This is a genomic window from Neoroseomonas lacus (genome assembly GCF_014644535.1).
GTDB lineage: Bacteria > Pseudomonadota > Alphaproteobacteria > Acetobacterales > Acetobacteraceae > Neoroseomonas > Neoroseomonas lacus.
In genome coordinates this window covers 52542-279835 of sequence record NZ_BMKW01000005.1, presented here as the reverse complement: position 1 = coordinate 279835, position 227294 = coordinate 52542, and the positions used below count along the sequence as shown (strand labels likewise).

Annotated in this window: 201 protein-coding genes, 1 tRNA gene, 1 pseudogene and 2 riboswitches (2 of these 205 cut by a window edge); of the genes and pseudogenes, 85 read left to right on the top strand and 118 right to left on the bottom strand. The window is 69.2% G+C overall.

The window, feature by feature from the left end:
* Positions 1-243 carry the 5' end (the start) of a TIGR04282 family arsenosugar biosynthesis glycosyltransferase gene (locus IEY36_RS11935; RefSeq protein ID WP_188967289.1) on the bottom strand. 345 nt of this gene lie to the left of the window's left edge, so only the first 243 of its 588 coding nucleotides appear in the window; it begins with the start codon at positions 241-243; its stop codon lies beyond the left edge, outside the window.
* 19 nt (positions 244-262) lie between these two features.
* Complete coding sequence (locus tag IEY36_RS11930) at positions 263-952, bottom strand: TIGR04283 family arsenosugar biosynthesis glycosyltransferase (protein ID WP_188967288.1); 690 nt, start codon at positions 950-952, stop codon at positions 263-265.
* A gap of 134 nt (positions 953-1086) precedes the next feature.
* Between IEY36_RS11930 and IEY36_RS11925 the strand changes: the two genes are divergently transcribed.
* Positions 1087-2232, top strand: a complete 1146-nt coding sequence (locus tag IEY36_RS11925; protein ID WP_188967287.1) for a PA0069 family radical SAM protein — start codon at positions 1087-1089, stop codon at positions 2230-2232.
* Between the two features lie 267 nt (positions 2233-2499).
* Here the strand turns inward: IEY36_RS11925 and moaB are convergent, their stop codons facing one another.
* Together moaB and IEY36_RS11915 are read right to left on the bottom strand one after the other, a co-directional pair.
* Positions 2500-3039, bottom strand: a complete 540-nt coding sequence (gene moaB, locus IEY36_RS11920) for a molybdenum cofactor biosynthesis protein B (RefSeq protein WP_188967286.1) — start codon at positions 3037-3039, stop codon at positions 2500-2502.
* 178 nt (positions 3040-3217) lie between these two features.
* Positions 3218-4045 (bottom strand): creatininase family protein, encoded by an 828-nt coding sequence (locus IEY36_RS11915; RefSeq protein ID WP_188967285.1) that lies wholly within the window; start codon positions 4043-4045, stop codon positions 3218-3220.
* A 21-nt stretch (positions 4046-4066) separates the two neighbouring features.
* On the opposite strand from IEY36_RS11915, the gene IEY36_RS11910 reads away from it, so the two are divergent.
* Entirely contained in the window at positions 4067-5011 is a 945-nt protein-coding gene (locus tag IEY36_RS11910) for a sterol desaturase family protein (RefSeq protein WP_188967284.1), read from the top strand.
* A gap of 395 nt (positions 5012-5406) precedes the next feature.
* On the opposite strand, the gene IEY36_RS11905 is transcribed toward IEY36_RS11910, so the two are convergent.
* Together IEY36_RS11905 and IEY36_RS11900 are read right to left on the bottom strand one after the other, a co-directional pair.
* Complete coding sequence (locus IEY36_RS11905) at positions 5407-7185, bottom strand: lytic transglycosylase domain-containing protein (protein WP_229681265.1); 1779 nt, start codon at positions 7183-7185, stop codon at positions 5407-5409.
* 173 nt (positions 7186-7358) lie between these two features.
* Positions 7359-8156: a uracil-DNA glycosylase gene (locus IEY36_RS11900; RefSeq protein ID WP_188967282.1), complete on the bottom strand. Its 798-nt coding sequence runs from the start codon at positions 8154-8156 to the stop codon at positions 7359-7361.
* 84 nt (positions 8157-8240) lie between these two features.
* Here IEY36_RS11900 and IEY36_RS11895 point away from each other — a divergent pair, with 84 nt between their 5' ends.
* The 3 genes from IEY36_RS11895 (at position 8241) to IEY36_RS11885 (ending at position 10886) form a co-directional block, all read left to right on the top strand.
* The gene (locus IEY36_RS11895; protein ID WP_229681264.1) at positions 8241-9869 is read left to right on the top strand and encodes an electron transfer flavoprotein-ubiquinone oxidoreductase; all 1629 of its coding nucleotides are present in this window, start codon (positions 8241-8243) and stop codon (positions 9867-9869) included.
* Between the two features lie 169 nt (positions 9870-10038).
* Positions 10039-10284, top strand: a complete 246-nt coding sequence (locus IEY36_RS11890) for a hypothetical protein (protein WP_188967281.1) — start codon at positions 10039-10041, stop codon at positions 10282-10284.
* Positions 10278-10886: a glutathione S-transferase family protein gene (locus IEY36_RS11885; RefSeq protein ID WP_188967280.1), complete on the top strand. Its 609-nt coding sequence runs from the start codon at positions 10278-10280 to the stop codon at positions 10884-10886. The genes IEY36_RS11890 and IEY36_RS11885 overlap by 7 nt, the downstream gene beginning before the upstream one ends.
* 49 nt (positions 10887-10935) lie before the next feature.
* Here the strand turns inward: IEY36_RS11885 and IEY36_RS11880 are convergent, their stop codons facing one another.
* Positions 10936-11559, bottom strand: coding sequence for a Tat pathway signal protein (locus IEY36_RS11880; protein ID WP_188967279.1), 624 nt, complete (start codon positions 11557-11559; stop codon positions 10936-10938).
* Between the two features lie 91 nt (positions 11560-11650).
* Between IEY36_RS11880 and IEY36_RS11875 the strand changes: the two genes are divergently transcribed.
* Together IEY36_RS11875 and dctP are read left to right on the top strand one after the other, a co-directional pair.
* Positions 11651-12301, top strand: coding sequence for a NeuD/PglB/VioB family sugar acetyltransferase (locus tag IEY36_RS11875; RefSeq protein ID WP_188967278.1), 651 nt, complete (start codon positions 11651-11653; stop codon positions 12299-12301).
* Positions 12298-13263 carry a TRAP transporter substrate-binding protein DctP gene (gene dctP / locus IEY36_RS11870; RefSeq protein WP_188967277.1) on the top strand — a complete coding sequence of 322 codons (966 nt, stop codon included), beginning with the start codon at positions 12298-12300 and terminating at the stop codon, positions 13261-13263. Before IEY36_RS11875 ends, dctP begins: the two co-directional genes overlap by 4 nt.
* Before the next feature lie 322 nt (positions 13264-13585).
* Here the strand turns inward: dctP and IEY36_RS11865 are convergent, their stop codons facing one another.
* The 3 genes from IEY36_RS11865 to IEY36_RS11855 all read right to left on the bottom strand — a co-directional run bounded on the left by IEY36_RS11865 (position 13586) and on the right by IEY36_RS11855 (position 16146).
* Positions 13586-14239, bottom strand: a complete 654-nt coding sequence (locus tag IEY36_RS11865) for a polysaccharide deacetylase family protein (RefSeq protein ID WP_188967276.1) — start codon at positions 14237-14239, stop codon at positions 13586-13588.
* A 4-nt stretch (positions 14240-14243) separates the two neighbouring features.
* Entirely contained in the window at positions 14244-15134 is an 891-nt protein-coding gene (locus IEY36_RS11860; protein ID WP_229681263.1) for a fumarylacetoacetate hydrolase family protein, read from the bottom strand.
* Positions 15135-15204: 70 nt separating this feature from the next.
* Entirely contained in the window at positions 15205-16146 is a 942-nt protein-coding gene (locus tag IEY36_RS11855) for a M14 family metallopeptidase (RefSeq protein WP_229681262.1), read from the bottom strand.
* 182 nt (positions 16147-16328) lie between these two features.
* Here IEY36_RS11855 and IEY36_RS11850 point away from each other — a divergent pair, with 182 nt between their 5' ends.
* Positions 16329-16736, top strand: coding sequence for a CDGSH iron-sulfur domain-containing protein (locus IEY36_RS11850; RefSeq protein WP_188967274.1), 408 nt, complete (start codon positions 16329-16331; stop codon positions 16734-16736).
* A 61-nt stretch (positions 16737-16797) separates the two neighbouring features.
* On the opposite strand, the gene IEY36_RS11845 is transcribed toward IEY36_RS11850, so the two are convergent.
* Both IEY36_RS11845 and IEY36_RS11840 read right to left on the bottom strand, forming a co-directional pair.
* Positions 16798-17619 (bottom strand): MBL fold metallo-hydrolase, encoded by an 822-nt coding sequence (locus IEY36_RS11845; protein ID WP_229681261.1) that lies wholly within the window; start codon positions 17617-17619, stop codon positions 16798-16800.
* Positions 17616-18350 (bottom strand): DsbA family protein, encoded by a 735-nt coding sequence (locus IEY36_RS11840; RefSeq protein ID WP_188967273.1) that lies wholly within the window; start codon positions 18348-18350, stop codon positions 17616-17618. Before IEY36_RS11840 ends, IEY36_RS11845 begins: the two co-directional genes overlap by 4 nt.
* Positions 18351-18637: 287 nt before the next feature.
* Here IEY36_RS11840 and IEY36_RS11835 point away from each other — a divergent pair, with 287 nt between their 5' ends.
* Entirely contained in the window at positions 18638-20056 is a 1419-nt protein-coding gene (locus IEY36_RS11835) for a gamma-glutamyltransferase (protein ID WP_188967272.1), read from the top strand.
* Entirely contained in the window at positions 20053-21216 is a 1164-nt protein-coding gene (locus IEY36_RS11830; protein WP_188967271.1) for a pyridoxal phosphate-dependent aminotransferase, read from the top strand. Before IEY36_RS11835 ends, IEY36_RS11830 begins: the two co-directional genes overlap by 4 nt.
* Before the next feature lie 10 nt (positions 21217-21226).
* Here IEY36_RS11830 and IEY36_RS11825 read toward each other — a convergent pair whose 3' ends face one another.
* Complete coding sequence (locus IEY36_RS11825) at positions 21227-21535, bottom strand: GIY-YIG nuclease family protein (RefSeq protein WP_229681260.1); 309 nt, start codon at positions 21533-21535, stop codon at positions 21227-21229.
* A 102-nt stretch (positions 21536-21637) separates the two neighbouring features.
* Between IEY36_RS11825 and IEY36_RS11820 the strand changes: the two genes are divergently transcribed.
* Together IEY36_RS11820 and IEY36_RS11815 are read left to right on the top strand one after the other, a co-directional pair.
* Positions 21638-22231, top strand: a complete 594-nt coding sequence (locus IEY36_RS11820) for a DUF2239 family protein (RefSeq protein WP_188967269.1) — start codon at positions 21638-21640, stop codon at positions 22229-22231.
* Between the two features lie 13 nt (positions 22232-22244).
* Complete coding sequence (locus IEY36_RS11815) at positions 22245-23141, top strand: alpha/beta fold hydrolase (protein ID WP_188967268.1); 897 nt, start codon at positions 22245-22247, stop codon at positions 23139-23141.
* Positions 23142-23183: 42 nt separating this feature from the next.
* Here the strand turns inward: IEY36_RS11815 and IEY36_RS11810 are convergent, their stop codons facing one another.
* A complete protein-coding gene (locus tag IEY36_RS11810; protein ID WP_188967267.1) occupies positions 23184-23531 on the bottom strand; it encodes an antibiotic biosynthesis monooxygenase family protein in 348 nt (115 codons plus the stop codon).
* A 67-nt stretch (positions 23532-23598) separates the two neighbouring features.
* Here IEY36_RS11810 and IEY36_RS11805 point away from each other — a divergent pair, with 67 nt between their 5' ends.
* Positions 23599-24312, top strand: a complete 714-nt coding sequence (locus IEY36_RS11805; protein ID WP_188967266.1) for an ArsR/SmtB family transcription factor — start codon at positions 23599-23601, stop codon at positions 24310-24312.
* The gene (locus tag IEY36_RS11800) at positions 24309-25529 is read left to right on the top strand and encodes an MFS transporter (RefSeq protein WP_188967265.1); all 1221 of its coding nucleotides are present in this window, start codon (positions 24309-24311) and stop codon (positions 25527-25529) included. Before IEY36_RS11805 ends, IEY36_RS11800 begins: the two co-directional genes overlap by 4 nt.
* A 62-nt stretch (positions 25530-25591) precedes the next feature.
* Here the strand turns inward: IEY36_RS11800 and IEY36_RS11795 are convergent, their stop codons facing one another.
* A complete protein-coding gene (locus IEY36_RS11795) occupies positions 25592-26662 on the bottom strand; it encodes an NAD(P)H-dependent flavin oxidoreductase (RefSeq protein WP_188967264.1) in 1071 nt (356 codons plus the stop codon).
* 51 nt (positions 26663-26713) lie between these two features.
* On the opposite strand from IEY36_RS11795, the gene IEY36_RS11790 reads away from it, so the two are divergent.
* The 3 genes from IEY36_RS11790 (at position 26714) to IEY36_RS11780 (ending at position 29225) form a co-directional block, all read left to right on the top strand.
* A complete protein-coding gene (locus IEY36_RS11790; protein WP_188967263.1) occupies positions 26714-27352 on the top strand; it encodes a ribonuclease HII in 639 nt (212 codons plus the stop codon).
* Between the two features lie 57 nt (positions 27353-27409).
* Positions 27410-28495: a site-specific DNA-methyltransferase gene (locus tag IEY36_RS11785; protein ID WP_188967262.1), complete on the top strand. Its 1086-nt coding sequence runs from the start codon at positions 27410-27412 to the stop codon at positions 28493-28495.
* 166 nt (positions 28496-28661) lie between these two features.
* Positions 28662-29225, top strand: coding sequence for a hypothetical protein (locus IEY36_RS11780; protein ID WP_188967261.1), 564 nt, complete (start codon positions 28662-28664; stop codon positions 29223-29225).
* 250 nt (positions 29226-29475) lie between these two features.
* On the opposite strand, the gene IEY36_RS11775 is transcribed toward IEY36_RS11780, so the two are convergent.
* A complete protein-coding gene (locus tag IEY36_RS11775; protein ID WP_188967260.1) occupies positions 29476-30525 on the bottom strand; it encodes an A/G-specific adenine glycosylase in 1050 nt (349 codons plus the stop codon).
* Between IEY36_RS11775 and IEY36_RS11770 the strand changes: the two genes are divergently transcribed.
* The 11 genes from IEY36_RS11770 to IEY36_RS11720 all read left to right on the top strand — a co-directional run bounded on the left by IEY36_RS11770 (position 30519) and on the right by IEY36_RS11720 (position 43585).
* Positions 30519-30983 carry a DUF721 domain-containing protein gene (locus tag IEY36_RS11770; RefSeq protein ID WP_188967259.1) on the top strand — a complete coding sequence of 155 codons (465 nt, stop codon included), beginning with the start codon at positions 30519-30521 and terminating at the stop codon, positions 30981-30983. The genes IEY36_RS11775 and IEY36_RS11770 overlap by 7 nt on opposite strands.
* An 84-nt stretch (positions 30984-31067) precedes the next feature.
* The gene (locus IEY36_RS11765; protein ID WP_188967258.1) at positions 31068-31718 is read left to right on the top strand and encodes a DsbA family protein; all 651 of its coding nucleotides are present in this window, start codon (positions 31068-31070) and stop codon (positions 31716-31718) included.
* A gap of 3 nt (positions 31719-31721) precedes the next feature.
* The gene (locus IEY36_RS11760) at positions 31722-35807 is read left to right on the top strand and encodes a chromosome segregation SMC family protein (RefSeq protein ID WP_188967257.1); all 4086 of its coding nucleotides are present in this window, start codon (positions 31722-31724) and stop codon (positions 35805-35807) included.
* Positions 35808-35998: 191 nt separating this feature from the next.
* Positions 35999-36472: a molybdopterin-dependent oxidoreductase gene (locus tag IEY36_RS11755; protein WP_188967256.1), complete on the top strand. Its 474-nt coding sequence runs from the start codon at positions 35999-36001 to the stop codon at positions 36470-36472.
* A 43-nt stretch (positions 36473-36515) separates the two neighbouring features.
* Complete coding sequence (locus IEY36_RS11750) at positions 36516-38849, top strand: putative bifunctional diguanylate cyclase/phosphodiesterase (protein ID WP_188967255.1); 2334 nt, start codon at positions 36516-36518, stop codon at positions 38847-38849.
* A 122-nt stretch (positions 38850-38971) separates the two neighbouring features.
* The gene (locus IEY36_RS11745) at positions 38972-39268 is read left to right on the top strand and encodes an AtpZ/AtpI family protein (RefSeq protein ID WP_188967254.1); all 297 of its coding nucleotides are present in this window, start codon (positions 38972-38974) and stop codon (positions 39266-39268) included.
* A gap of 22 nt (positions 39269-39290) precedes the next feature.
* Positions 39291-40046: a F0F1 ATP synthase subunit A gene (locus IEY36_RS11740; protein ID WP_188967253.1), complete on the top strand. Its 756-nt coding sequence runs from the start codon at positions 39291-39293 to the stop codon at positions 40044-40046.
* A gap of 77 nt (positions 40047-40123) precedes the next feature.
* Positions 40124-40348 (top strand): ATP synthase subunit C family protein, encoded by a 225-nt coding sequence (locus IEY36_RS11735; protein WP_131546781.1) that lies wholly within the window; start codon positions 40124-40126, stop codon positions 40346-40348.
* Positions 40349-40449: 101 nt separating this feature from the next.
* Complete coding sequence (locus tag IEY36_RS11730) at positions 40450-41052, top strand: F0F1 ATP synthase subunit B family protein (protein WP_188967252.1); 603 nt, start codon at positions 40450-40452, stop codon at positions 41050-41052.
* The gene (locus IEY36_RS11725) at positions 41052-41558 is read left to right on the top strand and encodes a F0F1 ATP synthase subunit B family protein (RefSeq protein WP_188967424.1); all 507 of its coding nucleotides are present in this window, start codon (positions 41052-41054) and stop codon (positions 41556-41558) included. The genes IEY36_RS11730 and IEY36_RS11725 overlap by 1 nt, the downstream gene beginning before the upstream one ends.
* A 452-nt stretch (positions 41559-42010) precedes the next feature.
* A complete protein-coding gene (locus IEY36_RS11720; protein ID WP_188967251.1) occupies positions 42011-43585 on the top strand; it encodes an ABC transporter substrate-binding protein in 1575 nt (524 codons plus the stop codon).
* A gap of 60 nt (positions 43586-43645) precedes the next feature.
* Here the strand turns inward: IEY36_RS11720 and IEY36_RS11715 are convergent, their stop codons facing one another.
* The 10 genes from IEY36_RS11715 to IEY36_RS11670 all read right to left on the bottom strand — a co-directional run bounded on the left by IEY36_RS11715 (position 43646) and on the right by IEY36_RS11670 (position 54456).
* Positions 43646-44623: a Bug family tripartite tricarboxylate transporter substrate binding protein gene (locus IEY36_RS11715; protein ID WP_188967250.1), complete on the bottom strand. Its 978-nt coding sequence runs from the start codon at positions 44621-44623 to the stop codon at positions 43646-43648.
* Between the two features lie 34 nt (positions 44624-44657).
* Positions 44658-45977, bottom strand: coding sequence for an MmgE/PrpD family protein (locus tag IEY36_RS11710; RefSeq protein ID WP_188967249.1), 1320 nt, complete (start codon positions 45975-45977; stop codon positions 44658-44660).
* Between the two features lie 5 nt (positions 45978-45982).
* A complete protein-coding gene (locus IEY36_RS11705) occupies positions 45983-47074 on the bottom strand; it encodes a TRAP transporter substrate-binding protein (protein ID WP_188967248.1) in 1092 nt (363 codons plus the stop codon).
* Positions 47075-47159: 85 nt separating this feature from the next.
* Positions 47160-47486: a cupin domain-containing protein gene (locus IEY36_RS11700; RefSeq protein ID WP_188967247.1), complete on the bottom strand. Its 327-nt coding sequence runs from the start codon at positions 47484-47486 to the stop codon at positions 47160-47162.
* A 208-nt stretch (positions 47487-47694) separates the two neighbouring features.
* On the bottom strand, positions 47695-48258 hold the full coding sequence (locus IEY36_RS11695) for an NUDIX hydrolase (RefSeq protein ID WP_188967246.1): 564 nt from the start codon (positions 48256-48258) through the stop codon (positions 47695-47697).
* Positions 48255-51155 (bottom strand): aminomethyl-transferring glycine dehydrogenase, encoded by a 2901-nt coding sequence (gcvP, locus tag IEY36_RS11690; protein WP_188967245.1) that lies wholly within the window; start codon positions 51153-51155, stop codon positions 48255-48257. Before gcvP ends, IEY36_RS11695 begins: the two co-directional genes overlap by 4 nt.
* Positions 51152-51529, bottom strand: coding sequence for a glycine cleavage system protein GcvH (gene gcvH, locus IEY36_RS11685; protein ID WP_188967244.1), 378 nt, complete (start codon positions 51527-51529; stop codon positions 51152-51154). The genes gcvP and gcvH overlap by 4 nt, the downstream gene beginning before the upstream one ends.
* A gap of 12 nt (positions 51530-51541) precedes the next feature.
* Positions 51542-52654, bottom strand: a complete 1113-nt coding sequence (gene gcvT / locus IEY36_RS11680; RefSeq protein WP_188967243.1) for a glycine cleavage system aminomethyltransferase GcvT — start codon at positions 52652-52654, stop codon at positions 51542-51544.
* A gap of 143 nt (positions 52655-52797) precedes the next feature.
* A riboswitch (glycine riboswitch) is annotated at positions 52798-52890 on the bottom strand.
* Between the two features lie 55 nt (positions 52891-52945).
* Positions 52946-53917, bottom strand: coding sequence for an alpha/beta hydrolase family protein (locus IEY36_RS11675; RefSeq protein WP_188967242.1), 972 nt, complete (start codon positions 53915-53917; stop codon positions 52946-52948).
* A complete protein-coding gene (locus IEY36_RS11670; RefSeq protein ID WP_229681259.1) occupies positions 53914-54456 on the bottom strand; it encodes a hypothetical protein in 543 nt (180 codons plus the stop codon). Before IEY36_RS11670 ends, IEY36_RS11675 begins: the two co-directional genes overlap by 4 nt.
* Positions 54457-54565: 109 nt before the next feature.
* On the opposite strand from IEY36_RS11670, the gene ispH reads away from it, so the two are divergent.
* From ispH to rnhA, 3 genes are read left to right on the top strand one after another with little or no spacing between them, the layout of a single operon-like run.
* Positions 54566-55522, top strand: coding sequence for a 4-hydroxy-3-methylbut-2-enyl diphosphate reductase (ispH, locus tag IEY36_RS11665; protein ID WP_188967240.1), 957 nt, complete (start codon positions 54566-54568; stop codon positions 55520-55522).
* The gene (locus IEY36_RS11660) at positions 55522-56502 is read left to right on the top strand and encodes a homoserine kinase (RefSeq protein WP_188967239.1); all 981 of its coding nucleotides are present in this window, start codon (positions 55522-55524) and stop codon (positions 56500-56502) included. The genes ispH and IEY36_RS11660 overlap by 1 nt, the downstream gene beginning before the upstream one ends.
* The gene (gene rnhA / locus IEY36_RS11655; RefSeq protein ID WP_188967238.1) at positions 56499-56951 is read left to right on the top strand and encodes a ribonuclease HI; all 453 of its coding nucleotides are present in this window, start codon (positions 56499-56501) and stop codon (positions 56949-56951) included. The genes IEY36_RS11660 and rnhA overlap by 4 nt, the downstream gene beginning before the upstream one ends.
* A 21-nt stretch (positions 56952-56972) precedes the next feature.
* Here rnhA and IEY36_RS11650 read toward each other — a convergent pair whose 3' ends face one another.
* Both IEY36_RS11650 and IEY36_RS11645 read right to left on the bottom strand, forming a co-directional pair.
* Positions 56973-58331, bottom strand: a complete 1359-nt coding sequence (locus tag IEY36_RS11650) for an ATP-binding protein (RefSeq protein WP_188967237.1) — start codon at positions 58329-58331, stop codon at positions 56973-56975.
* A 42-nt stretch (positions 58332-58373) separates the two neighbouring features.
* Complete coding sequence (locus tag IEY36_RS11645) at positions 58374-59090, bottom strand: response regulator (RefSeq protein ID WP_188967236.1); 717 nt, start codon at positions 59088-59090, stop codon at positions 58374-58376.
* A gap of 197 nt (positions 59091-59287) precedes the next feature.
* Between IEY36_RS11645 and IEY36_RS11640 the strand changes: the two genes are divergently transcribed.
* From IEY36_RS11640 to IEY36_RS11620, 5 genes are all read left to right on the top strand, one after another.
* Complete coding sequence (locus IEY36_RS11640; protein WP_188967235.1) at positions 59288-59959, top strand: DNA-3-methyladenine glycosylase family protein; 672 nt, start codon at positions 59288-59290, stop codon at positions 59957-59959.
* 56 nt (positions 59960-60015) lie between these two features.
* Positions 60016-61182: a patatin-like phospholipase family protein gene (locus IEY36_RS11635; RefSeq protein ID WP_188967234.1), complete on the top strand. Its 1167-nt coding sequence runs from the start codon at positions 60016-60018 to the stop codon at positions 61180-61182.
* Between the two features lie 25 nt (positions 61183-61207).
* Positions 61208-61945, top strand: coding sequence for an acetoacetate decarboxylase (locus tag IEY36_RS11630; protein WP_188967233.1), 738 nt, complete (start codon positions 61208-61210; stop codon positions 61943-61945).
* A 22-nt stretch (positions 61946-61967) separates the two neighbouring features.
* The gene (locus tag IEY36_RS11625) at positions 61968-62747 is read left to right on the top strand and encodes a 3-hydroxybutyrate dehydrogenase (protein WP_188967232.1); all 780 of its coding nucleotides are present in this window, start codon (positions 61968-61970) and stop codon (positions 62745-62747) included.
* A gap of 359 nt (positions 62748-63106) precedes the next feature.
* The gene (locus IEY36_RS11620; protein WP_188967231.1) at positions 63107-64279 is read left to right on the top strand and encodes an aminotransferase; all 1173 of its coding nucleotides are present in this window, start codon (positions 63107-63109) and stop codon (positions 64277-64279) included.
* Here the strand turns inward: IEY36_RS11620 and hydA are convergent.
* Genes hydA through IEY36_RS11595 form a run of 5 tightly spaced genes read right to left on the bottom strand, consistent with a single transcriptional unit; the run spans position 64266 to position 69664 of the window.
* On the bottom strand, positions 64266-65756 hold the full coding sequence (gene hydA / locus IEY36_RS11615) for a dihydropyrimidinase (RefSeq protein WP_188967230.1): 1491 nt from the start codon (positions 65754-65756) through the stop codon (positions 64266-64268). The genes IEY36_RS11620 and hydA overlap by 14 nt on opposite strands.
* Before the next feature lie 59 nt (positions 65757-65815).
* Entirely contained in the window at positions 65816-67225 is a 1410-nt protein-coding gene (locus IEY36_RS11610) for a cytochrome P450 (protein WP_188967229.1), read from the bottom strand.
* Positions 67197-67886: an amino acid ABC transporter permease gene (locus IEY36_RS11605; RefSeq protein ID WP_188967228.1), complete on the bottom strand. Its 690-nt coding sequence runs from the start codon at positions 67884-67886 to the stop codon at positions 67197-67199. The genes IEY36_RS11610 and IEY36_RS11605 overlap by 29 nt, the downstream gene beginning before the upstream one ends.
* A 27-nt stretch (positions 67887-67913) precedes the next feature.
* The gene (locus tag IEY36_RS11600; RefSeq protein ID WP_188967227.1) at positions 67914-68738 is read right to left on the bottom strand and encodes an ABC transporter substrate-binding protein; all 825 of its coding nucleotides are present in this window, start codon (positions 68736-68738) and stop codon (positions 67914-67916) included.
* A gap of 14 nt (positions 68739-68752) precedes the next feature.
* On the bottom strand, positions 68753-69664 hold the full coding sequence (locus tag IEY36_RS11595; protein WP_188967226.1) for a dihydrodipicolinate synthase family protein: 912 nt from the start codon (positions 69662-69664) through the stop codon (positions 68753-68755).
* Between the two features lie 75 nt (positions 69665-69739).
* Here IEY36_RS11595 and IEY36_RS11590 point away from each other — a divergent pair, with 75 nt between their 5' ends.
* The 7 genes from IEY36_RS11590 to IEY36_RS11560 all read left to right on the top strand — a co-directional run bounded on the left by IEY36_RS11590 (position 69740) and on the right by IEY36_RS11560 (position 94121).
* Positions 69740-72634: an FAD-dependent oxidoreductase gene (locus IEY36_RS11590; RefSeq protein ID WP_188967225.1), complete on the top strand. Its 2895-nt coding sequence runs from the start codon at positions 69740-69742 to the stop codon at positions 72632-72634.
* 75 nt (positions 72635-72709) lie between these two features.
* Entirely contained in the window at positions 72710-73267 is a 558-nt protein-coding gene (locus IEY36_RS31240; protein ID WP_188967224.1) for an OmpA family protein, read from the top strand.
* A gap of 129 nt (positions 73268-73396) precedes the next feature.
* Positions 73397-75172: a ShlB/FhaC/HecB family hemolysin secretion/activation protein gene (locus IEY36_RS11580; RefSeq protein ID WP_188967223.1), complete on the top strand. Its 1776-nt coding sequence runs from the start codon at positions 73397-73399 to the stop codon at positions 75170-75172.
* Between the two features lie 3 nt (positions 75173-75175).
* Positions 75176-87796, top strand: a complete 12621-nt coding sequence (locus IEY36_RS11575) for a two-partner secretion domain-containing protein (RefSeq protein ID WP_188967222.1) — start codon at positions 75176-75178, stop codon at positions 87794-87796.
* Between the two features lie 4 nt (positions 87797-87800).
* The gene (locus IEY36_RS11570; RefSeq protein WP_188967221.1) at positions 87801-90797 is read left to right on the top strand and encodes a CHAT domain-containing protein; all 2997 of its coding nucleotides are present in this window, start codon (positions 87801-87803) and stop codon (positions 90795-90797) included.
* A 172-nt stretch (positions 90798-90969) separates the two neighbouring features.
* Positions 90970-93345 carry a serine/threonine-protein kinase gene (locus IEY36_RS11565; RefSeq protein ID WP_188967220.1) on the top strand — a complete coding sequence of 792 codons (2376 nt, stop codon included), beginning with the start codon at positions 90970-90972 and terminating at the stop codon, positions 93343-93345.
* A gap of 26 nt (positions 93346-93371) precedes the next feature.
* Positions 93372-94121, top strand: a complete 750-nt coding sequence (locus IEY36_RS11560; RefSeq protein ID WP_188967219.1) for a dienelactone hydrolase family protein — start codon at positions 93372-93374, stop codon at positions 94119-94121.
* A gap of 257 nt (positions 94122-94378) precedes the next feature.
* On the opposite strand, the gene IEY36_RS11555 is transcribed toward IEY36_RS11560, so the two are convergent.
* Positions 94379-95752: an MATE family efflux transporter gene (locus IEY36_RS11555; protein ID WP_188967218.1), complete on the bottom strand. Its 1374-nt coding sequence runs from the start codon at positions 95750-95752 to the stop codon at positions 94379-94381.
* Between the two features lie 90 nt (positions 95753-95842).
* Here IEY36_RS11555 and IEY36_RS11550 point away from each other — a divergent pair, with 90 nt between their 5' ends.
* On the top strand, positions 95843-96886 hold the full coding sequence (locus tag IEY36_RS11550; RefSeq protein ID WP_188967217.1) for an alpha/beta hydrolase: 1044 nt from the start codon (positions 95843-95845) through the stop codon (positions 96884-96886).
* Positions 96887-97233: 347 nt separating this feature from the next.
* Positions 97234-99024: an IlvD/Edd family dehydratase gene (locus IEY36_RS11545; protein WP_188967216.1), complete on the top strand. Its 1791-nt coding sequence runs from the start codon at positions 97234-97236 to the stop codon at positions 99022-99024.
* A gap of 376 nt (positions 99025-99400) precedes the next feature.
* Here the strand turns inward: IEY36_RS11545 and IEY36_RS11540 are convergent, their stop codons facing one another.
* Positions 99401-100738 (bottom strand): LLM class flavin-dependent oxidoreductase, encoded by a 1338-nt coding sequence (locus tag IEY36_RS11540; protein ID WP_188967215.1) that lies wholly within the window; start codon positions 100736-100738, stop codon positions 99401-99403.
* A gap of 204 nt (positions 100739-100942) precedes the next feature.
* Between IEY36_RS11540 and IEY36_RS11535 the strand changes: the two genes are divergently transcribed.
* The 4 genes from IEY36_RS11535 to IEY36_RS11520 all read left to right on the top strand — a co-directional run bounded on the left by IEY36_RS11535 (position 100943) and on the right by IEY36_RS11520 (position 103904).
* Entirely contained in the window at positions 100943-101692 is a 750-nt protein-coding gene (locus IEY36_RS11535; protein ID WP_188967214.1) for an SDR family oxidoreductase, read from the top strand.
* An 84-nt stretch (positions 101693-101776) separates the two neighbouring features.
* Positions 101777-102625, top strand: a complete 849-nt coding sequence (locus IEY36_RS11530) for a fumarylacetoacetate hydrolase family protein (protein WP_188967213.1) — start codon at positions 101777-101779, stop codon at positions 102623-102625.
* Positions 102622-103095, top strand: a complete 474-nt coding sequence (locus IEY36_RS11525; RefSeq protein ID WP_188967212.1) for a lysozyme inhibitor LprI family protein — start codon at positions 102622-102624, stop codon at positions 103093-103095. Before IEY36_RS11530 ends, IEY36_RS11525 begins: the two co-directional genes overlap by 4 nt.
* A 224-nt stretch (positions 103096-103319) precedes the next feature.
* Positions 103320-103904 (top strand): pyridoxamine 5'-phosphate oxidase family protein, encoded by a 585-nt coding sequence (locus IEY36_RS11520; protein ID WP_229681257.1) that lies wholly within the window; start codon positions 103320-103322, stop codon positions 103902-103904.
* 9 nt (positions 103905-103913) lie between these two features.
* Here the strand turns inward: IEY36_RS11520 and IEY36_RS11515 are convergent, their stop codons facing one another.
* The 3 genes from IEY36_RS11515 to IEY36_RS11505 form a co-directional block, all read right to left on the bottom strand.
* The gene (locus IEY36_RS11515; protein WP_188967211.1) at positions 103914-104546 is read right to left on the bottom strand and encodes a class II aldolase/adducin family protein; all 633 of its coding nucleotides are present in this window, start codon (positions 104544-104546) and stop codon (positions 103914-103916) included.
* A gap of 55 nt (positions 104547-104601) precedes the next feature.
* The gene (locus IEY36_RS11510) at positions 104602-106137 is read right to left on the bottom strand and encodes a UxaA family hydrolase (protein WP_188967210.1); all 1536 of its coding nucleotides are present in this window, start codon (positions 106135-106137) and stop codon (positions 104602-104604) included.
* Positions 106138-106279: 142 nt separating this feature from the next.
* Entirely contained in the window at positions 106280-107149 is an 870-nt protein-coding gene (locus tag IEY36_RS11505) for a TauD/TfdA dioxygenase family protein (RefSeq protein ID WP_188967209.1), read from the bottom strand.
* A 137-nt stretch (positions 107150-107286) separates the two neighbouring features.
* Positions 107287-107395: riboswitch (TPP riboswitch) on the top strand.
* A gap of 78 nt (positions 107396-107473) precedes the next feature.
* Between IEY36_RS11505 and IEY36_RS11500 the strand changes: the two genes are divergently transcribed.
* Positions 107474-109057 carry an ABC transporter substrate-binding protein gene (locus tag IEY36_RS11500; RefSeq protein WP_188967208.1) on the top strand — a complete coding sequence of 528 codons (1584 nt, stop codon included), beginning with the start codon at positions 107474-107476 and terminating at the stop codon, positions 109055-109057.
* Positions 109058-109084: 27 nt separating this feature from the next.
* Here the strand turns inward: IEY36_RS11500 and IEY36_RS11495 are convergent, their stop codons facing one another.
* The 4 genes from IEY36_RS11495 to IEY36_RS11480 all read right to left on the bottom strand — a co-directional run bounded on the left by IEY36_RS11495 (position 109085) and on the right by IEY36_RS11480 (position 113203).
* Positions 109085-109420 (bottom strand): SMR family transporter, encoded by a 336-nt coding sequence (locus IEY36_RS11495; RefSeq protein WP_188967207.1) that lies wholly within the window; start codon positions 109418-109420, stop codon positions 109085-109087.
* A 10-nt stretch (positions 109421-109430) separates the two neighbouring features.
* Positions 109431-110327 carry an EipB family protein gene (locus IEY36_RS11490; protein ID WP_188967206.1) on the bottom strand — a complete coding sequence of 299 codons (897 nt, stop codon included), beginning with the start codon at positions 110325-110327 and terminating at the stop codon, positions 109431-109433.
* Between the two features lie 32 nt (positions 110328-110359).
* A complete protein-coding gene (aspS, locus tag IEY36_RS11485) occupies positions 110360-112162 on the bottom strand; it encodes an aspartate--tRNA ligase (protein WP_188967205.1) in 1803 nt (600 codons plus the stop codon).
* A 90-nt stretch (positions 112163-112252) separates the two neighbouring features.
* A complete protein-coding gene (locus tag IEY36_RS11480) occupies positions 112253-113203 on the bottom strand; it encodes an aldo/keto reductase (protein ID WP_188967204.1) in 951 nt (316 codons plus the stop codon).
* Positions 113204-113312: 109 nt separating this feature from the next.
* Here IEY36_RS11480 and rnd point away from each other — a divergent pair, with 109 nt between their 5' ends.
* A complete protein-coding gene (rnd, locus tag IEY36_RS11475; RefSeq protein ID WP_188967203.1) occupies positions 113313-114518 on the top strand; it encodes a ribonuclease D in 1206 nt (401 codons plus the stop codon).
* 17 nt (positions 114519-114535) lie between these two features.
* On the opposite strand, the gene IEY36_RS11470 is transcribed toward rnd, so the two are convergent.
* From IEY36_RS11470 to tssA, 11 genes are all read right to left on the bottom strand, one after another.
* Positions 114536-115573 (bottom strand): flagellar basal body-associated FliL family protein, encoded by a 1038-nt coding sequence (locus IEY36_RS11470; protein ID WP_188967202.1) that lies wholly within the window; start codon positions 115571-115573, stop codon positions 114536-114538.
* Positions 115574-115583: 10 nt separating this feature from the next.
* The gene (locus IEY36_RS31100) at positions 115584-116282 is read right to left on the bottom strand and encodes an OmpA family protein (protein WP_188967201.1); all 699 of its coding nucleotides are present in this window, start codon (positions 116280-116282) and stop codon (positions 115584-115586) included.
* A gap of 64 nt (positions 116283-116346) precedes the next feature.
* Positions 116347-117849, bottom strand: a complete 1503-nt coding sequence (locus tag IEY36_RS11460) for a class I SAM-dependent methyltransferase (RefSeq protein WP_188967200.1) — start codon at positions 117847-117849, stop codon at positions 116347-116349.
* 166 nt (positions 117850-118015) lie between these two features.
* The gene (gene tssG, locus IEY36_RS11455) at positions 118016-119104 is read right to left on the bottom strand and encodes a type VI secretion system baseplate subunit TssG (RefSeq protein WP_188967199.1); all 1089 of its coding nucleotides are present in this window, start codon (positions 119102-119104) and stop codon (positions 118016-118018) included.
* A complete protein-coding gene (gene tssF, locus IEY36_RS11450) occupies positions 119101-120927 on the bottom strand; it encodes a type VI secretion system baseplate subunit TssF (RefSeq protein ID WP_188967198.1) in 1827 nt (608 codons plus the stop codon). The genes tssG and tssF overlap by 4 nt, the downstream gene beginning before the upstream one ends.
* A 3-nt stretch (positions 120928-120930) precedes the next feature.
* Positions 120931-121419, bottom strand: a complete 489-nt coding sequence (gene tssE, locus IEY36_RS11445) for a type VI secretion system baseplate subunit TssE (protein WP_188967197.1) — start codon at positions 121417-121419, stop codon at positions 120931-120933.
* Positions 121420-121645: 226 nt separating this feature from the next.
* Positions 121646-122431 (bottom strand): type VI secretion system accessory protein TagJ, encoded by a 786-nt coding sequence (locus IEY36_RS11440; RefSeq protein ID WP_188967196.1) that lies wholly within the window; start codon positions 122429-122431, stop codon positions 121646-121648.
* On the bottom strand, positions 122428-123993 hold the full coding sequence (gene tssC / locus IEY36_RS11435; RefSeq protein WP_229681256.1) for a type VI secretion system contractile sheath large subunit: 1566 nt from the start codon (positions 123991-123993) through the stop codon (positions 122428-122430). The genes IEY36_RS11440 and tssC (IEY36_RS11435) overlap by 4 nt, the downstream gene beginning before the upstream one ends.
* A gap of 31 nt (positions 123994-124024) precedes the next feature.
* A complete protein-coding gene (gene tssC, locus IEY36_RS11430) occupies positions 124025-125521 on the bottom strand; it encodes a type VI secretion system contractile sheath large subunit (protein WP_188967195.1) in 1497 nt (498 codons plus the stop codon).
* A 4-nt stretch (positions 125522-125525) separates the two neighbouring features.
* Positions 125526-126038 carry a type VI secretion system contractile sheath small subunit gene (gene tssB / locus IEY36_RS11425; protein ID WP_456307048.1) on the bottom strand — a complete coding sequence of 171 codons (513 nt, stop codon included), beginning with the start codon at positions 126036-126038 and terminating at the stop codon, positions 125526-125528.
* Positions 126039-126141: 103 nt separating this feature from the next.
* Positions 126142-127263: a type VI secretion system protein TssA gene (gene tssA / locus IEY36_RS11420; RefSeq protein WP_188967194.1), complete on the bottom strand. Its 1122-nt coding sequence runs from the start codon at positions 127261-127263 to the stop codon at positions 126142-126144.
* Between the two features lie 152 nt (positions 127264-127415).
* Here tssA and tssH point away from each other — a divergent pair, with 152 nt between their 5' ends.
* The 4 genes from tssH to IEY36_RS11400 all read left to right on the top strand — a co-directional run bounded on the left by tssH (position 127416) and on the right by IEY36_RS11400 (position 131786).
* A complete protein-coding gene (gene tssH, locus IEY36_RS11415; protein ID WP_188967193.1) occupies positions 127416-130088 on the top strand; it encodes a type VI secretion system ATPase TssH in 2673 nt (890 codons plus the stop codon).
* Positions 130089-130160: 72 nt separating this feature from the next.
* Complete coding sequence (locus IEY36_RS11410; RefSeq protein WP_188967192.1) at positions 130161-130643, top strand: Hcp family type VI secretion system effector; 483 nt, start codon at positions 130161-130163, stop codon at positions 130641-130643.
* Positions 130644-130738: 95 nt separating this feature from the next.
* Positions 130739-131278: a type VI secretion system tube protein Hcp gene (locus IEY36_RS11405; RefSeq protein WP_188967191.1), complete on the top strand. Its 540-nt coding sequence runs from the start codon at positions 130739-130741 to the stop codon at positions 131276-131278.
* Positions 131279-131303: 25 nt separating this feature from the next.
* Complete coding sequence (locus tag IEY36_RS11400; RefSeq protein WP_188967190.1) at positions 131304-131786, top strand: Hcp family type VI secretion system effector; 483 nt, start codon at positions 131304-131306, stop codon at positions 131784-131786.
* A gap of 15 nt (positions 131787-131801) precedes the next feature.
* Here the strand turns inward: IEY36_RS11400 and IEY36_RS11395 are convergent, their stop codons facing one another.
* From IEY36_RS11395 to IEY36_RS11360, 8 genes are read right to left on the bottom strand one after another with little or no spacing between them, the layout of a single operon-like run.
* The gene (locus IEY36_RS11395; RefSeq protein ID WP_188967189.1) at positions 131802-132515 is read right to left on the bottom strand and encodes a PP2C family protein-serine/threonine phosphatase; all 714 of its coding nucleotides are present in this window, start codon (positions 132513-132515) and stop codon (positions 131802-131804) included.
* On the bottom strand, positions 132512-133777 hold the full coding sequence (tagF, locus tag IEY36_RS11390) for a type VI secretion system-associated protein TagF (protein WP_188967188.1): 1266 nt from the start codon (positions 133775-133777) through the stop codon (positions 132512-132514). Before tagF ends, IEY36_RS11395 begins: the two co-directional genes overlap by 4 nt.
* A complete protein-coding gene (gene tssM / locus IEY36_RS11385) occupies positions 133756-137229 on the bottom strand; it encodes a type VI secretion system membrane subunit TssM (RefSeq protein WP_188967187.1) in 3474 nt (1157 codons plus the stop codon). The genes tagF and tssM overlap by 22 nt, the downstream gene beginning before the upstream one ends.
* A gap of 2 nt (positions 137230-137231) precedes the next feature.
* Entirely contained in the window at positions 137232-138668 is a 1437-nt protein-coding gene (tssL, locus tag IEY36_RS11380; RefSeq protein WP_188967186.1) for a type VI secretion system protein TssL, long form, read from the bottom strand.
* A 40-nt stretch (positions 138669-138708) separates the two neighbouring features.
* Positions 138709-140046: a type VI secretion system baseplate subunit TssK gene (gene tssK / locus IEY36_RS11375; RefSeq protein WP_188967185.1), complete on the bottom strand. Its 1338-nt coding sequence runs from the start codon at positions 140044-140046 to the stop codon at positions 138709-138711.
* A gap of 27 nt (positions 140047-140073) precedes the next feature.
* Positions 140074-142077, bottom strand: a complete 2004-nt coding sequence (tagH, locus tag IEY36_RS11370; RefSeq protein WP_188967184.1) for a type VI secretion system-associated FHA domain protein TagH — start codon at positions 142075-142077, stop codon at positions 140074-140076.
* A gap of 40 nt (positions 142078-142117) precedes the next feature.
* Positions 142118-142789: a DUF6931 family protein gene (locus IEY36_RS11365; RefSeq protein WP_188967183.1), complete on the bottom strand. Its 672-nt coding sequence runs from the start codon at positions 142787-142789 to the stop codon at positions 142118-142120.
* Positions 142789-144894, bottom strand: a complete 2106-nt coding sequence (locus tag IEY36_RS11360; RefSeq protein WP_188967182.1) for a type VI secretion system Vgr family protein — start codon at positions 144892-144894, stop codon at positions 142789-142791. Before IEY36_RS11360 ends, IEY36_RS11365 begins: the two co-directional genes overlap by 1 nt.
* Before the next feature lie 180 nt (positions 144895-145074).
* Here IEY36_RS11360 and hemN point away from each other — a divergent pair, with 180 nt between their 5' ends.
* The gene (gene hemN / locus IEY36_RS11355) at positions 145075-146424 is read left to right on the top strand and encodes an oxygen-independent coproporphyrinogen III oxidase (RefSeq protein ID WP_188967181.1); all 1350 of its coding nucleotides are present in this window, start codon (positions 145075-145077) and stop codon (positions 146422-146424) included.
* 262 nt (positions 146425-146686) lie between these two features.
* Here hemN and IEY36_RS11350 read toward each other — a convergent pair whose 3' ends face one another.
* From IEY36_RS11350 to IEY36_RS11335, 4 genes are all read right to left on the bottom strand, one after another.
* Positions 146687-147058: a response regulator gene (locus IEY36_RS11350; RefSeq protein ID WP_188967180.1), complete on the bottom strand. Its 372-nt coding sequence runs from the start codon at positions 147056-147058 to the stop codon at positions 146687-146689.
* A 113-nt stretch (positions 147059-147171) separates the two neighbouring features.
* The gene (locus IEY36_RS11345; protein ID WP_188967179.1) at positions 147172-148389 is read right to left on the bottom strand and encodes an MFS transporter; all 1218 of its coding nucleotides are present in this window, start codon (positions 148387-148389) and stop codon (positions 147172-147174) included.
* On the bottom strand, positions 148386-149510 hold the full coding sequence (locus tag IEY36_RS11340) for an alpha-hydroxy acid oxidase (RefSeq protein ID WP_188967178.1): 1125 nt from the start codon (positions 149508-149510) through the stop codon (positions 148386-148388). The genes IEY36_RS11345 and IEY36_RS11340 overlap by 4 nt, the downstream gene beginning before the upstream one ends.
* Positions 149511-149528: 18 nt before the next feature.
* Positions 149529-150398: an isocitrate lyase/PEP mutase family protein gene (locus IEY36_RS11335; RefSeq protein WP_188967177.1), complete on the bottom strand. Its 870-nt coding sequence runs from the start codon at positions 150396-150398 to the stop codon at positions 149529-149531.
* A gap of 90 nt (positions 150399-150488) precedes the next feature.
* Between IEY36_RS11335 and IEY36_RS11330 the strand changes: the two genes are divergently transcribed.
* On the top strand, positions 150489-151880 hold the full coding sequence (locus IEY36_RS11330) for a M20/M25/M40 family metallo-hydrolase (protein WP_188967176.1): 1392 nt from the start codon (positions 150489-150491) through the stop codon (positions 151878-151880).
* A 168-nt stretch (positions 151881-152048) separates the two neighbouring features.
* On the opposite strand, the gene IEY36_RS11325 is transcribed toward IEY36_RS11330, so the two are convergent.
* The 16 genes from IEY36_RS11325 to IEY36_RS11250 form a co-directional block, all read right to left on the bottom strand.
* Positions 152049-153416, bottom strand: coding sequence for an alpha,alpha-trehalose-phosphate synthase (UDP-forming) (locus IEY36_RS11325; protein WP_188967175.1), 1368 nt, complete (start codon positions 153414-153416; stop codon positions 152049-152051).
* Positions 153401-155197: a glycoside hydrolase family 15 protein gene (locus tag IEY36_RS11320; protein ID WP_188967174.1), complete on the bottom strand. Its 1797-nt coding sequence runs from the start codon at positions 155195-155197 to the stop codon at positions 153401-153403. The genes IEY36_RS11325 and IEY36_RS11320 overlap by 16 nt, the downstream gene beginning before the upstream one ends.
* On the bottom strand, positions 155184-155933 hold the full coding sequence (gene otsB / locus IEY36_RS11315; RefSeq protein WP_188967173.1) for a trehalose-phosphatase: 750 nt from the start codon (positions 155931-155933) through the stop codon (positions 155184-155186). Before otsB ends, IEY36_RS11320 begins: the two co-directional genes overlap by 14 nt.
* Positions 155934-156095: 162 nt before the next feature.
* Positions 156096-156172 (bottom strand) — tRNA-Arg (locus tag IEY36_RS11310).
* Positions 156173-156246: 74 nt separating this feature from the next.
* Positions 156247-157362 (bottom strand): 3-isopropylmalate dehydrogenase, encoded by a 1116-nt coding sequence (gene leuB / locus IEY36_RS11305; protein ID WP_188967172.1) that lies wholly within the window; start codon positions 157360-157362, stop codon positions 156247-156249.
* 66 nt (positions 157363-157428) lie between these two features.
* On the bottom strand, positions 157429-158040 hold the full coding sequence (leuD, locus tag IEY36_RS11300) for a 3-isopropylmalate dehydratase small subunit (protein WP_188967171.1): 612 nt from the start codon (positions 158038-158040) through the stop codon (positions 157429-157431).
* Entirely contained in the window at positions 158040-159470 is a 1431-nt protein-coding gene (gene leuC / locus IEY36_RS11295) for a 3-isopropylmalate dehydratase large subunit (RefSeq protein ID WP_188967170.1), read from the bottom strand. Before leuC ends, leuD begins: the two co-directional genes overlap by 1 nt.
* 62 nt (positions 159471-159532) lie before the next feature.
* The gene (gene rplS / locus IEY36_RS11290; RefSeq protein WP_188967169.1) at positions 159533-159940 is read right to left on the bottom strand and encodes a 50S ribosomal protein L19; all 408 of its coding nucleotides are present in this window, start codon (positions 159938-159940) and stop codon (positions 159533-159535) included.
* Between the two features lie 24 nt (positions 159941-159964).
* Entirely contained in the window at positions 159965-160744 is a 780-nt protein-coding gene (gene trmD / locus IEY36_RS11285; protein WP_188967168.1) for a tRNA (guanosine(37)-N1)-methyltransferase TrmD, read from the bottom strand.
* The gene (gene rimM, locus IEY36_RS11280; RefSeq protein WP_373290321.1) at positions 160741-161244 is read right to left on the bottom strand and encodes a ribosome maturation factor RimM; all 504 of its coding nucleotides are present in this window, start codon (positions 161242-161244) and stop codon (positions 160741-160743) included. Before rimM ends, trmD begins: the two co-directional genes overlap by 4 nt.
* 43 nt (positions 161245-161287) lie before the next feature.
* Positions 161288-161626 (bottom strand): 30S ribosomal protein S16, encoded by a 339-nt coding sequence (gene rpsP / locus IEY36_RS11275; RefSeq protein ID WP_188967166.1) that lies wholly within the window; start codon positions 161624-161626, stop codon positions 161288-161290.
* Between the two features lie 24 nt (positions 161627-161650).
* The gene (gene ffh, locus IEY36_RS11270) at positions 161651-163036 is read right to left on the bottom strand and encodes a signal recognition particle protein (protein WP_188967165.1); all 1386 of its coding nucleotides are present in this window, start codon (positions 163034-163036) and stop codon (positions 161651-161653) included.
* Positions 163037-164089: 1053 nt separating this feature from the next.
* Positions 164090-164617, bottom strand: a complete 528-nt coding sequence (gene infC / locus IEY36_RS11265; RefSeq protein WP_188967164.1) for a translation initiation factor IF-3 — start codon at positions 164615-164617, stop codon at positions 164090-164092.
* 130 nt (positions 164618-164747) lie between these two features.
* Positions 164748-166682, bottom strand: a complete 1935-nt coding sequence (gene thrS / locus IEY36_RS11260; protein WP_188967163.1) for a threonine--tRNA ligase — start codon at positions 166680-166682, stop codon at positions 164748-164750.
* Between the two features lie 61 nt (positions 166683-166743).
* On the bottom strand, positions 166744-167649 hold the full coding sequence (locus tag IEY36_RS11255) for a glycosyltransferase family 9 protein (protein WP_188967162.1): 906 nt from the start codon (positions 167647-167649) through the stop codon (positions 166744-166746).
* Complete coding sequence (locus IEY36_RS11250) at positions 167649-168749, bottom strand: glycosyltransferase family 4 protein (protein ID WP_229681255.1); 1101 nt, start codon at positions 168747-168749, stop codon at positions 167649-167651. Before IEY36_RS11250 ends, IEY36_RS11255 begins: the two co-directional genes overlap by 1 nt.
* 131 nt (positions 168750-168880) lie before the next feature.
* Here IEY36_RS11250 and IEY36_RS11245 point away from each other — a divergent pair, with 131 nt between their 5' ends.
* Positions 168881-169207 (top strand): multidrug DMT transporter permease, encoded by a 327-nt coding sequence (locus tag IEY36_RS11245; protein WP_188967161.1) that lies wholly within the window; start codon positions 168881-168883, stop codon positions 169205-169207.
* Positions 169208-169323: 116 nt separating this feature from the next.
* Here the strand turns inward: IEY36_RS11245 and IEY36_RS11240 are convergent, their stop codons facing one another.
* From IEY36_RS11240 to IEY36_RS11225, 4 genes are read right to left on the bottom strand one after another with little or no spacing between them, the layout of a single operon-like run.
* Positions 169324-170118, bottom strand: coding sequence for an N-acyl homoserine lactonase family protein (locus IEY36_RS11240; RefSeq protein ID WP_188967160.1), 795 nt, complete (start codon positions 170116-170118; stop codon positions 169324-169326).
* Complete coding sequence (locus IEY36_RS11235; RefSeq protein ID WP_188967159.1) at positions 170115-171020, bottom strand: NAD(P)-dependent oxidoreductase; 906 nt, start codon at positions 171018-171020, stop codon at positions 170115-170117. The genes IEY36_RS11240 and IEY36_RS11235 overlap by 4 nt, the downstream gene beginning before the upstream one ends.
* Positions 171021-171023: 3 nt before the next feature.
* Positions 171024-171422, bottom strand: a complete 399-nt coding sequence (locus tag IEY36_RS11230) for a carboxymuconolactone decarboxylase family protein (protein WP_188967158.1) — start codon at positions 171420-171422, stop codon at positions 171024-171026.
* A gap of 57 nt (positions 171423-171479) precedes the next feature.
* Positions 171480-171851, bottom strand: a complete 372-nt coding sequence (locus tag IEY36_RS11225) for a MarR family winged helix-turn-helix transcriptional regulator (protein WP_188967157.1) — start codon at positions 171849-171851, stop codon at positions 171480-171482.
* A 149-nt stretch (positions 171852-172000) separates the two neighbouring features.
* On the opposite strand from IEY36_RS11225, the gene IEY36_RS11220 reads away from it, so the two are divergent.
* Both IEY36_RS11220 and IEY36_RS11215 read left to right on the top strand, forming a co-directional pair.
* The gene (locus IEY36_RS11220; protein ID WP_188967156.1) at positions 172001-172435 is read left to right on the top strand and encodes a cupin domain-containing protein; all 435 of its coding nucleotides are present in this window, start codon (positions 172001-172003) and stop codon (positions 172433-172435) included.
* A gap of 134 nt (positions 172436-172569) precedes the next feature.
* Positions 172570-173454: an alpha/beta fold hydrolase gene (locus IEY36_RS11215; RefSeq protein WP_188967155.1), complete on the top strand. Its 885-nt coding sequence runs from the start codon at positions 172570-172572 to the stop codon at positions 173452-173454.
* Here IEY36_RS11215 and IEY36_RS11210 read toward each other — a convergent pair.
* From IEY36_RS11210 to IEY36_RS11150, 13 genes are all read right to left on the bottom strand, one after another.
* Positions 173444-173896, bottom strand: coding sequence for an ATP-binding protein (locus tag IEY36_RS11210; protein ID WP_188967154.1), 453 nt, complete (start codon positions 173894-173896; stop codon positions 173444-173446). The two genes, IEY36_RS11215 and IEY36_RS11210, sit on opposite strands and share 11 nt — an antisense overlap.
* The gene (locus IEY36_RS11205; protein ID WP_188967153.1) at positions 173893-174234 is read right to left on the bottom strand and encodes an STAS domain-containing protein; all 342 of its coding nucleotides are present in this window, start codon (positions 174232-174234) and stop codon (positions 173893-173895) included. Before IEY36_RS11205 ends, IEY36_RS11210 begins: the two co-directional genes overlap by 4 nt.
* Before the next feature lie 72 nt (positions 174235-174306).
* A complete protein-coding gene (locus IEY36_RS11200) occupies positions 174307-175431 on the bottom strand; it encodes a PP2C family protein-serine/threonine phosphatase (RefSeq protein WP_188967152.1) in 1125 nt (374 codons plus the stop codon).
* On the bottom strand, positions 175428-175952 hold the full coding sequence (locus IEY36_RS11195; RefSeq protein WP_188967151.1) for a DinB family protein: 525 nt from the start codon (positions 175950-175952) through the stop codon (positions 175428-175430). Before IEY36_RS11195 ends, IEY36_RS11200 begins: the two co-directional genes overlap by 4 nt.
* Positions 175953-176418: 466 nt before the next feature.
* Positions 176419-177423: a GNAT family N-acetyltransferase gene (locus tag IEY36_RS11190; RefSeq protein ID WP_229681254.1), complete on the bottom strand. Its 1005-nt coding sequence runs from the start codon at positions 177421-177423 to the stop codon at positions 176419-176421.
* Positions 177420-178622, bottom strand: coding sequence for a pyridoxal phosphate-dependent aminotransferase (locus IEY36_RS11185; RefSeq protein ID WP_188967150.1), 1203 nt, complete (start codon positions 178620-178622; stop codon positions 177420-177422). Before IEY36_RS11185 ends, IEY36_RS11190 begins: the two co-directional genes overlap by 4 nt.
* A gap of 91 nt (positions 178623-178713) precedes the next feature.
* Complete coding sequence (locus tag IEY36_RS11180; protein WP_188967149.1) at positions 178714-179181, bottom strand: GNAT family N-acetyltransferase; 468 nt, start codon at positions 179179-179181, stop codon at positions 178714-178716.
* The gene (locus tag IEY36_RS11175; RefSeq protein ID WP_188967148.1) at positions 179178-180380 is read right to left on the bottom strand and encodes a pyridoxal phosphate-dependent aminotransferase; all 1203 of its coding nucleotides are present in this window, start codon (positions 180378-180380) and stop codon (positions 179178-179180) included. Before IEY36_RS11175 ends, IEY36_RS11180 begins: the two co-directional genes overlap by 4 nt.
* 96 nt (positions 180381-180476) lie before the next feature.
* The gene (locus tag IEY36_RS11170) at positions 180477-181313 is read right to left on the bottom strand and encodes a tripartite tricarboxylate transporter substrate binding protein (protein WP_229681253.1); all 837 of its coding nucleotides are present in this window, start codon (positions 181311-181313) and stop codon (positions 180477-180479) included.
* 181 nt (positions 181314-181494) lie between these two features.
* Positions 181495-182292 carry an ABC transporter permease subunit gene (locus IEY36_RS11165; RefSeq protein ID WP_229681252.1) on the bottom strand — a complete coding sequence of 266 codons (798 nt, stop codon included), beginning with the start codon at positions 182290-182292 and terminating at the stop codon, positions 181495-181497.
* Positions 182289-183119 carry an ABC transporter permease gene (locus IEY36_RS11160; RefSeq protein ID WP_188967146.1) on the bottom strand — a complete coding sequence of 277 codons (831 nt, stop codon included), beginning with the start codon at positions 183117-183119 and terminating at the stop codon, positions 182289-182291. The genes IEY36_RS11165 and IEY36_RS11160 overlap by 4 nt, the downstream gene beginning before the upstream one ends.
* On the bottom strand, positions 183116-184180 hold the full coding sequence (locus IEY36_RS11155) for an ABC transporter ATP-binding protein (RefSeq protein ID WP_188967145.1): 1065 nt from the start codon (positions 184178-184180) through the stop codon (positions 183116-183118). Before IEY36_RS11155 ends, IEY36_RS11160 begins: the two co-directional genes overlap by 4 nt.
* A 1-nt stretch (position 184181) precedes the next feature.
* On the bottom strand, positions 184182-185273 hold the full coding sequence (locus tag IEY36_RS11150) for a polyamine ABC transporter substrate-binding protein (protein ID WP_188967144.1): 1092 nt from the start codon (positions 185271-185273) through the stop codon (positions 184182-184184).
* A 257-nt stretch (positions 185274-185530) separates the two neighbouring features.
* On the opposite strand from IEY36_RS11150, the gene IEY36_RS11145 reads away from it, so the two are divergent.
* From IEY36_RS11145 to IEY36_RS11135, 3 genes are all read left to right on the top strand, one after another.
* Positions 185531-186181, top strand: coding sequence for a hypothetical protein (locus IEY36_RS11145; RefSeq protein WP_188967143.1), 651 nt, complete (start codon positions 185531-185533; stop codon positions 186179-186181).
* Positions 186182-186333: 152 nt separating this feature from the next.
* The gene (locus IEY36_RS11140; RefSeq protein WP_188967142.1) at positions 186334-188271 is read left to right on the top strand and encodes a glycosyl hydrolase family 28-related protein; all 1938 of its coding nucleotides are present in this window, start codon (positions 186334-186336) and stop codon (positions 188269-188271) included.
* A 28-nt stretch (positions 188272-188299) separates the two neighbouring features.
* Positions 188300-188677: a phage tail fiber protein gene (locus IEY36_RS11135; RefSeq protein WP_188967141.1), complete on the top strand. Its 378-nt coding sequence runs from the start codon at positions 188300-188302 to the stop codon at positions 188675-188677.
* 169 nt (positions 188678-188846) lie between these two features.
* Here the strand turns inward: IEY36_RS11135 and IEY36_RS11130 are convergent, their stop codons facing one another.
* Positions 188847-189233 carry a hypothetical protein gene (locus IEY36_RS11130; protein ID WP_188967140.1) on the bottom strand — a complete coding sequence of 129 codons (387 nt, stop codon included), beginning with the start codon at positions 189231-189233 and terminating at the stop codon, positions 188847-188849.
* An 81-nt stretch (positions 189234-189314) separates the two neighbouring features.
* Here IEY36_RS11130 and IEY36_RS11125 point away from each other — a divergent pair, with 81 nt between their 5' ends.
* A complete protein-coding gene (locus tag IEY36_RS11125; protein WP_188967139.1) occupies positions 189315-189983 on the top strand; it encodes a structural protein in 669 nt (222 codons plus the stop codon).
* Complete coding sequence (locus IEY36_RS11120) at positions 189980-190234, top strand: hypothetical protein (protein ID WP_188967138.1); 255 nt, start codon at positions 189980-189982, stop codon at positions 190232-190234. The genes IEY36_RS11125 and IEY36_RS11120 overlap by 4 nt, the downstream gene beginning before the upstream one ends.
* Before the next feature lie 154 nt (positions 190235-190388).
* Here the strand turns inward: IEY36_RS11120 and IEY36_RS11115 are convergent, their stop codons facing one another.
* Positions 190389-191036: a PRC-barrel domain-containing protein gene (locus IEY36_RS11115; RefSeq protein WP_188967137.1), complete on the bottom strand. Its 648-nt coding sequence runs from the start codon at positions 191034-191036 to the stop codon at positions 190389-190391.
* Between the two features lie 157 nt (positions 191037-191193).
* Between IEY36_RS11115 and IEY36_RS11110 the strand changes: the two genes are divergently transcribed.
* Positions 191194-191361 carry a hypothetical protein gene (locus tag IEY36_RS11110; protein ID WP_188967136.1) on the top strand — a complete coding sequence of 56 codons (168 nt, stop codon included), beginning with the start codon at positions 191194-191196 and terminating at the stop codon, positions 191359-191361.
* A 176-nt stretch (positions 191362-191537) separates the two neighbouring features.
* Here IEY36_RS11110 and IEY36_RS11105 read toward each other — a convergent pair whose 3' ends face one another.
* Both IEY36_RS11105 and IEY36_RS11100 read right to left on the bottom strand, forming a co-directional pair.
* Positions 191538-191963 carry a hypothetical protein gene (locus IEY36_RS11105; protein ID WP_188967135.1) on the bottom strand — a complete coding sequence of 142 codons (426 nt, stop codon included), beginning with the start codon at positions 191961-191963 and terminating at the stop codon, positions 191538-191540.
* Between the two features lie 5 nt (positions 191964-191968).
* Positions 191969-192247, bottom strand: coding sequence for a hypothetical protein (locus IEY36_RS11100; RefSeq protein ID WP_188967134.1), 279 nt, complete (start codon positions 192245-192247; stop codon positions 191969-191971).
* A gap of 118 nt (positions 192248-192365) precedes the next feature.
* Between IEY36_RS11100 and IEY36_RS11095 the strand changes: the two genes are divergently transcribed.
* Positions 192366-194111: an AI-2E family transporter gene (locus IEY36_RS11095; protein ID WP_188967133.1), complete on the top strand. Its 1746-nt coding sequence runs from the start codon at positions 192366-192368 to the stop codon at positions 194109-194111.
* 375 nt (positions 194112-194486) lie between these two features.
* Here IEY36_RS11095 and IEY36_RS11090 read toward each other — a convergent pair whose 3' ends face one another.
* The 5 genes from IEY36_RS11090 to IEY36_RS11070 form a co-directional block, all read right to left on the bottom strand.
* The gene (locus IEY36_RS11090; protein ID WP_188967132.1) at positions 194487-194678 is read right to left on the bottom strand and encodes a hypothetical protein; all 192 of its coding nucleotides are present in this window, start codon (positions 194676-194678) and stop codon (positions 194487-194489) included.
* Positions 194679-194740: 62 nt separating this feature from the next.
* Positions 194741-196504, bottom strand: a complete 1764-nt coding sequence (locus tag IEY36_RS11085) for a sensor histidine kinase (RefSeq protein ID WP_188967131.1) — start codon at positions 196502-196504, stop codon at positions 194741-194743.
* Positions 196501-196704, bottom strand: a complete 204-nt coding sequence (locus IEY36_RS11080; protein ID WP_188967435.1) for a hypothetical protein — start codon at positions 196702-196704, stop codon at positions 196501-196503. The genes IEY36_RS11085 and IEY36_RS11080 overlap by 4 nt, the downstream gene beginning before the upstream one ends.
* Positions 196704-197315, bottom strand: a complete 612-nt coding sequence (locus tag IEY36_RS11075) for a sigma-70 family RNA polymerase sigma factor (protein ID WP_188967417.1) — start codon at positions 197313-197315, stop codon at positions 196704-196706. The genes IEY36_RS11080 and IEY36_RS11075 overlap by 1 nt, the downstream gene beginning before the upstream one ends.
* A gap of 189 nt (positions 197316-197504) precedes the next feature.
* Positions 197505-197996, bottom strand: a complete 492-nt coding sequence (locus IEY36_RS11070) for a sigma-70 family RNA polymerase sigma factor (protein WP_229681251.1) — start codon at positions 197994-197996, stop codon at positions 197505-197507.
* Between the two features lie 62 nt (positions 197997-198058).
* On the opposite strand from IEY36_RS11070, the gene IEY36_RS11065 reads away from it, so the two are divergent.
* The 5 genes from IEY36_RS11065 (at position 198059) to IEY36_RS11045 (ending at position 202345) form a co-directional block, all read left to right on the top strand.
* Positions 198059-198781 (top strand): response regulator, encoded by a 723-nt coding sequence (locus IEY36_RS11065; protein ID WP_188967130.1) that lies wholly within the window; start codon positions 198059-198061, stop codon positions 198779-198781.
* 140 nt (positions 198782-198921) lie between these two features.
* Entirely contained in the window at positions 198922-199119 is a 198-nt protein-coding gene (locus IEY36_RS11060) for a CsbD family protein (protein WP_188967129.1), read from the top strand.
* 127 nt (positions 199120-199246) lie between these two features.
* The gene (locus tag IEY36_RS11055) at positions 199247-199408 is read left to right on the top strand and encodes a DUF1328 domain-containing protein (protein WP_188967128.1); all 162 of its coding nucleotides are present in this window, start codon (positions 199247-199249) and stop codon (positions 199406-199408) included.
* Between the two features lie 135 nt (positions 199409-199543).
* Positions 199544-201385 carry an ABC transporter ATP-binding protein/permease gene (locus IEY36_RS11050; RefSeq protein ID WP_188967127.1) on the top strand — a complete coding sequence of 614 codons (1842 nt, stop codon included), beginning with the start codon at positions 199544-199546 and terminating at the stop codon, positions 201383-201385.
* Between the two features lie 180 nt (positions 201386-201565).
* Positions 201566-202345 (top strand): enoyl-CoA hydratase/isomerase family protein, encoded by a 780-nt coding sequence (locus IEY36_RS11045; protein ID WP_188967126.1) that lies wholly within the window; start codon positions 201566-201568, stop codon positions 202343-202345.
* 509 nt (positions 202346-202854) lie between these two features.
* Here the strand turns inward: IEY36_RS11045 and IEY36_RS11040 are convergent.
* The 7 genes from IEY36_RS11040 to IEY36_RS11010 form a co-directional block, all read right to left on the bottom strand.
* Positions 202855-203262, bottom strand: a complete 408-nt coding sequence (locus IEY36_RS11040; protein ID WP_188967125.1) for a VOC family protein — start codon at positions 203260-203262, stop codon at positions 202855-202857.
* A gap of 16 nt (positions 203263-203278) precedes the next feature.
* Entirely contained in the window at positions 203279-204484 is a 1206-nt protein-coding gene (locus IEY36_RS11035) for an acyl-CoA dehydrogenase family protein (protein ID WP_188967124.1), read from the bottom strand.
* Between the two features lie 154 nt (positions 204485-204638).
* Entirely contained in the window at positions 204639-205607 is a 969-nt protein-coding gene (locus IEY36_RS11030; protein WP_188967123.1) for an ABC transporter ATP-binding protein, read from the bottom strand.
* The gene (locus IEY36_RS11025; RefSeq protein ID WP_229681250.1) at positions 205604-206644 is read right to left on the bottom strand and encodes an ABC transporter ATP-binding protein; all 1041 of its coding nucleotides are present in this window, start codon (positions 206642-206644) and stop codon (positions 205604-205606) included. Before IEY36_RS11025 ends, IEY36_RS11030 begins: the two co-directional genes overlap by 4 nt.
* Positions 206598-207452 carry an ABC transporter permease gene (locus IEY36_RS11020; protein WP_188967122.1) on the bottom strand — a complete coding sequence of 285 codons (855 nt, stop codon included), beginning with the start codon at positions 207450-207452 and terminating at the stop codon, positions 206598-206600. Before IEY36_RS11020 ends, IEY36_RS11025 begins: the two co-directional genes overlap by 47 nt.
* On the bottom strand, positions 207452-208456 hold the full coding sequence (locus IEY36_RS11015) for an ABC transporter permease (RefSeq protein WP_188967121.1): 1005 nt from the start codon (positions 208454-208456) through the stop codon (positions 207452-207454). Before IEY36_RS11015 ends, IEY36_RS11020 begins: the two co-directional genes overlap by 1 nt.
* A 31-nt stretch (positions 208457-208487) precedes the next feature.
* A complete protein-coding gene (locus IEY36_RS11010; RefSeq protein ID WP_188967120.1) occupies positions 208488-210077 on the bottom strand; it encodes an ABC transporter substrate-binding protein in 1590 nt (529 codons plus the stop codon).
* 170 nt (positions 210078-210247) lie between these two features.
* Between IEY36_RS11010 and IEY36_RS11005 the strand changes: the two genes are divergently transcribed.
* The 10 genes from IEY36_RS11005 to IEY36_RS31330 all read left to right on the top strand — a co-directional run bounded on the left by IEY36_RS11005 (position 210248) and on the right by IEY36_RS31330 (position 222091).
* Positions 210248-211279 (top strand): ketopantoate reductase family protein, encoded by a 1032-nt coding sequence (locus IEY36_RS11005; protein WP_188967119.1) that lies wholly within the window; start codon positions 210248-210250, stop codon positions 211277-211279.
* Positions 211276-212022: an SDR family NAD(P)-dependent oxidoreductase gene (locus IEY36_RS11000; protein WP_188967118.1), complete on the top strand. Its 747-nt coding sequence runs from the start codon at positions 211276-211278 to the stop codon at positions 212020-212022. Before IEY36_RS11005 ends, IEY36_RS11000 begins: the two co-directional genes overlap by 4 nt.
* Before the next feature lie 5 nt (positions 212023-212027).
* Positions 212028-214067 (top strand): hydantoinase/oxoprolinase family protein, encoded by a 2040-nt coding sequence (locus IEY36_RS10995; protein ID WP_188967117.1) that lies wholly within the window; start codon positions 212028-212030, stop codon positions 214065-214067.
* Positions 214067-216028 (top strand): hydantoinase B/oxoprolinase family protein, encoded by a 1962-nt coding sequence (locus tag IEY36_RS10990; RefSeq protein ID WP_188967116.1) that lies wholly within the window; start codon positions 214067-214069, stop codon positions 216026-216028. The genes IEY36_RS10995 and IEY36_RS10990 overlap by 1 nt, the downstream gene beginning before the upstream one ends.
* Positions 216029-216150: 122 nt before the next feature.
* A complete protein-coding gene (locus IEY36_RS10985; RefSeq protein ID WP_188967115.1) occupies positions 216151-216909 on the top strand; it encodes an SDR family NAD(P)-dependent oxidoreductase in 759 nt (252 codons plus the stop codon).
* Between the two features lie 178 nt (positions 216910-217087).
* Complete coding sequence (gene hflX, locus IEY36_RS10980) at positions 217088-218440, top strand: GTPase HflX (RefSeq protein ID WP_188967114.1); 1353 nt, start codon at positions 217088-217090, stop codon at positions 218438-218440.
* Between the two features lie 807 nt (positions 218441-219247).
* Complete coding sequence (locus IEY36_RS10975) at positions 219248-219532, top strand: hypothetical protein (RefSeq protein ID WP_188967113.1); 285 nt, start codon at positions 219248-219250, stop codon at positions 219530-219532.
* 378 nt (positions 219533-219910) lie between these two features.
* Complete coding sequence (locus tag IEY36_RS10970) at positions 219911-220567, top strand: SOS response-associated peptidase (RefSeq protein WP_188967414.1); 657 nt, start codon at positions 219911-219913, stop codon at positions 220565-220567.
* 84 nt (positions 220568-220651) lie between these two features.
* A complete protein-coding gene (locus tag IEY36_RS10965) occupies positions 220652-221443 on the top strand; it encodes a sulfotransferase family 2 domain-containing protein (protein ID WP_188967112.1) in 792 nt (263 codons plus the stop codon).
* Positions 221444-221632: 189 nt separating this feature from the next.
* Entirely contained in the window at positions 221633-222091 is a 459-nt protein-coding gene (locus IEY36_RS31330; RefSeq protein ID WP_373290320.1) for a helix-turn-helix domain-containing protein, read from the top strand.
* Between the two features lie 26 nt (positions 222092-222117).
* On the opposite strand, the gene IEY36_RS10955 is transcribed toward IEY36_RS31330, so the two are convergent.
* Together IEY36_RS10955 and IEY36_RS10950 are read right to left on the bottom strand one after the other, a co-directional pair.
* Positions 222118-223101: a Bug family tripartite tricarboxylate transporter substrate binding protein gene (locus tag IEY36_RS10955; protein ID WP_188967110.1), complete on the bottom strand. Its 984-nt coding sequence runs from the start codon at positions 223099-223101 to the stop codon at positions 222118-222120.
* A gap of 217 nt (positions 223102-223318) precedes the next feature.
* Positions 223319-223591, bottom strand: a complete 273-nt coding sequence (locus IEY36_RS10950; RefSeq protein ID WP_188967109.1) for a hypothetical protein — start codon at positions 223589-223591, stop codon at positions 223319-223321.
* A gap of 899 nt (positions 223592-224490) precedes the next feature.
* Between IEY36_RS10950 and IEY36_RS10945 the strand changes: the two genes are divergently transcribed.
* From IEY36_RS10945 to IEY36_RS10935, 3 genes and pseudogenes are all read left to right on the top strand, one after another.
* Entirely contained in the window at positions 224491-225219 is a 729-nt protein-coding gene (locus IEY36_RS10945) for a glycosyltransferase family 61 protein (RefSeq protein WP_188967413.1), read from the top strand.
* Between the two features lie 81 nt (positions 225220-225300).
* A pseudogene (locus IEY36_RS10940) lies at positions 225301-225420 on the top strand (type II toxin-antitoxin system HicA family toxin); the annotation flags it as partial.
* Entirely contained in the window at positions 225383-225778 is a 396-nt protein-coding gene (locus IEY36_RS10935; RefSeq protein WP_188967108.1) for a type II toxin-antitoxin system HicB family antitoxin, read from the top strand. The pseudogene IEY36_RS10940 and the gene IEY36_RS10935, both read left to right, overlap by 38 nt.
* 161 nt (positions 225779-225939) lie before the next feature.
* Here IEY36_RS10935 and IEY36_RS10930 read toward each other — a convergent pair whose 3' ends face one another.
* Positions 225940-226983, bottom strand: coding sequence for a tetratricopeptide repeat protein (locus IEY36_RS10930; RefSeq protein WP_188967107.1), 1044 nt, complete (start codon positions 226981-226983; stop codon positions 225940-225942).
* Positions 226984-227092: 109 nt separating this feature from the next.
* Positions 227093-227294: the end of a glycoside hydrolase family 19 protein gene (locus tag IEY36_RS10925; RefSeq protein WP_229681248.1), read on the bottom strand. Its footprint extends 557 nt past the window's final position; only the last 202 of its 759 coding nucleotides appear in the window; the start codon falls outside the window, past its right edge; the stop codon is at positions 227093-227095.

Here is a 227294-nt window from a genome sequence, read left to right as displayed (position 1 = left end):
CGGTTGCGTCACGCGCATCGTCCCGCGCGGCACGAAGCGCGTCCAATCCGTACGCGCGCCGGCCGGCGTGGTGGCCAGCACGGTCCGCCAGCGCCGGTCACGGGCGATCGGCCGTGCCGTGGCGGCCAGGGTCGCCTGGTAGAAGCGCAGCGCGGCGCGGTCGCCAATGCCCTTCGCCAGCCGGCGCTTCACCGCGCCGAGACGCGGCGCGCGAGCGAACAGGATCACCGTCGGTCGGTTCATGCCGTACCAGCCAAGCCGATCAACGCCGCCCCGCATAGAGCCGGGCGATGCGCGACGGCGGCAGCCCGGCGAACCACAGCGCCAGGCAGGCGAGGTTGCGCGCCGAACGGCGCCACCAGCCCTGTTCGCGCCAGCGCGTGGCGGAGGTGATGAAGGGCGGCTCCAGCGCCACCAGCCGCCCCCGGCCGATCCGTCGCACCAGGTCGACATCCTCCATGATCGGGATCGACCGGTAGCCGCCAAGCTCGGCGAGGAAGTCGCGCGAGATCAACAGCCCCTGGTCGCCATAGGGCAGGCCGAGCCACCGGCAGCGCCAGGCGACCATCCGTTCCAGGCGGCGCGCCTGCGGCGCCGGATCATCGAGGGCGAAGCGGAAATAGCCGGCGCGGCGGGCATTGGCGGGGTCGGCCATGAAGGCCTCGGCGGCATCGTGCCATCCAGCGCCAGGGCGCGTATCCGCATGCAGCACCAGCATCCAGGGCGTGGTGACCACGCCGGTGCCGGCGGCGATCTGGCTGCCCCGGCCCCGCGGCGCGATGAGCAGATGCGCGCCGGCGGCGATGGCGGTAGCCGCCGTGCCGTCGGTACTGCCGCCATCGGCAACCACCACCCCGGCAAGACCGCCGGCCAGGACTTCCAGCGTCTGGCCCAGCGTTGCCGCCGCGTTGAGGGTCGGCAGGACGGCGGTGAGTTCACTTAACGTTCGCACAAGGCCGATCGACCCGTTAGGGATTCATTAACCATTAGTTCTCTCTTTGTTCTTGACCTTGGGCGCCGGCTTGCGCAGGATGCACTCGAACGAACCAGGAACTTCTCCCCTCCTCGGACAGGCAGGACCGCCCCATGCCGGATGGCAGCAGCTATCTCTCGCCCGACCTTGGCCACGGCCTGCAGCCTCTGGCGCGCAAGGGTCGTGGGGCTGGCCTCAATCCCGCCGTGCGCTTCGAGCACACCGCTCGGGAGGCATTCGACGATGGCTGGGGTACGCTGGAAGCCGCCTTCGCCGACCTGCCGCCGCTGCCGACGACGCTCACCAAGGACAGTGCGAAATCCGCCCTGGCCTGGAACCAGAGCCCCGATATCGGCTTCGACCGCGCCGTGAACCCCTATCGCGGCTGCGAGCATGGCTGCGTCTATTGCTACGCCCGGCCCTCCCACGCCTATCTCGGCCTCTCCCCGGGCCTCGATTTCGAAACCCAGCTGCTGTTCAAGCCCGAGGTCGCCGCCCTGCTCGAGAAGGAACTCCGCAAGCCCGGCTACGACCCGAAGCCGATCGCCCTGGGCTCCAACACCGACCCGTACCAGCCGGTCGAGCGCACGCTGAAGCTGACGCGCGGCGTGCTGGAAGTGCTCGACCGCTTCAACCACCCCGTCACCATCGTGACGAAATCGGCCGGCGTGCTGCGCGACCTCGACATCCTCTCGGCCATGGCGAAGCGCAACCTGGTGCGGGTTTGCCTGTCGATCACCACGCTCGATGCGCGCCTCGCCCGCATCATGGAACCGCGCGCCGCCTCGCCGGAACGGCGGTTGGCCGCCGTGCGGGCGCTCGCCGCTGCCGGCATCCCCGCCGCCGTGCTGGCCGCCCCGATGATCCCAGCGGTCAACGATGCGGAACTGGAGACCATCCTCGACCGCGCCGCCGCCGCCGGCGCGACCAGCGCCGGCTATGTGCTGCTGCGCCTGCCGCTCGAGATCAAGCAGTTGTTCGAGGATTGGCTCGCCCGCCACATGCCTGACCGCGCGGCACGGGTCCTCTCGCTGATCCGCCAGACCCGCGGCGGTGCGATGTATGACAGCCGCTTCGGCGTGCGCCAGAAGGGCACCGGCGCCTATGCCGATCTGCTGGCGCAGCGTTTCGCCGTGGCGTCGCGGCGGCTCGGGCTGGAACGGCGCGGCGGCGGCGTGGGCGCGCTCGACTGCAGCCAGTTCCGCGTGCCGGACCTGCCGGGCGCCGTGCACAAGGCTGCGCAGCTGACGCTGTTCTGAAATGACGGGCCGGGACGCTAAAGAGCCAAGATCGTAAAAGTCTAAAATGGGCACGGCGGAAGCATTGGAGGGGCGCCGCCCCTCCAAATCACCCCGCCAAAGGGCTGAGCCCTTTGGAATGCCGTCTGTTGGTGTGGGGCGCGACTGTTCGGCTTCCAGGCGCGGCGTGCGACCTGCGCCCAAATGGGTCATGACGCGGCGCCGCGTGCCAGGTATCGCCCCGGGCCTTTGGTGGGGTGGTCCGGAGGGGCAAAGCCCATCCACCCCTCACGCCGCCTTCAGATGTTCCTTCAGCCGCGGCATCAGCTCAACCAGGTTGCAGGGGCGGTGCCGGCTGTCGAGCTGGAACTTCAGGATATCGTCCCACGCATCCTTGCAAGCCCCGGTCGAACCCGGCAGCGCGAACAGATACGTCCCGTCCGCCACCCCACCCAAGGCGCGCGACTGCATCGTCGAGGTGCCGATCTTGGCGTAGCTCAACATGCGGAACAACTCGCCGAACCCCTCTATCTCCTTCTCCAGCACGCGCTTGAACGCCTCGGGCGTCACGTCGCGGCCGGTGATGCCGGTCCCCCCGGTGGTGATGACGCAATCGACGGCCGGGTCGGCGATCCAGCGACGCAGCGTCGCCTCGATGACATCCGCCTCGTCCTTGACGATCTCGCGCGCGACGCAGTGATGGCCACCGGCCTCGATGCGATCCTGCAGCGTCTGGCCGGACCGGTCGGAAGCCAGGTCGCGCGTATCGCTCACGGTCAGTACGGCGATGGAAACAGGCAGGAAGGGTAGCGTTTCGTCGATCGGCATGGCGTCCTCCGCGGATCGGTCCTCACCATGGGCATCGGCGGGGGCGGCTGCAACAGGGCTCGGTCTCCGTTCGGGGATGCGCGTTCCGGCGCATGCTCGCGACCGGCCCCGGAGCGTCACCCGCCGTCGGTAAAATGGCCGGTGATGCGCGCCGCCGCCACGCCGGTCCAACCACCATTCAGCGCCCCTGCGCCGCGCGTATCTGCGCGACGGCGGCGGCGATGCGCATCGCCAGCATCGTCTCCCCCCGCGCGGCGGAGGCGCGCGACGGGTCGCCCGTCGCCCCCAGCGACTGCAAGGTATCGAGCCGCGAGGGCAGCCGCGACAGATCCACCCCCGCCGGATGGATGGCCATCAGCTCCGAGGTATCGCCGATCCCGGCATGGGTGCCGATGGAGGCGGTCGTCTCGCCCTGCGCCCGCAACCAGTCATCCTGCTGCGCGATGGCGGCATAGTACCGTTCGACGGCAATTACCCGCACCCCCTCGCCCCGCCACTCGGCCGTCAGCCGCGCGGCCAGGCGTTCCTGCGGCCGCTGGCTCGGCCCATTGTCGGCGAGGAAGCAGATGGTGCGGAACCCCGTCGCGCGCAGACTGCGGGCGATGCCCTCGAGCATGGCCGCGAAGGCCTCGTCGGTGACACCTATGGTGCCGGGAAAGCGCAGATTGCCCTCCGGCGGATCGAACCGCCCCTGCGGCGAATAGGACAGCACCGGCACGACCAGTGCATCGCCCAGTTCGCGCGCGATGCGCAGCGCATTCGCCCGCACGATGTGGTCGTGCTTGCCGAGGATCATGTGCGGTCCGTTCTGCTCGATCCCGCCGCTCGGCACGATCGCGGTGCGATGCCCGCTGGCGACAGCGTCGCGCACCTCGATCCAGGTCATGTCGGCGATGTCGAGACTGTCGGGCACCGGTTGTGCCCGCGCCACCATCGGCAGGACGAGCCCGGCCAGCAGCACTGCACGCAACAGGGTGCGCCGGAACGCCGTTCCCTCGGCGCGCATGATGTGGGATTCTGCGCCGCGATGATCTGGCCCGACTACGATCCGCTGACCGCCGCATGGAACTGGCTTCACAGCCTGGCTGGGCTGCTGACCGAACCCGCCTCGCCATTCTGGTGGCCGACGCTGATCGTCGCCCTGCTCGCCTTTGGCGTGATCGGCCTGGCAACGCGCGCCTCCCTGCGGGAGATGCGCGCCCAGGCGGTGCCGGTCGGCGCCCACGCCTTCCTGCGCCAGGCAAGCCAGGATTTCGGGCTGTTCGTCGTGAATTCGGCGCTCCCCTTCCTGCTGGCACCGTTGTTCTTCCTGCTCAGCGCCTCCGGGGTCACCGTCGCCACGCTGCTGCTCGCGCCGATCTTCGGCTTTCCACAGGCCTCGGCGCGGCTCGACCATCCGCTCGCCATGGCCTGCGCGGCGCTCATCCCCTTCGTGACCACGGACTTCTCGCTCTATTGGACGCACCGGATCTTCCATCGCTATGAGTTGCTGTGGCGGGCGCACCGGCTGCACCACGAACCGCCGGTGCTGACGCCGCTGACCGCATTCCGCTTTTGGCCGCAGGAACAGATCGTCCATATCGGCTGCGGTGCCTTCATGAACGGCTTCGGATTGGGCATCGTCGCCACGGCCTTCGCGGCGCGGGTGGATCCGCTGACCCTGCTCGGCGTGAACGCCTTCAGCGTGGTGTGGAACGTGGCCTTCTCGCATCTGCGGCACAGCCATGTCGTCCTGCCCTTCCCGCGCTGGCTGTCGATGATCCTGGTGAGCCCGCACATGCACCAGGCCCATCATTCGGCGGACGCGGCCCAACACGACAAGAACTTTGCCACGGTCTTCGCCCTGTGGGACTGGATGTTCGGCACCCTGTACCTGCCAAGGCGCGACGAGCGCTTCCGTTTCGGCGTGGATGACCACGTCGCCGAGACGACACCGCAGGCCGCGCCCGCGACGCCACACGCCCGGCCATAGGGACAATCCCGATCAGGTGGAATCACGTGATCGGTCGACGATGTTCGCAGGACAATAGCTGGGGAGGCTTCCGGACCGCGGAGCGACGGGAAGCTGCTCCGGGCGTTGTCCGACCAGACCGAACCGGCCTGGACCCCGACCCGCTCACCCGACGACAGCAACCAGCATGCGTGGACGGGCGGGATGCGTGCCGCATCCGACAGATCGGAATGCCCGCCCGTCAGTGCCGCGAGCACCAGAGCAGATCCCGATCAGGTGGGATCACCTGCTCGGGCGAAGATGTTCGTGAAAGCGATAACCTGGATCGCATGGCGTGAGCCTAGGCGAACAGACCCGCTCTGGGCGCGACAGGCACCAGGATGCCGCCGCCCGCCGATCGACGGGCACGCAGACGCTCAATTCAACGCCGCATGCCGCCTGCCGCCCGCCGCACCGCCCTCGGTGGCGCCAAATGTCGGGAAGGCGCCACGCACCAACGCATCGAGGCTCGGTGCCGGCAGCCCGAGCCGCGAGGCATAGATCCACGAATAGGCAAGCACCCGCTGCACATGCCCGCGCGTCTCCTCGATCGGGATCGCCTCGATGAACAGGAAGGGGTCGTCGCGATGCTGCGCCACCGGCAGCCAGCGCGCGAGGTTCCCCGGCCCGGCATTATAGGCGGCGAGCAGCCGGATCAGGTCGCCCCCCACCGATTCCTGCCGCGAGAGTTGCAGCAGGTAGCGTTGCCCGATCTCCAGCGACAGGCCCGGATCATGCAGCCGCCCCGCGCCCTCGGCCCCGAGGCTCGGGTCATTGGTGACATAGGCGGCGGTCGCCGGCATCACCTGCAGCAACCCGCGCGCGCCGGCGCGGGAGACCGCCGCCGGGTCGAAATTCGATTCCTGCCGCGCCAGCGCGTACAGCAGCGCCGGATCGACCCGGAACCCCTGCGCCGGCTCCAGCCGCGGCAGCGGGAAGCGCTGCAGGTCGCGCGGCCGCCCATCCGCCCCCTGCGCCAGCCCCGCCAGTTGCGCCCCGAGATTGGTCATCCCCGCACGCGAAGCGACGGCGAGCATCGCCCCGGCCAGCGCCGCATTGCCCCGCGCCGCCGGCCACAGGGCGCGCAATTCGGCCTCGGCCCGGACGGTCTGGCCAACCTGCAGCAGCGCCAGCGCGCGCCATCCCCCGGCCGATTCCACTAGCGCCGCGCCGCCCGCCTCGCTCGCCGTGCCGTGCCAGGCGAAGCCGGGCGTGAGGCCAAGCGCGCGCCGCGCCAGCAGCCCGTGGAAGGTGCGCGGCTCCTGCGCCGCCTGCAACATCCAGGGCACGTATTGTCGTGGCCGCCTGGCGCGCACCGCTGCCCGCGCCGTCCAGAAGGCGGCCGAGGCCCGCGCGGCGGCCGAACCGCCCTCGGCCCGCGCCGCCGTCTCGAAATAGGGCAGCGCCACCTCGTAGCGGCCAAGCCCCCAGGCGGCGAGGCCGGCGGCGAAGGCGGCGCGGCCAGTCTTCTCCCGTCCGCCTCGCGCGACCTCGCTCGCCATGCGGAACGCCTCGGTGTCCTCCCCGCGGCGGAACAGGGCGAGGGCGACATCGGCCCGCAGCGCGGCGGCATAGGCCGCGGTCATGCCGCGGGTCCGCTGGATCTGCTGCAATGCGCCGCGCGTGTCCCCGCTGAAGGCGCGCGCCCGCACATCGCGGTCGAGAGCGGGGTTGCGGACGAAGCCACGAGCGGGCGGCTCGCGTTCCTCCGGCACCGCCTCGCCGTCTTCGGGAAGCGCGGCCTCCTCCGGGGCGGGCGGCAGTGCGACACCGTGTGGCGAGGCGCGCACCAGCAGGGCGTGGATGGCCGGCGCGTCCGGTTCATCGGCATGGCGGGCGAGCCAGTCGCGCAATGCCTCGGCGCGCGGCGTGACCGCCTGGAAGCCCAGCCAGCGGTCGGCCAGGATTGGGCCGTCGAGGCGACGATCGCGCAGCGCCGCATGCTCGCGCAGGGCCGCATCCTGCTGGCCATGCGCCTGAAGTTGGAAGATCTGCGCGATGCGCGTCGCGTCCGCGGGCGCGAGTGGCCGCGGCAGCCCTGCCGCCCCGCCAGCCGGCGCAGCCGTGGCGGGAGCGGCCGAGGCGGTCTGGGGGGCCCGTTGCGCTGAGGCCGGAAGGGGGGTTCCGAGCCAGAGCGGGACGCCGAAAACAGCCATGAAGGCTGCCGGCGTCCTGCGGGCCATGGGGCAGATCGCGCGCATGGCGACTCGCGACTAACGAGCGTTACGCGAGCGGCGCAACATTGAAGATCGGGACGAATCCCGTCTTTCAAGACCGCCTTGAACCGCGCCAGTGGCTTGGCCGGCGTTCTGCATTCGTAGTCTCGTGATCACATCGTGATGCCGCGTCGCAGCATCAGCAAATCGGCCCAGGCATCGCGCTTGGCCGCAGGGGTCCGCAGCAGATAGGCCGGGTGCAGGGTCGCCAGGGTAGGCACCTCGCCCAGGCCCTCCACTACCACCTGCTGCCATTTGCCGCGCAGCCGGGTGATGCCCTCCTTGCTCCGCAGCAGGGCCTTGGCCGAGGTGCCGCCAAGCAGCACCAGGTGCCGCGGCCGCACCAGGGCGATGTGGCGCATCACGAAAGGGATGAACAGCGCGATCTCGGCATCGGTCGGCGTGCGGTTGCCGGGCGGCCGCCAGGGCAGGATGTTGGTGATGTAGAAGCCACCCGCCCCCCGGCTCAGCCCGATCGAGGCGAACATGCGGTCGAGCAACTGCCCGGATTGGCCAACGAAGGGCTTGCCCATCCGATCCTCCTCCGCCCCCGGCGCCTCGCCGATCAGCATCAGGCCGCTGTCGGGCGCGCCATCGGCGAAGACCAGGTTGGTCGCGGTATCGCGCAGGGGGGAGCCGTCGAAGGCACGGATTGCCTCGCGCAATTCGTCGAGGCTGGTTGCCGCGGCGGCGGCCTCCGCGGCGCGGCTGGCGGCGGGTGGGGCGGTGAGCGGCGGCAGCGTGGCGACTACGCGCGGGCCGTTGGCGGGGCGTTCCGGGGCGGAGGCCGGGACCGGGGCCGGGCGCGCGGGGGCGCTGCGGTCCGGCGGCGCTTCGGCCAGCGCCTCCTCCGCCCCCCAGTCCAGCTGCAACGCCAGCGCCGCCAGAAGCTGCGCCCGATCATGCTCCATGGTGGTGATATCGGCCCGCGGCGGGGTTTCGTGCAACCCGGGCTGCGGCTACATGAACGCGACAAGTCAGGAGAAAGCGGGGACATGTCCGTAGAGCGCGAGGCCATGGAATTCGACGTGCTGATCGTGGGGGGCGGCCCGGCCGGCCTCGCCGCCGCGATCCGCCTCAAGCAGCTTGCGCCGGATGCCTCGGTCTGTCTGGTCGAGAAGGGCAGCGAGATCGGAGCCCATATCCTGTCGGGCGCGGTACTCGAACCCCGCGCGCTCGATGAGCTGATCCCCGATTGGCGCGACGACCCGCCGGCCCTGGCGACACCCGCCCGCGACGACCGCTTCATGTTCCTGACGGAGACGAAGGCCTACAAGCTGCCGACGCCGCCGCAGATGAACAACCACGGCAACTACATCGTCAGCCTGGGCAATGTCTGCCGCTGGTTGGGCGCCAAGGCCGAGGCGCTCGGCGTCGAGATCTACCCGGGCTTCGCCGCCTCCGAGACGATCATCGAGGACGGCCAGGTGCGCGGCGTCGTCGCCGGCGTCATGGGCATCGGCAAGGACGGCGAGGAAGGCCCTAACTACCAGCCCGGCATGGAGTTGCGCGCCTCCTACACGCTGTTCGGCGAGGGCTGCCGCGGTTCGCTCACCAAGAAGCTCTTCGAGACCTACAGCCTGCGCGAGGGCGTGCAGCCGCAGACCTTCGGCCTCGGCATGAAGGAATTGTGGGAGATCCCGAAGGAGAAGCACACGCCTGGGCTGATCTGGCATTCCGTCGGCTGGCCGGTAAAGTCGGACACCTATGGCGGGTCCTGGCTCTACATGCTGGGCGACAACCTGGTCTCCATCGGCTTCGTCGTCGGGCTGGACTACGGCAACCCCTGGCTCTCCCCCTTCGATGAATTCCAGCGCTTCAAGCACCACCCGGCGGTCGCCGCGATGCTCGAAGGCGGCAAGCGTATCGCCTATGGCGCGCGCGCGCTGAACGAGGGTGGCTTCCAGTCCATCCCGAAGCTGGTCTTCCCCGGCGGCGCGATCATCGGCGATTCCGCCGGCTTCCTGAACGTGCCGAAGATCAAGGGCACGCATACCGCGATGAAGTCCGGCATGCTCGCCGCCGAGGCGATCGCGGCCGCGCTGACGGCCGAGGAACGCGCGCCGGTGCTCGAGGCCTACCCCACAAGCCTCAAGGCATCCTGGGTGTGGAGCGAACTCGAAGGCGTGCGCAACATCCGTCCCGGCTTCGCCAAGTTCGGGCTGTGGGGCGGCATGATCAACGCCGCGCTGGAGACCTACATCACGCGCGGCAAGTCACCCTGGACGCTCGCGCATCATGACGACCATGCGCAGCTGAAGAAGGCCGCCGACGCACCGAAGATCGCCTATCCGAAGCCCGATGGCGTGCTGTCCTTCGACCGTCTCTCCTCGGTGTTCCTGTCGAATACCAACCACGAGGAAGACCAGCCGGCGCATCTGAAGCTGAAGGACCCGTCGCGTTGGAAGGCGGTGAACTTCGACACCTTCGGCAGCCCGGAAAGCCGCTATTGCCCGGCCGGCGTCTATGAGGCCGTGGGCGTCGAGGAAGGCCAGCCGCGGCTGCAGATCAACGCGCAGAACTGCGTCCACTGCAAGACCTGCGACATCAAGGACCCGACGCAGAACATCGACTGGTGCACGCCCGAAGGTGCCGGCGGGCCGAACTACATCGGCGGGATGTGAGAAGATTCTGCGTGGGCCTCAGGCGCCGGCGCGCCCGCCCGGGCGCTTGGCTTGCGCGCCACGCACTGTCACGCGGGCGGAGGCTGGCGGCCTCGGCGCGGTCGCGCCGTGCGCTCCCGGATCGCGGCACGGCCGCGATCCGAAGATTCAGGTGGACGTGTCTGTCCGCATGACCACACCGCATCCCGTCATTGGCGTGCTGCGGGCGGGCATGCTGCTCGGCCTCGGCTGGGTGGTCGCTGCGGAGCTCGCCTGGGCGAGCTTCGGCCTGCCCTGGGCGCTACTGCTGCTGTTCGCCTGGCTGTTGCTGCAACGCTTCTTCCACGGCGCGGTACAGCGCCTGGGCGAAGCCATCACGACCGAAACCGCGCGCCGGGACGCACCCCGCGCGCCTGACGAGGAAACACCATGCTGAAGATCCACGGCATTGCCCGCTCACGCGCCTTCCGCTGCATCTGGGCGGCGGAAGAAGCCGGCCTGCCCTACGAGGTCGTCCCGCTCGGCTTCGCGCCCGGCTTCAAGCTGGAACGCCCGCTCGCGATCAACCCGAACAACAAGATCCCGGCGCTGGAAGACGGCGACCTCGTGCTGTTCGAGAGCCTGGCGATCAACCTGCACATCGCCGCCAAGGCCGGCGCGCCGCTGATGCCCACGGGCGACGACGCCTCCCGCGTCATGCAGTGGACGCTGTGGACCGGCACCGAGGTCGAGGCGCATGTGATGCGCTGGGGATACAACGCCTACATCAAGCCGGAAGCTGAGCGCATCGCCTCGGAAGCGGCGGCCGGCAAGGAAGCGCTCGACCTGCGCCTGGCCGTCCTGGAACGTGAATTGGCGCAGCGACCCTATCTGGTGGGCAACGGCTTCACCGTGGCCGACCTGAACTTGGCCTGCGTGCTCTATGGCCCCTGGCTCAACGGCTACGACCTTGCCCCCTTCCCCAAGGTGAAGGCCTGGCTCGACACCTGCCTGACGCGCCCGGCGGCGCTGCGGGCGCGCAAGCTGCGCGAAGGCTGAACGCGTTTGGCGGGACGGTCAGGCGGGCAGGTGCCCCTGATCGTCCCGTTCAGCGCCAGACGAATTCCCGGATGCTACACGTCTCGACATTGCGCTGTTCCATGATGCGCCCATCCATGAAGACGATGCGCATATCCGCCGTGCAGACCGACCCGCGCGGCAGGCTGATCGGCATGGAACCGCCCGGTGGAAGGATCTGCCGTGGCCCCAGCCGGTCATTTCCCCAATTCCGGTTGCTGGTCAGCGAGACATAGATCTCGCGGATCGCCTCCCCGGTTCGATTGACGAAGGTGAAGGACGGGTTGGCGAGAACCCGTTCCGGTTCGGGCGGCGGCGGGGTCGCCGCCAGTGGCACGTCCCGGCCGAAGGCGATGCGCGACAGGGTGCAGGCATGCACGCCGAGATGCCCATCCTCCGTCCCGTCGGCGAAGCGGACCCGGATATCGAGGTAGCAATCGGGAAAGGTCGGCTGCACCCAAACCTGCATCCCCGGCCGCACCGGCCCCTGAGTCAGGATGTTCGGCCCCCAATCCTCGACGCGGGAGGGCGAGACATTGGCCGCGACGATCGTCTGCTCCGTGTTGTTCTGCAACCAGAAGCGGTTTTGCGCCACGGCGGGCGAGGCGCCGGCCAGCAGGCCGACCAGGGCGGCAAGGACAGCCAGGATACGCATCCATCTCCTCCGGTCAGGCATGGGACGACACTGTAGCGGCCTTTGCGCGGCAGGGTGATGGCACGCGCAGCTTCCGGTGTAGGGTGTGGCGATGGGTGATGGGAAGCCGGCGATCCTGTTTCTGGGTGCGGGCGGGCACGGCAAGGCGATGCTCGACTTGGTGCTGGCGCATGCCGGCTGGCGCGCCGCGGGCGTGGTGGACGCGGCGCCGAAGGTCGCGACGCTGCTCGGCGTGCCGGTGCTCGGTGATGAATCGCTGCTGGCGGAACTGGCGCGGTCGGGCATCGGCCATGCCCACCCGGCGGTCGGCAACAACGCGCAGCGTGTCGCCGCGGCGGGGCGGCTGGCGGCGGCCGGCTTCGCGCTGCCGGCGCTGATCCACCCATCCGCGACCATCGGCCATGGCGCGACCATCGGCGATGGCGCGGCCATCCTGGCGCGCGTCGTGATCGGGCCCGACGCCCACATCGGCCGCCTCGCCCTGGTGAATACCGGGGCGATCGTCGAGCACGACTGCGTCATCGAGGAAGCCGCCCACATCGCCCCCGGCGCCGTCCTGACCGGTGGCGTGCGCATCGGCGCGGGCGCGATGGTCGGCGCCGGCGCCGTCATCCGCCCTGGCGTCATGGTCGGGACGGGGGCCATCATTGGCGCGGGGGCCGCCGTTCTCGCCGATGTCCCCGCCGGGGCGACCGTTGCCGGCGTCCCGGCCAGGCCCATGCATCAGGAGCACGCCTCATGATCGTCTCGCGCCGCCTCATCCTCGCCGCCCCGGCGCTCGCCTTCGGTTCAGCGCTGGCACAGCCGGTTGGATGGACGGTCGCGACGGAATACCCCGCCACCTCGATCCCCGGCGAAGGGGTGACGCATTTCGCCACCGCCGCCACGGCGCACGGTCTGCCGGTCACGGCGGCGACGGACGGGCCGGGCGGCTACCGCTCCGCCGCCGCGCTGACTGCGCTTGCCGAGGGCCGCTTCGCTGCCGTCGACGCCTTCGCCGGTGCGCTGGCCGCGGTGGACCCGTTGTTCCTGCTTTCCTCCCTGCCCTTCCTGACCGCCTCCCACGCCGACGCGGCGCGGCTGCGCGACCTGGCCAAGCCCCATTACGTCGCGGCCCTGGCCAAGCATGACGCGACGCTGCTGTGGACGACGCCCTGGCCACCCTCGGGCCTGTGGACGCACCGGAAAGTGACGACGCCCGAGGACCTGCGCGGCCTGCGCGTGCGCACCTATGACGCGACCGGCACCGAGGTGCTGCGCGCCGCGGGGGCGACGGCCGAGGTGCTGTCGTTCGGCGAGGTCAATGCGCGGCTCGAGGCCGGCACGCTCGATGCGGTGCTGTCCTCGGGCGATGGCGGGGCGGGGCGGCAGCTGTGGCGCTGGCTGCCGAACTTCACGGAGCTGAACTATGCGTGGCCGCTGTCGCTCGCCTTCGCGTCGAATGCGCGCCTCGCCGCGCTGACGCCGGCGCAGCGGGAGGCGGTGACCAAGGCCGGCGCCGAGACCGAGGTGCGGCAGTGGCAGGCCATCATCGGGCGGCTTGAGGCGAACCAGCGGGTGATGCGCGAGAACCAGGTCGCCATCCATCAACCGGACGCGGCGCTGCGCGCGGCGTTGCGAAGCGCTGCGGGTACGGCCATCACGCAATGGAGCGGGCGGACGGGCCAGGCGGGGGCCGCGATTCTGACGGCGTATGGGGCTTGAGGCTACGAGGGTGCGACGGAGAGGGGCTCTGCCCCTCTCCGAACCTCACCCCGCCAAAGGCCTAAGGGCCTCTGGACACCTCGAATTGGTGCCGGGCGCGGTTGCCCTGCCACCACGAAGAAGTCGCTTTGGGCAAAATGGCCGGCAGGTCGCCGGGTATCGGGCACGGCGCGCGCTCTGCTCGCCGCCCAGCGCCAAGTATCGGTTTCCAAAGGCGTCGGGCCTTTGGTGGGGGTGGTCCAGAGGGGGCAAAGCCCTCTCCGGCTCCCGCCGCTTCACCGCGAAATCTTCCGCGCCTATGGGCCGGCGCCCCCCAAATGCCTCACGTGGCACCCGGCATGACGTAGCGCGCGAAATCCACCCCCGCCACGCCGCGGCGCAGCGGCACGCAACTCTCCGGCGGCGCGGCGCCGAACCGCGCCCCGGCCTGTTCGGCCTCGCCCAGGAAGTGGTCGAGATGCCGCATCGCCCCGTTCGGCAGGTCGTGCAGCACCAGCACGACGGTCTCGCGCGCTGCACCCAGCATGGCCTGCGCCGTCTCGACCCAGCCATCCGGGTCGCGGAAATCCCCCGGCACGGCGTTCCACAGCACAACCGTGTGCCGATGCGCCACCAGATGCGCCGCCGCCGCCTGGTTCAGCAGGTGCGGCCCCAGCGCGCCGCCACCGCCATTGGGGCGGAACAGCCGGTCCGGCCCATGCAGCGTCCCGAGCAACGCGTCCGTCTCGGTGATTTCGGCGACCGCCTCCGCCGCGTCGCGCGTGCCGAGCGGCGCGCCATGCGTCAGCGTGTGATTGCCGATCGCATGGCCTTCCGCCTGCGCGCGCTCGGCGCAGGCGCGCGCCGCCGGGTCACGCAGCTTCTGCCCGACCAGGAAGAAGGTCGCCCGGATGCGGCGGCGCGCGAGCACCGCCAGCACGCCGGGCGTGACCTCCGGCTCGGGGCCGTTGTCGAAGGTCAGGCAGACCTCCGGCATCGGGTCAGTCCCCGATGGCGTTGGTCAGGGTGCCGATGCCCTCGATGGTCAGTTCCATCACGTCGCCGGTCTTCATCGTCTGCGGCGGCTGCATGGCATAGCCAACGCCTTCCGGCGTGCCGGTCATGATCACGTCGCCCGGCAGCAGGGTGAAGCCGGCCGAGAGCTGATGGATGATCTCCTTCACGTCAAAGATCATCTTCGAGGTTCGCGACGACTGCCGCTGCTCACCATTCAGCTTCAAGCCGATGGCGAGGTCCGACGCGTCGAGGTCCTCGCGCGGCACGATCACCGGCCCCATCGGGCAGGACCGGTCGAGCGACTTGCCCTTGAACCACTGCCCGTGCCGGCGCTGCAATTCGCGCCCGGTCACGTCATTGCCGATGGTCCAGCCGAAGACGTGGTCGAGCGCCTTGTCCTTCGGGATGTTGCGCCCGGCGGTGCCGATCACGGCGACCAGCTCGACTTCGTAGTCCAGCCATTCGGTCACGCCCGCATGGCTCGGCACCAATTCGCCCGGCGCGATGACGGTGTCGGGCGCCTTGGTGAAGAACTGCGGGAATTTCGGCATCTCGGAATTGGTGATGCCGCGGGTGCGGTCGCCCTCGGCGACGTGGTCCATGTAGTTGCGCCCGACGCAGAACACGTTGCGCCGCGGCCGCGGGATCGGCGCCTGCAGGGTCACGGCCGACAGCGGCAACACCGCCGCGGCCGGCGGATTGGCCGCCAGCGAGCGCACCGCGGACAGCAGTCCCGGCGCGCTTTCGATCAGCGCGAGCATGTCGCGCGCCGGCGGCATCGCCACCGCAAGGTCAAGCACGCGCCCGCCTTCCAGCAGCACGCCGGCGCGGCTGCCCGCGGCGTCGGAAAAGGTGATGAGTTTCAGGCCGGCCATGACGTTCCCCCAAGAGTGGCTCCGCGCCACGCAAGCCCGCCACGGGCGCACGCGCAAGCCCCGGCGCCCCTCAATCGACGAACTGCGCCAGCCGCACGGCCGTGTGCCCCCGATGGACGATCGGCGTCGGCATCACCAGCAGGCAGTTGTCGTGCGGGGTGCGGATCTCGACCTCCCCATCCAGCGCGATCAGCGTATTGCGGGCGGGGATGACCTCGCCGCCATGGAACTCGCGCAAAAAATTGAAGGACCGGCTGCGCACCGTGACGGTTTGCGTCACCCGGGCGCGGCGTGGGCTGGGCAACGCGTCCTCAACGGCGAGAGGCTGGCCCGGCAGCGCCATGTCAAGGTGGCGCAGCAGCCGGGCGCAGCCCAGCTCCATCCGCGCGACGGTCGCCGGTTCCCAATGCTGCCCGGCTTCGATCAGCACGGCGGCCGGCGCCGTGGCCGGGTCGGCGAAGCGTGCGTAGTCGATCATCCGCCGCCCGCCGGCATGGCCATGATCAGCCACGATGGTCGGCGGCACGCCGATCGCGAGGCCGAGCCGCGCCGCCTTCTCCGTCTGCCCGGTGAGGATCAGCGGCTCGGAGGGCCACAGCATGGAATGCAGGTCGGCCAGCAGGTCCACCGTGTCGATCAGCGGCCGCAATTCACGCGCGCGGCGCACCTCGCTCGACCGGTCATTCCCGGCCAGCGTATCGCGGTCCCAGACGCGGTTCATGTCCTCTTCGAGGTAGCGCGAGGCGGTCGGGTCGTCCGGGTCGAAGCGGGCGAAGGCCGCGAGATTGCAGAACGCCAGGCTGAGTCGCCCGCGCGCCGGGCGAATACCCTGCCGCAGCCACCGGTCGAGAACCGCAGCGCCGGCGATCTCATTGCCATGGATGATGGCGGTGATGGCCAAATGCGGCCCGGGCCGCTCCGCCGCGAAGGACCACACGCCCGGCACGCCGGCATTGCCGGGCAGCCAGCGCCGGAGATCCGGCACCGGGATGTTCACCGGCACGACCGGCATCGCGGCTACCCAGTCCCGGGCTCCCGAGGCGCCGGGCATCACGTGAAATTGCCACCACAGCGCGCAGGCCGGAGCCCTACGCGTTGCATCATGCGACTGAAGCGAGACGACAAAGTACCCACGATTGCAGTGTATACGGGCGGCAACACGCGTCCATCCATGGCGCGTCGGGAGCGAACACCATGTCGGCAGACCATGCGACGGCGCGCGTGCTGAGGAATGGCCCCCTGGAACTGCGCGGCCGAGTGCTGCTCAACGGCGAAGCAGTTGGCGAGGAAGCTTGGCTGTGCCGCTGCGGCGCCTCGGCGAACAAACCATGGTGTGATGGAAGTCACAGCCAGTCCGGCTGCACCCTGACCGGCGACCCGCCGCGGCGCGACGGCGTGGCGCTGCCGGACGCCGCGGCGCCGCTCGATCTGTCACCGCAACCGAATGGCCCGGTGAAGGCATCCGGACCGCTGGTCATCCTGAACGACGCCGGAGAGGTCACCGACCGCGCCATGCAGGTGTTCCTGTGCCGTTGCGGAAAATCCGCCAAGCAGCCGTATTGCGACGGCACGCATCGTCGCAGCGGCTTCGTCGCACCTTGACCCGCGCGGCGCACTGCCGCGCCGGACCCCGCACGGCATGTCGGGCCGCAGGCGCCGAAGATCAGTCGCCGAGCGGCCCCGGCCCGGTCACCGCCGCGACGTAGCGCGCCACGCTGCGCCGCATCGCCGCCTTGCCGCCGGTCGGGATCACCCTGTCCCACCAGGCGCCGTAGACCGCATCGAAGTCGAGTGCCTCGAGCACCGCGCCCATCCGCGTCACCTCGGCCGCCGGCAGCGGCACCCAGTTCGGGAAGGACCACATGAAGGAGACATGCTGGCGGTCCGGCGTCACCGAGGCGATGTCCCCGGTCAGGATGCCGCCGCGGCCGACATCCCAATGCAGGATGGTCCCGCCGGCAAAATGCCCGCCCAGGCGGTGCAGCGTGACGCCGGGCAGCACCGCATGCCGCTCGCCCTCCCAGAAGCGGATGGCGGGGTCGGGACGCATCACCCATTTGCGGTCGGCGCCATGCAGCAGCACCGGGCAATCGAAGGCCCGCGCCCAGTCGACCATCGTCGCGTAGTAGTGCGGATGGCTGATCGCGATCGCACTGATGCCGCCCAGCGCCTTGATGATGGCCACGGTCGCCGGGTCGAGCAGCGCCACGCAATCCCACAGCACATTGCCCGCCGGCGTGCGGACCAGCAGCGCGCGTTGGGCGATGGCGAAGTCGGGGAACATGCCGCAGCCGAGCAGCCCCGGCGCCACCTCCCGCCAGCCGATCGCATGGCGGCGGGCCAGGGCTTCCATGGTCGTCCATGGCTGGCCGGCGGCGGGTACCCATTGGCGCGGATCCTCGCAGATCGCGCAGGTCGCGGGCGGCGCGGCCGCGGGCGCCTGCTGCGTGCCGCAGGTCGCGCAGATGAAGGCGGTCGGGTTCATCGGGCCCGCCGCCGTTCCTGCGCGATCATCTGCTCGATCTGCGCAACCGGCAGCGCGCCGGGCACCAGCGTCTCGCCGATGATCAGCGCCGGCGTGCCCTCGATGCGCAGCGTCCGCGCCAGGGCGATGTTGGCGTCGAGCCGCTGCTGGATCGCCGGATCCTCCATGTCACGCCGCATCTTCGCATAGTCGATGCCGATGCGTTCGGCTTCGCTGCGGATCACGGCGTCGGTCGGCTCGCCACGCAGGCTCATCAGCGCGTCGTACATCGCCGGGTACTTGCCTTGGCGCTGGGCGGCGAGCAGCGCACGCGCCGCGACCACACTCTGCGGCCCGAGAATCGGCAGGTCCTTCATCACGACGCGGATGCGGCCGTCGCGCCGCAGCAGCGGCCCCATCTCGGCATGCAGCCGCTTGCAATAGGGGCAGCGCGCATCGAAGAACTCGACGATGGTGACATCGCCATCCGGATTGCCGCGCACCGGGTCGCCGGCCACGCCGAAGATCGCCTGTCGATTATCGGCGATGGCACTGCGCTGCACCGTTTCGCGGTCGCGCTCCTCGGCTGCCTGCAGGGCGCCGAAGGCCTCGCGCAGAATGGTCGGGTCACGTGCCAGCGCATCGCGCATGATGGCAACGATCTCGGCGCGCTGCGCCTCGGTGAAGGCCTGCGCCATGGCGCGGCCGCCAAGGAGGGTACCGGCCGCGGCCAGCAGGAAGGTCCGTCTCATGCTCAACTCCGGGCGTCGGCGCGCCCATGCCTTGCCCGATATGGGGCGCGCCGCCCGGCAGGGTAGGCCAGGCGCCGCAGGGGCAGAATGCGCGCCCGGGCGTGCCGGCTCAACTGCCGCGCCGGCGCCAGATCGGCGCGCAGACGGCCCGCACCGGCATCGTTCCAGGTCGGCCCGCGGTTGCCGCTGATGGCGAAGCCGTCTATGGCCCGGCGCTTGTGAGATCGTTCGAGAAGTCCGGCACCGGCCCGGCGGGCCGTTCGGCAGGGGAAGTGAGCGTCACGCGCATGAGCACCACGACACCGAGCACCGCCAGCGCCAACCACGGGACCGGCATCCCTGCGACCCGCCCCTGGCACCGCCGCGCGCCGTGGCTGCTGGCGGCCGCCGCCCTGCTGTCGGGCTGTTCGACGGTCAATTCCATGTTCGGCGGCAGTTCGACTCCGGCCGCCCCTCTCGGCACGCCGGGCTATGTCCGCGGCTTCCTGGGCGGGGCGGTCGCCGATGAACCGCGCGCTGCCCTGGTGGCGCGCGAGATCCTGTCGGCCGGCGGCACCGCCGTCGATGCCGCGGTCGCCGGCGCCTTCGCCATGACGGTGACGCTGCCCTCGCGCGCCGGGCTGGGCGGCGGCGGCGCCTGCCTCGTCTACAATGCGCGGCTGCGGGAGGTGATCACCGTCTCCTTCCCGGCCGGTTCGCGCTCTGCCCTGCCGCCGGGCACCGACCGGCCGGCCGCCCTGCCGCTGATGGCGCGCGGGCTGTTCCTGATGCACACCCGCGGCGGCAGGCTGCGCTTCGAGCAACTGGTCCGCCCCGCCGAGAACCTGGCGCGATTCGGCACCGAGGTCAGTGGCGCGCTGTCCGAGGACCTTGCCGTCGTCGCCGCCCCGCTGCTCAACGACCCGCAGGCGCGGCGCATCTTCGGCGCCACCGGCGGTGGCCCGTTGCGCGGTGGCGAGCGGCTAATCCAGCTCGACCTCGGCGCGACGCTGGCGCAGCTGCGCTCGGGCGGCGTCGGCGAACTCTACCAGGGCGGGTTGTCGCAGCGGCTGGAGGCCGCCTCGTTGACGGCCGGCGGCGGGCTGACCGCCCCGGAGCTGCGCGAGGCGCTGGCCCAGGTGCAGGAAGCGGTGCGCGTGCCCGCCGGCAATGACATCGCCTTCTTCCTGCCGGCGGTCGGCGACGGCGCCGCCGGCACGGCCACCGCCTTCCAGGCGACCCAGGCCGGCACCTCGCCCTTCGCCAGCGGCGGCATTTCGGGCGCCAGCGCCGGGCTGCTGACCATGGACCCCGAGGGCAATGCGGTCGCCTGCGCCTTCTCGATGAACAACCTGTTCGGCACCGGGCGCGTGGCCGAAGGCACCGGCGTGCTGCTCGCCGCCGCACCGGGCCTCGGGACCGTGCCGCCGGCGCCGCTCGCCGTCTCGCTGGCGACCAACAATACCCTGCGCGGCTTCCGCGCCGCGACGGCCGGCACCGGGCAGCAGGCCGCCGGCATCGCGGCGGCGACGATGATGTCGACCGCATTGCGCCGGCAGCCCTTCGAGAATGGCTTCGCCGCCATCCCGGACCCAGGGCGCGGGCTTGCACTGTCCTGCCCAAGCTATGTGCCGCGCGGCAATGACAGCTGCGTCGCGGCGGCCGACCCGCGTGGCGGCGGCGTCGCCATCGGCTCCTTCGCGCCGGTGACGGCCAGCGGGCGATGAAGGTCGGCCGGGCGGGGGACGCACCACCTTTCCTGGTGATGGACGTGATCGCGGCGGCCAATGCGCGCGCCGCGTCGCTGCCGCCGGGCGCGCCGGGGATCATCCGCATGGAGGTCGGCCAGCCCGGCACCGGCGCCCCGCGCGGCGCGGCCGAGGCGGCGATCCGCGCGCTGCAGGCCGGCACGCCGATGGGCTACACAGAGGCCTTCGGCCTGCCATCCCTGCGCGCGCGCATCGCCCGTCACTACCGGGATCGCTACGGCCTTGAGGTGCCGGAGGCCCGCATCGCGGTGACGGTGGGCGCGTCGGGCGCCTTCCCGCTCGCCTTCCTCGCCGCCTTCGACCCGGGCGACCGGGTGGCGATGGCCGCGCCCTTCTATCCACCCTACGCGAATATCCTGACCGCGCTCGGCATGCGGCCGGTGCTGCTGCCCTGCGATGCCGCAACGCGCTTCCAGCCGACCGTCGCCATGCTCGAGAAAATGGACCCGCGGCCGCAGGGGCTGATCGTCGCCAGCCCCTGCAACCCGGCCGGCACCATGCTCGCCCCCGATGAACTGGCGGCCATCGCCGGCTGGTGCAACGCGAACGACGTGCGGCTGGTCAGCGACGAGATCTATCACGGCCTGACCTGGGGCACGGTCGCCGAAAGCTCGGCGGCGGCGTTCAGCGACTCCGCCGTGGTGGTGAATTCCTTCTCGAAATACTGGTCGATGACCGGCTGGCGGATCGGCTGGCTGCTGCTGCCCGAGGACCTGGTGCGCCCCGTCGAGTGCCTGGCGCAGAACATGTTCATCAGCGCCCCCCACATCGCCCAGGTAGCGGCGGAAGCAGCGATGGACTGCGTCGAGGAGTTGGAAGCCAACAAGGCCGCTTACGCACGCAGCCGCGCCACTCTGCTGGCGGGCCTGCCGCAGGCCGGCTTCACGAACATCGCCTCGGCCGATGGCGCCTTCTACCTGTGGTGCGATGTCGGCCACCTGACCAATGACAGCGCCGCCTTCTGCGCCGAGATGCTGAACCAGGCGGGCATCGCAGCGACCACCGGGCTCGATTTCGACCGCGATCGCGGGGCGCGATACCTGCGGTTCTCCTATTGCGGGGCCGAGGGTGCGATGGCCGAGGTGCCGCAGCGCCTCGCGCAATGGCTGGCGCGGTAGCGCCTCGGCGTCAGAGCTTCATCGCCCGCAACGCCGCGGCCCAATGGGCGAGCCTCTCATTGAGGATGCGCGCCCGGCCGATCGCCAGCGCCTCGGCATCGAAGCGTTCCAGTTCCTCGAAGATGAAGCCCTGTCCGTCTCGCTCGTTCCAGGCCGCTTGAAGGTCGCGTGACGCATGCAGCCCGTGCCGCAGCGTGAAGCCGGTGCGGCTCCAGATCGCCGACATGTCTTGCGCCTGACCGACCCACACCTGCCCCGATTCCGGGCAGCGCAAGGCGAAGATGCCGGCCGTAACCTTCCGCTCCTTGTAGGCCGCCATCGCGGCCTTTCGATCGTTTCTCTGCATTGGGCTCCATCCTCGTTGGGTTTTTTACCCGGATATAATTTACAAATCCACCGAAAACCCATAAACGCCCCGGCCATGACCGAGCCGCACCCGACCGTCACCGCCTTCCAGGGCTTCAATCGCCTCGCCCGCGGCGCCCTCGCCGAGGTCGCCCTGGCTGTGCGCGGTGCGCAGGCACTCGACCGGCATGCCGCCATCCTGGTGTTCGACGATCGCACCGGGGCCGTGGTCGACCTCGATCTGCGCGGCGACGCGGACGCGGTGCGCCGTCGCTACGCCCTGGCGGCGCCGGAACAGCCCGACCCGGCGCGCGGGCGCGGCCGCCCGAAGCTCGGCGTGATCGCGCGGGAAGTGACGCTGCTGCCGCGTCACTGGGACTGGCTGGCGACGCAACCTGGCGGCGCTTCCGCCGCGCTGCGCCGGCTGGTGGAGCAGGCCCGTCTATCCAGCGGCGCGAGCGATGCCGAACGCGCGCGGCGCGATGCCGCCTATCGTGTCATGGCGGCGCTAGCCGGCGACCTGCCGGGTTTCGAGGACGCCTCGCGCGCCTTGTTCGCGAAGGACAGAACGCGCTTCGAGCACCGACTGTCAGCCTGGCCCGATGACCTGCAGGCCCATCTGATCGCCCTGGCCTTCGGCGACGCGCGCCCGACGTCTCCCGGCGCGTAAGGGACGCACCTCCATGCCGCATGTCCAGGCCAATGGCATCACCATCGAATATGACAGCATCGGACCTGAATCCGGCGAACCGCTTCTGCTGATCGCGGGCCTAGGCGTCCAGATGATCCGCTGGGCCGTGCCCTTCTGCGAAGCCCTGGCGGCGCGCGGCTACCGCGTGATCCGCTTCGACAATCGCGACGCTGGCCTCTCGACGCATCTTGCCGCGTCGCCAGTGCCCGATATCGCCGCCCTGTCGATGGCCGCCGCACGCGGCGACCGCCTCGCCGTGCCCTACACCCTGCTGGATATGGCGGCCGACGCGGTCGGCCTGCTCGATACCCTGGCCATCGACGGGGCGCATCTGGTCGGCCGCTCGATGGGTGGCATGATCGCGCAACTGGTCGCCGCCGTGTATCCGCATCGCGCCCGGTCGCTGGTCCCGATCATGTCGAGCACCAACGACCCGGCCCTGCCGCCCGCCGATCCGGCGGTGATGGCCCTGCTGACCCGGCGCGCGCCGGATCCGCTCGTCGACGAGGCCGGCTTCATTGATCACGGCCTGGCTCTCGCGCGCCTGCTCGGCAGTCCGGGCTTCCCATTCGATGAAGCGGCCTGGCGCCGCCAACTCCTGGCTGAACGGCGGCGCGCGCATGCCCCCGCCGGCTTCGGTCGCCAGATCGCGGCGATTGTCGCGACCGGCAGTCTTCGCGCGCGCCTGCCGTGGATCACCGTTCCAACCGCCGTCATCCATGGGGCGGATGACCGTCTGATCCCCGTGGCAGGCGGCCGGGACATCGCGGCGCGGATCGCCGGCGCCGAGCTGCTGGTCATCGACGGCATGGGGCACGATGTGCCGCCGGCGGTGCACGACACCATCGTCGCGATGATCGATCACACCGCACGCCGTCACCATCGATGATTGCAGCACGCCCCGCGCAGCACCATCGCGGGCGGCAGGCGCTCACCCGAACAGACGGAAACTGTCCTCCGGCGCCTGGTCCCGCCGCTCCGCCATTCCGTAGTCCCGCAGCACGCCCGCGACCCGCAGCCGATATCCCGAAAAGACGCCATCCCGCCCCGCCCGCTGCGCGTCCCGATGCCCGGCATGGCATCGCCAGTTGCGCACGGCCTCCTCGTCCTCCCAAAACGACAGCGACAGCAGTTTTCCGGGATTGGTGATGCTGCGGAACCGCTCCACGCTGACGAAGCCGGGCTGCCGTTCCAATTCGGCACGCATGGTCGCGGCGATGGCGAGATAGTCCGCCTCGCGCCCCTCAGCCGGTTCCACCTCGAAGATCACCGCGATCATCACGCCCTCCCGCACATTTTCCCCGCGACCGAAGCATCATGGCCCGAACCGGGATAGCATTCCCCCCATGACCGACCCCACCGCCCCCGGCCCGCTCGCCGCCACCGCCGCGCTGATGGCCGACCCGGCCCGCGCGCGCATGCTCACCGCGATGATGAGCGGTGAGGCGCTGACCGCCGGCGAACTCGCCCGCATTGCCGGGGTGGTGCCGGCCACGGCCAGCGGCCATCTCGCGCGCCTCGCCGAGGGCGGGCTGATCGTGGTCCACGCCCAGGGCCGCCACCGCTACCACCGCCTGGCCTCGGAGGAAGTCGCCGCCGTCATCGAGACGTTGGGCGGCCTCGCCGCCCGCATCGCCCCGCCACGCCCCTGGAAGCATGGCGAGACGGCGCGCCAGTCGCGGCTTTGCTGGAACCATCTGGCCGGGCGGCTCGGCGTCACGCTGCACCAGCGGCTGACCGGCGCCGGCTGGCTGACCCCCGTGCCGGGCGGCTGGGCGGCCTCGGCGGAAGGCCGCGAGCGGCTGGCCGCGACCGGCGTCGATCTCGACGAGGCCATGACGGCGAAGCGCTTCGCCTGCGACTGCATGGACTGGTCCGAACGCCGCCCACACCTGGCCGGCGGGCTGGGCCGTGAGATCGCCACCGCCTGGTTGACCCGCGGCTGGCTGCGCCGCCTGCCGGGGAATGGCGAGGGCGATGTGCTGGCCCGCCGCCGCATCGCCGTCACACCCGAAGGCGCGCGGGGCCTGCACGAAGGCCTTGGCCTCGACGCGGCATGACGCCTGCGACCAGGCTGGTGGTCGCCCTCGCGGCCATGACGGGGCTGAGCCAGTTCCACCGCGCCGCGCTCGGCGTCATCGCGCCCGACCTCACCGCCGAGCTTGCGTTGACCCCGGCCGTGCTCGGCGCGGCGAACGGGATGTTCTTCGCCGCGCTGCTGCTGGCGCAGATCCCGGTCGGCATCGCGCTCGACCGCGCCGGGCCGAGGCGCACGGTGGCGGCACTGACCGGCATCGCGGTGGCCGGCGCGGCGTTCCAGGCCTTCGCGACGGATGGCGCCACGCTGCTGGCGGCGCGCTTCCTGATTGGCCTAGGCTCCGGCGCGTCGTTCATGGCGGCGGTGGTGCTCTGCGCGCGCTGGTACAGCGGGGCGGCGATGACGCTGGCGCTGTCGCGCGTCTTCGCGCTCTCCCAGATGGGCATCCTGCTGGCCGGCGCGCCGCTCGCCGCCGCCTCGGGGCTGCTGGGCTGGCGCGGGGCGCTCGGCGCCTCGGCGCTGCTGACGGCGATCTGCGGGCTGCTGTGGTGGCGCCTGGTGCGCGACGACCCACCCGACCGCCCACCCGTGTTCCGCGAAGCCGAGACGCTGAAGGAAGCGCTGCTCGGCCAACTCTCGATCTGGCGGCTGCCGGGGCTGGCCCGCGTGCTGTCGATCCACCTGGTCGGCTATGCGGCGGCGGCGACGGTGCTGGGGCTCTGGGCCGGGCCGTATCTGGCGGATGTCCACGGGCTCGACGCCACCGGGCGCGGCTGGGCGCTGGCGGCGATGGGCGTCGCGATGCCCGTCGGGCTGTTGCTGATCGGGCCGCTGGAACGCCGCATCGGCGGCCGGCGCGGCATCGTGACGGTCGCCGCCGCGCTGGCCGCTGGGACGCTGTTCGCCCTGGCGCTGTGGCCCGGCGCGCCACTGGGCGCGGCCTTGGTCCTGCTCGTGCTGCTGGTGCTGTTCTCAGCCTTCCCGATCCTGGTGGTGGCGGAAGGGCGATCGCTGTTCCCGGACCACCTGGTCGGGCGCGGGGCGACCACGGTGAACCTCGCGCAGGTGTTGGGCTCCGCGTTGCTGCCGATGGCGATGGGCGCGGTGGTGGGGATGTTTCCCGAGGCCGGCGATGCGCGACCTGAAATGGCGTATCGGGCGGGGTTCGGGGTGTTGGGGGTGGCGTTGGCGGGTGGGGTCGCGGGGTGGTTGCTGTTGCCGCGAGGGGCGGCAAAGTGAAGATCGGGGGAGGAACACCTCCCCCGAATCCCCCTCCGTTTTTTGGCTGTTGGGATGCAGCGTTACGGCAGCAGCGCGCGCGCCTCCGCCCATAGGCGCGCCGTCAGTTCCCCCGCCGGTTCCGCCGCCGCCAACCGCGCCGCCTGCCCGGCCCACATCTGCATCGCCTCGGGGTTGTTCGCCTTCTCCGCCGCCGCGCGCACCGGCGCGAACAGCGCCCGCTGCACCGGGTAGTCCGCCGGCGCCGGCGCCCCGCGCGTCACCGCATTGGCAATGCCACGCCCCAACCGGCCGGAGAAAACCCGCGTCACCATCGTATCCTCCGGCTCGGCCGCCGCGATCGCAGCGGCCCAGACGGGATGGATCGCCGCCTCGGGGCAGCGCAGGTAGCCGGTGCCGATCTGCACCGCACTGGCGCCGAGCGTCAGCGCCGCGGCAATGCCCCGCGCATCAGCAATCCCACCCGTCGCGATCACCGGCACATCCAGCGCATCGGCGAAGCGCGGGATCAGCGCGATGCTGCCGGTCACTTGGCGTTCCGCCGCCGCCGCGTCGAAGGCGCCGCGATGCCCACCCGCCTCCGCCCCCTGCGCCAGAATGGCATCCGCCCCGGCGGCCACCGCCTCCCGCGCCTCGGCGAGCGTCGTCGCTGTGGCGAACCAGGCGATGCCGCGCGCCTTCGCCGCGGCCACCACATCGGCCGGGAACACGCCCATGATGGAGGATATCACTGTCGGCCCCGCCGCCAGCATCGCCGCGCATTGCGCCGCGAAGTCGGGCAGCAGCGGGCCTTCGGGGATCGCCGGGCGTGCGCCATGGCCGGCGAGGTAGTGCGCCATCGCCGCCTCCCGCGCCGCGTCGCGCACGGGCGGCGGGTCGGGGATCCACAGGTTGATCTGGAAGGACCCGTTGGATTGGGCGCGGAAGGCGCCGGCCCAAGCGGCGATGCCCTCCGGCGTCGTGTTCAGCGCGCCGAGGGCGCCCATCCCGCCCGCATTGGCGACCGCCGAGGCCAGTGCCGCCGGCGTCGACCCCGCCATCGGCGCCAGCAGAATCGGCAGGCGCAGGCCGAACCGGTCGCAGAAAGCCTGGGCGCGCCCTGTTGCCGACATGGTCGCGGCATTAATGGTCATGGCTGATCCTCCGGTTGTCGATTCTCCTGCCCCAAGGTGCTCGCCCCCGCAATGCGCAGTTCGCGTCCCCGGCCCGACCTTTTCCTCGAAGCCGGCGCCGGCCGTGTCGCGGGGGTCGATGAGGCCGGACGCGGGCCGCTCGCCGGGCCGGTGGTCGCAGCCGCGGTGGTGTTCCTGCACGAGCCACCCGCAGCGCTCGCCGCGCTCGTCGATGATTCCAAGAAGCTGAAGGCGGCGCAGCGCGAGACCGCCTTCGCCGCGCTCCGCGCCGCCGCCGCCGATGGGCTGGTCGATTTCGGTGTCGGCGCCGCCTCCTCGGCCGAGATCGGCACCGTCAACATCCTGCGCGCGACGCATCTGGCGATGGCGCGCGCCGTCGCACGGCTGTCGCAGTGCCCCGACCTCGCGCTGGTCGATGGCAACCAGGCGCCCGCCCTGCCCTGCCCGGTGCGTTGCGTGGTCGGCGGCGATGCGCTCTCGCTGTCGATCGCCGCCGCCTCGATCCTGGCGAAAGTCGTCCGTGACCGCGCAATGACGCGGCTCGACCCGCGCTGGCCCGGCTATGGCTTCGCGCGCCATGCCGGATACCCCACCGCGGCGCATCTGGCCGCGCTTGAGGCGCTCGGCCCGAGCCCGCATCACCGGCGCGGCTTCCGTCCGGTCGACCAGGCGGTTTTCCGGTTCGCTTGACCTGCCGAGTCGCACAAGCGATTCTGCGGCCTTCGCGTCGGGGGACGGGGTTTCACAGTGGGTACGCAGATCGACACGCCGCTCGACCAGGTTCTGGTCGGGGATTGCATCGCGTGGCTGCGGCACCTGCCGCCGGCCTCGGTGCACGCCATCTTCGCTGACCCGCCCTACAACTTGCAGCTCAAGGGCACGCTGCGGCGGCCCGATGACAGCCTGGTCGATGGCGTGGACGACGAATGGGACCGCTTCGCCGATCTCGGCGCCTATGACGCCTTCACCCGCGATTGGCTGACCGAATGCCGCCGCGTGCTGCGCAAGGATGGCAGCATCTGGGTGATGGGCGCCTATCACAACGTGTTCCGGCTCGGCTCGGCGTTGCAGGACCTTGGCTACTGGATCCTCAACGACGTCATCTGGCGCAAGTCGAACCCGATGCCGAATTTCCGCGGCCGTCGATTCACCAACGCCCATGAGACGCTGGTCTGGGCGGCACGCGGGCCGGAATCCCGCTACCGATTCAACTACGCGGCGATGAAAGCGCTGAACGACGATTTGCAGATGCGCAGCGATTGGCTGATCCCGCTCTGCACCGGCCATGAACGGTTGCGCGACGAGGCCGGCACCAAGCTGCACCCGACGCAGAAGCCCGAGGCGCTGCTGCATCGCGTGATCCTTTCCTGTACCGCGCCGGGCGATGTGATCCTCGACCCCTTCTTCGGGTCGGGCACCACCGGGGCGGTGGCCAAGCGGCTCGGCCGCCGCTTCATCGGCATCGAGCGGGACCAGGGCTATGCCGATGCGGCGCTGCGTCGCATCGCCGCCGTGGAACCGGCCCCCGAGGATGCCGCGGCCGCGCTGCCGTCGAAGAAGGAGCAACCGCGCATCCCCTTCGGCACGCTGGTTGAACGCGGGCTGGTGCCGGCCGGAACGAAGCTGTTCGACCGGCAGAAGCGCTGGGAAGCGCAGGTTGGTGCGGATGGCACGCTGCGCTGCGGGCTCGCCACCGGGTCGATCCACAAGGTTGGCGCGGCGGTGCAGGAAGCGCCGTCCTGCAATGGCTGGCTGTTCTGGCACATCGAAGGCCGCGATGGGCGGCTGAGGGTGCTCGACGAATTGCGCGAGACCATCGCGCGGGGCGCGTGACTACGGGAAGCGCGGGGCGCGTGACTACGGGAAGCGCGGGGCGCGTGAGTACAATGACTGCGCGGCCTGTGACGACACGACATGAGCGACGCCCATGCCCATGACGGGCGCGGTGCGGCGCGGTACTGAACGGCACGCGCGGCGCGCATAGCGAGAGGTCTGAACCATGAGCGACAGCATCGTCTCCGCCGAGGTCACGCCAGGGCCGGCCGTGCCGCCGCCGGGCCGGTCCTGGGGTCGCGCCATCCTGGCCGAGGCGCCCTACCTCATCATGCTGCTCGCGGGCTTCGGCGGCGTCGCCTATGCCAGCGGCGCCGCGACGCCGAACCTGCTCTATTGGCAGATCCTCGCCCCGGTCTTCGGCGCCCTGTGCATTGCCGCCGGCTGGAATGCCGCGGCGGGGCGCGGCCAGCGCATGCGGCTGGTCTGGACCCAGGCGGCGCATTGGGCGGCCTTCCTGGCCGCCATGCTGCTGATGTTCCTGCCCTCGGTGCGCGGGGTGGTGAACGACAATGCCAATGAAATCGGCCTGCTGCTGCTGCTCGGTCTCGGCACTTTCGTGGCCGGCGTCCATGCCGGGTCATGGCGGATCATGGCGGTAGGCGCGGTGCTGGGCGCCTCGGTGCCGGGCGTCGCGATGCTGCAGCAATCGGCGATGCTGATCACCGTCGCCGGTTTGCTGGTGGTGCTGGTGGGTGCGGGGTTCGTTTATGCGCGGGCGCGGATGTGACGGCGGGCGGGCTTCGCCCTGCCCGATCAGGCCCTAAATATTTGAAACGACGCGTTTTAAGATTTTAAAATTCTAGCACTTTACGGCGTCGAGACGGACCGGATGCGGGGGAGCCACAGGATGATTGGAACATAGCAAGAACACGCGCTGAATGCCAGCGCAGCGTGGCCGCAGCACCCCTCAGAGTCAGTTTACAAGGCCCCGCGCCGGGCTTCGAAACGTGCCGGCTGGCACCTGTTGAAAGGGACTGTCAGGCCCCGGCCAGGTCGAGCAGGCGCCGCATCACCGTGGGCACCGCGACGCGGGCGGCGTCGGGTGTCTGCCATTCGCCCTCCGGAGCCGTGCCGCGCGGCAGGGTGGCGGCGAAGAGCACCATCTCCACTTCAAAATGGGTGAAGCCATGGCGGGCGATGCCGGGCACGTCGCGCCAGGGGGCCTCGAGGGGTGCGTGGGCCAGGGCCTCGGCCTTGGGCCAGGGGCTGGCGCGCCAGGGAGTGCCGGGCACTTCCAACATGCCGCCGAGCAACCCCTTGGCCAGGCGTCGGCGCAGCAGGATGCGGCCCTGCGCGTCGGCCAGCAGGAAGTGCGCGCCGTGGCGCAGCGGCCGCGCCGGTTTGGGCGATTTGCGCGGCAGTTCGGCGGCGATACCCGCCTGGCGGGCGCGGCAATCCGCCCGCCAGGGGCAAAGCGCGCAGGCGGGGTTGCGCGGGGTGCAGATGGTGGCGCCGAGGTCGAACAGGCCTTGCGCGAAATCCCCGGGTCGGGCGCGCGCCGCCGGGTCGGCCATGAAGCCGGCGGCGATCTCGGTCAGGCGGGGCTTGGCGCCGGGCAGCGGCTCCTCGATGGCGGCGAGGCGGGCGGTGACGCGTTCGACATTGCCATCGACCGGCACCATCGGCGCGTCGAAGGCGATCGCCGCGACCGCCGAGGCGGTGTAGCGCCCGATCCCGGGCAGGGCCTCGAGGCCGGCGGGCTCGCGCGGGAAGCCGCCGGCCGCCGCGACCGCCTGGGCGCAGGCATGCAGGTTGCGGGCGCGCGCGTAGTAGCCGAGGCCGGCCCATTCTTCCGCAACTTCCGCCCAGTCGGCGGCGGCGAGTGTCTGTACGGTCGGGAAACGCGCCAGGAAACGGGCATAGCGCGGCCCCACCGTCGCCACCGTGGTCTGTTGCAACATCACCTCGGACAGCCAGATACGGTAGGGATCGCGCGCCTGGCCGGGGGCGGCGCGCCAGGGCAGGACCCGGCGATGCCGGTCATACCAGGCGAGCAGATCGGCGGCGGAGGGCAAGGTGTATGGCACGGGATATCGAGGACAGGCGGTTCCTGGGCGGGCCGAGGCCGCTCGGCGCCCTGGTTCCAGCGCTCACACGCCCGGCCTTCAAGCGCAAGAGCCCGGCCGGGGCGCAGATCATGGCGGATTGGACCGAGCTGGTCGGCCCGGCGATCGCCGCCGTCACGCAACCGCTGCGGCTGACCCAGGGGACGCTGACGCTCGCCTGCGCCGGGCCGGTGGCGATGGAGATGCAGCACCTGGCGCCGCAACTGGCGTCACGCATCAATGCCGCGCTGGGCCGGGTGGCGGTGGAGAAGTTCCGATTCGTGCAGCGCGCCCCGGCTGGCGCCGCGCCCCGGAAACCCCGCGAATCGGCGCCGAAACCGCTTCCGGAGCGGGTCGAATCGGCCATCGCGGAGGTCTCATCCCCGGAATTGCGCGAGGCGCTGGCAAGATTGGCCCGCGGCGTCTATCGGGGGCGTTGATCTGCCGATTCCATGGCCTCCCCCTGGGTTCGCCCGCTGGGCCCGCCCCGGTCGGATGGCCCGCCACCATGACGGGAAATACCGATGTCCCTTGATCGCCGCCTCCTGCTGACCGGTTCCGCCAGCCTCCTCGCCGGGGGTGCCGCGTTGCTGCCGCTGCTGGCCAGCCCGGCCGCCGCCCAGGCGCCGGCGGCCCCCGCCGCCCCCGCGGCCGACAATCCGCGCCTGTCCGAGCGCTCGATGGGCGAGGCCTCGGCGCCGATGGTGGTGCAGGAATTCTTCTCGCTGACGTGCAGCCATTGCGGCGCCTTCGGGCGCGAGACCTGGCCGCGGGTGAAGCGGGAACTGGTGCAGACCGGCAAAATCCGCTTCGTGTGGCGCGACTTCCCGCTCGACCAGATCGCACTGCGCGCGGCCGTCGTCGCCCGGTATTTCCCGGTCGAGGTCTATGAGCCCTTCATCGAGACGCTGTTCGGCGCGCAGGACCGCTGGGCCTTCGCCCGCGGCGTCGACCACAAGACCGAGATCGGCAAGATCGCGGCGCTGGCCGGCATGTCGGCCACGACCTTCGAGACCGCCTGGGCGGATGACGCGACCGCCCGCGGCGTGCTCGCGCTGCGGCAGCAGGGGGAGCAGGCCTACAACATCCAGGCGACGCCGACCTTCGTGTTCAACACCCGCGTGGTCTCCGGCGCCATCGCCTTCGACCGCTTCGCCCAGGAAGCGCGGGGCTGATCGATGGATGACGGGCAGGCCGCCCCCGCCGCACCGGAGGAAGAGGATGGGGCGCCGCGCAGCGATGCGCAGCGCCAGGCCTCGGTGCGCGCGACGCTCGCCCGTATCCGCATTGCCGGGTTCAAATCCTTCGCGGAAGCCACGACCGTCGAGGTCCGGCCAGGGCTGACCGGCATCGTCGGGCCGAATGGCTGCGGCAAGTCCAACGTGGTGGAGGCGCTGCGCTGGGCGATGGGGGAGACCTCGGCCAAGGCGATGCGCGGCGGGGAGATGGATGACGTCATCTTCGCCGGCACCGCGACACGCGCCGGGCGCAACCTCGCCGAGGTGACGCTGAGCTTGGAGGATGCCGAGGGGCTCGCCCCACCACCGAACCAGGACCAGCCGGAGCTGGAGATCATGCGCCGCATCAATCGCGGCGAGGGGTCGAATTTCCGGGTGAATGGGCGCGAGATCCGTGCCCGCGACGTGCAGACCATGTTCGCCGATATCGGCTCGGGCGCGCGGGCCTCGGCGATGGTCAGCCAGGGGCGGGTCTCGACGCTGATCCAGGCCAAGCCGGAGGACCGGCGGCAGGTGCTGGAGGAGGCCGCGGGCATCGCCGGGCTGCGCGCGCGGCGGCATGAGGCGGAACTCAAGCTGCGGCAGGCCGAGACCAACATGTCGCGCGCCGAGGATCTGCTCGGGCAGTTGGAGTCCCAGCGCCAGGGGTTGCAGCGGCAGGCGCGGCAGGCGAACCGGTATCGGAACTTGTCGGGGCTGGTGCGGCAGGCGGAAGGGGAATGGCTGGCGATCCTCGCCGCGCGGGCCGAGACCGCCGCGAGCGTGGCGAAGGCGCAGTTCGGTGCGGCGCGGCTGGCTGTCCGCAATGCCGAGGCGGAAGCCGAACGCGCCACCATCGCCGCTTTCGAGGCCGAGCAGGCGATCCCCGCGCCACGCGCCGCCGAGGCCGCCGCGCGCACAGCGCTGGAACGTCGGCGCGTTGAATCCGAAGGCTTGGAAGCTGAGGAGCGGCGGGCGCGCGAGGCGCTGGACGGCGCCGAGGCGCGGCTGGCGCAGATGAGCCGGGACCTCAGCCATGCCGAGGGGGTGTTACGCGATGCCGATGTGGCGCGCGAACGGCTGAGCCAGGAAGCTGAGGCGTTGCGGGCGGTCGAGACCTCCCTGCCCGCCCGCCGAGCCGGCGCCGAGGCCGCGTTGGCCGAGGCCGAGCAGGCCGCTCAGGCCGCGGAGCAGGCCGCCCAGGCCGCCACCGAACAGGCCGCCGAGGCCGCCGCCCGCGTGCAGTCGGCCGGCGAGGCGCGCGGTGCTGCCGAGGCGCGGTTGAAGCGCGCGCAGGAAGGTCATGGCCGGCTGGCGGCAGAGCGTGAGGCCGCGGCCCGCGCCCGCGTGCCGCAGGACGCCCGCAGTGAGGCCGCCGCCGAAGTGGCCGCCGCCGATGCCGCGCTGGATGCCGCCCGCGTTGCGCTGGAGGAGGCGGAGGCGGCGCGCGCCGCCGCCGCCGCCCGGCATGCGGAGGCGCGGCGTGGTGCGTCGGAAGCCGCCAGCATCGCCCAGCGGGTCGAGGCAGAGCGCCATGCCGCGCGGGACCGGCTGACGCGCATCACCGCGCAGCATGCGGCGATGCAGAAGGACCGTGACGCCGCCGCCGCCGAGCATATTCCGCCGGCCGAGCGGGAGGCCGCCGCCGCCACGCTGGCCGGTGCCGAGGGCGCGGTCGAGGAAGCCCGCATCGCGCTGGAAAAGGCCGAGGCGATGCGCGCCTGGGCGGCCGCCGCCCATGCCGAGGCCGGCCGTGCCGCCACCGCCGCCGGGGGCGAGCGGGCGCGCGCCCAGGCCGAGGTCTCGGCGTTGAAGGATGTGTTGAATTCACGCGAGCCGGGGGCGGCGGCGCCGATCCTCGACCAGGTGGGCGTGCCGGCCGGGTTGGAAGCCGCCCTCGGCGCGGCGCTGGGGGAGGCGCTGGAGAGCCCTTCCGATGAGAGTTCGCCGCGGCATTGGCGCAATCTGCCGCCGCTCGATGCCGTGGCGGCGTTGCCCGAGGGCGCGGTGCCGTTGTCGCGGCTGGTCGAGGCGCCGGCGGCGCTGTCGCGGGCGCTGGCACAGATCGGGCTGTTGCCGCGCGGGAGTGATGGCGCGGGGTTGCAGGCGGCGTTGAAGCCGGGGCAGTCGCTGGTCACCGAGGAAGGCGCCTTGTGGCGTTGGGATGGGCATACCGCGCGGGCCGGGGCGCCGACGCCCGGCGCGGTGCGGCTGGCCCAGCGCAATGCGCTGCGGGCGGCCGAGGCGCGGTTGGACCAGGCCGAGGCGGAAGCGGCGACCACCGATGCCGCCCGCGCCGAAGCAGCGAGGCAGGAGGAGGAGGCGCGGCGCACCGAGGCTGCCGCCCGCCAGGCGCGTGCGCGGGCCGATGGCGCGTTGGCCGAGGCGCGGCAGGCGGAGGCAGCCCTGGCCGCTCGTCATGCGCGGGCGGAGAGCCGGTTGGCGGCGATCGAGCCGCAATTGGCACGGCTGGGGGCTGATCGGGCCGAGGCCGAGGCGTTGCTGGAGGCCGCCGAGCAGGCGTTGGCGGCGCTGCCGGACCTCGTCGCGCTGCGCGGGGCGGCCGAGGAGGCCGGGCGGGCCGAGACGCGGGCGCAGGCCGCCGAGCATGCCGCGCGGGAAGGCCGTCGCGCCGCCGAGGCCAATGCCAAGGGCGCGCGGCAGCATGAATCGACGCTGGCCGCGCGTGCGGCGGAGGCGGAGAGCCGGTTGGCCGCGCTGGAGCCGCAATTGGCGCGGCTGGCGGCGGAACTCGCGGAGGCGAGTGCGGCGCAGGCCGAGGCTGTGGCCGCCGAGGCCGCGTTGCCGGACCTTGAGGCGATGCGGGCCGCCGTGGGAGCCGCGCGCGATGCGCTGGCGGCCGCCCGTGGCGCGGAGGTGCAGGCGCGCAGCGATATTGGCGCGCTGGGCAATGAGGCGGTGCGCGTCACCGCGCGGCTCGCTGCCGTGGGTGAGGAAGCCGCGCTGTGGACCACGCGGGGGGCGGATGCCGAGGCGCGGGTCGTTGAATTGCGGCGGCGGGGCGCGGAGGCGCAGGCCGAGCGCGATGGGCTCGCCGAGGCGCCGGAAGATGCCGCGGCGCGGCGCCAGCAGGCCGGGCGGCTGCTCGCCGAATGCGAGGCGAAGCATGCCGCCGCCGATGCCGCGCTGAAGGCCGCCGAGACGGCGCTGCGCGACACTGCCGAGGCGCGGCGCCGGGCGGATGCCGCCTTCGCCGCCGCCCGCGAGGGCCAGGTGCGTGCCGAGGGTGCGGCCGAGGCCGCCGCGACCGCCGAGGAGGCCGTCGCCGCGCGCATCGCCGAGCGGTTGGGCGAGGAGGCGGAGTTGCCCCCCGCCCCTGAGGAACTCTCGGACGCCGCCGAGGAGAAGGCGCGGCGCAAGGTCGAGCGGCTGGCGCGCGAGCGGGACGAGATGGGCCCGGTCAATCTACGCGCCGAGATCGAGGTGGGCGAGATCGAGGAGCGGATCGGCCAGATCACCGGCGATCGCGACGAGGTGACGGCGGCGATCGCCAAGCTGCGCGGGTCGATCGGGCATTTGAACCGCGAGGGGCGCGAACGGCTGCGTGAGGTGTTCGACCGCGTCGATGCCGAGTTCCGCTCGCTGTTCTCGCGGCTGTTCGGCGGCGGGCGGGCGCATCTGGCGCTGGTGGGGTCCGATGATCCGCTGGAAGCCGGGCTTGAGATCTATGCCGAGCCGCCGGGCAAGAAGCTGTCCACGCTGATGCTGCTGTCGGGTGGCGAGCAGGCGTTGACGGCGCTGTCGCTGATCTTCGCGGTGTTCCGCTGCCAGCCCGCGCCGGTCTGCGTGCTCGACGAGGTAGATGCGCCGCTCGATGACGCGAATGTGGAGCGGCTGTGCGACCTGCTGGATGCCATGGCGGCGGAGGCCGGCACGCGCTTCCTGGTGGTGACGCACCACCCGCTGACCATGGCGCGGATGCACCGGCTCTATGGCGTGACCATGCAGGAGCGCGGGGTATCGCGGCTGCTGAGCGTGGATCTCGGGCAGGCGGTGCAGATGGCCGAGGGGCCGGTCGCCGCCTAGGTGCGTTCAGACGGCCGCGGCCCGCACCCCCATCCGGGATACCATTGTTGGCTGGCCGGTTGGGGGGTGTGAGGCCCGCGGCCGCTTCAGCGTGAGCGGAACCTGCTCCAACGGGCGCTCGACGCGCTGCGATAACACTTCGCTTACCGAACCGGTCGTATCAGCTCTGGCTTGGGTTGGAGCTGCCTGCCATGGCCATCGCGCGCCGCGTCGTCCTTGCCGCCCTTGCCGCGCCGGGCCTCGCGGCCGCCGGCGAAGAAGCCGTGCTGGAACTGCATGGCGCGATCGCGCCCCCGGCGCCGCGCCGGCTGAGCCTGTCGCAGATCGACGCCATCGGCCGTGTCGAGTTGGTGACCCACACGCCTTGGACGATCGGGCCGCAACGTTTCGCGGGGCTACCAGTGGGGCAATTGCTTGAGGCGGTCGGCGCACGGGGCAGGACGATGCGCGCCGTGGCGTTGAACGACTACGCGGTCAGCATGCCCATCGCCGAGGCGGTGGCGGCCGGCGCCTTCATGGCCACCCATCAGGACGGCGCGCCGATCCCGGTCCGCCTGCGCGGCCCCTTCTGGATCATCTTTCCCTGGTCACAGCGCCCCGAGCTGGAGAATGCGACGACACGCGGGCGCGCCGTCTGGCAGTTGCAGCGCATCGACATCGCCTGAGGACCGGCAACGCATGTCGATGTCGGGGCGGTGGTGGCGATCGATGGTCCCGCTGATCGGCGCTGGCTTTGCCGCGCTGGTCTTCGTGGCGTCCCTGGTGATCTCGGCCCGGCAGCTTGCCTCGCATGCGGCGCTGGAGGCGGCCGGGCATCGCGTCGGAGTGTGGGAGAGCAGCCAGGCGCTGCTCGAGGCAGCGCGCCTGGGCACCGAGATAGAACGTCTGGCGGCGGGCCGCCCCGGGGCGGCGCGCGCCGTCGCCCTGCGGTACGATATCCTCTGGAGCCGCCTGGTGGCGCTGCAGGAGGGTGACGGGGAGACCCATCGTTCACCGACCCTGTTGTCGGTTCGGGCGGATCTGCCGGCGCTGTTCACCATCCTCGCCGCGATCGAGACCGTGCCCGCGGCGCATCTGGCCGGCGATGCCTTGGCCATCGGCCGCGCGCATGACGCGCTTGCCGCGCTGGTGCTCCGGCTGGGCGATGCGAACCGCGCCCTGCAGCACGACCAGCGCAGGGGCACCGAGGAGGCCGCCGTGGGGTTGCGGCGTCTTCACCGGGCCTTCGCGCTCAGCCTGGTCGGGCTGATCGCCAGCGCGACGCTGCTCTCGGCGCTGCTCTACCTGCTCTGGCGCCGGGCCAGCGGGCTGTTGCAGCGTGCCGAGGCGGCCCAGGCCCGCGCCGGAATGTCGGAACGACTGCTGCGGGTGGTGGTGGATGCGCTGCCGGTCATGGTGTCCGCCCATGACCGGGAGGGACGCTTCGTGCTCGCCAATGCGGCGCTGGCCGGCTTCCACCGCACCACCGAGGCCAACCTGGTGGGCCAGGGCATCGCCGATGCGACCGGCACGGCCGAGGACGCCGCGGATATCGCCGCGGCGCTGGCCAGCGGCACCCAATTGCCGTTCCGGGAGGTCTCGGCGATCGGCCCGGACGGCACGCAGCGCATCCTGCTGACCACCACGGCCCCGGTGGCCGACCCGGGCACGCCGGCCTCGGCGGTGGTGCGCATCAGCCTCGACATCTCCGAACGCAAGGAGGCCGAGGAACAGATCCGCTACATGGCCGAACATGATTCGCTGACCGGCCTGGCCAACCGCCTGCTGTTCACCCGCCGGCTGAACCACGCGCTGGCCGAGGGTGGCATGGTCGCGCTGCACCTGATCGACCTCGACGACTTCAAGGACGTCAACGACACCATGGGCCATGCGGCGGGCGATGCGCTGCTGATGGCCGCCACCAGCCGCATGCGCGCCTGCCTCAAGCCCGGCGACATGCTGGCGCGGCTCGGCGGGGATGAATTCGCCGTGGTTCAGGTCGGCATCACCCGGGTGGACGAGGCCGACGCCGCGGCGGCGCGGATCGTGCGCGCGCTGGGGGCGCCCTATGCGATCGATGGCGCGAGCGTGCCCGCCGGGGCGAGCGTCGGCATCGCGATTGGCCCGGCCGACGGCGTCGATGGGCCGTCCATGCTGCAGCGCGCCGATATCGCGCTGTATCGCGCCAAGGCGGCGGGGCGCGGCCAGTCGCGGCGCTTCTCATGCACGATGGCGGCGGCGCTGACCGACCAGCGGCGGCTCGAGACGGATGTGCAGCAGGCGCTCGAACGGGGCGAGTTGCATTTCGACTACCAGCCGAAATTCCGCCTGTCCGACCTCTCGCTCAGCGGCTGCGAGGCACTGTTGCGCTGGACCCACCCGACGCGCGGGGAGGTGCCGCCCAACATCTTCGTGCCGGCCGCCGAACGCGCCGGGCTCTCGGTACGGCTGGCGCGCGTGACGCTTGAGATGGCGCTGCGCCAGCAACAGGCCTGGCGGGCCCAGGGATATGGCATCGCTGTCGCGGTGAACCTCTCGGCACGGCATATCGTCTCCGGCCAGGCGCCCGACCTGCTGCGCGACGCGCTGGAGGCGACCGGCTGCCGCGCCGAACGACTCGAGATCGAAGTGACCGAAGATGTCTTCATCCGCGACCCGGAGGCGGCCGCGAAGACCCTCGCGAAGCTGCGCGAGATCGGCGTGCGGCTGGCGCTCGATGATTTCGGCACCGGCTATGCCTCGCTCGGCTACCTCCAGCAGCTGCCTTTCGACGTCATCAAGCTGGACCGGTCCTTTGTGGCGGGGCTGGGCACCAGCCTGCGGACGGAACGGATTGTCGATGCCGTGGTGCGCATCGCCCATGGCCTTGGGGCCCGGCTGGTGGCCGAAGGGGTCGAGAGCGCGGTGCATCTGGCGCGGCTGCGCGACATCGGTTGCGACGAGGGCCAGGGCTACCTGCTGGGCCGGCCCTTGGCGCCCGAGGCGCTGGCACGGCTGATGGTACCGGCCGCGGCGCCGGCGGTGCGTGGCGGTGCCGGAGCATCCCTGATCACGGCCGCCTGACCGTGCTATGGTCGCATCGTGCAGGGCGGGCGCTTGTTGCGCTGCGTCACATGCTTGACAGGTGGGGGGGCTGACCGTAAAGCGCCGCCTGCCTTCCGGCGGGGATCCGCCAGGGAGCCAAAGTGAACGAGCGCGACGGTTTCGAGGAACGGTTGCGGCAGGCCAGGACCCATCAGGGACTGGACAAACCGCCTGAAAAGGGCGGGGCGCTGCCGCAGAGCCCCTGGGGATATGGATTGCGCGCGGGGGTCGAGGTTGTCTCGGCCCTGGTTGTCGGCATTGTGATCGGCCTGTTGCTCGATCGCTGGCTGGGGACCTGGCCTTGGCTGTTCCTGGTATTCTTCGTCCTGGGCAGCGTGTCCGGGGTCCTGAACGTCTATCGCCTGTTCAATCCCCGTTCGCGTTCACGCACGCAGTGACAGATCGACGGGGGATCAGCCGGTGGCAGTCGAAGGCAAGACGATCGACGCGCTCAGCCAGTTCGAGCTGTCGCCGATGTTCGGCGTGGTCGGCAAGGCCGTGTCCTTCAGCCAGTCCAACGGGTTCATGCTGCTCGCCGTGGCGCTGTCCGCCGGGCTGATGCTGGTGAGCGCGCGGCGCGGCGCGCTGGTGCCGGACCGGCTGCAGGCGCTCGGCGAAGCGGCCTATGAATTCATTGCCGGCATGGTGCGCGACCAGGTGGGCGACGAGGGCAAGAAGTACTTCCCCTTCGTCTTCTCGGTTTTCATGTTCGTGCTGTTCGGCAACCTGCTGGGCCTGCTGCCCTATGCCTTCACCTTCACCTCGCACATCGCGGTGACGCTGGCGCTGGCGGTGGTGGTGTTCCTGACGGTGACGGCGGTGGCGCTGATGCGCCATGGTTGGCACTTCTTCTCCTACTTCTTCCCCGAGGGCGCGCCGGTGTGGCTGGCGCCGATCATCATCCCGGTCGAGATCATCTCCTACTTCTCCCGTGTGGTGTCCCTCTCGGTTCGTCTTTTCGCGAACATGGTCGCCGGCCACGTCATGCTGAAGGTGTTCGCCACCTTCGTCGTGCTGCTCGGTGGCCTCGGCGCGGTGGGGCCCTTCGTGGCCGCCATGCCGCTCGCGGTGAACGTTGCCCTGGTCGGGTTCGAATTCCTGGTCGCCTTCCTGCAGGCCTATGTCTTCGCCATCCTGACCAGCATCTACCTGCACGACGCGGTGCATCTGCACTGACCCGCCATGTGACCGGGGTGCGTTTGTAAAGACGCGTTCGGACAGAACCTCCATTTCAGGACGGAAGGACGAATACAATGGAAGTCGCCGCTGCGAAGGCCCTTGGGGCTGGTATTGCCGTTATCGCGCTGTTTGGTGTTGGTCTCGGCATCGGCAACATCTTCTCTTCGCTGATCACCAGCGTGGCCCGCAACCCGGCCGCCCGTGACGCCGTGTTCCCGATCGGCATCCTCGGCTTCGCGCTGACGGAAGCGGTGGCGCTGTTCGCGCTGCTGATCGCCTTCCTCATCCTGTTCGCCTGATCCACCGGCCCGGCCGGCCCGCTTCGGCGGGCCGACGGGCATGGCGGACCATGCCCGGGGCGTTGTCTGTTCCGGGCGCAGAGGCGATGGAGATGACGGCAATGCGCCGAGTTATGATGATGGCGGCCGCGGCCGTCACCCTTCCGGCCATGGCGATGGCGGCCAGCACGGGCTCTGTTCCCGTCGATGGCATGCCGCAGCTCGCCTTCGGCCACCCGGAGCAAGGCCCGCTGCTGATCGGCCAGATCGTCTGGCAGCTGATCATCTTCGGTGCGCTCGTCTACATCATGGCCCATGTCGCGCTGCCTCGCGTCGGCGCCGTGATCGAGAATCGCCACAACCGAATCAATGCCGACCTCGAGGCGGCCCAGGCCGCCAAGACCGAGGCCGATGCCGCGATGGCCGCGCACCGCGCCGCCACCGAACAGGCGCGCGCTTCGGCCCGCGCCGCGGTGGCCACCGCGCTGCAGGCCGCGCAGACCGACAGCGACGCCAAGTCGGCGGCGCTCAATGCCCGGTTGAATGCCCAGGTCGCCGAGGCTGAGGCCAGCATCGACGCCTCGCGCACCGCCGCCATGGGCGCGCTGCGGGGCGTTGCCGTCGACACCACCGAGGCGCTGCTGACCAAGCTGATCGGCCGGGCCGACCGCGCGGCGGTCGATGCCGCGGTGACGCGCGAACTCACCGCGCGCGGGAGGGCATGATGCATCAATACGAACATTTCTGGCTCGACCCGAAATTCTGGGTCGCGGTTTCCTTCGTCCTGTTCTTCCTGCTGCTGGGCAAGAAGCTGTGGGGGGCGATCTCCGGTGCCCTGGATGGCCGCGCGGCGGGGATCCGGCGCCAGCTCGACGAAGCCTCGCGCCTGCGCGGTGAAGCCGAGCAGATGCTGAAGGATGCCGAGGCCGAGCGTGCCGCCGCCGCGCAGGAGGCTGAGGCATTACTGGCCAATGCCCGTGCCGAGGCCGAGCGCGTCGCCGCCGCCGCCATGGCCGAGGCCGAGGCGTCGGCCAAGCGTCGCGAGCGCATGGCGCTTGACCGCATCGCCGCGGCTGAGGCGTCGGCCGTTTCCGATGTCCGCAATGCCGCGGCCGAGGTGGCCGGCGCCGCCGCCCGCGCCGTGCTGGCCGAGACGCTCGATGCCGCGACCGATGCGGTGCTGGTGGATCAGAGCCTGAATGACCTGCCCAAGGCGCTGCGCGCCGCCTGAGGCTGTGCGTTAGACGTGATGAGGAAAAGGGCGCCGACCGCGAGGTTGGCGCCCTTTTTCGTTGGTGCGGCGGTGGGGTCATGCCAGCCGCGGTGGGTGATGCGCCGGGGTCGGCAAGAATGGAGGGGCGCCGCCCCTCCAAACCACCCCGCCAAGGTGCCGGGCACTCTGGAATGCCGTCTTTTGATGCAAGGCGGGGGAGGCTTGCTGTACCGGCGCGAGGCGCTTTGTGCGCGAGCACGATCGTCAGGGTTTTTCCTACCCGCGGCGCCCGGCACCATGTCGAGATTTCCAAAGGCCCTTGGGCCTTTGGTGGGGAGAATTCGAGAGGGGAAACGCCCTTCTCGTTTCACGGTCCATGCCAGGATGCCAAACGGACGGTCACACCCTTTCACTCCGGCGCGTGATGGGCCAGCATCCGCGCCACATCGCAACGCTCGGGATCATGTCGCATGTCGTTACGCCTTACCCTCGCCGCCGCATTGCTCGCAGGCTCAGCCCTCGCCGCCCAGGCGGAGACCTTCCGCTGGGCCAATGACGGCGACGTCAATTCGATGGACCCCTATGCGCGGCAGGAGACCTTCCTGCTGTCGTTCAATGCCAACATCTATGAGCCGCTGGTGCGCCGCAACGCGCAGATGCAGGTGGAACCGGCGCTCGCCGAGCGATGGGAGAACGTCTCGCCGACGGTGTGGCGCTTCCATCTGCGCCGCAATGCGCGCTTCTCGGACGGCACGCCGTTCACGGCGGATGACGTGCTGTTCAGCGCCGAGCGCGCGCGCGGGCCGGGGTCGAACATCCAAGGCGTGCTCGCCGCGGTGAAGGAAGTGCGCCGCGTCGATGACTTCACGGTGGATTTCGAGACCAGCGTGCCGGACCCGATCCTGCTCCAGGAGATCACCAACTGGGGCATGATGAGCCGCGCCTGGGCAAACCAGCACAATGCCCAGCGGCCGGCCGACATTACCTCGCGCGAGGAGAATTTCGCCACGCGCAACGCCATGGGCACCGGGCCGTTCCTGCTGTCCTCGCGTGAGCCGGACCGGCGCACGGTGCTGGTGCCCAACCCGGCCTGGTGGGACACGCCGCGCCACAACGTCACGCGCGCCGAGCTGAATGTCATTTCGAATGACGCGACGCGCGTCGCCGCGCTGCTCTCGGGCGAGCTCGACTTCGTCTACACGGTGCCGCCGCAGGATGTAGAGCGCATCCGCCGCTCGCCAGGTGTCTCGATCCTGCAGGGGCCGGAGCTGCGCACGATCTATCTCGGCATGGACCAGATGCGGCCGCAGTTGCTGAAGTCCGACGTGACGGGGCGCAACCCGTTCCAGGATGTGCGGGTGCGTCGCGCCATGCTGCTGGCGATCGACGTGAATGCCATCCAGCGCACGGTGATGCGCGGCCAGTCGCGGCCGACCAACCTGCTGTATGGGCCGGGCGTGAATGGCTTCCTCGAGGCCGATGATGTGCGCCCGGCGGTGAATGTCGCCGAGGGCCGCCGCCTGCTGACCGAGGCCGGCTTCCCGAACGGCTTCGGCGTGACGATGGACTGCCCGAACGACCGCTACGTGAATGACGAGGCGACCTGCACCGCGATCACCGCCATGCTGGCGCGCGTGGGCATCCGCGTAACGCTGAACGCACAGACGCGCGCGCGGTATTTCGCCGAGATCAACGGGCCGCGCTACAACACGTCGTTCTATATGCTCGGGTGGACGCCTTCGACCGGCGATGCGCACAACGCGCTGTACAATTTGGCGGCGACGCGCGGCGGGGCTCGCGGCGTGTTCAACAGCGCCGGCTACTCGAACCCGCAATTCGACGCGCTGGTCGACCGCATCGCGGTGGAAACCAACGAGGCCCAGCGCCAGCGGCTGATCTCCGAGGCAAGCAAGGTGCTGCGCGACGACGTCGCGTTCATCCCGCTGCACCAGCAGCAGATCGTCTGGGCGGTGCGACAGGGCTGGACGGTGGTGCAGACCGCCGACAACTACTTCCAGCTGCGCTTCGTGCGGCACGGGCAGTAAGCGCGTCGCGCAACAAAGGGCTGGAGGGGCGGCGTCCCCTCCGGCCTTGCGCGCCCTCCTCTACTCCGCCCGTGCGCCCGAGGCGCGCACCGCTTCGCGCCAGCGCGCGCTTTCCGCCGCCACGAAGGCCGGCAGCTCGCCACGCGGGATGGGCATCGGTTCGAAGGCGCGTTCGCGGAACAGCGTCGCCAGTTCGGGCCCGGCGAGGGCCTTGCGGGTTTCGCTGTCGATGCGCGCGACCACCGCCTCGGGCGTGCCGTTCAGCGCGAACAGGCCGGTCCAGTTCACCGAGAGGAAGCCCGGCAGCACCGAAGCGATCGGCTGCACGCCCGGCAGCGCGGCATTCGGTTCGGCGGAGGCGACGCCGAGCGCCCGTACCCCGCCGCCCTGCACCTGCGGCAGCGCCGTCCCCAGCCCGTCGAACATCATCGGCACATTGCCGGCGACGAGGTCGGTCATCGCCGGCGCGCTGCCGCGATAGGGCACATGCGTCATCTCGACGCCGACCGCGGCACGGAACATCTCGCCGGTCAGATGCAACTGCGAGCCGGTGCCGGAGGAGCCGTAGTTCACCTTGCCCGGATTGGCGCGGATATAGGCGATGAGGTCAGGCAGCGTCGTCATCGGCAGCACACGCGGATTAACGACCAGCACATTGGGCTGCTGCGCAAGCATGGCCACCGGCACGAAATCGGTGTCCGGGTTGAAGGGCAGCCGGGCGTACAGCGCCTTGTTGATGCAGATGAGCGAGGCGGTCGCCACCAGCAGCGTGTGGCCATCGGGCTCGGCGCGGGCGAAGGCCTCGCCGGCGAGTGTGCCGCCGGCACCGCCGCGGTTGTCGATCACCACCGGTTGGCCCAGCGCCTCGGCCAGCCGCGCGCCAACCGCGCGCGCCAGGATGTCGGTGGTGCCGCCGGCCGCGAAGGGGACCAGGATGCGCAGCGGGCGCGAGGGGAAGGCCGCCTGGGCACGGACGGGGGCGACGAGCGCGGCGGTGGCCGTGAATGCCAGCGCGGCGCGTCGGGTGATCCTCGGCATCGGTATGCTCTCCTGTTCGTGATTGGCCGGCAGTCTAGGCCCGCAACGGCGCCAAGAGCATCCCCGCGAGCCTGTCATCCCCGGCGCCTTCGAGCAGCATCACAAGCACGGCGCGTGCCTGCGCCTCCCCCAGCACGGGCGCGGCGAAGCGGAGGAACTTCTCGCAGGTGGCCGCCACGCTCATCGGCAGGGCGGGGTCGCCGGGCACTTGGTCTGCTCGGGCTTCCAGCACGGTGCCGTCCTGCAGAGTGACGGCGAGCCCGGCGCCGCGGTCACCCGTTGCGGTCAGGTCGGGGTCCTCGAGCAGGGTGACCAGCGCCTCAAGGCCGCGCAGGGCGGGATCGGCGAGCGCCGCATCGGTGTAGGCGGCCGGGCCGAGATCCCCCTGCAGCAGCGCCGCCGCGACCGCCCAGGAGAGGCTGAACTGCGCCGCGATGGCGCTGGTCGGCGCCCGGTTGGCGGCGTAGCGCAGCGCCTCGGCATAGGTGGCGAGGGTGACCGAGCGCACCTCGGCCAGCCGTAGCCCGAGGCCGGCGCGCAATTCGATCGCCGCGGCCGCCGCGTAATGCGCGTGGCGCACCCCGGCGAAGGGCTTGATGTAGGCTTCCTCGAGCAGCCATTGGCCGAGTGGCGCGACCACCGCCGGCTGGTCGAGGCCGAGGGCGAGGTGGCGCGCCTGGGCGAAGCCACCCTCCGGCGCGTCCATCCCGGCGAGCGCCCCGGCGGCGGCCAAGGTGCCGAGCAGGACCGCATGGCCCGGATAGGTGTTGCGCCCATCCATCCCGGCGGCGATCGGCGCGTAGAGCGTGAACGGCACCTGGCAGCCCGCCAGGCGCACCGCGCGCGCCGCCGCGGCCTGGTCCCCGCCGGCGAGCCGTGCGGCCGCCGCGGCGGCCCCCAGCGCGTGCCAGGAGCCATCGACATGCATGCCGGGACGGATGCGCCAGGCCTCCCCGGCGCGGCCGGCGACCTCATAGCCCAGGGCAAAGGCGGCGAGCGCCTCGCCCAGGGTGGCGCGGCCTTCCGCCAGCGCGGCGATGCACAAGGGGGCGACCGCCAGCGCCGGGCGGCCATGGGCGCGGGCGAGGCCTTCATTCGCCTCGTCCCAGCACATGGCAGCGGCGAGCAGCGTCGCGGCACCGGCCTGCGACAGGCCGGACGCGATGCCGTTGATGTGGATGGGGCCGGGCATGGTGATGGCCAGCGCCGCGCCGAAGTCGCGCGGCCTGGCATGGTCGAGGCCGGCCAGCATGCAGCCAAGGCTGTCAGCCAGCAGCAGTCGCGCCCTGCCCGCCGCCACCGAACCGGGCGGCGGGCCGTTCCAGGCGACATTGATCGCCCGTTCGGGGAGCAAGCCCGTCAGCGCGCCCGCGCCTGGATCTGCGCCAGCGAGTTGGCGAAGCTGTCCTCGACGACTCGGAACCAGGTCTGCTGGTCGAGGCGGAAGCGGTCCCACTGCGCGTGGATCTCCTTGAACCGGGCGTTGCGGCCGCCAAGCTCGGCATAGAGTTCCTGCGTGGTATTGTAGCAGGCAGTGAGCACGTCGCGCGGGAATTGACGAAGCTGGGTGCCGCCGGCGATCAGCCGCCGCAGCGCGGGCGGGTTCAGCGCATCGTAGCGGCCGGTCATGAACACGTAGCCGTCGCCGCAGGCGGTTTCGAGCGCCGCCTTGAATTGCGGCGGCAGGCCTTCCCAGGCGCCCTTGTTGACCATCATGGCGATCGAGGGACCAGGCTCCCACCAGCCCGGGAAGTAGTAGTACTGCGCGACGCGCTGGAAGCCGAGCTTCTCGTCGTCATAGGGGCCGACCCATTCGGCGCCGTCGATCACGCCGCGTTCGAGGGCCGGGTAGATGTCCGACCCGCCGAGCTGCTGCGACACGGCGCCGAGCTTGTTGAAGACCTCCCCGGCATAGCCGGCGATGCGGAACTTCAGGCCGCGCAGATCCTCGACGGACTTGATCTCCTTGCGAAACCAGCCGCCCATCTGCGCCCCGGTATTGCCGCCGAGCAGGCAGACCACGCCCTGGTCGGCGAAGACGGGGGCCATGAGTTCGGAGCCGCCGCCATTGTGCCACCAGGCATATTGCTGGCGCGAGTTCAGGCCGAAGGGCACGCAGGAACCGAAGGCCAGCGAGGGGTCCTTGCCGGTGTAGTAATAGGGCGCCGACCAGCCCATCTCGACCGAGCCCGACCCGGCGGCGTCGAGCACCTGCAGCGCCGGGACGATCTCACCGGGCGCGAAGGGCTGGATCTGGAAGGCGCCATCGGTGATTTCGCTGACGCGGCGGCAGATGTGTTCCTGCGTGCCGTAGAGCGTATCGAGCGACTTCGGAAAGCTGCCCGGGCAGCGCCAGCGGATACGCGGCTGCGCATTGGCGACATGCGGGGCAGCCACAGCGGCGATGGCGGCACCCGCGGCACCACCGGCAACGAAACGACGACGATCCATTCTTGGTCTCACTCCCCTTCGGGCTTATGCCCTGTAATGGGAGGAGAATGGCCGGGGCTGGCGGGATGCGCAACGCGCGGGAATGTCAGCTCTCGCCGCCTTCGGGGCCGTAGAAGATCACCCAGACGGCGAGGTCATCGGAGAACGCCTCGAAGCGGTGCTCGGCCCCGGCCGGGACCCAGAGCATGTCGCCGGGCGCGAAGGGCGCGCGCTGCCCGTCGCACAGGAAGGTGCCCTGACCGCTGATGACGACATAGGCCTCGTCGCGCGTATGTGGGACCTGCGGGTCGGTGCCGCGTGGGGCGTAGTAACGCGCTTCAAAGGTGCCGCGGGTGAGGATGTGGGCCGACAGGCGGCCGGGTTCATTCGGCGTGGCGGCGGCCTCGGCGGCGGGGAAGACGAAGCTGGACATGTGGGAATGCTGCGCGCGGGGGCGTGCGCGTGGCAAGCGCGGTGCGGGCATCGGCGTAGAATGCGGCGCCTGACCTGACCTCGGCGGCACCGTCGCCAGGTCGCCGACGCCGGGCGACTGACATGCGGGGCTGCGCAATGGCGACGCGCGGCGCCAACGGATGACCGTGGCGAGGTGGCCTGGAGGGGCAAGGCCCCGCCAATTGCCGTCAGAACGTCACCCGACCCGCGACCGCCAGCGCCAGCAGCATCGAGGCGACATGCGTCGATTGCTGCACCTCGCCTTCGCGGATCAGGCGCAGCACATCGGCGACAGGGATGAGTTCGACGGCGATCTCCTCGCCATTATCGAAGCACTGCGTGCCTTCGGGCTGCGCGCCGAGGGCGAGCACCGTATGCACCCGGTTGGCATGCGTCGCGGGGTTGGGGCGCAGGCTGATGACGTGGCGGAACTCGCGCGCGCCGTGGCCGGTCTCCTCCATGAATTCGCGCCGGCCGGCGACGATGGGGTCGCCGGCATCGGCGGCGTCCATCACGCCGCCGGGGAGTTCGAGATGCACCTCGCCCGCGCCATGGCGGTATTGGCGGTTCATCACCAGCCGGTCATCGTCGGTCAGCGCGACGACATGGACCCAATCCGCGTATTCCAGCACGTAGAACGGGTCGACTACATCCCCCGAGGGGGCGATGCAGCTGTCGGCGCGCACGCGGATCCAGCGATCCGCGAGCACGATCTTGCTGTCGGTGACACGCCAGTGCTTGAGCGTGCTCATTCCGCGGCGATCTGTTGCGCCTGGGCGTAGGCTTCGAGCGGCGCACAGGAACACACCAGGTTGCGGTCGCCATAGACGTTGTCCACGCGCTTCACCGGCGGCCAGTATTTGTGCGCCTTGACGAAAGGCAGCGGGAAGGCCGCCTGCTCGCGCGTATAGGGATGCGCCCACACATCCGCCGCGATCTCGGCCGCGGTGTGCGGCGCGTTCTTCAGCGGGTTGTCGGCCTTGTCCATGCGGCCCTGTTCGATGGCGCGGATTTCGGCGCGGATGGCGACCATCGCGTCGATGAAGCGATCCAGTTCCGCCTTCGGCTCGCTTTCGGTGGGTTCCACCATCAGCGTGCCGGACACCGGCCAGGACATGGTCGGCGCGTGGAAGCCGTAGTCCTGCAGGCGCTTGGCGATGTCCTCGACCATCACGCCGCCGCCCTGCTGAAAGCCGCGGCAATCGAGGATGCATTCATGCGCGACCATCGCGTTCATGCCGCGATAGAGCACGGGGAAATGCGCCTCGAGCCGCTTGGCCAGGTAGTTGGCGGACAGGATGGCGACCTGCGTCGCGCGCGTCAGCCCTTCCGCGCCCATCATGCGAATGTAGGCGTAGGAGATCGGCAGGATCGAGGCCGAGCCCCAGGGTGCGGCAGAGACGGTGATCGTCGCCGAGCCACCGCAATCCACCACCGGATGGCCGGGCAGGAAGGGCACTAGGTCGGCGGTGACGCCGATCGGGCCCACACCGGGCCCGCCGCCGCCATGCGGGATGCAGAAAGTCTTGTGCAGGTTGAGGTGGCAGACATCGGCGCCGATGCTGGCCGGGCTGGTGAGGCCGACCTGCGCGTTCATGTTCGCGCCGTCCATGTAGACGCGGCCGCCCTTGGCGTGGATCAGCGCGCAGATTTCGCGGATCGATGCCTCGAACACGCCATGGGTGGACGGGTAGGTGATCATCAGCGCGGCGAGGTTCGCCGCATGCTGCTCAGCCTTGGCGCGCAAATCGTCGAGATCGACGCTGCCGTCACGGTCGGTGCCGACCACGACCACGCGCATGCCCGCCATCGCCGCCGAGGCCGGGTTGGTGCCATGGGCCGAGGCCGGGATCAGGCAGATGTCGCGATGCGTGTCGCCGCGCGACAGGTGCCAGCCGCGGATGGCGAGCAGGCCGGCATATTCGCCCTGGCTGCCGGCATTGGGCTGCAACGACACCGCGGCGAAGCCGGTGATGCGGCACAGCCAATCCGACAGGCGGTCCGTCAGGGCGCGATAGCCCTGCGCCTGGTCGGCGGGGACGAAGGGATGGATGGCGCCGAAGCCGGCGAAGGTGACGGGGACCATCTCCGCCGTCGCGTTCAGCTTCATCGTGCAGGAGCCGAGCGGGATCATGCTGCGGTTCAGCGCGACGTCCTTGTCCTCCAGCGACTTCAGGTAGCGCAGCATGCCGTGTTCGGAATGGTGCGCGGTGAAGACCGTCGCGGTGCAATAGGCGCTGCGGCGTTCCAGCGTGGCGGGGATGCCGCCGAAGGTCGCATCGAGCGGCGCGGGCTTGCCGCCCACCTCGGCCAGGACTGCCGCAAGGGCGGCGAGGTCGCTGCGCGTCACGGTCTCGTCCAGCGCGATACCGACGACGCCGTCGGCATGCGCCGCAAGATTGAAGCCGCGCTGCAGGGCGGCGGCGGTCAGCGCTTCGGCCTTGGCACCGGCATCGAGCGCGACCGTGTCGAAGAAGGCATCGTGCTTCACCGTGAAGCCCGCCGCGCGCGCGGCACCGGCAAGCACGCGCGCGGAGAGCGCGACGCGCGAAGCGATGCGCTTCAGCCCCGCCGGCCCGTGCCACACGGCATACATCCCGGCCATGACGGCGAGCAGCACCTGCGCGGTGCAGATGTTCGACGTCGCCTTCTCGCGGCGGATGTGCTGTTCGCGCGTCTGCAGGGCGAGGCGCATCGCGGGCGTGCCGGCGGCATCGACGGAGACGCCGACGAGCCGTCCCGGCATCAGCCGCTTATGCGCATCCTTCACCGCCATGAAGGCGGCGTGCGGGCCGCCGAAGCCCATCGGTACACCGAAGCGCTGCGTGGAGCCGATGACGACATCGGCGCCCATTTCGCCGGGCGGTGTCAGCAGGCAGAGCGAGAGCGGGTCGGCGGCGACCAGCCCGAGGCCACCCACTGCCTGCACGGCGGCGATCTCGGCGGTCAGGTCACGCACTTCGCCGGTCGTGCCGGGGTATTGCAGCACCAGGGCGAAGGGCTTGGCCTCGGTGACCTCCGCGATGATGGAGGCGACCGGGACGAAGCGCACGGTGATGCCGAGCGGCGCGGCGCGCGTCGTCAGCACCGCCTTCGATTGCGGATGCAGGTCGGCGGCCGCGATGACGAGGTGCGACTTGCCGCGCGTCGCGGCGTGGGCGAGGTGCATCGCCTCGGCGACGGCCGTGCCTTCGTCGAGCAGCGAGGCGTTGGCCATCGGCAGGCCGGTGAGGTCGCAGACCATGGTCTGGAAATTCACCAGGGCTTCCAGGCGGCCCTGCGCGATCTCGGCCTGGTAGGGCGTGTAGGCGGTGTACCAGCCGGGGTTTTCCAGCACGTTGCGCAGGATGACCGGCGGCGTGTGGGTGCCGTGGTAACCCATGCCGATCAGCGACTTGATGTCGGCCCGGTTCTGCGCGGCGAGGCCGGCGAGTTCGGCCAGCGCTTCCTGCTCGGTCGCGGCCGGCGGCAGGGCCGAAAGGTCCATGCCTAGGATCGCGGCGGGGACCGTCTTTGACGACAGATCCTCGAGGCTGGTCGCGCCGACGACGCGAAGCATCTCGGCGATCTCGGTCTCGGAGGGCGCGATGTGGCGCGGCGCGAAGGCGTCGCCCTGTTCGAGGGCGCGGATCTGGTCGAGCGCTGTCACGCCAGCGTGTCCACGTAAGCCGCGTAGGCTGCCTCATCCATCAGCGCGGCGATCTCGCCCACATCGGCGGCCTCGATCTTGAAGAACCAGCCATCGGTGGTCGGCGCGGTGTTGATGGTGCCGGGGTTGTCGCTCAGGCCACTGTTCACTTCGACGATCTTGCCGGCGATCGGGGCATAGACGTCCGACGCGGCCTTCACGCTTTCGACCACGGCGATGGATTCGCCGGCGGCGACCTCACGGCCGACCTCCGGCAGGTCGACGAAGACGACGTCGCCGAGGGCGTTCTGCGCATGGTCGGTGATGCCGACGGTGGCGATGCCACCTTCGAGCCGCACCCATTCATGGTCCTTGGAGAATTTGGTGTCGGACATCGAAGCGGTTCCTCAGCGGGCGTAGCGGTGGGGGATGAAGGGGGTGGGTGCGACGACGGCCGGCAGGGCCTTGCCGCGCACCATCAGTTCAAGGGCGGTGCCGTCGGCGGCGTATTCGCGCGCGACGTAGCCCATGGCCATCGGGCCACCCAGGGACGGGCCGAAGCCGCCGGAGGTGATCTCGCCGATGACGGCACCACCGGGAGCGTGGATCGGCGTGTGGCCGCGGGCGGGCTGGCGGCCGTCCGGCTTGATGCCGACGCGCAGGCGCTTTGCGCCATTCGCGAGTTCCTCGCGCACCCGCTCGGCGCCGGGGAAGTTCCATTCGGTGCGACGGCGCTTGCCGATGGTCCAGGTCAGCGCGGCCTCGACGGCGCTGGTCGTCTCGTCGATGTCGTTGCCGTAGAGGCAGAGGCCCGCCTCCAGCCGCAGCGAATCGCGCGCGCCGAGGCCGGCGGGCTGCACGCCGGGCAGCGCGAGCAAGGCGCGGGCGAAGCCCTCGGCCTGCTCGGCGGGGACGGAGATTTCGACGCCGTCCTCTCCGGTATAGCCGCTGCGCGAGACCAGCGCGGCGACACCCGCGATGTTGAACGACCCGACGCCCATGAAGGCCAATTCGGCGATGCCCGGCGCCAGCGTCGCGATGGACGCGACCGCCTGCGGCCCCTGCAGCGCGATCAGCGCGCGGTCGGGCAGCGGCTTGAGCGTCACGCCGGCGGGCAGCGCCGATTCGATGCGCGGCAGGTCGACATGCTTGCGGCTGGCATTCACCACGAGGAACAGCCGGTCGCCGAGATTGGCCACCATGAAGTCGTCGAGGATGCCGCCATCATCGGTGGTCAGCAGGCCGTATTTCTGGCGGCCGGGCTTGAGGATCTGCACATCGGCCGGGGTGACGCGTTCCAGCGCGGCGGCGGCGCCCTCCCCCACCAATTCGGCCTGGCCCATATGGGACACGTCGAACAGCGCGGCGGCGGCGCGGGTGTGCAGGTGTTCGGTCAGGATGCCGGCCGGGTACTGCACGGGCATCATGTAGCCCGCGAAGGGCACCATGCGGCCACCCAATTCACGGTGCAGCGACGCCAGGGGCGTTTCCAACAGGGTCTCGGTCGACGAATCGGCCACGGTGCCTCCCGCCGCTGTCGCGGCGACTGGGGTTCAGTCCGTGGCCCCCCTCTGTCTACTGGACCTGAGAGATTCGGCGGGGGCGCTTGCCTCGCCTTACTCCGTCGGTGCCAAGGCTTGCGCCTCGGGCTTTCCAGAGGCCCCTTCCCCACGCGGCCCTCGGTACCTGAGCGTTTCCGGGGGCCGGTTGCGCCTTCGGCGGAGGTGTCGCCACCTCACTCTCCCGCGCGGGATCTACGGGGTGCGCCTTCCTGACAGATCGGCCGCCGCGGCGCAACGGTGGCGATCCGTTCAGTTGGTCAGGCGCGGCCCCTGCGGCGGCATGGTGGCGAGGGTGTCGAGGATCGCCTCGGTCGAGGCGCCGGAGCCACACATGCCTGTGGCCGTCTCGCCGAAATCCACCAGCCCGTGGTGGCGCGAATCCGTCGCCCGTTCCAACGGGACCAGCCACGCGGCGATGCCACGCCGGCGCAGCCCCTCGTAATACTGGCGCTGGCCGGAGAAGGGCACGTTGGTCTCGCGCGGGTCGCCGATGACGAAGATGCGGCGCGCCGGGTCGTGCGGCACCTGGTCCAGCGCCTCGTAAGGGTCGAACCGGGTCAGCGGCGCGCCAGGGGCGAGCAGGCCGCGCGCCTCCAGATAGGCCCGGTAGGAAGCGGCGCCGGAGGAGATCACCGCGCAGCGCAGGTCCGACCGCCGCGCCAGCATCGCCGCCACCAGCGTGCCGCCGCCGCTATGCCCGCCCAGGGCCCAGGCGCCGATGCGGTAGCGCTGCTTCAGCGCATCGAGCATGCCATCGACCAATGCCGCCTCGCGCGGGCGGCCGCGCAGCGCGTGGTGCTTGCCGGCGCTGCCATAGGTGCCGGGACGCCCGAGGAAAATGAAGGGGATGCCGAAGCGCGCGGCGAGGCCACGTTCCTGCTCGATCACCGCCGCCGGGCCGAAGCCGGACTGGCGGCGGCGGGCGTCGTTGCCGTGTGGCCCCAGCACATCCCCGTTCAGCCAGGCGGCGACCAACGGATTCGGCGCGTCGAGCACTAGACCGGCCGCGTAGTAGCGCAGGCAGGCGCCCTCGACCCAGATCGCGGTGTGGCTCACCGCCATGGCAGCGCAGTCGCGCCGGTCGGTCTCGATGCCATCGACGACGCGCTGCGGGTCGAACTCCTCATCACTCGAGGTCGATTGCGCGGCGGCCATGCCCGACGCGCCAAGCCACAGGCCGAGTGCCGCGACTGCGGCCCAGAGCAGTCCCGTCGCCCTCACCGCGGCCCGCGGCGCCGATTCGCGTCCAGTTCCTCGCGCGTCACCTGGAAGGACAGGCGGATATTGTGGTTCTCCACCAGCCGTTCCTCGGCGGGGAAGTTCAGTGCGACCGGGCGGCTCTGCACCCGGACCCGGCTGGCATTGCCTTCGAAGGCGACAGGGGTGGTGAAATCCTGCCGGTCGATGACTTGGCCATCGCCGGCATCGGTCACGATAATGAACCACGGCACGTTCGTGCTGCGCTGGCCGCCGCCGGCCGGGCCACGTTCCACATCGAAGATGCCGGCGACCGAGACGACCACCCCGGTCCGCCCGCGATTGTAGTCGCAGCGCGCCTGGAAGCCGATCAGCCGCGCATCGAAGGTCATCGACCCGAGGTCGTGCACGGCGCCGGGACGATAGCGCGTCAGGTCCGCCCCATCGGCCAGGATGCTGATGCGCGGGCACGGGGCCGGCGGGCTGGTCGAATATCCGGAGCTGAACCCGCAGCCGCCGAGCAGCGTCGCCGCCGCCAGAGCCATCGCCATATTGCAGCGCATCAATCCCACCCCTTCTGCCCCCTTTGACCGCGAGCGCCCCATCTATAGTGTGCCGCCCGCCCAGGACAGGCCGCAACCTGCCCGCTTTCCGGACCCAACGCACCACCCCATGACCGACGACAAGCCTCGCCTCCATGTCCTGCTCGCCGGCCCGCGCGGTTTCTGCGCCGGGGTGGATCGTGCGATCCGGATTGTCGAGGAGGCGCTGAAGCGCCACGGCGCCCCGGTCTACGTCCGCCATGAGATCGTGCACAACCGCTTCGTCGTCGAAGGGTTGGAACGTCAGGGCGCGGTGTTCGTGGATGAGCTCACCGAGGTGCCCCATGATGGGCAGCCGGTGGTGTTTTCCGCCCATGGCGTGCCGAAATCCGTGCCGGCCGAAGCGCGGAACCGGCAGATGTATTTCCTCGACGCCACCTGCCCGCTGGTCAGCAAGGTGCATCGCGAGGCCGAGCGCCACCACGCGCGGGACCGCCATCTGCTGCTGATCGGCCATGAAGGGCACCCAGAAGTGATCGGCACCATGGGCCAGTTGCCCGAGGGTGCGACCACGCTGGTGCCGGACGCCGCCGCCGCGCGCACCATCGCGCCGCCGGCCGGGGTGCCGCTCGCCTATACCACCCAGACCACCCTGTCGGTCGACGACACCGCCGAAATCGTCGGCATCCTGCGCGAGCGCTTCCCCGGCATCGAAGGCCCGGCGAAGGAGAACATCTGCTACGCCACCACCAATCGCCAGGCGGCGGTGAAGGCAGTGGCGGTGCGCAGCGAGCTGGTGGTGGTGGTGGGCGCGCCGAATTCGTCCAATTCCGTGCGGCTGCGCGAAGTCGCCGAACGCGCCGGCGCACCGCGCGCGGTGATGGTCCAGCGCGGTGCCGAGCTCGACCCAAGCCTTGCCGATGGCTGTGCCACGATTGGCATTACCGCCGGCGCCTCCGCCCCGGAAGTGCTGGTGCAGGAAGTCGTGGACCGGCTGCGCGAGCGGTTCAACGTGACCACCGAGGAAGTGACCATTGCCATGGAGGATGTGATCTTCCGCCTGCCGCCAATGCGCGCCGTCGTCTGATGGCCGTCTATACCGAAGTGACCGATGAGGCGCTGCGCGCCTTCCTCGCCGACTACGAACTGGGCGGCCTGGTCGCCTTCCGCGGCATCGCCGAGGGGGTCGAGAACTCCAACTTCGCGCTGAAGACCGAGGCGGGGGATTTCATTCTCACCCTGTACGAGAAGCGCGTCGATCCGGCGGAGCTGCCGTATTTCCTCGGGCTGATGGAGCATATGGCGCGCGGTGGCCTCGCCTGCCCGACGCCGGTGCATGCGCGGGACGGGCGGGCGCTGCGCAGCCTGGCGGGCCGGCCGGCGGCGATCGTGACCTTTCTGCCCGGCGTCTGGCCACGCAAGGTGCGCCCCGAGCATTGCGCGCCGCTCGGCCGTGCGCTGGCGCAGATGCATCGCGCCGGGGAAGGCTTCGCCATCGAGCGGCCCAACGCCCTCGGGCCGGCCGGCTGGCGGCCGTTGCTGGAGGGATGCCGGGCGCGCGGGGATGAGGTGCAGCCGGGGCTGGTGGCGGAACTCGATGCGGCGCTGGCCAGCATCCTCGCGGCCTGGCCGGCGGCGGGGGCGATGCCACGCGGGCACATCCATGCCGACCTGTTCCCCGACAATGTGTTCTTCCTGCCCGGCGAGGACGGCAAGCCGCGCGTCTCCGGGCTGATCGACTATTACTTCGCCTGCACCGACCTCTATGCCTATGACATCGCGATCTGCCTGAACGCCTGGTGCTTCGAGACGGATTACAGCTTCAACGTGACCAAGGCGCGGGGGCTGCTGTCGGCCTATGACGCGGTGCGGCCGATCGGGGCGGAGGAGCGCGCGGCCCTGCCGGTGTTGGCGCGCGGCGCGGCGCTGCGCTTCCTGCTGACGCGGCTATATGACTGGACGCATACGCCCCCCGGCGCGCTGGTCACACGCAAGGACCCGCTGGAATACCTCCGCAAGCTGCGGTTTTTCATGCAGGCCGACAGCGCCGGGGCGCTCGGCCTGTGAGCGCCGATCCGCGTCCGCTGGTCGAAATCTGGACCGATGGCGGCTGCAAGCCGAACCCGGGGCCGGGCGGCTGGGCGGCGATCCTGCGCTTCGGCGAGCATGAGCGGGAACTCTCGGGCGGCGAGCCGGAGACGACCAACAACCGCATGGAGCTGACCGCCGCGATCATGGCGCTGGAGACACTGAAGAAGCCCTGCCAGGTCGCGCTGCATACCGACAGCGAATATGTGAAGAACGGCATCAGCCGCTGGATCCATGGCTGGGTGCGCGCCAATTGGCGCAATTCGGCCAAGGAGCCGGTGAAGAATCTCGACCTGTGGCAGCGCCTGCTTGCCGCGGCCAAGCCGCATCAGGTGGAGTGGAGATGGGTGCGCGGCCATGCCGGGGACCCGATGAACGAACGGGCAGACCGGCTGGCCACGGCGGCGCGGGACGCGGCGGCCGGTTGAGCCGGCGCGGCGGCACCCGCATCACCCCGGCAAGCTCGCCACCGCGCTCAAGCCGCCCTTCGGCCGGTTGTGCAGCACCACATCCCCGCCATGGGCGCGCATGATGTTGCGCGCGATGGTCAGGCCGAGGCCGGTGCCGCCGGTCTCCCGGTTGCGGCTGCTTTCCAGCCGGCGGAAGGGGGTGAAGACAGCCTCCAGCTCGCTCTCCGGAATGCCTGGTCCGTCATCCTCCACCGCCATGCGCACGAGGCCGGTCTCGTCGCGTGTCAGGCGGATCCGCGCCGCGCCGCCATAGGACAGCGCGTTGCTGACGAGGTTCGCCACCGCGCGCTTCATCGCCACCGGCCTGGCCCGCACGGTCAGGCGTTCCGGGCCGTCATACTCGATCGCCTCGGCCAGTTCGGGGCGCGCATCGGCCGCCTCATCCGCCACCGTGCGGCAAAGTGCGGCGAGGTCGAGAGCCGCGGCCGGTTCGGCCGCCGCGTCATCGCGCGCGAAGGCGAGGGTCGCGGCGATCATCTGCTCCATCTCATCGAGGTCGGAGAGCATCTTTCGCCGCTGCTCGTCGTCATCCATAAATTCGGCGCGCAGCCGCAGCCGGGTGATCGGCGTGCGCAGGTCATGCCCGATCGCGGCGAGCATCTGCGTGCGGTCGGCGACGAAGCGCCGGATGCGCTCGGCCATCTGGTTGAAGGCGCGCGCCGCGATGGCGACCTCCGAGGGGCCTTTCACGTCGAGCGGCGGCGCGTTCACGTCCCGGCCGAGCCGGTCGGCCGCCGCGGCGAGCAGGCGCACCGGGCGCATCAGCCGCGCCACCGCCCCAAGGATGAGCAGCACCGCCGCCACCGTCATCAGCACGAAGGCGATCAGGAAGGTCGGCGAATGCCAGGGCTGCGGCGGTGGCATGTGGACGCTGATGTTCAGCCAAAGCCCATCGGGCAGGCGCAGCGAGGCCTGATAACCGCCAGGGCCACCCGGCCCGATCCGCACTTCCCGCGGGCGCAGGCGGGGCGGGCCTGAACCCAGTAGGTCCAGCCGGAACAGGCGAACCAGGTCCGGTGGTGGCGGCGGCATGCCCGCGCGTACTGAGGGTTCCACATCGAGGTCGACGCTCAGCCCCTCCGGCAAGGCGAGGTCCGCGAGCATCTGTTCGCGCCGGTCGGGCGGCGCCAGCATGGCGGTGCGCCAGGCGCCGAAGCTGCGGCCGGCGATCTCGCGCGCATGGATGAAACGCTGCAGGTCGACCCGGTCCAGCGCATGGATGGTCAGGCCCGCGGCCTGCACGAGCATCAGCGCGAGGATCAGCCAGAAGGCGGTGCGCCCGCCGAGCGTCGCCGGCAGGCCGAAGCGGCGCCGCGGCTCGCCTTGGGGTTCAGGCATGGGCGGGCTCAGGACCGTGACCAGGATGCGCGCGTTGGTGCCTCAGCCACGGTCGACCGTCGCCGCCAAGACATAGCCGCCGCCGCGCACGGTCTTGATGAGGGAGGGGTTGCGCCCATCATCCTCGAGCTTGCGGCGCAGGCGGGAGACGGCGACGTCGATGGCGCGGTCGAAGGGACCGGCCTGGCGGCCACGCAACAGGTCCATCAACATGTCGCGGGTCAGCACGCGGTTGGCGCGTTCGACCAGCACCAGCAGCAATTCGTATTCGCCGCCGGTCAGCGAGACCTCCGCGCCATCCGGGTTGAGGAGGCGCCGCCGCCCCGGCTCCAGCGTCCAGCCGGCGAAGCGGATCACCTTGGCCGGGGGATCCTTGGCCGCGCCTTCGCCGCTGGCGCGTCGCAGCACGGCGCGGATGCGGGCGAGCAGTTCGCGCGGGTTGAACGGCTTGGCCACATAGTCGTCGGCGCCGAGTTCGAGGCCGACGATGCGGTCGGTCTCCTCCCCCATCGCGGTCAGGATCACCACCGGCACGTCGGACTGGCTGCGCAGCCAGCGGGCGAAGTCGAGCCCGGGTTCGCCGGGCATCATCAGGTCGAGCACCACCAGGTGGTATCGGCCGAGCGGCCAGACCCGCCGCGCCTCCCGCGCGTCGCGCGCGGCGGTGACGCGCATGCCCTGCTTCTCGAGGAAGCGGGACAGGAGATCGCGGATTTCGCGGTCGTCATCGACCACGAGGATATGCGGGACAGGTTCCATGGCTTGTTACAATAGCGCGTTCGGGCCGGTGTTCAGCGGGTCATCGCGTTTCGATGCGTAACGGCCGGGCATCCTGTTGCCCTGCGTTGCAATTCAATCGCTTTGGGGGCTTCGTGCGCGCCATGCCCGACCCATCTCATCCTTCAGGAGTTGCGCGTCCCGCCCATCCCCCAGGGCGCGGCTCCGGGGCGGCGAGGGTGGACCCCCCTCCCACTACGGCCCTCGCCGCCTCCCCCCCGCTGCCCGAGTGGGCGCGAGCGGGCATCGCCGAACTCGCCCTGCTCGACACCGATTTCGCGGGCATCGAGGCCGTCGCCGGCCCGCTGCCCTGGCGCAGCCGCGACCCCGGCTTTCCCGGCCTGCTGCGCACGATCTGCGGCCAGATGATCAGCAACCAGGCGGCCGCGGCGATCTGGGGGCGGCTGTCGGCGCTGCCCGGCGTGCTGGAGCCCGAGGGGCTGCTGCGAACCGACCAGGCACAGCTGCGCGAGGCGGGTTTGTCGCGCCCGAAGGTCGCGCATGTGCGGGCGCTGGCGGCGGCGATCGCCGAGGGGCGGCTCGACCTGGTGGCGCTGCGGATGGCGCCGGACGACGTCGCGGTCGCCGCCATCTCGGCGATCCCGGGCCTGGGTCCGTGGACCGCGCGGGTGCATCTGCTGTTCGGATTCGAGCGGCCGGATGTGTTTCCACCGGGCGATGTCGCCCTGGCCGCCGGCCTTGCGCATTTGAAGGGGCTGCCCGAACGGCCGTCCCCCAAGGCCTTGGTGGCAATGGCGGTGGCCTGGTCGCCCTGGCGGTCGCTGGCGGCGCGGCTGCTGTGGCACCATTGGCGCCACGTCACGGGGCGACCCGCGGGCGAGTCTTCGTGATTCGGTGAATACGGGTCATGTCGTAGCAACAATGCTGCGCTATGCTGCGAAGCATCATGCTCCTTCGCACCCATCGCGGCCTCGGCCGCCCGCCCTATGAGAATGTCGCCCTCGTGCTGCAGGGGGGTGGCGCGCTCGGCGCCTACCAGGGTGGCGTCTATCAGGCGATGCACGAGGCTGAGATAGAACCGACCTGGGTCGCCGGGATTTCGATCGGGTCGATCAATGCCGCGATCATCGCCGGCAATCCGCCGGAGGACCGCGGGGCGGCGCTGCGCGGCTTCTGGGAAAGCATCACCGCCCCGCATGGCGGGCTGATCGGCGGCGCCTGGGACGCGCTGGACCCACCGGCGCACGGCACCGACATGCGCCGCTTCGTCAACAGCATCCATGCCGCCGCGGCGCTGTTCCAGGGCGCGCCGGGCTTCTTCTCCCCGCGCCTGCCGCCGCCCTACATGCAGCCCCCCGGCAGCAACGAGGCGGTGAGCTACTACGACACATCGAAGCTACGCCGAACGCTGATGGAATTCGCCGATTTCGACCGGATCAACAGCGGCGAGATGCGCATCAGCCTCGGCGCGGTGAATATCCGCAGCGGCAACTTCGTCTACTTCGACAATCGGACGGATGTGATCCGGCCCGAGCATGTGATGGCCTCAGGCGCGTTGCCGCCCGGCTTCCCGGCGGTCGAGATCGATGGCGAGCTGTACTGGGATGGCGGCATCGTCTCCAACACCCCGCTGCAATGGGTGGTGCAGGACCGGCCGATGCGCGACACCATCGCCTTCCAAGTCGACCTCTGGAGCGCGCAGGGCATGCTGCCTCGCGACCTGACCGAGGTCGCGATGCGGCAGAAGGAGATCCAGTTCTCCAGCCGCACCCGGCAGAACACCGACCAGTTCATGCAGCTGCAGCGGCTACGCATCGCGCTGCGCAAGCTGCTGAAGCAGGTGCCGACCGAATTGCTGGAAAGCGAGGAAGGCCGGCTGCTGCACATCGCGGCCTCGGAGACGGTGTTCAAGGTGGTCCACCTGATCTACCGGTCGCGTCAGCATGAGAGCGATTCCAAGGACTATGAATTCTCGCGCCGTTCGATGCGCGAGCATTGGGAGGCCGGCCATCTCGATGCGGTGCGCACGCTGCGCGACCCGGCCGCGCTGAAGCGCCCCCATGCCGATGTCGGTGCCGAAACCTACGACCTCGTGCGCAGCGACGCGCGCTGAGGCCGCCCCCCCAAACGAGGATGCGATGACCGAAGACGAGATCCGCCGTAACGCCTTCGCCATGCCCTTTACGAGCCCGGCCTATCCGCCGGGGCCGTACAAATTCGTCAACCGCGAATTCATGATCATCACCTACCGCACCGACATGGAGAAGCTGCGCGCCGTCGTGCCCGCGCCGCTCGAGGTGACGGAACCGCTGGTGAAGTACGAGTTCATCCGCATGCCGGATTCGACCGGTTTCGGCGACTACACCGAGACGGGCCAGGTCATTCCCGTGACCTACAAGGGCAAAAAGGGTGGCTACACCCATTGCATGTTCCTCAACGACCATCCGCCGATCGCCGGTGGACGGGAATTGTGGGGCTTCCCGAAGAAGCTCGCCAACCCGACGCTGAAGGCGGAGATCGACACGCTGGTCGGCACGCTGGACTACGGGCCGGTACGCGTCGCCACCGCGACGATGGGATACAAGCACCACCATGCCGATGAGGCGGCGGTGCTCGCCTCGCTGGGCACGCCGAACTGGCTGCTGAAGATCATCCCGCATGTCGATGGCACGGCGCGGATCTGCGAGCTGGTCGAATACTATCTGCAGGATGTGACGCTGAAGGGCGCCTGGACCGGGCCGGCGGCGCTGTCGCTGATGCCGCACGCGCTCGCCCCGGTGGCCGACCTGCCCGTGCTGGAAGTGGTCTCAGCGACGCATCTGGTGGCTGACCTTACGCTGGGCCTCGGCTCGGTGGTGCACGACTACCTCGCCTGAATACTCTCGAAAGGAAGACACCATGCGTCTCAAGGACAAGGTCGCGATCGTCACCGGTTCGGCGAGCGGGATCGGCAAGGAGATCGCCAAGACCTTCGTGCGTGAAGGGGCGAAGGTCGTGATCGCCGACCTCAACCTCGATGCCGCGAAGGCGGCCGCGGCCGAACTCGGCGGCGATGGCGTCGCGCTGGCCGTGGCGATGGACGTGACCAACGAAGCCGCCGTCGATGCCGGCGTGGCCGAGACCGTGAAGGTGTTCGGCGGCGTCGACATCCTGGTCAGCAATGCCGGCATCCAGATCGTGGCGCCGGTCGACCAGTTCGACTTCGCCAAGTGGAAGCTGATGCTCGCCATCCATCTGGACGGCGCCTTCCTGACCACCCGCGCCTGCCTGCGCGAGATGTACAAGCAGGGCCGCGGCGGGTCGATCATCTACACCGGGTCGGTGCATTCGAAGGAAGCCTCGAAGCTCAAGGCGCCGTATGTCACGGCGAAGCACGGGCTGCTCGGGCTGTGCAAGGTGGTCGCCAAGGAAGGCGCCGAGCACAACGTTTTCGCCAATGTCGTCTGCCCGGGCTTCGTGCGCACGCCGCTGGTCGACAAGCAGATCCCGGAGCAGGCCAAGGAACTCGGCATCTCCGAGGAAGAGGTGATCAAGAAGGTCATGCTCGGCGAGACGGTGGATGGCGAATTCACCACGGTCGAGGATGTCGCCGAGGCGACGCTGTTCTTCGCCTCCTTCGGGTCGAAGGCGCTGACCGGGCAGTCGCTGGTGGTTAGCCATGGGTGGTTCATGGAGTGAGAGGGGGGCTTCTTTGAGCCCTCGAACGGTGGGCGCCGCGCATCCGCGCGGCGTGCCTTCGCGCCGCGCGCTGGCGCGCCGGGGAGCACGGTCGGTCTGGGCGCGGTCGCGCCTTGCGCTCCCAAGCCGAGGCTTCTGCCTCGGGTCGATTGCTTTTTTGCCCTCATGCGCCGGGCAGCCGGCATCCGCCGGCCTTGGTTTCGCGCCGTGCACTGTCGCACCGAGCACCACTGACGGTCCGGGCGCGGTCGCGCCTTGCGCTCCGGGCCCGAGGCGTCTGCCTCAGGCCGCTATTTCTGATTTCTGGGTGGACGCCTGTTCTTGACGAGCGGGCGGCGGCGCTGGAAGGGTCCGCCACCATGCCCCAACTCTCCCCACGCATCCGCGACACCCAGAACCCACCCATCCCCGCCGTCCGCGCCTGGGCGGCGCGGTATGATGGGGCTGCCGGGCAAATCCTCGACCTGACCCAGGCGGTGCCGGGTTATCCGCCGCATCCCGATCTGCTGGCCAGGCTCGCCGAGGCGGCCGGTGGGCGCGCCGCCGCGACCTATGGCCCGATCGACGGCGAGCCGGCGCTGCGCGAGGCGCTGGCGGCCGACATCTCCGGTTTCTACGGCGAATGCGTGCCGAGCGAGGCGGTGGCGATCACCTCCGGCGGCAATCTCGCCTTCACCATGGCGATGACGGTGCTGGCCGACACCGGCGAGGCGGTGATGCTCCCCTCCCCCTGGTATTTCAACCATCGCATGGCGCTGACCGCGCTCGGTATTCCCTGCGTGCCGCTGGACTGCCGTGCCGAGGACGGCTTCATCCCCGACCCGGACCACGCCGAGACCCTGATGGCCGGCGTGCGCGCCATCGTTCTGGTCACGCCGAACAACCCGACCGGCGCGGTCTATCCGCCGGCGATCATCGCGCGGTTCGCCGACCTGGCGCGGCGGCACGATGCCTGGCTGGTGCTGGACGAGACCTATCGCGACTTCCTCGCGCCGTCGCAGTGCCCGCCGCACACATTGTTCGCCGACCCGGATTGGGGGGATGGCTTCATCCATCTCTATTCCTTCTCCAAGGCCTATTGCGTGCCGGGGCACCGGGTTGCGGCGATCGCTTCAGGCGCGGGGTTTCGCGCGGGGCTGATGAAGGCACTCGACACCATGCAGATCTGCGCGCCGCGGGCGGCGCAGACGGCGCTGGCCTGGGGGGTTGAGGCGCTGCGCGACTGGCGTTTGGCCAATCGCGACCTGATGGCCGGGCGCGCCACGACGTTCCGCCGGGCCGCCGCTCAATTGCCGGGGTGGCGGCTTGATGCGCTGGGGGCGTATTTCGCCTATCTGCGGCTGCCGGAGGATGCGCCGGATGCCATCGCCATGGCGGAGAGGCTGGCGGTGGAACGCGGGCTGCTAGGCCTGCCGGGGCCGTTCTTCGGGCCGGGGCAGGAGCGGCATCTGCGCCTCGCCTTCGCCAATGCGGAGGACAGCGTGATCGCGCAGGTGCCGGCGCGGCTGAGAGGCCCGGTCAGCCGGGATTGAGCGGTGGCGCCGGGTCGAAACCGTTCGGTGTCACGCCACGCGGGCGGATGAAATCGTAGGAGCCGCGCGGCAGGAAGCGGCCGGTGCCGGGTTCGGCCTGCACCTTGCCGTCGCGCATCACCACCTCGCCACGGCGGATGGTGGCGACCGGCCAGCCGGTGACCTCCAGACCCTCGTATGGCGTGTAGTCGATGGCGTGCTGCATCAGCGCGTTGGTGATGGTCACCTTCTTCGCTGGATCCCACAGGGCAAGATCGGCATCGGCGCCGATCGCGATCATGCCCTTGCGCGGCGCGAGGCCCATCAGCCGCGCCGGGTTGGTGCTGGTCAGGCGGACGAATTCATCGAGGCTGATGCGGCCCTTCGAGACACCCTCGCTGAACATGATCGGTAGGCGCGTGGCGAAGCCGGGGATGCCGTTCGGAATGTCGCGGAACACCGCATCCGACCCGTTCTGCCGCTTGCCCTTGTCGCCTTCGTAGGAGAAGGCGCAATGGTCGGAGGAGACCACGTCAAGCGTGCCGCGGCGGATCATTTCCCAGATGCGCGCCTGTTCTTCCGTCGTGCGCGGGGATGGGCTGCACATGAATTTGGCGCCCTCGAAGCCGGGGCGGTCCATGTCGGCGGCGGTGAGTGCCACGTATTGCGGGCAGGTCTCGCCCCACACCTTCACGCCGCGATATTGCGCGCGGGCGATCTCCTCGGCCGCTTCGGCGCAGGAGACGTGGAATACCTGGATCGGTTGGTCCACCAGCTCGGCCAGCGCGATAGCGCGGTGGGTCGCTTCGCGCTCGACGACCGGCGGGCGTGACCAGGCGTGGTATTTCGGCGCGGTCATGCCGTGCTTGAGCAATTCATGCGTACGCCAGTTGATGGCGTCGTAGTTCTCGCAATGCACGGTGACCAGGCAGCCGAGTTCGCGCGCCTTGGTCAGCACGCGCAGGAACTGGCCATCGGAAAGGTGCAGCGGTTCGTAGGTGAGGAAGACCTTCAGGCTGCGCACGCCCTCAGCGACGATGCGTGGTACCTCGATATCCATCACCTCGTCGGTCGGGTCGGCGATGATCTGGTGGAAGGAATGGTCGAGCATTCCCTTCGCCGCCCGCGCACGCGCATCGACGTAGCGGTCCCAGACGCCGAAGCCCTTCCATTGCGGCACGAAGCAGACGACCGAGGTGGTGCCGCCGGCGAAGGCCGAGGCGGAGGCGGTGGCGAAGGACTCCTCGCTGACCGTGACGGGCGGTTCGGCGTCCCCCGTGCTGGCGTAGCCGCCGCGCGAGACTTCCTCGATATGGCAATGGCTGTCGACGCCGCCGGGCAGCACCAGCAGGCCATCGGCCGCGATCACCTGGGCGGCGTTTGTGATGCTGTCGGCCAAGGCGACGATGCGGCCATCGCGGACGCCGATGTCGCAGCGTGTCGTGCCGAAGCCAGTCGCAACCTGGCCGCCGCGTATCGCGAGATCGTAGTCAGCCATCACCATTCTCCCATTCGCTGCGGTGCAAGATTGCGGCGCGGCGGCGGAGGCGTCCAGCGTCAGCGCGGCGCGACCAGCATCCGCATCCCGCCGCGCGGCCGCAAGGCCAGGCGGCAATTCGGCTGCGGGGTGAAGCCCGGGGCGAGGGTGAAGCGGAAGCGGCGGAACAGGATGGCGGCGAAGACCATGACCTCCGCCATGCCGAAGGCGGCACCGGCACAGATGCGCGGCCCGACGCCGAAGGGCATATAGGCGAAGCGCGGCCGCTGGCGTGGCGCGTCGCCGAGGAAGCGTTCGGGACGAAAGGCGTTCGGCGCCTCCCAAAGGGCCTCGTGCCGGTGCAGCAGCCAGGGCACGGCGAGTACGATGTCGCCCTTGCGGATATCCCATCGGCGGATGCGGTCGGGCTCCGTCGCCTGGCGGGCAAAGACCGCGACGGGCGGGTAGAGCCGCATCGATTCCTGCACCACCGCGCGGGTGTAGGCGAGGCCCTGGAGGTCGGCATGGCCGGGCGGCGCGGCTGGCAATTCGGCGGCCATGCGCTCGGCGGTCGGCGGGTGCAGGGCGGCGAGCATCGTCGTCCAGGTGAGCGTGATCGCCGCCCCCTCGGCGCCGGCGAGGAGGAACATCACCACCTCATCGAGCAGCCGCTCCCCGGTCAGCACGGGCGAACCGTCGGCGCGATGGGCCGCGCGCAGCGCCTTGAGCAGCGGCGTGCCGCCTTCAGGGCCGGCGGCGTCGATCAGCCGCGCGACACGGCCGCGCAATTCGGCCGCGAGCCGCTTCGCACGTCGCCGCGTCAGCCAGCCCAGCATGTCCGGCAGGCCCATCAGGCCGAACAGGTCCACCACCTCCGCCGCGTCCTGATAGGCGGTGAAGGTCTCGGCGATGATGCGCGCCTCATCGGCCGAGGCGGTGTCACCGAACATCGCCAGCAGCAGCACATGGCTGATGGCGGCGGCATAGGCGGCGGCGACATCGACCGGCCCCTCGGCGCGGGCAAGACCCTCGGCACAGGTCTCGGCGGCCTGGATGTAGCAGGGGTGGAACTGCGCGAGGCCGGACGGGTGGATCGGTGGGCTGATCGCCTCGCGCTTCTCGGCCCAGTCATCGCCCGAGGCGATGAAGCAGGAGCCACCAACGACCGGGCGCAGCGCATCCTCGAGGAAGCGGGATTTGCGCTGGTAGATCTCGTGGCGGGTGACGAAGACCTCGCGCACCACCTGCGGCGCATTGGCGACGAGGATCAGCCGGCCGGGCAGCCGGGTGGTGAAGACCTGGCGGCGATAGGCGTCGCGCGGGAAGATCGAGAGCACATCGCGTCGCGCGCGCAACAGCCCGCCAATCGCCGATGGCTCGCGTGGGGCCGGCGGCGGCATGGGCGGGATGAAATCGGCGATGGCCTGCATGGCGGCAGGATAGGCCGCCGCGGCCGAACGGTCACCGGCGGTCGGCCGAGTCCATGGCATCGCCGCGCCCGTAATGGCGTTCCAGCCGCCGCTGCACGATGTCCCACAGCGTCGTCAGCACCAAGTAGTAGATCGCCGCGACGGTGAACAACTCCAGCACCAGGAAGCGTTCCTGGATCAGCAGTTGGGTTCGGCGCAGCAATTCATCGACGCTGATGACCGAGGCGATCGAGGTGGTCTTGAGCAGCCCGTTCACGCTGTTGCCGAGCGGCGGAATGATGACGCGCAGCGCCTGCGGCCAGGTGACCAGGCGGAACACCTGCGGCCGCCGCAGGCCCAGCGCGCGGGCGGCTTCCTGCTGGCCGCGCGGCACCGCCTGGATGCCGGCGCGGACAATCTCGGAGAGATAGGCGCCCTCGTTCATCGACAGGCCGATCAGCGCGGCCTCCCAGACATCGAATCGCAGGCCGATGAGCGGCAGGCCGGTATAGATGATCAGCAACTGCACCAGCAGCGGCGTGCCGCGGAACAGCCAGCAATAGAACACCGCGAAGCCGGACATCACGCGCTGCCCGGACAGGCGCATCAGCGCCAGCGCGATGCCGATGGCCAGGCCGATCAGCAGCGATGCCACCGTCAGCCCGACGGAGATGATCGCCCCTTCCAGCAGGTAGGTGTTTAGCAGCGAATCGAAGAAGCCGTCCCAACGCCAGACCTGCATGGAGGAGCGATCCCTTGCCGCGCCGCGTCAGGCCGGGCCCACCACCTCGAACGGCCCGTCATAGGGCGTGACGCCGTAGCGATCGAGCAGCGCCTGGAAGGAGCCATCCGCCTTCATCGCGGTCAGCACGCTGGCGACGCCCTCGGCGAGCAGCTTGGAGCGGAAGCCGAAGTTGATCGGCGTGCCATAGAGGCCGGAGATGGCGCGGGTGAAGTCGCCGCGGTCCTGGTATTCCTTCGCCGTGCTGTCGATGGAAATGGCCGCGTCGAGCTGCCCCGCGCGCAGCGCCTGGAAGGAGACCGCGAAATTGTCGAAGGCGCGGATCTGCAGCGGCGCCAGCCCCTTGGCGCGCAGGTCGTTCGACATATCGGTGGTGCGGCGGAACTCGAAGCCGCCCTGCTCGACGCCGACGCGCAGGCCGGCGAGGTCATCGACCTTGGTGATGTTGCGCGGATTGCCGTTCGGCACCGAGACGCTGATCGCCTGCTGTTCGTAGCGCACCAGGTACATCAGACGCTGGCGTTCCTCGGTGTAGAACATGCCGGTGTTGATCATGTCCCACCGTCGCGCCGCGAGGCCGGGGATCATGGCGGCGAATTCAACGCGCACATGCTCGGCCTGGAGGCAGAGTCGCCGGGCGATCTCGGTGCCGAGTTCGACGCGCATGCCCTTCAGCGTGCCGGTGCTGTCGACGAACTGCATCGGCGGCAGCGTCGGGTTGGTCGACATGGTCAGCGTGCCGGCCTTCACCAGCTCGCCATTGGGGATGACCTGGACGCAGGCGGGTGCCTGGGCAAAGGCGGGGGTCGCCAACAGCGAGGCGCCGGTGGCGAGGAAAGCGCGGCGTTCCATGATGTGAAGTCTCCCTATTCTGCCGCCTGGGCGGCGACGCTCATCAGGCCGATATCCTGCAAGACCTGCGCCAGCGCCGGCATGTCGCGCGACGGCAACGGGAGCCTCGGCGGGCGTGGTGGGCCCATATCCATGCCCATCAGGCGGAACGCCGCCTTGGTGCCGGAGACGTAGCGCGGCCCGCCAACCCAGGGCAGCAGCGGCGCCAATTGGCGGTACAGCGGTAGCGCCTTGTCACGGTTCGCCTCGAAGGCGGCCGTGTCGAACATCTCGGATGACAGACGCGGGGCGACGTTGCTGCACACCGCGACCCAGCCGATCGCGCCGAGCCAGGCGCTTTCATAGCCCAGCACGCCGGCGAAGACCTCCATGCGGTCGCCGCACAGGGCGATGATGTCGCGCACGCGCGTCGCCTCCAGCGTGCTTTCCTTGACGTAGCGGCAATTCGGGATGCGGCTGATCTCGGCCAGCATCGCCGGCGTCATGTCCACGTTCGACGTCGCCGGGTTGTTGTAGACCATGATCGGGATGCCGATCGCCTTGGCCACCGTGTCGTAGTGGTGGACCAGTTCTTCCAGCGTCGGCACGGAATAGAAGGGCGGGATGATCATCACGCCGTCGGCGCCGAGCGCCTCCGCTTCCTTGGACAGCGCGACGACATCGCGCGTGTCCTCCATGCCGGTGCCCATGATGACGGGCACGCGGCCGGCGGCGGCGCGGATGACGGTCTCGGTGATGGCGGTGCGCTCCTCGCGCGACACCGAGAGGAACTCGCCCGTCGAGCCCAGCGGGATCAGGCCGCGGACGCCCTCGGTGATCTGGTATTCGACCAGGCGTTCCAGCGCCTTCAGGTCGACCGCGCCGCCATCGGCCGTGAAGGGGGTGACCAGCACCGTATAGGTGCCGCGGAAGGGTTCACGGGACATGCGCGGTCTCCGGGGATGGACGCGGCAGGGCCGCATGCGATGATCGGAGACCGTTTACTCTGTCCCGGCAAGGTCATGCGACTTACTTCACCGACCATCACGCCGTCCGCCACCCCGATCCGCTTCCGCTTCGACGACCGCGAGGTCGAGGCGTTGCCGGGCGAGACCATCGCCGCCGCCTTGTCGGCCGCCGAAATCCTGGCATTCCGCCACACCGCGTCGGGCGTGCCACGCGGCTTGTGGTGCGGCATGGGCGCCTGCTGGGATTGCATCGTCACGGTCGATGGCAAGGCGGGGCAACGCGCCTGCCTGGTGAAGGCGAAGGCCGGCATGCGGGTGGAGGGCGCGCTGCCCACCGCCCCCGCGCCGCTGGCCGAGGCACCGGCCGAGATCGCTGAGCACGCTTGCGACGTGCTGGTGGTCGGCGCGGGCCCGGCGGGGATTTCCGCCGCCATCGCCGCCGCCCATGCGGGCGCGGATGTGGTGGTGCTGGATGAACGCGCCGAGGCCGGCGGGCAGTATCTGAAGCCGCTCGCCCCGAGCCACGCCAATGCCTCGCCGGATGCGCAGTTCCGCAAAGGTGCGGCGCTGGTCGAGGAAGCCCGCGCGGCCGGCATCGTCATTCATCACGGTGCAACGGTGTGGGGCGGCTTCGCGGCGGATGAGATCGCCGCGCTGGTCGATGGCGCCGCCGTCACTTTCCGCCCGAAGCGGCTGGTGCTCGCGCCGGGCGCGCATGAACGGCCGGTGCCGGTGCCAGGCTGGACGCTGCCCGGGGTGATGACGACCGGGGCGTTGCAGACCCTCGCCCGAGCCCAGCGCGTCAGCCCGGCCGAACGGGTGGTGATCGCCGGCAGCGGGCCGCTGAACCTGCAACTCGCCTGCGAATTGCTGGCCGGCGGCGTGCAGGTCGCCGCCGTGGTGGAGGCGGCGCCGAAGCCAGGGCTCGGCGTGTGGCGCGAGATGCTGACGCTGGCACGGACCGCGCCGGATCTCGCCTGGGATGGGCTGCGCTACCTCGCCACGCTGAAGCGCGCGGGGGTGCCGGTGCTGTGGGGCGCCACCATTCTCGGCTGCGAGGGCAGCGACCGTTTCACCGCGCTGCACGTCGCCACACCCGATGGCGAACGCCGCATCGAAGCCGGCGTTTCCGCGCTGAACATGGGGTTCCAACCGGAGACCGGCCTCGCCCGCGCGCTGGGCTGCGCGCAGCGTTTCAGCACCGAGGGGCCGGGGGCCGAGATCGGTCGGCTGGAGACGGTGACGGACGAGGTAGGCCGCAGTTCCATCCCCGGCGTCTTCGCGATCGGCGATGGCGCGGCGATCGGCGGGTCGCGCGTGGCGCTGGCGCGCGGGCGGCTGGCGGGCCTGGCCGTCGCGCGGGAATTGGGGCTCTCGGTGGCGGAGGATGCGGCGGCGCGGCGCGACCTCGACCAGGCGCTGGCCTTCCAGTGTGCCTTGTGGCGAGTGTTTGCCGCGCCCGCCTTCGACGCCACCGCGATTGCCGATGCGACCGTGGTCTGCCGCTGCGAGGAGGTGACCGCCGGGGCGCTGCGTGCGGCGATGGGAAGCGATGCACGGACCCTTGCCGCGCTCAAGAAGCAGACCCGCGCTGGCATGGGACGCTGCCAGGGCCGCATGTGCGGGGCCACCATGGCCCGGCTGGTCGGCGGCAACGCCGAGGAAGCCGCCTTCGCCGCCCCGCGCGCGCCGGTCCGGCCGATCCCCGCGGCCGCGCTGATGCGCGAATTGCCGGAAGGCTTCGACGCGCCGGTCATCCACGACCCTGTGCCAACCTTCTGGCGCAGCCCCGCCATGCCGCTGGCGGCGGAGAACCGCGCCTGCGACGTGCTGGTGATCGGCGGCGGCGTGCTTGGCCTGTCCACCGCGCTCTACCTGGCGCGCGAGGGGCTGGACGTGCTGGTGGCCGACCGGTCGGAACCCGGCCTTGCCGCCAGCACCGCCAATGCCGGCAGCCTGCATGTGCAACTGCTGTCCTATGATTTCGGTGACAAGGCGGAGGCGCTCGGCACCGCCGGGCCGGCGGCGGCGACCTTGCCGCTCGGGCCGCGCTCGATCGAACTGTGGAAGGAGATCGCGCGCGATGCCGGCGAGAGCTGCGGCATCCGCACCGAGGGCGGGCTGATGCTGGCCGAGACCGAGGCCGAACTCGCCTGGCTGCACGGCAAGACGGCGGTCGAACGGGGCGCCGGGGTCGAGAACCATGTCGTTGGCGCGAATGAGCTGCGCGACATCGCGCCCTATCTGACGCCGCGCTTCCTGGGCGCCGCCTTCTGCCCACAGGAAGGGCAGATCGACCCCCTGCGCGGAACCGCGGCCCTGCTGGCGCTGGCGAAGCGCGCCGGGGCGCGGGTGGCCGGCGGCGTCGAGGTCACCGGCATTGCCCGCGACGGCGCGGGTTTCAAGGTCGCCACCGAGGGCGGCACCATCCGCGCCGGGCGGGTCGTCGTCGCGGCCGGGCCGTGGTCAGGGCGGATCGCGGCGCTGGCCGGCGTGACGCTGCCGGTCGGCGGGCTGGTCCAGCAGGTCATCGCCACCGAGGCGACCGCGCCGATCATCCCGCATCTGGTCGCCCATGCCGGGCGGCACCTGTCCTTCAAGCAGGGACCGCTGGGGCATCTGCTGATCGGCGGCGGGTGGCCCGGCGCCTATGACGCCGCGACCGGCGCCACGCGCAACCGGCGCGAGAGCATCGAGGGCAATCTGTGGGTCGCCGGGCATGTCGTGCCGGCCGTCGCGGGCCTTTCGGTGCTGCGCGCCTGGACCGGGATGAACGTGCATATCGACCGCGCGCCGATCCTGGGCGAGGCGCCGGGTTGCCCGGGCTTCTTCGCCGCGGTGACCTCCTCGGGCTACACGCTCGGGCCGGTGGCGGGACGGATGACGGCCGATGCGGTGCTCGGCCGGGAGCCGGTGGCGCCCGCCTTCTCGATCGCCCGCTTCGGCTGAACCGCGGGCGGGGAAGATTCCTCCACCACGACGGCAATGCGTGTAGTCTCCGGCCAACGGTCAGGAGGATTCACTATGCGCCCGTTGCTCCCCCCGCTCGCGCTGCTTGCGGCGCTGCTCGGCGCCCCGGTTCTCGCGCAGCCGGTACCCGACCCGGTGGCCGACAGCATCGTGCGCAACCTGACGCGCGGGCTGCGCATCCCTGGCCAGAGCACCGAACCGCCTGCGGCGACGGGCGCGGCCGGGATGGCGGTGCAGCCGGCCACCACCGCGCCGCCCGACCGCCCGGCCGTCTCGCTGATGGTGATCTTCCCGACCGGCTCCGCCGCGCTCACGCCACAGGCCGAGGCGCTGGTGGCCTCCCTCGCCCGCGCCCTGGCCAGGCCCGAACTCGCCCGCGCGCGCTTCCGGATCGAGGGGCATACCGACACGGTTGGCGCCACGGCCATGAACCAAGCCCTGTCCGAACGACGGGCGGCGACGGTGCGCGAGGTGCTGGTGACCCGCTACGGGCTGGAACCGGGACGGCTCGAGGCGGTTGGTCTTGGCGAGACACAACTTCTGGTGCTGACGCCGGACGGGCGGGCCGAGGCGCGCAATCGGCGCGTGCAGGTGATCAATCTGGGGGAATGAGGCGGCGCGGCCAAATGCGTGTCTAAACAACACCATCGCGCAATATGCGATCGAAATTCATCAATCGATTGTTCATAAATTTTGAGATTCGGCCTATCCTCACGGAAACCACAACCGAGTTCCGTGCGAGTGACCGTGACGGCCTGCCTGCCTTCCCGCCAGAACCTGACGCTGTGCCTGGCCCTGGCCATTGCCCTGCCGGGTGCTGCGCTGGCCCAGGCGCCGATCAACGTCCCCCGGCCACCGCCGCCGCCGGTTGACCTGCGGGACCGCATCCTGCCGCCCACCGCGCCCAACCTTTCCCCGCGCACGCAGCCGCCGCCGCCCGAGGCGCGGCGCGGTCCCGGCGAGGGCCAGCGTGTTGCGATCAGCACCGCCACCGTGCAGGGCAACACCGCAGTCGAGACGGCGGATTTACGTCCCTTCCTGAGCCCGATCGAAGGCCAGACCGTCGCGCTGTCCGAGATTGAACAGACGCGGCTTGCTCTGCTGGGCGCGTATCGCCGGGCTGGTTACCCCTTCGTCTCGGTCGCCGCCGCGCTGGTGCCGGGGCCCGATGGGCGGGCCGAGGCGCGCTTCGCCATCACAGAGGGCTATGTCTCCGAGGTGCGGCTGGATGGCGATATCGGCCCGGCCGGCACCCAGGTGCTGCGCTTCCTGGAACGGGTGAAGGAGGAACGGCCGGTCTCGACCGCCGGGGTGGAGCGCGCCCTACTGCTGGCCTCGGACGTGCCGGGCGTGCGGGTGCGCGGCGTACTGCAGCCGATCCAGGGCGAACCTGGCGCGCTGCGGCTGGTCGCGCAGGTCTCTCGCTCGGCGGTCAGCGGCTATTTCAATGTGGACAACCGCGCCTACCAACTCACCGGCCCGTGGGAGGCGTTGTTCGTCGGCGGCGTGAACTCGCTGACCGAGTATGGCGAACGGACCGAGGTGACGCTGTTCGGGTCGGAACAGGGAACGCAGTGGTTCACCCAGGGCGGCGTCGAGACCTTCATCGGTGGGTCGGGCCTGCGCCTGCGGGTATATGCCGGCATGGGCAACACGCTGCCCTCGGGCCAGCTCTCCCAGATCGGCTACAATGGCGAAACCGCGTTGGCCGGCGTCGTCGCGACCTATCCGATCATCCGGTCCCGACCGGCCAATCTCTGGGCGGTCGCGCAGTTCGACATGTTCGACAGCACGACCTACACCGGCGTGGGCACCTCCTCGGGGCGTTCGCTGGCGGGGCGCGACCATATCCGCACGGCGCGCGGCGGCTTCGACGGCCAGGCGCTCGACAGCGTCATCCCCTTCACGCCGGCAGCGACGAACCAGGCCGCCTTCCGCGTCCACCAGGGCATCATCGACTGGGATGCCACCGCGAATGACGACCCGCGCGCGACGCGCATCGGCTCGGAATTCGACTTCACCAAATGGACCGGCGAATACCAGCGGGTGCAGCCGATCTTCTCGCCCTTCGACGGCGCGATGATCAACATCCAGGCCTATGTGAACGGGCAGTGGTCGACCAACGTCCTGCCCAATGCCGAGAAATACTATCTCGGCGGAAACCGGCTCGGCCGCGGCTTCTATTCCGGGCAGGTGACGGGCGACTACGGCTATGGCTATGCGCTCGAGCTGCAGCTCGACCTTGCCTACGACATCCCGGCCGAGCCGTCGCTGGGCAATAATCGCGGCACCACGCAGTTCTACATGTTTCGCGACATGGGCTGGGCCTACCAGAATCTGGTCACCGATGCGGACCGGCGGCTGTCCTCCTGGGGTGGCGGCGTGCGCACGGTGGTCGCCGATACGGTGCAGGTCGATGTCGAACTGGCGCGCCGCATCACAACGCAGCCCGATGGGCAGTTCTCGGAACCGCTGCGCGCGACACAGCTCTATTTCCGCACGCTGATCAGGTTCTGACCGATGACGCGCAGCACCACGCCCCGCAAGACGCGCCGCACGGCGGCCCGCCGCGACGCCGGCCCGGCCCCTGCCCTGCCACCGGCCCGCCGCGCGCCACAGCGCTGGTGGCTGCTGGCGACCACCGCACTGCTGCCGGTGACAGCGCCAGCGCTGGCGCAGACCACCGGGCCGACCGGCGGCCAAGTCGTCGCCGGCCAGGCCAGCATCGCGCAGTCCACCGGGCGGACCACCATCACCCAGGGCACCAACCGCGCCGCGATCGACTGGCAGCAATTCAACGTCGGCAGCGGGCACACGGTGCAGTTCGTGCAGCCCAGCCAGGGCTCCTGGACGCTGAACCGCGTCGTCGGGCCTGATCCGTCCGTCATCGCCGGGCGCATCCAGGCCAATGGCGGCGTCGCCATCGTCAACCAATCGGGCATGGTGTTCGCGGGTGGCGCGCAGGTCGATGTCGGCTCGCTGATCGCTTCGGCGGCCAATATCACCAACCAGAACTTCATGGCCGGCCGGATGGTGTTCGACGGCCAGCCGCGTCGCGGCGCGCGGGTCGAGAACCACGGCACCATCACCGTCGCCGATCGCGGGCTCGCCGCGCTGGTCGGGCCGGGCGTGTCTAATTCCGGCGTCATCCGCGCCAATCTCGGTCGCGTCGCGCTCGGTGCGGCGGAGACCTTCGTGCTCGACCTGGCCGGTGACGGGCTGATCGGCATCGATGTGACGCGCGCCGTCACCACGGCGCCCGATGGCAATGCCGCGCTGGTCACCAACAGCGGCGTCATCGAGGCCGCGGGCGGGTCGGTGCTGCTCTCGGCCCATGCCGCCTCGGGGCTGGTCGAGGACCTGGTGCGCAACACCGGCCGGATCGAGACGCCGACGCGCGCCGGCCGCACCGGCGAGATCGCGCTGCGCGCGGATGGCGGCGGCGTCTATCTCGACGGCACGCTGACCGCCACCGGTGATGCATCCGCGCGCGGTGGCCGCGTGGCACTCCAAGCGACCGGCCAGGTCACCGTCGGCGCCGCCGCGCGCATCGATGCCTCGGGCGGGACGAGTGGCGGCCAGGTGCTGGTGGGCACCACCGGGCGCGGGCACAACCAGACCATGGCCGCGCGCACCACGGTCGCGCGCGGGGCGACGATCAGCGCCGATGCCACCAGCAACGGCCAGGGAGGCGAGATCGTCGTCAACAGCACCGACCGCACCGAGATGCGCGGCACGCTCTCGGCGCGCGGCGGCGCCACGGGCGGCAATGGCGGCTTCATCGAAGTCTCCGGCCAGTCCGACTTCGTGCTTGATGGCATCGTCGACCTGCGCGCCCCGGCGGGCACGGCGGGCGAATTCCTCCTCGACCCGCGCAACATCTTCATCGCGGATGCGACCACGCCGCTCGGCATCGCCGGCAACAGCGTGACCGAGACGCCGGCCGACCTCACCACCGTCGCCGGCTCCGTCACCGGGCCGGGTGCGGTCAGCGCCACCAGCGGCGGCGGCGGCGGCTGGGTTCGCATCACGCCCGATGTGCTCGAAGGCTATGCCGCCGGCAACATCACGCTCGAGGCCACGCGCCAGATCGTCATCGGCGACGCGGTGGACCGCACCGCCGCCGGCGACCTCACGCTGCGCGCGGGCCTCGGTGGCACCGCCGGCACCGGCGACATCACCCAGCGCAGCGGCGCCAATGTCTCGGTCAATGGCGTGCTCACGCTCGAGACCGGCGCCGGCGGGATCTTGCTGGGGGCGGATCTGCGCGCGACCGGGGTGTCGCTGTCGGCCAGCGGCAACATCACGCAGACCGGCGGCAGCATCGCCCACCGGGTCGCCGGGACGGAACTGCCGCTGAGCGCCGCGGCCTCCGGCGGCAGCGCGGCGGTCGGCCTGACCAGCGCGACGAATGGCGCCATCGCGTTGCTCGCCAGCAGCGCTGGCGGCAATTTCGCCCTGACCGGTGCCGCGATCCGCGTGACCGGTGCGCTGACCGCCAATACCGTGGCGCTGACGGCGATGACCGGGGCGCTCGCTCTTGAAGCGGATCTGCGGACGACCGGCCTGACGCTGGCGGCCATCACCGGAATCTCGCAGGGCGCGGGGGTGACGATCGAGCATCCGGACGGAGCCAATGTCGGCCTGCCGATCTGGGCTTCGGTGAGCGGCACGGGCGACATCGTGCTCGACCAGGCGAACGGCAGCCTGCAGTTGCAGGATGGCGGCACGGCGAATGGGCTGCTGCGCGTCAGTAGCAGCCGCGGCATCGAGTTAGTCACCAGCCAGACCCTGTCGGTGGCCGGCGCGACCACCTTCACCGTTACGGGCAACGACGCGCCGCTGGTGCTCAATGGCGCGCTCCACACCGACAGCGTGACGATGACCGTCAACGGGCCGGTCACCCAGGCCGCCGACGCGGTGCTGGCGCGGCGGGCCGCCGATGGCAGTGCGGACCTCGCGAGCGCCCTGCCGGTCACGGCCACCGTCACTGGCAATGGCCATGCGCTCGACCTGTCGGGGGCCAATGGCACGCTGCAGGTGCTCGGCGCGACCACCGCGGATGGCAACATCGCGCTGCGCGGCCGGGCCCTGACGATCGATGGCGCGGTGACGGCGGAGGCGAATGGCGCCGCGCGCAGCGACGCGACGCTGACCGCGACGACCGGCGACGTGGCGATGAATGCCGCCATGACGGCGCGCAATGCCACCGTCAGGGCGGCCGGCGGCGTCACGCAATCCGTGGCGCTCGACCTCGGCGGCACCGGTGGCGGCCGGCTGACCGTGCGCGGGGCCAGCGGCTCGGCGAGCAGCGCGGCGGCGTCGATCAGCCTGACCGAGGCGAATGCGGTCACCCAACTCGATGCGCGCGCGACCGGCGCGCTTGCCTTCACCGCTGCCGGGGCGCTGACGGTGACGCAGGCGCGCGGCAATGGCGTGACCCTGGTCGGCGGCGCGTTGCAGGTGGCCGGGGGGGGCGCTAGCGGTGTCGTCGGCACCGGCACCGGGGACGTCGCGATCATCGCCGACAGCCTGGCAGTGGCCGGCATGCTGCGCGCGACGGCGGGGCGGACCATATCGCTGCGGGTCGATGCGCTGGACCTGGCCGGCGGCACCGTCACGGCCGGCACCGGCGGGAGGGTCGAGATCGGCCCCCGGTCGAGCGATTACGCCGTGCAGGTCGGCACCGCGGGCAACCCGGCCGGCACGCTGGAACTCGCCACCTCGGATCTCGCGGCGATCACCACCGGCACGTTGCAGCTTGGGCGCACGACGATCGCCAGCGAGGCGACGCAGACCATCACCGCGAACGGGCTGTCGGTGGTCGAGGCGATCTCGCCCGGAGCCGCGCTGTCGCTGCTCAGCGCCAACGGCATCAGCGTCTCGGCCGATGTCACCGCGCCGTCGGTGCGGATGCAGACCACCAGCGGCGATATCGCACTCGGTGCGGTCAGCATCCAGGCGAATGGGCCGGGGGCGGCCATCACGCTGCTCTCGGCCAACGCGATCACGCAGGCGGCCGGCGGCGCGCTGGTGTCTCCTGCCGGGACCACCGTGGATCTGGTGGCGCATGCACAGGCGGGGATCGCACTGGCCGGGACCGGCGATTTCCGCCTGGCCGGCGGCGAGACACCGAGCGGGGTGAGCGGCGAGCGCTCGCTGTATTCCTGGTACGGGATCGATTTCGCGACAACCGGAACCATCACCGTCTCGGCGCCGGTTGAGTCGCTGGCGTCCTCCACGATGGTTTCGCTCAGCGGCAGAGCCATCTCGGTCGAGGCGCCGATCACTACCTCCGTGGGTTCGCAACTGAATCTGACGGCGGCCGGGAACGGGGCCGGCAGCACCATCACCCAGACCGCCGCCGGCCTGCTCACCACTGGCACGCTGACGCTCGCCGCCGATGGCGCGATCGACCTGGCGCAGGCGGCCAATCTGGTTGGCACGCTTGGCGCCGCCAGCTTCAACGGGGCGTTCGGCTTGCGCAGCGCCACCGGCTTCACGCTGGGCATGACGCTCGCACCGACCGATGCCGGCGCGGCGGACATCACCCTCATCGCCGATGCCGGCGACATCCTGTTGCAGGCCGCGATCGGCGCTGGCGCCGGCACCGTGCGGCTCGACGCGGGCAATGGCGACATCATCCAGAACAGCGCCGGCGCGGCGATCACCGCCGGGCGGCTGGAACTGAACGCCGGCGGCGACGCGCTGCTCGACCCGACCCTGGCGGCGGACCGCAATGCGGTCGGCGTGCTCGGGACCAGCACGGTGGGCGGGATCCTCGCCTTCAACGCGGCGGGCGACCTCGCGCTCGATGGCAGCATCGTCCAGTCGGGGCCAGGTGGCATCGCCCGGATCGAGAGCGGCGGCACGCTGACGCTCAATGCCGGCGCGACGTTGGGCTTCGGTGCCATCACCCTGACCGCGCCGGGGCAGATGACGCTGAGCGGCACCCTCGGTGTCGACCAGGCGACCCCGGTCAGCGCCGTGCGCATCGGCACCGGGGCCGGCATCACGCAGGAAGCGACGGGGCGCATCGCCGCCGACAGCCTCGGCATCCGCGCCACCGGGGATGTGCTGCTGAGCGACGGCAGCAACGATGTGCGGCTGATCGCGGCGGCGACGGATGGCGTGTTCGCGCTCGATACCGCCGGTGCGCTGGCCACGACCTCGCTCGCTGCCGTCCCGCTGCCGGACGCGGCGGCGGCCACGGTCTCCGGCGTGCTGGGCAGTTCCGTCACGCTGTCGGCCAGTGACCTCACCATCAATCCGGCGACGCTCGGTGGCGGGGCCGGCGTCGTCGCCTCGGCGAGCGATGGCGTGGTGACGCTGCGGGCCGATGCGCTGGCGCTCAACGCCATCGTCACCGCTGGCGACCCGCTGGGCAGCCCCAGCTACAACGGCACGATCGTGGTGGCGCCGCGCACGGTGGATCGCGCAGTGGTCATCGGCGGGGTGGATGCCGGCGCGCTCTCGATCTCCCAAGCGATGTTGCAGGCGCTGATCGCGCGCAACCTCGTCATCGGGCGATCCGATGCGACGGCCGGCATGCTGACCGTGGCCGGGGCGGTGGCCCCGTTGAACGGCGTGAATACGGTGCTGCTGCAGGGCGGCGGCATCGTGTTCGACGATGTGTTCACCCTGTCGACCACGGGCGGGCTGCTGACGCTTTCGGCGGTGACCGGCGATATCAGCCAGGGCAGCGGCGCGGTCGTCGCCTCGCAGCTTTACGCGGAGGCGCTGGCCGGTTCCGTGTGGCTCGACGGAACGACGGCGCTGAACCAGGTCGGCCAACTCGCAGGGTCCGCCGCAACCGGGCAGGATTTCGCCTTCCGCGGCGCGGGGTCCTACGTCATCGCCGCGCCGGGGATCACCGCGCCCGACGGCACCGTCACGCTGGTGGCGCCGTCGGGCGGGATCACGCAGGCGCTCGCCGCGCCGATCACCGCGGACCGGCTGTCCATCAACGCCTCGGGTGCCGTGGTGCTCGATGGCGGTGGGGCGACGGCCGGCGCCGCGGATATCAACCGCGTCGCCACGCTCGGCCCATCGTCGGGTTCCAGCGTCACGCTGCGCAATGGCAACGCGCTGACGGTGGAGGGCGTCACCGCAACCGCCTTCGCCGGCAGCAGCGTGGTGCTGGAGGCGCCGGACCTGACCCTGGCCGGCACCATCGCCGCCAGCACCGCCGATGGCCGTGTCATCCTGCGCACCGGCGCGGATTTCAATGCCCCGGCGACGGGCACCTCGATCACGCAGACGGGCGGCATCATCCGCGCACGGGACCTCTCGGCCTCGGCCGGTGACAGCATCAACCTCGCCCGCGACAATGAAGTGACGCGCCTCACCGCCGGCCGGGGCGTGGCGGCGGCGAGCACCGACAGCATCGTCATGCGCGACGGCGGCACACTGTCCTTCACCGATGCCCTCGGTGGCGTCGAGGTCGCAGCGCGCGTCAATGCCGGCACTGGCAGCGCGGTGCAGGTGGTCGCGGATGGCTTGACGGTCGCCCCGGGGCTGGCGGGAACGGTGTTCTACGCCCCCGGTGGCGTGGTGCGCTTCATGCCCTTCACCGTCGGCGCGACGATCGGCCTAGGCGGCTCGGGCGATGCCGTCACCTATGCAACCTCGCTGCTGCAACGTGTGCAGGCCGATCGCCTGATGATCGGCAACAGCGACGCCGGCACCATCACCCTGCGCCAGGCGCTGGACCTGACCGGCGCGAGCGCCCCGCTGACGCTCGAGCTGGCCAGCGACGGCGCGATCGTCGGCAGCGGCTTCAACCTTGCCGTCCGGCAGGTGAGTGCTACGGCGCGCGGCGCGGTCACGCTGGGCTCCGCCGGCAGCGCGATCGGGCGCGTCGTGGCGAATGAAGCCGGCACGGCCGGCATCAGCAGCGGCGGGCCGATCACCCTCACCACCGGCGGCGCGCTGGCGATCGACGCGGCGCTACGCTCGACCGGCGGTGCCATCGCCCTGACCGCGTCGGATTTCGCGATCGGGCCGGATGGTGGCGCGATCATCACCGGCACGCCCGGCACCATCCGCCTGCGCTCGACCAACGCTGCCGGCCTCGCCCTCGGCGTCACGGATGCCGATGCCGGGCTGTCGCAGGCCGAGATCGCGCGGCTCGATGCGGGTGGCGGCACGCTGCGCTTCGAAGGCGCGGCCATCGACTTCGTCGGCAACGTCGCGATCGCTGGCGCGGCGGCCAGCCTGCTCGACCTCGCCGCCAGCGGCGCCGTGACGCAATCGGGCGGCACCCTGTCGGCCGCGGCGTTGCGCGTGGATGGCGCCTCGGTGCAGATCGATCGGGACGGCAACGCCCTGCCGCGGATCGAGGCGACGGCGAGCGGCAGCATCGCCATCGCCACCGATGGCGCGACGACCGTCAGCGGCACGCGCAGCAGCGCGGGTAACGTGTCCATCACGGCCGACGGCGTCACGCTGTCCGACGCGGCGGGCAGCATCGCGGTGCAGGCGGCGGGGACGGCCACGCTGGTCGCGCGGGCCGGCAACATCACCGGCACGGCCGGCCTCGCCGCGGTACAGGCGACGACGCTCAATGCCACTGCGAGCGGCGCCGTCACCCTGACCGGCGACAATGCCGTCGGTACATTGGCGGCGATCGCCGGTACCGGCGTCGCCTTCGACAACACCATCGCGCTGACCGCCGGGGCGACCAGCGCGGGGGGCACCGCGATCGCCGGCGATGTGACGCTCTCGGCGCCGTCGCTGCGGCTCAATGAGGTGCTCGCCAGCGGCACGGTGGATCTGACGGCGCGCGCCGGCGGCATCGACCAGGCGGCCGGGGTGCGGCTCGCCGCCGCCACGCTGCGCGCCGGGGCGACCGGCGCCATCATCCTCGACGCGGCGAATCCGGACGGCACCGCGCGCAACCGGATCCTGGACATCGACGCGCTGACGGCGGGCAGCGACATCACGCTGCGCAATGCGCTGGCGCTGACGCTCGACCTGCCGCTCTCGGTGGGCGCCGGCCAGGTGCTGACGCTGGAAGCACCGAGCCTGACCCTCGGCGACGATCTTTCGGCCGGAGTGGGCGGGCGCATCGTCCTGCGCACCGGGTCGTTCCATGGCGGCATCGCCTCGGGCAACGACATCATCCAGACCGGCGGGACGATCAGCACGCCGCTGCTCGCCGCGCTGGCCGGCGGGCAGGTCAGCCTGGACCGTGCCGGCAATGCGATCGGCACGCTGGGCGGCGGGCGTTCCGCGGCGGGGGCAGACCTCGGCCTCGGCCTGACCGCCGGGACCAGCGGCGTGGTGCGCAGCAGCGGCTTCGGCGGCAATGCCGGCCTCGGCATCACCGGGGCGCTCGACATCGGCGCCGGTGGGTCGCTACTGCTGCGCGCGGACGACTTCGCCATCGCCGCCGCGATCCGCGTGCCGTCGGGCACCGTGACGCTGCTGCCCACCACGGCGGATGCCGGCATCGGCTATGTGCTGGGCGGGGCGGCGGGCGGCACCAATGCAGGGCGGATCACGCTCGACAGCACGGAACTCTCCTTCTTCCCGACCGGCACGCCGGCGGCGGAGCTCATCCTCGGCGCGCTGGGCGTGACCGGCGGGGTGGAGATCGCCGGCGATGTGTCGCTCGCCACCGGCGGCGCCAATCCGCGGGTGAACCAGTTGACGCTGAGCGGCGACGGCTCGCTGAGCCAGGCGGCCGGCACCGCCATCGATGTCGCCGCGCTGCGCGCCATCTTCCCCAATGGCAGCATCGGGCTCGACCCGGGTAGCGCGGGCAATCGCATCGCGGCGCTGGCGGGCATCGTCGCGGGTGGCGATGTGGCCATCCGTGGCGGGGCGGGGCTGATGAGGCTGCGCGATGGCGGCGACGGCACCGCCATCCGTGTCGGTGGCATGGCGCACAGCATCACCCTGCGGGCCGATGACCTCGACATCCAGGCCGCGGTCCAGGCGCCGGCGGGCGTCATCAACCTGCTGCCGGAGACGGCCGGGCGGACCGTCACGCTGGGTGGCGAGGGTGCTGGCACGCTGGCCCTGAACGTCGCGGAGATCACGCGGCTCGGCGGCGGCGGCGCGACGCTCGCCGCCCCGGCCGCGCTGCGCCTGCGCATCGGCGGCAGCGCCGACGGGACGGTGACGGCGGGCCACATCCGCATCATCGGCGATGTCGCGCTGCGCGGGCCGGGTGGCGAGCGCGCGCAGGTGCTGGAACTCATCGCCGGCAGCCCCGGCATCACTGGCGGCGCGGTGACGCAGACGGGCGGGACGGTCGATGTCGCGGCGCTGACCGGGTCCTCGCAGGGCGATTTCCGCGTCGATGGCGCCAATCTCATCGACCGCTTCGGCGAGATCTCGGCCGGCACGCAACGCGGCGGGCCGCCCATTCCGGCGCCGGTCGCGGCCGATGTGGCGCTGCGCAGCGCCGGCGACGCCGTGGTGGGCGGCATCACCGCCACGCGCGACGTGACTGTCGAGGCTGGCGGTGCGCTCACCACCGGCCCCGTGATCCTCGCCGACCTGCCAGGCAGCATCGGCCTGGTCGGCGCAACGATCACGGCGGGCGAGCAGGTCCGGCTCACCGCCGGCGGCGCGCTGTCGTCGGGCGGCATCGTCGGCCGGGACATCGTGCTGGACGGCGCGACGGTTCGCCTGACCGGCAACGTCCAGGGCAATGGCACCGCCGCCCGCTCCGTGCAGATCGTCAGCGACGGCGCAGTGACGCAGGACGCCGGCGCGCTGCTCTACACCGGGCTGCTAACCCTGCAGGCCGGCAGCATCGCGCTGCCCGACGACAATCAGATCGTCGAACTCGCCGGCCTGGTCGCTACCGGCCCGGTGCTCTCGCTCAACACCGTCCTGTCGCTGCTGGTGAACGGCCCGGTCAGCGCGGTCGGTAGCCTGTCCTTCAGCACCGACCAGGGGCTGACGGTCGCCAATACCGGCAGCATCACCGTGACCGGCGGGCCCGGCAGCGCGACGCTGCAGGCGGGCGGTGACATCGACTATGCGGGCGCCCTCACCACGACCGGCGCCGCGCGGCTGACGGCGGGCGGCGCGTTGTCCTTCACGGGTACCGCCGATGTGGGCGGCGGGCTGACCCTCGGTGCCGGCGCGGGCATGACACTCGGCGGCACCATCGCGGCCGGTGGCGGCATCCTCGCCAATGCCATCGGCGCGCTGTCCAGCACGGCGGGGCTGAGCACCGCCGGCGGCCTCAGCCTGATGGCCGGGGACACGATGGATCTCGGCGGCACCTGGTCATCCGGCGCCGCCGCCAGCTTCACCGCCGTCGGGCTGCTGTCCTACGGCGCGACGGGCAGCGCCGTTGGCGACGTCACGCTGACGACGCCCGACGCGATCGCGGCGACCGCCGCCAGTAGCATCGAAGGGGGCGGCACGGTGCGGCTCGGGGCCGGCACCACCCTCTCGGCCCTCGGCACCGTCCAGGGCGGGACGCTGGTGGCCCTGTCCGCCGCCAGCGGTGCGATGACCCTCGGTGGGATCATCGGCGCCGACGGCGCGCTGACCGCGACGGCGGGGGGCGCGATCACGACGACGGCCGCCCTCACCGCCACGGCCGGCGATGCGACGCTCGCGGCGGGCACGACACTCGATCTCGCCAATAGCTTAGTCGCAGGCGGGACTGTCAGGCTCGGCGCGGGTGGCGCGATGACGCTCACCGGCACGCTGGACGGCGCCCGGCTGGCCGCGACGGCAGGCGGCGTGCTGACCACCGGCGCGGCCATCCGAATGGCCGGCGATGTCGCGCTGAACGCGGGGGCCGCACTCGACGCCTCCGGCCTCATCGCCGCCGGCGGGGCGCTGACGCTTGGTGCCGGCGCCGGCATGACCCTCGCCGGCAGCTGGTCAGCCGGCGCGGCCGCCAGCTTCACCGCCGGGGGGACCGTCACCTATGGTGCGACGGGCAGCGGCGGCGGCGACGTCACCGTGACGACCCCCGGCGCCATCATCGCCGCAGCCGGGAGCAACCTGCAGGCGGCGGGCGCGGTGCGGCTCGAGGCCGGCACCACGCTCTCCGGCCGTGGCACGGTCCGCGGCGGCGCGCTGGTCGACATGCGCGCCGATGGCGGCGCGATGACGCTGGAAGGCGCGGTGCAGGCGGGCACCGGGCTGACGCTGCGCTCGGCCGGCGACCTCGCCACCGCCGCCACCGCGACGGCAGGTGGCGCGGCAGACATCGCCGCCGGCGGCAACCTCAGCCAGACCGGCCAAGTCACCGCGGCCACCGCCGTGCTGTCGGCGACGGGCGCGCTCGCGCAGTCTGGCCGGATCGTGACCAGCGGGGAGATGCGGCTGTCGGGCGGCGGCAGTGTCAGCAACAGCGGCACGCTGAGCGCAGGCGGGCCGGTCACCCTGGCCGCCGGCGGGGCGCTGATCCAGTCCGGCCAAGTGTCCGCCACCGGCGCGATGCAGGTGACTGGGGGCGGCGACGTCACCAACGCCGGCACACTGAATGCGAGCGGGCCGGTCACCCTGGCCGCGGGCGGGGCGCTGATCCAGTCCGGCCAAGTGTCCGCCACCGGCGCGATGCAGGTGACTGGGGGCGGCGACGTCACCAACGCCGGCACACTGAATGCGGGCGGGCCGGTCACCCTGGCCGCCGGCGGGGCGCTGATCCAGTCCGGCCAAGTGTCCGCCACCGGCGCGATGCAGGTGACTGGGGGCGGCGACGTCACCAACGCCGGCACACTGAATGCGGGCGGGCCGGTCACCCTGGCCGCCGGCGGGGCGCTGACCCAGTCCGGCCAGGTGACCGCCGCCGGCGCGATGCAGGTGACCGGGGGCGGCAACGTCACCAACGCTGGCACGCTGAGTGCGAGCGGGCCGGTAACCCTCGCGGCCGGCGGGGCGCTAACCCAGTCCGGCCAGGTGACCGCCGCCGGCGAAATGCGCTTGTCGGGCGATGGCGACGTCACCAACACCGGCACGCTGAACGCGGCCGGGCCAGTGACGCTGGCGGCGGGCGGATCGCTCGCCCAGTCCGGCCGGGTCAACGCCGCCGGGCAAATGCTGTTCTCGGCCGGCGCCAACATCTCCAGCACGGGCACGCTGGCCGCGGGCGGGCCGGTCACGCTGGTGGCCGACGGGTCGCTGACTCAATCGGGTCTTGTGCAATCGGCCCAGGGCGTCAGCCTGTCGGCCCGCGGGTCGCTCGGCCTGAGCGGCCAGATGACCGCCGGCGGGGACGCCACGCTCTCAGCGGGTGGGTTCGCCACGCTGGCCGACGGCAAGATCACTGCGACCGGCGCGGTGCGGTTGCAGGCCGGGCAAGGCGCCAACCTCCAGTCCTTCTCGATCGACCCGACGATCATCGTGCTGGAGACCGGTGGCCGAATGAGCGTCGTCTCCAGCACACTCACCGCCAGCGACAGCATCCGCATCGCCGGCGGGACCGTGGTGCTGCAGGACAACACCATCACCACCGGTACGCTCGACGTGGATGCGTCGGGCACGATGACGCTCAATGGCGGCCGCTACGTCATTGGCCGGGCGGTCGACTTCACCGCGCCGGGGGGCATCGCCTCACCGTCGACCATCGTCGTCGCCCCGCGCGACGGCGTGCTGCCGGCGGTGCTGTACGACACGCGCGGCCCCGGCGCGACGCCCGACCCGCTGATGGTGGTGCAGCCCGACATCCCCGGACTGCCGGCGAACCAGCAGGCGACCCAGGTCCGCCTGCCGGGCACAGAGGCGCCGGGCGCCTTCGGCGCCGCCTCCGCCGCCGCCGCCGGCCCGATGGAGATCAACATCGATGCCGGGCGGAGCGCCGTCTTCCTGCTGCTTGATGGCGGCACGGTGATCGGGACCATCGTCTCGGCCGGCCGGCTCGGCATTCATGGCACCGGCGGCTCGGCGGATCTGACGGGGCAGTTGTTCGACGGGTCGGGCGCGCTGATCGGCGGGCCGACCGCAGCACGCTTCGCCGACAGCACGCGGCCGGCCGGCACGAGCGCGCTGACGCGCTATCGCATCAATGGCTGCGTGGTCTCCTCCGTCAACTGCATCGTACCGAGCCAGGCGCTCACCATCCCGCAGGCGCCGCCGCAGCAGATCGACATCCGCCTGCGTGGCGGTGCGATCACCGACCCCGACGTGCAGCTGCCCAATGTGGCCGATGAGGATTACTGACCCGGTGCGTCCGCTGATCGCCCTCGCTGCGCTGCTCGGGCTGCTCGCCTGCACGGAGCCGCCGCCCGACGCCTATGTGACCACCTCAGCCACCGCCACCGCCGGAGAGCCGGCCGGCACGGATGCCCGCAACGAGGCCTGCCAAGCGCAGCCCGGCCGGGCCGCACCCGCCGACCGCCCGGTGCTGCGCGCGCGGGAGGTGTTCTGCGGCGGCTGGTCGCAGCCCGCCGCGCGGGTGATCGAGATGTCGGGCAGCACCACCGCTGCCGACCTCGATTCCATCGCGGCTTCAGGGCTGTGGCGGGCCTGGCTGGACCAGCGGGTGAATTGCGGCGCGCCGACGCGCACCACCATCGCGCAGGGGGTCGAGGCCCGGCTGCTCGCTTGCACACGGCGGGCCGGCGGCTGGCCGCATGTCGCACTGGTCGTCGCCGGCTCGTCCGGGCCGGTGGTCGCCGACGGGGTGGCGACGTCGCTGCCGGTGATCGAGCGCCTGGCGACCGGCCAGACGACGGCCACGGGCGGCGCGGGCGGCCGCTCGGCGGCGCTGGAGCTGGCGGTGGCGCGGCTGTCGGCAGGCGCCTTCGGTGCTTCGGATGTCGGTCGCTACGAACAGCTGATGGCGCTGGGGCGCGACCTGAACCAGACCGAGAATTTCGCCGCCGCCGAGGATGCTTATCGCGCCGCGCTGGCGGTGCAGGAACGCGTGCTCGGGCGTGACAACCCGAATACCGCGACGGCGATGCTGCTCCTCGCGGTCAATCTGTCGAACCAGAAGCGGCTGGCCGACGCCGGTGTGCTGCTCGACCGCGCCGCCGCGCTGGCCCCGGCCGCGGCGGACCCGGCGACGCCGGCCCGCCTGCTGCACTATCGAGGCCTGCATGCGCTGAACGCCGGCGACGCGGCCGCCGCGATCGGCCTGCTGCTGCAGGCCGAGACGGCCTATGGCGCGCTCATCCCGGCCTCGAGCGCGACGCGCGATGCCGAGGCGATCAGCCTGGTCTCCGACCCGGTGGTGCAGTCGGCAGTGCTCGGCCTGGCCGAGGCGAAGCGCAACCGGGCCGTCGCCCTGGTGCGCGCTGGCCGTGCGTCCGAAGCCCAGGCGGTGATCGACGAATCGCGCCAGGTGCTGCGTCGTGCCGGGCTGGAACCCGCCATGATGGTCGGCCGGGCGATGCGCAGCGAGGCCGGGGCCGATATCCGGCTGGGCCGCACCGAGGTCGCCGCGCAGATGCTCGAACGCGCCGCCGGGCGCTTCGGCGCCGCCGCCCCCGGCGAGCGGCCCGAGGCGGTGACGCTGTTCCTCGCCGGCCAGCAACGCATCCGCGCCGGCCGCCGGACCGAGGCGCTGGCCGCCTTCCGCGCCGGCGCGGCGATCCTGCGGGCGCGGCAGATCGGCCTCGCGGTGCCGCTGGTGGTGGCCTATCTCGACGCGCTGGACCAGGAGGCCAATGCCAGTCCGGGCTTCGCCCCGGCGCTGCGGGCGGAGATGTTCGGCGCCGCGCAGCTGGCGCAGCGCTCCTCCACGGCGCGCTATGTGCAGCAGGCCTCGGCCCGGCTGGGCGTGGCGGAGGGCAATCCGGCGGTGCAGGGCGCGGTGCGCGGGCTGCAGGATGCCGACCGCGAATTGCGCGAGCTGTTCGCCGAGCGCGATGCCAGCGGCGGGCAGAATACGGCGCTCGATGACCGCATCGCCGCCGCGCAGCAGCGCCGCGCCTCGGCCGAGAGCGAGGTTTCCGCCGCCGCGCCGGGCTATCGGCAGTTGCTGCTCGCCTCGGTCGATGCGGACAGCGTCGCCCGCGTACTCGGTCGCGGAGAAGCGCTGCTGACCATGCTGCTCGGGCCGCGCGAGGGATTTGTGATGGCGGTGCGCGACGGGCGTGTCGATGCCCGCCGCATCCCGCTGGGCGAGGAGGCGGTCGGCGCGCTGGTCACCCGCCTGCGCCAATCCTCCGAATTGGGTGCTGCCGGCCTGCCGCGTTTCGACACCGCGGCGGCGTATGAGTTGCACCAGCTCCTCGTGACACCGCTCGCCGGCATGATCGACGGCGCGGAGAACCTAGTGGTCGCGCCGGACGGGCCGCTACTGGCGGTGCCCTTCGGCATGCTGCTGGCACGCCCGGCCAACCCGGATGCGCTGGGCGGGGCGGATTGGCTGATCCGCCACCACGCCATCGTGCATGTGCCGAGCCCGCAGACGCTGGTGACGCTGCGCGCGGCCGGGACCGGCTCCACGGCGCCGATGCCATATATCGGCTTCGGGGATTTCGTGCCGCCCTCGGCGGCGCAGTTCGCGCGCGCCTTCCCGGCGGACCGATGCGGGCGGGACGCCAGGCTTGCCACCGGGCTGGGGCGACTGCCCGGGACGCGGGCGGAGGTGCTGACCTCGCAGCAGATGCTTGGCGCCACACCCGACCGGGCGATCCTGGGCACGGCCTTCACCTTTCCCTCCTTGCGGCACCAGCCGCTCAACCAGTTCCGCGTCGTGCACCTGGCAACCCATGCGCTGCTGCCGGGGGAATTGTCCTGCCTGACGGAGCCCTCGATCGTCGCCTCGCCGCCGGCCGGCGCGGCCTCAGCGGATACCGCTTTCCTCAAGGCGAGCGAGGTGCTCGACCTCAAGATGGATGCGGACCTCGTGATCCTGTCGGCCTGCAATACCGGCGGGGCGGGTGGCGAAGGCGGTGGCGAGGCGTTGTCGGGTCTCGCCCGCGCCTTTTTCTATGCCGGGGCGCGCGGGCTGATGGTGACGCATTGGGCGGTGGATGACGCCGCCGCGGCGCTGACCGTCGCCGACACGCTGCGGCGGCAGCAATCCGGCGCGACGTCTTCCGCCGCATTGCGCGGGGCGCAGATGCTGATCCTGGACGAGGCGGGGCGGAACCTGCCGGCCATCTTCGCCCACCCGTATTACTGGGCGCCCTTCGTGCTGATCGGCGACGGGCGGCGTGGCGGGCAGCCGGGGCCGCGCGCCGCCGCCGCCTCTCCGTCACGTCTGTGACGCACGACTGTCCCATCGCGGCTGTGCTGCGCCGCGGCACCAGGCGGGGCGGCTGTCAGCGACCAGGATCACGAGGCATTGGCCTCGGGAGCCGGGTGTTGACGACATCCCCGCCGAGAGGCTGTAGCATGCAGGGCGTACCGATGCCGGACGCCGGAGACCCCGTCAGCCCATGCTGCCAGCCGAGCTGAATCAGAAATACGAGGTGCGCGGCACGCTCGGCGCCGGCGCCATGGGCACGGTCTATGACGCCGTGGACCGCATCATCGAACGTCGCGTCGCCATCAAGGTGGTGAACCGGCCGAATGAGAGCGACCCCGAGGCGGTCGAGGCGCATGCCCGGTTCCGCCGCGAGGCGCAGGCGGCCGGCCGGCTGTCCCACCCCAACATCGTCGGCGTGTACGACTACGGGGAGAACGCGACCCAGGCCTGGATCGTGATGGAACTGGTCGAGGGCGGCAGTCTCAAGGGCCGCATCGACAAGCACGAGCGCTTCACCGTTCCCGACATCGTGCGGATCATGAGCGAGGTCTGCGCCGGGCTGCAGTATTCCCACCAGCGCGGCGTGGTGCATCGGGACATCAAGCCCGGCAACATCATGATGACCACCGACGGGCAGGTGAAGATCGCCGATTTCGGCATCGCCCGGCTCGAGAATTCCTCAATGACGCAGGTCGGCACGCTGATCGGCACGCCGTCCTACATGGCGCCGGAGCAGTTCCGCGGCGAGCCGGTGGACCTGCGCGCCGACATCTGGTCGGCCGGCGTCATGCTGTACCAGTTGCTGACCGGGGAGAAGCCGTTCGAGGGCGGCTTCTCGGCGGTGATGCACAAGGCGCTGCACACCGAGCCGCCACCGCCCTCGCAGCTTTCCGTCACCACGCCGCGTGGCTTCGACGCCGTGATCAACCGCGCGCTGGCGAAGCGGCCAGAGGACCGATACCGCTCGGCCGCCGAGTTCGGGGAGGCGATCCGCCAGGCGGTCAACGCCCCGGCGCCGGAGCCCGCCGCGCTGCCCGGCCTGCCCGGCTTGAACGAGGATGCGACGATGGTCTCGGCGCGGCCGGCGGCTGCCGCGCCTCGGCCGGCCGCAGCCGCGCCGCCAGCGGCCGAGCGCAAGGGCGCGCCGGTCGGGTTGATCGTCGGCGGTGCCGGAACGGCGGTGGTGGCTGCCGCGGCGGCCTGGTTCTTCCTGCTCGGCCCCGGGGCGGGGCCGGACCCCGCGGTGCTCGAACGCCAGCGACAGGAGCAGGTGGCGCGCGAGGCGGCCGACGCCGCGGCGCGCGAAGCGGCTGCCCGGCAGGCCGCGCAACGTGAAGCCGCAGCGCGCGAGGCGGCCTCCCGAGACGCTGCCGCGCGCGAGACGGCCGCCCGGGAAGCCGCCGCCCGCGAAGCCACGGCGCGGGAAGCCGCCCAACGCGAACAGGAAGCCGCCGCAGCCGCCGCGCAGCGCCAGGCCGCGGCGCAGGCTGCGCGCGAACAGGCCGAGGCCGCCGCGCGCGACGCCGCCGCCCGCGAAGCCGCCGCCCGCGACCAGGCGGCGCGCGAGCAGGCGCAGCGCGAACGCGTCGCCGCCGAGGCCGCGGCGCGTGAGGCGGCGGCACGCGAACAGGCGATGCGCGACCAGGCGGCCCGCGACCAGGCGGCACGCGCCCAGGCCGAACAGGACCGCCTGGCGCGCGAGCAGGCCGCCCAGCAGGCGGCGCGTGAACAGGCGGCACGCGAGCAGGCCGCGCGAGACCAGGCGGCGCGCGCGCAAGCGGCCCGCGACCAGGCCGCACGAGAACAGGCGGCGCGCGATCAGGCCGCCCGCGACCAGGCCGAACGCGACCAGGCCGAACGCGACCGCATCGCCCGCGAGCAGGCGCAGCGCCAGCAGACGCCGATCGCACGGCTCGATCTGCGCGCCGCGGCGCAGGCGATCGCCGTCTCCACCCCCTGTTCACTGATCGCCTGGTCGGTGACCGACCATGACCTCACCCTCGCCGGCGTGGTGCGCCGTGGCGACGATGCCTCGATCCGCCAGGCGCTGACCCAGCGTGGGGTGCCCGAGGACGCGGCGCGGCTCGAGCTGACGCCCTTCGACGGCAATTTCTGCGAGGCGCTCGACCTGCTGCGGCCGATGCTCAGCCCGGCCGGCGTCCCGCCGACGGTCTCCGTGATCGGCCGCCAGCCCCTCCAGAAGGAGGAGCTGATGCGCCTGGACGTGCTGATGCCGGATTGGCCCGCGCATCTGTACGTCGCCTATTTCATGCATTCGGGGGAAGTGGCGAACCTCGTCCCCTCCACGCTGCAGCAGGCGAGTGCGCAGATCCGCCTGGGCGAACCGCAAGGCAACTTCCCCGGCTGGACGGTGGACGAGCCATTTGGCACCGACCTTGCCGTCGTCATTGTCTCTGACCGGCCACTGTTCAGTACGCCGCGGCCGGTGGTGGAACCACAGGCGGCCTATGTGGCGGCGCTGGCGGCGGCGTTGCGCGCCGCGCGGGCCAATGGAACGCGCGTCGTGGTGCGGCCAGTGGTGGTCGAGACGGTGGAACGGCGCTGATCGCCGGTTTCGGAGATTCTTCGCGCATGGCCATCACCGCGACCGCCATCGAGATTCCGACACCCGACGGCGTGTTGAACGCGCATCTTTATGCGCCCGCCATCGCGCCGGAATCGGCACCGGCCGTGCTGGTGCTGATGGATGCCCCGGGGGTGCGCCCGGCGCTGCACGGCATGGCCGCCCGCCTTGCCGCCGCCGGGTATCGAGCCCTGCTGCCGAACCTGTATTGGCGCCAGCTGCGGGAGGTCGGCTTTGACCGCGCCGCCTTTAGCCAGGATGGCAATCCGGAGCGGGAGCGGATTTTCGCCCTCGCCCGTGGCTATGGGCATGACCAGTTCCGGGTGGACCTGCCGGCGATGCTTGATGCGCTGGGGGTCACCGCGGCGCGGCCGGGGGCGGCGGTCGGCTATTGCATGAGCGGGCGTTTCGCGTTGCAGGCTTTGGCCGAGGCGCCGGACCGCATCACCGCGGCGGTGTCCTTCTACGGCACCCGCATGGTGACCGAGGCGGCGGACAGCCCGCATCGATGGATACCCAGCCTCGCGCACGGGGAGACTTATCTCTGCTTCGCCGAGCACGACCCCTATATCCCCGCCGGCGTGCCGGAGACGGTGACGGCGGCGATGGGCGCGAGCGGCATTGCGCATCGCATCGAGCATTACGCCGGCACGCATCACGGCTTCGCCCAGCCCGATTCGGGCGGGTTCGACCCGGTGGCGGCGGAGCGGCATTGGGCGGCGATGTTGGATGTGCTCTCGCGGGTGCCGCGCGGGTAGCGGCACATGGCGCGAAGCATGGAGGGGCTTTGCCCCTCCAAAACCACCCCACCAAATGCAAATGACAGTGTCATTTGGAAAGCCGTCTTTTTGCGCTGGGCGGATCAGGCCTCCTGCATCGACGATGCGCGCCCGGCGCACATGGGCGGCCTTCGGCGCTGATCCCGCCCTGGGCGCCCGGCGCCAAATCGAGGTGTCCAGAGGCCCTTAGGCCTTTGGTGGGGAGGTCCGGAGGGGCAAAGCCCCTCTGGTTCCCCCTACCCCGCCGCCGACAGCCGCCGCCACCGCACCAGCATGAGCACCGCCACCACGGCGAGCCCGGTGGCAAGCCCCATCCAGATCCCGGCCGGCCCCAGCCCCGCCCAAAAGGCGAGCGCCAGCCCCGCCGGCAGCCCCAGCACCCAATACCCGATTGCGGCAAAGACCATCGGCACCCGCGTATCCGCCAGCCCGCGCAGGGCGCCTGCCGCGACCACCTGCACCCCGTCGGCGAGTTGGAACACGCCGGCCACCGCCAGCAGCGTCGCCCCGAGCGCCGCGACCTCCGCCGCGCGCGGGTCCATCGGGTCGAGGAAGCCGCGCGCGATGAAGCCCGCCGCGAGCAACAGCATCGCGGCCATCGCCGCCATGAAGCCGGCACCGAGGCCGATCGCCACCCAGCCCGCCCGCGCCGCATCGGCCATCCGGCCGGCGCCGACGGCCAGGCCGACGCGCGCCGTCGCCGCCTGGCCGATGCCCATGGGCACCATGAAGGTGGTCGAGGCGGTCTGGATCGCGATGGCATGGGCGGCGGCGGCCACCGCGCCGAACCAGCCCATCGCCAAGGCGGCGGCACTGAAAATGCCGATCTCGAGCAGCATGGACCCGGCGATCGGCAGCCCCACCGTCGCCACGCGCCCCAGCCAATCCAGGTTCAGCCGCCAGACGCGGCCGAGCAGCCGGAAGCGGCGGAACACCCGGTCGCGCCGGATCAGCACCAGCAGCGCCAACAGCATCGCGGTCTCGGCGATGGTGATGGACAGGCCGGCACCGAGCATGCCGAGCCCGGCCGGGAAGATCAGCAGCCAGGCGACCGGCAGGTTCAGCGCCACGGCGCCGATGGCGACCCACATCGCCGCCGCCGGGCGTTCCATGGCGGCGAGGAAGCCGCGCAACGCAATAAAGGCGCAGAAGCCGGGCATGCCGAACATCGCCGCGCGGGTGTAGTCCTGCGCCAGGGCGGCGAGCACGGGGTCCTGGCCGAGCGCGCGCAGCAGTGCCGCTGCGTTCCACAACAACACCCAGGCCGGCAGGATGGCGAGCCCGGCCGCCCATAGCGAGGCCCGCGTCGCCCGCCGCATGTTGTGCAGCCAGCCGCGGCCCGCACCGCCAGGCAGTCGCGCCGAACCGCGCGCCATGGCCTGCAGCGGCGCGGCGGCCAGCGCCAGGCCGAAGCCCGGCGCGATCAAAGCGAAGTGCAGGCTCGTCGCGAGCATCCCCGCCGCCAAGGCGTCGGTGCCGAGGCGGCCGAGCAGCAGCGCCTCGGTCAGTGCGAGGGCCATCTGTGACAGATTCGTGAGGACGATGGGGCCTGACAGGGAGAGCGTCGCCCGCGCTTCTGTGGCCCATCCGGGCCGTGGCGCATCATTCATCGTGGCTTGCATGCGGACCCTTTAGGTCGGCACGGTGCGCGCCGCCACCCGCCGCGCTATCCTATGCGGCACCTGCTCAATGAGGCCGCCATGAATCGACGTGCCATGATCGCCACACCCCTACTCGCGCCGCTCCTCGCCAGTGCCGCCGTCGCCCAAGCGCCGGCCATCGTCACCGAGGAATTCATGGTGCCGGCCGGGGATGTCGGGATCGATATTTTCCTGCGCAACAAGCGGCAGGAGACGATGACCAGCTTCGCACCGTCCCGCACGCTGCTGTTCGTGCATGGCGCGACCTATCCGGCAGATACGGCCTTCGACGTGCCGCTCGGCGGGCTGTCCTGGATGGACTACATGGCCGGGCGTGGCTTCGATGTGTGGTGCCTGGACATCCGCGGCTATGGCCGCAGCACGCGGCCGCCCGAGATGTCGCAGCCGCCGGAAGCCAATCCGCCGATCGTGCGGGGCGATGTCGCGATCGCCGATATCGGCACCGCCGCGGCCTTCATCCGCAGCCATCGCTCGCTGCCGCGCATCATGCATATGGGCTGGTCCTGGGGCAGCACGCTGATGGGCCGTTTCGCCGCCGACAACCCGACGCTGGTCGAGCGGCTGGTGCTCTTCGCCCCGCCCTGGCTGCGCGAGGGCGCGAGCCCGGCGACGGCCGGCGCCGGGGAGACGCTCGGCGCCTACCGGATGGTGACCCAGGCGCAGGCCCGGGCGCGCTGGATGAATGGCGTGCCGGAGGCCAAGCGCGCCGGGCTGATCCCGCCCGGCTGGTTCGAACATTGGGCCGGGGTGACCTGGGCGACCGACCCCGAGGGGCTGCGCCGCAACCCGCAGGTACTGCGGGCGCCGAATGGCGTGCTGCTCGACAGCCGCGAGTACAACCAGGCGGGGCGACCCTATTGGGACCCGGCCAAAGTCACCGCGCCGACCCTGCTGGTGGTGGCGGAATGGGACCAGGACACGCCGCCTTCCATGGCCGCGACGATCTTCCCGCTGCTGGTCAACAGCCCCGGCAAGCGGCTGGTGATGCTGGGCGAAGGCACCCACACGATGCTGATGGAACGCAATCGCGGCGTACTGTTCCAGACCGTGCAGGGCTTTCTCGAGGAAGCACCGGCAAGCTGAACCGCTTCATCGTCGGGCAATGGGTTCACCGGCATAACGCGGCAGTCGCCGGTCGGGCGGCCGCAACGGGGTGAACTGCCAATGGTTGTCCGTCGGGTGCTGTTCGGTCTTGGGTCGGTCGCGGTGGCGGCGGCCTTCGTTGTCGGCCTGATCGGCGCGATGCAGGCGTAGGTCGCGGCGCCCGACTTCGGGCTGAACAGGCGGGCGGCTTTGGCGGCGGATGGCAGCGCCGCCCAGCGCGGCACCGGCGCCATGGCCGGCATCGGCGCCCCCTGCCCCGCCACGACGATTGACAGCCGCGCCGGCGACGACCCAGGCTTCCCCAAACGAACCAAGGGGAAAGCGCCATGGCGGACCAGGACCAGACCAAGCGGCCGTTCAAGCTGCGCAGCCAGCGTTGGTTCAACGACCCGACCGATCCGGGGATGACCTCGCTCTATATCGAGCGACAGCTGAATTTCGGCATGACGCGGGCGGAGTTGCAGTCGGGCCGGCCGATCATCGGCATCGCGCAGACAGGGTCGGACATCGCGCCATGCAACCGCCACCACATCGCGCTGGCAGACCGGGTGAAGGCAGGCATTCGCGACGCGGGCGGCGTACCGCTGGAATTTCCGGTGCATCCCATCCAGGAAACGCTGAAGCGGCCGACAGCGGCGTTGGACCGGAACCTGCAATACCTCTCACTGGTCGAAGTGCTGCACGGTTATCCGCTCGATGGCGTGGTGCTGACCACGGGCTGCGACAAGACCACGCCGGCGCAGCTGATGGGCGCGGCTACCGTGAACATCCCGGCCATCGCGCTGTCGGGCGGGCCGATGCTCGATGGCTGGTGGCAGGGGCGGCTCGCCGGGTCCGGCACCATCGTGTGGGAGGCGCGCAAGAAGCTCGCCGCCGGCGAGATCGACAACGACACCTTCATCGAGATGGTGGCGGCGAGCGCGACCTCCGTCGGGCATTGCTCGACCATGGGCACGGCGTTGTCGATGAATTCGCTGGCCGAGGCGGTGGGCATGTCGATGACCGGCTGCGCGGCCATCCCCGGCCCGTACCGGCAGCGCGCGCAAATGGCGTATGAAACCGGCCGGCGCATTGTACAGATGGTGGAGGAGAATCTCCGCCCCTCCGACATCATGACGAAGAAGGCCTTCGAGAACGCCGTCGCGGTGGCGAGCGCGATCGGCGCTTCCTCGAACTGCCCTGTCCATATGGTGGCGATCGCGCGGCACATGGGGGTGGACCACACGGTCGAGGATTGGCAGCGCGTCGGTGCCGACATCCCGCTGTTGGTCGATTGCCAGCCGGCCGGGCGCTATCTCGGCGAGGCTTTCTATCGTGCCGGCGGCATTCCCGCGGTGATGAAGCAGTTGCTCGATGCCGGGCTGCTACATGGCGAGGTGATGACGGTGACCGGCAAGACCGTCGCCGAAAACCTGGCCGCCATCCCCGCAGCCGATCCGGAGGTGATCCGCCCACTGTCCAGGCCGATGAAGGAACGCGCCGGCTTCGTCGTGCTGTCGGGCAACCTGTTCGACAATGCGGTGATGAAGATCAGCGTCATCGACAAGGAATTCCGCGCGCGCTTCCTGTCCGACCCGCCCGATGTGTTCGAGGGCAAGGTCGCGGTCTTCGAAGGGCCAGAGGACTACCATGCGCGGATCGAGGACCCCGCCCTCGGCATCGACGAGAAGACCGTGCTGGTGATCCGCAATTGCGGCCCGGTCGGCTATCCCGGCTCGGCCGAGGTGGTGAACATGCAGCCGCCGGCCGCGCTGTTAAAGAAGGGTGTCTCCGCGTTGCCGACGATCGGCGATGGGCGGCAATCGGGCACCTCCGGCTCGCCGTCGATCCTGAATGTCTCGCCGGAAGCGGCGGTGGGCGGCGGGCTGGCGCTGCTGAAGAATGGCGACCCGATCCGCATCGACCTCAATACCCGCAAGGTGGATGTGCTGATCCCGGCGGAGGAACTCGCCGCCCGCCGCGCCGCGTGGAAGGCGCCGGAGCTGCTGAACAAGACGCCGTGGGAGGAGATCTACCGCAACTCGGTGGGCAGCCTCGGCACCGGCGGGTGTCTGGAACCGGCGACGCTGTATCTCAACATCCTCGAGACGCGCGGGGAAAGCCGGCACAATCACTGACGGGGGTTGGCAGCGAGAGGGTTTGCTCCAGCCCCGCCAAGCCTTGAACCGGAGAGGGCTTTGCCCCCTCCGGACCTCCCCCACCACGGGGACCCATTGGCCCGAGGCCTTTGGAAACCGATACTTGGCGCCGTGGACGGTGGACAGAATGGATGCCGAGACCCGCCCTTGCGCCCAAGCGCGCCACGCCGGCGAAGGCTAGGTTCCGCGCCCAATGCCAGTAGATGGCATTCCAAAGGGCACTGCCCTTTGGCGGGGTGGTTTGGAGGGATAGCGCCCCTCCAACCTTCCCGCGCCGGTTATCCAGAAACGCTGATGGCGTGAGGCCTGTGGTAGGGAGATCTATGCGGAAAGGCGGCGCGCTCTCCAATCACTCTCACTCTGCCGCGCTGTCCATACGCGCCGCATACCGGCTCGCCGGTCGTGCCAGACCGAGATTGTCGCGCAGCGTCGTCCCCTCATACTCCCGCCGCACCAGCCCCCGCGCCTGAAGGATCGGCACGACCTGATCGACGAAGGCGTCGAACTGCCCAGGGAAGAAGGCCGGCATCAGGTTGAAGCCGTCGGCGGCACCGTCGCGGAACCACTGCTGCATGGCGTCCGCGACCTGCGCCGCGCTGCCGACCACCATCAGGTGCCCGCGCGCGGCGGCGACGCGGTAGCACAGGTCGCGCAGTGTCAGCCCCTCGCGCCGCGCCGTCTCCAGCAGCAGCTTCGCGCGGCTTTTCAGGTGATCGCTCTCCGGCAATTCCGGCACCGGGCCGTCGAGGTCGTATCCCGACATGTCGGTGCCCAGCCGGTCGGACAGCACGGTATTGGCCTGCTTCATGTCGAGGTTGCGGTTCAGCTCGGCGAACAGCGCGCGCGCCTCCGCCTCGTCGCGACCGATGATCGGCATGAAGCCGGGCATGATCTTCAGTGAATCCTCGCGGCGCCCGTGCTGGGCGAGTTGCGCCTTCAGGCCGCGGTAGAAGTCCTGCGCGTCGCCAAGGCTGTTCTGGGCTGTGAAGACAACCTCGGCGGTGCGCGCGGCGAGCGCCTGGCCGGTCGCGGAACTGCCCGCCTGGATGATGACGGGATGGCCCTGCGGGCAGCGCGGCAGGTTCAGCCCGCCGGTGACGGTGAAATAGGTGCCGTGGAAATCCGGCACATGCAGAGAGCCGGGACGAACGAAGGTGCCTGCCGCCTTGTCCATCACGAAGGCGCCGTCATCCCAGGAATCCCACAATTGCAGGCAGGCTTCAACGAACTCGTCGGCGATCGCGTAGCGGTCGGCATGTGGCGGGTGCTCGCGGCCGAACACCTTGCCGTTCTTGGGATAGGAGGAGGTCACCACATTCCACGCCGCCCGCCCGCCCGACAGGTGGTCGAGCGAGGCGAAGGCGCGGGCGATGTGATAGGGCTCGGAGTAGGTGGTGGACGCCGTGGCGGCGAGGCCGAGATGCGTCGTGTGGGCCGAGAGCACCGAGAGCAGCGTGATCGGTTCGAACTTGCCAATCGAGGATGGGTGTTCCGCATAGCCGGTGGCGAAATTGTCGGCGAGGAAGAACATGTCGAACTTCCCGCGCTCGGCCGTCTGCGCGATGTGGCGCATCAGCGCGATGTCAGGCCCACCCGGAATGGCCTCCGGATGGCGCCAGCCGGCGACGTGATGCCCCGCGGCCTGCACGAAAACACCGAGGCGCATCTGCCCGTCCGGATTTCCTGCGCCCATGGCGTCCGCTCCTGTCATCCCGGACAACAAGACGCTGGCGGCCCGCCACGTCAAGATCGCCGGCCGGCATGGCGCGCCGGGCCTGGTTGGCGCATGCGGTTGCGTCCATCCGCACGCCCCCGCCTGCCCCGCGCTGACGCAGGCTTCGGTTGACGCAGCCTTGCGCCGCTGCCCAATCTCGCCAAGGGAACAGGGAGGATGGCGATGGCCGGCAGGCTGGCAGGCAAGCGCGCGTTGGTGACGGCGGCGGGCCAGGGCATCGGGCGCGCCGCGGCGCTCGCCATGGCAGCGGAGGGGGCGACCGTCATCGCCACCGACCGCGACGCACAGAAGGTGGGCGAACTCGGCGCGCGCGGCATCATCCATCAGCCGCTCGACGTGCTGGACGATGCCGCGGTGCAACGCGCGGTGAAGGAAGCCGGGCAGATCGACGTGCTGTTCAACTGTGCCGGCTTCGTCCACCAGAACACGATCCTCACCTGCACCGACGAGGAATGGGATTTCGGCTTCGCGCTGAATGTACGGGCGATGTGGAAGATGGCGCGCGCCGTCATCCCAGGCATGGTCGAGCGGCGCCACGGCGCCATCGTCAACATGTCGAGTGCGTGTTCCAGCGTGAAGGGCGCGCCGAACCGCTTTCTCTACGGCACCACCAAGGCGGCGGTGATCGGCATGACCAAGTCGATCGCGACCGAGTATGTGACGCAGGGCATCCGGTGCAACTGCCTCTGCCCCGGCACGGTGGACACGCCGTCATTGCATGACCGCATCGCCGACAATGCGGCGGCGGCGGGCTCGGTCGAGGCCGCGCGGGCCGCCTTCGTCGCCCGGCAGGCGATGGGGCGGCTCGCCACCGCCGAGGAGATCGCCGCCCTGGTGTTATACTTGGCCGCGCCAGAGAGTACCTTCGTCACCGGCCAGGCCATCGTCATCGACGGCGGCTGGACGCTGTAGCCACCCGGCCGGGGGCGGCCCTTTCGGCCAACCCCCGGCCCTGGCATTGTGCGTCACCAACGACAGAGTTTTAGGGACACGCCGATGAAGCTCCTGCGCTATGGACCCGCCGGCCATGAAAAGCCGGGCCTGCTCGATGCCGAGGGCGGCATCCGCGACCTTTCCGGCATCGTCAAGGACATCGCCGGCGATACGCTCGCCCCGGCAGCGCTGGCAAAGATCGCCGCGATCGACCCGGCGACGCTGCCGAAGGTGGACGGCCAGCCGCGCCTCGGCCCGCCAGTCGCGGGCATGAAGAACCTGGTCTGCATCGGGCTCAACTATGCCGACCATGCCGCCGAGACCGGCGCGCCGATCCCCAAGGAGCCGATCGTCTTCCTGAAGTCGCTCAATGCGCTGCAGGGACCGAATGACGACGTCGTCATCCCGCGCGGCAGCGTGAAGACCGATTGGGAAGTCGAACTCGCCATCATCATCGGCACGCGCGCGAAGTATGTGTCCGAGGAGAACGCGCTCGACCACATCGCCGGGTATGCGGTCGGCAACGACGTGTCGGAACGCGAATGGCAGGCCGAGCGCGGCGGCACCTGGGACAAAGGCAAGGGCTTCGACACCTTCGGCCCGCTCGGCCCCTGGCTGGTCACGAAGGACGAGGTGCCGGACCCGCAGAACCTCGCCATGTTCTGCGACGTGGATGGCGTGCGGCAGCAGGATGGCTCGACGCGCACCATGATCTTCGGCGTGAAGCAGCTCATCGCCTATGTCAGCCAGTGCATCACGCTGAACCCGGGCGACGTCATCTTCACCGGCACGCCGCCGGGCGTGGGGCTGGGCAAGAAGCCGACACCGGTGTTCCTCAAGGCCGGCCAGGTGATGCGCCTCGGCATCGCGGGCCTTGGCGAGCAGCAGCAGAACCTGGTGGCGTCGTCATGACGCGCGCCGCGTTGGTTGCGCTCGCCCTGCTGTTGCCGGGGCCGGTGCTGGCTCAGCAACGCGCCCAGTCGGCACCGCGCCCGGATCCGCTGGCCCAGCAGGTTGAGCAGAACATCCGCACCTGCATCGGCAGTTCGCAGGACATGTCGCTGGTCGCGCGCTGCATGGACAGCCAGCGCGCAGTGGTTGCCCCGCGGCTGGACAATGCCGTGGAACGCATGCTGGCCACCCAGGCCGACCCGGCGCGCCGGGCGGGTCTGGCGGGCGTGCAGGCGGCATGGGCGCAGTACCGCGACGCGCGTTGCGACTTCGCTGGCACCAACCCGGAACGCGGAGCGGATGCGGCGGCCGATCGCGCCGCCTGCCTGCTGCAATTCGACCTGGGGCGCACGTTGGAGATCGAGCAATTGCTCGCCCCGCCGCCACCGCCGCCGGCCCAGGCGCCGCAGCGCCAGCAGCAGCGCCGATAGGCGAAGCGGCCACGTATCCTACTGAACTTCGATATCCCGGCCCGCCCACAAGGCGGGCCGGCGTGGGTTGCTGCGCCAGAGGCCCGATTGCGCTTTGCCCCTGTGGTGACATCGCCATCGGCCCGCTGGCGGAAATGACCCGCGGCCCATCCTCCAGATTTCGTTGCAGCAACAGCGCCACGCGGGCGTAGCCTTCCGTCGCTTGCCGTGCGGAGGGTTCGGCCATGGTCATGTATCATCAGGGCAACCGCGAACTGCAGGATGCCTTCGGAACCCGTAAACTCGCCGACAGGCTGGAAGAGCGCCTGCACCGCAGCGCCTTCACCCCGGAGGATGAGGCCTTCATCGCCTCCCTCCGCTTCTTCTTCCTGGCAACGGCGACCGCCGAAGGGCACCCGGACTGCTCCTTCAAGGGCGGTGACCCGGGCTTCGCGCGGGTGATCGCGCCGGACCTGCTGGTATTCCCCGACTATGACGGCAATGGGATGTTCAAGAGCCTTGGCAACATCCGCACCAATCCGCATGTCGGCCTGCTGTTCATCGGCATGGAGGAAAAGCCGCGCCGGCTGCGCGTCAACGGCACTGCGCAGGTGGTGCGGGAGGATCCGCTGCTCGCCAGCTTCGAGGGTGCCCAGGCGCTGGTGCGGGTCACGCCGGAGGACATTTTCCCCAACTGCCCCCGCAACATCCCGCGCCTCCAGGTTGTCGAGGAAAGCCCCTTCGTCCCGCGCCGCGGCGTCGATCGCGTGGAGCCGGCCTGGAAGTCGTTCGAGATGTTCGCGGATGTGGTGCCGCCGCGCCACGCGTGACGGCGCGGGTCATGTCGCGCGACCGTAGCCGGCGAATTGCGCGGCGGCCTCGGCAAGGTCGCGCTCGTTCAGCAGCACCGGCTTCAGGCCCGAGGCCAACAGGTCTAGATATTGGCCGGCGAGGTTCTCGACCTCGAAGGCCAGGGTGACGGCGGCGGCCAGGGTGGTGCCGCAGGCGACGACACCGTGATTGGCGAGCAGCACGGCGCGGCGGTCTGCAAGGGCGGCGACGCAGTTCTGCGCCAGCGCCTCGGTGCCTAAGGTTGCGTGTTCGGCGCAATGGACCGGCCCACCCGCCAGCAGCACCATGTAGTGGAAGGGCGGAATGCCGGTCCGCGCGCAGGACAGCGCGGTGGCACGCGGGGAATGCGTGTGGACAACGGCGCCCATATCGGGCCGCGCCGCGTAGATCGCGGCGTGCAGGCGCCATTCCGATGAGGGGCGATGCGCCGCGCCGGCGTCAACCGTGCCATTCGCCGCGACGCGCACGAGATCCGCCTCGGTCATCCGGGCGTAGGGCAAGGCAGCGGGGGTGATGGTGAAGCCGTCACCGTGGCGCTGCGAGATATTGCCGGATTTCGACGGCATCATCCCGGCGGCATCGAGGCGCTGGGCAGCGGCGACGATGGCCGGGTCGGTCATGCCAACCCGACAAGTGCCGCGCCGCGCAGCCGAGCGACGGCTTGCAGCGATCCATTCACATCGTTGCGCCCAACACCCACGGCGCGAACTCCTGCGCGCCGAACCCCATCGCCTCGCTCTTCGTCGACTCGCCCGAGGCCGTGCGCAGCATCAGTTCGAAGATGCGTTCGCCGCATTGCGCGACCGTCTCCTCCCCGCTGGCGATGGTCCCGCAATTGATGTCCATGTCCTCGGACAGCCGTTCATACATCGCTGTATTCGTCGCCAGCTTGATCGACGGCGCCGGCTTCATCCCGAACACGCTGCCGCGCCCGGTGGTGAAGCACACCAGATTCGCCCCGCCCGCCACCTGCCCGGTCGCCGCCACCGGGTCGTAGCCCGGCGTGTCCATGAACACGAAGCCGCGGGCGGTAACCGGTTCGGCATAGCGATACACATCGACCAGGTTCGTCGTGCCCGCCTTCGCCATGGCGCCGAGCGACTTCTCAAGGATGGTCGTCAGCCCGCCCGCCTTGTTGCCCGGGGAGGGGTTGGCGTTCATCTCGGCCCCCTCGCGTGCCGTGTAGTCCTCCCACCAATGCATCACATCGACGAGCTTCTGGCCGACATCCTGGCTGACGGCGCGGCGCGTCAGCAGATGCTCGGCGCCATAGGTCTCCGGCGATTCCGACAGGATCACAGTGCCGCCATGCCGCACCACCAGGTCCGACGCCGCCCCCAGCGCCGGATTCGCCGTGATGCCCGAATACCCGTCCGACCCGCCGCATTGCAGCGCGACGCACAGTTCCGAGGCCGGCACCGGCACGCGTGTGGCTGTGTTGGCTTCGGCCAGCACCTCCTTCACGAACTCGATCCCCTTCAGCACGGTCGAGCGCGACCCGCCGCTGTCCTGGATGTCCATCGAGCGCAATCGGCCGGTCAGCTTCTGCTCCTCCAGCATCGGGCCGAGCTGGTTGACCTCGCAGCCCAGACCGATGGCGATGACATGGGAGAAATTGGCATGCCGCGCGAAGCCGGCGAGCGTCCGGCGCAGCACCCGCAGCGGTTCGTCCATCGTCATGCCGCAGCCGGTCTTGTGCGTTAGCGCCACCACGCCATCGACATTCGCCCAATCGGCCAGCGGGTCCTCGCCGGTGATCGGGTTCGGCTCGAATTGCCGGGCGATCAGCTGCGCGACATGCGCCGAGCAATTCACGCTGGTGACGATGCCGATGTAGTTGCGCGTCGCCACGCGGCCATCGGCGCGGCGGATACCCATGAAGCTCGCCGGCTGGTCGACATACTCGGTCGGCCTGGCATCGACACCCCAGGCATAGTCGCGGGAGAAGTCGCCCATCTCGCAATTGTGGGTGTGGACCCACGCGCCCGGTTCGATCGCATCGGTGGCGAAGCCGATGATCTGCCCGTAGCGACGGATCGGTTCGCCCTTCGCATGCGGGCACACCGCCACCTTGTGCCCGGCCGGGATGCGGCGGGCGCCGACGGAAACGCCGGGCACCACCTCGGTCCCTGGCATCAGCACGCCGCGGGCGATCACCACCCCATCCTCGGGGTTCAGCCGGATCACGAGCGGCGAGGTGCGGGTTTCCATCGGTTTCCTCCCAGGGATTGCCACGATCCTAGAGCAGATCCCGCTCCGGTGGTATTCACCTGATCGGGTGAAGATGCCCGCAAAAACAACATCCTAGGGCGGGGTCCATCAGAATCCGCACCAGGACGATGCCGCCGCGCGATCAGCCCGAGACGGTGGTGCGGAACATCAGCCGCTGGTGCTTCTCGTGGTCGAACAGCGTCGCCGTGTGCAGCGTGGAGAGGTTGTCCCACACCACCAGGTCGCCCGCCCGCCAGCGATGGCGGTAGATGTAGCGGTCCTGCGTCGCATGGGCCATCACCTCGGCGATCAGCGCGTGGCCTTCGGCCGGCGGCAAGCCTTCGACATGGCTGATGACGGCGGGGCAGATGAACAGCGAGGCGCGCCCCGTCGCCGGGTGCCGGCGGACCATCGGCTGGCTGACCGGCGGGAAGCGGCGGCGCGCTTCATCCGACAGCGGCGGCCTGCCCGGCGTGTTGCGGCGGTTCCATTCGGACAGCGTGTTGAGGTCATGCACGGCGTCCAGCCAGGCGATGCGTGCGCGCAGCGCCGGCGGCAATTCGGCATAGGCCGTGACCGCATCGAGCAACCAGGTCTCGCCGCCCTCAGGCGGGCAGATCACGCCGTAGAACAGCGAGCAGGCGCTCGGGGTATCGCGAAAGCTGCTGTCGGCATGCCACTGCTCGACACCGGTCGCGAAATTCGCCCGCACCCGGTCATCGGCGTAGTTGCCAACGCAGAAGATCTCGGGAAAGTCCGGGTGGGTATGCGCCGAGGCGGAATGCATCTCCAGCGAACCGAGGCGTTTGCTGAAGGCGACCAGCGCCGCCGGGTCGTTCGGCACGTCGCGCAGCAGCAGCACGCCACCGCGATGCAGCGCGGCGCGGAAGGCATCGACCTCAGCCTCCGGCAGGTCGCCGGCGATACGGAAATCGGTCAGTTCGACCCCGAATGTGGCGCCGATTGGACGCGCATCGAGGGTGGTACGGTCCTGGGCAAGGCCGGCGCTCATGGCGGCATCTCCGATTCAAGTCAGCGCAGGCCGGCAACGGGCGTGATTGGGCGTCATCAAGGCGCCACTCGCAGCATGCCAGGGGATCGCACCACCCGCCACCCTTGCCGGGGCGCTGGATTGCGCCCAATTTGGTCGCGGACACCTTGGGGAGCCTCGTCCGGAGGCTGAGAGGCGGGCTTCACCCGCGACCCATGGAACCTGATCCGGTTCGGACCGGTGTAGGGAACGGTGCCACCCGTTCGTCCGCGCGTTCGCGCCCCCTGCCGGGCCGTCGCGCGGTCGTGCGCGGCACCCCCCTTCCCGGCCTTGGGGGAACGAGACATGCACCGCCGCTCATTGCTGGCCACCGCCACCATCGCCGCCATGGGGACGCAACTGGCGCGCCCCGCCTCGGCCCAGGCCGCCCGCGCGCGGACGCTGCGCTTCATGCCGCAGGCGGCGCTCTCGGTGCTCGACCCGATCTTTAACCCGACCACCATCGTCACCACCCATGGCTATTGCGTGTTCGACACGCTCTACGGCGCCGACAGTGCGCTGCGCCCGCAGCCGCAGATGGCGCAGGGGCACGAGGTCTCGGCCGATGGCCTGACCTGGACGATCCGCCTGCGCGATGGCCTGGCCTTCCATGATGGCGAGCCGGTCCGGGCGAAGGATTGCGTCGCCTCGATCCGTCGCTGGGCGGTGCGCGACGCCTTCGGCCAGGTGCTGATGGGCGCGGTCGCCGAGATCATCGCGGCCGATGACCGCACCATCACCTTCCGCCTGAGCCGTCCTTTCCCCGCTTTGCTGGATGCGCTGGCGAAACCCGCCGCCTCGCCCTGTTTCATGATGCCCGAGCGCACGGCGAACACGCCGGCCGACCGCCCGATCACCGACATGACCGGCTCCGGCCCGTGGAAGTTCGTCCCCGGCGAGTTCAACCAGGGCAGCCAGGCCGTCTATGTGAAGAACGAGCGCTACGCCCCGCGCGGCGAGCCCGCCAATGCGGCGACCGGCGGCAAGGTGGTGAATTTCGACCGGCTGGAGTTGGTCTGGATCCCCGATGGCGGCACCGCCGTCGCCGCGCTTCGCACCGGGGAGATCGACTGGATCGAATACCCCCTGCCCGACCTCGTGCCGGTGCTGCAACGCGACCGCGCCATCACCACCCAGGTCTATGACCCGAATGGCTTCCTCGGCTTCCTGCGCTTCAATGCGCTGCATCCGCCCTTCAACGACGTGAAGGTCCGCCGTGCCATCCGCGACGTGCTCGTGCAGTCCGACTTCATGTCGGCTGTCGCGCTGGAAGGCGACTGGCGCGAATGCCACGCCGTCTTCCCGTGCGGCCTGCCGGGCGTGACGGAGTTCCCACCCGCCCCACGTGGCGAGGCAGCAATGGAGCTCGCCCGCGCCGCGCTGCGCGAGGCCGGCTACAACGGCGAGCCGGTCGTCCACGTCAACCCGACCGATTTCGCCGCGGTGACCATGCAGGGCCGCGTCACGGCCGACCTGATGCGCCGGCTCGGCGTGAACATCCAGCTGGTGGAAAGCGACTGGGCCACCACCATCGCGCGACGGGCCAACAAGAACCCGCCGGCGCAGGGCGGGTGGAACCTGCACAACACCAACTTCCCGGCGGCCGGCATCGCCAACCCGGCGCTCTCGCCGATCATCCGCATGCATGGGGAGCGCGCTTGGTTCGGCTGGCCGACCGATGCCGGGGTGGAGGAACAGGTGCAGGCCTGGATCAATGCGCCCAGCGCGGAGGCGCAGGTGGCGGCGATGCAGCGGTTGCAAGTGCTGGCCTGGGACGCGGTGCCCTTTGCACCGACAGGGCTGTTCCGGCTGCGCACGGCCTTCCGCGCCGATCTGTCAGGGGTGCTGCAGGGGCCGAATCCGTTTGTGTGGAACCTCAAGCGCGGGTGATGAACCGGAGGGGCACCGCCCCTCCCCTCAATGCCCGACTGTCTTCGAGAACAGGTTCACCACCAGCACTCCCGCGATGATCAACCCCAGGCCGATCATCGCCGGACCATCAAGCGCCTGGCGGAACCACACCCAGCTGACCGCCGAGATCAGCACGATCCCGACCCCCGACCAGATCGCATAAGCGATGCCGGTCGGCATGGTGCGCAGGGTCAGCGACAGCGCGAAAAAGGCGACGCCATAGCCGAGCACGGTCACGACGGTCGGCCAAAGCCGCGTGAAACCCTCCGTGGCCTTCAGCGCCGAGGTGGCGATGACCTCGGCGACGATCGCCAAGCCAAGCCAGGCATAAGTGCTCGTCATCGGGCGTCGTTCAGCAGCCGCCCGGCACGGCCTCAAGCTTTACCATCCGCCCATCGACGGCGAATTCGCGGAAATCCATCAGCATCTCGTCCGCGACGCCATTCTCCCAATAGCGCAGGGAGACTTCGTAGGACGGCGTGGTCGCCCCGCCGCCCTGCTGCTGCGCCTCGCGGTCGAAGAAGGCGATGCGCATGCGCACCGAACCGAGCGGCGAAAGCAGCGGGAATTCCGGCACATCGCGCGGGCCGTCCCATGCGGACAGCACCGTCGTGGTATCCTGCGGCCCATCGGAGGAGGTGCCATCGAAGAGCGGCACGACCACCAGGCGCTGGCCGGCGCGCGCCGCGTTCAGCGTGACGATGGTGTGGCGGTTGGGCAGCAGCGTGCCGGGTGCCAGGCGCTCCTCGTTCACCTCGGGTTCGGTGTAGCGGATCACTCCGGAGCCGTCGGCCGCGAGTTCCGCCTCGCCGGCGATACGCTGCGTCACCGCGCCCTGGGTCATCTGCGTCAGGGTGAAGCGCAGGCGACGGCCATCCTTGCTTTCGACGGTGGAATAGTCGGAGGCGGTCTCGATCTGCGTGCCTTCGCGGTCGGTCAGCGTCAGGGTGAAACGCTGGCGGCTGGCCCAGCTGTCGCAGGCATCGACCAGTTCATAGATCATGCCGCCCTGGGCGCTGGCGATGTTCCCCTGGTTGCGCGACGGCGCCAGGGTCAGCCGGTAGGCGGCGCGATGGGCAAGGAGGTTGCGATCCTCGATCGGCTGGCCCAGCGGCACGGCCGCGGCAGGTGCAGCGGTCGCGCCGGCCGCGGTCGCCGGCGCGGCGGGGGCCGCCGGCGCCTGCGCCTCGGCTGTTGGCAGCCCGAGCAGCGTGCCGAGGATGAGGGCGGTGGAAAGCGTCAGCCGCATCGAAGGCTCCTGCAACGGGTCAGTCCGTCAACTTAGGCAGTCTTGCTGCCAGACGCACCCTTTACGGGCGGCAGATCAAGCTTGATGTGAAGTTCCTTCAGCCGCTCGGCCGTCACCGGGGCCGGCGCCTGCATCATCAGGTCCTCGCCCTGCTGGTTGAGCGGGAAGAGGATGACCTCGCGGATATTCGGCTCATCGGCCAGCAACATGACGATGCGGTCGATGCCCGGGGCCGAGCCACCATGCGGCGGGGCGCCGTAGCGGAAGGCGTTCAGCATGCCGCCGAAGCGCGCCTCGACTTCCTCGGGCGGATAGCCGGCAATGCCGAAGGCGCGGATCATGATGTCGGGGCGGTGGTTGCGGATGGCCCCGCTGCTCAGTTCCACGCCGTTGCAGACGATGTCGTACTGGAACGCCTTGATATCCAGCGGATCCATCGTGTTCAGCGCCTCCAGCCCGCCCTGCGGCATGCTGAACGGGTTGTGGCTGAAGTCGATGCGCTTGGTGTCTTCGTTCAGTTCGTACATCGGAAAGTCGACGATCCAGCAGAAGCGGAATTCGTCCTTGGCGATCAGTCCGAGTTCCTCGCCCAGGCGCGTGCGCACCTTGCCGCTGAACTTCGGCGCCTCGTCCTTCTTGCCGGCAGCGAAGAACACGGCATCGCCGGGGTTCAGGCGGCAGGCGACGCGGATGGCTTCGACGCGGTCGGCTTCGAGATTCTTGGCGATCGGGCCCTTGGCGCCGTCTGTCGCGAACTGGATGTAGCCGAGGCCACCGGCCCCTTCCGAGCGCGCCCATTCGTTCAGCTTGTCGAAGAAGCCGCGCGGCTTGTCGGCCGCCCCCGGCGCCGGCACCGCGCGGATGATGCCGCCCGAGGCCGCGATCTTGGCGAACAGGCCGAAGCTGGAGCCGGCGAAATGCTCGGTGACGTCGGTGATCTTGATCGGGTTGCGCAGGTCCGGCTTGTCCGAGCCGTATTCCAGCATCGCGGTGTCGTAGGCGATGCGCGGGAACGGCGCGCCATAGACCTTCCGCGACCCGGCGAATTCCTCGAAGACGCCCGCGATCACCGGCTCAATGGCGGCGAAGACGTCTTCCTGGGTGACGAAGCTCATCTCGAAATCGAGCTGGTAGAACTCGCCCGGCGACCGGTCGGCGCGGGAGGCCTCGTCGCGGAAGCAGGGCGCGATCTGGAAGTAGCGGTCGAAGCCCGCGACCATCGCCAGCTGCTTGAACTGCTGCGGCGCCTGCGGCAGGGCATAGAAGGTGCCGGGGTGGTTGCGCGACGGCACCAGGAAGTCGCGCGCGCCCTCGGGGCTGGAGGCGGTCAGGATCGGCGTCTGGAACTCGGTGAAGCCCTGCGCGATCATCCGCTGGCGGATCGAGGCGATGACGCCGGCGCGCAGCAGGATGTTCCGCTTCTGCTTCTCCCGCCGTAGATCGAGGAAGCGGTAGCGCAGGCGCAGATCCTCGGGGAACTCCTGCTCGCCGGCGACCTGGATCGGCAGCACCTCGGCATGCGACTGCACGGCGATCTCATGCACCTGGATCTCGACCTCGCCGGTCGGCAGCTTGTCGTTGATGGTGCCGGCCTCGCGCAGCACCACCTTGCCGGTCACGGTGATGACGCTTTCGGGCCGCGCCGCCTCCGCCGCCTCGAAAACGATCGAGCCGGAGGGGAAGACGCATTGCGTCAGCCCGTAGCGGTCGCGCAGGTCGATGAACAACAGCCCGCCATGGTCGCGCTTGCGGTGCACCCAGCCGGAAAGCCGCACGGTCTGGCCGGCGTCGGAGGCGCGGAGCGCGCCGCAATGATGGGTGCGGTAGGCGTGCATGTGGAACAACCGTGCTGCTGCGGTGGGAAGCCGCGCAAAGGGACCGACCGGCCGCGCCGTGTCAAGCGTCGGGGCCGGGAACGGCGCCGCTCAGGCGCTCGCCGCGTCCAGTTCCGCCATGTCGCTCGCCGTCAGCACCAGTTCCGCCGCGACCGCCAGTTCGGCGAGCTGTTCCGGGCTGGTCGCACTCGCGATCGGCGCCGTGATCCCCGGCCGGGCGATCTGCCAGCCCAACGCCACCGCCGCCTGGCTCACCCCATGCCGCGCCGCCACCGCATCCACCGCCGCCAGCACCGCCATGCCCTTGTCGGTCATGTGCTTGGCCACGCTCCGCTCGCCGCGCACGCTTTTGCCGAGGTCCGCCTTGGTGCGGTACTTGCCCGTCAGGAAGCCCGAGGCCAGGGCGGAATAGGTGATCACCCCCACCCCCTCGGCCAGGCAGAGCGGCAGCAGGTCGGCCTCGATGCCGCGATCCATCAGGTTGTAGACCGGCTGGTGGCTCTCGAAGCGCGGCAGGCCCTGCGCGGCGCTGACATCGAGCGCCTCCTTCAGCCGCGCCGCGGTGTAGTTGGACGAGCCGATCGCGCCGACCATGCCCGCCTCGATCAGCCGCTGGAAGGCGCCGAGCGTCTCGGCCAGCGGGACCGTCTCGTCATCCTTGTGCGCCTGGTACAGGTCGATCCGCTCGATGCCGAGCCGGCCGAGCGAGGCCTCGCAGCATTTGGCGATCCAGGCCGGCGCCAGCCCCTTGCCCTGCCCCGGCATCTCCATGCCGCATTTGGTCAGGATCAGCACCTTGTCTCGCACCCCGGGCCGCGCCTTCAGCCATTCGCCGATCACGGTCTCCGACTCGCCGCCGGTATGCCCCGGCACCCAGGCCGAATAGACATCGGCCGTGTCGATGGCGATGAGCCCACGTTCCACACAGGCATCCAGCAAGCGGAAGGACATCGCCTTGTCCGCCGTCCAGCCAAAGACATTGCCGCCGAAAACCACCGGCGGCACCGACAATCCCGACCGCCCGAGCGCGCGCATCCGCATGGCAAAACCCTCCGTGACCGGCCGGCAGGATGCGCCGGCCGCCGCCGTCCGGCCAGCCCCGCCGAGGCTTGCCTTTCCCTGGCCGCCCACGGGGTCTAAAGCTGGCTGGATGAGTCGTCGCCCTGCCGCTGCCAGCGCCATCGCCACCTCCGGCGAGGCGCTCCCCGCCCTGATCACCGAGACCGAGGAATTGGCCGCGCTCTGCGCGCGCCTGCGCGAGGAACGGTTCGTCACCGTCGACACCGAATTCATGCGGGAACGGACCTATTGGCCCGAGCTCTGCCTGGTGCAGCTCGCCGGCGACCATGAGGTGGCCGAGGTGGACGCCCTGGCCCCCGGTCTCGACCTCGCCCCGCTCGGGGAATTGCTGGCCGATCCGGCGGTGGTGAAGGTGTTTCACGCCGCCCGCCAGGATGTCGAAATCTTCCTGCTGAAATTCGACGCTGTGCCAACCCCGCTGTTCGACACCCAGATCGCCGCCATGGTCGCGGGCTTCGGCGACCAGGTGTCCTATGATGGGTTGTGCCGCTCGCTCGCGGGCGTGCAGATCGACAAGGCGCACCGCTTCTCCGACTGGTCGGCGCGGCCGCTCTCCCCGGCGCAGCTCGCCTATGCCGCAGCCGATGTGACGCATCTGCGCAAGATCTACACCGCGCTCGACACCAAGCTGCGGCGCGAAGGCCGCCTCGCCTGGGTGGCCGAGGAAATGGCGGCGCTCGCCGACCCCGCCACCTATCGCCAGGACCCCGAGACCGCCTGGGAAAAGCTGCGCCCGCGCACCACCAACCGGCGCTTCCTGGGCGTGCTGCAGGCCGTCACCGCCTGGCGGGAACGCGAGGCGCAGCGCATCAACATCCCACGCCAGCGCCTGGTGAAGGACGAGACGCTGCTCGAGATCGCCGCCACCACGCCGATGACGGCGGCGGACCTCGCCCGCGCGCGGGGGATTTCGGAGGGCTTCGCCAAGGGGCGGTCCGGCGCCGGGCTGATTGCCGCGGTCGAGGCGGGGCGCGCCTTGCCGGATGACGCCCTGCCGGAGGCGCCCAAGGACCGCGCCGGCCCGCCGGCCTCGCCCGCCCTGGTCGCACTGCTCAAGGTGCTGCTGGCGGCAAAGAGCGAGGAACACAATGTCGCGCCGAAGCTGCTCGCCAGCAGCGACGACCTCGACCGCCTGGCCAGCGGTGACGGCGCCGAGGTGCCCGCGATGCATGGCTGGCGACGCGAGGTGTTCGGCGAGGCCGCGCAGGCGCTCAAGACCGGCAAGCTGGCGCTTGGCGTCGATGGCAAGCGGGTGAAGCTGATCCCGGCGGGGTGAGGCCCTGCTGCGCGTCGCTACAGCGGCGCGCCTTCCCGCAGCGCCGCCCGCAGCACCTCCGCGCGCGCCTCGTCCAGCCCGGCATGCGCCGGCGTGAAGAAGCGAGGGTCCGGGGTGAAGATCAGATAGGCCATGGCCTCGTTCAGCATCACCTCCTCCTGCGCCGGGTCGTAGCCCTCGCTCTGGAGGAAGGCACGGAAGCGGGCGCGTTCGGGCTCGGTGAACACCTCGCGCCAGACGCGGGCGACATGGGCGGCGAAGCCGGGGTTGGTGAAGAAATGCCCGTGCCCGAGTTCGTGATGCAGGATGGCGCGGCGCATCGAGGCATCCACCCTTGCCTCGATGCCCGGGACGGAGACGATGGCGAACTCCTCCCCTGGCGGCAGTTGGGCGCGGATGCGGATGACCTGTTCGTGCAACCACCGCTCCTCGGGTGTGAGGGTGATGCCGTCGCGCTCGGCCAGCACGAAGAAACGCTCGATATCCCGGCCGCGATAGTTGTGGCCGTAATAATACGTCGCCGGCGTCTCCCCGCTGCGCGCGATGGTGATGGCGAGGTCGGCATCGTCAAGGACGCGGTCGCGCGGGGCGCCGTACTTCTCGATCAGCGCCGCGACGCGGTTGAGCGCGGCGGCCTGACGGTCGAGATCCGGGAAATCGACGACGAAGACACGGGGATTGCCGGCCAGGGTGAACAGGGTCGGCTCCGAGGCGCGATGCGCCCGGATGGTATCCTCGGTGGCCTCGACGGGGCGGAAGGCCTGCGGCGCCGGGGCGACCGGCGCGAGCACCCTGGGTGGCGCGACCGGCAATGCGGCGACGACCGGCCCCGACGGCGGCGCGAGGGTGACGGCGTCAGCCTTGGGTGGTGGTTCGGCAGGCCCGGCATGCAGCCAGAACCAGACAGCCGTCCCCGCCGCTGCCAGCACCAGCACGCCTCCCCCCGCAACCAAGGCAACAGGCCGCGCGCTGCTCGCCGATGTGGCGGGCAGCGTCGGCTGAGGCACCCCCTCGACCGGACGTTCGAGGCGGACCGTCTCGTCCGGGTCGTCCACGCGGGAGCCGTCAGCTACCGATATTGACGACCTGCACGCGACGATTGCGTGCGTTGGAGGTTTGCGGCGGGGTCTGTTCGAGCAGCTGTGTCTCGCCCAGACCCACAGCCACGAGGCGGTTCGGGTTCACGCCGAACTTCGCGATCAGGTATTCCCGCACCGCCGCGGCGCGCCGTTCGGACAGCGCCTGGTTGGAGGCGGCATCACCGACATTGTCGGTATGGCCCTCGATGCGGAAGCGGAAGCCGGAGAGGTCCTGCGAGGACAAGGCCCGGCCCAGCGGCGCCAGGGCGCGTTCGGCGGCCGGCGTCAGCATGGAGGAACCGCTCGCGAAGGTGACGGTGATCGAGGCCGAGGGCGCATCCGACGTCGTTTCGCGCACCGGCGCACGGGCGGCGGCCTGGGTCGGGGAGACGCCCGGCGTGGCGGGCTTCGCCGCCGGCGCGCCAGGACCGGCGACCGAAGGGGTCGGCGCCGGATTGGCCGCGGCTGGCTGGCCATAGACCGGGGCGGGCTGCACCGGGGCCTGCGCGGCGGGTGCCGCCTCGACCGCGCCGGGCACGCGGATGCCACGGGTCTGGCCGCCGGCCTGCGGACGCAGCCGTTCGATTAGTTGCAGCGCGGCTGGGTCGGATTGCGCCTGGACGGCCGGTACGACAGAGACGAAAGCCAGCGCGGCGGCGCCGGCGAGAAGCAGTGATCGGGTCATAATGGGCCCTCCTTCGATACGCTGATGAGTAGCACGCGGAACATTCCCGCGCATCCGAAGCGGTTCACAGAAGGCCCAGGCCGCGCCAGGCCGACAGGCGCAGCGCCAGCAGCCGTTCAATCGCCGCCGTCGCATTGGCCAAGGCTTCCGGCGGCATCTCGGGCGGGATCAGCCGCGCGGCGATCGCGGCGGGATCGGCCGGCGCGCCCTTCTGCAATTCGACAAGCACGGCGAGGTCCGACGGCGAGGCGGTGATCGCGCTGCCAAGCGCCGGCACGACGGCCCCGAGCACCGCGCCGCCGGTGCCGGGTTCACCGGCGAGGATGGTCAGCAGCGCCTCATTCGAGCGCGCCGAGCCGGCCACGGCGGCCAGGTCATGCACGATCGGCCGCCACAGCGGATGCGCTGCACCGCTCTCGACCAGCATCAGGCCGATCTCGGGCAGGCTGAGGTCCCCGAGGCCGGGCAACGCCGCCAGCTCACCCAGGGTGCGCGGGCCATCGGCCAGGGCGCGGGCGAGGATCGCATTGTGCTCGTCCTTCAGCGTCGCCTCGCCCGAGGAGGTGGTGACCGAGGTGTCGAGCAGTTCCGGCGCCATGCCGAGCGCGACTTGGATCTCGGCGAGTGCCAGGGGCCGCGCCGGTCGCCGCCCGCGCACGAAGATGTCGGCGCGGAAGCGACGCTGGAGGAACATGTCGGCCAGGGTTTCGCGATGGATGCCGGCCGGCGCGTTCTCGATCACCTGGCGCTGCGCCGGGGTGAGCTGCAGGCTCGGCATGCTGCGCGAGGGATTGGCGCTGCCGCCGAATTCGAGCCGCGCCGGCACCAGCGCCTTCGCGACATCCGCGTGATAGGCCGGCCGCCAGAAGGAGGTCAGCCATTCATGGACCATGTAGGAAGGCGAGCGCTTCGCCGAGGCCAGGATATGGCCGAGCACTTGTTCGATCGGCAGGTAGTGGGCACCGGCGCCCTTTAGCGCCTCGATCGCCTCGAAGGCCGCCGCGCCGCGTTCATGCGGCGTGCCCCGGATGTCGCGGCAGGCTTCCTCGATGAGCCGCTGCATCACCACCGCATCCGAAAAGCCGGGCAGCGCGTTGTAGGCCATCAGCACGATGCCACCTGGCTTCAGGCGGCTTTTCAGAAGGCGGACGATGCCATCGCGCACCGCATCGGGCACCCAGGTCCACACGCCCCAGCACAGCACGATATCGGCCTCGGGCAGCTGGGCCGCGAAGCCCGCCTCGTCCAACTCGGCGACATCCATTTCGAGGAAGCGGGCATTGTCGATGCCGGCCGCGGCCACACCTTCGCGCGCCTCGACGATATGCACCGGCTGGAGGTCGAGGCCGACCACATCCCAGCCCGGATTGGCGGCCGCCAGCAACCGCGCCGTGACGCCGCGCCCGCAGCCGATATCGAGCACGGTCAGCCGGTCCCGATCGGCCGGTTCCCAGTGGGCGTCGGCGAGCGCCATGGCGAAATGCAGCCGCGCCGGGGAGGCCTCCGCCTGGAAGGCGGTGACGTAGCGGACATCGGCCGCGCCATAGCGGGACTTGGCGTCACTCATGATGTAGGCCCCTCAAACGCCGGGCGCCGCCCATCCGGGCGGCTTGGCTTCGCGCCAGGCACTGGTTCGCTGGTGGTTGGTGATGGTTTGGGCGCGGTCGCGCCGTGCGCTCGCGATCCGATGCGACGCATCAGATCCGGTGTCCACTTTCCGGTGTGGGATGGTATCACACCACCTCCCGCGGTTCGAACACGGCATCGCGGGCATGGCCGCGGCGAGGCTTGGAGGACCCTGCCCATGAGGTCCAGCCAAGCCGCGAGGTCGAGCCCAGCGCACCCGCAGGCACATCCTCCGCGCGCAGCACGAGGTTGACGGCGAAGGCCGTGTCGGGCCCGACGAACAGCCGGGCGAGCTGCGTCACCCGCAGCCAGTTCGGCGTGCCGGGCAGCAGCGAATCGAACGAGGTGCGGTCGAGCGGGCCGAAGCGGATGATCAGCCGCGCCTGCGGGTCCCAAACCTGTGCCCCGGCGGTGGTCGAGACGCCCAGCACGCAATGCTGCGGCGCGCCGCGCCCGCTCGGCATGCGGGTGCGTTCCTCCTCGGGCAGGCGGATGAAGCCGCCGGCGAATTCCTCGATCTCGACAGGCCGGCCGGTTTCGGCTTCCAGCATCGCGCGCAGACGCTCCGCGCTGCGGGTGCGGGCGGCGAGGTTGCCGGCATGGTACAGCAACGCCGCCTGCGGGATATGCGTACGGCCCTGCAAATTCGGCGTGCCCATGCCGATGGTCGCGGCGAGCACCCGCGCGGCGGGTTCCGGGTTGCGCGTTGGCCGGTACTTGGCGCCGGCCTTGCTGTGCAGGCCAGTCACGCGGCGACCCAGCATGTCGAGGAACACATGCAGCGCGAGCGAGCGCTTGCGCTGTTCCGCGGCGACCTGCGTGGTGTGGTGGCGCGGCAGCACGCCACCGGCGCCGACCAGGCCGAAGCTGCCCAGCGTCAACTCGCCCTGTTCCGGCCTGGCCGCGAGCACCGCCCCGGCCGGCATCGCCAGGCGCGCCGTGGTGCGCAGCACCAGGGCCTCCGGTTCATCGACCGGCAGGCCGGCGGTGCGCAGGGCGATCGCCGTCGCCTGGTCGATATCGAAGCGCGCCGGCTCGCGCTTGAGCCGGTCGAGCGGCGTGGTGGGCGCGAGCAAGGGCGATAGCGCCGGCTCCGGCGGCGGGCGGGACTCGGCCACCGCCTCGGGCGTCGCCACCGACAGTGCGGTGACGTCGAGGGTTTCCGCCGGCGGTGGTTCTGGCTTGGCGTCGCTCACAGCAGGGTCCGTGTCCCGCTGCGCGGGGCGAAGCGGGCGACGAGGCCGGGCCGACCGCGCAGCGCCACCAGCGTGCGCGAGAAGGCGTTGACCGAGACCTGCAGCGCCAGGAAGCGTTCCAGCACCTGCGCAAGGGGGTAGAGCCCGGCCGCCTGCCAGGCCTGCTGGTCGAAGGTGAGCGTCACATCAAGCCCGCGCGCGAAGGCCCCCGCGCGCCCGCCCGGCAGCCGCGCCACGCCGGGGCGCGTATCGACGGCGACCAGGGCGGCGAGGGCGGCGCGCGTCTCGGCCGTGTCGCGCAAATCGTGCAGGCGCAGGATTTCACGCAGCGCCGCCGCGCCGCCCTCCCCGCCCGTGACGGAGAGGTGGTTGAGCGCGAGGTGGGAGATCAGCCTCCAGGCGCCACGGTCGTTAAGCCGCGGGCGCAGCGTGGGCGTGGGGGGCGAGATGCAATCCACCATCGAGACTGGCGAACCGCCCTGGGCGACGCGCAGCCGTGGCTGGCCTGCGCCGAAGGGCAGCAGTGCCGGCAGGTCACGGTTGCAGCACAGCGCCTCGACCGTCAGCACACCTTCGGCGGCCTGGGCGGGGTCGAATTCGGTGTCGCGCAGTTCGATCCAGGTCTGGGTGCCGGTGACCGGCGGCGTCGCCCCGCGACGGAAGGTGACGTAGTTGACGTCGGCAGTATGCGCCTCGTCGGTCTCGCTGCGGCCGACGCGATAAAAGGGCAGCACAGTGCGGCGGCGGCCATCGGCGCGCGACTCACGCACCGTCTCGACCGAGTAGATCTCCAGCGCCCCGGGACGGCGCGCATCAGGCACCACCATCCATTCGGATTGCGTGCCATCAAGGGCGATCGGCTCGCAGCGCTGCGGGAAGAGATTGATCGCCGGGGTACAGGCGAGCGCGACATTCTCGACGCCAACCGAGCGTTCCAGCTCGGGCATGGCGCGCGACAGGTAGATGAAGATGTCGAGCTTGTCGGATTCCTGCAGGAGCGTGCGCGCATCCAGCCCGTCGAGGTCGAGGTAGAGGAACTTCTCCGGGAAGGCGAACCATTCGGTCAGCATCCGGTAGCCGGCGAAGGAACGGTTCGGCCAGGGCAGCGCCGCTTCCTCGGCGGTGAAGCCGCCGGGGCTCAGCGCCGTAGCATCGAGCAGCGTCGGGCGCGGGTCGGCCGGGCTGTCGGCAAGTGCCACGCCGAGCGTCGAGGTGCACAGCAATTCGTGCAGCAAGGCCCCCTGCGCGCCCACGCCACGCAGGTGCAGCCGCAGCTTGTCGAGGCCGAGCTTGGCGAAGGTCAGTTCCGGCGTGGTGGTGCGCAGGGTGATGCGCAGCACCGCCATGGCGCCCTGCACACGGTTGTTGGCCGGGGCGGTGATCGGCAGGCCGGACAGGCGGAAGGCCTCGACCGCGATCGGCCAGACGGTGACGTCGTGGCAGGTGCTGAAGCGGACGGGCTCACCGCGCACCGGCTCGGTCTCGACCATCAGGCCGCGCGGCACGCGGGTCGGGCCGGTCGATTCCGGCGGCGCGGCGAGCTTCATCGTCGTCATCGACGGCACCGGCGCGAGCAGATGCGGTGCGAGCATCTCCAGCAGCGTTTCGCTGAATTCCGGCAATTCGTCATCGAGGCGCTGCTGCACGCGGGCGGCGATGAAGGCGACCCCTTCGAGCAACCGCTCGACATAAGGGTCGTCAACCGCCTCGGGCGTGACGCGCAGGCGGGAGGCGACCTTCGGATAGGCCTCGGCGAATTCGCCGGCGAGCTTGCGGATCGCGCGGAGCTCGCGGTTGTAATAGGGGAGCAGCGATTCAGACATCGCTCAGGTCTCTCGTACCGCGACGTCGAGCGTGGTCGGGCGCACCACCGTCTCGAAGGAGATGTGTTCGGGCACCGGGTCGGTGCGCAGCACGGCTTCGATGCGCAGGCGCAGGACGCGGTCGATCGACTCACCCTCATTCCGGTGCAACTGGACCTTCACAGCGGTCAGGCGCGGCTCGAAGCGGGTGATGGTGGCCTGGATCTCGCGCGACAGGGCGGCGCGGCGTTCCTCCTCGGTGAAGGAGCCGGCGGTCGGGTCGGGCACGCCATAACCGATCGGTGACAGCGCCAGTTCGACGAGGCCCGTCGGCGGTGGCACGCGGCGGCGACGCGCATTGAGCAACGCCTCAAGGTCACGGCGGACGGCGGTGCGCAGCAACTCCACCGCCAGGGATTGCGACAATGGCGCATCCCGCGGGCTGTCCGGGTCGGCATCGAGCAGCCGGTCGAGCAGCGGCAGTCGGATACGCGGGCTCGCGCGGTCGCTCATGTTTCTTGACCCTCAAGCGCCGGTCGCGACCCATCCGAGCCGCTTGGCTTGCGCGCCCTGCACTGGCGCGCAAGGCGGGTCGGGCGGTCTGGGCGCGGTCGCGCTGTGCGCTCGCGGCCCGAGGCTGAGCCTCGGGCCAGGGGCCTCGCGCGGTCGCGCCCTGCGATCGCGGCCCGAGGCAGAGCCTCGGATCGAGTGGGCGTGACGGATGGGCGCGACTGCACCATCAATCGAAGGTGACCTCGGTAAGTTCGGCGAGGCTCTTCGCATCATCGCCGATGAGGAATTCGCGCATGCCGAGGCCGCGCACCAGGCCCGCATCATCCTGCCATTCCGTGCCGCGCCCCAGGCGCAGCGGGTTCGGCATGTCCTTGGCCGTCCAGGGATAGACGGTCGGCATATAGACCACGCCTTCCTGGCCATCCTTGGTCTCGATGGTGCAGCGGCGCCAGTACAGGTCGCGTGGGCGTTTCGGTTCGTCGAAGGACAGCGCGCGCAGGCGCTCGACCGGCACCCATATGTATTCGCCGGCAGCGGTATGGACTTCGACGAAGGCGGCGAGCACGTCGTCGGCGTCGCGCAGGTCGTCGAAGGCGACGCCATCGATCTTGCCGGGCGCGCGCGGGCGCAGCGATTCGATCTCGGCCGCGGCGGCCGCGGCGCCGGCATGGTCGCCCGCACGCAGCAGGGTGACGGCCCGGGCGGCCGCCTTCTGGGCGTCGGTCGGATCGTCGCCCTGGAATTTCGGCACGCGGCCTTCCAGCATGACCTGGCGGCGCACCACCTCGGCCCGCAGCAGCTGGCGGAACTCCATCACGGTGGGCGACGGGCTTTCCTCGATGACCGCATCGAGCGAGCGGTCGGCGCGTTCGAACTCGCCCGCGAAAAGGAGCATCTCCGCGAGCAGCCAGCGCGCGCCCGCCTCCCGTGGCGTCGCCTTCACCGTGGCGATCGCCGCCGCGACCGCTCCCTCGATGTCACCTGCCTTGAACGCGTCGCCTGCCGTGGTCATGCTGCTTGCCTCGCCGCCTGGAGATCCGTCACGAGGCGGAAGGCCGCCCCCACCTCGTCCAACTGATAATGCGGCTGCAGCAATACCGTGCAGCCGAAGACACCGGGCTGGCCCGGCTTTTCGCGTACCTCGACTTGCGCTTCGCGCAGGGGATAGCGCGCACCGGAATCACCCGCGCCGCCGGCCGAGATATTGGTGAAACCCTGCAACCAACGTTGCAGCCGCCGCTGGATGTCGTCGGCCGTCTTGAACGAACCCACCATGTCGCGGCCCATCAGCTTCACGCAATGGGCGAAGCGACTGACGCAGAGCATGGCGTTGAACTGCGCCGACAAACGCTGGTTGGCATTGGCCGCGACCGCCGTCTCACCGCTCATGCGGGGTGGACGGTGGATCGATGGCGTGGCGGCGAAGGACGCCTCGGGCAGCAATTCCAGCCCGATGAAGGGGATGAAGCCGGCCTCGACGGCCTGGCGTTCCTGGTCATCGGTCAGCGCGACCTCGACCGGCGGGCGCAGCGTGCCGGCGCGCGGGTCGCCGGACAGTCGCTCGCTGGGCAGGTTCTCGATCACCCCGCCGGCCGCCTCGCGGGCGATGGTGGCGCCACGGACATCGGCGGGCCAGGACGCCTTGGCGAAGGCGCGGATGGCGGCCGCGGCCAGCCCATAGGCCGGGCTGGACCAGACGCGCGCCTCAGCGCTCGGCGCGTATTCCCGGTAGCGGAAGCCATCGGCGCGGGTCGCGTCATCCGGCCAGGGCGCTCGGCCCAGCACGCGCGGCAGGAGCACCGCGAGGAAGCGGCTATCCTCCCGCGCCTGCAGGGAACGCCAGCGGGTGCGATCGGCGGCGCGCAGCACGTCGGTCAGATCCGCCGCGGCGCCGACGCCGGCCCAATTGTCGAAGCCGAGCAGCGCGGGGTGGGCGGCGATCGCCGCCGGCGCGAAGGCCGCCGCGGCGACGCCAGCCAGGCCGTCAAGGCCGGTGATGTCGTCGGTCGGGCTGCCGGGGCCGGGGGCGTGGCGCACCTCGTAGTCGGCGACCAGCATGCCGAAGGGCTCGCCGCCGGGAGTGCCGAACTCGCTCTCATAGACATGCTTGAACAGGGCGGATTGGTCGAACTCGTTGGCGCGCTCGAAGTCGCGGCAGATCTCCGCCCAACGCGCGGTGAGGACGCGGATCTTAATGCGCGCGCCGAAGGGCACGCGGTCGACCAGCCAATGCAGCGCACGCCAGCCGCCTTCGAGCCGGCGCAGGCGTTCATCATGCAGGATAGCGTCGAGCTGGGAGCCGATTAGCCGGTCCAGCGCGGCGATGTCACGGTCGACGGCTTCCTCCAGCCGCGCCATCGCGTCGGCGCGACCGTCCTTGCTGCCGTCATGGGCGATGATGTCGGCCAGGCGCGGGCCGAACCAGCAGCCGAGCGACGCGCCGGCTGAGCGTTCCGCCATGAAGGCGGCGAGCGCCTCGGCGCCCCCCGCCCCGGAGCGGCCGAGAAAGTTCCCGGAAAGCACCCGTGCGCGCAACGGCACGGGCGGGTCGGTATCGGGCGGCCGTGGTGCCACGCCGCATTCTCCTCCCCGCCCGACCGTCGCGTCAGGCCTTCTGCGGAATGCGCGCGACCATGCGCATGGAGGTCGAGAGTTCCTCCATCTGCAGCCACGGGCGGAGATAGGCCACGGCGTTGTAGACGCCAGGCTTGCCCGGCACCTCCTTCACCTCGACCTTCGCCTCGCGCAGCGGGTACTTCGCCTTCAGGTCCTGGCCGGCATTCTCGTTGGCATTGACGTAGTTCTGAATCCAGCGGTTCAGCCAGATCTCGACATCGGTCGATTCCATGAAGGAGCCGATCTTGTCGCGCGCCATGACCTTGAGGAAGTGCGCGAAGCGCGAGGTCGCCATGAGGTACGGCAGCCGGGCGGAGATCGCGGCATTCGCCGTGGCTTCCGGCCGGTCGTACTTCTTGGGCTTCTGCACCGACTGCGCCCCGAAGAAGACCGAATAGTCGGTGTTCTTGTAATGGCACAGCGGCAGGAAGCCGAGGCCGGAGAGTTCCGCCTCGCGCCGGTCGGTGATGCCGATCTCGGTCGGGCACTTGGTGTCGCTGTCGCCATCGTCCGAGGTGAAGACGTGGGTCGGCAGGTTCGACACCTTGCCGCCGCCCTCGGCGCCGCGAATGGCGACGCAGAAGCCATGCTGCGCGAAGGCGTCGGTGAGGCGCGCGCCCATGACATAGGCGGCGTTCATCCAGCAGTAATGCTCGTGGTCCATCGCCTTCGGCTTGCCGTTGGCGTCGTAGGGCGCCTCCTCATAGGCGAATTCCTCCACCGGTACGGTGGCGGCGCCATAGGGCAGGCGGGCGATGGTGCGCGGCATCACCAGGTTGAGGAAGCGCGCATCCTCAGTGTCACGCAGGCCGCGCCACTTGGTGTATTCTGCGGTCTCGAAGATCTTGGCGAGGTCGCGCGGCTTCGACAGTTCGCGGTAGTCATTCATGCCGAACATCTGCGCGGAGGCCGCGGAGATGAAGGGCGCGAAGGACGCGGCCGCAATCGACGACATCAGGCGCAGCGTCTCGACGTCGTCTGGGTGGGACGTCCACTCGTAGTCGCCGATCAGCGAGGCATAGGGCTCGCCGCCCGGGGTGCCGAACTCGTTCTCGTAAATCTTCTTGAACAGCTGGGACTGGTCGAACTCGACGGCGCGCTGCAGATCACGCGACAGCTCGCGCTTGCTGATCTGCAGCAGGCGCAGCTTCAACGACGTGCCCGTCTCCGAATTCATCACCAGGTAGTTCAGGCCGCGCCAGGACCCTTCGAGCTTGCTGAAGCGCTCATGGTGCATGATCGCGTTCAGCTGCTCGCTCACCTTCTGGTCGATGGCGGCGATGGCGCGGTCGAAGGTCTGGCTCAGGTTGCGACTGAAGGTCACGGTGCCCTTCAGCGCTTCCTCGGTCAGCGCCTTGATCAGGTCCTGGGCGCGGTCGCGCTCGGTCTGCTTGGTGGCGCCGATGACCTGGTCGAGCAGGCCGAGGCCGCCTTCGGTTTCGGTCGTCGTGGTGGCGCCGGCTGCGGAAGTCTGGGTGCCGCTCATGCGATCAGCCCTCCTTCTTGTCGAGGCCGAGCTCGGCCGACAGGGCGTCGAGCTTGGACTTGTCCTGGAGAACCTGTTCGAGCAGGCCTTCCAGCTCGTCAGAGCGGTCCACCTTGGACATCAGGTCGCGCAGCTTGGCCCTGGTTTCGAGCATCGCCTTCAGCGCCGGCACCTGTTCGGCCACCTTGGCGGGCTCGAAATCGTCCAGGCTGTTGAACTTCAGGTTGACCGCCATCTGGCTGCCGTCGCCGGCCAGAGTGTTGTCGACCTTGATGTTCAGGCCCGGCTGGATGCGGGCCATCACGTCATTGAAGTTGTCACGGTCGATCTGGACGAACTTGCGCTCGGCCAGAGGCTTCAGGGGCTCGCTCGGGTCGCCGGCGAAATCCCCCATGATGCCCATGACGAAGGGGAGCTCGCGCTCGATCTGTGCCCCTTCCGTCTCGACTTCATAGGTGATGTGGACGCGCGGCTTCCGGACCCGCGCGAGCTTGTCATGCACGCTGCTCATCAGCATTCCTCCTAAGGGCGAGGTCCGAGGCCCATGATTACGATTGCGGGAGACTACGCACCCACAAGCGGCAGGGTCAACGCATCCGCATCACACAGGCGACCGGTCCTCATTCGTCAGCAACATGGATACCCAGCGCGGTCAGCAACATCCGCCGCGCGGAGTGGTCGGGCAGCACCTCGGCCAGCAAATCCGGGAGGGACATGCGCGCCCGACGGACCGCGTCGTCAAGGGTAAAGGCCAAAGGTGACTGAGGTTCGGTCTTGCGGAAGAAACTTGCGATCTCCTCAAGCTGGCGGATCGCATCCTCCCGCGTGCGCATGGGCTTGGGGCCGGCCGCCGCGCCGCCGGCCGCGGGCATGCCGCCACCGGCCTCGCCGCCGCCCGCCACGGCCGCCTGCTCCTCCTCGGCCGGGGCATCCTCGACGGGCGCGCCGCCGATCCGGGTCTCGAGGTCGATGATCGCCTGCAGGGCCTCCGCCACGCGGCGGGTGGATGGCGCGCTGCCGCCAAAGCGGGCCGTGACCGCGGCATCCATCGCCGTCCAGGCCGCCAGGGCCGACCGCGCCTCCTGCCCGGCGGCGCGCAGCAGGCCGACACTGGCGCGGGCTTCGTTCTGCAACATGTCGAAGGCCGGGACGCCAGAATCGATGCGGGCCTGCCGGCGCTCAGCATCGGCGATCGCCGCGGTCTCCTCGGCACGCTGCCAGGTGAACAGGTCGCCATCCGACCCGTCGGCCCGCTGGAACAGTGGATAGCGACGGATCGACGCCATCAGCGTCCCGTCGGCCCCCTCGCCAGACAGGCCACCGATCGGGGCGCCGCGGTCCTCGATCCCATCCTCGCTGTCGAGCCCGGGGAAGCCCTGATCCCAATACTGGTTGCACAGCCCGGCGATCACCTCGGCGGCGTCGGTGAGGCCGGGCAGGCCATCGACCCGGACCAGCGCCTCGGCCATCCAGCAGGCGATCTCGAAATCCTTGGATTTGTGGCCGATCACCTCGATGCCGAGTTTCTTGACCTCCCGCCAGGCGGTGGCGATGGCCGCCGGATTGGCCTCAGGATCGCCACTGTCGATGGCGCGCTCGCCGGCTCGCGCGTCGTTCCGCTGGGTCCGGATGCGTTGGTACAGCGAGGTCGGGGAATAGTCCGGACGCAAGTCCTCGCCCGCCCCGTTGCCATCGGCAAGCGGCGCGAGCAGCGCCTCTATATCGAGTACACCTTCACCCATTTGAAACCCCCGTGTGATGCCTCTTACACCGAACTTCCGAGGCCACGTGATGGTACGCTAGCACGCTGGACTCGTTTAGCATGCCCTCTTACGGTTCGTTCCCGGAAGCGAAGAAGCTCCGCAAAATCGGCTCAGAGTGAGGCACGTCCGGCATGGTGGCGATCGATCTGAAATCCCTGGTCGGGCGCATGAACGCGCTCACGCGTCGGCAGTTGGAGGCGGCGGCAGGGCTAACGCTTTCACGCACGCACTACAACGTCGAGATCGAGCACGTCCTGCTCAAGCTGGTCGAGACCGGCGGGTCGGACGTCTCGGCCGTGCTGCGAAAGGGCGGCGTCGATGCCGGGCGGGTGGCCAACGAGATCACCCGGGCGCTCGACAAGTTCAAGACCGGCAATTCGCGCGCGCCGTCGCTGTCGCCCGACATCGTCACCTGGCTGCGCGAGGCCTGGCTGCTGACCAGCCTTGAAAGCGGGGCGCCGAAGATCCGCTCGGGGCACCTGCTGGCGGCGCTGCTGAATGATGACACGCTCGGCCGCACGGTGAAGGAAAGCGCGCCGTCGCTGCTGAACCTGCCGGCCGATGCGGTGCGACGGAACCTCGGCGAGATGGCCGAAGGCAGCGAGGAAGCCGCCGAGGCGGGTGCGGAGAGCGAAGCCGGCCCCTCGGGTGGCGGCGCTCCCGGCGGCGAGGCGCCGCGTTCGGGCGGCCCACTCGACCAGTACTGCACGGAACTTGTCGCCCATGCGAAGGCCGGCAAGATCGACCCGATCCTCGGCCGCGACGGCGAGATCCGCCAGATGGTGGATATCCTGACGCGGCGGCGGCAGAACAACCCGATCCTCACCGGTGAGGCCGGCGTCGGCAAGACCGCCGTGGTCGAGGGCTTGGCGCTGCGTATCGCGCAAGGCGACGTGCCCGAGGCACTGAAGGGCGTGAAGCTCTACTCGCTGGACATGGGCCTGCTGCAGGCCGGCGCCGGCGTGAAGGGCGAATTCGAGAATCGTCTCAAAGGCGTCATCGACGCGGTGAAGTCGTCGCCCACGCCGATCGTGATGTTCATCGATGAGGCCCATACGCTGATCGGCGCCGGCGGCGCGGCCGGGCAGAACGACGCGGCCAACCTGCTGAAGCCCGCGCTGGCGCGTGGCGAGATGCGCTGCATCGCCGCCACCACCTGGGCCGAATACAAGAAGTACTTCGAGAAGGACGCCGCGCTGACCCGCCGCTTCCAGGTGGTGAAGGTCGAGGAGCCGTCCGAGCCGCTGGCCTGCGCCATGCTGCGTGGCCTGGTGGCGACGCTCGAGAAGCATCACGGTGTGCGCATCCTCGATGAGGCGATCACCCAGGCGGTCAAGCTGTCGGCCCGCTACATCCCGGCGCGGCAGCTGCCGGACAAGGGCGTGTCGCTGCTGGATACCGCCTGCGCCCGCGTGGGCATGAGCCAGGCCTCGATCCCCGCCCCGGTCGAGGACCGCCAGCGTCGCCTGTCGCTGATCGACACCGAGCTCGGCGCCATCAGGCGCGAGGAAGCGACCGGCACCAACCACGAGGCGCGCCGCGTCGCGCTTGAGCAGGAGCACGCGAAGGTCTCTGCCGAGCTCGAGGAGGTGATGAATCGTTGGGAGGAGGAGAAGGCGCTCGTCGCGAAGATGCGCGACCTCCGCCACCAGATCGAGACAGCCGCCGTGCCGATGCCGGGCCCCGATGGCGCTGCACCCGCCCCGGTGGATACCGAGGAGTTGAAGAAGAGTCTCGGTGAGACCGCCGCTGCGCTGCACACGCTGCAGGGCGAGGAACCGCTGGTCTTCCCGGTGGTCGATGGCCAGGCGGTGGCTGACGTGGTCGGCACCTGGACCGGCATCCCGGTCGGCCGGATGGTGTCCGACGAGATCCACACGGTCCTGAAGCTCAAGGACCATCTGATGGAGCGCGTGGTCGGCCAGGACCATGCGCTGGATGCGATCGCGCAGGCGATCCGCACCTCGCGCGCCGGGCTGACCGACCCGCGCAAGCCGATCGGCGTCTTCCTGATGGCCGGCACTTCCGGCGTCGGCAAGACCGAGACGGCACTCGCGGTCGCCGACCTGCTCTATGGCGGCGAACAGAACATGACGACCATCAACATGTCGGAGTTCAAGGAGGAGCATAAGGTCTCGCTCCTGATGGGTTCGCCGCCGGGCTATGTCGGCTACGGCGAAGGCGGCGTGCTGACCGAAGCCGTGCGGCGCCGCCCCTACTCCGTCATCCTGCTCGATGAAATGGAGAAGGCGCATCCCGGCGTGCAGGACGTCTTCTTCCAGGTGTTCGACAAGGGCGCGATGAAGGACGGCGAAGGCCGCGACATCGATTTTCGCAATACCGTCATCATCATGACGTCGAACGCCGGCACCGACACGATCGATAAGTTGTGCGCCGATCCCGAGATGGCGCCGGAGCCCGAGGCCTTGCGCGACGCGCTGATGCCGGACCTGCTGAAGTCATTCAAGCCGGCTTTCCTTGGGCGCACCAACGTCGTCATCTACTATCCACTGCCGCCCGAGATCCTGAAGAAGATCGCCGGGCTCAAGCTGCGCAGCATCAGCCGTCGCCTCAAGGAGGCGTACAACGTGCCGCTGCAGGTGGATGACGCGGTGATCGACGCCATTGTCGAGCGCTGCAAGGAAGTCTCCTCGGGCGCACGCAACATCGACAACATCCTCAGCCGCACGGTGCTTCCGGAGCTGTCGGCGCGCATCCTCGCGCGCCTCGCGGACGGTCATGAAATCCTTCAGGTGAAGGTGTCCATGAACGACGATGGCTCGTTCCGGTACGACGTCGATTGAGCTAAGGTTCTTCGTATCAGGAGGCGACATCGGGTCGCCTTCCGGGGGCAGGTTGGGAAAAGGAAAACGCAGATGCCGATTCTGATGCAGTACAAGGACGTTCCTGGCGAGAGCAAGATCAAGGGCTTCGAGAAGTACATCGAAGTCACCTCGTTCGAGTTCGGCCTCGGCCGCCGGATCACCTCGGGCGTGAACTCGGTCCGCGAAGGTTCGGTCGTGAACATGAGCGAGATCGTGGTGAAGAAGTCGACCGACGGCACCACCATCAAGCTGTTCGAGCAGGCCTGCTTCGGTAAGCTCAACAACGACGTGAAGTTCTCCTTCGTGCGCACCGGCGCTGGCGATCCGCAGGAGTTCATGGGCATCTACCTGAAGAACACCGGCGTGTCGGGCCTGGCCTTCAAGGCGGCCGGCGGCAGCGGTGTCGACAGCCGCCCGGGCGAGACGCTGCACCTGAACTTCGGCGAGATCGAAGTGAAGTACAACCCGATCGGCGATGACCTGACCGGCAGCCCGAGCTCGACGACTTGGAAGCTCTCGTCGATGACGAAGTGATGCCGCGCCGCACAGCGGCGTGACATCCACGGCGGCGGCTTCGGCCAAGGCCGCACCAAGACACTGGACATGCCGTCCGGAGCGATCCGGGCGGCATGACCATGAAGGACGCCAAGACAGGAACGCGCGCGATGTCCAGCTCCGGTTCCGCCAGCTCAGTCTACATGTGCTACGGCTCCGTCCGTGGCGAGGCTGAGGTTTCCGCCAAGGTCAAGAAGACGCCGGCCAGCGGCGGATGGATGCAGCTGACCAGTTGCTCCCTCGCCGCGGCCATGAATTACGGCCAGCGATTTTCCATGCAGGCCGAGGGCGGCGGCGACGTGACGCCCGTGCAGGTCAGCAAGATGACCGATGCCTCCTCGACCGGGCTGTTCCGCGAGGCGCTGCTCGGCACCTTCGACAAGAACGCCGTGATCGTGTTCATGCGCACCGGCACCGACGCGCCGCAGGAGTATATGCGCATTGAGCTCGAAGGCTGCGGCATCGTGGATTTCTCGATCGACGGTGGCGGCGAGGATCGCGCGACCGAAAAGTTCGCCATCCGCTACGGGCGGTTGACCGTCATTTCGTGGGGCTTTGATGCGCGCGGCCAGGCCACCGGCCAGGCCATGGCCATGATCGAAAACCTGGCCTGATCCGCCAAACGGAGGAGGTGGCGCCATGCCCCTGATGATGAATCTTCCGGGCATCACCGGCGAAAGCACTGTGCAGGAGCATGTGGGCTGGCTGACGTTGGCAGGCTTCACCTGGGGCGGGACGCGCGTGGCGCGCAGCAATGCCGCAGGCTCGCACCGCTCCACGGCCAAGGTCTGGACGCCACAACTGCGCAGCGCAACGGCGCGGCGGAAGTCGGATGCGCAATCCGCCCTGGTCTGGCTAGGTATGGTCGGCGCCACCGAATATCCGGTGGTGAAATTCGAATGGTTGCGCACCGGAGAGGGCGCACCGGTCGTCTACTTCTCGGTCGAACTCGGTGGCGTGCGCATCGCTCGCGTCACCGAGGCCTCGCAGGGCGAGCATCCGATGGAGAGCATCGAATTCAACTACCGGACGATCACCATGGGCGTGCGCAACGTCGGCAACGCGCTGACCGGCTCGCAGGACATCGTGATGTACCAAATCCCGCAACACACGGGCGGCTGACGCCGCCGGCCAAGTTCAGGCGACGCAATCGACGCCGATCGCGCTCACATTGTCACGCGCACCGCGGCTCACCGCCTCGGTCACGATAGCCCGGACATCCGCGCCGCTCATGAGCATGGCGGCGATCTCGGTCTCGGCCATCGTCTTGAACAGGCCGTCGGTGCACAGCAGGTAGCGGTCGCCCTCGATGATGCGACCCGAGACCTTGTCGAGTTCCAGTTCGCCCTGGGCGCCGATGGCGCGCGTTATGACATTCGCCTGCGGATGGCTTTCCGCTTCCTCCTCGCTGAGCGTGCCCTGGTCCACCAGTTCCTGGACCAGGCTGTGGTCCTTGGTGACGCGAGACAGTGCGCCCTGCCGCAACAGATAGGCCCGCGAATCGCCGGCCCAGAGCATGGCGAAGTGCTCACCGCGCGCCAGCATGACGACAACGGTCGAGGCCAGGATCCGCCCGGGCCCGCGCCGCGCCGCCTCCTCCTGCAATTCCTGATGCACGGCGGTCAGCCGCAGGCGGACCTGCGCCAACAATTCCGCCGCCGAAAGGCCCGGCGGGATCACCTGCATCGCCGCGATGATGGCATTGGAGGCGACGTCGCCGGAGCCATGCCCACCAGCGCCATCGGCCACGACCCAGAGGCCGATATCCGACCGGTCGATCAGGGCGTCTTCATTGCGCGGGCGCACCGCGCCGGGATGCGTCGCGGTCAGGGAGGCGAGTCGCCAGGTCATGCGTCGGCTTCCAGGAGGCTGGCGAAATCATACGCCGGCAGCAATGCCGGCATGGGCCGGACCGACGGCGGCAACCGCCCCCCGCCACCGGTCCACCATCCGCCGCCGGGTGGCGCTGCGGGGGCTTCGGCAGCCGGCAGCACCTCGAAGGTTGGTCTCGAGACCGGCATCGGGTTGGTATCCATCGGGATCTGCGGGGCGAAGACCGACGCATCGTCCATCGCCACCGCGGCGCGGAGCGGCGTCCCGCCCGCCGCGATCAGCGCCGCGAGCGGGTCGGACTGGTCGGCGGTGTCATCCGGTGCGCCAGCAGCGGCACCCGACAGCAGCGCGGCACGGTCCTCCGGCGCGGCGGCGAGGGTCGACGGTTCCGCCCCGGGTGCGGCGCTCTCACTAAGCAGAAAGGCGAGTGTGCCATCCGACGGGACCGGGTCCGGCGCCGCGGGTGTCGCCATGCTGAGGTACGGCGGCAACTCGCCGGTCGGCTCGCACATGTCTGCCCCCGGCAATTCCACCGGTGGCGGCGCGGACCCTTGCGGCACCGCATCGGCGAAGATCGCCAAAAGATCCTGGTCTTCGGAAGGCGTGGCGGGTGCCTGATCCGGCGATGCCGCCGCGAAGATGCCGAGCGGATCCGGCGACGCGATCATGCTGTCGGTCGGTGATCCATTGACCGGGCTTGGTACCCCTGCCACCGCTGAGAGGAACTCCGATGGCGCTTCGGCCGGAGCGAGTGGCTGCTCACGACCAAACATGTCCAGCGGATCCGCCTCGCTCGCCTCCAGCGGCAACGGATCCGAGGGTTGCTGCGACGCCGCACCACGATGCACCTGGGGCACATCAGCGCCGGGCTCCGGGATCGCAGCCGCCAGCGCGTCAGCATCGACCTGGCCGGCGCGCCCGGCCGATGCCGCGGCCTCCAGCGCCGCGAACCAGGCCGGGGCCGGTGTCGGTGCCTCCGGCTTAACAAGCGCCGCAAGCGTGATGGGAAACCGCCGGCCGACCATATCCTGGCTTGGCAGCATCACGCCGACCACCGCATCGGGCCCGCAGGCGCCCGCCGGCAGCGCGAAACGCCAGGGCGGCGCGCTGTCCCATGCGTCAGCCCAGCGCGGGCCCAGCCGGTCGCGCGCTGCCTCCATGCCCTGTTGCAGCCAGGCATCCCACGGCGCGACGAAGCTCGTCGGCAGCCCACGACGCACGAAATCGCCATGCGCCGGCACCTTGCCGAACAGGCCCGTCAGGGGGAGAGCGTCGGGCATCTGAACTCCGCCAGCTCACGCAGGCCGAAGGGGTGCTGCGTGCTGCCCGCACGCAGTTCGAAGTCGATGACGCGGTCACCCTGTGTCACCCGCAGCCGCAACCTCTCGCGCTGGGGGGTGGTGGTCAGCGTGCTGCCCCGACGCATCACCAGGCGCAGCGCGGACCAGGCACCGTCATAGGCGAGCGGGCCTGCGAGCGACGGCGGATCGAAGGTGAGCGTGGTGTTGCCGCGTGCCGGCCAGGACATCGGGATGGGCCGGAACGAGGCGGTGCGGGTGATCTCGGTCCGCACGCCCTCCGCCTCCAGCGTCGCCGAGATCGCGGCGGCATCCATGTCGCGCGGCAGCAATTCGAAGCGCAGGCCGATCGAGGCGACGCCGGGGAAGAAGGCATCACGGATCGCGCGGGCGCGCTGGAACTGCATCAGGTCGGCCGCGCTGATCGGCGGCGGCAGGCCATCGGTCGCCACCGGCCGCCAGGGCAGGCTGGTGGTGTCGGCGTATTGCCGCACGTTCTGGGTGAAGAACTGGTCGAACACCCCGCCCGGCCCGAACAGGCGGATGAAGTCATCCACCGGCAGGTCCTCGCCATTCACGTTGAACGGAAAGCGCTGGTTGAGGCCGGTGCAGAAGGGCGCGATCTGCTGGGCGCCGGCGGCGGCGAGCGCCGCCTTGGCCCCGCCGCCCCGCGCCGCGGCGGAGGCGGTGACCATGCCATTCAGCCAACGCTGCAGCGGCTGCGGCTGACGCACCGCCTCGGCCTGCAGGCGCTGGCCGGGGTCGAGGCCGACACTGGGCGGCGGCAGCGTGCCCGGCGGCGTGCTGGCGAGGCGCTGCACCTGCACGAACAGCTCGTTGACGATGCGCAGGATGTCATCGAGCGGCTGGCCTGCGGCGGTGCGGATCGCCTCGAAGCGAGGTTCCACGAGTTCGGCGACCGGCTCGGCGCCGGTCGGTTCGGCCGGCGGGGGCGGCTGGCCGGCGGCCGGCGCGGGGCGGGGCTGGGCTCCGGGCCGCGTCCAGCCCTGCGGCGGCGTGCCGACCGTCACCTGGCGGGCGATGCCGCGCAGCAGATCCTTGATCGGGGAATTGGGCGCCCCGAGGATGTTCAGTGCCTCGGCCTGCTGGGCCAAGGCAGGCGGCAGCGGCACTAGGTTCAGGTCCGCGAGCATCGCCTGCCATTGCTTCACATATTCCTCGGCGTAGAGCCGAAGCACCGCCTGCTCCAGCGCCACCGGGTCGTCGGTGCCGAGATTGGCGCCCTCCGGCCCGAGCACCCAGTATTCCGCGACGCCCTGCCGCACCGACTGGCCGAGCACCGGCAGCATGGCGCGATACAGCCCATCGAGGGTGTAGAGGCCGGGAATGCCCTCCGTCAGCGGCTGGCCGGAGGCGCGCACGAAATAGCGCTGGCCGGATTGGCCCAGCACATCGGCCGGCCGCCAGGGCTGGATAGTCGCCCCCGCTGCCGCCGCCGTGCTCTGCAGGCGCGAAAAGACACGCTGCGCCAATGGCAGGCGCGAGAAGACGCGCCGGGCATTGTCGACGAGCGCGCCATCGACCGGATAGCGCTGGAAGCTGCCGGCCAGCGTCGCGTCGAGATGCGCCATCAGCGCGTCGCGCAGCGGCTGGTTCACCGCACCAGGAAAGGTGCGCTGCCAGTCATGCGCGAACCAGTTCTTCACCACCTCGATATCGAGCGGGCCTTCCTGGCCAAGCATCAGATAGGCGCGCGTCACGTCATAGAGTTCGTCGGGCCGCTGGAAGGCGCCGCGCATGACCAGTTCCATCCGCGCCAGCAGTCGCGGCAGGTAGGACCGATTGAGCGCGCGGCGATAGGCCGCATTGGCACCGGCGAAGAGCTTGTCCTCCTGGCTCAGCCCCAGCCCGCCACCGCTGCCCTGGGATGCCGGCGGCAGGTCACGCGCTGCGTCCAGGTAGGGCAGGATGCGGCGGAATTCGGATTCGGTGATGCGGTCGAACGGCACGCCAGTGGTGGCCTGCTCGGCCTTGGCGATCCGCTCGGCGAGGCGCTGGCCGCGCGCCTGTTCCGCGCTCCAGGCGGTGTAGCCGTACAGGCCGCCGCCGATCGTCACCAGGCCGGCGATCGACCAGGCGGCGATGGCGACGATGCGCCGGCGCTTGTCAGCCTTGCGGTCGTTCGAGGCGAGCCGAGCTTCGTTGAACACCACATCCTTGAGCAGTCGCGTGATGAAGTAGGCGCGACCCTTCTGCTGCATCACCGCCGCCGGGCGGCGCGGATCGAAGCCGAATGAACGCGACAGCGCACCGGCGAGCCGGTCGAGCGGGCTGCCCTCCTGCGTGCCGGAGGTGAAATACACCCCGCGAAGCATCGGCGCGGGGTCGAGCCGCGTGCCGCCGAAGGCCGCCGCGACGAAGGCGCCGAGCGGGCCTTCCATTGAGGCGAACTGCGCCGGGAAGCCTTCAAGCGCGGTGCGCTGCTGCGGGCCGCGCTCATTCTGCAGCCGTTCGAGCACACGGTCCTGCAGCCGGCCGAGCAGCGCCTGGAATTCGTCGTTGAACTTCGCGGCGTGGCCGGCTTCGCCGGCACCGTCCACCGGGAAGGTGAAGCCCCAGACCTGCTCGCGCGCGGTCTTGTCGAGGTCGTCGAAGAACTCCATGAAGCCAGCCAGCAGGTCGGTCTTGCTAATCATGAAATAGACCGGCAGGCGCTGGCCGAGCTTCTCCTCGAGTTCCTTGATGCGCCGCCGCACGGTACGCGCGTGCTGCTCGCGCTCGGCCGGGCCGAGGCGGGAGATCATGTCAACGCCGAAGGTCACCAGCACGCCATTCAACGGCAGGCGCGGCCGGTTCTTCTTGAGCAGGCCGAGGAAGCGTTCCCAGCCGGCCTTGTCGGCCGCCGCGTCGGAATCCTGCGTCGTGTAGCGGCCGGCGGTGTCGATCAGCACCGCATTGTCGGTGAGCCACCATTCACAGAAGCGCGTGCCGCCCACACCTTGCAGCTTGCCGCCATCGGAGAGCGGGAAGTCGAGCCCGGAATTGGCGAGTGCGGTCGTCTTGCCCGACCCGGGCGGGCCGATGATGACGTACCAGGGCTGGTCGTAGAGAAAGCTGCCCTTCTTGCCGGAGGCTGATTTCAGCCGGTCGAGCGCGGCGGTCAGCCGCTCGCGCATCTCGCTTTCTTCCTCGGCGGCGCGGTCGGCGGAGGGATCCGGCGCGGCGATGCCGGCCACCAGCAGCATGTCGCGGCGCGACTTGCGACGCTCGACGAACCAGATGACCACCAGGGTGAGGACGAAGAGCACCACGCAGACGATCATCCGATTGATTTCGCTCTCGAGCGGCCGGAAGCCGCCGATCTCGATCATCGGGCCGAACAGATAGACGATCGGCATCAGCATCATGACCGCAAGAATTGCGGCGATCGCGCGCCCCTTCAGGAAGGGCTGGAAAACGCTCAGGATCTCCATGGTCAGTTCGTTCCCCGGAGCAGCACGACCTCGATACGTCGGTTCTCCTCTCGGCCATCGGCGGTGCGATTGTCGGCGATCGGCTCGGCGTCGGCACGGCCTTCGATGGTAAAGCGGCTGGCATCCCCGGCCGAGGCGGCGATGATCGCCGCCGCCGCCTCGGCCCGCGCGGCCGAAAGGTGGAAGTTGGACGGGAAGCGCACCGTGCGGATCGGCTGGTTGTCGGAATGGCCGATCACCTGCACGCGGCCCGGTTCGGTCCGCAGGCCCTGCCCCACGCGTTGCAGCATGGGCAGGAAGCGCTGTTCCACGGTGGCGGAGCCGGAACCGAACATGCCGCGCCCCTTGATGCGGACGGTCACCGATCGCGCATCGCCGAACACCGTCAACAGGCCCTGGTCGATCTCGGGCTTGAGGAATTCGCGCAACGTCATCAGGAAGTCAGGTGGCGGCGGCGGTGCATTGCGCGGCGGTGGTGGCGGCGGCGCGGGCGGCACCGGTGGGGCGGAGCGTTCGATCTCCGGCAGGGTGCCCGGTGGCAGCGCGGCCATGCGCTCGTACAGCCCGTCCGAGCCCTCATTCATCGCATTGGCGAGCCAAGCATAGCCCATGCCGAGCGCGAAGACCGCGACGCAGGCGGCGACCCAGGCGGGAATGCCGCGACGCGGGCCGCGATGCGGCGCATCGACACCCTTCCAATGCGGCGACAATTCGCGTTCCCAGGGTGGCCGCACCTGCGCCAGCAGCTGGTACAGCCCGGTACGGATCTGGTCGAGTTCCGAGGCACCGCGCGGCGAGAGCCGGTAGCGCCCCTGGAAGCCCATCGACAGGCAGAGATAGGTGAGCTCCAGTGCATCCTTCCAGCGCCCAGGGTCCTTCTGCATGCCGGCAAGCACGTCGAAGAAGCGGTCGCCCGACTTCACTTCCTGATGGAAGGTCGCGACCAGCGACTGCACCGACCAGACGCTGCTCTGACCCCAATTGTAGGACAACACCACGTCATCAAGGCTGGCGCACAGGATGTAGTGCGCGGCACGCACCTGCTCGGCGCTGACGCCGGCGTCGCGCGCGTCGACCTCGAACTGGCGGAAAGCGCGCAGGGCGCGTTCGCGCAATTCGTCGGCCGGCGGCGGCGCGGTCATGCCGGCATTGGCGAGGCGCCCGAGCAGGTCGAGCAGCGGCTGGGCGGCGGCCGCGAGCGGACCGATGCCGGTCTTGGGCAGGGCTTCCGCCTCGCCGGCCAGACGCGGCGCGGTTTCGGCGCGCCCGGCCGGGGCGCCGCCACCGGTCGGCAGGCCACCAAAGCCTTCAGCCGGCGCCGAGGATGCGCCGAAGCCGGGCTGCGGCTGCTGTGGCCGGGGCGGCGGCGTGGCGCCGCCTGGCCCCCGCACCACGGTGCGGTCGCTGTCATTGGGCTCGGCGAAGGGATTGTCGCTCATCGCGCGGCGTCCTTCGGGTCAAGGCAGGGCGGACAGAGGGTCAACCCCTGATCGCCCAGAGTTCCATCTTCAGATTGGGGAAATCGCCGGAAACATGGATGGCGAAGGCCCCGGCATTCTGCATCTGCGCCCAGTGCGGGCTGCCGCGATCGAGTTCGAAATAGACTGCGGCCGAGTGAAACGGGATCTGCCGAGGTGCCACGGGCAGTGGACGCACCTGGATGCCCGGCAACGCGACGTTGACCAGTTCGCGGATGTGTTCGACCGCGCCGATCTTCACCTGGTTGGGGAAGACGCGGCGCAGCTGCTCCGAGGGCAGGTCCGCCTGGACGGACAGCACGAACTGGCTGGCCCGCAGCAGGTTGCGGTCGATGATCGGGCCGACCCGAATGCCGAATTGGCGCTCCTGCAGTGGTATGGAGACGGCATTGGTCTCCAGCACCATCGACAGCGATCGGCGCAGATCGGCGACGACCGGCGCGAAGGAGCGCTGCAGGTCCTCATGTCGATAGGCCGGATAGGTCGCGGCCATGCGCTTGGGGTCGGTAAAGGTCGCGAGCTCACCGGCCAACTGCACCAGCGCCGCGTAGAGCGCTTCGGGATGCACATTGCCCGCGTCGGCCCAATGCGCGAGCAGTGGCTGCCAACGATTGACCGCCTGCAGCAGCAGGAAGTCGGCAACCTCGGCGACGCCGCGCGCACCGGGCTGGGACAGCCGTGCACCGAGCGCTTCCGCGCGCTGGCCGAGCATGCCGACCAGTTCGCCCACCAGATTGCCCAGCGGCGGCGTGGCCGAGACGCGCAGGCAGGGCGGGATGAAGCGGTCATCGACGACAACCCGGCGGTCGGCCTGGACCTCGACGATGCGAGTCAGGCCGATGGTCGAGAAGCCGGCGCGTTCCTCGGTCTCGAGCATGAAGCGCAGGCGCGGGCGGCCGACCTGGAGTTCGCCGGGGACTGTCGCGTCGGAATGGGTGTCGAAGGCCTCGAAGCTTCGCATGGCGTAGCGCGCATTGGCCGTGTCAGGGCCTTCGGTGAAGGCGATCTCGGGGCTGCCTGGCTGGCGCACCGGCAACGCGAGATAGACGATGCAGTTGCGCGTCCCCTCCGGCAGGTCGAGCGGCGCAGGCTGGTCGGCATGGCCGGGCACGGAGAAGGCCGTGCCGTCCTCCATGATGCCGGTCGCCGAGGCGATGGCAAATTTGCCCGCCGCCAGCAGGTCGCGGTCGAGCGAGAGTTCCGTGATGCCCCAGGGGTGCGCGCGCAGCGGAGCCACGCGCGCCTGGAGCATCCATTCAGCATGGCGGTCCTGCTGCTGAAAATGCTGCGCCCGGAGGAACATTCCCTCCTGCCAGACCACCTTGTCGTGCCAAAGCATCCGCGCCCTGCCCCCTTGTGCCCCGGCCTAAACGTCTCGCCGCGATGCCTGTTCGTAGGCTCGCGCGAATTCCTTGCCGAAGGCGCTGTCGAAATCGTCGTCGAACTGTTCGGTCACCTGTTGGTGAAGTCGCTTGTAGGCTTCCCAAAGGCGCTTGTCCTTGCTGGCGAAAAGCCCGCCACCGCCGCCATCGGCGCCTTCGATCCCCTCCGGCGCCAGCCGCGCCAGCAGGGCGCGCGCGGCGGCCTGGGTCGCGGCGAGCGTTGCCACCTGGTGGGCCGTCAGGTCCTCAACCGTCTCGCGCACCGCGCGCGGGCCTGCCTGCGGCCCGGCGGAAAGCAGCGAAGCCAATGCCTGTTCGTCGGAGGCCGCGAACTTGACCGGATTGTTGCCGGCCGAGCGCAGCATGGTCTGCTCGATGCGGAATTCGCGCTTCACATCGGCCCGGGCGATCAGCAGCTGACGCATGCCGGCGATGGCCGCATGAAACGCGGCGCCGAGGGACCGCAGCGCAGCCTCGGGATCGGCATTGGCGGCGAGGCTCGGCGGCAGCCCGGCGCCGGCGAGGAAGGCGGCGAGCCCGGCTTCCGTGCCGCCGCCGGTGATGGCCGGCCGCGACGCTGGCGCGTGATCCTGGACCGGCGGTGGCGGCGGAGCGGCGCGCTGCGGCTCCGCGAAGGGGTCGGGCTGCGGCGCCGGCGGCCGCGCATGAAGCGGGGCAGCCGGCGCGCCTGCAAATGGGTCGGCTACGCCGGGATGTGGTGCGACGGGCTGTGCCGGAGCGAAGGGGTCGGGGCCGTGCGGCCTCGCGACAGGAGGCGGCGGCGCATACGCCGCTGGCGCCGCGAATGGATCGGGGCTGGCCAGGGGCAAGGCGAAGGGGTCGGGGCCGCCGGGAGGCACCGCGAAAGGGTCGTTGCCCGGCGGCCGGGCCGATGGCGGCGCAGCGAAGGGATCTGGGCCGGATGGCCGGGACGGCGGCGGCGCGGCGAAGGGATCCGGGCCGGATGGCCGGGCCGGCGGCGGCGCAGCGAAGGGGTCAGGGCCGGGCGGCCGGGCCGGCGGCGGCGCGGCAAAGGGGTCCGGACCGGACGGCCGGGCCGACGGTGGCACGGCGAAGGGATCCGGGCCGGATGGCCGGGCTGCCGGCGCCGCGAACGGGTCAGGTGCGTCGGCGGGACGCGGCGGCGGCGCGGGCGTTGCCGCCGGCCCCGGCGAGAGGTCGATGTTCCAGTCGTCAGGGATGCGCGATCCGCCGCCCGACGGCGCCGGTGGCGGCGGTGTTGCCATTGGTGCCGCCGGCGTTGGGCCGAGATCCCAACTATCCGGTATCACCGAGACCTGCTGCATCGGCTTCGGCGGCATGAAGGCATCGGAGGCGGCCGGACGATGATCCGGCATGGCCGGGCCGTCATTGAGCGGATCGAAATCAGCCGGCAGACCGCTGCCACTCGGCAGGCCGGGCATGCCCGAACCGGGCGGCTTCGTCCCGAGGAACGGGTCACCCGGCAGCCGCGGCTGCAGCGGTTCGTCACGCGGCGGGGGGGCGCCCCAGCCGCCCTGGTCCTGCCCACCCCATGCGGGCGGCGGCGAAGCGGGGGCCGTGGCCCAACTCGGCGAAGCGGCGGGCTGATCCCACCCCCCACCGCCCTGTGGCGGCGGCGCGGCGGCTGGCTGGCCACCGCCCCAGGCCGCACCGGGCGACTGCCCCGCGGCCATCGCGACCCGCACTTCGATCTCATAGGCGCCGAGGCGCAGGCGGTCGCCATCCTCCAGCGGCTTGACCTGGTCGCGACCGACCGGCGCATCCGCATGGTTGATGTAGGTCCCGTTGGTCGACAGGTCGCGCAGCTGCCAGCCGCCGCCACGGAACTCCACGACGCAGTGGTGCTTCGACAGCAGCCGGTCAGGGTCGGGCAGCACCCAGTTCGCATCGGCGCCACGGCCGATGATGTAGTCGCCCCCAGGCACGCGGCGCTGTTCCGGCACCACGGTGTCGGGGCAGCGGATCATCGTGAGGGTCAGTTCCATGGGCTTGCTTCCCCCCTGACCGCCGGCGCGCCGCAGGGCCTCACGGCATCCTCGGCTGTGGTGTCGACGGCGTTGGCTTACGCTGGATCGGCGCGGGTGGCGGCGCTTCGGGCGGCGGTGGCGGCGGCGCTTCCTCGGGCGGCAGGCGTCCGGCACCGCCACCGGCGATGTCGCGCGCGCTGACGATGAAGCGTTCCAGGCGAAGCTGCCGCTTCTCCGGCGTGTGGCGCACGGCGGCGAGCATCACCGCCCCGGTAACCGCCGTCGCGGTCAGGTGGTCGGGCGGCGGGACGACCATCTGGCCCTCCGGCGACATGCTGCCGCCGCTCCAGAACGCGCCCATCGCGGCCCAGGATTCGGGGGTGGCGAACTTGGTCTTGTCCGCGGCGACCGAGGCGGCCCGACGGGCGGGTTCATCCGGCCGGCGCACCCAGGACTCCGCCGCCTCGATCGCAGCGGCATCCGGTGCCGGCAGGCCACCGGCGGGGACGGCACGCGCGCACATGCAGGCCCACCAAACGGCTTCGCGCTTCGGCAGCGCATGCGCGAGCAGTTTCACCGCATCCTGGTGGCGCCCGGCGGCGACCAGACGATCGACCGCGACAGCCACGGAATCGGCGCCGGCGATGACCTTCTCGCCATCGCCGTCGAGTTCGAGCCGGGACACCAGCGGTGCCAGCGGCCCGGAAAGCTTTGCAGGGACCTGGTTCATCAGTTGATGAGCACGATGCCCCCCTTCACGATCGTCACGGCGCTGCCCTCGATCTGGTTCATCATGGCCTCGACCTTGCTCATCAGGCCAGCCTTCGCCTCAAACATCATCTGCGCGTCATTCTTGATCATCATCGACTTGATCTCGATCTGGGCGGGCGACATCTTGATCGAGCTGCCGCCGCAGACGAGTTCGATGGCCTGCGGCGCGGTCAGGGTGATCTTGCCGGCCTTCGCCTCGATGCTGATGTTGCCGGTTTTTGACGTCTGCGAGATATTGCCGTTCACCTCGGTGGTCGAATTGCCCGTGCCGACGAGAACGTCGCGGTGGCCCTTCGCGACCTCCAGGTAGCAATCGCCTTCCTCGACCCAGGCGCTCAGGTCGCCCTTGTTGACGACCGTGCCGTAGTCGCCCTTCTCGACGAAGACATTCAGGTTGCCGGTCTCGACGACGATGTTCCGATGACCCTTCTGGATCCACTCGTTGTAGTCGTCTTTTTCGATGATGACGTATTTGTGGCCGGTCTTGACCGTGAGCGTGTCGTGGCCGTCGCGGATGGTCTCGGTGCGGTTATCCTTGACCAGGACATTCATGTCCTTCTCGGCCTGGATAAAGAACTCCTCGGACCCCTTGGTGTCGTCGAAGCGCAGGATATTCGCGTTGGACGTCCCGCCCTTCTTCGACGAGCGGGTCGAGAAGCCGCCTTGCTCCTTCTTGCCGGGCATCGGGAAGGGCGGCGGCGCGTCGTCGCTGTACAGCGAGCCGACGATCACCGGCTTGTCCGGGTCACCATCGACGAAGCCGACCAATACCTCGTCGCCGATGCGCGGCAGGAAGAAGGTGCCGCCCCATTTGCCGGCGAAGGGTTGGGCAACGCGCACCCAGATCTCGCAGGCGGTGTCGTTCGCCGGCCAGTGGCGATCCCACAGGAAGCGGACCTTCACGCGACCGAGCCTGTCGGTGAAGATTTCCTCGTTCTTCGGCCCGACCACGATCGCCGATTGCAGGCCGGGCACGATCGGCCGTGGCCGCGGCGCCGGCGGCCGATAGGGCCGGTCGTCAGGCATCAACGTGACGGAGCAGGAATATCCGAGATTGCCGCCATCGACGATGTGCGTCTCATCGAAGGCGCTGTGCACGACGCGCGTCAGCAGCCAGGAGGTCGCCGCCTCGGCATTCGGGTCGAGTTGGACGTTGATCTTGCCGCCGGCGAAGAAGACCGGGTCATAGCCCGTGGCGCGGGCGACATCGGCCTCCGCCTCGTAGGTCTGCATCGCCAGCAGCGCTGGTTCGCCGTCGGTCCTGGTCTGCTGCCCGCCCGGCCAGTGGAACATCTGGAAGGCCGGGTCGTTGTGCACCTGCGTCAGCACCGTCGGCGTCGTCGCGTCGAGCAGGTTGGAATGCTTGGTGAGGTCGAAGTCGAGCGTCCGCACCGCGCCGGGCTGCTGCCGCGTGCGCATGGTGAAGCCGGTCAGCGAATCCCAGGCGGTCGAGGATGAATTGACCTTGTAGGGACCCGAGGAGATTGGCAGGTAATCCGCCGAGGAGGAGGCGACGAGCATGGTGTGCTCGTTCTCCCCGTGCAGGAAGTAGTAGCCGCAGCCGATCTCGTCCATCAGCCGCTGGCAGAACTCGAAATCGGTCTCGTTGTACTGCATGCAGTACACGCGCGGCGTATCTGGCGCCGACATGAAGGTCGGCTTGACGGCATCCGCCTCGCCGCAGAGCTTCTTCACGATGGTCGGGACGGATTCGTTCTGGAACACGCGAGCGTTGGACTTGCGCGTCAGGTTCCAGAAGGTCGGCGCGATCTCGAGGCCATAGGCCGTGAAGCTTGTGCCGAATTTGCCGATCTTGCGAAAGCCGTTGATCACGCCGTGGAAGCGGCGCGGCTCCAGCGTCTCGTCACGGGTGATGGTGACCACGGCGGTCTGGCCGATCACATCGGCGGCGGTGATCTCGCCGTCCGTGCACAGCACCTCGGCCTGCACCACATAGGGCCGCGAAATCGCTTCGACGGCCTCGACCCGGCGCAGGACGAATTCCTTGCCGGTCGACGTGTCGATCCGCAGCAGGCGCGATTCCTGGCTCAGCTCCCCGGACATCAACCAACTCCTTTGCCCCGGGCGCACCATAGACGCCTCTTTCCGCGTCGTGAAACAGTCGCGCCCCGTCCGGCGTGCCGGAGGATGAAGCGTTTCATCCGCCCTGTCCCGGTGAAACGACCGATGCCGCCTTGCGCCAGCGCAAAGCGTGCGACCGGTCACATCGTCGATGGTGCGCGCATGCCCGCCATCGCCGTTCCTACCGAGGATGTCCTGCTGCGCCATGCGGCCCAGCCGCTGCCACGCTACACCAGCTACCCGACCGCGCCGCATTTCGTGCCGCTGACCGCCGGGACCGAAGCAAGCTGGCTCGCCGGCTGCCGGCCGGAGGACACACTCTCGCTCTATGTGCACGTCCCCTATTGCCACGCGCTGTGCTGGTACTGCGGCTGCCACACTGCGGTGACGCGCTCGGCGGCGCGCATCGCCCGCTATGCCGCCGGGCTGGAAGCCGAGGCGGCGATGGTCGCGGCGCTGCTGCCCGCACATGGCGGCGTCGCCGCGCTGCATCTGGGTGGCGGCACCCCGACCACGCTCGGCCCGGATGGGCTGACGCGCCTGGCGGCAACCCTGCGCCGGCTGTTCCGGTTTCGCGACGGGGCGGAGGTCGCGGCGGAACTCGACCCGCGCACCCTCGATGACGCGTCGATCGCGGCACTCGCGGCGCTTGGCCTGTCGCGGGCCAGCCTCGGCGTGCAGGATATCAGCCCGGCGGTGCAGGCGCTGATCGGCCGCATCCAGCCGCCCGCGCAGGTGGAGGCGGCAGTGCATCGTCTGCGCGCGGCGGGCATCGCCAGCATCAACATGGACCTGATCTATGGCCTGCCGGCGCAAGGCGTCGCCGAGGTCGAGGCGTCGGCCCGGTTCGCCGCGGATTGTGGCGCCGACCGGGTAGCCGTGTTCGGCTATGCGCATGTGCCCTGGATGAAGGCGCACCAGAAGGGCATCCGCACGGAGGACCTGCCGGGCGCGGCCGCGCGCATGCGCCAGGCAGAGGCGGCGGCGCAGGTGTTGATCGCGGCGGGCTATGTCGCCATCGGGCTCGATCATTTCGCGCGGCCCGGCGACCCGATGGCCGAGGCGGCCGCCACCGGCACGCTGCGGCGCAACTTCCAGGGCTATACCACCGACACCGCGCCCTATCTGCTCGGCTTCGGGGCGTCGGCGATCGGCCGCACGCCAAACGGCTTCGTGCAGAACGAGGCTGATGAGCGGCGCTGGCTGGCGGCGGTCGAGGCGGGACGCCTGCCGATCGCCCGAGGCCGTCCGTTGAGCGCGGAGGACCGGCTGCGGGGCGCGCTGATCGAACGGGTGATGTGCGACGCGGCGATCGACCTGGCGGCGGTGCCCGAGGCGGTGATGGTCCAGGCCGCGCCGCGCATCGATGGGCTGGTGGCCGATGGATTGCTGCGCCGCGAAGCCGGGCGCCTGGCGGTGACCGAGGCAGGGCGGCCCTTCCTGCGGCATTTCGCCGCCTGTTTCGACGCCTTCCTCGCGCCGTCCCCCATGCGACACAGCGCCGCGGTCTAGGGCAGGCCCAGATCAGGCGGAAGCACCTGACCGGCTGAAGATGCTCGCATGAATCAATGATCGAGAGAGGATTCTGCAAGTCGGAGCCAGCGGAAGCCGCTCCAGGCGGAAGCGTCGTCGAGCCCGGTGCGGCCGCCACACACGGGAGGCTGTTCGAAAAGTACGTCAACGGGCCGATCGCCCATGAAACTGCCCAACCGAAGAGTCCTTGTTGGGCGTCCGGGTCGCGGCCCGGGGAGGCGCCGTCCGCGCCGAAAACGCTCTAGGCGCGCCGCTCGCAAAGCCGCGCCAACAGCGCCGTCAGGTCGGCCGGATCATAGGGCTTGGGCAGTACCAGCGCATCGCGATGCGTCGCGGGCAGGCCGGCCGCGCCATAGCCCGTCGCCACGACGAACGGAATGCCGCGCGCGACCAGCGCATCGGCCACAGCGACGGAATTCTCCCCGGCCAGGTTGAGGTCGAGCACGGCGGCATCGGGCAGTTCCGTCTCCAGTGCCTCGAGCGCCTGGGCGACCGAACGGACCGGGCCGATCACCCCGAAGCCAGCCTCCTCCAACGCGTCCTCAACCAGCATCGCGACCAGCGCCTCGTCCTCGACGACCAGAATGCGGCGGGCAGGCGTGTCAGACGGCATGCGGGCTTCCTTCGATTGGCGTTGGGAGGAACGGCTGCGAGCCTGCGTCGTCCCTGACGCAGTGCATACCACGACCGGCGGTTGCAGGCACGAGGAGCGCCGTGCAACCCGGCTCAGCGTCGCGTGAGCATCAGGACCAGTGTCAGCGCGGCCAACCCGACCAGCGCCATGGCCGTGATCGCCAGGCGCGGCCCCTGTGCATCGGCCAGGGCGCCGATGAGCAGGACGCCGAGCGGCCCGGCGCCGATGCAGGTGGTGGTAAGGCCAAGGATGCGCGAGCGCGCCTCGGGCGGTGCCTGCATCATCACGATCCCTGTCTGGAGACTGGAGAAGGCGGCAGTGCCAAGCCCGCCGATCGACAGCAACATCACCGCGAGCGGCAAGGACGGCGCATGCGCGGCCAGGACCAGGACACAAAGGAACCCGCCACTGCCCAGCGCAAGCAACCCCCTGCCTGGCTGCGCGCCGCGCCGCATGGCCAAGGCCAGGCCGGTCAGCAGCGCCCCGAAAGGTTCCGCCGCCGCGAGCAGGCCGATCCCGACTGGGTCCGCATGGAAGGCGACGGCACCGAAGGCCGGCAGGATGCCCGTGTAGGAGAAGCCGAAGACATTCATTACCACAGTGATGCCGAGCACCATCCGCAGCGCCGGATGCGCCAGGGCGATGCGCGCCGCCTCCACGATGTCGGACAGGAGGCGCCATGGCTTCAGCGTGCGGCGCTGCTGGCTGTGCGCGGCACCATGCACCAGGGAGAGCGCGATGAGGTAGAGCATCGCCGCGATGAGATAAGCCGCGGTGACGCCGACGGTCTGGTAGAACAGCCCGCCGGCCAAGGGGCCAACCATGCGGGTGGTGCTGCCGGTCATGGTGTCGAAGGCGACGGCCTGGACGATGCGTTGGGGGCCGGCCACCTCGGCGACCATGCGCCGCCGGGTGGCTAGTTCATTGGTCCAGGCGAGACCGCCGATCGCGCCATTCACGAACAGGTGCCACGGCGCCAGCAAGCCCGCGGCGGCGAGCGCCGCGATGGCCAGGGCGCCCACCGCCTGCGCCGCCTGGCCTACCATCAGCAGACGCTTGCGATCGAGGCTTTCGGCCAGCGCCCCGGCCAGTGCGCCCATCAACAGCATCGGCATGGCGCGCGACATCAACACCAGCGAGACGGCCAGCGCCGACCCGGTCAGGTCATAGGTGAAGAGGCCGCTGACCAGCATCTCCACCCACCGCATCGAGTTGGTCAGTCCGCCGGCACCCCATAGTCGCCGGAAGGCCGAATCCGCGAGCAGCACACGGATCGGCGACCTGTCCGGGTCGGCGCCAGGCTGGCTCAATACCCCGAATCGTCGAGCCGCAGCAGCGGGAAGGCGCTGTGGACATGCGGCACGTTGGTCGGCATCGCCGCATGCACGAAGCCCGGGCCGAGCTGGTCGATCGCGGTGACGCCCAGCAGGCCGAGGGCCGAGCGCATCTCGTTCTCCAGGATTTCCAGCATCCGGACCACGCCGGCGGCGCCATCGGCCGCCAGCGCGTAGCAATAGAGCCGCCCGAGGCCGACCAGTTCGGCGCCCAGGCACAGCGCCTTCACCACATCCGTCCCGCGCGAGAAGCCGCCATCCACCCACACTTTGGCGCGGCCGCCGACGGCCTGAACCACTTCCGGTAACACCTCGATCGACCCGCGCCCGGCATCGAGCTGCCGCCCACCATGGTTCGAGACATAGACGACCTCGACCCCGTGCTGGACGGCGATCTGCGCGTCCTCCCCGGTCGCGATGCCCTTGAGGATGAGCTTCAGGTCGGGATGCTGGTCCTTGATGCGCTTCACGTCGTCCCAGTTCAGCATGGCTTGGCGCATCTGCGCCTCGCCGGTCGCGCTGGCACGCCAGGGCTTGGCGAAGCGGCGGACGATGTCGCGTTCGCGGCGAGAATAGATCGCGGTGTCGACCGTCAGGCAGAAGGCGTCGTAGCCATTGCCCTTGGCGCGCTGGATGCTGTCCTCGATGAAGCCGGCGTCGCCGCGCACATACAGCTGGTAGATCTTCATCCCCGGCGTCGCCGCCGCCACCTGCTCCAGCCCCGGCTTGGAGACGGAGGACAGCATGATCGGCACGCCGAAGGCCGAGGCCCCCTCACCCGCCGTCACCGCGCCGTTGGCCCCCACGGCCATGAATTCGAGCCCGCCGACCGGGGCGAGCATCACCGGCAGGCGGATCTTCCTGCCGAACAGCGACGCAGTGCTGTCGATCGTTGACACGTCGCGCAGCACGCGCGGGCGCAGGGCGAGCGCGTCGATCCCCATGCGGTTGCGGCGCATGGTGGTCTCGGTCTCGGTCGCACCGACCAGGTAGTCCCACATATTGGCATCGAGGCGGTTCTTCGCCGCCTTCACGAACTCATGCAGCGCCAGGTATTTGGTCTGCGTTTCGGCGAGGGCTTCGGGTTCGATCGTCATCGTGCTGTCTCGTCCGGGTCAGAGAAAGTCGCGGGTCCAGGCGGCGTAGTCGGCCTCGCGCGTGACGGTCTTCATCAGCGTGGCGGGCGCGACGCCCTTGAGCTCGGCCGGCGGCGTGCCCTCGCGCAGCGCCTTCAACGTCGCGTGGATGGCCGCGACCGCGGCGGCGAAGGGCTGATGGCCCTGCAACGCGACGCGCACGCCATGGGCGGCGAGGCGCGCCTTGTGCGCCATGTTCGCCGGCGTGCCGCCGAGGATGATCGGCATGCCATTGGCCACCGCCTGCAAGGCGGCCAGTTGTTCCCAGTCATTCACGCCGGTGAAGAACAGCGCATCGGCGCCGCAGGTCGCATAGGCCTTGGCGCGGCGCACCGCCTCATCGAGGTTCACGAGGTTCAGCGCGCTGGTCCGGGCGATGACGGTCAGGCCGGCATCCTCGCGCGCCGCCACCGCCGCGCGCATCTTGCCCAGGCCGGCTTCGAGGCTGAGCAGGCCCGGTTCCGCGACGCCATGGGCGCGTGGCAGGTCGGTGTCCTCGATGGTGAGCGCCGCGATGCCGGCGGTCTCCAGCTCCTGCACCGTGCGCATCACGTTCAGCGCATTGCCGTAGCCGTGGTCGGCATCGACCATCAGCGGCGGGGCGCCGCCACGGCAGATGCGCCGCGCCTGGTCGGCGAATTCGGACAGCGTCAGCACGATGATGTCCGGCGCGCCAAGAACCGTCAGCGAGGCGACGGAACCGGCGAACATCGCGGCCTCGAACCCCAGATCGGCGGCGATCCGTCCGGCGATCGGGTCATGCACCGAGGCCGGATGGATGCAGGCAGCGCCCGACAGGATCGCGCGGAAGGCCGCGCGGCGCTCGGCCGTGCTGGGTGGACGTTGCATCCCGGATGGTTCCTCGAATTTTGTCTCCGGCACTCTGCAACCGCTCGCGCCAACGGTCTAGGCTGCCGCCGGACATGCAAGGGGTGCGTGATGAGCGACGCGGTGGCCGAAGCCCTGGTGGCGCGCAAGGATGAGATCCTGGAACGGCTGAAGGCGCTGCTGCGCCTGCCCAGCGTCAGCACCGACCCGGCCTATGCCGAGGGCATGAAGGCGACGCGCGAATTCCTCATGGCCCGGTTGCGGGAAGGCGGGCTCGATGATGTCCGCCTGCTCGACGGCGGCGGCCAGCCGGCGATCACCGGCACGTGGAATGGCGCGCCGGGCAAGCCGACGCTGCTGATCTACGGTCATTACGACGTGCAGCCGCCCGACCCGCTGGAATTGTGGAAAACGCCACCCTTCGAACCCACCATCCGCGACGGCCGGCTTTATGCGCGGGGTGCGTCGGATGTGAAGGGATCGACGCTGATCGCCGTCGAAACGGTCATCGAGTTCATCAAGGCCGGCGGCTGCCCAGTGAATATCCGCTTCTTCCTGGAAGGCGAGGAGGAGATCGGCAGCCCGTCGCTGGGCAGCATCATCGAGCGCCACCCGGATGTGTTGGTGGCGGATGCGATGATCTCGGCCGATGGCGGGCGCGCCAGCACGACGCTGCCGACCATCAGCGTCGGCTCGCGCGGGCTGACCGCGCTGCAGATCAACGTGCGCACCGCCTCGAAGGACATGCATTCGGGCCGCTATGGCGGCGCAGTGCGCAACGCGATCCATGAGCTGTCGAAGCTGGTCGCCTCCCTGCATGACGATCACGGGCGCATCGTGGTGGCCGGCTTCATGGACGACCTCGACCCGATCGGCGCGCGGGAAGCCGCCGATGCCGCCGCCTTGCCGGTGGATGAAGCCGAGTTCTATGGCGAGATCGGCGCCGCCCCCTATGGCGACCCCGACCGCGCGGTGCGCGAGCGCATCACCCTGATACCCACCATCGAGGTGAATGGCATGTGGGGCGGCTATACCGGCACCGGTTCCAAGACCGTGCTGCCCTGCGAGGCCCATGCGAAGGTCACCATGCGCCTCGGCCCAGGCATGGACCCGGCGCGGGCGCAGGCCCGACTGCGCGAGCACCTGCTGGCGCGGGCGCCGGCCGGCGTCGCACTCGATTTCACCGGGCGCGGTGGCGGCACGCCGGCCTTCACTCTGCGCGAGGGGCACCCGCTGCTCGCCGCGGCCGAGGCGGTGGTGCGGCGCACCACCAACCGCGCCCCGGTGCGCGCGCGGGCCGGCGGCACCATCCCGATCACCGCCATCTTCAAGGAACGGCTCGGCATCGACACCATCACCTTCGGCTTCGCCATGCCGGATGAGGATGTCCACGCGCCGAACGAGTTCTTCCGCCTGTCATCGCTGGAGGAAGGGCTGCGCGCCTGGCCGCTGCTGCTGACGGAACTCGGGAAGGTGGCGCCGGAGGCGTTGCGGGGCCAGTAGCCCCGGCGGCCCATCCTGACCTTCGGCCCGATGCCCCGCATCGGGCCGGGAGCCCGCGGCGCGACCGCGCCCGGACAACCCGCCGAGCCCGGAACGCCGGTGCACGGCGCGCAAGCCAAGCCGCCGCCGACGCTTGAGGCCCAGCAAAGACTCCATGGGCCGCTGGAATCAGGCGGGCTTCAGCGCGTCGACAAACACGTTGCAGTACCGCGCTGCCGTCACCTCGAACACCGCGCGGCGCAGCGCCGCATGGCGTTGCTGGCGTTCCCCGAGCGGCATCTCGAGCGCGGTGTTCATCGCATCGGCGATGGCATCCGGGTCGTAGGGGTTGACCAGCAGCGCGTCCGTCAATTCCTCCGCCGCCCCGGCGAATTGCGACAGGATCAGCACGCCGGGGTCCGCCGGGTCCTGGGCGGCGACGAATTCCTTCGCCACCAGGTTCATGCCGTCGCGCAGCGGCGTGACGATGCCGATCCGCGCGATGCGGAACAGGCCGGCGAGCTTCGTGCGCGCCACGGTCTGCGTCATGTAGCGCAGCGGCACCCAGTCGAATTGGGAGAAGCGGCCATTGATGTCGCCGGCCAGGCGGTCAAGCTCACGCCGCAGCGCCTGGTATTCCGCCACATCCTCGCGCGAGCGCGCGGCGATCTGCAGCATCGAGATGTGCCGCTGCTGTTGCGGATACCGCGCGAGCAACCGGGCGAAGCCCTCGAAGCGGTTGGGCAGCCCCTTGGAATAGTCAAGCCGTTCCGCGCTGATCGCGAGGGCCCGGCCGGACAGGCTCTCGCGCATGCGCTTGATATAGGCGGTGCCGGCAGCGCGCCCGGCCACGCGGGCGAAACCGGCGGCGTCAATGCCGATCGGGTCGGCGATGGCGCGAACATGCCGGCCATTCGTCACCACCTCGTCACCCTCCACCGTGAAGCCGGTGAAGCGGCGCGCGCAGTCGAGGAAGTCCGCCAGATGCGTGCGCGTCTGGAAGCCCACCACATCGAAGGCGCAGAGGGCGCAGAGCAGATCGTAGGCCGGCGGCAGCGCCTCCAGCACCGATGCCGGGACGAAGGGGATATGCAGGAAGAAGCCGATGCGCCCCGCGAAGCCCCGCGCGCGCAACGCGGCGGCGAGCGGGATCAGGTGGTAGTCATGCACCCAGACCATGTCGTCAGGCCGCAGCATCGGCAGCAAGGCGTCGGCGAAGTCGCCATTGACCGCGAGATAGCCCTCGAAATCCTCCCGCCGGTACCGCATCAGCCCGAGGCGGAAATGCAGCAGCGGCCACAGCGAGGAATTGGCGAAGCCGACATAGAAGCGGTCGTAGTCTTGCCCGTTGAGGTCGATGGTCGCGTAGGTGACGCCCTGACCGTCCACGATGCGCGGCTTGCCGGAAGGCTTTTCCACGACACGGCCGCTCCAGCCGAACCACAGCGTACCCGGCTCGACGAAGGATTGCAGCGCCACGGCCAAGCCACCCGCGCTCGCCGCCCCGGTGGTGCGCGGCGGCGGCACGCGGTTGGAGACGATTACGAGGCGCGCCACAGGCCTTCCTCCCAGCTGCGGGACAGGCGCATCGCCGAGAGGATGAGCCCGACCTGGGAATAGGTCTGCGGAAAATTGCCCCACAATGCGCCAGTGGCCGGTTCCACATCCTCGGACAGCAGGCCGACATGGTTGCGCCAGGACAGCGCGCGCTCGAACACGGCGCGGGCCTCGGCCTTGCGGCCGACACGCGCGAGGGTGTCGATGTACCAGAAGGTGCAGACGATGAAGCCGACCTCCGGCTTGCCGAAATCGTCGGCGTGGTCGTAGCGGAGCACGATGCCGTCGCGAACGAGCCGACGTTCCAACATGTCGACCGTCCGCAGGAACAGCGGGTCGGTCGCCTTGATCAGGCCGATCTCCGGCAGCAGGAAGGTTGAGGCGTCGGCCACCGCGTCGCCGTTCAGCACGCCTGAGATCCAGCCCTCCCCTGGAACCGTCGCGGCTGCGAGGATGCGGCCGCGCAGATTTTCGGCTCGCCGTTCCCAGTCCCGCGCCTCGGCGGCCAGGCCGAGATGCTGGGCGATCGCCCCCAGCCGGTCGAGCGCGGCCCAGCACATCGCCGCCGAATGCGTGTGCGCGGCAGCGCGGCCGCGGTACTCCCACAGCCCGGCATCGTGTTCGAAGGCGGCACGCTCGGCATGGTGGCCGATGCCGGCGAGCTGGCGATACAACGCGACATCGCCGGTCCGGGTGAGGCGCTGGTCCCAGAACATCTGGGTCGCCGTCATGATGATGGCGCCATAGCTGTCATTCTGGCGTTGGGAGGCGGCGGCATTGCCGATGCGTACCGGCCCGTCGCCGCGCAGGCCCGGCAAGGCCGTGGCGATGCGTTCCTCGACCGAGGTGCCGGGCGCGATCGGGAACAGCGGCGGGATCGGCCCGGCGGAGCCATCCGGCACCGAATCCATGATGAAGCGCAGGAAGCCTTCCATGGTGCGCGTGGCATTGAGCCGGTTCAGCGCGCTGACCGTGAAGAAGGCGTCGCGCAGCCAGCAGAAGCGGTAATCCCAGCACCGTCCGCTGCCCGGCGATTCCGGCAGGGAGGTGGTGAGTGCCGCGACGATGCCGCCCGTATCCTCGAAGGAACACAGCTTCAGCGTGATGGCGGCGCGGATCACCGCCTCCTGCCAGTCGAAGGGCAGGTTCAGCCCCCGCACCCAGTCGACCCAGTAGCACTCGGTCTCGGTCAATGCCTGGCGGGCGACGGTGTCGGGTGATTCGGGCAGGCTCTCATCAGTGCCTATGACCAGGCTGACGGGGCGGTCGAGGCCGAATTCAGCCTCCTCGGTTACGTAGGACAATGGCGCATCGGTGGTCAGGCGCAGCACCGTATCCGCGCCGCGGTAGCGGATGTGGTTGCTGCCGATATTGGTGACGCCGGGATCGGTGCCGTAGTCGAAGGATGGCCGGATGCGGATGCGGATGCGCGGGCGGCCCGAGACCGGCTCGACCCGCCGCACCAGCGCCGGCGGGCGGTACATGCGGCCGAAGCGACGGAAGCGCGGGGCGACGTCCAGGATGCGCACGCCGCCGCCGCTGGCATCGGTCAGCACCGTCTCCAGCACGGCGGAATTGCGCAGGTAGCGTTGCCGGCTGGCGACCTGGCCGCGCAGCACCACATCCATGAAGCCGCGTTCGGGCGCCTCGCCGCCCAGCAGGGCGTTGAACACCGGCTCGGCATCCAGGCGCGGAAAGCAGAACCATTCATGCCGCCCGGTGGCGGAGATCAGCGAGGCGACGGCGCAATTGCCGACGACGGCGAGGTCAAGTCCGGGCATGCATCACCTCCTGCCGTAGCCGTGCGCGGCCGCGCGCGATCCAATCACGCACCTCGGCCGGCCCGCCGAGGAAGTCTCGCCCGACATGCAGGCCGAAGCCGCCCAGGGCGCGGGCGGCGCGCATACCGTCCTCATCGGTGACGTCGTCGCCGACGAAAACGGGCCGGCGCCCCATGAAGGGCGGGGCCTGCATCAGCACATCGACCGCCCGCGCCTTGTTGGCGCCATGGGGACGGAGTTCGAAGGCCATGTGGGCGGGCAGCAGGTCGAATGCCGTGGCCTGGTCCGCCAGCAATCCGGCCAACGCTGCCTGCGTATCGGCACAGCGTTCGGGGGCGCCGCGATAGTGCAGCGCCACGCCATGCGGCTTGCGTTCGAGGATCACGCCCGGCCAGGCGCTCACCTGCGCGGCAAGGCGCGTTGCCCAGGCGTCCGGCACGGTCGGCAGGGCATGCTCGTCCAGGAGGCGGCCACTGGCATCGCGCAGTTCCGCGCCGTGGCCGAATCCGCCAGGCGGGCGCCAGGGGGCCAGCAGGCGGTCCGCCGTCTCCCGTGCGCGGCCGGTGACGATAGCGATCGCGCCACCGAGGTCGCGGGATAGCTCGCTGAGCAGATCGGGCAGGCCCTGTTGGACCACTACCCCATCGGGGGTCGCTGCGATGTCGATCAGGGTGCCATCAAGATCGAGGAAGAGCGCCCAATCGGCCTCGATCTCGGGAACGCCAGGGGAATGCATCGATTGTATCTAGGCAGCCAAGCTGAGAATTGCAGCCTTGTAATTGTGGCGCCGATGATGCAGCCGCCTGGATGGCTTGGCCGCCGATACTGCCGCTGAAGCGGCTGTTCCGGCCTGACTGGCCGGCGTTTTATCTTTGGAATTTGTTTGAAAAAGGTGAAGTGGCGCGCCCGAAGAGATTCGAACTCCTGACCCCCAGATTCGTAGTCTGGTGCTCTATCCAGCTGAGCTACGGGCGCCCTGCCGCCACTGCGGCGAGGCCGGGGAAATAGCGGAGGCGGCGGTGGGGCGCAACCCCTCCGCCGCCAAAGATTCACGCGGCGAGTTTATCGAGCTCGCGCACCACCGCCTCACCCATCACCGAGGTGCCGACGCGGGCCATGCCGGACTGCATGATATCCGCCGTACGCAGGCCGCCGGAGAGCACCTTGCCCACTGCGGACTCCACCAGCGCGGCGTCCTCGTCCATGCCGAAGGACCAGCGCAGCAGCATCGCGAAGGACAGGATCTGCGCGAGCGGATTCGCGATTCCCTTGCCGGCGATGTCAGGGGCCGAACCGTGAATCGGCTCGTACAGCGCATGGCGCTTGCCGGTGACCGGGTCCACCGCGCCGAGCGTCGCCGAGGGCAGCATGCCGAGCGAGCCGGTCAGCGCCGCGGCGAGGTCCGACAGCACGTCGCCGAAGAGGTTCGAGCCGAGGATCACGTCGAATTGCTTGGGGCGCGAGCAGAGCTGCATGGCGCAGTTGTCGGCATACATGTTCTCGAGCTCGACATCGGCGTATTCGGCCTTGTGGATCTCGCCGACCACGGCCCGCCACAAGCGGCCGGACTGCATGACATTGGCCTTCTCGACCGAGGTCACCTTGCGGCGGCGCTGGCGCGCCAGGTCGAAGGCGACGCGGGCGACGCGGGCGATCTCGTCCTCATGGTAGACATCGGTGTCGAAGCCGCGGCGCTTGCCGTCGGGCAGCGTCTCGATGCCGCGCGGCTCGCCGAAATAGATCCCGCCCGTCGATTCGCGGACCACCATGATGTCGACGCCGCGCACGACCTCGGGCTTCAGTGAAGACGCATCCACCAATGGGTCGAGCACCACCGCCGGGCGCAGGTTGGCGAACAGGCCAAGATCTTTGCGCAGGCGCAGCACGCCGAGCTCAGGACGCTTCTCGAAGGCCAGGCCATCCCATTTCGGGCCGCCGACCGAGCCGAACAGCACGGCATCCACCGCCTTGGCACGTTCCACCGTCTCGTCAGAGCAGGGCGTGCCCTCGGCATCGATGGCCGAGCCGCCGACCAGGCGTTCCTCGATATCGAAAGTGACCGCGCGGCGGCGGTCCATCCAGTCGATGACGCGACGGACTTCGCGCATCACCTCGGGACCGATTCCGTCGCCGGGGAGGATGAGAAGCTTCTTGTTGGACGGCATGTGCTTGGACGTCTCCTGGTCGGTCGGGAGACGTCCCGGGTGGACGCCGCCCGGGTCAATGTCAGGTCAGGCGTAGAGCCAGGGCTGGGCAGCTTTCTGCTTCGCCTCGAAGGTATCGATGGCGGTCGCGTGCTGCATGGTCTGGCCGATGTCGTCCAGGCCGTTCAGCATCAGGTGGCGGCGCAGCGGGTCGATCTTGAACGGGATCTCCTCGCCATTCGGGCGCACCACCACTTCGCGCTCGAGATCGACGGTGATGCGGGCATTGGCGCCGAGCTTCGCATCCTCCATCAACTGCGCGCAGACTTCCTTCGGAAGCCGGACGGGCAGCACGCCGTTCTTGAAGCAGTTGTTGTGGAAGATGTCGGCGAAGTCCGGCGCGATGACGCAGCGGATACCGAAGTCGAGCAATGCCCAGGGCGCATGCTCACGCGAGGACCCGCAGCCGAAATTCTCGAAGGCGATGAGAACCTCGGCGTGGCGATACGGCTCCTGGTTCAGCACGAAATCGGGGTTCTCGCTGCCATCTTCCTTGAAGCGGAAATTGGCGAACAGGTTCTTCCCGAAGCCCGAGCGGCTGATCGACTTCAGAAAGCGCGCCGGGATGATCTGGTCGGTGTCGACATTCGCCTTGGGAAGAGGCGCGGCGATGCCGGTCAGCGTCGTGAAGGCCTGCATCACACGGTCTCCTTCGGCTGGTAGTCGCGCACATCGGCGAGGTGACCCGACACCGCCGCCGCCGCCGCCATGGCCGGAGAGAGCAGATGGGTGCGCCCGCCGGGGCCCTGGCGGCCCTCGAAATTGCGATTGGACGTGCTGGCCGAGCGCTGGCCCGGCGTCAGCTTGTCCGGGTTCATGCCCAGGCACATGGAACAGCCGGCCTCGCGCCACTCGAAGCCTGCTTCCAGCAGGATGCGGTCGAGGCCCTCGGCCTCCGCGGCCTTCTTCACCAGGCCCGAGCCGGGGACGACCATGGCCCGCACGCCGTCGGCGACCCTGCGGCCCTTGGCGATGGCGGCGGCAGCGCGGATGTCCTCGATGCGGGAATTGGTGCATGAGCCGATGAACACGACATCGACCTTGAGGTCCTGCAGCCGCTGGCCGGGCGTGAGGCCCATGTAGTCGACCATGCGCTGCATCTGCGCGCGCTTGGCTTCGTCCTCGACATCGGCCGGGTTGGGCACCACGCCGGTGATCGGCAACACGGCCTCGGGGTTGGTGCCCCAGGTGACCTGCGGCGCGATCTCATGCGCGTTCAGCTTCACCACCGTGTCGAAATACGCGCCGGCATCGCTCGGCAGCGTCTTCCACCAGGCGAGCGCCCGCTCCAGTGCCGCCCCTTTCGGGCCGTCCGGCGTGCGGGCGATGTAGTCGAAGGTGGTCTGGTCGGGCGCGATCAGCCCGGCCCGCGCGCCGCCCTCGATCGCCATGTTGGAGACCGTCATCCTCCCGGCCATGTCGAGGCTGCGGATGGTGTCGCCGCAATACTCGATCACATGGCCGGTGCCGCCGGCGGTGCCGATCCTGCCGATGATGGCGAGGGTGATGTCCTTGCCCGAACAGCCGACGGCGAGGTTGCCCGCCACCTCCACCTTCATGTTCTTCGCCGGTTTCTGCAGCAGCGTCTGGGTGGCGAGCACATGCTCGACCTCCGAGGTGCCGATGCCGAAGGCCAGCGCGCCCATCGCGCCATGCGTCGAGGTGTGGCTGTCGCCGCAGACGATGGTCATGCCCGGCAGTGAACGGCCGAGCTCCGGCCCGATCACATGCACGATGCCTTGCCGCTCATCGAGCAGCGGGATCAGCGGCATGCCGAATTCGGCCGCGTTCTTCTCCAGCGTCTCGACCTGCAGCCGGCTCTCGGGATCGACGATTCCAGTGTAGCGCGAGCTGTCGGTCGCGATGTTGTGGTCGATCACGCCCAGCGTCGCATCGGGGCGGCGGATCTTGCGACCGGCGGCGCGCAGCCCGTCGAAGGCCTGCGGTGTGGTCACTTCATGGGTAAGGTGAAGGTCGATGTAGAGCATGGCCGTGCCGTCGGGGAGCGTCTCGACGACGTGGGCGTCCCAGATCTTGTCGAACAGCGTGCGCGGCTTCTGCGCTGACATCGTTTTCCCCCAACCCATGGTCATGCAGGGCGCCGCGCCGATCGCGGCGCCCCTGCCGGTATTCAGCCTTCGGTGGTCGGCGCGGCGGCGGCCTTCGGCGCCGCGGCCTTCATCGGCAGCTTCTCGACGATGCGCGCCGACTTACCGGTGCGGCCACGCAGGTAGTACAGCTTCGCGCGACGCACCTTGCCGCGGCGGACGACCTGGATCTCGGCCACATTCGGCGAATAGAGCGGGAACACGCGCTCCACACCCTCGCCGTAAGAGAGCTTGCGCACCGTGAAGTTGCTCTGCACGCCCTTGTTGGAACGCGCGATCACCACGCCCTCATAGGCCTGGGTGCGGGTGCGCTCGCCTTCGACGACCTTCACCATGACGCGCACCGTGTCGCCCGGCGCAAAGTCCGGGGTGGTGCGCACGGCGGTGAGGCGCGTGAGCTGCTCGGCCTCGAACTGCTGCAGCAGGTTCATGACAGTATCCTTTCCTTCGTTCGTTTAGGCGGCAGCGGGATGGCGGGCAATGGCCCCCGCGCCGCCGTGTTTCGCGTCATGCCGGGCCCACAGGTCAGGCCGGCGTTCCTTGGTGATCTTCTCGCTCTCGGCCCGACGCCAGCGCGCGATCTCGGCGTGGTGGCCGGAAAGCAGGACATCCGGGATGGCCCGCCCCTGCCATTCGGCCGGGCGAGTGTAATGCGGGTATTCCAGCAGGCCCTCGGCGCCGTGGCTTTCCTCCGCCGCGCTGTCGGCCGCCCCCATCACGCCGGGCAGCAACCGCACGCAGGCATCGAGCAGCACCAGCGCCGCCGTTTCCCCGCCGCTGAGGACGTAGTCGCCGATCGAGACCTCGACCATGCTGCGAGCATCAATCACCCGCTGGTCGATCCCTTCATAGCGGCCGCACAGCAGGACGCAGCCCGGCCCTTCGGCGAGGCCCCGGACCGTCGCCTGGTCCAGCAGCCGCCCGCGTGGCGTCAGATAGATGAGCGGACGCGCATCGCCCTCGGGCATGACCCCGGCGATGGCCGTGTCCAGCACATCCGGCCGCATGACCATCCCTGCCCCGCCGCCGGCCGGCGTATCATCGACCGTGCGGTGCCGATCCGTGGCGAAGCCGCGGATGTCGTGGGCGTCGAGCGACCACTTGCCGTCCCGCAGCGCGCGACCGGCCAGCGACAGACCGAGCGGACCGGGGAACATCTCCGGGAACAGCGTCAGGATGGACGCATGCCACCGGCCACCCCGCACGGACGCCGTGTTGTTATCCGGCGCGGTCATGCCGCGTCCTCGTCGCCGGGCTGCGGCTGGACGATGATCTCGTCCGGCAGCACCACCGTGACCCGGCCACCCGCGACATCCACCACCGGCACGACGGCGTGGGTGAACGGCAGGAGGTGCTCCCGCCCCACACCCGCGACGATGATGAAAGCACCGGCGCCGTGGTCCTCCACCGCGCGGATGGTGCCGAGCGTCTCCCCGCCTTCCGTGACGGCCGCTAGGCCGATCAGGTCGGTCAGGTAGAACTCGTCATCCTCGGGCGGCGGCAGACGGTCGCGCTCCACATACAGCCGCGTGCCGGTCAGGCGCTGCGCCGCGTCGCGGTCGGCCACGCCCTCGATGGCGGCGATGTCGCCCCCCTTGAGCGTGACCACGAAGCGCTTCGCCCCGGTCTCGTCGGTCAGTGGCGAATAGACGGCGATGGCAGCGGGGTCCTCGGTGAAGGCGCGCAGGCGCACGAGGCCGCGCACGCCATGCGGCCTGCCGATCTCGCCCACCATCACACGCTTCACCGACACGTCACGTCACCTCGCCTGGCGCTGCTCAGCCGGCCGCGGCAGCGGCGGCGGCGCGCTCCTGCGCCTTCTTCTTCGGCGCGGACTGCTTCGGCTGCTCGGCGAACACCGGCATCGGCGCCAGGCCGGCCTTGCCGAGGAACTTCGCGACGCGATCGGTCGCGACGGCACCCTGGCTGATCCAATGGGTGATGCGCTCATCCTTCAGCCGGATGCGATCGGCATGCTCGGCCGGCAGCATCGGGTTGTAGGAACCGACCTGCTCGATGAAGCGGCCGTCCCGCGGGCTGCGGCTGTCGGCCACCACGATGTGGTAGTAGGGACGCTTCTTCGCGCCGGCGCGGGAAAGGCGGATCTTGAGGCCCATGAGGCTTCCTTTCGTCTTCGTTCTCTAGAAGGGTCGTTTGTTACCGGCACCAGGGAGAAGCGCGGCGAGACCGCCCCGCATCAACCCTTTCTGGCCGAGCTTGTTCATCCGCTTCATCATCGCGGACATGTCGTCGAACTGCTTGAGCAGCTTGTTCACCTCCTGCACGGAGGTGCCGGAACCGGCAGCGATGCGCTTCTTGCGCGACGCCTTCAGGATGTCGGGCGTGCGCCGTTCGCGCAGCGTCATCGAGGAGATGATCGCCGCCTGGCGCGCCAGGATGGCGGTGTCGAGATTGGCGCCTTCAAGCTGCTGCTTGATCTTGCCCACCCCCGGCAGCATGCCGAGGATGCCCTGCAGGCTGCCCATCTTGCCGATCTGCTTGAGCTGTGAGGCGTAGTCCTCCAACGAGAACTGGCCCTTCTGCATCCGGGCCGCGAGCTTCTCAGCCTCGGCCTGGTCGATGGTCGCCGCCGCCTTCTCGACAAGCGAGACGATGTCGCCCATGCCGAGGATGCGCGAGGCGATGCGGTCGGGGTGGAAGTCCTCCAGCGCGTCGAGCTTCTCGCCCGCGCCGAGCAGCTTGATCGGCGCGCCGGTGACCGCGCGCATGGACAGGGCCGCACCGCCGCGCGCATCGCCGTCGATGCGCGTCATGACGATGCCGGTCACGCCGACCTTGTCCTGGAACGCCTTGGCGGTATTCACTGCGTCCTGGCCGGTCATGGCGTCCACGACCAGCAGCGTCTCGTGCGGGTTGGTGGCGAGCTTGACCTGCGCCACCTCCTCCATCAGCGCCTCGTCGATCGCGAGGCGGCCGGCGGTGTCGAGGATGACGACGTCGTACAGTTCGCGCCGGCCGACATCCATCGCCCGCATGGCGATCTGCATCGGCGTCTGGCCGGCGATGATCGGCAGCGAGGTGACCTCGGCCTGCTGCGCCAGCGTGGCCAATTGCAGTTGCGCGGCTGGGCGATGCACGTCGAGCGAGGCGAGCAGCACCTTCTTCTTGTCGCGCGTCCGGAGCCGCAGCGCGATCTTGCCCGAGGTGGTGGTCTTGCCCGAGCCCTGGAGGCCGACCATCAGGATCGGCACCGGGGAGGGCGCGTTCAGGTCGATGCCGCGCTTGCCGTCATCTCCCTCGCCGCCGCCGAGCGCCTCGACCAGCGCGTCGTTGACGATCTTGATGACCTGCTGGGCGGGGGAGACAGAGCGGATGACCTCCTGCCCCACCGCGCCTTCGCGCACCTTGTTGACCAGGTCGCGCACCACCGGCAGCGCGACGTCGGCCTCCAGCAACGCGACGCGCACTTCGCGCAGCGCCTCGGCGACGTCGGCATCCGAGAGCGCGCCACGGCGGCGCAGCCGGTCGAAGACCCCGTTCAGCTTGCTGGACAATGCCTCGAACATTGGGCGGTCGTTCAGTCCTTCAACGCGTTGCGGTTGCCCCAAACGAGTTTGCGCCGCTGCGCGAGTCTTCGCGGAGCGGCGGTGCCAACCCCATCTGGGGGCCGACATGGCGGTTCAGGGCGAACCGTGGAATGGGGGCGTTTACGTCCGGCCGCACCCAACGGTCAAGCGCGAAACCGGAGGGGCGCTTCCCCTCCAGACCACCCCGCCAGGGGTTGCCGCCCCCCGGGGCGCGAGAACTTGGTCTTGCCCAATCGCTGCCGCCATTGAACGGAGCATAGCCTGCGCATGCGGCGACCATCGCCAGAAGCGTCACATTTGCGAGGATCATTCGGTCGGGGCCGGCAAACGATCCACGGTCGCCTGGGCAGTGAGGGCAACGTCCAGTCATCGCGGCATCAACAACCAGCGAACGCAACGCGCCGGACAGCGCATTGATCGTCGCGGCCAGGACCGCCTACCCACCAGCGCCACCGACCCAAAGCAAGGCTCCCGTCTCCGGCCCAGCCCGCCCGAGTGTCAGCCAGACCGAAATCTCCGCGCCATCCTCAGCGCAGCGGTACTCGATGGCCCAGCCACGGATCGGTTCGGCCCGCCATCGGCCAGGCGCCGGGCAATCTCCCGCAATCGCGTCATGCCGTCGCCCGGCATCAGGTTCACCGCCTCAGCCGTCGCGCAGGCATCCCCTATCGCGCCCTCGGCAAGGCTGAAGAAATGGGCCGCCGCGCGAAAGTCACCCTCCATCGCCGCCGCCTCCGCCCGGTCAAGATGGCCACACGGCTCGGAAAACCGCCGCCATCGGGGTTCCGGGGCATCCCACTCCAGCCGGGCTGAAAGAACGAGAGACACGCCGGCAGGACGCAAAGGCGCATGCCGTGCCGTCCACATGAAACCCACATGCGCAGCTTGATCCGCACACGGATAGCCTCTATAGGAATATCATCTCCGTCGCGCGCATAGGCGCTATCGAGCAGCCTCGATGCCGCCCGATAAACGTATAAAGTCCTAAAATCTTAAAGTGGCCGGGGAGGGCCACACCCTCCCCTGCATCCGTCACTTCGGCGACAGCACCATGATCATCTGCCGGTTCTCCATCCGCGGGAACTGCTCGACCTTGGTGGTCTCGGTCAGTTCGTTGCGAATGCGCTCCAGCACCTTGGCGCCCAGATCCTGGTGGGCCATTTCGCGGCCACGGAACCGAAGCGTCACCTTCACCTTATCGCCCTCGGCGATGAAGCTCTTCATCTGGCGCATCTTCACATCGTAGTCATGGTCGTCGATGTTCGGACGGACCTTGATTTCCTTGATCTCGACGACCTTCTGCTTCTTCCGCGCCTCGTTCGCCTTTTTCTGCTGCTCATACTTGTACTTGCCATAGTCAAGTATCTTGCAGACAGGCGGCACCGCGTTCGGCGAGATCTCAACCAGGTCGAGGCCGACATCATAGGCGCGGATCAGCGCGTCGCGCGCGCTTAGCACGCCCTGCATTTCGCCGTGCTGGTCGATCAGGCGAACCTGGGGGACTCGGATTTCGTCATTGATGCGGGGGCCGTCGCGGGTCGGGGTTTGGGCGGCGGGCATGGGGGGTCGGGCTATGGTCGTCTCCTGTCGTAGTTTCGGGATCAGCAACGTCGATATATGGAACGGCGCTCACGCCACCGCAACTGCCAAGGCGCACCGGGCGCCAATGGCCCGGTGCGTTCGGCGTGTTTCAGGCGCCAAGGTCGGGCGGCATCGCCTCGGCCTTCAGCCGGGCGACCGCCTCGGCCAGCGGCAGACTCTCCTGCTCGCGGCCCGGCAGGCGGCGCAGCACCAGGCTGCGCTCCTCGGCCTCCCGCCGGCCGACCACGGCGAGCACAGGGACGCGCTGCTCGATATGGTCGACGACCTTGCGGTTGATCTTCTCGTTGCGCAGGTCGAGTGCCACCGCCACGCCCGCCTTCTGCAAGGTGGCCGCGGCTTCGCGGGCGAAGTCGTCGGCATCGGAGACGATGGTGGTCACCACCACCTGCACCGGAGCGAGCCAGAGCGGGAACCGTCCGGCATGCTGCTCGATCAGGATGCCGAGGAACCGTTCGAAGGACCCAAGAATGGCCCGGTGCAGCATGACGGGACGCTTCCGAGAACCGTCCTCGGCCACATATTCGGCGTCCAGCCGATCCGGCAGCACGAAATCGACCTGCAACGTGCCGCACTGCCAGTCGCGGCCGATCGCATCGCGCAGCACGAATTCCAGCTTCGGGCCATAGAAGGCGCCCTCCCCCGGGTTCAGTTCGTATTCCACGCCGGCGATGCGGCAGGCTTCCTTGAGCGCGCCCTCCGCCTGGTCCCAGACCTCGTCCGAGCCGGCCCGCTTGGCCGGGCGGTCGGAGAACTTCACCCGGAATTCCTCGAAGCCGAAATCGCGATATATCGAGGACAGCAGCGCGACGAAGCGCACCGTCTCCTCGGCGATCTGGTCTTCCGAGCAGAAGATATGCGCATCGTCCTGGGTGAAGGACCGCACCCGCATGATGCCGTGCAGCGCGCCCGAGGGTTCGTACCGGTGGCAGGCGCCGAATTCGGCCATGCGCAGCGGCAATTCGCGATACGACCGCAGGCCCTGGTTGAAGATCTGCACATGGCAGGGGCAGTTCATCGGCTTCAGCGCGAGGATGCGGTCCTTCTCGCCCTCATCCTCGACCGTCGCGATGAACATGTTCTCGCGGAACTTCTCCCAGTGGCCCGAGGCTTCCCACAGCTTGCGGTCCACCAGTTGCGGGGTCTTCACCTCCTGGTAGTCGGCGATGTCGAGGCGGCGACGCATATAGGCCTCGACGGTGCGGTACAGCCGCCAACCCTTGGGGTGCCAGAACACCGAGCCGACCGCTTCCTCTTGGAGATGGAACAGGCCCATCTCCTTGCCGATCCTGCGGTGGTCGCGCTTCTCGGCCTCCTCCAACTGGTGCAGGTAGGCGTCGAGCTCCTTCTGATCGCGCCAGGCGGTGCCGTAGATGCGGCTCAGCATCGCGTTGCGGTGGTCGCCGCGCCAATAGGCGCCGGCCACCTTCATCAGCTTGAAGGCGGTCCCGACATCGCCGGTGCCGCGCATATGCGGGCCGCGGCACAGATCGATCCAATCGCCCTGCTTATACAAGGTGATGGTCTCGCCCTGCGGCAGCGCCTCGATCAGTTCGACCTTGTAGCGCTCGCCCTTCTCGGAAAAGAGGGCGATCGCCTCATGCCGCGAGGTCACGATGCGCTGGAAGCCGGCATTGCGCGCGATGATCTCGCGCATCTTCGCCTCGATCCCCGAAAAATCCTCCGGAGTGAACGGCTCATTGCGGGCGAAGTCGTAATAGAAGCCGTTCTCGATCGACGGGCCGATGGTCACCTGGGTGCCGGGAAACAGCTCCTGCACGGCTTCCGCCAACACATGGGCGGCGTCGTGGCGGATGAGCTCCAGCGCCTCAGGGTCCTTGCGGGTGATGAAGCGGACCGCCGCATCGGCCTCGATGCTGCGCGAAAGGTCCTGCATCGCGCCATCGACGGTCATGGCGAGGGCCGCCTTGGCGAGGCCCGGCCCGATCGCGGCCGCGACCTGCGTGCCCGTCACCGGCCCATCGAAGGACCGGAGGGAACCGTCAGGAAGGGTAATCGCGGGCATCGTATGTCCATCTCGTCAAGGTAGAAGAGGGCGCGGACCATGGGCACCGCACCCCGCCGGGTCAAGTCAGGCCTGCAACCGCCGTCTCGACAGCGGCCGGTTCAAGGGCCGAAAGCGGCACATGGCGCAGAAAGGTGGCTCGTGGGCCACGCGGGGCACAGAGCGCCGGGTCGCTGTCCTCGCCGAACAGCGCGAGGGTCGGGCAACCGGCCGCGGCGATCAGATGGGTCGGCCCGGTGTCATTGCCAATGCAGAAGGCCGCGCGGCACGCCAGGGCGGCGATATCGGCGAAGCTGGTCTGGCCGGTGAGGTCCCGCGTGCCGGGCGCGGCCGCCGCAATCGCCGCGGCGAGTGGCGTCTCCGCCGGCCCGCCGATGACCACCGCCGGCAGGTCGAGCCCCCCCGCCAGCGCGCCGAAGCGAGCCTCCGGCCAGCGCTTGGCCGGGCGGCCCGGCGAAGCTCCGGGCACCAGCAGGCAGAACCGTTCGGGCAGGTCGAAGCGCGCCACATTGGCATCCAGCCAGGAAAGGTCCGGGTCCGGAAAGTCTTGAATGCCGGCCAGCGCCAGCTGCTCGCGCTGGCGCTCCACCGTATGCATCAGGTCGCGCCGCGGGTTGGCATGGCGGTGTGAGGCCCCCGGTGCGATGCCCGACCATGCCGCCCGCCGCCCAACGAACCAGCGATAGCGCGACGACCGGGTGGAGGTCTGTAGGTCATAAACCCAATCGAAGCCGGCACGGCGCAGCCGCCGCGCCAGACGGAACACCGCGGGGAAATCTGTCCAGTCGGGTCGCCCATCCTCCCAGACCTCGTCGAACCAGGGGGAGAGCCGCGCGATCGGCACGTAGGGCTTCGTCGTCAGCAGCGTGATGCGCGCATCCGGATGATGCGCGCGGATCGCCGCGAAAGGGCCGAAAGCCTGGGCGAAATCCCCCAGCGCGGCGAGCTTGATGACCAGCACCCGCATCACAGCAACTCGCGATAGACGGCGAGGGTTGCCGCCTGCATCCGCGCCGTGGTGTAGCCCGCCAGCACCGCCGACCGCGCCCGCGAACCTGCCGCCGCACGCTCCGCCGGCGCCATGGCGAGCACCCGGCCGATTGCCTCGGCCAGCGCCGTCGGGTCCCCGGGCGGCACGCGCCAGCCGGTGACGCCATGCTCCACCGTCTCGGTCGGCCCGCCGAGATCGCTGGCGATAACGCAGCGTTCCATCGCCTGCGCCTCGATGACGGTGCGGCCGAAGGCCTCGGGATCGGTCGAGGCGTGTACCACCACATCGGCCAGCAACAGCGCCGCCGGCACGTCCGCCGCATGGCCGACCAGCCTGACGCGCCGGATTAGGCCAAGTTCGGCTATGCGGGCGCGCAATTCTCCCTCGAAAACTGGCTTGGCGCCGGCATCGCCGACCAGCAGCGCCTGCGCGTCGCCCGGCAGCCGGGCCATGGCTTCGACCAGCACGCCCTGCCCTTTCCAGCGCGTGACCCGCGCCGGCAGCATCACCACCGGGCGGCCCGGCTCGACGCCCCAGGCCGCGCGTAACGCCGCCACCCGGTCGGGCGACACGACGGCGGGGTCGAAGCGGCGCTCATCGATGCCGCGAGGGATGATGCGCAGGCGGTCGTCACTGACGCCGTGCCGGTCGCGCACCACCGCAGCGATGAAGCGGCTGATGGCGATGACGCGATCGCCCCGCGCCATGACGGAATTGTACAGCCGCTTGCCCGGGAAGCCTTCGTTGTAGGTGCCGTGATAGGTAGTGACGAATCGCGCGCCGGTGCGCCTCGCCGCAAGCATCGCCGACCAGGCCGGTGCGCGCGACCGCGCATGCAGGATGCCAACCCCTTCGGCCCGCACCACCTCGGCGAGGCGTCCCGCATTGTGCCAGATACCGATCGGCGATTTGGTGGCCAGCGGCAGGGTGATGTGGCGCGCGCCGAGCGCTTCCAGCGCCGGCACCAGCGGCCCGCCGGCGGAGGCGACGATCGCGCGCATGCCGGCCGCGATCTGGGCCTCGGCGATCTCCAGCGTGCCGCGCTCCACCCCGCCCGAGACGAGGGAGGGCAGCACCTGCAGGATGGCGGGCGTTGCGGCGTGCAGGATGGTGGCTCCCTTTGCGACCCCCCTGCGCGTCGTTCGAAAGGGCGCGGCGGGTCACGGAGGGTCTTGCGCAGAAGCAGCGCGGGAAGCAAGAGGGAGCCATGTCCACCTATTTCATGGCCATGATGCTTCTCTCGGCGGGAAGCTTCATCCGGTCGAAATCCGCGGCGCCGGAAATGCGCCCGGCTTCCACCGTCGCCGACACCGTCTGGAGCGTCGCCGCGAAGCTCGCCTTCTGGATGTGGCTGGGCCTGATTGTCTGGGGCTTCGTCAAGTATCATTGGTCCCAGCCGGTGGCCGCCGTGATGGCGTCCTTGGCGGGCAATGCGCTCATCGGCATGCGCGGGCCGATGCGGACTTGGCCAGGCCTGTCGCTGATCTTCTGCGCCGCCGGGCTGCTCTCGGGCCTGGTCATCTTCTTCGATTAGAGCAGATCCCGATCAGGTCGCATCACTTGATCGGCTGAAGAGGCTCGCGAAAACAGACCTCCGGAGCGGTTTTCGCGAGCCAGGGTGAACAGAAACCGCTCCAGGCAGGTCGCCCGTCAGCCGACGGGCGGCAGATGCAGCGCGACGACTTCGCCATTCTGGCCGGGCACGGGTGGGAAACGGTCGCGCACCGCCGGATCGTGGCCGGGGATGACGCGGCTGTCGTCGCCGCCGGCCAACTTCTTCGCGGTCCGCCAGCCCGCCGCCATGGCGCCGAGGTCGTAGATGATCGGGAAGGGATTCCCGCTCAGCGCATTGGCGTAGAAATGCATGGCGTCGGAGGCGATCACCACCGGCCCGCGCGCGGTCTCCACGCGCACCACCTGCAGCCCGTCCGAATGGCCGCCGACACGGTGGACGGTCACGCCAGGCGCAACCTCCGCATCGCCATCATGGAATTCCACGCGGTCGGCATAGAGCGCGCGCACCATGGCGATGACATGCGCGGCCTCGAAGGGCATGCGGATGGCGTGGAAGCACATGTTCCGGCCGACGGCGAAGTGCATCTCCCGTTCCTGCAGATGGAAGCGCGCGGCCGGGAAGATGTCGAGACTGCCGGCGTGGTCGTAATGCAGGTGGGTGACAATGACGTCCCGCACCTTGGTCGGGTCGGTGCCCATCGCGGTCAGGCAATCGCCGACAGAGCGCGACAGCTTGCGCCCGCGCTTTTCGGCGAGTTCGGCGTCGAAGCCCGTATCGACGACGATCTCCCGCCCATCCGGGCCGCGCAACAGCCAGACGTAGTAGTCGAGCGGCATCGCCTCATGCGGGTCGGGCAACGGCAACAGGTGGTTGGACTGCGCCGTGCGCTCATGCCGTCCGTAGCGGATGGCGTAGGCTTCCCATGTCATTTTTCTTGGTTTCCTCCGAGGACAGTACCCGACATCTGTTCGGACAATTTGGCCACCGCCGTATGGTCCTGTCCCGGGCCGAGCAGCGCGGCGGCCGAGGCCCACATCTCCCGGCACAGCGCCGCGAAGGGGGTGGGCGTCGTCGTCTCGCGGCCGACCTCAAGCGCGATCGACAGGTCCTTGACCATCAGGTCGAGGCCGAAGCCGGCGTCGAAGCGACGCGACAGCACGTATTCCTTGAACTTTTTCTGCGTCGAATTGTTCATGCCTGTGCTGGCGTTCAGCACATCGACCATCTTGGCCGGGTCGAGGCCGAAGCGCTGGCCAATCAGCAGCGCCTCGATGCCGATCAGGTAGCCGCCCGCCGAGACGAGGTTGTTCAGCGCCTTCATCGCCTGCCCGGCGCCGATCGGCCCGCAGCGGTGGATGGAGGTGCCCATCGCCTTCAGCACGGCATCGGCGCGGTCGAGGTCAGCTTCCTCGCCACCGGCCATGATGGCGAGCTGGCCGGTCTTGGCGCGCGGCACGCCGCCCGAGACGGGGCAGTCGATCATGGCGACGCCCTTCCCCGCGAGGCCCGCCGCGATCTCCCGCGTGCGGCCCGGCTGGCCGGACGTCATGTCGATGACCAGCATGCCCTTCGTCAGCGAAGGCGACATTGCCTCCACCGCCTCGGCCACCTGCTTGCTGGTGGGCACGATGATGACGACCGCATCGGCACCGGATGCGGCCGCGGCCGGGCTGACGGCGGCCTTGCCACCGGTCTCGGCGGCGAAGGCATCGGCGCGACCAGGCACCACGTCGCAGACGGTGACGTCGATGCCGGCCTTCACCAGGTTGGCCGCCATCGGCCAGCCCATGTTGCCGATGCCGACGAAGGCGACCTTCCTGATGTCGGCCATGGCTTACTTCTTCCCCGGAATGGCGCCTTCGGCGACCAGCACCTCATGCGCCGCCTTGAAGGCGTCGAGGCCAGCCGGGATTCCGCAATAGGCGGTGGCGTGCAGCAGCGTCGCCTTGATCTCGTCGACGGTGATGCCGTTGTTGAGCGCGCCCTTCACATGCAGCTTCACCTCGGGGATCTTGCCCAGGGCGGTCAGCATGGCGAGGTTCAGCAGCGAACGCGTCTTGTGGTCCAGCGTCGGGTCGCCCCAGGCCCAGCCCCATGCCCAGGCGGTCGTGGCGCGCTGGAAGGACATCATGAAGTCGTCGGCCTTGGCCATCGACGCATCCACATACTCGGCGCCCAGCACGGCGCGACGGATGGGCAGGCCTTTGTCGAACAGCGCGGAATCATCGGACATCTTGCGTCCCTCCCTCGGGCATTGAGGCGCGCACGCTGGCCCGTCGCGGCAGCACGGTCAACGGGTGGCCGGAAGCTCCGGCTGAGCGAGCTGGCGCAGCGCGCCGAGCAGCCCGGCGAAGCGGTCCCCACCGAGCTGATCGGCCCACTCGGCATGAATGCCGCGCAGGCAGGCGAAGATGCTGTCGCAAAGCGCGCGGCCGCGCGGCGTGAGGAAGACGAGACGCCGCGACGCATCGCCGACCCTGCGACGTTCAAAATAGCCAAGCGATTCCATCTGCGCGATCAGGTGGTTCGCCGCCTGGCGCGACATATGCGCCCGTCGCGCCAGTTCCGACGGCCGTACCCCATCCGGGGCCGGATAGGTCAGCAGCGCCCAATGGGCATCCTGCAGGTCGGTGAAGCCGGCGTCCCGGGCCGCGTCGCGCATGCGGACGCGCACCTGGTCGAGGCACAGCCGGAGCAAGGCACCGACAAAGGGCGGGCCGTCCGTCCTGGGGGGCGATTTCGACGTTGACAATGACGTAAAGCCTTTTTACGTTTTGGACGTAAAGTAACTTTACGTATGGGAGGCTCGCAATGGAAGTCCAGACTGCCCCTCGCATCGTCCGCATCGGTGCTCTGGAACTGCGCTTCCATGTCGATGAGACCGACGGGGCCGGCGACGTCGTGATGTTCGAATTCATCGTCCCGCCCAAGGCGCGCGTGCCCGTGCCTCATTTCCACGAAAGCTGCGACGAGATCGTCCATGGGCTGGACGGCACGATGACGACGACGCTGGACGGGCGTGCGCATGAAGTCCGCAAAGGCGACGTGGTGTTCGTCCCGCGCGGCAAGGTCCATCACCACGCCAACCTGCACGAGGACACGGCGAGGGCGATGATCGTCATCGCGCCGGGTACGATCGGCCGCCGCTATTTCGAGGAGATGGCCGAAGCCGTCAGCCAACCCGGCCCGCCCGACATGACCCGCATGCAGGACATCATGCGCCGGCACGGCCTGGTGCCCGCCTGATATCGGCCAAGCTTTCGGCTTAACGGTGACAGGGTCCTTGTTTCGCCCGCAGCCGTCACGCCAGCCCTGCGCGCCGGATCGGCGGGACAGGGTGCGCCACCCATGCGATGCTGCGGGCCGGAGGGACCGACCCGATGTTCTTCGAAGGCTTCACGCTCGAATATCAGGAGGCGGCAGGCACTCGCTTCCGCCTGCGTCGTGGTGGCAACGGCCCGCCATTGCTGCTGCTGCACGGCAATCCGCAGACCCATGCCATGTGGCACAGGGTGGCACCCGTGCTGGCCCGGCGCTTCACGGTCATCTGCCCGGACATCACCGGCTATGGCTTTTCGGCCAAGCCGCCGGTCAGCGACGACCACGCGCCCTATTCCAAGCGCGCCATGGCGGCCGATCTGGTCGCGTTGATGCAGGCCTTCGGATACGGCCGCTTCCAGGTGGTGGCGCATGACCGCGGCGCGCGCGTCGCACACCGCATGGCGCTCGACCACGCCGATTCGGTCGAGCGGCTCTGCACCATGGACATCATCCCGACGCTCGAACATTTCGAACGCGTCGATATGACTTTCGCCATGGGCTACTGGCACTGGTTCTTCCTCGCCCAGCGCCATCCGGGACCGGAGGCGATGATCCGCGCCGATATCGAACCCTGGTTCGACTTCCACACTTCGCGCGAGCCGAAGCCGGCCGATTTCTTCCATCCCGAGGCGCGCGCAGACTACCTCGCCGCGTTGCGCGAACCGGGCACGATCGAAGCGATCTGCGAGGATTACCGCGCGGCGACGTCGATCGACCTTGAACATGACCGCGACTCGCGTGCGACCAGGCAGACGGTGCGCTGCCCGATGCTCGCGCTGTGGGGGGGCAAGGGCAGCATCCCGAAATGGTACGACGCTCCGGCCATCTGGCGCCGCTATGCCTCCGGCCCGCTCACCACCGGCGATGTCCCGTCAGGCCATTACCTGGCGGAGGAGGCGCCGGAGGCGGTCCTCGCCCATCTCGACGGTTTTCTCAGCCGATAGAGGCATCCTCGGCCGGCAGCACCAGGTGCAGCCGGTTCCGCCCATCGGCGGTGCGCTCATAGGCCAGTTCGGCGGCGGTTCGCCGCAGCAGCGACACACCGCGCCCACCGGTCGACGCCTGCCGCAGGGTCGGCGCGGGGGCCGGCAGCGCGGCCGTGGTCGGGTCGAAGGCGGTGCCGCGATCCTCGATGTCGAGGCCGCAGTGCGAGCCATCATGCCAGGCGGTGACGGCCAGTTCCGGCACGCTGCCCGCCGCGAAGCCATATCGCAGCGTATTGAGCGCCAGTTCCTCGAGGAGCAGCTCGGCACGCGCCGTGGTGCGCGGGCCGGCACCTTGACCGCGCAGGAAGCCGGCAATGGCAATCTGGGCAGCGCTGAGCGCCTCCAGATCGTCGCGCAGAACCAAGCGCAGGGTATGTCGCGGGGCCTCCGGCAGGCTCACGCCACGAGCTGCGCCAGCGCCGCCGCCTCATCGGCCGCGACCGGGATCAGGTCATCCAGGGCAACGGTGCGAAACACCTCCGCCACGGGCGGCTGGGCGCCGAACAGCACGACCTTGCGCCCCGCCCGCTCCGCGAGCCGGGCGGCGGAGATCAGCAGGCGAATGCCCAGCGAGCCGACGAAGCCGACCGCCGTCATGTCCACCAGGACGTCGCCCGCCGCCGCACGGACCCGGGCCATGAACAGGACCTCGACCTTCTCCGTCCCGGACGCATCGAGTCGCCCGACCAGCACCAGGCGCGTCGGCGCCCCGGCGTCTTGGACCACCTGCAATTCCATCAATGAACCTCCCTGTTGCCCTGAAGCCGACGTCGATCCGTCATGGGGCTGCCGCGCGACATCGCATGCGCCTCATGGAAAATCGAGTGTCAGCAGCGCGACGTCGTCATCGAGCGGACCCGGACGTGATGCGCCGCGCACGGCCTGCCACAGACGCTCGGGCTCGGGCAGGCCGGGCTGCGGCGCAGCGGCGAGAAGCGGCAGGAAATCGCCAATGGTCAGCTGCCGGTCGTCGGCGGTGATGATCTCGAAGGCGCCGTCGCTGAACAGATGCAGTCGCGCGCCCGGCGGCACCGCGACCTCCGCCCGTCGATAGGGCCAGTCGGGCGCCAGGCCGACCGCCGGGTTCTTCACCCAGAGCGGCTGCGGCGTCGCCTCCCCCGGCACGATCATGAAGGCCGGATGCTGCCCGGCGCAGCCGAAACCGATGATGCGGCTGCGCGTGTCATAGACACCGTACCAGATGCTGAAATACAGCCCGCCCTGACGGTCCATCTGGAAGCGGTCATTCAACGCGGCGAGCACCGCGGCAGCGTCGGTGAAATCCGTCCCCGGCAGGCTATGCACCCGGAGCAGGTTCATCACCGAGGCCGCCAGCAACGCCGAACCAACCCCATGGCCCGAGACGTCGAGCAGCCAGACGGCGAAGCGATGCTCATCGAGCCAGCCATAGCCGAAGCCGTCGCCGCCGATATTGGCCGAGGGCACGAAGCGCCAATCGGCGCGCACGGGCCCCTCGGGCAATGGCGGCGGCAGCAGGGCAGCGACGTAGCGGCCGGCACGGGCGAGGTCCTTCTCCACCTCCTCACCGCGGGCGAAATCGGCGGCCCGCCCGCTGCGATAGACCAGGGTGAAGGGCCCGAGCGTCAACCTAGCGCCGATGGACAGGCGCACCGGCTCATGCACCCGCTTGCCGTCGACGATGGTGCCGTTGGTCGAGCCGAGATCGGAAATGATCGCCGCCTCCCCGTGCAGCGCGATGACGCAATGGTTCCGCGAGACATCGCCCGATGGCAGCACCAGGCCCGACTGGGCGCCACGGCCGATCGTCAGCGGGCCGGGACCGATCTCCACGCGCCGCGCCGGCTCACTAGGCGTGGCCTCGATGTCGAGCAGGTGAACCACCGGCGCCGCCAGCACGCCCGGCACGGGGCGACGCAGAGTCGTACGCTCCTCCTCGGGCTCGTCAGGCGTCACGGCGTGAGACCGAGCGCCGCCAGGTCGACCACCCAGGGAAGATCGGTATCCTCGGTCGTCGCACCGGCAGCGGTAATCAGCGCATGCGCTTGGCCGCGATGATGCGTCTGGTGGTTGAAGAAATGGGTCACGGCGATCCACAGCGGCATGCTCACCTCCCGCCCCGACTGGCCGGAAAACCAGATGACCGGCGCCGCCAGCCGACCGGCCGTCAATCCGTCCGCCCAGGCGCCGATCCGCGCATCCGTCGCGACGCGGGCGGCCTTCAGCGCTGCCCAATCCTCGACCATGCGGGCGCTGTCCTTCTGGCCGACCGGGGGCTTCGCCCCGCCATCGAAGCGGGACATCCACTGCGTGTCGCCCCATAGGAGATGCGACAGCGTGCCATGCAGGGATCCCCAAAAGGCGCCACGGTCAGACCGGCGGGCGGCATCGTCCAACCCGTCCGCGGCGGCAATGGTCCGGCGGTTCATCTCGGCATTATAGGCCGCCATCATGCGGCACCAATCGGGGCTGATCATGCATGCTCCTCGGCCGGGCCGGTGGGGTCTCCTGGTCGAAGCGTCGAAACGCACCGCGCCCTGGGCCCAGCCTCTCCATCAGTTACGGGGCGCGCCAGCGAAGCGCATTCCACCGCCCACTCAGTGCGGGGATCGTCCAGAGGTCAAGCCCCGTTCCGGGCGCGCACCATCCGCGATGGCTCTCGGCCCGGGTCTCGGCGCCAATCGACCGCTACGGCTTCGGGGCCCGCGCGCCGAATCGGCAGGCGCCGGCATTGAACGCGCAGCGGCGAGCATGCGGACGAGGCCGGTGCCGCCCGGCTGCCAAACGCCGAGCGATCCGCGAAGGCGGGCGTCAGTCTGGCATGGAGGCTAATCGTCCCTAGTGCGCGGAGCATGAATCAAACGGCAGCGGCGATGGCCAACACGGTCCCCGTTCCAGCCTCTACGGTATCGCAACCACGTTGCGGCTGGCCAGCGTCGAGGGTCAGACTGGCTTCCAGAAGAAGACGGTAGCGCAGGCCTCACCTGCGGCGTTCAGTTCCAGGCCCGGGATTTGTCCCAGCTCCTGCCACCCTTCGGTGCGGTAAAGCGCCTCCGCCGCACTGCCGGCGCGCGCGTCGAGTGTGACGATGCGCCGGCCATGGGCGCGCGCGGCCTGTTCGGCGCGGCGCATCAGCGCCCGACCGATGCCGCGCCGGCGAGCCGATGGGTCGACCATCAGGGTGCGGATGGAGGCGACGTGCGGCATCGTCTCCTCGGTCGCGAAATCGAGGATGGCGCAGCCGGCAAGCCGCCCGTCGAGCCAGGCCGCGAGCAGCACGCGGCTGCCCGCCGCCACCGCCGCCGAGGCGGCTTTCCAGAAGCCCACCGCGCGGTCGCGCGACAGCGGCGGCTGGAAGGTGAGCGAGGCGCCCTCGGCAACGCAGTCGACCAGCAACACGGCGAGCCGGCGTTCCGCGCTGGCGGCGCCGGCGGCATCAAGGGCTTCCACCACCAGCCCTGCCGCCGGCTTGGCGTAGCGGAACTCCAGGGAATTCGAGACGTCGTCCAGAATGCGGATCGAACCCTGCCGGACATAGCCAAGCTTTTCATAGAAGCCGTGCGCGCGGGTGAAGCGCGTGTCGGTCCACAGGATCATGCGCTCGGCCCCGGCCGCGCGGGCATGGGCTTCCGCGGTGTCGAGCAACTGCGTCGCGAGGCCACTACCACGCGCCGCGGTGTCGACATACATGCGGCAGATCTCCCAGGCCGCGTCCTCCTTCAATGGACGCGTGCCGATCATGCCGAGGATGTGGCCATCCTGTTCCGCGGCCCAGAGTGTGCCGCCCTGGTCGCGGAAATAGGTGGCCAGCGCGCGCAGCTCCGGCACCTCCCCGTCCACATCCAGGATGCAGCCGGGGTATTCGCCCCAACAGGCGCCGATCAGGGCGATGAAGCCCTCGGCGTCGCTGTCGCGGCCTTCGCGCAGGACCGGCGCCGTGATTGTCACGCGAGTTCCTTGCAGAACTCCTGGATGCGGCCGCAGGCTTCGCGCAGGCTGTCGGTGTCCGTCGCGTAGGAGATGCGCAGATAGGGTGACATGCCATAGGCGGCACCCTGCACGGCGGCGACGTACTTCTCCTCGAGCAGGGCCAGGGCGAAGTCGGTGTCGGTGTCGATCTTCTTGCCTGCCTTCGAGGTCTTGCCGAGACAGCCGGCGATGTTGGGGAACACGTAGAAGGCGCCCTCGGGCTTGTGGCAGGCGATGCCGGGGGCGGCGTTGAGCATCTCGACCACCATGTCGCGCCGCTTCCGGTAATCCTCGGCACGCTCGCGCACCAAGTCCTGCGGACCATCCAGCGCGGCGGCGGCGGCGGCCTGGCCGACGCTCGACACGCCGGAGGTCGCCTGGCCCTGCATGTTGATCATCGCCTTGATGAGCTGCTTCGGTCCGCCGCAGAAGCCCACGCGCCAGCCGGTCATGGCATAGGTCTTGGAGGCGCCATTGACCGTGAGCGTGCGGTCCTTCAGCGCGGGCTCGACCTCGGCGATCGTGCAGAATTCGAAGCCGTCATAGACGAGGTGTTCGTACATGTCGTCGGTCATCACCCAGACATGCGGGTGCTTCTTCAGCACCGCGGCGATGGCCTGCATTTCCTCACGCGAACAGGCCGCACCCGTCGGGTTGTTCGGGAAGTTCAGCATCACCCATTTGGTCTTGGGCGTGATGGCGGCCTCCAGATCTTCCGGGCGCAGCTTGAAGCCATTGTTCTGCGGGCAGCTCACCAGCACCGGCTTGCCGCCGGCGATCTTCGCCATGTCGGCATAGGAGATCCAGTAGGGGGCTGGAACGACCACCTCATCGCCCGGGTCGAGCGTCGCCATGAAGGCGTTGAAGATGCACTGCTTGCCGCCATTGGCGACCATGATCTCGTCGAGCGCGTAGTCGAGGTTGTTGTCGCGCTTGAACTTGCGCTGAACGGCCCGCTTCAGCTCCGGCGTCCCGTCCTGCGGCGGGTACTTGGTGTCGCCGGCCAGCGCGGCCTTGTGGGCGGCCTCGATCGCGTGCAACGGGGTAGGGAAATCGGGTTCACCGGTCCCGAGGCTGATCACCTTGATCCCCTGAGCCGCGAGTTCACGCGCCCGCATCGTCATGACCACGGAGGCGGAGATGGAAACCTCACTCATACGAGCGGCAAGAGCTGGCATTTTCTTTCGGCGTCCCTTCGGGAGAACAGTGTCGCGAAACTAGAGGAGATCGTGGCCGGGTGGAATTCCCCGGTGCGGTGATGGTTGTCTTTCAAGCCGTAGCGTCTGGCAGTCCCGGGCCATGGTGGGCCGGGCGCTCATAAAGCCAGTCGAAGGCCTGTTCGCCGGTGCGGACGAAGCCCTGCTTTTCCCAAAAGCGATGCACCGCGGCGCCCTTCAGGACTTCGATGCGCAACGGCAGGCCCGGATGGCACGCGGCGACCGCGGCGAAGACGGCCGCGCCGAGGCCGCGCCCCTGCATGGCCGGATCCAGGTAGAAGGAATGGATCTCGACATGGTCGGCTTCCGGCATGGCCGCGATGCAGCCGACCAGCCGCCCATCGCATTCAATGGCCGACAGCGCGGCCGGATCGAAGCCGGCGCGCATCCGGCTGCGACGCCGGTCGGGGTCGAACCGGCCGACCCGGTCGAGATCGGCGCGCAGCACGCGGATGGACAGGTCGAGGAGCGGTTCGAAATCCGCCTCCTCGACCGGCCGTAGGATGAAGCCTGGCGTCACGCCATCCCGGCGCAGAAGGTCTGAATGCGCGTGCAGGCTTCCTTCAGCGCCTCATCCGAGGTGGCGTAGGAGATGCGGAAATGCCCCGGCGAGAGGAAGGCCGCGCCATGCACCGTGGCGACGCCGGTTTCTTCCAGCAGCGCGATGGTGAAATCCTCGTCGGATTCGATCTTCTTGCCGCCGGCGGTGGTCTTGCCGATGCAGCCGCGCATGTCCGGGAAGACGTAGAAGGCGCCTTCCGGCTTGTGGCAGCGCAGGCCGGGGCAGGCATTGAGCATGTCCACCACCATGTTGCGGCGACGTTCGTACACCAGGCGCATCGCCTCGATGCTCTCCTGCGGGCCGGCCAGCGCCTCGACCGCCGCGGCCTGGGAGATCGAGCTGGTGCCGGAGGTGGACTGGCCCTGCAGCTTGTCCATCGCTTTGATCAGCGCGACGGGCGCACCAGCGAAGCCGATGCGCCAGCCGGTCATGGCATAGGCCTTGGAGCAACCATTCATGGTGACGGTGCGGTCGCGCAGGCGCGGCTCGACCTCCAGGATCGTCGCCACCTTGAAGCCGTCGTAGACCAGCTTCTCGTAGATATCGTCGGTGAAGACCCAGACATCCGGGTGCTTCATCAGAACATCGGTCAGCGCCTTGATCTCCGCGGCGGAATAAGCGGCGCCGGTCGGGTTGCAGGGGTTGTTCAGGATCAACCACTTGGTCTTGGGTGTGATGGCGGCCTCAAGCTGCTCGGCGCTCATCTTGAAGCCGGCATTCTGGCCGCACTGCACGATCACCGGCTTGCCTTCGGCCAGTTCGACGATGTCCGGGTAGGACACCCAGCACGGTGCGGGGATGATCGCCTCATCGCCCGGATTGATGGTGGCGAGCAGCGCGTCGAAGATCACCTGCTTGCCGCCGGTGGAAACGATGATCTCCTCCGGCTTGTAATCGAGACCGCTATCACGCTTGAACTTGGTGCAGACCGCCTTGCGCAGTTCCATCGTGCCGGCAACGTCGGTGTACTTGGTCTCGCCGCGCTGAATGGCGGCAATCGCCGCGTCCTTGACGTTCTGGGGCGTGTCGAAATCGGGCTCGCCCGAGGACAGGCCGATGATGTCCTTGCCCGCCGCCTTCAGCGCGCGCGCCTTCCCCGTCATGGCGATGGTCAGGGAAGGTGAGATCCGGTTCAGGCGGTCAGCGATCAGGTTCATGGCAGTCCCGGTGGGTTCTGGCGGAAGGGCCGGACCCTAATCCCGCCCTCTCCGGCCATCAACCCGGCTTCGGCACAACCCGGACCCGCGATCCACTCAATCGCGCCAGGGTTTGCGGGCCCAGACAGCGCGAAGGCGGGCGTCCTCGTCCAGGAACAGGCGCTCCTGGGCATTGGCCGTCATCGGGCGCAGCGGCAGGTTCAGCCGCGCCGCCTCGGCGATCCAGGCCGGATCGGCATTGGCCGCGGCAATGGCTGTGCGCAACGGATCGCGCATGTCTGCCGGAAGGTTGGGCGGCGCCACCAGGCCGCGCGTGGACCCACCCAGCACCGCGAAACCAAGGTCCCGGAACGTCGGCACCGACGCGGTCCCGGCCCAACGTTCCGCACCGCCCTGCGCCAACGCGCGGACCAGCCCATCGCGCATAAGGCCGAGCCCCTCGCTCATGTTGAACGACCCGACATCGATGCTGCGGGACAGTACGCCGGTGACAATCGGCGGCGTACCGTTGAAGGGCACGTGGGAGAATTCGGTTCCGGTCGCTTCCTGCAGCGCCAGCACCAGCAAATGATCGTCGCTGCCCACTCCCGCGGTGCCGATCGTCACCTGACCGGGACGCGCCTTCGCTGCGGCAATAAGCTCGGCCACGCTGCTGATCGGGCCGTCCGCCTTCACCCACAGCCCGCATGGATCCTCGATGACGTTGCCAAGGAACGTGAAATCCTGAACGCGATAGCGCACTTGGCGCTCGATCGGCAGGGTAATGGAATTGGGAGCCTGGGCCGCGCCGAGGGTGAAGCCGTCCGGGGCGGCCTGGGCGATGCCTTCGAAAGCTTGCTGCCCGCCCGCGGTGGGGCGGTTGACCACGACGAAGGTGGCGCGTGGCAGACGCTGCTGGACGAAGGGCAGGATCGTGCGGGCGAGGATGTCCATGCCCCCACCGGCCGGGCCCGGCACCAGCACCTGGATCGGCCGATCCGCCGGCCAGGCAGCCTGCGTCAGCCGCGGGCGGGCCAGTGCGCCGGCCGCAACCAGGGCACCGAGCATCTGTCTGCGTTGCATGCGTTTCTCCCGAGTTTGTCGTTATGGTCGGAAGGCTAGGCCGCTTTCCGTGTCAGCGGGAGTCGCTGCGGCGCAGCAGCAGCGCCGCCAGGATCAGCACGGAACCAACACCGATAACCACGACCGCGCCCAGCGCATTGACCTCAGGCGTCAGCCCCAACCGCAGCATGGCGAACAATGCCATCGGCAAGGTCGTACCCGCCGGTCCGGAGACGAAGGAGGCGATCACCACGTCATCGAGCGACAGGGTGAAAGCCAGCAGCCAGCCCGCCGCCAAGGCCGGGGCGATCAGCGGCAGGGTGATGGTGCGGAAGGCGATGAAGGGCGTCGCGCCCAGATCCATCGCCGCTTCCTCCAGACTGCGGTCCGTCTCGGTGAGGCGCGCCTGCACCACCACCGCCACGAAGGCCGCCCCAAGCGTCGCATGCGCCAGCAGCACGGTCAGCGCGCCGCGCCCGGCCGGCCAGCCGGTCACGCTCTCCAGAGCGACGAACAGCAGCAGCAGGGACAGCCCGGTGACCACCTCGGGCAGCACCAATGGCGCACCGATCAAGGCCCCGAACAACGCCCGGCCACGGAACCGGCCATACCGCGCCAGCCCCCAGCCGGCCGCGCCACCCAGCAGCACCGCGAGGCTTGCCGCCCCAGTGGCAATGCGCAGAGACAGGCTCGCCGCCTCGATCACCCGGTCATCGGCGGCCAGGGCGGCGAACCAGCGCAGCGAGAAGCCGCCCCATTGGAACGGGATGCGGTCGGCGCTGAAGGCGTAGCCCACCAGCAGCAGGATCGGCAGCCAGAGGAAGGCGAAACCGGCGGCCATCGCCAGGGTGACGAAGCGCCCGCGCGTCACGGCCGGGCCTCCAACCGCTGGAACAGGCGGATCGGCACCAGCAGCAGCAGCAGCAGCGCCAAGGCCAGGGCGGCCGCCACGGGCCAGTCGTGGTTCTGAAAAAATTCCTGCCACAGCACCCGGCCGACGAGTTGCGCCTCGGGCGGCCCCATCAGTTCGGGGATGACGAATTCGCCGGCGGCCGGGATGAAGACGAGCAGGAAGCCCGCCGCTGCCGCCGGCGCCGTCACCGGCAGCGTCACCGTTACGAAGGCGGTGGCCGGCCCCGCGCCGAGATCGGCCGCCGCCTCCCCCAGGGTCGGGTCGAGGCGCAGCAGCGCGGCGAACAGCGGCAGCACGGCGAAGGGCAGGTAGGAATGCACCATGCCCACGAGCATGGCTCCCTCGCTGTAGAGCAGCGGCAGCGGGGCCTCGGTGATGCCGAGCGCCATTAGCATGCCATTGATCCAGCCCTGGTCGCGCAGCAAGCCGATCCAGGCGCCGACCCGTAGCAGGAAGCCGGTCCAGAAGGGCAGCATCAGCAGCGCCAACAGCAGCATCCGCCGCCCGGGCGCTGCGCGGGCGATGCCCATCGCCATCGGATAAGCGATGAGCAGGCAGCCCGTCGCCGTCATCGCCGCGATGCGCAGCGCGGTGAGCACCGCGTCGAGGTAGTAGCGATCCTCGGCCAGCGTGGCGAAGCCGGTCAACGACCAGGCCAGGCGGAAGGGCGGGACGCCGGAATCGGCCTCGGCGAGGGCGATTGCCAGCAGGATCGCCGCTGGCGCCGCGACGAAAACCAGCAGCCACGCCCAGACCGGCAGCAGGACCGCCAGCCGGCCTTTCATGAGGCGAGCGGGACCACGTCGGCGGCGTCCCAGGCGAGGGTGACCCCGCCACCGCGTTCGGGTGGCGCGCCATCCTCCTCGGCATGGGCCACGCGCAGCAATGCGCCGCCGGCCAGGCGCACCAGCAGCAATGTGTCGTCGCCACGAAAGGCGGCATCCTCGACCACGCCACGCGCGGTGTTCGGGCCCGTGGCATTCGCCGCCAGGCGGATGCGTTCGGGCCGCAGCGCCACCGCGACGGTGTCCGCGGGTATAACGCCTGCGAAGGTCGCGCCGGCCTCGGTGCTGTCGAAGCCCGCCGCCACGGCGCGGCCTTCCAGCACATTGGCCGCGCCGAGGAAACGGGCGACGAAACGCGAAGCCGGGCGTTCATAGATCGCGCGCGGCGGGCCGAGTTGCGCGATGCGCCCGCCCTCCAGCACGGCGACGCGGTCGGCCAGCGCCAGCGCTTCCTCCTGATCATGCGTGACCATGACGAAGGCCGCGCCGGTCTCGCGCTGCAGGGCGCGCAACTCGAAGCCGGTGCGTTCGCGCAGCCCGGCATCGAGCGCCCCGAGCGGTTCGTCGAGCAGCAGCAGCCGTGGCCGCATCACCAGGCTGCGCGCCAGCGCCACGCGCTGCTTCTGGCCGCCCGAAAGCTCGTGCGGGCGGCGCCGCTCGAAGCCGGTCAGGCCGACCATCGCCAGCGCGGCGGCGATGCGCGGTGCCGCCTCCGCGCGCGGTGTGCCGGCGCGACGCAGGCCATAGGCGACGTTGTCGGCCACGCTCATATGCGGGAACAGCGCGTAGGACTGGAACATCATGTTGATCGGCCGCGCCCAGGGCGGCGTCGCGACGATATCCGCGCCATCGAGCAGCAGCCGCCCGTCATCCGGCGTGTCGAAGCCGGCGATGATGCGCAGCAGCGTGGACTTGCCGGAACCGGACCCGCCGAGCAGGGCGAAGAATTCTCCCTCGATGATGGTCAGGTCCAGCGCATCGAGCGCCAGGGTCGCGCCGAAGCGTTTCGTGATGGCCTCGGCGCGCAGCAGAGGGCCGGAGGCCGGGTTCGGCCCGGCCAAGCTACCGCCCCGCCTTGAAGCGCGACCACAGCCGCGTGCGCAGACGGACCGCCTCGCGCGGCGGCGTGCCGGCGACAAAGCTGCGCGACAGCGCCTCGGCCGAGGGGAAGACGTTCGGGTCGTTGCGCACCGCCTCATTCACCAGCGGCTGGCTCGCCGGCACCGCATTCGGGTAGCGAACCTGGTTGGTGATGGCGGCCATCACGTCAGGCTGCAGCAGGAAATTGATGAATTGCTGCGCGGCTTCCGGGTTCGGCGCATCGGCCGGGATCGCCATCATGTCGAACCACAGCTGCGCACCTTCGCGCGGCATGACGTAGCCGACCTCGACACCGCGGCCCGCCTCCCGCGCCCGCGCGGCGGCCTGGATCACGTCACCGGAATAGGTCAGCGCGACGCAGGCCTCGCCGGTCGCGAGCGCGTCGAGGATCGAGGATGACGCGATGATCGCGCGCACATGCGGGCGGATAGCCATCAGCGCCCGTTCGGCGGCGCGCATGTCATCGGTCGCGCTGCTGTTCGGGTCGCGGCCGAGCCAGCGCAGCACCGAGGGCAGCACGTCGGTCGGGCTGTCCATCAGCATGATGCCGCAGGCAGCGAGGCGGGCGGCATTCTCCGGCTTGAGCAGGATGTCGAGATTGTCGAGCGGCACATCACCGAGGGCGGCACGCACCCGATCCAGCCTGATGCCGAGCCCGACCGTCCCCCACAGATAGATCGCGCCATGGCGATTGCCCGGGTCGATCGTCGCGACGCGCTGCATCAGGGTGGGATTGAGGTTCGTCCAGTTCGGCACGGCGGCGCGGTCGACCGGCCGCAGCGCACCGGCGCGCACCAGCCGGGCGAAGGTGGGCTCGCTTGTGGGTACGACGATGTCATACCCCGAGCGCCCCGCCGAGAGCCGGCCCTCCAGCGTCTCCAGGCTGTCATAGACATCGTAGCGGACGCGGATCCCGGTCTCGCGCGTGAAGCGGGCCACCACCTCGGGGTCAATATAATCGGACCAGTTGTAGACGTTCAGTACGCGGTCCTGCGCGGTGGCCGGCACGGCCATCAGCAGCAGCGCAAACAGTGGCAGCAAGCGTCGGAACATCGGCGCGGTCCTCGGGCAGCGGTCGGCGGATCAGGCGAGACTAGCGATGAGCGCGCTCCCTGCCATCCCCCGCTTGCCTTCGCAGAACTAGGACTATTAACCTTGACACCTGGTAATTCTTCCTGTATTCACGCCGCATCACGGGGCGAATTGCGTCCAACGCCAGCCCCCGGCTCCACTCCCGACAGCCCGACCCCCCAGCACCCGCCCTGACGGAAGGCCCGCGCCTTCCGTCGCGCGCGGGCGAGGAGACACGCATGCCTTTCCTCTCCAGCGGTCTTGCGGCGCTGACCACCGCGAATGGCTTTACCCTGTGGCACTACCGCACCGATGACGACCGGGCGAGCGTGCTGGCCCCCGGCTATTTTGCGCCGGCCTCGAACCGCCTGCTGCCCGGCGACATCGTCATCGTCCAGGCCGCGGATGCGACAGCCATGGTGCCGATCCGCGGCGGGTCGATCGCGGGTGGCGGCGTAACGGTCGATGCTTCGGGCGGCGCGCCGGCCCTGCTCCGATCCGCGACGCTGCGGCCCGATGTGACCCTCACCGCCACGGTCGTGCCACGGGCGATCGTACTCGATGCACCACCCGCGGTGCTGTTCTCCGACGATACGTTGCCGGCGGGCGCGACCATCACCGGTCCGATCAGCCAGATCACCTTCTACTTCCGCTGGTCGAATGGCGCGGAGGTGGCGCCCGCGCTGACGGTGCCGGTCGTCGCTGGCCGCGCGACGACCTCCTTCGTCGCACCCGCGCCGGCTGACGGTTTCCATCTGCTGGCCGCCGATGCCGCCGACCCGGCGAATTTCGCCCTCTCGCCACCCTTCGCCGTTGCTCAGCCTCCGCATCTGCTGAGCGAGGCAGGCGCCCGGCTGCTGACCGAGAGCAGCGTCATGCTGCTCCGCTGATGCCCTGATCCCACGCTGCCGCGGCCCGTGGCCTGCCGGTCCTCGCCTTTCGCTGCGCAGGCAACGAAGGCCGCGGGCAGGGCGCCAGAGCCTGTGCTTACCGGCCCGGCTCGCCTCCCCCTTCCCGTCCCCAGCCCCCCAGGGAGACCTTCATGTCCGATACGAAAATCAGCGCCTTGCCGGCAATCAGCACGGCGGCGGATAGCGATCTGCTGCCCGTCGTCCAGGGCAGTGGCGGTTCCGCCGTCACGCGCCAGGCCACCATCGCGCAGCTCCGCAGCGGCATCCTTTCCGACCGCGCCTACCATGTGCGGGATTTCGGCGCTGTCGGCGACGGCACGACGAACGACGCGCCGGCCATCCAGGCCGCGGTGGACGCGATGAATTCAGCCGGTGGCGGCATCCTTGAATTCGGTCCGCATGCCTACCGTCTCGCCAGCCCCGTCGTGGTAGACAGCGTCGCCATCACCTTCCAGGGCGCAGGCTACACGGAAGGTTCGGCGATCGCCGACGGCACTTGGCTCAGCATCGACACCACCGGCTTCACGCCCTTCACGTTCACCGGCGGCGGGGCGCGCGGGTCGACCGTGCGCAACCTCGCGGTGCGCCAGGCGCATAATGCCTCGCAGGTGCCGGGCTGGGCGCCCACGGATTACGACTTCGTCTTCCGTGTGCAGGATTGCCAGGGCGCGGTCGAATTCAAGAACCTGCTGCTGGTCGGGGTCAATCGCGGCATCTGGTGCGACAATTCCGGGCGGCTGAACATCGAGAGCCTGCGTGGCCAGGTGTTCACCGCCGGCATCGAGATCGATCGTGCCTTCGACACCTGCCGCATCCAGCATGTCCATTTCTGGCCCTTCTTCAGCGCGGATGACGATGTGGTGCGCTGGCAGCAGCAGAACACCGACACCGTCGTACTGCACCGAGTCGACGGCATCTTCATGGACGACATCTTCGCCCTCGGCGCGCGCTCGGTGTTGCGCTTTGTCTCCAGCGGCACGGGCTCCGTCGCGAAATTCTATCTCGGCAACTTCTATGCCGACTTCGCGCTGTACCCGATCTGGATCCAGAACAATGGCGTTACCGGCCAGATCGCCAATGCCACGACGCAGTCGGAACTGTTCAATGGCAGCGGCGCGCCGCTCACCGGCAGCGTGGGCGTGCGCATCGATGGCAACAATACCCGTCTGCAGGTCGGCAATCTGCGTGTCGACGATGCCCAGAGCAACGCAATCCGCGTGAACGGAACGGGCAATCGGCTCGACATCTTTTCCTTCCGTGCCGAGTATTATAACCAGTTGAATGACGGCTCGGCCGCGATCCATCTGGCCAACGCCGCCTCCGGCACGCCCAATGCCGTGTATCTCGGCAGCCCGGCCATGCTGGGCAATGGCAATGCCGGCCCGACGATGAACAGCGGCACCAATGGTCATGTCGCCCTCGGCGCGCCGGCCGGCCGGATCGACCGGCCCGGCGTGATGATCGGTGCCACGGACAACGGCTTCTTCGCACCATCCTCGACGGAGCTTGCAGCCTCCATCGCCGGGGTCGAGGTGATGCGGGCCGCATCCGGTGGCACGGTGACCCTTGGCGGCGCATCGGGTGCGCATGGGTTCGGCGTCACCACGCCGACAAGCAGCGTTAATCGCGTCGCCGTGACGGCCGCCGCCACCGCCGGCACGCCCGCTGTCTCGGCGGAGGGGACCGACACCAACATCGCGCTCGCGATCGCCGCCAAGGGCACCTCGACCGTCCGGCTGCACACACGCGGCAATACCGCCTTCGAGGTGAACGCCACCGGCACGCCGGCCAACTACATCCGCACCGACGCCACCGCGGCGGGGGGCACGCCGCGCTTCATCGCCCAGGGCACCGATACCGTGGTGGCGCTGCAGCTCTCACCCAAAGGCGCCACCTATGTCGAAAGCACGGCGCCATTCCGGCTACCCTCCTACAGCGTCACGGCGCTTCCCGCGGCAGCGACCTACACGCGCAGCCTGATCTACGTCTGGGACGGGTCGTCCAACCGGCGCCTGGCCGTCAGCGATGGCACCAACTGGCGCTGGCCGGACGGCGTGGTGGTGAGCTGATGGCACTGCCAGGAAAGGACAAGCAACCATGACCGCGCTGACCGACTACGCGAAGAACCTGCTCGCCCGCTCCCTGACGGGACGCCAGCCTTCCCTGCCGACCGCCGTCTGGGTCGCCCTTGGCACCGGCGGCACCGATGCGGCCGGGCTGACTGGCGAACCAGCGACGGCAACCGGCTATGCGCGACAGCCGGCGTCCTTCACCGGCAGTGGCACACAGCGCAATGCCGCATCGCTGCGCTTCGGCTTCACCGCTGCCGCCGGCACGCTGACCCATATCGGCATTTTCGATGCGGTGGCCGGCGGCAATGCGCTCGCCTGGGCAGCGCTCGGGTCGCCGGCCACGCTCGGCTCGGCCGGCAGCGTCACCATCCCGGCCGAGAGCCTGACCGTTCTCGCCGACTAGACCGGATGCGTGCCTTGCGGCGCATGCCCAAGTGCTGACCGGAGCGGCACCTCGCGAACGGCCGCTTCGAGCGTGATTGGTTCAGCTTCGTTCACCCACCACGCTCTGACCTATTGTTTGATCGCGTGATCCAGACCTCCGGCGCATCCTCGCCTGCGGCCATCGCGGTCTAGAAGCCGGGCGAGCGCGAGCGTATTCCCGCCCCGGCCGACAGGCCCGCATCCAGCAATGCCCGGGTGCGGTCCATCCCCCAGGTCGCGCCCATATGCGGTCGCACATCGCCGTCCCGTTCATCGGTGACCGCATAAGTGACGAGATAGCCGCGTCCGGCCCGCCCCGCGATGACGGCCAACTCCACCACCATGAAGCTGACATGCAGGTCGGGCGTGCAACTGTTGTCGCGTTCGATCGGCATGCGTACCGCGCGCTGGATGCCGGCCGTGAAGGCCAGCGCATCGTCGCGTGCCTCGGCATGGCGGTCGACATGGATGCACGACGCGGCTGCGCTGCCGGCCGCGGCTGTCAACCCGAGCGCCACCGCCTGCAACGCCACCATCCCTGCACCCCTGCCCATAAGCCAAGGATGCCCCGGAACCATCGGCCGGGGCCAGCCTTCCGCACGTCCCGAGGAGGACCCATGGACCCCCGTCAGACCCGCGGCTACCGCAACCGCAACCCGGGCAATATCGACCACCAGCCGGCCAATCGATGGCAAGGCCTGGCTGACCCGCCGATTGAGACGGTACCGCCTGGCAGTCGCGCCCGCTTCGCGCGCTTCGTCTCCCATGAATATGGCATCCGCGCCCTGGCCGTGTTGCTGACGACGTATCAGGACCGGCACGGCCTGCGGACCATCCGCGGCATTATCACGCGCTGGGCACCGGGGGCCGAGAACAACACCGAGGCCTACATCGCTGCGGTGGCACGACAGATGGACCGCCATCCGCGAGCCACGCTCGACCTGAATCGCCATGAGGATCTGCATCCCCTGGTCGAGGCGATCATCACCCACGAGCTCGGTGGCAATCCGTATGACCGCGCGACCATCGACGCCGGGCTGCGGCTGGCCGGCGTGGTCGCGGGCGGGCGCGCTGCCGTCGTGAACAGCGGCACCGCGCGCGCCGCCGCCGGCACCGCCGCGGTGGGGGTAGGCGGCGTCGCCGTGACCGATGCGCTGGCACAAGTCGCCCCGCATCTTGGAGAAGCAGCGGAACTGGCCCGCGCGCTCGGACCGTGGATCGCGGCGGCGGTGATCATCGCCGCGGCGGCCTGGTTCATCTGGCAACGCTCGCGACGGGCGGCATGAGCATGATCGTCGCGATGCTCACCGCCGCTTGGTCGCGGGCCGCGGGATGGATGGCGGCGGTGGGGGCGGCGCTTGTGCTGCTGCTTGGCGCCTATCTCGGCGGCCGGCGCGATGGGCGCACCGCGGCACGAACCGCAACGCAGGAGCGCGCCGCCCGCGCGCGGGAGATCAGGAATGAGGTGGACCGCGCCGTGGATCGCTCTGGGGATCCTGCTGACGAGCTGCGCCGGGACTGGCAGCGAGGGCTGTGACGCCTGGCAGCCAATCCTAGTCAGCGCATCGGATGGGCTGACGCCGGATACGGCGCGCCAGATCCTGGCGCATAACCGGACGGGACGACGGCTCTGCGGATGGTGACGGCACGCTCGCGCCCTCCGCGGACCAACCCGCGGAGGGCGCGGTGGGTCAGCCGCGCGAAGCGAAGCTCACCACAGGGCGGGCCTGGAGGCTTTCCTTCGTGGCACCGTGCAACGTCCAGCGTGCATTGTCTTCGGCGAAGCGCAGCTCGGCGAGCGGCACCGCGACGAGCCGCGCCCCCATGCCGAGGAAGCCGCCCACCGAGACCACCGCCACCGGGGCGCTGCCGTCACGTTGGATGATCAGGTCCTCGACCTCGCCGATGGAGGTACCGGCCTCATTGTAGATGTTGGCGCCGATGATCCCGCTCGCGCGGTTGCTTGGCCTCACCTGCTGGGTGGCAGCGGTCCGCGCCGGTGGCGGGCTGGCCGAGCCGGTCGCGGAGGTGACGGCATCACCCACGCGTTCCAGCACGCGGCCCACCGCGGTACCGGGCGGATTGTTGCCGGTGCCGTCAGGGCTCGTCGCCTGCCCCAGCGCGCGGTCCGTCGTGCGGCCCAGCGCCGTCGACGGCGGGTTGCCCGGCTGCCCGTCGGGGACGGTCGGCCGGCCGGTGGCCCGGTCGATGGTGCGGCCGACGGCATCGGAGGGCGGGTTCGCAGTCGACCCGTCGCGCGCCTGCGCGAGGACGAGGCCAGGCGCCAGCGTCATCGCGGCGGCCAGCGCGGCAGGAAGCATCAGGCTGGATTTCGTCATGGCGTTCTTCTCCTGCTGTGTGGTGCCGGCACGCATGCCGGTCTTTGGGAAAACGCCTGAACGCCACGATGGTTGTGGTCGTTCGACGCATTTGCGACGCAACCAGTCGCGCGCTCGGTCGTTTCCGTCATGGTTATCGAGCAAACGGAGATGAACGATGTTCCGGATCTTCACCCTGCCCGTCCCGGTGCGCACGCCACATGGGCGCTGCCTCGCGCGCTACGGAATCGAGCCGTCGCGTGCCGGCGACCCGTGGTGGGTGATCTACCGGGACCCGGCCGGGCGCTGGCTGACGGCGATGGTGGATGGCGCTTTGCCGGCCTGATGCAGTCGCGGCCTCGAGGGCATTCCCCCTGGGCACTGGCCGTACCGCATGCTCGGCCAGCTCCTAGAGGGCCGGCTTGACGCGTCACCGGCAGTCGGCTGCCCGTCGCTCGACTGCCAACAACGAGTTGGCGGATAGCGTAGGGGCGACGCCGTCGATGCGCCGCTCATCGATCCTCAACGCCGTTTGAGCCAAGCCGTGAAGACGTCTGCCGCCACGGCTCCGATCAGTGGCGCCGCTCCGCCATGCATTGCCAACCCCAACGCTTCCCGCATCGGGTCGCGTGTGGTGATCGCGGCAAGCATCGTCTCACGCAGCGCCCGCGCTTCCTCGGCCACCGGGTCGACGCGGCGGCGTGCGAGCAGCATCAGGATGCCGGCGATCACGACATCGGCTACCGCCACGATCGCCGCGGCGGCCGCCATGCCGTAGATCGGCATCAGCTGCGTGACGGCGGCGATGTGCGCCGTCACGACAGCCGCCACGCCAAACAGGAATGCGAAAGCGATCCAGCCGGCCTGACGTACCGTGCCGCGAATCTCGCGGCGCAGGACAATCCCCTCCGCCTGCATCGCCACACCCAGCATCTGGAGCAGGCGCACGGCGACTACCGGCGCATCAACAAGCCGATCGCCAAGCCGGCGATCATCGCCGTACCAATCGCGGCGAAGGGCTGGGCGCGCACCGTGTTGGCCAAGTGGTCGGTCTGGCGCCTGGCCATGGTCGCGGCCGCGTTGGCGAGATCCTCGGCCTGGCCGGCGACGTCGCTGAGCGCCGGCGTCACCCGCTCGGCCATCAGCGCCTCGACCTTCGCGCGCAGGGCGGCAATCTCGCTCCGCACCACATCCTTGGTGTCCTCGGCGAGTCGATCGGTGGCGTTCGTCATGGCGTACTCCTTTCGCGTCTGTCGGAAGCACAACGACTGGCTCCGACAAGAGTTGCATCGCGGCGAAACCCTGATGCACCTGTTGCGTTCGCCTTCTGTCGCAATGCGGGAGACGTCGATGCCTTCAGGACACGAACAGCCGACTGAGCCGACGACCGCCGGTCCGGATCCGCTTTGGCTGATCGCCGCGTTGATGATCCTGGCGGCGCTGCATCTCGGGCGCGACGTGTTCATCCCGATGGCGCTGGCGCTGCTGCTCTCGGTGGTATTGATCCCTCCGGCACGGATGCTGCAGCGGATCGGCCTGCCGCGGCCACTCACGGTCGCATTGCTGCTGCTGCTCAGCCTGTCGGCAATCGGCGCCACCATGCTCCTGATGATCTCGCAGGTGCTGAGCCTGGCGGCCGACCTGCCCAATTGGGAGACCAACCTGCGCGCCAAGCTGCGCGCCGTGTCGGAAGGCTCCGGCGTGCTAGACCGCGCCGCCGGTACGCTGCGCCGCCTGGCCGAGGAGCTGGGTGGCGGCCATGTTACCTTCGCGCCGGCGCCCCCGGTCGCTTCAAGCGTCGGCAGTGGAGGCACACTCGAGACGCTGCTCGAGATGGCGAGCCTGATCGCGGCACCCGCCGCCTCACTCGCGGTGGCGTTGCTGCTCATGGCATATCTGCTGATGCAGCGGGAGGATGTGCGCGACCGCTTCCTTCGCCTCGCCGGCCTGCAGGACCTCAACAGAACGACACGCGCCATGGCGGACGCGACGGAGCGTGTCGGCCGCTACCTGCTGATGCAGATGCTGCTCAACGGCCTGTTCGGTGTCGGCATGGGGGTCGGTCTCATGCTGATCGGCGTGCCGAATGCGCCACTATGGGGCGTCCTCGCCTTCGTGCTGCGCTTCATACCATTCCTCGGCGCCTGGATCGCCGTGTCACTGCCGCTGCTCGTCTCTGTCGCGACGGGCGAGGGTTGGACGGAACCGGTGCTGGTGCTCGTGCTCTTCGCGCTCGTCGACGGGGTGGTCACCCATGTCCTCGAACCGATGATCTATGGGCGAACAACCGGCATCTCGCCGCTCGCGCTGTTGGTGTCCTCGGCACTGTGGACGGTGCTGTGGGGGCCGATCGGCCTGCTGCTGGCACCACCGATCACGGCCTGCCTCGCGATCCTCGGCCGTCACGTCCCGGCCTTCGGCTTTCTCGAGATCCTGCTCGGCGACGGCGAGGCCCTGCCCACGCCGCTGCGCTTCTATCAGCGCTATCTCGCCGAGGATGCGGAGGGTGCGCAGCAGATCGCCGAGGATCACGCCGAAGCGGAAGGCATCGCGACGACGCTGCGCGACTTGGTTGGCCCGGCAATCACGGCGCTGGCCGCCGATCGTGCCGCCAGGACATTGTCGGCGCCGGCGGCGCGACGTATCGCCGCCGATATCGTCGCTCTGGCCGCGACCCTAGTCGCCGAAGTCGAAGTGGCGCCGGGCGCGGCAGCCATGCGAGCGGTCCCGATTGCCGGCCCAGCGGACCGCGCCCTCGCCGCGACGGCTAGTGCGGCGGCACGGTTGCGCGGCTGGCGAGCGGCCGAGGAGGGCGAGGTGGCCGCCGTGGCCATGCTGTGTATGGCGCAGCCGGTATCGGCGCCAAGGCTGCGGCGGGCGCGAGCGGAGGCGTCACGCGATGCGCGTGAGCTCATTGGCTTGGCGCTCGACGAGGCGGCGGCGATGCAACTCGCGCCCGCCATCGCGCCCCATCCTGTGGCCCGTAGCGTCGAGGCGGCGGCCTCGCGTCTTGGGCAGGCCCCTGTCCAGCGCGCCGCCATCGTCGACAACGATGATGATCGGCCTCTGGGATTTGGCGTGGTCGCACCAGCCTGAGGCAGCAGCTGCTCGGCCGCGCCAGTCCACGATTGGAGGTCGAGCAGCCGCGATCGAGGCACCCGGCACGGGGGGGTTGCCGCCGTCGCAGCGTCGGCGCACGCGCCGTTGAGCTTTCGTCCCGCCTCATCGGCACGATCGACGTCCAGAGCGTTTTTCGATCAGATGGCATCAGGCTGCCCTCCTACACGGCTAACCATCCAGGATGCGGTCGCGAGATGGCCGCGTCAGCGTGCGGCCGATACCGATCCAAACTGGGCGGAACATGCTCCAGCGAGGCGTGGTATCGCGCGGCGGCGGCAGCACCGCCAAATGCGAAAGGCCCGGTATGCGTGTGCAATGCCGGGCCTTCAACCTTGGGATTGTTGCCAGCCGTCAGTCGACGGCGCGGTCGATGGCGCGACCGGCGCGCTCGATCGGGCCCGAGGGCGGGTCGACCGCATCGCGCACGCCTTCGGCCGCGCGATCCAAACGTTCCCCGGCATTCTCGGCAGGACCACCATCACAGGCGACCAGCGGAAGCGCGAACAGAATGGCCGCGCAGGTGATACGGGCAATCGAGGACATCGGATATTCCATCCAGAGGTTGTAGCTGTGCAACGCCCTGTCCCCGGCGGGGTTGCCTGCGCTCAGGCCGCACCGCGCATGGTGTCCTCGACATCGCGTCGATGCAGCGGGAACCGAACGACGATGCGCGTGCCGCCATCCCCGGAGATTTCCGCGACACCACCAAGATGATTCGCAAAACCCTCAATCAGGCGCATGCCGAGGCCATCGCCATCGAGGTCCGCCGGCGTCTCATCCAGCCCCACCCCGTCATCTTCGACCAGCAGGTGCGCCATGCCGGTGTCGTCGATATGCAAGGAGATGAAGATCCGTCCCTCACGTCCGTCGGGAAAGCCGTGGCGCATCGCGTTGCTGACCGCTTCGGTGAGCAGCAAGGCGAGCGAGATGGCCTGGTCGGAGCCCATCTCGACATCTTCGGTGTCGATCTCGATATCCACGCCCGATTCAGGCCCCGCACCAAGCGCATCACCGAGTTGGCGCGACAATTCCTCAAGGAACGGACGCAGCGATATCCGCTCGAATGTCTGATGCAGATACAGGTGCCGGTGCAGGGTCGCGAGTGCCTGCACGCGGTCGCGCGCGACCGCGAACTCGGTCTTGGCGGCGTGATTGCGCAGCCGGTCCGCCTGCAGGTTCAGCAGTGAGGCGACGACCTGCAGGTTGTTCTTCACGCGGTGATGGATCTCGGCCATCAGCAGGTCGCGCTGGTGCAGCGCGCTGGTCAGCGCCACTTCGCGTTCTTGCAGCGCGCCCGCGGCCGCCAGCAGCGCCCGGTCGAGCTCGCGGACCTCGAAGGGTCCGCCGGTCTGCGGATCCGCGGCGAGAGCCCGGCCCGGTGCCCAGTCACGCACCCGCTCGGCAAGCCGCCGCAGGGGCCGCGACACGCCGAGTTCAACCCCCACCAGGATGGCGATCAGGCACGCCGCGAGAAACAGGCTGAGTTCCAACAGGCGATGCGCGAAAGCACTCCAGGCTGCCTGTTGCGCCTGTTCCATCGAGATGCCGGCGAGCAACCGCAGCCGCGGTTCCAGCTCAACGATCGACCAGGCATGCTGCGTGCCGTCACGGGCCTTGCCGAGCGCCGACATTTCGCGCGTGGCGAGCATAGCGGACAGCATATCAGGCGGCGGCAACGACTGCGCGCGCGCCGAGCCCAGGGGCAGCAGAGACCCGTCGGCGTCGAGCAGCCACACATCATTATCGTCCGATATCGGCGTCCCGCGGTCTCGGTGCAGGAAGAAGTCGAGATACAGGCTGCCCCCGACGATCGCCCTCAAATTGCCTTCGGCGTCCAGGATCGGCGCGGCGCCGGGCAACACAGCGCGATGTGACAGCGCGCCAATGGTGAATTGGCCGACCACGAATTGTCGCGCTTGCTGGATCTCGCCGACATAATCGAGGCCGGCATAGCTCTGGCCGCGCCTTGCCGGCAGGCCGCTGCACAGCAACCGCCCCTCGTGATCGAGCAACCAGAAATTCGAATAGCGAAGCTGCGCCAGGTCGTGCAGATGGGCGAGTTCCCGATCGCACTCTTCCGGCGCCATCTCAAGCAGGCGAGGCGTTCGCGCCAGGCCCGTCAGGATCTCGCGCATCCCATCCACTGCGGCGCCATGCCGTGCGGCGGCGACCTCGCGCAGGACGATGGCGTCGCGCAAACCCGCCGAACTCGCGGTTCGGAACACGGACCAGGCATTGCTGACCGCAATGGCTGCGATCGGAATAGTCGCCGCGGCCACAAGCGCCAGCAGCCGGCCCCGCACGCCGCCAAACATCTGCGTCCAGACGCGGCGCGGCTTGGGCGGCGGCGGAGCGCCGCCATTGATCACTTCCTGCGGTCCTGCTCGATCAGCCGCAGCAATTCGGGTGGAATCGGCTCCCGCGCCACATCGTCAAACATCTGGTGCAGGCCGCGCCGGAGCCAGATGTCGAAAGCGGCATCGGGAACAGCCTTCTTGGCGCCGCGGCCTCGCGAGGCGCCGGTCCTGCCATTCACCTTGTCCTTCCTTTCGTCTTCAGGCTCGTCCATCACATCCCATGCCGCACCGTCGGCGGCGCCTGATCGGCGCGCCTCGCATCGCGAGAAACACTACGCGACGCAGACGTCACAGGGCCAGCGCCACGGCGTCGCTTCGCGTTGTCGCCCCGCTCGGGTTCACCCATCAAGCGGGCTTCGAGCGTGCAGCGGGCGCGGAAGACGCGGCACTTAGCCGTGCCGACGGCGCAACCCATCGCAGCTGCCACTTCCTCATAGGACATGCCCTGCACCGTCACCATCACCAGCGCCGCGCGCTGGTCGGCCGGCAATTTCTCCATCTCCGTACGCAATTCACCGAGCGCGAGGCTGTCTTCCTGGCTGGCGGGGCGTGCGAAGGCCTCGGCTGGCGCGTCATCCATATCGATGGTCTCGCGCCGGCGCCGGCGATCGGAGATGAAGCGATTGCGCAGGATACGGTACATCCAGGCGCCGAAATTGGTCCCCGGCGCGAAGCTGGCCTGGGCAGCGAGAGCATTGGTGACCGCCGCCTGGACGAGGTCATCGGCATCAGCGCGGTTGCGCGTCAGGGACAGGGCCTGGACCCGCAACTTCGGCAGCAATGCCACGAGGGCATCGTGGAAAGACGGGCCGGCATTGCTCATGACAACCGTCTGATCGGGGATCTCGGTGTGCGTGCTCATGTCAAACAAACGGTCGGCACGGTCCCCCGGTTGCATCGCAGCTCTACTATTTTTGCATGTTTGATATGCATTTTCCGCATGAAACGATCCGCTCATGACGGACGTTGCCCTGTCATGCAGTGGTCGGACAGGTCCGAATTGGTCGGGCTATCAGCGTTGCGCGCCGAACACACGCGCCAGGGTCGCGCGTGCCCGCGAAACACGCGCTTTGACCGTTCCCTCTGGAACCCCGGTGATCATCGCGGCCGACGCCACATCCAGCTCGAGCGCAGCGACCAGGATCAGCGCCTCCCGTTGGGCCGGCGGCAAGGCGGCAATCGCAGATTCGAGGTCGCGCAGCGCGTCACGCCCCGTCTGGACAGGTTCGTTGGTCCGTGGCGTCGGCATTGCGGCCAGCCCGCGCTGTTCAACGCGTCGCCGGCGTTGCTGATCAAGGAACAGATTGCGCAGCAGGCGGAACGTCCAGGCACGCAGATCGGTGCCCTCGGTCCAGGCGTCCTGCCGTTCCAGCGCCCGCACCACGGCATCCTGCACCAGGTCATCGGCACGCGCGGCGTCACGTGCGAGAAAGCGCGCGAAGGCCCGCAATTGCGGTACCAGCGCCACCACGGCCTCGCGATACGCGCTGTCCTGCTGTTTCATGCGCGGCCGCGGTGCGCTGTTACCATCCAACCGACCATAGTGCTGTTCCAGAAGGTGCCAAGATGAACGCGATCGACCAGACGGAGTTGCTGCGCGCGCTTCCCTATGCGCGGCGCTACGCGCGGGCATTGACCGGCGCGCGGGACAGCGGCGACGCGCTGGTCGCCGCGGCGCTGTCTGCGCCATTGCCCGAGGTGCCGGCACGCCTGGCGCTATATGCCGCGGTCGCGCGCGCCGTGCCGGCGGTGCCATCCGACACGGGCCTCGACACGATGCAGCGCAATCTGCTGTTGCTCACGGCGCTCGAGGACCTCACTCTGGGCGATGCCGCGATCATCCTCGATATAGATCGCGCCGTCGCCGAACGGGAGGTGGAAGCCGGGCGCAACGCCCTGCGCGCAACAGCGGCCACCGAGATTCTGGTGATCGAGGACGAGCCTGTCATCGCCCTCGATCTCAAGCGCCTGGTTGAGACCTGCGGGCATCGCGTCGTCGGTATCGCCTCGAGCGAGGCGGCTGCCGTGCGGCTCGCCGCCGAGAAGAGGCCCGGGCTGATCCTCGCCGACATCAATCTTGGTCGCGGGGGCGATGGCAGCCATGCGGTGGCGCGCATCCAGGAGGTGATGTCGGTGCCCGTCATCTTCGTCACCGCCTATCCCGAAAGGCTGTTGACAGCGGAAGGCGTCGAGCCCGCCTTCGTCATCAGCAAGCCGTTCGAGCCGCTTGCGCTGGCCATTGCAACATTCCAGGCGGTGCATGGCGCCCGGGTACTACCGGCGGCCTGAAGGCACGTCCGGGCCCGCGCCACAAAGATCGTGCTACGGCCCGACGGCGACGATACATGTCCTCGGGGGCAACCCTCCCGGGGCATGGGCGTTCCTGCATCGAGGCCACCACGTCGGTGGCCGAGACGCAGGAGAACGCAATGAACAGCGACATGATCGCCGGAAACTGGAAGCAGCTGACGGGCAAGGTGAAGGAGCAGTGGGGCAAGCTCACCGACGATGACCTCACGGTTATCGAAGGCAAGCGCGACCAGCTCGTGGGCCGTGTTCAGGAGCGCTACGGCATCGCCAAGGACAAGGCCGAGGAACAGGTCTCGTCCTGGGAGAAGCAGCTGTAGCCTGCGGCGTTGTGCCACAGCGACCTTGAGGACGCCGCCGGGGTTGCCCGGCGGCGTTCTCGTTTTCCGGTGCAACTTCCCGTCATCACGCCGCGTTATCGGCACAGGAACGCAACGGAGAGACCCAATGCTTTACTGGACACTGATCTTTCTCGTCGTTGCCATCGTTGCCGGCGTGCTCGGCTTCGGTGGTATCGCCTCGGCCGCGAGCGGCATCGCGAAGGTTCTGTTCGTGATTTTCCTGGTGCTGTTCCTGGTCTCGCTGATAGCGGGACGCGGCTTCGCGTGACGTGACCGGGAAACCGGAACGCTGCCCCACGACGGCACCCTGATTGGCTGGCCGGGTGGGGCAGCCGGCGGTTCCCTGCCGGCAACCCGCATCGCCTGACGCACCTCCATCGTCCGAACAGCCACGGTAGCAAACATGTCCGACCAACCCGCCTCCCCTGCGTTGGCCGGACGGCCTGCCACTCCCGACATGCGCGGCGCGTGGCGCTGGTTGCGGGAATGGCTCACCGCCAAGGACCGTGGCAATGCGCGGCTCCTCATCCTCGGTGTCGTGGCCCTCACCATCGCACAGGTCATCGTGCAGATGCGGTTCAACACCTGGAACCGCGACTTCTTCAACGCACTCGACAAGCGTGACTCAGGCGCCTTCCGCCAACAGATCATGGTATTTCTCATGCTAGCGGCCGCCTCGATGGCGGCGGCAGTGTATCAACTCTATCTCAAGCAGTTGCTGCAACTCGGCTGGCGCGAATGGCTGACGCGTCGGTTCTCCGAAGGCTGGTTGCACGACGGTCGGCAGTATCAGCTCGAAGCCGGCGCCGCGGAGGCCGACAATCCCGACCAGCGCATCGCCGAGGACGTCCGCGTCGCCACCGAGCTCGCGATCGAATTCACTGTCGGGCTACTGATCTCCGCAAGCATGCTGGTCGCCTTCGTCGGCATATTGTGGTCGCTGTCCGGCCCGCTCGACATCGTGCTCGCGGGCTACAACGTGCATGTAGCGGGCTATATGGTCTGGGCGGCCGTGCTCTATGCCTGCATCGGGTCCGGCCTGACATGGCTGGTGGGTCGCCCGATGGTGGGCCTCAATGTCCGTCGTACCACCGCCGAGGCCGATTTCCGCTTCGGCCTGACGCGCGCACGCGAAGGCGGCGAGAGCATCGCGCTGATCCGCGGCGAGGCCGATGAACGTCGGGGCCTGACGCTGTTGTTCGGCGAGGTCCGCGATGCGGTGCGGAACCTGATGCGCAGCCAGCGCAACCTGATGTGGCTGACGAGCGCCTATGGCACGCTGGCGATGATCTTCCCAACCGTCGTCGCGGCGCCGGCCTATTTCGCCGGCGCGATGACGCTGGGCGGCCTGATGCAGGTGGGCGCGGCCTTCGGTCAGGTGCAGGCCGCGCTCAACTGGTTCGTCGACAGCTTTCCGCGCATCGCCGAATGGCGCAGCGCCGTGTCGCGCCTGGTGGCCTTCCAGGACGCGCTCGACGACCTCGAAGCGGTCGCGACCGATCCGACGCAGCCCACCATCGTAATGGAGGAGCTGGCCGCCGACGCGCCGCACCGCCTGGAGCTCGATGCATTGGAAATCGCCTTCATCGATGGCACCACCGTAATTGCCGATGCCTTCGCGGTCATCGAACCGGGTGAGCGCGTGCTGATCAAGGGCGAGTCCGGCACAGGCAAATCAACTCTGTTTCGCGCCATTGGCGGTCTGTGGCCCTGGGGCGGCGGACGTATCGTGACGCCGCCGCGGACCGATATGGCCTTCCTGCCGCAGCGGCCCTACCTGCCGCTTGGCACGCTGGCCGGCACCCTTTGCTATCCGGCGTCGCCCGACGACTTCGAGCCCCAGGCCAAGGTCGACGCGCTCACACAGGTGGGCCTTGGCCACCTCACCGAGCGCCTGGCGGAAGACCAGCGATGGGACCGTGTGCTCTCGCTGGGGGAACAGCAACGTCTGGCCTTCGCACGGTTGCTGCTGCAGAAGCCGGCCTGGATCTTCCTGGACGAGGCGACGGCCGCGCTCGACGAACCGAATCAGGATGCCATGATGACGTTGCTGACCGAAGCACTGCCCAATTCGGCCATCGTCTCGATCGGTCACCGCCCAGGCCTCGAAGCCTTCCATACCCGTACATTGACACTGGAGAAGCGCGAAGGCGGTGCCCGCTTCCGCCGCGCCGCACCGCGCGTCGTCAGCGACCGCACGAAGCGGCGACGGGCACGAGTGGCAACGGCAAGCCTTTCGGTATGACCGAGCGCATTCGGAACCGCGCCGCACCTGGCGTTGATCCGCCGGTCGGTCCATGTCGCGTCTCACCTGCTCCCGATTCATTGCCTGCAGGCGTTTGCCGTAGCACCCGACATCTCCGCGTAGGGAAGGCATGGTCAGACGCTCCGGTTTCGGGAACCATGCGCGCTGGAGAGGAACGCCATGACCGAAGATACCCGCCTGGACCCGCCGAGCCTTGAGATCGAAGGCCGCCGCGCCACGATCCGCCTGCATCGCAGCAGGCACCGCAATCGGATCGAGCCGGGGGACATCGCCCGCATCTTCGAGCATTTCGATGCGATCGATGCGAATCGTGACCTGCGCGTGCTGGTGCTGGCGGCGAGCGGGCCCGCCTTCAGTGCAGGCTTCCACCTCGGCGGCTTCGCCGAGGATCGCGAGGCGGCCGCGCGCGCACCCGGCTTCGACGCGATGGTCGATCGCTTCGAGAGACTGCGCATACCGACCATCTGCCGCCTCCAGGGTGGCGTCTATGGTGGCTCGACCGACCTAGCGTTGACCGCCGACTTCCGCATCGGTGTGGTCGGCATGGAGATGTTCATGCCGGCCGGCCGCCTTGGTGTGCACTATTACCCAGGCGGCTTGCGGCGCTACGTCTCGCGCCTGGGACTCAACAATGCGAAACGTCTGTTTCTCACGGCCGAGAAGCTCGGTGCAGAGGAACTGCTGCGCATTGGCTACCTGACGCAGCTCGTCGCAGCCGAGGCGCTGGACACGGCAGTCGACCGGCTGGCGGAGACGCTGACGGCGATGGCGCCACTCGCGGTGCAAGGCATGAAGCAGGCGCTGAATGAGATTGGCCACGGGGCGCTGGATGTCACGGCCTGCGAGGCTCGGGCGCGTCAATGCAAGGAAAGCGCTGATATGCAGGAGGGTCTGAAGGCATTCCGGGAGAAGCGGCCACCGGTCTTCGTCGGTGAATAACTGACTGACAGATCGAACGATTGCCGAGTCCATACGTGAGTTGTCCTCGGACAAGGCACTGCGATCATGGTGTAACACCAACGGCATGAGGCTCTGCCTCGTGTCGAGGTCGCGACTGCGGCCTACCGGTAGTTGGCGAAAGCCAAGCGAACCAGAGGTTTGCGCGTCACGCCGGAGGCGTGCCTCCGGCGTGACGCGTTTGAGGACACGAAAATGCGGCTACCAACGGTCGCAAACGGCGAGTGTCGGTCTAAGCGTCGACGTTCCACGACGGCCAAGGGTTCGCTGCGCAAGCAATTGAGCCCTTGTGCCCTCTGGTCGGCATCATTGGGTGGGGCCGACTGGCTCACAACAGATCACGCGGCAACACTCACGTTAACGCGCCAAAAAAGAGCGTCAGCTTGCCGCACGTCCTCGGCGACCATGAGCATCGGCTCAATCGCTCCGATGGATCGGGCCATTGGAACTCAACGTCCACGCGCCTGGCCTGCGCGCGGCGATGAGTCGCTTCAGGCCGCCGCGGTCTCGGACGGCGGATAGTTAAGTTCCACCGCCACCCCATCGGGATCGTGCAGAAAGAGCTGGGTTTGGCGATCGCGCGGAATGACACGTTCCTCGAACTCGATGCCGCGCGCCTGCAACCTGGCGCGCATCTCCGTCAGCCCCGTGCAGGAGAAGGCAATGTGGTCCAGCAGCCCGGTGTCGCCGGCGACGCGCTCGGGCCAGCCCGCCTCCCGCTGAGGCCGTGGGCCGATCAGATGGACGGTTGGCGTGCCACCACAGTACAGCCAATGCCCTTCGAAGCCGAGCGGTGGGCGATAGCCTTCCTCCAGCCCCAGGATCTCGACGTAGAAGTCGCGCGTGCGGGCCAAGTCCACTGGGCGGATGGTGTAGTGGTTCAAGCCTTCGAGCGGCATGGCGCGGTCTCCGATGTCAGAGGAAGCGAGGATGCGGCGTCAGACCCATCAGGTGCTGTCCGACAGTTTCAAAATGGCTGCGTCGCCCTTGCACCTGCTGCGTAACCGCGTGGATGTCGCGAAAGCGACGCTCGAAGGGCTGACTGTTGAAAATCGCGGTGGCACCCGCCTCGGTCCAGGCGAAATCGGCCACTTCCTTCGCCTGATGGATGGCGAAGGTGGCAGCGAGACGAATCGCGACCTTCTGATCGGTTGTCATCGCAGCACCGGCGGCGCAATGGTCCCAGGTCTCGCGCAGCGCGGTATGCAGTTGCGCCCGCGCTGCGCGCCACTTCCCTTCCGCCCAGGCAAGCCCGCTCTGCAGCACCGGACTGTCGCGCAGCATGCGAGCAGTCGAAAGCGGCGTCTTGTGGTTCGCGAGTTCGACGAAGGCGTCGAGCATGCCTCGTGCGATGCCAAGCGCCACGGCGGCGAAGCCCGACGCATAGAGATGCGTAGTGGTAAACTGGAACAAGGTGCCGATGCCATGTGGCTGACGTTCCTCGTCACGGTCGCGACGCACCGTGAAGGCGTCGGGGACGAACAGGTCATGGACCGAATAGGTATCACTGCCGGTGCCGCGGAGCCCCATCACCTGCCACTGATCGATCATGGTGATCGCGCTTCGCGGAAAAAGCATGGTGCGCTCATACAGGGCGCCGTCAGCAGTCGAGCGCATGCGGCCATCACGTTCGCGGATACGACAATGCCCGCCGAACCAGGTCGCATGTCGGCCGCCACTCGCGAAGGACCAACTCGCCGTCACGCGGTATCCGCCATCCACGACCTCGGCGACCTGGTCCGGACCGACCGCGCCCCAGGCCAGTGCGGCGTCACGTCCGCCCCAGATGCTGCTCGCCACCTCCGGCGCGACATAGGCCGCAGCCATCGAGCAGCCCGATGCCTGCCCGATGCACCAAGCGGTCGACGCATCGGCGCGGGCGATGATCTCCATCATGCGCACATAGATCTCTGGTGTTGCTTCGTCGCCGCCGACGGCACGTGGCAACAGGGTGCGGAACATGCGCGCAGTGTATAATGCCTCGAGAAGGTCGGCGGGGAGTTCACGCTCCGCTTCGATGCGCGGTGCGGCGGCTTCGATCAGCGCTGAAAGACCGCGCGCGCGGGTCACGGGATCATCGGCCAGCGGCACCTGACGCGTACGGTCGATCGCGACGCTCATTGGTTTCCTGCCCAATTCTTGCAGACAAGTCTGGCGCGTTCCCACTTCTCTCGTCAAATCAGCCGCGGTTGTACGGCCCCGATCTCTTTGCCGGTGGCCAGGGCCCGGCCAGCCTGTCAGGCATCGAGAAGCGCGCCCTTCCTGGCGGCGGACTTCACGTCGCGAGCAGACATGCCGCCTGTTGTCCGGGCCAGTCAGGGCGCAACGCCGGATCCTGCTCGGCGCAGACGGGCGCCGCCTTGGGGCAGCGCGTCCGGAACCGGCAGCCGGTGGGCAGGTTGATCGGGCTGGGCGGCTCGCCCTCGAGCGAGAAATGATCGGTGACGCGCGGCCCGCCGATGCGCGGGATCGCGGCGAGAAGCGACTGTGTGTAGGGATGGCGCGGCGTCTCGAAGATCGCCTCGGTATCGCCGATCTCGACGATCCTGCCGAGGTACATCACGGCAACCCGGTGGCAGACGAGTCGAACAACGGAAAGGTCGTGTGAGATGAAGAGGTAGGTCAACCCGAATGCCCGCTGAAGGTCGAGGAACAGGTTGAGGATCGTCGCCTGTACCGAGACGTCAAGGCCGGAGGTCGGCTCGTCGAGAATCACGACCGATGGCTTCAGCGTGAGGATGCGCGCGAGACCGACGCGGCGCTGCTGACCGCCGCTGATCTCGTGCGGGTAAAGATCAAGGTGTGTTTCCGGCAAACCGACCGCGCGCAGTATTTCCCGAACCCGTGTCTCGCGCTCGGCCTCCCCCAGTTCCGTATGCACCACAAGCGGTTCATGCAGCGACGACCGGATCGTCCAGCGCGGATCGAGCGAAGCGCCGGGATCCTGGTAGCAGTACTGGAGGTGCTGCCGATAGCGCCGGGACTGATGTGGCTTGAGCCCAGCGATATCGTTTCCCTCGAACACCACGCGGCCAGAGGTTGCCTGCTGGATCCCCATCAGCGTCTTGCCGAGAGTCGACTTCCCGCAGCCCGATTCACCGACAATGCCGAGGATCTCGCCGCGATTCACCGCGAATGAAACACCATCGACGGCGCGCAGCGATCCGACCTTCCTCTTCCATACATCGCGGACAGCGAAATGCTTGTGCAGATCGTCGACGTCGAGGATCAGGTCCGCGCTCATGCACTGTCCTGCAGGGGATGGTGACAACGCACGTCGTGGGCGACCGCGACCGCGTGCGTCGGCGGTCGGGTCGTGCGGCATTCCTCGGTCGCGCGCTCGCAGCGCGGATGGAAGCGGCAGCCGGGGGGCGGGTCGACCAGGCGCGGAATCTCGCCGGTGATACCGCGAATGCCATTCTCCGATGACGGCAGGCTGTCGAGAAGCTTGCGCGTGTAGGGATGCGAGGGCCGCGCGAAAAAGTCCGCGACGGGTGCCTCCTCAACCTCCTGCCCGGCATACATCACGGTAATCCGGTCACAGATTTCGTAGGCCGTCCCGAGGTCGTGCGTGGTGAATAGCACCGCAACGCCCCGATCACGCGCAAGCCGCTTCAGCACCGTCAGGATCTGCGCCTGCACGGTGACATCGAGCGCCGTGGTCGGCTCATCCGCGATGACGAGCTTTGGCTGGGGCAACAAGGCCATGGCAATCATCAGGCGCTGGCGCTGGCCGCCGGAAACCTCGTGCGGGTACTTGCGCAGCACGCCTTCCGGATCAGGCAACTGCACGAGACGCAGCATTTCAAGCACGCGCAGCCTGTCGGCGCGGCGTCGCTCCCTCGCGGAGAGGCGCCCCTCACGCAGGAGCGGCGACTTGAAGCGCATGAGGTCGTCGATCTGCGTCCCTATGGTGAAGACCGGATTGAACGCCGTGAAAGGATCCTGAGGGATATAGGCGATCTGCCTGCCGCGTAACTGGGTTGCGAGGGAGGCCTCGTCGAGGTCGAGAATATCATGTTCCTCGAAGCGGATCTGGCCCGCCTCGATACGCGCCGCATTGGCAGGCAGGATGCCGAGAATGGCGCGCGCCAGCGTCGTCTTGCCGCAGCCCGATTCTCCGACCAGGCCCATGATCTCGCCACGGCGGATCGTCAGGTCCACGCCATCCAGCACACGGGCGATTCCCGCATCCGAGGCAAAGGACACCTTCAGACCGCGCACCGTGATTAGGTCACTTGTCATGACGGGCCGCCCGCCGGAGACGCGGATCAAGGACATCGCGCAACCCATCGCCAAGCAGGTTGAAGCCCATGACAACGAGAAAGATCGCAAGACCCGGGAAGGCCGCATACCACCAGGCCATGGGCAGGAACTCGCGTGCCTCGGCGATGGTGCGCCCCCATTCGGGCGTGGGCGGCGGCGGGCCGAGGCCAAGGAAGCCGAGCGTGGCCGCCGTCAGGATCGTGCCGCCCATCCCGATGGTCGTGCGCACGATGATGGAGGATGAGATGGACGGTAGAATGTGCAGCACCATCACGCGCCATGGCGAGCAGCCGAGCGCGATGGCCGCCTCCACGAAAGGCTCGTTCTTGCAGGAACGCGTCTCCGCATAGACGAGGCGCGCCCAGAACGGCCAGTAGGTTGCCGACAGAGCGAGGATCACGTTCTCGATCGACGGCCCAAGTGTCTGCGCAATGGCGATCGCCAGCACGATCTGCGGCACCGCGAGGAAAATGTCGGAGACCCTCATCAGTAATTCGCTGCCGATCCCCTGATAGTAGCCGGCAACCAGGCCAATCGGCACGCCGATGGCGACCGCGACCGCAATGGCCGTGACAGCGATGGTGATGGTGATGCGCGCGCCATACAGCAGTCGCGAATAGATGTCGCTGCCCATCCGGTCGGTGCCCAGCCAGTTCTCCGCGCCCGGCGCGGTGAGCCGCTGGGCCGTGTGGAACTCGGTGACATCGCCCGGATGCGTGGATAGCCACGGGGCAAGGATCGCGGCGAGCACGAGCAGGCCGATCAGCACCAGGCCGAACAGCGCCGCACGGTCCTCGGCCAGCTTGCGCAGGATGCGGCGCATCAGCGCACCTCACGCGGATCGATCATCCCGTGCAGGATGTCGACCACCAGATTCACGACGATGAACATCGTGCCGACAATCACGGTGAAACCCATCACCGCATTGTAGTCCGACGACAGGATAGAATTGACAGCGAAGGTGCCAAGGCCCGGCCAGTCAAAGACGGCCTCAACCACCACAGCACCGGCCAGCAGGATGCCGAAGATCAGCCCGATCTGCGTTACCGTCCCGATGAGCGCATTGCGCAGCACGTACTTCCAGATCACCAGCCGTCTTGGATACCCCATCGCGGTCTCGTAGAGTACATAGTTGGATTGCAACGCATTCAGCATGCCCGCGCGCGTGAAGCGCACGATGGTCGCGGTCGCAGGGACCGCGAGCGTCACCACCGGCAGGATCATATGCTGCAAGGCGTCGAGCAGAATCTCGTGATCCTGCAGAATCAGGGCATCGATCAGGTAGAAGCCGGTGATCTGTTCAGGCCCCCAGCCCTCCACGCGCCCGCCGAGCGGCGTCCAGCCGAGCCGCATGGAAAACAGCAACTGCAGGAGGATCGCAAACCAGAAACTGGCAATCGCCAACCCTGCGATCGTCACCACGCGAAGTCCATGGTCCAACCATGAGTTGCGCCGCAACGCGGCAACGACACCGAGCGGCACTCCGACAGCAATCGACACCAGTACCGTCACGAGCGTGAGTTCCAGCGTGGCCGGCAGGCGGCTGAGCAGATCCTCCACCACCGGCCGTCCCGTGTAGATCGAGCGCCCCATATCCCCGTCCAGAATGGACAGGATGTAGCGCCAGAACTGCACGTACAACGGTTGGTCGAGGCCGAGGCGGGCGCGGATCGCAGCAACGGTCTCCGGTGTTGCGTTCTCCCCGGCGACGAAGGCCGCCGGGTCGGCCGGGATCACGTGCGAGATGAAGAATACGATCGCCAGCAGACCCAGTAATGTCGGCACGAACCAGGCAAGCCGGTTCACCACAAGAACGAATGTCTTCACGGTCTCGCTGCTCCAGGCCGTCGGGCAGCGTTCAGGTTACGCGTACCCACCGCATCTCCTGCCCGTCGCCGATCGAGCAGAATCTCACGCCCTCGACGTTCTTGCGGAAAGGACCGTACCACTTGGTGTTGTGGATGAAGAGGGCAGCCGCATCCTCGGCGGCGATGCGTGCCACCTGCTCGTAAAGTGGCGCACGCCTCGCCTGGGCCGAGACGGCGAGCGCCTCGGCGAGCAGCCGATCCACCTCCGGGTTGCTGTAGTAGCTCGCATTGCCGCCACGATGCCGTTCAGTGGCCAGCAGCTCGCCCGCCCAGTTGTGCGGATCGGCGTAGTAGGTGCTGCGCCAGAGGAACAGCATGTCGTACATCTGCTCCGGATCGCGCATCTTGTTCGAGACGACGGGCCAGGGCTCGTTCAGCAACTTGCTCTGGATGCCGGCGCGCGAAAGTCCATTCTGCAGTAGCGCGGCCGCCTGCATGGATTGCTCATACCCGATCATGCCGGCGACGGTGATCTCGCGCAGCGGCACCTGGACCCGCTGCAGGTGCCACTTGGCCTTGTCGATATCGAAGGTGTAGCCGGCGACATCCTTCGGCGCGCCCCACATCGGGTTGGGGATCACCTGCGTGTTCCGAACGACCGAACGGCCCAGGATATTGTTGATCCAACCATCATAGTCGAAGCAGTAGCTCACCGCCTTGCGGAAGTTCACGTCGGTGAAGGGTGGGCGCTGATTGTGCATGGTGGCGTAGAACAGCCGCGTCGACTCCGCCTCCATGACGTTCATGTTGGCGTCGCCCTGCAACCGCGTGATCTGGTCCTGCGGCATATACGGGTCGGTGCCCTGGAAATCGCCCCGAACCAGGCCGAGCACGCGGCTGTTCACCTCCGCGACGTAGCGGAAGTCGATCTCCGAAAGGGCGGCCGGGCCTTTGAAGTGACCATCGAAACGCTGGGCAAGAAAGCCACGCGCCGGATCAAAGCGCCGCAGGATATATGAGCCGGAACCCGCATCATTGCGCGCGATCCATTCCTGTCCCCAGTCGTCATTCCGCTCGTTCCGCTTCAACAGAGCGCTGTTGACGACGTAGATGTCGTGCGTGGTCGCGGCGAAAATCGCCGAGGCCTGCTTAAGGTTGAATTCTACGGTGAGCCGGTCGCGCGTCTTGGTGGAGCCGGGTTCGATCAGCAGGGCAAAGAGCGGGTAGGCACCCTTCTTCACCGCCAGGATGCGCTCCATGGAATAGACGACGTCCTCAGACGTCATGTCAGTGCCGTCGTGGAACTTGATCCCCGCCCGCAGCTTGAAGACGTACTGCTTGCCATCCTCGGAGACCGTGAAGCTCTCGGCGAGCCAGGGTTCAAGCTGCGGCGGATTATCGAGCCACCTCATCAGCCCGTCATAGAGGTTCAAGCGATAGGCAACACGGCCGACATCGAAGGTAGCGTGCGGGTCCATCGTGTCGAAGGCGCTGCCATTGGCAAAGACGATGCGCCCGCCGCCGCGCTGCGCCAGCGCGGCGTCCGGCAGGCCCAGCACCGCGCCACCGGCTGCGGCCGCCTTCAGCAGGTCGCGCCGACCGATGCCCGCAGGCAGCAGCTGTCCAAGGCGTTCTGTCATCGCCCGAATCTCCCTTGTGTGCCCCCGGCTACGGAGCGTGCTTCGAAAAGCGTGCCCGCAGCCATCCATGCTGACAACCACCACGCATCGGCGTCAAGCAGCGCCGAAGCTCGGTTGTCTTCGAGGCAGCACGCCTCTAGCGTTTCCGGCGGGCCAAGGTGTGGGGATGCATGAACGAGGAACCGATCCTGATCTGGGGCGCCGGCGCGATCGGCGGCACGATCGGCGCCTTCCTGCGCCGTGCCGGACACGCCGTGACCTTCGTGGATCTCGTGGAGGAACACGTCGCGGCGATTGCGGCGGGTGGCCTGACCATCCGCGGGCCGGTCGCGGCGTTCACCACTGGCGGACCGGCCTTCACGCCGGCCACCCTTGTCGGTCGGTTCCGGCGGGTGATCCTTGCCGTCAAGGCTCACCACACCGCCGCGGCGGCGGCAGCGCTCGCGCCGCACCTCGCCGAGGGCGGATTTGTGGTCTCCGCGCAGAACGGGCTCAATGAACTCGTGCTCTCGGAGATCCTTGGCGCCTCGCGCGTCATCGGCGCTTTCGTGAATTTCGGGGCCGACTGGCACGGCCCGGGCGACATTCTCTATGCCAACCGCGGCGCCGTCGTGGTCGGCGAACTCGACGGTGCCCGTACCCCGCGCATCCTGGACGTGCACGCGCTGCTGCGCGACTTCGACGCCGACGCCGTACTGGCCGATGACATATTCGCGTACCTCTGGGGCAAGATCGGCTACGGCGCATTGTTGAAGGCGAGCGCGCTGACCAATGAGACGATCGCCGACTTCATCGGCGCCCCCGCCCTGCGACCCCTGCACCTCGCCCTGATCGGCGAGGTGATGGCCGTCGCCGGCGCCGAGCAGGTTCGCCCGATCGGCTTCAACGGCTACGACCCCGATGCCTTCGCCTTGGGCGACCCGGTGGCGATCGACGAATCCATCGCTGCCATGACGGCCTTCAATCGCGCCACCGCCAAGCCCCACAGCGGCATCTGGCGCGATCTCGCGGTCCGCAGGCGGCCGACCGACGCGGCCGCGCAACTTGCTCCGGTTCTCACCGCGGCCCGACGTCACGGCATCGCAACACCCCTTCTCGACCGGCTTGTCGCACTGATCGGCGCGGTCGAGCGTGGCGATCGGGTGATCGGCGACGGGCTGGAACAGGACCTCCTCGCCATCGTTGGAAAGGTTCACGCATGACCGCGAAGATTGCCCTGGTCACCGGCGGCGCCCGTGGCATCGGGCGCGGCTGCGCGCTGGAACTCGCGCGCCGGGGCTGCGACATCGTGATCGTCGACATGCTGCGGCCCGAGATGGAGCGCACCGCGAACGAGATCACTGCCCTCGGCTGCCAGGTGATGACGGAGGACGCCGACGTCACCGACCATGCCCGCGCGAAGGAGATCGCGGCCGCGGTGCAGGCACGCTTCGGCCGCATCGACGTGCTGGTCAACAACGCCGGGCGCGGCAACCCGACGGGAATCCTCGACATCACCGAGGAAGCCTTCGACCGGACCATAGCCGTCAATCTGAAATCCTGCTTCAACTATATCCAGGCACTCACGCCACTGATGCTGGCGGGTGGTGGCGGGCGCATCGTGTCGATGTCCTCGCTCAACGCGCATACCGGCGGCGTCACCAGTGCTGTCTCGAAATTCTCCTATGCCGCGGCCAAGGCCGGCATCATCGGCATGACCAAGGCGCTCGCCAAGGAACTCGGCCCGACCATCGCCATCAATGCGGTCTGCCCCGGCGTCATCGAGACCGAAGTCGGCAATTCGCTGACGAAATCCCGCGGCCCAGAACTGGCGAAGAAGATCGTCCTGAACCGCCTCGGCACGCCGGCTGATGTCGCGCAGCTGGTGGCGTTCCTCGCACTCTCCGAGCCCTTCTTCATCACCGGCCAGGACTTCATCATCGACGGCTTCCAGTGGGAGATCTGACGCGCATGGCCTACCGCGTCGGCGTCGATATCGGCGGCACCTTTGCCGATTTCTGCGTGCTTGAGGAAGCAACCGGCACACTCTCAACCCTCAAGGTCCTCTCCACCCCGGCAACGCCGGGCGCGGAGGTGATCGCCGGCCTTGAGGGCGTGCGAAGCCGCTTCGGTATCGCGCCTTCTGACATCACCTGGTTCACCCATGGAACCACCGTTGGTGTCAACGCCGTGATCCAACGCAAGGGGATCCGGCTCGCCTTGTTCGTCACGGAGAACTTCCGTGACGTGCTCGAAGTCGCGCGACTGAAGGTTCCCGACCCCTACGACCTCTATTCGCGCCGGCCCGATCCGCTGGTGCCGCGCGCCCGGGTGCACGAATTGCGTGGGCGCCTGCTCGCCGATGGATCCGAGGCCGAGCCGCTCGATAGGGCGAGCGTCGAGGCGGCGCTCGCGCGTGCCGAGGCGATGGGTGCCGAAGGCATCGTCCTGGCGCTGCTGCACGCTTGGCGTAACCCCGCCCATGAGCATGCCGCGAAGGCTATCATCACCGCGAAGCGCCCCGACCTGCCCGTCTATTGCTCGGCCGATGTCTGGCCGATCATCCGGGAATACGAGCGCACCGTCACGGCGACGGTCCATGGATACGTGCAGCCGCGCGTCGCCTATTATCTCGGCTCGCTGCAGGATGCGCTGAAGCGTGCCGGCGTCGTCGCCGAGGCGATGGTGACGAAGTCCAATGGTGGCGTGATGCGCGCCGAGCTCGGCAAGACGCGCTGCGTCGAGATGCTGCTCTCCGGCACAGCCGCCGGCGCCATCGGAGCGGCCTTCGTCGCGCGGCAAGCGGGCGTTGCGCGGGCAATGACGCTGGATATCGGCGGTACCAGCGCCGATGTCGCGGTCATCATGGATGGCGCGCCAGGCTACGGCACCGGCGAACGCGTCGGTGATTTCCCGGTCTATATCCCGACTGTCGCCGTCTCCTCCATCGGCGAGGGCGGCGGCTCCATCGCCGCCGTGGACAGCCTGGGTCGCCTGACGGTCGGGCCCGAGAGCGCCGGGTCCACCCCCGGCCCGGCCTGCTACGGCCGCGGGGGAACACGCGCGACGATCACCGATGCCATGTGCGTGCTCGGCTGGATCGGTCATGGCGAGCTTGGCTATGGCAGTGTCAGCGTGCGCCGCGACCTCGCCGAGCAGGCGGTGGACGAGATCGCAGCCGCCCTCGACCGCACGCGCGAGGCGGCCGCCGAAGCCATCGTCCAGGTCGCGATCAGCGGCATGTACCGGGAGGTCAGCAAGCTCGCCGCGCGGCAGGGCGTCGATGCGCGCGATTTCTGCCTGCTGCCTTTCGGTGGTGCCGGGCCGATGCTTGGCGCCTTCCTTGCACAGGAACTCGGCATGACGGAGGTGCTGATCCCGACGGCGCCCGGCGTGCTGTCCGCCCTCGGTGGCCTGATCGCCGAGATCCGCAACGACTTTCTCGAGACTGTCTATGCAGATCTCGACGCCGCGACCTTGCCGCGACTCATCGACGTCTTCGCCCGCCTCGAAGCTGATGCACGGCGCTGGCTCGCCGAGGAGCAGCGCTTCAGCGGCGAGGCGCGCCTCATGCCCTCAGCTGACCTGCGCTATCGTGGCCAGTCATTCGAGATTGAGGTGCCGATCGACCCCGCCTGGCTCGCCAATGGTGATTTCTCCGCTATCACCGAGGCGTTCCATACCGAGCATGAACGCATCTACGGCCATGCCGACCGTGATGCGCCGGTCCAGGCGATCTCGCTGCGCGTCGTGATCGCCGGCGCGGTGCCCGCGCCGCGCTTTCCCGAACAGACGCGCGAGACAGGCGAACCGCTGCCGATTGGCGAGGTCGCGGTCCATGTCGCCGGCGCCACGCTCCGCGCGCCACTCTACCGGCGCGACGCGTTGCGCCACGGGCATCGCATCAGCGGCCCCTGCATCGTGGCACAGGAGGACACCACCTCCTGCATCCCGCCCGGCTTCGCAGTCGAGGTGGACCGATTCGGCAACCTTCGCCTGGGACCCGCGTGATGACAGTCGATCCCGTCACCCTGCAGATCCTCGCCAACCACGCCCAGGCGGCGGCGGAGAGCATGGCCTTCACGCTGTTCCGCACGGCGCATTCCACCTTCGTCAAGGAGACAGAGGACTTCACCACCGGCCTCACCACCACCGACGGGCAGACCTTCGCCTCGCCGCGCGAGCTTGGCGCCACCTGGTTCGTCGGCCTCGACTACGGCCCGGTCATCGCCGCCATCACCGAGTACCATGAAGGCGATGTCTGCATGACGAACGACCCCTATAGCGGCTTCGTTTGCACCCATTCGCCCGACATCCATCTCTGGCGCCCGGTCTTCTGGGAGGGCGAGCTCGTCTGCTTCGCCGTCGGCCATATCCACAACACCGATGTCGGCGGGGCGGTGCCCGCCTCGCTCTCGCGCGCGCTGACCGAGGTGCACCAGGAAGGTATCCGGTTCCCGCCCCGCAAGCTGGTGAGCGAGGGCGTGCTCGACCAGGGCCTGCTCGACATCATGATGACCAATGTGCGCGCGCCGACGCAGAACTGGGGTGACCTCAAGGCGCAGCTCGCCGCCATGGCAACCGGTGAGCGCAAGGTCCATGAGATGATCCGCCGCTTCGGTCTCGACACCTTCCGCGAGGGAATCACCGCCCTGCTCGACCTGGGCGAGTTGCAGGCGCGCCGTGTCATCGCGCAGATCCCCGATGGCGACTACGAATTCACCGACTACCTCGACGAGGACGCGCCAGGTGGTCTGCCCTGCCGGCTGCACCTGACCATGCGCATCCGCGGCGATGCGGCGGAACTCGACTTCACCGGCTCCGATCCGCAGCTCACCGCGTCGCTCAACATGCCGACCGGCGGCAATCCGCGGCACATCCTGCTGATGGTCGGCTGGAACTACGTTCTCTACACGCTGGATCCGACCGTGTTGCTCAATGGCGGTCTGATCCGCCCGGCCACCTGCATCGTTCCCGAGGGCACCGTCCTCAACCCGGTCTTTCCTGCCGCCGTCGGCATGCGCTCGATGACCTGCATGCGCCTGCAAGGCGTCGTCATGGGCGCCTTCCAGCGCGCCCTGCCCGACCGTCTGCCAGCCGGCCCCGCCAGCGGTGGGCCGATGACGAACGTCAACACCACCGACAACCGCACCGGCCGCCGCATCATGGCGGCGATTGACCCGATCACCGGCGGCGCCGGTGGCTCGCCCTTCGGCGACGGCGCCGATGGTTCGGGCGCGAACAGCGGCTTCCTCAAGAATACGCCCGTCGAGATCAGCGAGGCCGAGGTGCCGATCCGTGTGCTGCGCTACGGGTTGGCCCCCGATTCCGGCGGAGCCGGGCTGCATCGCGGCGGCCTCGCGACGGTTCTCGAATTCCGTGTCCATGCGCCGGGAACGATCGTCACCGCGCGCAATCGGGATCGCTCGATCTTCCGTTCCTGGGCCGTCTCCGGCGGCATGCCCGGCGCTGCTTCGGTGTTCTGGCGCAACCCCGGCACGCCGCAAGCGGAAAACCTCGGCAACACCGATGTGGTGACGCTCGACCCCGGCGATGTCATCACCATCACCTGTTCCGGCGCCGCCGGATGGGGTCCTGCCTGGGAGCGCCCCGTGGCGGCGGTGCTGGCGGATATCGACGCGGGCAAGGTTACACTGGAAGCCGCGGCCCGGGATTACGGCGTCATCCCCGATGATGCCGAGGCGACCCGCAAGCGCCGCGCCGAACTCGCGGCGATCGGCCGGCCGGATTTCGATGCCGGACCGGAGCGCGCGGCCTTCGAGGCGATTTGGACCAAAGCCAATTACGCCGCCCTCACTGAGACCCTCGCCGCACTGCCGGTGCATTGGCGCCATTTCGCCAAACGCCGCATCTTCGCGTCCGTCGAGGCCGATGCCGATCGGCGCGGCGACGGCAGCGAAGTCGGGCGCGCGGCGGCGGCATTGCGCGCGGCATTCCCGCAGATTGCGTGACGGCGCCCCGCCGAGCGCCGCCCGAACAACGCTGACCCGGTACTCGCAGAGCCATCGCCACTGAATCGGACGCGCAGCATGGCGCGCCATCGACTGCCACCTGCCCCATTGAGGAGACCTCCATGCGCTTCGCCGATAGCATGATCGTCGTCACCGGCGCCGCTGGCGTCTATGGGCGCGCTCTCGCGGCGGCCTTTGCCGCGGAAGGTGCGAGGCTGCTCCTCACCGACGCCGATGCCGCCGCGCTGGAGCGCGCAGCGGAGGGCCTGCCGGCCGGGCGCGTGACGCTGCACGCCGCCGACCTGACCCGGGACGCCGACATCGACGCTCTCGTCGTCGCTGCCGGGGCGGCGCAGGTGCTGGTCAACAATGCGGGCCTCTATCCCTTCATCCCGCTGATGGAAGTGACGCCGGCCGAGTATGACCGCATCCTCGGCGTCAATACCCGTGCGCCGTTTCGGCTGATGCAGGGGATCGGCGGGGCGATGGCCGATGCCGGGCGCGGCGTGATCGTGAATGTCACCTCGGCGGCTGCCGAGGTCATCCGCGGCAATGGCGTGCCCTATGGCGCGTCCAAATGCGCGCTGGAATATCTGACACGCGCCTTCGCGATTGAACTCGGGCCGCGTGGTGTCCGGGTGAACAGCGCGCGGCCCGGCTTCGCCGAGGGCAGCGCGCTGGTGAGCATGCCGCCCGGCTATGCCGAGGCGATCCGCGGCCGTTCCCTGCTCGGCCGCAGCAGCCGGCCAGAGGATTTTGCCGCCGTGGTGCTGTGGCTGTGCTCGGACGAGGCCGCGTTCCTGACCGGGACAGTGCTCGATGCCGGCGGCGGCGGTCACATGAACCGGCGCGAAGGCGCCTCGACGCGCGCGCGAAGCTGATTGGTCAGGACCGTTCCGTCGTCGCCACAAGGCACCGATCGCCCGGGCGCGCGGCCACTGATGCCCACACCCCTCCGGCCGCCCGGGATGAGCAGCGCGTAGCCGTCACCGGGCGCCACGCGGCCGGAAGACGCCACTACCCATCAGGCTTCGGCGTGATCCGTGCTACGTGGCCGCCATGCAGACCAAACCGCCGATCCCCCTCGCCGTCCTTGTCGGTATCCAGACGCCGGAGATCGATGACATCGCGCATGCCGCCAGCCTCGAGGAACTGGGGCGCCTGGTGAAGACGCTGGGCTATGAGGTGGTCGGAACCGTCTCGCAGCGACGAGAGGGCACCGGCGCCGGGTCGCTGCTGGGCAGTGGCAAGCTCGCGGAACTGGCCGCCCTCACCGGCGGCACCGGCGTCGTCGGCTCGATGGCGCCGCCGCCGAAATCCAAGGCGCGCCAGCGCTTCGAGGGCGAGGCTGAGCCGACGCCTGCGGTGGAGCCCGAGGATGACGCCGCCCGCAAGCCCGAATTCGTGATCGTCGACCATGAGCTTTCGCCCAGCCAGATCCGCAACCTGGAACGGGCGACCGGGGCCCAGGTGCTCGACCGCACCGGCGTCATCGTCGAGATCTTCCACCGCCACGCCAATACCCGCGAGGCGAAGCTGCAGGTCGAGATGGCGCGGCTGAAATATGTAGCGCCGCGCTTGCGCGAATCCACGGGCGGCGGCGGCCGGCAACAAGGGCCGGGCGCGGGCGAGAGCAACCTCGACCTCGACCGCCGCAAGATCCGCGACCGGCTTGCGGAGCTGAAGGATCAGTTGGAAGCGGTGCAGCGCGACAGCGATAACCGCCGCACCGGCCGGCGGGACCAGTTGCGCGTGGCGTTAGTCGGCTACACCAATGCGGGCAAATCATCCCTGATGCGGGCGCTGACGGGCAGCCAGGTGCTGGTCGAGGACAAGCTGTTCGCCACCCTCGACACCACCGTGCGCATCCTGCAGCCGGAGACCCGGCCCCGCGTGCTCGTCTCGGATACGGTCGGCTTCATCAAGCAATTGCCGCACGACCTGGTTGCCTCCTTCCGCTCGACATTGGCGGAGGCGCTGGAAGCCTCGCTGTTGCTGTACGTGGTCGATGCGTCGGACCCGACCTACGAGGCCCAGTTGGAGGTGAGCCGCAGCGTTCTGCGCGAGATCGGCGCGGATGCGGTGCCGTCCCGGCTGGTGCTGAACAAGATGGACCGGGTGGACTCCGCCGGGCGCGCCGCGTTGGCCGAGAAGCATCCAGACGCGATCATGCTCTCCGCCCATGCGCCCGAGGATGTGAGCGGGCTGCGGGACACCATCATTGCGTTCTTCGAGGCGGCAATGGTGGAGGATGTCCTGGTGCTGCCCTATGCGAAGCAAGGGTTGCTTGGCGAAGTCTATGAAAGTGCACGCGTTTTGTCTGAAGCCTATGACGAGACCGGACGGGTGCTGAAAATCCGTGGCCTTCCGGGCGCCATCACGCGGCTGCGGCGGAGTCTTGCCGCGCCCTGAGCCTGACCCGGCGCGCCACAGGCACCGGTCGGTGTGCGGCGATTGGGGAATGGTGCTGTTGGAGAGGATTGAACTCTCGACCTCTCCCTTACCAAGGGAGAGTGCCGGCTCCATCGCATTGATTCTGCGTGTCGCGGTCTAGCCAAATGCACAGATGTTCACGCTCCGACCCAAGGTTTCCTCTCCGATCGGAGAGGATTGGCGGGTAGAGCACTCCCTAAGCCGGGGTGAAGTACCCGGCTTATCTGCCAGCGACGGCGTGATACGGTGCAGGTATGGCTCATCAATTCGAACTCCCGATGATCCCAGCGGGAACCCTGATCTCTGTCACGAGCCGCGACGCGGAGAGCTTGAGTGTTTGGGGCACGTACCGAGCATTGCAGGCGATTGATCCCACAGCGGCACGGGCCGCCTGGATCGATGCAAACCCAGGTCAAGGGCGGTCCGCAGCGTTCCGTGAAGACAAATTCCTTATGTGGCTTGTCGAAAGCGGTGCGCTTGCTCCCGAACCCTCATGGGACTGGATGCTCGCGGTGGACGGCAATATGGACGAGATGTGGTTGGGCGCTGGTTCGCGCGCACCCGTGTGATTACCAACCAACCTGCGCGCGCCCACCAGTTCCAAGCTCACGCCGACACGACCGACATTCGAAACTAGGAATTCCGCCCAGCCCGATCGTCAGGCAAGGACAGCGGGTCCTTCAGACCTCGAAGCGAAGTCACGCAGTCGCTCAATAGCCTTCGGCGCCAGCATGCCGGCGCGGCCTCCATGTTCTCATCCCGTTCTCGGTCGGCTAGCCTGCCGCCATGACCGACACGCTCGACCTCCAGCCCGCCAGAATCGACCTATCTACCCGCCCGGAGCCGACCCCCAAGGCAGGCACCGGCCCTCTCGGCGGCCCCAGCTATGAACACCGCGGCGCCACGATCGATTGCCAGCCCGGGGGCTATATCTGCCGTCTGCGACTGCCGGGCTGCCCGCTCGACGGCCATACCTTCGGCGCCCCGGGCACGATCCCGTATCTCGTCGACCTTTGGCTGGACCATCGGACGATCCCGCCGTGGATCAAATCCGCACGGCCGCTGGCCTGACGCATCGCGATGCCATCCGCCACACCCAGGCACCCAGGATGGACGCCAGCCGAATCCTTGCACCCGGACGGGCTGCGCCTGGATGACGGAGGCGGCGCCGCGTCGGGCCATTACCTGACGTTCAGCTGCTCCGGCGACGCATCGGTCTGCCACGCCTACCGAGCCGTCGGCATCGCCCAGGCAATCGAACGCTTCGGCCCGGCCATCCGGAAGCGGGAATTGGAGCGCCGCCTACGCTGCGGCATCTGCGGCAACCGCAACATTCGCATGAGCCTCGCCGTTGATGCCGGGTCGGCGGATTATCAGGCGCGGCGCGGACCAATACCGCAGGTGACGGCGCGCTGGCCCGACGAGCTCGAGGATGTGTGGGAGGACTATATGTGCAACCTGTACTCGATCGTCTCAAACCAGGCCGCCATCCGGCAGTTGGCGATGACGCTCAACGATATCGCCGGGAACCTGGCACCGATGCCAGGCGTCTTTCCCGACTATGCCGCGCCGATCGTGCGCAACACGCCGGATGGGCGCGAGCTCGCCATGGCCCGCTGGGGCATGCCTAGCCCGGCCTTCGTGCTGAAGGGCCGCAACACGGACCCCGGCGTCACCAACGTGCGCAACACCGCGTCCCCACACTGGCGGCGATGGCTCGGCGTGGAACATCGCTGCCTGGTGCCCTTCACCAGCTTCAGCGAGCCGGAGCCGCAGCCGGATGGCAAGAAGCCGCCGGCGTGGTTCGCCCTCGGCGAGGAGCGCCCCCTCGCCTTCTTCGCCGGGATCTGGACGCCGCAGTGGAAGTCGGTGCGGAAGGTGAAGGAGGGTGAGGTCACGGCCGACCTGTTCGCCTTCCTGACCTGCGAGCCGAATGCGGAGGTCGGCGCGATCCACCCGAAGGCGATGCCGGTGATCCTGACCGAGGAGGATGAGCGCGAGGCATGGATGACGGCGCCGTGGGATGAGGCGAAGGCGCTGCAGCGGCCTCTGCCAGATGGCGCGCTGACGATTGTGGCGCGCGGTGAAAAGCGGGATGGCGGATGACGGGCATCTAACCGCAAAAGGTGCCGACCGGGGGGGGTTTCCCGGGCCGACCTAGGGGTTAGGATCTTTGTGCTAAGGACAGGCATGCAAGAATCCGCATCAGGCAAGAGCGCGCAGGACCCTGACGTCGTCGACCGAATGCCCACGGGCCTTCCGCTCCGTGCGCTGCCCATGTATTTTTTTGTGCACGTGCAGAAGACAGGGGGCGCCAGCCTGAATACTGCCTTAGCACGCATGTTTGAACGCTTCGCTATATTTCATGAAAATGTGAGAATACGAGCCGGAGGAGAGTCACAAATTCAGTCATTCTTGGAAAAGAATACCGATTTCTACGACAATTTACTGATTATTGTTGGACATATAGGATTTCGACATCCGTTGATTCAAATGACGCACAGGCGTCGAGTAATTCTCTCAGTGATGCGTGAACCAATTGAACGGATGGTGTCTCTATATGACTATATCCGCTATCGCACTGAACATCCAGCGCACGCTGCATTGAGTAATATGACGCTCTTAGAGGCGATACGGCACCATGGCGCGTTCAGGGCCAATTGCATGAATACGCAGCTCCGCCTCATCTTCGGGACTCCCGATGCGGATGTCGCGCGGCGGCTTGTGCGGCGCCGCAATTACATCATCGGCCGCTTCGATCACTTGGAGCGTTTTCTCAGCGCGGTGGAGGCCGTCAGCGGCCTGAAGCGGAAAGAACCGCTTCCACATCGCAACGCGAAGCCAAAAGGTGTGACGACGCAGCGCGCCGTGGAGCAGCCAGACTATGCTGAAGCGGTTGAAGAGCTGAGCGTCATGAATGCCGGCGATATTAGTTTCTTCAAAACCATGCCTCCCCTTCTCGTGACGACGGCCAGTACGTAGAGGCCGCACGGTCGGAGGGCGCAATTGCTGCGCGTCATCGCGCCGTCTTCATAGCTCACCGATTGAGCCAAGGAGGAGACGACCCGGCGCACCGGATGATGCCTCCGACGAGAAAGAGTGCGCTTCGCATCGATCGATGCAGAGCGTGTTCTGCCCACAAAACTCTAGGTTGAAAATTACGCGATTAATATGCATTCTCGGGGTATGCTCGATTCCTTGATCGCTGATCCTATGGACACGCTTGTTGGGCAACGTGTCAGGCAAGCCCGGCTCGAAGTTCAAATGACCGCAGCCTCGCTTGCTGCCTGCGCTGGAATAACATCGCAGCAACTGAGCAAGTTTGAGCTCGGCCATAACCGTATTCATATTGGACAGCTGTGGCTGTTCGCTCAGGCACTTGGGCGCCCTGTGGATTGGTTTTTCGAAACTCCAGAAGCGGCCAGGCCGGACCGTCGGGTGGGGCGCAAAACACAGGGATTCTTTAAAATCTTAGAGACCTTGGAGCCGGAGAGCCTTCGGCTTATTGCTGGAATGGCCAGAATGCTTGCGACTACCCGGCCACCCGCAGCGCCGCCGCATAACGCTGCCGCGCATCCTCGAGCCCATTCACCATCCGCACAGACGTCGCCTCGTCAGATTCTGCGCTAGAACCTCCCGCGCCGCCTGAGGGCTGATCAGTCCGCGCTGGCGCCGGTCACGCGCACCAATTGCTCCATGGTGGCGAGGTCGCGGCGCTGCACTTCCGCCATCTCCTCCGGCCCGCCACCCATTGGCAGATAGCCGAGGTCCGTCATGCGCCGGCTCACCTCTGGCGAGCGGACGCCAGCGGTGATGACCTCGGACATGCTGCGGACGATGGGCACTGGCAGCCGCGCCGGGCCGAAGATGCCGATCCAGGAATTGAACTCATAGCCCGGCACCGCGTCGGCGATGGGCGGGATGTCAGGCAGTGCCGGCATGCGCTGCATTCTGGTGACACCAAGGGCGCGCACCTGGCCACTCTGGATGAAGGACATGGTCTCGGCCAGCGGCGAGAACACTAGGTCGAGTCGCCCGGCCACCAGATCCGCCATCGCCGGCGCGCCGCCTCGATAGGGGATGTGGGTGAAGGTCACGCCCGCCTTCTCCTCGAACAGTGCGCCGGCGAAATGCTGGGTGCCGCCCACGCCGCTGGTGCCCATGTTCAGCTTGCCCGGATTGGCACGCGCATAGGCGATCAGCTCGGCCACGTCGCGCACCGGCAGGGACGGTTTCACCACCACCACCGCGGCGCTGATCAACACCAGCGACACGGGCGTGAAGTCATTCGCCACATGGAAGGGCAGCGACTTGTAGAGAAACTGATTGGTCGCATGGGTGCCGACCGAAGCGACGACATAGGTCAACCCATCCGGCGCGCTGCGGGCGACAAACTCCGACCCGATATTGCCGGCGCCGCCGACGCGGTTCTCAACGACCACCGGCTGGCCAAGCGGGCCGCCGATCGCGTTCGCGACAAGCCGCGCCGAGGTATCGGTGCTGCCCCCAGCCGCGAAGCCTACGATGAATCGCACCGGCCGGTCGGGCCGCCACGCCGAGGCTGGCTGCGCCAGTACGGGTAGCGCGGGCAACAAAGGCATGGCGCCAAGTGCGCTCAGCAGAGCTCGACGATTGATCAAGGCATTTCCTTCCGACATATTTTTGGCGCCGCCTTGCGCGGCTTTCATGTCGGCAGGAGGGCTCTACGAGGTGGATGCTGTCAACCGACAGCCCCCGGATAGCGAGCCTACCCCGCCACCCTTAGCGCGGCCGCGTACCGCCGCCGCACATCCTCCAGCCCGTTCAGCCCGCCATTGATCACCCCTCCGCCTCAGGCTGGGACCAAGTGGCAGCGAATCACACCCTCTCCGCCACGCGATGGCGCAGTTCCCAAAGCCGCTCATGGGCGGCGACGAAGATATCCTGATTCTTGCGCCTATCCATGTCAGGCGAGCCGGCGGGCGGTCGCCGCAGCAACATCAGTTCCACGACGCGCAACAATCTCTCTGCCACCTCCAGGTCGCCCTGATCGCAGGCCGAATGAAAAGGAACGATCAACTTGTCGATCAGGCGCCGCCCCCGCGGCGGTCCGACGGGCGACTCGTGGGCTGTATCCACCCCATCGGGCATAAAGAATTCTCCCAAAAGCGTCAGGGAGCGATCCTAGGCGTTGAATATCTGGTTCGGTCTTCAACAGTTAGAGATTCGCATCGACCTCACTTTGAGCCGCACGTAAGCGTCCCCATGCTCACGAACGTAAGCCCGGAATGCTGGCGGCGGGGTGCGTATTCAGTACGTTGGTCCTGTGGCCGAGTGGTCAGGCAAGGGTCTGCAAAGCCTCATAGCTGCCCATTATATCAATGAGTTAGGCAGCAGCTCCGCTAATCCGCCCTCTACGGATTCCTTAGGCTTTCTGGCAGCAGTGCCAAACCGCGCTGCGTCCATCACCACCGCCGGCCCGATGTTGAGCATCGCTGGCGGTATCGGTCGCGCTGGCTGGCGGCGGGAGAACTGCGCCCAGATCGCGACCGACAGGGCACAATTTCCGCCACCACGGCGACCACCGACCGGTCAGACCCGACGCGCGCGCCATCCGGGCGCCGTCACCGTTGCCAGAGCCGCCGGATCGCCGATACGCTCCCGCCCGATGGCCGTATCGGCTGGCCATCAGGGGAATGTCGGATTGAAAGAATCTGTCGGATCACTGATAGGGCCCGGGCCAATGGGCCGGGCCGGCCGATCATGCTGGGTAAATTGTGCCATCAACGAAAAGGGTTGCCATCGATATGAGAATGCCGGAAAGATTAACGACGACCAAAGCGTGTGATGCGCTTATATTTCCAGCAAAATCACTGCCGAAATATGGCCGCCAAATTCATCTCGCATTACCCGTACTTGATGCTCAATTTTGCCCAATACAAGAAGCGCGATTGGAAAGAAATTATGGAACATTAAAATTGCACTCTTCTTATGATATAGAGCCATACTCTATAGAATCATGAAGTGAAACATTTAATGAAGACAGTGCAATATATGGAGGATTTCTTTCTGGGCATTACGGGCATTTTATTTTAGAATCTCTGGCAAGAGCTTGGGTGACTGATAGTGAGTATTGTAACGACAAAGTATTATTTCATAGCCACCGCCCTCATTTATCGCGAATGCAGCGTCACTGTTTTAGTTTAGCTGGATTTGACGAGCGGCGCGTGCAAATAGTCGATCGCCCTTTGCGGATCAAGAATTTGATTATTCCAGAGCCGGGATTTGTAATTTCGAGCCTATTCCACCCGCAGCATGCAGATTTTTTGGGGAAAATCCCATCCGGAAGTGAAGTTGGCGCCCGTATCTGGCTGTCGCGATCCAAGCTCCCTGATGTAGCCGGGCGCATTGTCGATGAATCCGACCTTGAGGATGAAATTATTAAGGATGGCTGGATCGTTATTCATCCAGAAACACTTAGCCTAGTCGATCAGGTTAAAATTTTCGCAAATGCTTCGGTTGTTGCTGGGCTAGAAGGATCTGCGTTCCATACTGTTATTTTTGTCAAAAATCCGACTTGTCGGCTCTTGATTATCCCGCGAACTCGTAGAGAGAATGATGTACATAACAACTATAAATTGATTTCTAACACAAAAAATATCGACCAGCGAATCTTTCCAGGGAATCTGCGGATAATTGAAGACAATGGATATCGTTCAAACTTGGCATTTGTCTCGCGCGCTGATGTTCGAGATTTTCTCAATGCAGAGAGCGCCTAGGATAAGATGCATCCTTTCCAGTGATGAGAATCATACGGCAGAGACCGTCAGGAGGTCTGGAATGCGGCGGGCCGCGTCACTGTCCCCCACCCGAAGCGTGACCTTCCGGTCGGCACGCTGCGGAGCATCGAAAAGCAAGCCGGATTGAAGTTGAGGTTGAGAGATGGCCGATTATATCGCCCTGATCCACAAGGACGCTGACAGCGATTTCGGCGTCTCCGTCCCGGACTTTCCGGGGTGCGTGACCGCTGGAACGACCCTCGATGAGGCCCGGGCCATGGCGGCCGAAGCCCTCGCCCTGCATATCGAAGGCATGGTGGAGGATGGCGAGGCCGTGCCGGAGCCGAGCTCCTTGACCGACATCATGCGGGATCGGGAGAACCGCGACGCCGTCGCCGTGCTGGTGCCTGGCCCCACACGGGCGGCGAAGGCGATCCGGGTCAACATCACCCTTCCCGAGGATGCCCTCCGCCTCATGGACAGCTACGCGGAACAGCATGGGCTCACGCGGTCGGGGCTGATCCTGGCCGCCACGAAGCGGATGATGGAAGCCGCCTGAGCAGCCGTCAGCGACCCTGTAACGCAAAATGCGCCGGCCGCTGACCTCTCCAGACCGCCGCGTCCGCCCTGCCCGGCGATGCCCCAGGCCGGCAGGCTGCACAGAAATCCCATGCGCGCATCCGACAACTCGGTAGCGGACGGCCCCGCCCTATCGAACCGCTAAGCCAGTTTCGCGGCAATGCGCTGGGCCGCCTTCTGCAGATCCACCCGATGTGGCTGCGAGGCCAATTGAGGCTCAAGCACTGCCATCGCCTCACTATAGTGACCTTGCATCTCGATGGCTCGAACCAGGTACCCACCCAGCCATCTGATCGACGGAAATCGCCGCATCTCGGCCCTCAACACCACTTCAGCTTCGGATGGGCGCTTCGTTTCAAGAAGAATCGCCCCCAGCAACCAAGCCGCGCCAGGGACGCGGTTTGGTGCGGCGTCTGCCTGGCGTGCCACGCGCTCCGCCTCGGCATAGCGCTTCACGCGGAAGTGCTTGAGGGCGCGCGCCCAAAGAACGCGAGTTTGGATGTCTGGAAGAAGCCGCCTTCGTTCGCGTACGATTTGAAACATGCGCAGCTTATCACCATTGAATACAGCATCGAACAGCGCCCGCATGGTGGCCGACGACAGAAACAGCTTCCACGTATCGTGGCCAGTCAGAGGCGCTTGAATAGAATTAACTGCAGCGGCCGACGAAATTTTCTCCGCATGAAATCGATCTTTGTTCATGTTGTCGAATATAACGTAGATTTCACCACCACAATCATCATCAACAATTTCCATATTTTCGGAGCATTTGTCGATGAAATGCAGATATCGACGCTCCCACGGCGCCACCTCGGGATCGATCGACCATTGCGGCGACATGGCGAGCACATGGGTCGCGCCCAGCGCCCGGCTGTGTTTGATGGCTCCGTAGCCACCCATGCTGAAGCCGTAGGCCAGACGGGTTTTGTATTTGGACAGCAAAGGCTCGATGCTCGGGCGGATCAGCTCGATATCTTCCTTGGGGTACCAGTTGCCATGCTTCGGCATAAAGCCAATAGCCGGCATGTTAAGCTTCGTTGCGAGCCTATGACCGACGAAAGTCACTCCATTCGCTCTGGACCCTAGTCCGCCGAACATCAAGAGAAGCTGATCGCCTTCACCGGGCTGGTGGAGCACCTCAATCCTCGGCGTACTTATCAATAAATCGGCCTTCGGCAAGTCCATCAGCTTCTCCGTGTGACGCATGGAGCATGTCGAGTTGAGTGTACTCTATAACTACAACTGAGCGCGATCTAGGCTGCCACGTCTCCCAAAACCAACCTGGCCGCACTGCCTACCCCACCACCCGCAGCGCCGCCGCATACCGGCGCCGGACATCCTCCAGCCCGTTCAGCCCGCCATTGATCGCCCGCCGCCACCCCTCGATATCCCCGGCATCGGCGAGCGCGTTGCAACCCTTCCACGATGCCCAGGCCCAGCAGGCGACGGCCGCCGCGCAGTTCGGCTGCGCGGCCAGGTCGGGGTGCTGCACCAGC

What these genes read in the sequence shown, in the direction of transcription:
- IEY36_RS11925 (WP_188967287.1), top strand. Translation starts at nt 1,087, where the DNA reads ATGCCGGATGGCAGCAGCTATCTCTCGCCCGACCTTGGCCACGGCCTG.
- moaB (WP_188967286.1), bottom strand. Translation starts at nt 3,039, where the DNA reads ATGCCGATCGACGAAACGCTACCCTTCCTGCCTGTTTCCATCGCCGTA.
- IEY36_RS11915 (WP_188967285.1), bottom strand. Translation starts at nt 4,045, where the DNA reads ATGCGCGCCGAGGGAACGGCGTTCCGGCGCACCCTGTTGCGTGCAGTG.
- IEY36_RS11910 (WP_188967284.1), top strand. Translation starts at nt 4,067, where the DNA reads ATGATCTGGCCCGACTACGATCCGCTGACCGCCGCATGGAACTGGCTT.
- IEY36_RS11905 (WP_229681265.1), bottom strand. Translation starts at nt 7,185, where the DNA reads ATGGCTGTTTTCGGCGTCCCGCTCTGGCTCGGAACCCCCCTTCCGGCC.
- IEY36_RS11900 (WP_188967282.1), bottom strand. Translation starts at nt 8,156, where the DNA reads ATGGAGCATGATCGGGCGCAGCTTCTGGCGGCGCTGGCGTTGCAGCTG.
- IEY36_RS11895 (WP_229681264.1), top strand. Translation starts at nt 8,241, where the DNA reads ATGTCCGTAGAGCGCGAGGCCATGGAATTCGACGTGCTGATCGTGGGG.
- IEY36_RS11890 (WP_188967281.1), top strand. Translation starts at nt 10,039, where the DNA reads ATGACCACACCGCATCCCGTCATTGGCGTGCTGCGGGCGGGCATGCTG.
- IEY36_RS11885 (WP_188967280.1), top strand. Translation starts at nt 10,278, where the DNA reads ATGCTGAAGATCCACGGCATTGCCCGCTCACGCGCCTTCCGCTGCATC.
- IEY36_RS11880 (WP_188967279.1), bottom strand. Translation starts at nt 11,559, where the DNA reads ATGCGTATCCTGGCTGTCCTTGCCGCCCTGGTCGGCCTGCTGGCCGGC.
- IEY36_RS11875 (WP_188967278.1), top strand. Translation starts at nt 11,651, where the DNA reads ATGGGTGATGGGAAGCCGGCGATCCTGTTTCTGGGTGCGGGCGGGCAC.
- dctP (WP_188967277.1), top strand. Translation starts at nt 12,298, where the DNA reads ATGATCGTCTCGCGCCGCCTCATCCTCGCCGCCCCGGCGCTCGCCTTC.
- IEY36_RS11865 (WP_188967276.1), bottom strand. Translation starts at nt 14,239, where the DNA reads ATGCCGGAGGTCTGCCTGACCTTCGACAACGGCCCCGAGCCGGAGGTC.
- IEY36_RS11860 (WP_229681263.1), bottom strand. Translation starts at nt 15,134, where the DNA reads ATGGCCGGCCTGAAACTCATCACCTTTTCCGACGCCGCGGGCAGCCGC.
- IEY36_RS11855 (WP_229681262.1), bottom strand. Translation starts at nt 16,146, where the DNA reads ATGCCGGTCGTGCCGGTGAACATCCCGGTGCCGGATCTCCGGCGCTGG.
- IEY36_RS11850 (WP_188967274.1), top strand. Translation starts at nt 16,329, where the DNA reads ATGTCGGCAGACCATGCGACGGCGCGCGTGCTGAGGAATGGCCCCCTG.
- IEY36_RS11845 (WP_229681261.1), bottom strand. Translation starts at nt 17,619, where the DNA reads ATGAACCCGACCGCCTTCATCTGCGCGACCTGCGGCACGCAGCAGGCG.
- IEY36_RS11840 (WP_188967273.1), bottom strand. Translation starts at nt 18,350, where the DNA reads ATGAGACGGACCTTCCTGCTGGCCGCGGCCGGTACCCTCCTTGGCGGC.
- IEY36_RS11835 (WP_188967272.1), top strand. Translation starts at nt 18,638, where the DNA reads ATGAGCACCACGACACCGAGCACCGCCAGCGCCAACCACGGGACCGGC.
- IEY36_RS11830 (WP_188967271.1), top strand. Translation starts at nt 20,053, where the DNA reads ATGAAGGTCGGCCGGGCGGGGGACGCACCACCTTTCCTGGTGATGGAC.
- IEY36_RS11825 (WP_229681260.1), bottom strand. Translation starts at nt 21,535, where the DNA reads ATGGCGGCCTACAAGGAGCGGAAGGTTACGGCCGGCATCTTCGCCTTG.
- IEY36_RS11820 (WP_188967269.1), top strand. Translation starts at nt 21,638, where the DNA reads ATGACCGAGCCGCACCCGACCGTCACCGCCTTCCAGGGCTTCAATCGC.
- IEY36_RS11815 (WP_188967268.1), top strand. Translation starts at nt 22,245, where the DNA reads ATGCCGCATGTCCAGGCCAATGGCATCACCATCGAATATGACAGCATC.
- IEY36_RS11810 (WP_188967267.1), bottom strand. Translation starts at nt 23,531, where the DNA reads ATGATCGCGGTGATCTTCGAGGTGGAACCGGCTGAGGGGCGCGAGGCG.
- IEY36_RS11805 (WP_188967266.1), top strand. Translation starts at nt 23,599, where the DNA reads ATGACCGACCCCACCGCCCCCGGCCCGCTCGCCGCCACCGCCGCGCTG.
- IEY36_RS11800 (WP_188967265.1), top strand. Translation starts at nt 24,309, where the DNA reads ATGACGCCTGCGACCAGGCTGGTGGTCGCCCTCGCGGCCATGACGGGG.
- IEY36_RS11795 (WP_188967264.1), bottom strand. Translation starts at nt 26,662, where the DNA reads ATGACCATTAATGCCGCGACCATGTCGGCAACAGGGCGCGCCCAGGCT.
- IEY36_RS11790 (WP_188967263.1), top strand. Translation starts at nt 26,714, where the DNA reads ATGCGCAGTTCGCGTCCCCGGCCCGACCTTTTCCTCGAAGCCGGCGCC.
- IEY36_RS11780 (WP_188967261.1), top strand. Translation starts at nt 28,662, where the DNA reads ATGAGCGACAGCATCGTCTCCGCCGAGGTCACGCCAGGGCCGGCCGTG.
- IEY36_RS11770 (WP_188967259.1), top strand. Translation starts at nt 30,519, where the DNA reads ATGGCACGGGATATCGAGGACAGGCGGTTCCTGGGCGGGCCGAGGCCG.
- IEY36_RS11765 (WP_188967258.1), top strand. Translation starts at nt 31,068, where the DNA reads ATGTCCCTTGATCGCCGCCTCCTGCTGACCGGTTCCGCCAGCCTCCTC.
- IEY36_RS11760 (WP_188967257.1), top strand. Translation starts at nt 31,722, where the DNA reads ATGGATGACGGGCAGGCCGCCCCCGCCGCACCGGAGGAAGAGGATGGG.
- IEY36_RS11755 (WP_188967256.1), top strand. Translation starts at nt 35,999, where the DNA reads ATGGCCATCGCGCGCCGCGTCGTCCTTGCCGCCCTTGCCGCGCCGGGC.
- IEY36_RS11750 (WP_188967255.1), top strand. Translation starts at nt 36,516, where the DNA reads ATGGTCCCGCTGATCGGCGCTGGCTTTGCCGCGCTGGTCTTCGTGGCG.
- IEY36_RS11735 (WP_131546781.1), top strand. Translation starts at nt 40,124, where the DNA reads ATGGAAGTCGCCGCTGCGAAGGCCCTTGGGGCTGGTATTGCCGTTATC.
- IEY36_RS11730 (WP_188967252.1), top strand. Translation starts at nt 40,450, where the DNA reads ATGCGCCGAGTTATGATGATGGCGGCCGCGGCCGTCACCCTTCCGGCC.
- IEY36_RS11725 (WP_188967424.1), top strand. Translation starts at nt 41,052, where the DNA reads ATGCATCAATACGAACATTTCTGGCTCGACCCGAAATTCTGGGTCGCG.
- IEY36_RS11720 (WP_188967251.1), top strand. Translation starts at nt 42,011, where the DNA reads ATGTCGTTACGCCTTACCCTCGCCGCCGCATTGCTCGCAGGCTCAGCC.
- IEY36_RS11715 (WP_188967250.1), bottom strand. Translation starts at nt 44,623, where the DNA reads ATGCCGAGGATCACCCGACGCGCCGCGCTGGCATTCACGGCCACCGCC.
- IEY36_RS11705 (WP_188967248.1), bottom strand. Translation starts at nt 47,074, where the DNA reads ATGGATCGTCGTCGTTTCGTTGCCGGTGGTGCCGCGGGTGCCGCCATC.
- IEY36_RS11700 (WP_188967247.1), bottom strand. Translation starts at nt 47,486, where the DNA reads ATGTCCAGCTTCGTCTTCCCCGCCGCCGAGGCCGCCGCCACGCCGAAT.
- IEY36_RS11695 (WP_188967246.1), bottom strand. Translation starts at nt 48,258, where the DNA reads ATGAGCACGCTCAAGCACTGGCGTGTCACCGACAGCAAGATCGTGCTC.
- gcvH (WP_188967244.1), bottom strand. Translation starts at nt 51,529, where the DNA reads ATGTCCGACACCAAATTCTCCAAGGACCATGAATGGGTGCGGCTCGAA.
- IEY36_RS11670 (WP_229681259.1), bottom strand. Translation starts at nt 54,456, where the DNA reads ATGCGCTGCAATATGGCGATGGCTCTGGCGGCGGCGACGCTGCTCGGC.
- ispH (WP_188967240.1), top strand. Translation starts at nt 54,566, where the DNA reads ATGACCGACGACAAGCCTCGCCTCCATGTCCTGCTCGCCGGCCCGCGC.
- IEY36_RS11660 (WP_188967239.1), top strand. Translation starts at nt 55,522, where the DNA reads ATGGCCGTCTATACCGAAGTGACCGATGAGGCGCTGCGCGCCTTCCTC.
- IEY36_RS11650 (WP_188967237.1), bottom strand. Translation starts at nt 58,331, where the DNA reads ATGCCTGAACCCCAAGGCGAGCCGCGGCGCCGCTTCGGCCTGCCGGCG.
- IEY36_RS11645 (WP_188967236.1), bottom strand. Translation starts at nt 59,090, where the DNA reads ATGGAACCTGTCCCGCATATCCTCGTGGTCGATGACGACCGCGAAATC.
- IEY36_RS11635 (WP_188967234.1), top strand. Translation starts at nt 60,016, where the DNA reads ATGCTCCTTCGCACCCATCGCGGCCTCGGCCGCCCGCCCTATGAGAAT.
- IEY36_RS11630 (WP_188967233.1), top strand. Translation starts at nt 61,208, where the DNA reads ATGACCGAAGACGAGATCCGCCGTAACGCCTTCGCCATGCCCTTTACG.
- IEY36_RS11625 (WP_188967232.1), top strand. Translation starts at nt 61,968, where the DNA reads ATGCGTCTCAAGGACAAGGTCGCGATCGTCACCGGTTCGGCGAGCGGG.
- IEY36_RS11620 (WP_188967231.1), top strand. Translation starts at nt 63,107, where the DNA reads ATGCCCCAACTCTCCCCACGCATCCGCGACACCCAGAACCCACCCATC.
- hydA (WP_188967230.1), bottom strand. Translation starts at nt 65,756, where the DNA reads ATGGCTGACTACGATCTCGCGATACGCGGCGGCCAGGTTGCGACTGGC.
- IEY36_RS11610 (WP_188967229.1), bottom strand. Translation starts at nt 67,225, where the DNA reads ATGCCATGGACTCGGCCGACCGCCGGTGACCGTTCGGCCGCGGCGGCC.
- IEY36_RS11605 (WP_188967228.1), bottom strand. Translation starts at nt 67,886, where the DNA reads ATGCAGGTCTGGCGTTGGGACGGCTTCTTCGATTCGCTGCTAAACACC.
- IEY36_RS11600 (WP_188967227.1), bottom strand. Translation starts at nt 68,738, where the DNA reads ATGGAACGCCGCGCTTTCCTCGCCACCGGCGCCTCGCTGTTGGCGACC.
- IEY36_RS11595 (WP_188967226.1), bottom strand. Translation starts at nt 69,664, where the DNA reads ATGTCCCGTGAACCCTTCCGCGGCACCTATACGGTGCTGGTCACCCCC.
- IEY36_RS11590 (WP_188967225.1), top strand. Translation starts at nt 69,740, where the DNA reads ATGCGACTTACTTCACCGACCATCACGCCGTCCGCCACCCCGATCCGC.
- IEY36_RS31240 (WP_188967224.1), top strand. Translation starts at nt 72,710, where the DNA reads ATGCGCCCGTTGCTCCCCCCGCTCGCGCTGCTTGCGGCGCTGCTCGGC.
- IEY36_RS11575 (WP_188967222.1), top strand. Translation starts at nt 75,176, where the DNA reads ATGACGCGCAGCACCACGCCCCGCAAGACGCGCCGCACGGCGGCCCGC.
- IEY36_RS11565 (WP_188967220.1), top strand. Translation starts at nt 90,970, where the DNA reads ATGCTGCCAGCCGAGCTGAATCAGAAATACGAGGTGCGCGGCACGCTC.
- IEY36_RS11560 (WP_188967219.1), top strand. Translation starts at nt 93,372, where the DNA reads ATGGCCATCACCGCGACCGCCATCGAGATTCCGACACCCGACGGCGTG.
- IEY36_RS11555 (WP_188967218.1), bottom strand. Translation starts at nt 95,752, where the DNA reads ATGAATGATGCGCCACGGCCCGGATGGGCCACAGAAGCGCGGGCGACG.
- IEY36_RS11550 (WP_188967217.1), top strand. Translation starts at nt 95,843, where the DNA reads ATGAATCGACGTGCCATGATCGCCACACCCCTACTCGCGCCGCTCCTC.
- IEY36_RS11545 (WP_188967216.1), top strand. Translation starts at nt 97,234, where the DNA reads ATGGCGGACCAGGACCAGACCAAGCGGCCGTTCAAGCTGCGCAGCCAG.
- IEY36_RS11540 (WP_188967215.1), bottom strand. Translation starts at nt 100,738, where the DNA reads ATGGGCGCAGGAAATCCGGACGGGCAGATGCGCCTCGGTGTTTTCGTG.
- IEY36_RS11535 (WP_188967214.1), top strand. Translation starts at nt 100,943, where the DNA reads ATGGCCGGCAGGCTGGCAGGCAAGCGCGCGTTGGTGACGGCGGCGGGC.
- IEY36_RS11530 (WP_188967213.1), top strand. Translation starts at nt 101,777, where the DNA reads ATGAAGCTCCTGCGCTATGGACCCGCCGGCCATGAAAAGCCGGGCCTG.
- IEY36_RS11525 (WP_188967212.1), top strand. Translation starts at nt 102,622, where the DNA reads ATGACGCGCGCCGCGTTGGTTGCGCTCGCCCTGCTGTTGCCGGGGCCG.
- IEY36_RS11520 (WP_229681257.1), top strand. Translation starts at nt 103,320, where the DNA reads ATGGTCATGTATCATCAGGGCAACCGCGAACTGCAGGATGCCTTCGGA.
- IEY36_RS11515 (WP_188967211.1), bottom strand. Translation starts at nt 104,546, where the DNA reads ATGACCGACCCGGCCATCGTCGCCGCTGCCCAGCGCCTCGATGCCGCC.
- IEY36_RS11510 (WP_188967210.1), bottom strand. Translation starts at nt 106,137, where the DNA reads ATGGAAACCCGCACCTCGCCGCTCGTGATCCGGCTGAACCCCGAGGAT.
- IEY36_RS11505 (WP_188967209.1), bottom strand. Translation starts at nt 107,149, where the DNA reads ATGAGCGCCGGCCTTGCCCAGGACCGTACCACCCTCGATGCGCGTCCA.
- IEY36_RS11500 (WP_188967208.1), top strand. Translation starts at nt 107,474, where the DNA reads ATGCACCGCCGCTCATTGCTGGCCACCGCCACCATCGCCGCCATGGGG.
- IEY36_RS11495 (WP_188967207.1), bottom strand. Translation starts at nt 109,420, where the DNA reads ATGACGAGCACTTATGCCTGGCTTGGCTTGGCGATCGTCGCCGAGGTC.
- IEY36_RS11490 (WP_188967206.1), bottom strand. Translation starts at nt 110,327, where the DNA reads ATGCGGCTGACGCTTTCCACCGCCCTCATCCTCGGCACGCTGCTCGGG.
- aspS (WP_188967205.1), bottom strand. Translation starts at nt 112,162, where the DNA reads ATGCACGCCTACCGCACCCATCATTGCGGCGCGCTCCGCGCCTCCGAC.
- IEY36_RS11480 (WP_188967204.1), bottom strand. Translation starts at nt 113,203, where the DNA reads ATGCGGATGCGCGCGCTCGGGCGGTCGGGATTGTCGGTGCCGCCGGTG.
- rnd (WP_188967203.1), top strand. Translation starts at nt 113,313, where the DNA reads ATGAGTCGTCGCCCTGCCGCTGCCAGCGCCATCGCCACCTCCGGCGAG.
- IEY36_RS31100 (WP_188967201.1), bottom strand. Translation starts at nt 116,282, where the DNA reads ATGACCCGATCACTGCTTCTCGCCGGCGCCGCCGCGCTGGCTTTCGTC.
- IEY36_RS11460 (WP_188967200.1), bottom strand. Translation starts at nt 117,849, where the DNA reads ATGAGTGACGCCAAGTCCCGCTATGGCGCGGCCGATGTCCGCTACGTC.
- tssF (WP_188967198.1), bottom strand. Translation starts at nt 120,927, where the DNA reads ATGTCTGAATCGCTGCTCCCCTATTACAACCGCGAGCTCCGCGCGATC.
- tssE (WP_188967197.1), bottom strand. Translation starts at nt 121,419, where the DNA reads ATGAGCGACCGCGCGAGCCCGCGTATCCGACTGCCGCTGCTCGACCGG.
- IEY36_RS11440 (WP_188967196.1), bottom strand. Translation starts at nt 122,431, where the DNA reads ATGACCACGGCAGGCGACGCGTTCAAGGCAGGTGACATCGAGGGAGCG.
- tssC (WP_188967195.1), bottom strand. Translation starts at nt 125,521, where the DNA reads ATGAGCGGCACCCAGACTTCCGCAGCCGGCGCCACCACGACGACCGAA.
- tssB (WP_456307048.1), bottom strand. Translation starts at nt 126,038, where the DNA reads ATGCTGATGAGCAGCGTGCATGACAAGCTCGCGCGGGTCCGGAAGCCG.
- tssA (WP_188967194.1), bottom strand. Translation starts at nt 127,263, where the DNA reads ATGGGTGAAGGTGTACTCGATATAGAGGCGCTGCTCGCGCCGCTTGCC.
- tssH (WP_188967193.1), top strand. Translation starts at nt 127,416, where the DNA reads ATGGTGGCGATCGATCTGAAATCCCTGGTCGGGCGCATGAACGCGCTC.
- IEY36_RS11410 (WP_188967192.1), top strand. Translation starts at nt 130,161, where the DNA reads ATGCCGATTCTGATGCAGTACAAGGACGTTCCTGGCGAGAGCAAGATC.
- IEY36_RS11405 (WP_188967191.1), top strand. Translation starts at nt 130,739, where the DNA reads ATGACCATGAAGGACGCCAAGACAGGAACGCGCGCGATGTCCAGCTCC.
- IEY36_RS11400 (WP_188967190.1), top strand. Translation starts at nt 131,304, where the DNA reads ATGCCCCTGATGATGAATCTTCCGGGCATCACCGGCGAAAGCACTGTG.
- IEY36_RS11395 (WP_188967189.1), bottom strand. Translation starts at nt 132,515, where the DNA reads ATGACCTGGCGACTCGCCTCCCTGACCGCGACGCATCCCGGCGCGGTG.
- tagF (WP_188967188.1), bottom strand. Translation starts at nt 133,777, where the DNA reads ATGCCCGACGCTCTCCCCCTGACGGGCCTGTTCGGCAAGGTGCCGGCG.
- tssM (WP_188967187.1), bottom strand. Translation starts at nt 137,229, where the DNA reads ATGGAGATCCTGAGCGTTTTCCAGCCCTTCCTGAAGGGGCGCGCGATC.
- tssL (WP_188967186.1), bottom strand. Translation starts at nt 138,668, where the DNA reads ATGAGCGACAATCCCTTCGCCGAGCCCAATGACAGCGACCGCACCGTG.
- tssK (WP_188967185.1), bottom strand. Translation starts at nt 140,046, where the DNA reads ATGCTTTGGCACGACAAGGTGGTCTGGCAGGAGGGAATGTTCCTCCGG.
- tagH (WP_188967184.1), bottom strand. Translation starts at nt 142,077, where the DNA reads ATGGAACTGACCCTCACGATGATCCGCTGCCCCGACACCGTGGTGCCG.
- IEY36_RS11365 (WP_188967183.1), bottom strand. Translation starts at nt 142,789, where the DNA reads ATGAACCAGGTCCCTGCAAAGCTTTCCGGGCCGCTGGCACCGCTGGTG.
- IEY36_RS11360 (WP_188967182.1), bottom strand. Translation starts at nt 144,894, where the DNA reads ATGTCCGGGGAGCTGAGCCAGGAATCGCGCCTGCTGCGGATCGACACG.
- hemN (WP_188967181.1), top strand. Translation starts at nt 145,075, where the DNA reads ATGCCCGCCATCGCCGTTCCTACCGAGGATGTCCTGCTGCGCCATGCG.
- IEY36_RS11350 (WP_188967180.1), bottom strand. Translation starts at nt 147,058, where the DNA reads ATGCCGTCTGACACGCCTGCCCGCCGCATTCTGGTCGTCGAGGACGAG.
- IEY36_RS11340 (WP_188967178.1), bottom strand. Translation starts at nt 149,510, where the DNA reads ATGACGATCGAACCCGAAGCCCTCGCCGAAACGCAGACCAAATACCTG.
- IEY36_RS11335 (WP_188967177.1), bottom strand. Translation starts at nt 150,398, where the DNA reads ATGCAACGTCCACCCAGCACGGCCGAGCGCCGCGCGGCCTTCCGCGCG.
- IEY36_RS11330 (WP_188967176.1), top strand. Translation starts at nt 150,489, where the DNA reads ATGAGCGACGCGGTGGCCGAAGCCCTGGTGGCGCGCAAGGATGAGATC.
- IEY36_RS11320 (WP_188967174.1), bottom strand. Translation starts at nt 155,197, where the DNA reads ATGCCCGGACTTGACCTCGCCGTCGTCGGCAATTGCGCCGTCGCCTCG.
- otsB (WP_188967173.1), bottom strand. Translation starts at nt 155,933, where the DNA reads ATGCATTCCCCTGGCGTTCCCGAGATCGAGGCCGATTGGGCGCTCTTC.
- leuB (WP_188967172.1), bottom strand. Translation starts at nt 157,362, where the DNA reads ATGCCGTCCAACAAGAAGCTTCTCATCCTCCCCGGCGACGGAATCGGT.
- leuD (WP_188967171.1), bottom strand. Translation starts at nt 158,040, where the DNA reads ATGCAGGCCTTCACGACGCTGACCGGCATCGCCGCGCCTCTTCCCAAG.
- leuC (WP_188967170.1), bottom strand. Translation starts at nt 159,470, where the DNA reads ATGTCAGCGCAGAAGCCGCGCACGCTGTTCGACAAGATCTGGGACGCC.
- rplS (WP_188967169.1), bottom strand. Translation starts at nt 159,940, where the DNA reads ATGAACCTGCTGCAGCAGTTCGAGGCCGAGCAGCTCACGCGCCTCACC.
- trmD (WP_188967168.1), bottom strand. Translation starts at nt 160,744, where the DNA reads ATGACCGCGCCGGATAACAACACGGCGTCCGTGCGGGGTGGCCGGTGG.
- rimM (WP_373290321.1), bottom strand. Translation starts at nt 161,244, where the DNA reads ATGGTGGGCGAGATCGGCAGGCCGCATGGCGTGCGCGGCCTCGTGCGC.
- rpsP (WP_188967166.1), bottom strand. Translation starts at nt 161,626, where the DNA reads ATGGGCCTCAAGATCCGCCTTTCCCGCGCCGGCGCGAAGAAGCGTCCC.
- ffh (WP_188967165.1), bottom strand. Translation starts at nt 163,036, where the DNA reads ATGTTCGAGGCATTGTCCAGCAAGCTGAACGGGGTCTTCGACCGGCTG.
- infC (WP_188967164.1), bottom strand. Translation starts at nt 164,617, where the DNA reads ATGCCCGCCGCCCAAACCCCGACCCGCGACGGCCCCCGCATCAATGAC.
- thrS (WP_188967163.1), bottom strand. Translation starts at nt 166,682, where the DNA reads ATGCCCGCGATTACCCTTCCTGACGGTTCCCTCCGGTCCTTCGATGGG.
- IEY36_RS11255 (WP_188967162.1), bottom strand. Translation starts at nt 167,649, where the DNA reads ATGCGGGTGCTGGTCATCAAGCTCGCCGCGCTGGGGGATTTCGCCCAG.
- IEY36_RS11245 (WP_188967161.1), top strand. Translation starts at nt 168,881, where the DNA reads ATGTCCACCTATTTCATGGCCATGATGCTTCTCTCGGCGGGAAGCTTC.
- IEY36_RS11240 (WP_188967160.1), bottom strand. Translation starts at nt 170,118, where the DNA reads ATGACATGGGAAGCCTACGCCATCCGCTACGGACGGCATGAGCGCACG.
- IEY36_RS11235 (WP_188967159.1), bottom strand. Translation starts at nt 171,020, where the DNA reads ATGGCCGACATCAGGAAGGTCGCCTTCGTCGGCATCGGCAACATGGGC.
- IEY36_RS11230 (WP_188967158.1), bottom strand. Translation starts at nt 171,422, where the DNA reads ATGTCCGATGATTCCGCGCTGTTCGACAAAGGCCTGCCCATCCGTCGC.
- IEY36_RS11225 (WP_188967157.1), bottom strand. Translation starts at nt 171,851, where the DNA reads ATGCGCGACGCGGCCCGGGACGCCGGCTTCACCGACCTGCAGGATGCC.
- IEY36_RS11220 (WP_188967156.1), top strand. Translation starts at nt 172,001, where the DNA reads ATGGAAGTCCAGACTGCCCCTCGCATCGTCCGCATCGGTGCTCTGGAA.
- IEY36_RS11215 (WP_188967155.1), top strand. Translation starts at nt 172,570, where the DNA reads ATGTTCTTCGAAGGCTTCACGCTCGAATATCAGGAGGCGGCAGGCACT.
- IEY36_RS11205 (WP_188967153.1), bottom strand. Translation starts at nt 174,234, where the DNA reads ATGGAATTGCAGGTGGTCCAAGACGCCGGGGCGCCGACGCGCCTGGTG.
- IEY36_RS11195 (WP_188967151.1), bottom strand. Translation starts at nt 175,952, where the DNA reads ATGATCAGCCCCGATTGGTGCCGCATGATGGCGGCCTATAATGCCGAG.
- IEY36_RS11185 (WP_188967150.1), bottom strand. Translation starts at nt 178,622, where the DNA reads ATGCCAGCTCTTGCCGCTCGTATGAGTGAGGTTTCCATCTCCGCCTCC.
- IEY36_RS11175 (WP_188967148.1), bottom strand. Translation starts at nt 180,380, where the DNA reads ATGAACCTGATCGCTGACCGCCTGAACCGGATCTCACCTTCCCTGACC.
- IEY36_RS11170 (WP_229681253.1), bottom strand. Translation starts at nt 181,313, where the DNA reads ATGGACATCCTCGCCCGCACGATCCTGCCCTTCGTCCAGCAGCGTCTG.
- IEY36_RS11160 (WP_188967146.1), bottom strand. Translation starts at nt 183,119, where the DNA reads ATGAAAGGCCGGCTGGCGGTCCTGCTGCCGGTCTGGGCGTGGCTGCTG.
- IEY36_RS11150 (WP_188967144.1), bottom strand. Translation starts at nt 185,273, where the DNA reads ATGTTCCGACGCTTGCTGCCACTGTTTGCGCTGCTGCTGATGGCCGTG.
- IEY36_RS11145 (WP_188967143.1), top strand. Translation starts at nt 185,531, where the DNA reads ATGCCTTTCCTCTCCAGCGGTCTTGCGGCGCTGACCACCGCGAATGGC.
- IEY36_RS11140 (WP_188967142.1), top strand. Translation starts at nt 186,334, where the DNA reads ATGTCCGATACGAAAATCAGCGCCTTGCCGGCAATCAGCACGGCGGCG.
- IEY36_RS11135 (WP_188967141.1), top strand. Translation starts at nt 188,300, where the DNA reads ATGACCGCGCTGACCGACTACGCGAAGAACCTGCTCGCCCGCTCCCTG.
- IEY36_RS11130 (WP_188967140.1), bottom strand. Translation starts at nt 189,233, where the DNA reads ATGGTGGCGTTGCAGGCGGTGGCGCTCGGGTTGACAGCCGCGGCCGGC.
- IEY36_RS11125 (WP_188967139.1), top strand. Translation starts at nt 189,315, where the DNA reads ATGGACCCCCGTCAGACCCGCGGCTACCGCAACCGCAACCCGGGCAAT.
- IEY36_RS11120 (WP_188967138.1), top strand. Translation starts at nt 189,980, where the DNA reads ATGAGCATGATCGTCGCGATGCTCACCGCCGCTTGGTCGCGGGCCGCG.
- IEY36_RS11115 (WP_188967137.1), bottom strand. Translation starts at nt 191,036, where the DNA reads ATGACGAAATCCAGCCTGATGCTTCCTGCCGCGCTGGCCGCCGCGATG.
- IEY36_RS11110 (WP_188967136.1), top strand. Translation starts at nt 191,194, where the DNA reads ATGTTCCGGATCTTCACCCTGCCCGTCCCGGTGCGCACGCCACATGGG.
- IEY36_RS11100 (WP_188967134.1), bottom strand. Translation starts at nt 192,247, where the DNA reads ATGACGAACGCCACCGATCGACTCGCCGAGGACACCAAGGATGTGGTG.
- IEY36_RS11095 (WP_188967133.1), top strand. Translation starts at nt 192,366, where the DNA reads ATGCCTTCAGGACACGAACAGCCGACTGAGCCGACGACCGCCGGTCCG.
- IEY36_RS11090 (WP_188967132.1), bottom strand. Translation starts at nt 194,678, where the DNA reads ATGTCCTCGATTGCCCGTATCACCTGCGCGGCCATTCTGTTCGCGCTT.
- IEY36_RS11080 (WP_188967435.1), bottom strand. Translation starts at nt 196,704, where the DNA reads ATGGACGAGCCTGAAGACGAAAGGAAGGACAAGGTGAATGGCAGGACC.
- IEY36_RS11075 (WP_188967417.1), bottom strand. Translation starts at nt 197,315, where the DNA reads ATGAGCAATGCCGGCCCGTCTTTCCACGATGCCCTCGTGGCATTGCTG.
- IEY36_RS11070 (WP_229681251.1), bottom strand. Translation starts at nt 197,996, where the DNA reads ATGAAACAGCAGGACAGCGCGTATCGCGAGGCCGTGGTGGCGCTGGTA.
- IEY36_RS11065 (WP_188967130.1), top strand. Translation starts at nt 198,059, where the DNA reads ATGAACGCGATCGACCAGACGGAGTTGCTGCGCGCGCTTCCCTATGCG.
- IEY36_RS11060 (WP_188967129.1), top strand. Translation starts at nt 198,922, where the DNA reads ATGAACAGCGACATGATCGCCGGAAACTGGAAGCAGCTGACGGGCAAG.
- IEY36_RS11055 (WP_188967128.1), top strand. Translation starts at nt 199,247, where the DNA reads ATGCTTTACTGGACACTGATCTTTCTCGTCGTTGCCATCGTTGCCGGC.
- IEY36_RS11050 (WP_188967127.1), top strand. Translation starts at nt 199,544, where the DNA reads ATGTCCGACCAACCCGCCTCCCCTGCGTTGGCCGGACGGCCTGCCACT.
- IEY36_RS11045 (WP_188967126.1), top strand. Translation starts at nt 201,566, where the DNA reads ATGACCGAAGATACCCGCCTGGACCCGCCGAGCCTTGAGATCGAAGGC.
- IEY36_RS11040 (WP_188967125.1), bottom strand. Translation starts at nt 203,262, where the DNA reads ATGCCGCTCGAAGGCTTGAACCACTACACCATCCGCCCAGTGGACTTG.
- IEY36_RS11035 (WP_188967124.1), bottom strand. Translation starts at nt 204,484, where the DNA reads ATGAGCGTCGCGATCGACCGTACGCGTCAGGTGCCGCTGGCCGATGAT.
- IEY36_RS11030 (WP_188967123.1), bottom strand. Translation starts at nt 205,607, where the DNA reads ATGAGCGCGGACCTGATCCTCGACGTCGACGATCTGCACAAGCATTTC.
- IEY36_RS11025 (WP_229681250.1), bottom strand. Translation starts at nt 206,644, where the DNA reads ATGTCCTTGATCCGCGTCTCCGGCGGGCGGCCCGTCATGACAAGTGAC.
- IEY36_RS11020 (WP_188967122.1), bottom strand. Translation starts at nt 207,452, where the DNA reads ATGCGCCGCATCCTGCGCAAGCTGGCCGAGGACCGTGCGGCGCTGTTC.
- IEY36_RS11010 (WP_188967120.1), bottom strand. Translation starts at nt 210,077, where the DNA reads ATGACAGAACGCCTTGGACAGCTGCTGCCTGCGGGCATCGGTCGGCGC.
- IEY36_RS11005 (WP_188967119.1), top strand. Translation starts at nt 210,248, where the DNA reads ATGAACGAGGAACCGATCCTGATCTGGGGCGCCGGCGCGATCGGCGGC.
- IEY36_RS11000 (WP_188967118.1), top strand. Translation starts at nt 211,276, where the DNA reads ATGACCGCGAAGATTGCCCTGGTCACCGGCGGCGCCCGTGGCATCGGG.
- IEY36_RS10995 (WP_188967117.1), top strand. Translation starts at nt 212,028, where the DNA reads ATGGCCTACCGCGTCGGCGTCGATATCGGCGGCACCTTTGCCGATTTC.
- IEY36_RS10990 (WP_188967116.1), top strand. Translation starts at nt 214,067, where the DNA reads ATGACAGTCGATCCCGTCACCCTGCAGATCCTCGCCAACCACGCCCAG.
- IEY36_RS10985 (WP_188967115.1), top strand. Translation starts at nt 216,151, where the DNA reads ATGCGCTTCGCCGATAGCATGATCGTCGTCACCGGCGCCGCTGGCGTC.
- hflX (WP_188967114.1), top strand. Translation starts at nt 217,088, where the DNA reads ATGCAGACCAAACCGCCGATCCCCCTCGCCGTCCTTGTCGGTATCCAG.
- IEY36_RS10975 (WP_188967113.1), top strand. Translation starts at nt 219,248, where the DNA reads ATGACCGACACGCTCGACCTCCAGCCCGCCAGAATCGACCTATCTACC.
- IEY36_RS10970 (WP_188967414.1), top strand. Translation starts at nt 219,911, where the DNA reads ATGTGCAACCTGTACTCGATCGTCTCAAACCAGGCCGCCATCCGGCAG.
- IEY36_RS10965 (WP_188967112.1), top strand. Translation starts at nt 220,652, where the DNA reads ATGCAAGAATCCGCATCAGGCAAGAGCGCGCAGGACCCTGACGTCGTC.
- IEY36_RS31330 (WP_373290320.1), top strand. Translation starts at nt 221,633, where the DNA reads ATGCATTCTCGGGGTATGCTCGATTCCTTGATCGCTGATCCTATGGAC.
- IEY36_RS10950 (WP_188967109.1), bottom strand. Translation starts at nt 223,591, where the DNA reads ATGCCCGATGGGGTGGATACAGCCCACGAGTCGCCCGTCGGACCGCCG.
- IEY36_RS10935 (WP_188967108.1), top strand. Translation starts at nt 225,383, where the DNA reads ATGGCCGATTATATCGCCCTGATCCACAAGGACGCTGACAGCGATTTC.
- IEY36_RS10930 (WP_188967107.1), bottom strand. Translation starts at nt 226,983, where the DNA reads ATGGACTTGCCGAAGGCCGATTTATTGATAAGTACGCCGAGGATTGAG.